Raw genomic sequence first — 226,798 nt, forward strand, 5'->3', positions numbered from 1 at the left:
GGGCGATCAGGCTGAACAGCCAGGAGGGGATGTCGACCCCGGTCGCCTCGACGACCGCGAGCAGCGGGCCGCTGGATTCCTGCAGCTCTTCCGAGGGGAGGGCGATGGAGCTGGCCAGACCGACCAGGACGTACACGGCGCCCGCGGTGAAGAGCGCGCCGAACAGGGCGCGCGGATAGGTGCGCCGGGGGTCCTTCACCTCTTCGATCATGTTCGCGGAGGTCTCGAAACCGACGAACGAGTAGTAGGCGATGACCGCGCCGGAGAGGACCGCGATGGCGACGCTCGTCCCCTCGGGGGCTTCGGCGACGCGCGAGAGGTCGCCGCCTCCGCCGCCGACGAACACCGCCACGACGGCGACGACGATCACCAGGCCACTGAGCTCGATCGCGGTCATCACGAGGTTGGCGCCCATCGACTCGCGGATGCCGCGCGCGTTCAGCAGGCCGACGACGGCGAGGAAGACGATCGCGACGGGGATCGTCGGCAGATCGAAGAAGGTGCTCAGGTAGTCGCCGGAGAACGCGATCGCGAGGCCGGCGGCGCTGGTCACACCGGCGGCGAGCATGCTGAACCCGACGAGGAACGACACGAGCGGGCTGTGGAAGGCACGCTCGGCGAAGACGGCTGCGCCCCCGGCGCGAGGGTACTTCGTGACGAGCTCGGCGTAGGAACCCGCGGTGAGCAGGGCGAGCAGCAGTGCCAGCAGCAGGGGCGCCCAGAGCATCCCGCCGACCTTCTCGGAGAGCACGCCCATCAGCGCGTAGATGCCGGCTCCCAGGACGTCGCCCAGGATGAAGGCGAACAGGAGCGGGCCGGTGATCGCGCGCCGCAGCCGCGTGGGAGTCTCGGCGCGGGGCGCAGTCTCGGTCGTCATCCTTGCACGGTAGGAGCAACCACGGGAGGGCCGCCACGGGGTTGACAGCGCGGCGACGGATCCGCATCGGTCGGTTCGTGTTCAGCGGATTCACAGCTTCACCGCGCGGCATCCGGAGCCGCCGAGATCGTCCCGCTACTGTCGGTGCCGCAAGACGGGTGCGTCGGCCCGGAGATCGCGGGTGGAACGGGCAGCGCTTCCTTTCTCGATTCCCACAGAAAAGGGCATTCTCATGACCGGAACGGTACGTACGGCGCTCGCAGAGGCGATCGCCACCTTCCTCTTCGTCCTCGCGATCATCGCGGCGGTGAACAGCGACAGCCCGCTGACGCCGCTCGCGATCGGCTTCACCCTGATGGTGCTCGTCTATTCGACGGGCCACATCTCGGGGGCCCACCTCAACCCGGCCGTCTCGGTCGGCGTGTTCCTGCGCGGCGGCCTGAGCGTCGTCGACTTCATCGCCTATGTGGTCGCCCAGTTCGTGGGTGGAGCGGTGGCGGCGCTCGTCTCGCTCTCGGTCTGGCCGGTGGGCGAGAAGGCCATGGTCATCGAGGTGGGACCGGCGTTCCTCGTCGAGGCGCTGTTCACGCTCATCCTCGTCTGGGTCGTGCTGAACACGGCCACGTCGAAGGACACCGCGGGCAACTCGTTCTACGGTCTCGCGATCGGTGCGACCGTGTTCGTCGGCGCGGCGACCGTCGGCTCGATCTCGGGCGGCGGCTTCAACCCGGCGGTGGCGCTGGGGCTGTCGGTCAGCGGTCACTTCGCCTGGAGCTCGCTGTGGCTCTACATCGTGGCCCCGGTCGTCGGCGCCGTGATCGCGGCGCTCCTGTTCCGTCTGCTCAACACGGACGACGCCAAGAAGATCGCCGCGGCGGAGTAGCGCCCCTCGACCTGCGCGAGCGCCGCATCCCCTCGGAGGGTGCGGCGCTCTCATCGTCTGTGGGACATTGGGAGCGATGGATCACATGCCGGCGCCTCGTCGCACCCTTCTCGTCGGATTCGGCAAGCTCGGCGCGCGCCTCGCCCCGCGGCTCCTCGCTGCGGGCGGCGAGGTCTTCGCCCTGCGGCGCGGGGACGGCGCGCTGCCCGCCGGTGTCACCGGGGTCCGCGGAGACCTGTCCGCCCCCCTGCCGTCGCCGCTGCCAGAGGTCGATGCCGTGCTCGTCACGCTGCCGCCGGGAGAGGGGCCGACCGCCTACCGCACAGCGTTGACGCATCTCGGGGACGCCCTGCCCCGCGTCCCTGCCCGGACGGTCTTCGTCTCGTCGACCGGGGTGTTCGAGGGGACGACGGCCGAGCGCCCGATCACCGAGCGGGACGAGCCCGTGGCGGAGAGCGGACGCTCTGCGGCGATCCGCGACGGCGAGCGGGCCGCGGCCGACCTGTTCGATGCGGTGGTCGTCCGCCCGGCCGGGATCTACGGTCCCGGTCGCGAGTTCCTGCTGCGGAGGGTGCGCGCCGGGGAGGGCGTCGATCACGCTCGACGCACGAACCGGATCCACGAGTCCGACCTGGTGCGCGCACTCGACCTGATGCTGCGGATGGACGACCCGCCCGCGCTCCTGCACGCCGTCGACCGGAAGCCCGCCCCGCTCGGGGACGTCGTGCGGTTCCTCGCCGCGCAGCTCGGCGTCGATGTGCCGCCGGACAGCGGATCGGGGGTGCCGAGTGGTCTGGTGCACGACGGCTCGCTGCTGCTCTCGCTCCTGGGAACGCTCGAGCATCCGACGTACGAGTCGGGATATGCGGACATGATCGCGTCCTCCCGGATCGCCCCGTAGCCTGGGGCGATGACGACCACTCCTGCACGTACGGCGCTCGAGGTCGTGGACTGGCGACGCCGCGTGTTCGCGCTCTACGACGCTGTCCGCCGTGCCGAGTCGCCGGAGGACGCGCATGAGCTCTGGCGGATCGAGCGCGACGACCTGATGCGTCGCCATCCGGCGACGCCGCTGCTGCCGGAGGACCGCGTGCTGTTCGAGGGGCTGCCCATCGCCTCGTACGATCCGCAGTGGCGCTTCGAGCTGCCGATCCTTCCGGCCGATCCCGGTGGCTTCGAGTTCCCGACCGGGACCGACGGCGTCGTGCCGTTCGAGCGCATCGGGCGGGTGGAGGTCCCGGACGTCGGGTCGCTCGACGTCTGGCGACTGATGTCGTACGGCGGCGGCCTCTTCATCCCCGTGCGGGACGCGCTGGCCGGGCGCCCCGGCGGCACGTACGGCGGTGGCCGCTACCTGATTGACACGATCAAGGGTGCGGACCTCGGGTCCGATCCGGCTCGCGGGACCATCGTGCTCGACTTCAATTTCGCGTACAACCCCTCGTGCGCGTACGACCCGGCGTGGGCGTGTCCGCTCGCGCAGCCGGGCAACGTCCTCCCCGTGGCCGTTCCCGTGGGAGAGGTGTACGACGTATCCTGAGCCGAACCGAGGGAACCGCGCGGCGCATCGAAGGAGAGCGACGAGATGAGACCACTTCGCTATGCGATCAACGTCACCCTCGACGGCTGCTGTCACCACGAAGCCGGCCTCCCGCCGGATGAGGAGTCGATGCGCTTCTGGACGGCCGAGATGGAGCGCTCCGATGCGCTCCTCTACGGTCGGGTGACCTACGAGATGATGGACTCCGCGTGGCGCCGGCCCGCCTCGGGCGTCTGGCCGGACTGGATGGACGAGTGGGAGATCCCGTTCGCCGAGGCCATCGACCGGACCAAGAAGCATGTCGTGTCGAGCACGCTGAAGAGGGTCGATTGGAACGCTGAGCTGGTCGTGGGAGACCTGGCCGCGACCGTCGAGCGGCTGAAGCAGCAACCCGGCGAAGGACTCTCCGTCGGAGGCGTCCGACTCCCGCTGACGCTCGCCGAGCGGGGACTCATCGACGAGTACGTGTTCGTCGTGCACCCGGTCGTCGCGGGCCACGGGCCGCGGCTGCTCGACGGCCTGCCCGAGCGCCTGGAACTCGACCTCGTGGACCGCCATGAGTTCCGCTCGGGAGTATCCGTGCAGCGCTACCGTCCGATCGATGCAGACAAGGAAGAAAGGCGTTCGCATGAGTGACCTCGTCGTCGAGATCCACGTTCCGCTGACTCCCACCGAAGGGCTCGCCGAAGGGGACTACCCCTTCCCCTGGATCGAGACCATCGAGGAGGGCTTCCTCTTCCAGCTGGAGGAGGGCTCCGGGTCGGGGGAGGTGTTCGACGATGGGGAGGAACTCGGCGACGAGTATCTCTTCTTCGTCTGGAACGCCCCCGAGGACGCCCTCATCGAGCTGGCCCGCCAGGTGGCGAATCTGCCAGGGGTGCCGCACGGGGTCTACGCCGTCGTGACCAGCAGCGACGCGGAAGAGATGGGCACGGGGCGGCGCGTCGAACTCGGTTGACCTTGTGGAGGGGCTGACGGGAATCGAACCCGCGCTGTCTGCTTGGGAAGCAGAAGTTCTACCATTGAACTACAGCCCCGAACCCGCTCGAGAGCAGGTGAGGGAAAGCCTACCCGTCGCGGGGGCGATGGCCAAAGCGCATCGCCGGATGCGCCGGGCGCCGATCAGGCGACGGCTTCGTTTTCGTCGGTCTTCGCGGCGGACGCCTCGCGCTGCGTCCCGGCGTAGAGCGTGCCCCACGTCGTCAGCTCGGCGAGCAGGGGAGCGGCACTCGCGCCCAGTTCGCTGAGCCGGTACTCGACCTTGGGCGGAACCTGCCGGTACACGGTGCGGATGATGAGCCCGTCGTCTTCGAGCTCCCGCAGCTGGCGGGTGAGCACCCGGGCGGTGGGGTCCTTCAGGAGTCGTCCGAGCTCGCCGAAGCGCAGCACCCCGTGCTCGCCGAGCAGGGTCAGGATGCTGGGTTTCCAGGCGCCGCCGAGGACGGCGATCGACACCTCGGCGTCGCAGGAGTCGGTCCATTCGTGGATGATCCGCTCGGTCTTCTCGCGCATCGGAGCCTCCTCGGTATCCAAACGGTAAGTACGTGTCAGAAATGACCGTACTTGTCGCTCCTGCCTGTACTTTACAGAATGAGATCGTGACCTCGACCCCCTCTCTTCTCGGACAGCGCTCGACCCTTCGGCTGTGGTTCGCCATGGTCCCCCTTCTGCTCGGAATCCTCGTCGGGGCGCTCGCGATCAGCAGCGTCTCCACCGCCCTCCCGGCGATCCGCGCCGAGCTGCACCTGAGCGACATCGAGGGGCTCTGGCTCGTGGACGTGTACGCGCTGTCGCTCGCCGCGACGCTGATCGTGGCGGCGCGGATCGGGGATGCGTTCGGCCGGAAGACGATCGTGCTGATCGGGCTGGCGGGGTTCGCGGTGCTCAACGTGGTGGGTGGTCTGGCCACGAGCGGTCTGCTGCTGATCGTGGTCCGTGCGCTGCTCGGCGTCGCGGAGGCGTTCGTGGTCGCGGGAGTCGTCGCCACCATCGGAGCGAAGTTCCACGCCAGGGAGCGCGTGCTCGCCTACGGGTTGTGGACCGCGACGTTCGGCACCGGAAGCGCACTCGGGCCCGTGCTCGGCGGCATCCTGGCAGAGGGCCCCGGCTGGCGCTGGCTGCTCCTGGGCAGCGTGCCGCTCGCGGTGCTGGCCGGAGCGCTCGCGATCTGGCTCGTGCCGGATTCGCGCAGCTCCCAGCGGCCGTCCTGGGACGTGCTCAGCATCCTCTCCTCGATCGTGGCGCTCGGCGCCCTCGTCTTCGCGCTGCACGAGATCCTCGCAGCGCCCGCGTCCGCGGCGGTGGCGGCCGTCATCGCCGTGGTGAGTCTGGTGTTCTTCGTGCGCAGGCAACGTCGCCTCCGCGACCCGCTGATCGACATGAGCGTGTTCCGGGTGCCGGGCTTCAGCCCCGCCGTGATCCGGATCATCGTCGCCAGCGGTGCCTCAGCGGCCTCGGTCCTGCTGGTCAGTCTGCACCTGCAGGACACGCGGGGCCAGAGTGCTGCGGAGGCGGGCATCGCACTGCTGCCGCAGGCCGTCGCGATCGCGCTCGGCGGCGTCCTCGCACCCGTCGCGCTCCGGTGGCTCTCGGCGAACCGGCTCACCGTGCTGGTCCTGCTGCTGCAGGCCGCCGGACTCGGATGGCTCGCGCTCGATCCCGCTCTCGTCGCCCTTCCGCTGGTGCTGGTCGGGCTCGGCTTCGGCGTCGGCGGGACCCTCGCCGCGACCGCTCTGTTCGAGGTGACGACGGAGGACCACGCCGGGCAGGTCGGCGCGATCCAGGAGGTGAGCTTCGCGCTCGGCGGCGGACTCGGGATCGCGGTCTTCGGCACGATCGCGGCCGTCCTGGCGACGGGCGGGTTCGTGGCTGCCGTGCTCACCGCGGCCGCAGTGGTGACGGCGGCGGCACTGCTTCCCCTCCTCCGCGGCGGAGCGGTGCGCGCCGAGATCTGAGGCACCGGGGTGACTAGGCTGGTGCCGTGCTTCTCAGCGACCGCGACATCAAGGCAGAACTCGCATCCGGACGCATCGGCCTGGAGCCGCACGAGCGGGAGATGGTCCAGCCGTCGAGCGTCGACGTGCGCCTGGACCGGTACTTCCGCCTGTTCGACAACCACAAGTACCCGTTCATCGACCCGTCGGTCGACCAGCCGGAGCTGACGCGTCTGATCGAGGTCGCCCCCGATGAGCCGTTCATCCTGCATCCGGGAGAGTTCGCCCTCGGCGCCACTTTCGAGCAGGTCACGCTCCCCGACGACATCGCCGCGCGCCTCGAGGGAAAGTCGTCGCTCGGCCGGCTCGGTCTCATCACGCATTCCACGGCCGGCTTCATCGACCCCGGCTTCACCGGTCACGTGACGCTGGAGCTCGCCAACGTCGCCACCCTGCCGATCAAGCTGTGGCCGGGGATGAAGATCGGGCAGCTGTGCTTCTTCCGCCTGACCTCGCCCGCCGAGAACCCGTACGGCTCCGGCCCCTACGGCAACCGGTACCAGGGGCAGCGCGGACCCACGGCCTCCCGGTCGTTCCAGAACTTCCATCGGACGGACGTCGGCGTCACCGACGTCGGAGCAGTCGGAGGCTGACATGAGCGACGACGACGGCAGGATCCCGGACGACGCCGCGGTTCCGGAGGAGCCGGTGATCCCGCCCGCCGACGTCGTCATCCCACCGCCCCCGCCCGAGATCCCGATCCCGGAGGGACTGCTCTCCGAACCTCCGGACGACGCCTCCGCGGACGACGCGCTGATCCCGCCGCCACCCGCAGAGCGGCGCCGTCGATCCGCCGACCGGTCTCGACCGACTCCGGCCATCCTCGACGGAGAGCCCCCTGCTGCCGCCGCCGACGACTGGTCGCAGCCGTCCGTCGCGCCGGAAGTGCCCACGTCGGGCGGCTATCGAGGGCTCACGGTGGCGATCTTCGCGTTCCTGCTCCTGCTCGCGGTCGCCGCGATCGGAGTCATCGTCTTCCTGCTGAACACCTCGGGGCTGCCGTTCCTCTCCAGCGCGGACGGCGCCGAGCAGTTCCGGCTCCTCCTCAGCCCGGCACTCTGACGCCGGGCGGCCGCGTCGCCGTCGAGGTCTCATCGCCCGCGGTCGTCCCGAGTCCGTCGACCGCGTCGAACCCGCCCGTCGCGAGGGCCACGACGGCGTCCAGCGTCGGATCGGCGGACAGGATCCGCGCATGGCCGAGCCCGTCGGTGCGCAGCAGGCGGGACCGCGCGCCGTGGGCCGCATGCAGGAGGAGCGAGCTGTCGTCGGGCATGCGCCGGTCGTCCCGGTCGTGCACCACGAGGAGCCGCGTTCCCTCGGGCAGCGGATGAGCCACGGCGTCGTACCGAGCCGAGACGGTCGTCTCGTCGAGATCGAGTCGACGACGGAAGCGCTCGGCGAGGCGCGCGGCGGTCCGATCGTCGAGGTCGAGGTCCCGCGCGAACTGCGCGAGGAACGCGTCGGGACTCGCCGCCCCCGCGATCGTGACGACCGCGGGAGTCGGAACGCCGGCGCGAGCGATCGTCAACGCGGCCAGGGCGCCGAAGGAGTGCCCGACGATCAGGTCGAACGGCCCGTGCGTCGTGTGCAGCTGCTCGGCGGCGTCGATCCAGTCGCGGATGTCCGTGCGCCGCCCGCGCGAGGATCCGTGCGCCGGCGCGTCGAACGACACCACGCGGAACCGCTCGGCGACGAGTTCGCGCACGAGCGGAGCGAAAGGCGATGTGCGTCCGCGCCACCCGTGCAGGAGCAGGGCTGTGCGCGGGCCGGTGCCCCAGACGTAGGTGGTGATCTCTGCACCGCGCACGCGCAGGCTGCCACGGCGGGCATCCGCATGGGTGGGCGCATCCGGCGTCCGGACCGGCATCCGCGGAGAGGTCGTGAAGAAGAGGCGGTAGGCGAGGTCGCCGGCGAGCGTCGGCGAGACTCGGGCGATCGAGGGGATGCTGCGGGCCAGCAGCAGGGGAGCGGATGGCATGGGACTCCTTCGCCAGAACAATACGAACGATCATACGTATAGTAGGCGAACGATCGTTCGTATACTAGGGGCATGGCCAGCGGAACGGTTCTGGACGGGCGGAGGGCCCGGGGCGACGCCTCGCGTCGCATCGTGCTGCAGAGCGCGACGGATCTCGCCTCGGTGGAGGGACTCGACGGGCTGACGATCGGCCGTCTCGCCGACGCCTCGGGCTCCAGCAAGAGCAGCATCGCGACGCTGTTCCAGAGCAAGGAGGGGCTGCAGCTGGCCACGGTCGCCGCCGCGCGGGAGATCTTCGTGGCCCGGATCGTGGAGCCGGCGCGCGCGCAGCCCCGAGGGGTGCGACGAGTGGCCGCGCTGCTGCACAACGCCCTGAGCTACTCAAAGGATCGGGTCTTCACGGGTGGTTGCTTCTTCGCGGCGACGGCGGCGGACGTCGACTCCAAAGCGGGGCCGGTGCGCGACGCCGTGCGCGAGGCTCTGACCGACTGGTACGGCTACGTCGAGGCCCAGTTGCGGCATGCGGTGGCTGCGGGCGAGATCGATGCGGATGCCGAGGTCCTCGCGTTCGAGCTCATCGCCCTGAACGAGGAGGCCAACTCCCGGTCACTGCTGCTGGCGGACGAGCGTCCCTACGCCGTGGCCGCTGCTGCGATGCGGGAGCGTCTGCGCTCCGCCGGCGCATCCGAGGCGGCGCTCGCTCTCCTCGCGCTCTGACGTCGGTCGCGGAGCGAACGGAGCGAGCCGAAGCCCGTCCCGCTCACTCCGGGGAGTTCAGGCGTCGCGACCGCGGCTGAAGCCGGCGTCGAAGCCACGCTCGAATGCGTGCTGGGCCAACCGCTCGGCGCGGTGGTGCCCGCCGTGGGGCCCGTGTCCCCGGCCGTGCTCGCAGCCGTGCCCGTGACCGAAGCCGCGTCCGTGATCGAAGCCGCGTCCGTGACCGAAGTCGCGTCCGTGTCCGAAGCCGCCCGGGAAGCCGTGGCCGTGCTCGTGTCCGCTTCCGTGTCCGCCGAAACGGTGTCCGCGTCCGCGGGGGAGCGGCGTCTCTTCGTCCCACCCGAAGGCGCGAGCGATCTTCTCGAGCGACGCGAGCGTGGTGGCCATGTCCTCGTCGGAGACGGCGTCGGACACCTTCGCGCGGATGCCGTCGACCAGGGCGCCGAGGCGCTCCTTGGCCGAGCGGCCTTCGTCGGTCAGGGTCCACCCCTCCGCGCCCGCGACGATCCAGCCGCGTTCGATCAGGCGATGCAGCTTGTGCTCGGGAAGGGGGCGGTCGGCGGCCGTCGTGCCGTCGACGATGTTGAGGATGCGCCAGTCGCGGCGGCTGAGGTGCTCGCCCTCGAACGCGGCGGCGAACTCGGCTGCCATGAGCCGATCCGCGGCCTTGAGCCAGTAGCCGAAGGGGCGGGAAGAAGTGTTCTGTGATTCAGGGGTGTTCATGGGAAGTCCTTTTGTTGTCGATGTGCATGTGGATGTCACAGTGCATGTACATGTATGGTGACATGGAGTCGGAGTGCATGTCAAGTCGCATGTAAAATCAGGGCATGACCACCGAACCCGCAGACCCCGCCCAGCCGGATCCCGCCGAAGCCATCGCGCAGGCGCTGTCCCGCCTCCGTGGTCGTCGACCGGGCGACCGTGCTCCCGGACGACGGGGTCCGTCGGAGCGGGGGCATGGCCATGGGGGTCCGCACGGGTGGCACGGCGGCCCGCTCGGCGACGACGCCCACGATCACCTCGAGCATCATCACGGCCACCCCGGCATGCCGCCATGGATGGCCGACCCCTCCGGACGGCTCGGAGGCCCGGCACGCATGCGGATGCTGGAAGCGCTCGCCGCGGCATCCGCCCCTCTGAGCGTCAGCGACCTCGGCGTCGCCATCGGCGTGGACCAGCCGCGCGCCTCCCGCCTCGTGCAGCAGGGGGTGGACCGCGGCTACGTGCGGCGCGAGGCGGATCCCGACGACGCGCGACGCACGCGCATCGCCCTCACCGACGAGGGTCGTCGGCTCGCCCGGGGCGTGCGGGGGGAGCGGCGACAGCTGCTGACCAACGCCCTCTCCTCGTTCACCGACGCGGAGCGCACGGAACTCGCCCGCCTGCTGAACAAGCTCGCCGACAACTGGCAGCGCTGAATCAGGCGGGCGCGAACTCCAGCGACGGCTCGTCGTCCACCGACAGCGACAGCACGACCGTCTCGACGGCCTCGTGCGCCTCGATCCGCTGCTCGACGTCGCGCAGCCGCCGCGCGACGTCGTGCTCCCTGGCGTCCCCGGCCAGGTCGACCTCCGCGACGATGAACAGCCGGTTCGGTCCGACGTACTCGATGTGCAGGTAGGTGACCCGTTCGATCTGGTCCAGCCCGAGCAGGGCCCTGCCCACCCGCGCCCGCAGCTTCGGCGCCGCCGTCGCTCCGACGAGGAAGGCGATGTTGCGGCCGATGAGGATCACGGCGACGACGCCGAGCAGGATGCCGACGAGGATCGAGCCGATCGCATCCCAGGCTGCGACGCCGGTCAGCTGGTGCAGGAGGATGGACCCGCCCGCGAGCGCGAGGCCGATGAGGGCCGCCGAGTCCTCGAAGAAGACGGCCCGCAGCGTGGTGTCGCTCGTGTCGAGCACGAAGTCCCACGTCGAGGTGCCGCCCTGCCGCGCCAGCCGTCGCGACTTCACCATCGCCTGCGTGAAGGACGCTCCCTCCAGCACGAACGCGATGCCGAGAACCACGTACGCCACGACGGGGCTCTCCACGGGCCCCGTGTCCGACAGCTCCTGGATGCCGTGCATGATCGACACGATCGAGCCGGCGGTGAAGATGCCGAACGCCGCGATGAGCGACCACACGAACGCATTGCGTCCGTAGCCGAGCGGATGCCGGGCATCCTTGGTCTTCGCCCCGCGGCGGTCGGCGATCAGCAAGAACACCTCGTTGCCGGCATCCGCCCATGAATGCGCCGCCTCGGCGACCATCGATGCGGATGACGTGATCACGGCCGCGACCGTCTTCGCGATCGCGACGAGGATGTTGGCCAGGAAGGCGAGCAGCACGGTCACCGGGTCAGGCTACTCCCACCCCCACCCCGCCGTCCCCGCCCCGTCCCCGGCCCCGCCTCGTCCGCCCGCACAACTTCGGAGACCTGCCCCTGTCCCGCCCCGTCCATCCGCACAACTTCGGAGATTCGCCGCGACACGCCGCGGATTCGGCCGCCGCGTCGGCGTGTCGCCTTGGATCTCCGAAGTTGTGCAGCAGGAGCAGGGGCGGGGCGGGGCGGGGCGGGGCAGGAGCGGCAGAGCAGGAGCAGCGGCGGGGAGGGGGTCAGCGGGGGGACTTGACGGGGAGGAGGAGCAGGAATCCGAGGATCAGGACCAGGACGATGCCGAGGATGCCGAAGGCGGTCTGCGCGGTCAGCACGATCAGCACCGTCCACGCGCCGGAGGCCATCCAGCTCGCGGCGCGACCGGTCGTGGCGTAGAGGCCGAAGATCTCGCCCTCGCGCCCGGCGGGAGTGACCCGCGCCAGGAACGACCGCGCCGCTGCCTGAGCCGGACCGACGAAGGCGCACAGGATGAGACCGCCGATCCAGAACACCAGCGAGCCGCCATCCCGGAGGAAGAACACGGCGAGGCCGGCGACGATCATCGAGCCGATCGACACGAGGATGATCCGCTTCGGGCCGAGGTAGTCGTCGAGGCGGCCGGCCGCGATCGTCGAGACGCCGGCGATGAGGTTCGCGGCGATCCCGAAGATGATGATGTCCTGCGTGCCGAAGTGGAACACCGCGGTGCCGATGATCGCTCCGAACGCGAACACGCCCCCCAGTCCGTCGCGGAAGACGGCGCTGGCCAGCAGGTACCAGAAGGTGGGACGGGTCTCGGTGTCGCGGTAGAGGCCGATGACGTCCTTCACCAGCAGCGGGTACGACGCGAAGAAGCCCACCTTGCGCTCGGGGCGGCCGAGGGACGGCTCCGGCACGTTCAGGAAGATCGGGATGCTGAAGACGATGGCCCACACCGCGCAGCCGACCGCGATGAGACGGTAGGCGAGCCCGCCGTCGGTGGGCATGCCGAACCAGTCGAACGTGTCGAGCACGACCACGATCACCAGGGCGATGATGCCGCCGAGGTAGCCGAATCCCCAGCCGAGACCCGAGATCCGGCCGACGTTCTTGGGGGTGGCGATGCCGATCAGCATGGCGTTCGAGTTCACGGCCGCGATCTCCTGGAACACCGTGGCGGCGGAGATCAGCGCGACGCCCAACCAGAACAGGCTCGGAGCGGGTTCCACGAACCAGAGGCCGAGCATGCAGAGGATCAGGGCGCCGGTGCCGATCCCGAGCCACAGCTTCTGTCGTCCGGCCGCATCCGCCCGCTGGCCCAGCACGGGAGCGAGCAGCAGGATGCCGAAGGCCGCGATCGTCGACCCCAGCCCCAGGCCGGAGGCGAGGTCGGCCTCCGCGGCGAGCCGCACGGGGTCGCTCTCCGCGAGGGCGGCGACGTCGGCGGGGAGGAAGGATTCGCTCACGAGGTAGAGCGCCGTGAACACGAACGTCAGGATGACGGTGTTGAACGGCTGTGTCGCCCAATCCCACAGGGCCCACGAGTAGACCTGCTTCTTCGGTGCCGGGGTCTCGCCGCGCAGGTCGAGGCCGACGACGGCCACAGCCCCGCTGTTCGCGGTGGCCACGGGCTCGGGCACGGCGCCGTGTCCCTCGGTTTCGCTCATGCTCGAAGTCTGGCGGCGTCGGGTGAACGGCCGGTGACGGCGCGCCGTGCCGTGCGGGTCAGAGCGCGGGGCCCCGGCGGATGCGCACCGGGCCCTTGGCGTCGTCGATCCGGACGGTCTCGCCCTTCTGTGTGACGACGACCTCGCCGCTGTCGGCCAGGCTCGCGGCGACCCGTCGCACGTCGGGCATCCGGGCGCGCCAGGACTCGCCGCCGACGGCGCGGGCGACGTCGCTCGGACAGATCGACGACTCCGACCGCTTGCGGGTGAGCGCGCGGATGGTCGCGGCGATGCGCGCGTCCGCCTCGTCGGCCGAAGACTCCTCCCACCACGGCGCTCCGCGTTCTCCGAGCGCGGTCTTGGCGTCGTGCACCCGTCGCCGGGCGTCGGCGTCCGCGCTCTTCACCGCACGGCGCGCCGACATGAGCTCGTCGACCAGCTCCTGGCGCAGGGTCTCCGGGATGGAGGGATCCGTCGCTCGCCACCGCCGTCCGTCGACGAGGATGTGCCGCCCGTCGGGGGTGCGCGGCGGTCCGTCCGCGGTCGCGCGGGATTCCGGGCTGCTCATGCGGGCGAGTCTGCCCGCCGCGGTCGCGGGCCTCGACCCCCTTGACGCGGTCGCGGGGCCTCCGTACAGGCTCAGGCGTAGATCAGGTCCGCCTCGACGGCTGCCGCCCACCGCGGCACCGCGAGAGAGGCGGGATCGTTCCACTGCCCGGCTGCGATCTGCGCGAACGCGCCGTGCACGCCGAAGAGCTTCTCGAGAGGCGACCAGTCCGACTCCCCTGGCATCGGCACGAGCGAGCGCTCGACGAGCGAATCCGGGTACAGCTCCGCGAGCAGCGAGAGAAGGCGGACGCCGGTGTGCACGGGACGCAAGGCCTCGGCGTCGGTCACATGAAGGATCACGCCCTCGCAGGCCTGACCGGCGTGGTCGCGCACGAGCGGCGTGAACCCGTACGGCGAGGCGGCGAGGCCGGGCAGCTCCAGCGCGTTCACCGCCTGGGCGTAGTCCTCGGCGTCGATGAACGGCGCCCCGATCACGCGGAACGGCACGGCGGTGCTGCGCCCCTCCGACACGTTCACGCCCTCCGCGAGGCAGGTGCCGGGGTAGAGGAGCGTGGTCGCCGCGCTCGGCAGGTTCAGCGACGGCGGCATCCAGGTCAGCTCCTGGCGGCCGATCGCCGTCTGCGTGCGCTCCCAGCCGTCGACGGCGACCACGTCGAGCTCGACGTCGATGCCGCGCGTGCGCACCCAGTGCCTGGCGAGTTCCCCGATGGTGAGACCGTGGCGGATGGGCATGCTCCAGCGCCCGACGAGCGACTGCGCCGCCTCGTCGAGCATCGGTCCCTCGGCCTGGTCGAGCCGTCCGCCCAGCGGGTTGGGGCGGTCGAGCACGACGACGGACACCCCCGCGTCCGCGCAGGCCTCGAGCAGGTGGCTCATCGTCCAGATGTACGTGTAGAAGCGGGCGCCGACGTCGGGAAGGTCGACGAGCACGACATCCAGTCCGGACAGGTCCTCGGGAGCGGGGCGCACGTCGGCGCCGTACAGGCTGCGCACGGGGATGCCGGTGACACGGTCGACGCCGCCGCTGACGAGCTCGCCCTCCCGCGCGCGTCCGTCCAGTCCGTGCTCCGGGCCGAAGAGGAGGTCGAGCGACCAGCCGGCGTCGGCCAGCGAGGCGCGTCCGCGTGTGAGCTGCGAGGTGAGCGCCAGGTCGTTCGTGAGCATCCCGATCCGGCTGCGCCGGAGCTTCGCGGCGAGCGGTTCCGGGAGGTCATGCTGGAGGAGTCGGTCGATTCCGAGTTTCATGGGTTCAGTCGATTCTGTGTGTGGTGACGGCGTCGAGCGTGCGCTGCAGATTGTCGGAGATGGTGTCGTAGTCGGCCTGCGCGATGCGCGTGTAGAGGAAGTCGAGGAGCGCGAGCTGGGCGATCCGGCTGGCCATGGCGCCGGAGCGGAACGTCGACTCCGACACGGCCGTCACGAGCACGAGCTCGCACGCGCGCGCGAGCGGCGATCGCGGGTTGTTGGTGATCGCGATCGTCGTCGCCCCGGCGCTCGCCGCGACCTGCGCGGCCTGCACGATCTCGAGCGTGCGACCGGAGTGCGAGATGGCGATCGCGACGTCCCGGGCGTCCAGCAGCGCCGCCCCGGTGAGGGCGAGGTGATGGTCGGTGCGCGCCTGGGCGACGAGGCCGGCGCGGTGCAGCTTCTGCTCGAGGTCCTGCGCGGCGAGGCCGCTGGAGGCGGCGCCGTAGATGTCGATGCGGCGGGCGCCCCGGAGCTCGGCGACGCAGCGTTCGAGTTCGTCGATGTCGAGCTGTCGGGCGGTGCGCTCGATGGCGGCGGCCTCGGCGAACGCGATCTTGCGGACGGTTGTGGCGGCGTCGTCGTAACGGCTCACATCCCCGGCCGACACCTGGAAACGTTCGCGATCGGAGGCGGTGCGCGTCAGCTCGGTCGCGAGGGCGAGGCGGATGTCGGGGAATCCGGCGAACCCGACGCTGCGGGTGAATCGCGCGACGCTCGCCACCGACACGGAGCAGTCGTCGGCCAGTCGGGTGATGGAGCCCTCCACCACGGCCTGCGGGTCGGCGAGGACGTGCTCGGCGATGCGGCGCTCCGTCGGGGTCAACTCCGAGATGCGCTGGTGGATGGCTGTCACGACACTGTTCGGCACGAGGCCATGATGGCAGGCTTCGGTCACACTTCGGAAGGAATTTTCAGATTTGCTTGCATTTCTGTAAGAGATTGCCCAAAGTGGGCTTGTCGGCATCTCCCCGGACCGTGGCGGTGCTGCACGACACCGACGTCGCCCGACGCGTCTTCAGCACAGAGGCCGCACCGAACGACGACTCTTCCCGCAATCTCGGCAGCCACGACGTGCCCGGTGGCTGTCACCGTCCGAGAGGAACACCATGCGAAACCGCCCCGTCCGCCTCGCGTCCACCGCAGGCCTTCTCGTCGCAGGGCTCGCCGTCGCGGGCTGCGCACCGGCCGCATCCAGCGGTGATGGCGCCGAAGACGTCACCCTCACCGTCTGGTCCTGGCAGGCATCGTCCTCTCCGAAGTGGGAGGCCGTCTTCGACAAGTACGAGGAGTCCCACCCCGGGGTGACCGTCGAGTTCGAGGGCTTCCAGCCCACCGAGTACAACCAGATCCTCGCGACGGGCCTCGAGGGCAGCGACGGACCGGACATCGCGATGCTGCGCGCCTACGGCGGCATCCAGTCCGCGATCCAGTCCGAGCAGATCGTCCCGATCGACGACCTCGTCGACGGCCTCGACCAGTTCGACCCGACGGTGCTGCGCGCGGCCCAGGGCAAGGACGACGGCAAGACCTACGGCGTCCCCTTCGCCTACCAGACCATGCAGATGTTCTACAACAAGACCATGTTCGACGAGATGGGCCTCGAGGAGCCCACGGACTGGGACGAGTTCATCGAGCTGCAGGAGACCCTGCTCGGCGAGGGCGTCACCCCGATGGCACTCGGCGCCCGCGAGGACTGGGTCCTGCCGATGTTCCACGACATCGTGGGATCGGCGAACTACGGCGGATCCGAGTTCGAGGAGAAGGTGCTCGCCGGCGACGTCGACTTCACCGACCCCGCCTACGTCTCCTCGCTGCAGATCGTCAAGGACATGCAGAAGTACCTCGACAAGAACGTGAACGCGATCGCCGTCGCCGACGCCGTGCTGCAGTTCACCTCGGGGCAGGCCGCGCAGTGGCCCGGCGGATCCTTCGACCTGCCGACGTTCCAGAACTCCGCCCCGGACACCGAGTGGGGCGTGTACGAGGTGCCGCCGGCCCCCGGCAGTGCGCTCGACCACGCGGTGACCCCCGGCTACGCCGACGGCAGCTTCGGCATCAACGCCGCGAGCGAGAAGCAGGAGGCCGCGACCGAGCTGCTCAACTGGATGACCACGAAGGAGTTCGGCCAGCTCGTCGCCGACGAGGTAGACCAGTTCTCGGCCCTGCCCGGCGTGGAGTACTCCGACCCGCTGATGCAGGAGATGAACGAGCAGTACACCGCCAACCCGGCACCGTACCTGCTGCTCGTCGACTTCCGCTACGGAGACCCGACCGGCACGGCCGTCCTCGGCCCGGACATCCAGGCGATGTTCCTCGGCGACAAGACCCCCGAGCAGCTCGGCGCCGACCTGCAGTCCGGGATCTCCACCTGGTTCACCCCCGCATCCTGATCCGACCGCGGTGGTGAGCGCCCGACCCGGCGCTCACCACCGCGGAGCGAAGGACTCACACCCATGGCTCTGACCCTCCCCGTCCGGCGGCCGAAGGCCCGCCGCACCCGCACCGGCATCGCGCTCTCCACCCCGACCGCCGCACTCTTCGTCCTGCCGGCGGCGGTGCTCTTCGCCGTCCTGATCCTGTACCCCATGCTCGCCGCGCTCAGCTACTCGTTCTTCGACTGGCAGGGCACGAAGCAGGGCGGCTTCGCCGGCGTCGCGAACTACATCACGCTCCTCACCAAGGAGCCCTACGCCTCCGAGCTGTGGAACGCCTTCGGCCACAACCTGCTGCTGTTCGCCGGCGCCCTGGTGTTCCAGAACTCCCTGGGTCTCGGCATCGCCACCCTGCTGCACCGGCGCAAGCGCACGAAGCGCTTCTTCCAGACGATCTTCGCGCTGCCCTACCTCGTGAGCCCGATGGTGATCGGCTACCTCTGGTCGCTCATGCTGTCGCCGCTGTTCGGACCCGTGAACGCGATCCTCCGCGGGGTCGGCCTGGAGAGCCTGGCCCTTCCCTGGCTCGGCGACCCGCAGCTCGCGATCTGGGTGATCGTGCTGGTCAGCGCCTGGCAGTGGATCGGCTTCCCCATCCTGCTCTACGGTGCGGCCCTCGGCGGCATCCCCGAGGAGATCGAGGAGGCCGCCTCGCTCGACGGCGCGACCGCCGCCAAGCGCTTCCGCTACATCACGCTGCCCATGCTCACCCCGACGATCGGCATCATCACGGTGCTCACCTTCATCGGCAGCATGGAGGCGATGGCGATCCCGTTCGCGCTCGCCGGCTCGAACGGCGCACCCGCCGGTTCCACCGACGTGATGATGCTCCTCTTCTACCGCACCGCCTTCGAGTCCGGGAACCCGAACTCGATCGGCGTCTCCTCCGCGCTCGCGACGGTCCTGTTCCTCTTCATCATGGTGATCTCGGTCGTGATCACCTCCACGATGCGTCGCGCCGAACGAAAGCTGTTCTGATGAGCACCGCCATCGACACCCGTCAGGAGTCCACCACCGAGGCGATCGTCTCCGGGCGGCCGACCGCCCCGCGTCGCCGATCGCGCCGCACATCCGACACGCCCTTCATCGGGCGCCTGCTCGCGAACGTGTTCCTCTGGGGATACGCGCTCATCGCGATCGGTCCGCTGCTGCTCATGGTCAACAACTCGCTGCGCACCCAGCAGCAGATCGCGACGGAGCCGCTCGGTCTCCCCGTGCCGCCGACGTTCACGAGCTTCCAGAACGCCTGGATCACCGCGTCCTTCGACACGTACTTCATCAACTCGATCACGGTCACGGTCGGGTCGGTCATCGTCACGACCGTCGTCTCGGTGCTCGCGGCCTATGCCTTCGCCCGGGCCAGGGCGAAGTTCTTCCGCGGGATCGAGGCCGTCTTCCTCTCGGGCCTCATGCTGCCGGTGCACCTCGCGATCCTGCCGCTGTTCTACCTGCTCGACTCCCTCAAGATGACGAGCAACGTGTTCAGTCTGATCCTCGTGTACGGCGCCCTCGGCATCCCGTTCACGACGTTCGTGCTCACGGTGTTCTTCCGGGCGCTGCCGATCGAGCTCGAGGAGGCGGCGCGCATCGACGGCGCCGGTCCGCTGCGCACGTTCCTGCAGATCCTGCTGCCGCTGGTGCGACCGGCGCTCGCGACCGTGATCGTATTCCGGTTCGTGCCGGTGTGGAACGACTTCTTCTACCCGCTGATCCTGCTCCGCGACCGCGACTCCTACACGCTGCCCGTCGGTCTGACGCGCTTCTTCGGCGAGTACTCGACCGACTGGCCGCAGCTGTTCGCCGGACTCACGATCGCGACGATCCCGCTGGTGGTGCTGTTCCTGCTCGCGACCAAGCAGATCATCAACGGGCTGACCTCCGGCATGAGCAAGTGACGGGACCGTCGCGGTGGTGAACGGGGCGCCCGGTTCGGCCTGGGCCTCGCTGCGGGTCGTGCCCGGAGGGGAGGAGGAGCTGCAGCTGCTCGGAACCCCGGCGCACGACGACCCGTCGCCGCTGACCGCGCGACACCTGTTCGACCTCGCCTCCCTCACCAAGGTCTTCACGGCCGTGGCGGCCCTCCGGCTCGTCGACGACGGGCGCATCGACCTCGACGAACCCGTCGAGGCGGTCCTGCCGGTCGGCACGGGGGAAGCCGCGCACCGCATCACCCTGCGGCACCTCCTCACCCACAGTTCGGGGCTCCCTGCGGAGGGGCGCGAGTGGCGGGAGGGGCTGCGCGGTGCGGAGCTGCGCCGACGGGTTCTGCAGCGTCCGCTCGGATTCGAGCCGGGTGCCGGACACCTCTATTCCGACGTGGGATACATCGCCGCGGGGGAGTACCTGGAGCGCGTCTCGGGTCGACCGCTCGCCGAACTGTGGGCGGAGGTGTCGGGCGCGATCGGCGCGGAGTCCCTGACCGCGGTACCGGAGCCGTCCCTCGCGGTGGCGACCGAGACGCAGCCGCACCGTGGTCCCGTGCGCGGGGCGGTGCACGACGAGCTGGCGCACGCGCTGGACCGTCCCGCCGGGCACGCGGGTCTGTTCGGCTCGGTGCACGACGTGGCCGCCCTCGCGCGGATGGTCCGTGACGGGGGAGACGGCCCGCACGGCCGGGTGCTCTCGGTCGCGTCCGTGCGGGACCTGACGACGGCGGCCGTGCGTGCGGACGACGGATACGGTCAGGCGATCGGGCTGCGGGTGCGTGACGAGTCCTGGATGGGGGACATCGACGCCGTGGGGCACACCGGGTTCACCGGGACCTGCTTCGCCGTGCATCCCGGCTCCGGCGCGTTCGGCGTCCTCCTCCTCAACCGCGTGCATCCCACCCGCGAGCACGCCGACATCGCCGCCGTCCGCCGCGCCTTCCTCTCTCCCCTCGCCCCCTGATCGCCTGACTGCGCGGTGGGTCAGTCCGTGCGGAGGGGGCGGAGGGTGCGGGCGTAGTCCTCCTTGAGGACCGCGAGGTGCAGCCAGGCCTCGATGCGGGTCACGCCCGGGAGCGCCCGCAGCCGCTCGAGGCTCGCGTACAGCGCACCGGCGGAGGGCTCCACCAGCGTCGCGACCGCGTCGAACCGGCCCAGGGTCCGCGCGGCGAAGTCCACGCCCCGGCCGCGGCGCAGCTCCTCGATCACGGCTTCGTCGTCGTCGCCGAGTGTCATCCCCACGCCCATGGACAGCTGCCGGTGCGCGAGACCGCGGGCCTCGACCGCGCTGATCTTGATGACGCCGGCGTCGATGAGCCGCTGCACCCTGGTCGCGACGGCGGAGGGGGAGAGTCGGACCTCTTCGCCGAGCGCGCGGAAGCTCTTGCGGCCGTCGGCCTGCAACTGCTCGATCAGAGCCTCGTCGATCGCGTCCAGTGTCACGCCGCCGTGGTACTCGGAGACGAAGAAGCCCTTGACGACGGTCGAGTAGATGATCGTGCTGATGTCGAGTACTCCGGCGCTTCCGCGGATCCGGGCGAGCAGCTCGTGCAGCTCCGACATCGAGCCGACACGCACCTCCGTGACGATGTCGTGCGCGCCGCCGACCGCCGACACGAGCACGGTCTCGCTCATGTCGCGCAGGTGCTCGGCCACGAGCTCGACGGCCCCGTCGGTGCGGATGGAGACGTGGGCGAGCACGTGCTGACCGAGGAACACCGGATCGACCGCGGCCACCACGCGCACCGTGCGGTCGGCGAGCATGCTCCGCAGGCGGGCGGCGACCGCGGCGCGGGACTGTCCGAGGCGCTGGGAGAGGGAGAGGATGCTGGCGCGCCCGTCCTCCTGCAGCGCTCGGATGAGTTCGGCGTCGAAGTCCATGGTCCCGGCTGCTTTCGTCAGATTCCCGCGTTCGCACGGTCGGCCGTGCATAGCAACAGTGTAGAAGCCTCTGCGACCGCGAGGAAGGCCCGGAATGAGTGATGACTACGACAGAAAACCAGTGAATGACCCTTCTCGCTGGAGTTCTGCGCTTGCCCCGTCTGTCGACTGTCCGTAGCATCCTTCGCTATCCGACATCTTCCGCAAAGGAGCGGGCTCCCATGACCTCTACCCCCACCAGTGCCGTGCACAGCCGCGCACGCCGCGCCGGCTTCGCCGCCTTCGTCGGCACCACCATCGAGTGGTACGACTTCTACGTCTACGCCACCGCTGCCGCCCTCGTCTTCGGCCCGCTGTTCTTCCCGAGCGGCGACCGTCTGGCCGAGACCGCCGCGGCCTTCGCGACGTTCGCCGTCGCCTTCCTCGTCCGTCCCCTCGGCGGCATCGTGTTCGGCCACATCGGCGACAAGCTCGGCCGTCGCGTCTCTCTCGTCATCACGCTGCTGCTGATGGGCGCGGCGACCGTCCTCGTCGGCTGCCTCCCCACGTACGAGAACATCGGCATCTTCGCGCCGATCCTCCTCATCCTGCTCCGTGCCATCCAGGGGCTCGCGGTCGGCGGCGAATGGGGCGGCGCGGTGCTCATGAGCGTCGAGCACGCTCCCGAGAAGTCGAAGACGTTCTACGGCGGCTTCACCCAGCTCGGCAACCCGGCCGGTGCCCTGCTCGCCTCCGGCATCTTCGCGATCATGTCCCGCGGGGGCGAGAACTTCATCATGGACGGCGGATGGCGCATCCCGTTCCTGCTGTCGATCGTGCTGATCGGCGTGGGCCTGTGGGTGCGGTTCCGCGTGGAGGAGTCGCCGGTCTTCGAGGAGAAGATCGAGGGGCGCAAGCAGTCCATGCCGCTGGCCTTCGCCCTCCGCGTCAACTGGAAGCCGATCCTCCTCGGCATCGGCATCCTGCCCATCTCGACCGGCGGCTACTACCTGGCCACCACCTTCGCCACCGCCTATGCGACGGGCGAGCCCATCGCGATCAGCGAGCAGGTCATCCTCGACGCGATGACCCTGGCCTCGTTCGTGGAGTTCGTCGTGACCCTGCCGGTCGCGTGGCTCGGTGACAAGTGGGGCCGGAAGAACGTGATGTACATCGGTCTGATCACCTCGGTGCTGACCTTCGCCCCGTTCCTGCTGCTGATGCCGGGCCGGGTCGAGCCGCTGATCTTCCTGTTCGCCTCGCTGGTGCGCATCGCGATGAGCGCGACCTATGCTCCGATCGCCGCGATCCTCGCGCAGATGTTCCGCCCGCAGGCCCGCTACACGTCGATCGCCCTGTCGTACGGCGTCGGCGCCGCGATCTGGGCCGGGTTCTCGCCCTGGTTCGCGACCCAGCTCATCGCCTGGACCGGCAGCGTCTGGTCGGTCATCGCGATGTTCGTCGGCATGGCCGTCATCGCCGGGATCTGCACGCGTCTCGCGCCGCAGCACTCCGACGAGGCCCCGGTCACCGCGTCGTTCACCGCCCGGACCGACACCACGGCGAACCGTCTCCCCTGACCGGTTCCGCCACCACCCGCACGACCCCGATCGCGAACAGGCTCCCATGAGAAAGCTCACCCCCTTCGACCGCTCGGCCCAGGCCGTCCCCGCGCTGATCACCGCTCGGGCGATCCACACGGCCGACGCCTCCGACACGACCGTCACCGCGATGCTGACCGACCGGGGGCGCATCGTCGCCCTCGGCACGGCGGCGGAGTGCGAGGACGTGGCGGCGCGAGCCGGAGTCACCCCGGAGCGTGTCGATCTGGGCGAGGCGGTCATCGTCCCCGGCTTCGTGGACGCGCACGCGCATCCGCTGATGTTCGGGCAGATGATGACCTGGGTGGACTGCGGGCCCGAGAAGGCGGGGAGCATCCCGGAGATCGTGGCGCTGCTGAAGGCCGCCGCGGCGGATCTCCCCGCCGGGCGCCCGGTGCGCGGCTACGGCTACGAGCAGCGGAACCTCGCCGAGAAGCGGCACCCCACGCGGTTCGAGCTCGACGAGGTCGCCGCCGACCGCGAGGTGTACCTCATGAACGCCTCCGGCCACGGCGGGGTGGTGAACTCGTACACGCTCGAGCTCAACGGCGTGGACCGGGACACCCCGAACCCGGACGGCGGCGAGTTCTTCCGGGACGCCGACGGCGAGCTCACCGGCGAGCTGTCCGACGCGGCGTGCAACATCCTCACCGGCGTGCACGGGGTGAAGATCGGCCACCACGGTCCGAACTTCCACCTCGCGGACGAGCCGGAGGAGCACCTGCGGCAGCTCGACGCGGCGACGCAGCGGTTCCTCGCGGGCGGGGTCACCTCGATCGGCGACTGCCAGGTCACGAGGCGCGAGTTCGACATGTACCTGCGGCTGGCGGAGGCGGGACGGCTGGAACTGCGCGTGTCGATGTACCTGCTGTCGCACCTGCTCGACGAGGCGCTGGAGATGGGGCTGGTCGGCCAGTTCGGCAACGCGCACCTGAGCTTCGCCGGCATCAAGTTCTACGCCGACGGCACCCTCGGCGGCTGGACGGCGTACTTCCCGGACGGCTACGTCGGCGACCCCTGTCGCACCGGCCAGCTCTACCACGAGCCCGTCGACTACGCCGAGCTCATCCGCAAGGCGCACGCCGCCGGACTCCAGACCGCGACCCACGCCCAGTCGCCCACCGCGATCGAGATGGTCGTGTCGGCGATCGAGGCCGCCCTGGCGGAGCGTCCGGATGCGGACGCCCGGCACCGCATCGAGCACTGCGGTCTGCCGACGCCGGCGCAGATCGAGCGGATGGCGGCCGCCGGCATCCGTCCCGTGAACCAGACGCAGCACTACTTCAACTGGGGCGAAGGCGTGGAGGAGGCCATCGGCACGCCCGGTGAGCGCTTCAACCCGCTGGGGGAGTTCGAGCGTGCGGGCGTACCCATCACGATCTCCTCGGACGCCCCGGTCGCCGAGCCGATCCCGCTGGAGGCGATCCAGACCGCGGTCACCCGCGTCACCCGTCGCGGGCACAAGCTGGGCCCGGACGACCTGCGCATCTCCGCGACCGCAGCGCTGCGGGCGCACACGATCGAGGGCGCGGTCTCGATCGGCCGGGAGGACGACCTCGGCTCCCTGGAGCCGGGCAAGTACGCCGACTTCGCGGTGCTCTCCGCGGATCCGCTCGCGGTGCCGGCCGAGGAGATCGCGGCGATCGAGGTCCGTGAGACCTGGGTCGACGGCGTCCGTCGCCACGCGATGTGAGGATGACACGATGAGCACCGAGAGCACCGACACGACCGGGGACGACCGGTACGCCGACACGGCGGGCCGCGCGGTCCTGGAGACCATCCGCGGCTACGGGGTCACCGCGATCTTCGGCATCCCCGGCACGCACAACCTGGAGTTCTACCGGCCCCTCGCCGACCTCGGCATCCGCGCCGTGACGAACCGGCACGAGCAGGGGTCCGGCTACGGGGCAGACGGCTGGGCTCAGCAGACCGGGCTTCCCGGCGTCGTCATCACCACGTCAGGCCCAGGCCTGCAGAACGCCATGAGCGCGATCGGCACCGCGTTCTGCGAGTCGCGACCGCTCATCGTCCTGTCCCCGGGGGTGCCGCTCGGAGCGGAGTTCGCCGACGTCGGCACGCTGCACGAGACCAAGGACGCCGCGGCCATGGTCGGTGCGATCGCGGAGTGGTCGCGACGGGTGTCGACCGCGGCGGAGGCCGTGGAGGCTGTGCACGATGCGTTCCATCTGTTCCGCACCGGCCGTCCGCGTCCCGTGCACATCGAGATCCCGCTCGACGTGCTGGAGGCGTCCGCCGCCGTGCCCGCGGAGGACCGGAGGCCGCGGCCGATGCCCGACCGCGTCTCCGGGGATCCGATCGCGCTCGCCGAGGCCGCCCGGCTGCTGTCCGCCGCCCGCCGCCCGGTGATCGTGGCGGGCGGGGGCGCGGCGGACGCCGCCCACCAGATCGCCGCGGTGGCCGAGCGGCTCGGCGCCCCTGTGCTCACGACCCTGAACGGCAAGGCGGTGCTGGACGAGAGGCACCCGCTGTCGCTCGGCTCGAACCTGCGCCTGGCCGCCGCCCGCGTCGTGGCCGAAGACGCGGATGTGCTCCTCGTCGTGGGCTCGAAGCTGGGCGAGGCGGAGCTCTGGGCGCCGCGGCTCGAGGCGCGCGGTGCCGTGATCCGCATCGACATCTCCCCGGAGCAGCGCGACAAGAACCTCGCGGCGACCGTCGGCCTCACTGGAGACGCGGCCGCGGTGACCGACGCCCTTCTCCCGCTGCTGCCCGACGCCGCCCACCCCGCCCGTGACCTCACGGCCGAGCGGGCCGCGATCGAGGCCGAGTCCCGAGAGACGGCGCCGGACACCGTCGCGCTCGCCGAGGTCATCGCCGCCGCCCTTCCGGCCGAGGCGATCGTCGCGGGCGACTCCTCCCAGATCGTGTACCTGGCGCTCGGCAGCGTGCTGCGGCAGGAGCATCCGCACTCCCTTCTCTACACGCCGACCTACGCCACGCTCGGCTACGGCCTCCCCGCCGCGATCGGTGCGGCGGTCGCGCAGACGGAACGCCCGGTCGTCACCGTGATCGGCGACGGCGCCCTGATGTTCTGCGTGAACGAGCTCGCCACCGCCGTCGAGCAGCGCCTCGACGTCACCGTGGTGTGTGTCGACAACGGCGGATACGCGGAGATCCGGCAGAACGAGCTCGACCGCGGCATGGCGCCCGTCGGCGTCGACCTCGTGCAGCCCGACTGGGCCGCCCTGGCCACGGCCTTCGGGGCGACCGGGCGACGGGTGGCATCGCGCGCCGACATCGCCCCGAGCATTCGCGCGGCCATCGCCGATGGCGGGGTGCAGCTCGTGCACATCCCGCAGCACGCCCTCTGAGACCCACCTCCCGACGAACAGGAACGAGAAATGACCGACAACATCGGCCCCGTCGACGCCTCCGTGAACCCGCGATACTCCGGCATCGCCACCTTCGCCCGCCTGCCCCGCATCGAGGATGTGCCTCGCGCCGACATCGCCGTGGTCGGCATCCCGTTCGACTCCGGCGTGAGCTACCGCCCCGGCACCCGTTTCGGCCCGTCGCACGTGCGGGAGTCGTCACGGCTGCTCCGCCCCTACAACCCCGCGCAGGATGTGTCGCCGTTCCAGCTGGCGCAGGTGGTGGACGCGGGGGACATCCCCGTGAACCCCTTCGACCTCACGGAGGCCGTCACCGAGGTCGAGCGTGCAGCGCTGGCGCTGGGCGAGCGGGTGCAGCGCATCGTCACGATCGGCGGCGACCACACGGTGGCCCTGCCCCTGCTGCGTGCCGTCGCCGCGAAGCACGGTCCCGTCGCGGTCCTGCACTTCGACGCGCATCTCGACACGTGGGACACCTACTTCGGGGCGCCCATCACGCACGGCACCCCCTTCCGGCGCGCGAGCGAGGAGGGGCTGATCGACCTCACGGCGAGCTGCCACGTCGGCACCCGCGGCCCCCTGTACTCCAAGCAGGATCTCGAGGACGACGAGCGCCTCGGCTTCTCCATCGTGTCCAGCGAGTACATCGAGGAACACGGGGTGGAGGCGGCGATCGACCGCATCCTCACCCGCATCGGCGACAAGCCGCTGTACGTCTCGATCGACATCGACGTGCTCGACCCCGCGCACGCGCCCGGCACCGGGACCCCCGAGGCGGGAGGGCTCACGAGCCGCGAGCTGCTGCGCATCCTGCGGGCCCTGCGCGACCGGGACATCGTCGGCGCCGACGTCGTGGAGGTGTCGCCCGCCTACGACCACGCCCAGATGACCGGGATCGCCGCGAGCCATGTCGTCTACGAGCTGGTGACCCTTCTCGCCGCCCGACTCGCCTCCTGACCCCGGGAGTCAGAACAGGGTCCCGAGGAGGTCGGCGAACAGGGCCTCGGGGTCGCAGTCGACCCGGCGGCGGGTGAACCAGTCGCAGATGTTGACGCAGTCCCGATGCAGGAGGTCGAGGCCCTGGGGATTGGCGATCACATCCACGATCTGCGGGAGGTCGATCACCCGCACCCGTCCTTCGTGCACGAGCAGGTTGTATGCGGACAGGTCGCCGTGGGCGAATCCGGCGGCGGCGAAGATTCGCATCAGGTCGACCACCTGCGCGTAGTACTCCTGCAGCTCGGCGCGGTCGCCCCGCACCTGCCCGAGTCGTGGCGCGGCGATGCCGTCCGCATCGCCGAGGAACTCCATCAGCACCTCGGTCCCGTTCACCTGCACGGGGTAGGGGACGGGGGCGCCGAGCTCCCACATCCGGCACAGCGCCTCGAACTCGGCGAACGACCACTGCGCCGCGGCGACCTCGCGGCCGTGCTCCGACTTCCTGGCGAGCGCCCTGGTGTCACGGGTGTTCCGGGTGCTGCGTCCTTCCGTGTACATCGACGACCGGTGGAAGCTGCGGTGCTCGGCGCTGCGGTAGCGCTTGGCGGCGAGGAGGGTCCGCTGTGCGGGGTCGCCGGGCACGGCCCGTTCGAGCAGGAACACGTCCGCTTCCTTGCCGGTCTTGAGGATGCCGCGCTCCGTGTCGAGCGCGCCGGCCGAGGTCACGACCCACGCCGGCCAGGGCTCCGGCCCGCGTTCGGATGGGGTGATCGCGGGCCAGGTCGACCAGCGCTGGTCTTCGCCGGGTTCGACGTCGGCGAAGGAGAGTTCGGTTTCGAGGGATTCGAAGGGAGAGGCGTCGAAGGACGCGGCTTCCGAGGAAGCGAAGAGATCAGACACGATGTGGCTCCGGGAGGGGAGGCCACGGCGATCAGGAGCGGGTGGCCTCGAAGGGGAAGTGGTCGGCGGAGAGCGCGACGAAGACGGTGTTCATGTCGTGGGCTCCTTCCGCTCGGGCTTCCCGGGCGATTCCCGGTGCGTCGTCGAGCCTAGGGGTGCGCGGCAGGGTTGTCCAGAGTTCCTCGCCGCGCCGCTGCTGACGAAGGCGCGCGCGTCTTCGGACGATCGGTCGGGTGCGGCGGACGACCGGTCGGGCGTGGGGTCCGCCGTGGTGGGAGCGTGGAACCATGACGACGACCGCCCCTGTCCCGACGACATCGACCTCCCGCGCCGCGCGCATCCGCTACGGCGGGCTCATCGCCCTGATGATGATGGGCTTCCTGCTGGTCACAGCGGAGTTCCTGCCCAACGGCGTGCTCACCGAGATGGCCGATGGGCTCGGGGTCACCCCGGGGCAGGCGGGTCAGACGGTCACGGTGACCGCGCTGGTCGGTCTCGTCGTCGCCCCCACGGTGGGCCTGATCTTCCCGCGCCTCGACCGCCGGTCGCTGCTGATCTGGATGGCGCTCGCCGCCGCGGTGTCGAACCTGATCGTCGCGATCTCACCGAACCTCATCATCGTCCTGCTGGCGCGGTTCCTGCTGGGGGCGGCGATCAGCGCGTTCTGGGCGATGTCGATCACGGTCGCCGCTCGGCTCGCCGGGCCGGAGCATCTCGGCCGCGGAGTGATGTTCACCTCGGCCGGCGTCTCCCTCGCCACCGTCGCCGGGGTCCCCCTCGGCGTCATGCTCAGCGAGCTGGTCGACTGGCGCATGGTGTTCGCGATCGCGGGCGTGCTCATGGTGGTGCTGGCCGCGGTGCTGCGTGTGGCGCTCCCCTCGGTCCCGGCGGAGCGGGCGTCGAGCCTGCGTCTCCTGGTCGACACCCTCCGCCGTCCCGGTATCGGGCTCGGCATGGTCGGGCATGTGCTCGTGGTGCTCGGGCACTTCCTCGCCTACACCTACGTCCGTCTCGCGCTGGAGCGGATCCCGGATGTCGACGCGTCGACCATCGTCGTGCTGCTGGCGCTGTTCGGGGTCGGCGGCCTGCTCGGCAACATCTCGATCGGGCTGGTGATCGACCGGACGTTCGCGTTCTTCGCCGTGTTCGCTCCCCTGGTGATCGCGGTGTCGGTCCTGTCGATGATCCTGTTCTCGGGGTCGATCATCGGGGTGGGCGTCGTCGTGCTGGTGTGGGGCTTCTTCTTCTCGTCCTGGCTGATCGTGGTGAACACGTGGGTCGGGCACCGGATGCCGGATCGGCTGGAGGCCGGTGGCAGCCTGGTCGTGGTCGGCTTCCAGGGCGCGATCACACTCGCGGCCGGCGTCGGCGGCCTCCTGGTCGACACCCTGAGCGTCGAGCTCGTGTACCTGGTCGGCGCGATCGCCCTCCTCGCCGGAGCCCTGCTCTTCGGAGCCTCGAACCGGGTCAGCTCCCGGGCCGCCTGACCCGGCCCCGCTCCGCGCGCGCACAACTTCGGAGATCCCAGGCGACACGCCGTCGATCCGGCTGCACTCACGGCGTGTCGCGCCTAAGTCTCCGAAGTTGTGCAGGTCTCCGAAGTTGTGCAGGTCTCCGAAGTTGTGCAGGCGGAGGGGCGGGCGGGGTCAGGCGGGGACGGGGATCCGGTGGGCGAGGCGCCAGGAGGACGGAGTCATGCCGGTGCGGCGGCGGAACGCCCGGCTGAAGCCCTCGTCGGAGGCGTAGCCCAGCTCCCGCGAGATGTCGGACACGGATCGTCCGGCGTCCAGCATCCGCTTGGCCGCGTCGATGCGCACCTCGGTGACGTAGTCCGCGGGGGAGCGGCCGACGGCGGTGCGGAAGCGCTCCGCGAAGGTCGACCGTGACATGGCGCCGATCCCCGCGAGGCGTTCGACCGTCCAGTCCCGGCCCGGCTCCTCGCGGATGGCGTCCAGCACGCGGTCGAGGAACGGGTCGTTCGACAGCGACGGCCAACCCGCGGGGGCGCAGCCGTTCGCTGCCCAAGCGCGGATGACCGACAGCAGCACGGTCTGAGCCATCATGCGGCAGATGATGGGATCGCCCTGCCGTACGGGGCAGGAGGCCGGGTCGACCAGCCCCATGTTCTCAGCAAGGGCGGCGGCGGCCGGTTCGAGCGCATCGAACCCGGTCACGGTGAGGAACGGCGGGAGCAGCGCACGCAGGGGTGAGGTCGCATCCGCGAGTTCGAGGTCGACGACCATCAGGCTCGTGTCGCCCTCGGCCTCGAGGGCGAACGGCGACCCACCGAGAGACAGGAGGGCGTCTCCGGCGACGAGGAGGTCGCGACGGATCGGCGAGTCGACCGTGATGCGCTGCGATCCGGGGTCCACGTCGAGTCGGCATCCCTCGCCGAGAGGTGGATGGCCGTGCACGCCGCCGGCTGCCACGTAGACGAGCGTGATCCGGTCGGTCGGGACCGGCAGCAGTGCGCCCTCGTCCAGGGACACGCGCCGGGCGATGCCGATGCGCAGGTCGACGGCGCCGAGCACCTGCGAGAGCGCGTCCGCATCCACTGTCACCATGCCTTCGGCAACGTCGTCCTCCGTCGTGGTATTCCGCGAGGTCGTCCATAGGGTCGCCGGATACGGTGGAGACACCCCCACCCGAGGAGTTCTGTGTTCCGCTCGCCCGACCGTCTGTTCCGAGTCCTCGCGATCGCGGAGGCGATCACCTGGACGATCCTCATCGCCGCGATGATCGCGCGCGCGGTCGGTGCGCCCGGCGTGGTGGTGACGGTCGGCGGTGGCATCCACGGTTTCGTCTTCCTCGCCTATGCCGCCACGGCGATCCTGGTCGCACTGAACCAGCGCTGGCACATCGGGGTCGGGGCGCTCGCGGTGGTCAGCGCGGTGATCCCGTACGCCACCATCCCGACGGAGATCTGGCTGCACCGCACGGGACGACTCGCCGGCGCCTGGCGGCTCGACGCGACCGAAGACCCGCGGGACCGCCGCTGGTACGACCGACTGATGCGATGGTTCCTGCGGCGGCCCTGGGTGCTCGCTCTGCTCCTCGCGGTCGGGATCGTCGCCCTCTACGTCATCCTGCTTCTGATCGGACCTCCCGGCGGGAAGTGACCCCGGTCCCAGCGCTCAGCGACGCCGGCCGTGCTGAGCGCGGTTCGGAGCTCGGAGACACCGGTGAAGTGGTGCGTGCTCATGCCGAGCTCCCGTGCACCGCGCAGCTTGCCCGGAGAGTCGTCGAGAAAGAAGATCTCCTCCGGGGGGAGAGCCAGCGCGGTCGCCACGTGGCGGAACGCCCGGACGTCGGGTTTGGCATGTCCGATGTCCGCCGAGTTGAACACTCGGTCGAAGTGCGTCCCGATGCCGCTGTCGCGGAGCTCCGCGGCGATGGTGTCGGTGCCGTTCGTGAGGATGGCGCACATCGTTCCGCGAGAGCGCAGCTCGTCCACGAGTGCGATCAGCTCGGGGTCGGTGTCGAACGGGGTGCGGCCCCACTCCCGGGCCGCGTCCGCGGACCCGGCGGCCGCCCCGACCCTGGCGATCCACTCCTCGCGCGTGAGGCGCCCCGTGGTCACAGCATCGAGCAGCGGCGGCGCGAAGGCGATGCGGGCGATCGTGCCGGCCGGGAGGCCGTGCCGCGACTCCAGGTCGGGATCGTGGCGGAAGTGACGGATCACCCCGTCGAGGTCGAAGAGCACGGCACGGATCATCTCCTCATCCTGCCTGGCCGATCTGCGCGAACGCTCCGATGGACAACATGTCTCTGTTCTCCCGTCTGCCACAGTGTCAGGGTCAAGTATCGCTTCAAGATGACCTCTCATCGGGGCGGTAGCGTCGAGGCGTGGGCGAAGAGGAGCTGACGGGCGGCAACGCGAGCGGGACCGTCGTGCGGGTCGGCGACTCCGTGCGGAAGCCGTGGTCGGCGTCCACTCCCAGCGTCCAGCACTTCCTGCGCGCACTCCGATCGGCCGGTGTCGACGTGCCAGAGCCGCGCGGACGGGACGAGCAGGGTCGCCAGGTCGTCGAGTTCGTGCCGGGCACCCTGGCGATCGGGGCGGATCCGCTGACTCCGGCCGAACTGGGACGCGTCGGGTCGATGGTCCGTGAGATCCACGATGTGAGCGCTCGCTACGTCCCCCCGATCGATGCCGTGTGGGAGACGGCGATACCCGCCCCGACCGGCGAGATCATCTGTCACAACGATCTCGCGCCCTGGAACCTCATCATCGGCGACCGCTGGGCGTTCATCGACTGGGATGCGGCGGCTCCGAGCACGCGCCTCTGGGACCTCGCCTATGCGGCGCAGGCGTTCGCGCTGTCCGACGATGCCCGGTCTCCCGAGGCTGCGGGGCGGGATCTCGCTGCGCTCGTCGACGGATACGGGGCGGATCGCGCGCTGCGTCGGGCTCTGCCCCGCGCGATGGAGGAGCGGACGGCCGCGATGCTGGCTCTTCTGGAGGACGCCCGGTCGGCGGGGAAGGAGCCGTGGGCATCGATGCACGCGAACGGCCACGGCGAGCACTGGTCGAGGGCGCTGCGCTACGTCCGCGACAACAGTTCCGTGTGGTCGTGCCTGCTCGTCGGCTGATCCTGCGCTATTCCGATATACCGTTTTCTGGCCCTGATCAGGGGATCTCAATGTCGGAGGCCCCTGGTTCACTGAAGGTATGACGGCATTGGCAGACGCGACTCTCGAGCAGGTGGATGCGCTCGCGGCGCTCACCGAGACGCTCGTCGAGGTCGAGCGCACGATCAGCCGTCTGCAGGCTGCTCGCGACGGCATCCTGGCGGTCGGGTCCCGCCTGGCGCTTCAGGTCGCCGAGCAGGCGGAGCATCCCGATCACGGGGAGATGTCCGCGCGTACCGTGGCTGCGGAGTTCGCCGCGGCGCTGCGGATCAGCGACAGGACGGTGCAGCGGCGGATGGCGGACGCGACGTGGCTCGTGGAGCGATTCCCGCTCGTGTGGGAGGCGCAGGGAGAAGGCCGCATCAGCGCCGCCCACGCCCGGGTCGTCTGCGAGGCCGGCGAGCATCTCGACGACGCGGCGAGCCGCGCGGCCTACTCCGCGCAGATGATCGCGTTCGCCGAGACCGAGGCGCCGTCCAGGGTGGCGAGGATGGCCAGGCGGGTGGCGGAGCGCTTCCAGCCGCGGTCGATCGACGAGCGGCACCGCGACGCGCGCAAGAAGCGATCGCTCTGGGTGAAAGACGTCGGAGACGGGATGTCGCAGCTCGGCATGCTCGGCCCTTCGGCGCTCGTCCACGGAGCCTTCGACCGGTTGACGCAGATGGCCAGGAGCATGCAGCAGCACGAGCCGGAGCAGCAGCCTCAGCGGGAGCGGGAGCAGGAGCAGGAGCAGGAGCAGGAGCAGGTGCAGGGCCAGGCTGATCCGCGGACGCTGGCCCAGCTTCGCAACGACCTCGCGTTCGATCTGCTCCTCACCGGTGCGCCACTCGGGCACGATCGTCCCGGCGGGTCCTTGGCGGCGATTCGCGGATCGGTGTCCATCACGGTTCCCGTCACCACGCTGATGGGAGTCGACACGACTCCCGCCGAGCTGAACGGCCGTGTCCCGATCGATCCAGTCACCGCGCGCCGTCTCGCCGGTGCCGCCTCCGGGTGGGACCGGGTCCTCACCCATCCCGTCACGGGCGCGCTCCTCGCCGTCGATCGCTACCGACCGGGACCCGATCTGCGGCGACATCTGCGAGCGCGGGATCAACGCTGCCGATTCCCGACGTGCGGGTACCCGCCCGCGGACTGCGACATCGACCACCATCACGACGCCGCGCTCGGCGGGGCGACCGCCGAGTCGAACCTGGGTCACCTCTGCCGACGTCATCACATGCTCAAGCACCACTCGCCGTGGACCGTCGAGCCCATGGGCGACGGGGTCTACGCGTGGACCAGTCCGAGCGGGAAGACGTACATCGACCGGGCGCCGCGCCAGAACACCGTCACTTTCGCCGAAGAGGACGAAGGCCGCGAAGGCCGCGAAGGGGTCGGGGCAGGGGTGATCACCGCGCCGCCCTTCTGACACCTGCCGCGCGGTTCCCGGCAAAGTTGAGTCAGTTCATATCAAGTTCATTTGACAGGGTTGTGGGCCCGGCGTACACTTGAGCCATCGCGACTCAGGTTTCCCTGATCGCCGCAGATTTCCAGACCACAACAGACTTCCCAACAAAGGAGAGAACACATGGCACGTGCTGTCGGTATCGACCTCGGAACCACCAACTCCGTCGTCAGCGTCCTCGAGGGTGGCGAGCCCAAGGTCATCGCCAACGCCGAGGGCTTCCGCACGACCCCTTCGGTCGTGGCCTTCACCAAGGACGGGGAGGTGCTCGTCGGTGAGACCGCGAAGCGCCAGGCCGTCACCAACGTCGACCGGACGATCGCTTCCGTCAAGCGCCACATGGGCACCGACTGGACCTTCGACGTCGACGGCAAGAAGTGGACGCCGCAGGAGATCTCCGCGCGCATCCTCATGAAGCTCAAGCGCGACGCCGAGGCGTACCTGGGCGACACGGTGACCGACGCGGTCATCACCGTCCCCGCGTACTTCAACGACGCCGAGCGTCAGGCCACCAAGGAGGCCGGTGAGATCGCGGGCCTGAACGTCCTGCGCATCATCAACGAGCCGACCGCCGCCGCTCTGGCGTACGGCCTCGACAAGGGCAAGGAAGACGAGCTCATCCTGGTCTTCGACCTGGGTGGTGGAACGTTCGACGTCTCGCTGCTCGAGGTGGGCAAGGACGACGACTTCTCCACGATCCAGGTGCGCGCCACCGCCGGTGACAACCGTCTCGGTGGAGACGACTGGGACCAGCGCCTGGTCGACTACCTGATCAAGCAGTTCAAGGAGACCACGGGCGTCGACGTCTCGGGTGACAAGATCGCCCTGCAGCGCCTCAAGGAAGCTGCGGAGCAGGCGAAGAAGGAGCTCTCCTCCTCGACCTCGACGAGCATCAACCTGCCGTACCTCTCGCTGACCGACTCCGGCCCCGTGTCGCTGTCCGAGACCATCACCCGCGCGAAGTTCGAGGACCTCACGAAGGACCTGCTCGACCGCACCAAGAAGCCGTTCGAGGACGTCATCCGCGAAGCAGGCATCAAGGTGTCCGAGATCGACCACATCGTGCTCGTCGGTGGATCGACGCGTATGCCCGCGGTCGCCGAGCTCGTCAAGCGCGAGACCGGCAAGGACGCGAACAAGGGCGTCAACCCGGACGAGGTCGTCGCCGTCGGCGCCGCACTGCAGGCCGGTGTCCTGAAGGGCGAGCGCAAGGACGTCCTCCTCATCGACGTCACCCCGCTCAGCCTCGGCATCGAGACCAAGGGCGGCATGATGACCAAGCTCATCGAGCGCAACACGGCCATCCCGACCAAGCGCAGCGAGACCTTCACCACGGCAGACGACAACCAGCCGTCCGTCGCGATCCAGGTCTTCCAGGGTGAGCGCGAGTTCACCCGCGACAACAAGCCGCTCGGCACGTTCGAGCTGACGGGTATCGCTCCGGCTCCCCGTGGCATCCCGCAGATCGAGGTCACCTTCGACATCGACGCCAACGGCATCGTGCACGTGTCCGCCAAGGACAAGGGCACCGGCACCGAGAAGTCGATCGTCATCTCCGGCGGCTCCTCGCTGTCGAAGGAAGACATCGAGCGCATGGTGCGCGAGGCCGAGGAGCACGCGGCCGAGGACAAGGCGCGTCGCGAGGCCGCCGAGGTCCGCAACCAGGCCGAGACGCTCGCGTACTCGATCGACAAGCTCATCACCGAGAACGACGACAAGCTGCCCGAAGACGTGAAGACCGAGGTCAAGGCCGACGTCGACGCGCTCAAGACGGCGCTGGCGGGCGAAGACGACGAGGCCGTGAAGACCGCGTTCGACAAGCTCAACCAGTCGCAGTCCAAGCTCGGCGAGGCGATCTACGCCTCCTCGCAGGCGGACCCTTCGACAGGCTCAGGGACCGGCTTCGACGGCGCTGACGGCGAGGCCCCGACCGGTGACGCCCCCTCCTCCGAGGAGGACGTCATCGACGCCGAGGTCGTCGACGACGAGGACGAGAAGAAGTAACCATGACCGACAAGAACTTCGACGAGAACCAGTTTCCTGAGTCCGCCGAAGGTCGCAGCGAGGGGTCGGATGCTCAGGCATCCGGCCCCGCGCCGCAGAACCCGGACTCCACCGAGGCGAAGGCTGCCGAGGGGGCGGACGAGACTCCTGTCGACGGCGCCCCGGATGACCTGACGGTCGACGACATCCTCGGTGCGACGCAGACCGGCGAGGCCGCGGCGGAGGACGCCGTGCTCGCCGACCTCGAGTCCACTCTGCTGAACGACCTCAAGCGTCTGCAGGCCGAGTACGCCAACTACCGTCGCCGCACCGAAGAGCAGCGCCAGGTCGAGATTGAGCGGGCGAAGGGCGAGGCCGCCAAGGGCCTGGTCCCCGTGCTCGACGACCTCGATCGCGCGGCCCAGCACGGTGATCTGGTGGAAGGTACGCCCTTCGCCGTGATCGCCGAGAAGGTGCGCGCGGTCGTCGAGCGCCTCGGAGTGGTCGCATACGGCGAGAAGGGCGAGGAGTTCGACCCCCAGCGCCATGAGGCCATCTTCCAGCAGCCGACCCCCGGCGCCGAGAAGACCACGATCCTCGAGGTCGTCGAGGTGGGCTACCGCCTCGGTGATGTCGAGCTGCGCCCTGCGAAGGTCGTCGTCGCCGTTCCTGCGGAGTAGGTGATCGATGGCCAGCCAGGATTGGTTCGACAAGGACTTCTACAAGACCCTCGGGGTCTCCAAGGACGTCAGCGATGCGGATCTGAAGAAGACGTATCGCAAGCTCGCGCGGAAGTACCACCCGGACTCCAATCAGGGTGATGCCAAGGCGGAGGCGAAGTTCAAGGAGATCAGCGAGGCCTACTCGGTTCTCTCCGACGCCGAACAGCGCAAGGAGTACGACGAGATCCGCGCGATGGGCTCGGGCGCCCGCTTCACGGCGAGCGGCCAGGGCGCAGGCGGCTTCGAAGACGTCTTCAGCCGTTTCGGTCAGCAGGGCCGAGGGCAGACCGCGGACTTCGAGGACATCTTCGCGATGTTCAATCAGGGGCAGGGTGCCAGCTTCGGCGGCGGTCGCTTCGGACAGCCGAGCGGCGGTTATCGCGGCTTCGGCGGTCCGCAGCGCGGCGCCGACGTGACCGCCCGCACCACGCTGGACTTCGCGACCGCCGTGCAGGGGGAGACGATCTCGCTGCAGGGCGAGGACGGCAAGCCGTTCAAGGTGAAGATCCCTGCGGGTGTGGCGGACGGGCAGAAGATCCGTCTGCGCGGCCGCGGTCGTCCCTCGCCGGACGGCGGGGAGAGCGGTGACATCGTGGTGCAGATCACGGTCCGCCCGCACCCCGTCTTCACGCGCGACGGCCTCAACCTGCGCGTCGTCGTCCCGGTGACGTTCACCGAGGCGACCCTCGGTGCGACGATCGAGGTCCCGACGCTCAGCGGCGACGTGGTCAAGCTCCGGGTCGCCCCTGGCACCCCCTCCGGGCGGGTGCTGCGCGTCAAGGGCCGCGGAGTCAAGACCTCGAAGGGGACCGGAGACCTCCTCGCCGAGCTCCAGGTCGCGGTGCCGACGCACCTCGACGACGCCGCTCGTGCCGCACTGGAGAAGTTCCAGGAACTCGAGCCCAAGGAGAACCCGCGGGCCGAGCTGATGGCGAAGGCGCGCCGATGACGCGCCTCCGCCGGCGTCGAGAGGAAGGAGAGAGGAGCACGTGATGAACGCCGACACTCCGGTGTTCGCGATCGCCGCCGCTGCCGAGCTCTCCGGTCTGCACCCTCAGACCCTCCGGCAGTACGACCGCATCGGTCTGGTCGTGCCCGGCCGGACGCCCGGCGGTTCGCGGCGCTACTCCACGCGCAACATCGAACAGCTGCGCGAGGTCGCCCAGCTCTCCTCGGAGGGGATGAGCCTCCCCGCGATCGCCCGCCTGCTCGACCTCGAAGACGAGAACAGGGCGCTGCGCGACCGCATCGCGGTGCTCGAGAGCGCTCTGCGCGCCGAGCGGGAGAACCGCCCGGGTGTGCGCGTGTTCGCCGCGGGCTCGGCCGGCGTGGTGCCCATGCCGACCGGGCGGCGTCTGCGCCGCTCGACTGACGTCGTGCTCTGGGACCCGCGAGGGAGCGCCTAGCGGCCGAACCACGTCCGGTGTGTATCCTGTCAACTGTTAACAGGAGGTTGCATGACGCAGACCGTGAAGCGCGAATCACTGGGCGAACAGGTCGCGCGGGTTCTGCGGCAGCGCATCGTGCGGGGCGAGCTCGCCCCCGGTGCCCGCATCACCGAAGAAGCCCTCGCCGAAGAGTTCTCCGTCAGTCGCGGACCCGTCCGCGACGCTCTCACCCAGCTCAGCTTCGAGAAGCTCGTCGAAGTGCAGCGTCCGCGCGGCGTCTACATCGTCGGGCTCACCCAGGACGACGTCGACCAGCTGTACAGCCTCCGCGGCGCCCTCGAGCAGCTCGCCCTGTCCCGCGCCATGCGGGTCGACGAGGAGGCGCGCTGGTCAGCGATCACGGCCTCGGTCGAGCGGATGGCAGAGGCCGCTGACGCCGGCGACCACGCCGCCTTCGTCACGGCCGACCTCGAGTTCCACTCGCAGATCTACGCCCTCGCCGACCATCCGCGGCTGGAAGGCGCGTGGAATCAGTACCTCCCCACCTTCACGGCGCTCCTCGAGGTCACGATCAATCACGACGAGGACCTGCACGAATCGTCCGCCGACCACGTCAAGCTGCTCCAGGTGATGCGCACCGGAACGGCGTCCGAGGCGGCAGCAGTGCTGTCCGCGCACCTCGACGGCGCCAGGGAGCGGATGCTGCACGAGGTCGGCGCGCGCTGACCCCGCGGCACCCCGAAACGCGTTCAGGCGAAACACAGGAAACGGTTCTGCGCAAGCCCTGTGCCGAAACGGTTCGCCGGATCTAGCATCCCTCTCAAGGACCGGACCGGCTTCTGAGCCTCCCCCATTCGCGCAGCAGGGCGTCCGGGACCGACACTCCGCGTGTCCGCCGACGGCGGTCACCACGGTCTCTTCGGCGTGCCCCGGCGCGCCCGGATTCAGCAGGAAGGAGGCGGGGATGCCTCTCCGATCACGCACGAGGGACCGCTACAACCGCCGCGAGGCCATCGCGGGCTACCTCTTCATCTCGCCCTGGATCATCGGGTTCCTCGTCTTCACCGCCGGCGCCATGGTCTACAGCCTGTACATCTCGTTCAGCAGCTACAACCTGGCAACCAACAGTGCGCGTCCGGTCGGCATCGACAACTACGCGAACCTCTTCGAGGACCCCCGTGTCGGCGTCTCCCTCGCCAACACCCTGTTCTTCGTGGTCATGGCCGTGCCGTTGGAGATCGTCTTCGCGCTGGTGCTCGCTCTCCTGCTGAACAGGGTCGGCCGCGGAGCCGGGTTCTTCCGCGTGCTCTACTACCTGCCGAAGATGACGCCGGCCGTCGCCACGGCCGCGGTCTTCTTCCTCCTGCTCAACGGCAACTCCGGCGCGGTGAACCAGTTCCTGCGCCTGTTCGGCATCGAGGGTCCGCAGTGGCTGGTGGACCCGGCATGGGTCAAGCCGAGCATCGTCCTGATGACGCTGTGGACAGTGGCCGGCACCATGGTGATCTTCCTCGCCGCGCTCAAGAACGTCCCTGTCGAGCTCTACGAGGTCGCGTCGCTCGACGGGGCGGGGCCGATCCGGAAGTTCTTCTCGATCACCCTGCCGATGATCTCCGGGGCGATGTTCTTCAACGTGATCGTCCTGTCGATCGCGGCGTTCCAGATCTTCGACCAGGCGTATCTGCTGTTCTGGCGAGATCAGAGCAACTCCTCGCCGGAGGCGTCGCTCTTCTACGCGATCTACCTGTTCCAGCAGGCGTTCCGGCAGTTCAACTTCGGGTTCGCGGCCGCGATGGCCTGGCTGCTGTTCGTGATCATCATGCTCATCACCCTGATCCAGGTGAAAGTCGGCAACCGCTTCGTCTACTACGAGGGAGACCGCTGATGTCCCAGACGCTGCGCCAGGTCCCGATCGACGCCGAGCCGGAGGGCGCACCCGGCACCTTCACGACCACGGTCCCGCAGCGCGCACGGTGGCGTCGCCGGCTCGGACAGCCGACCTCGCTGGCGGGGCGCATCGTGCTGAACGTCATCCTCGTGCTGTTCGCGCTGCTCTTCCTGTATCCGTTCGTCTGGCTGGTCGCGGCGAGCCTGAAGCCCCGCGGCGAGGTCTTCGACAACGCCCTCATCCCGAAGACCCTCGTGCCGGAGAACTACGTCGAGGTGTGGAATCAGCTGCCGTTGCTGAGCTGGATGGGCAACAGCATCGCGATCGCGCTGCTCGCGGCGGGAGCCGTGGCGATCTCGAGCTCGATCGTCGCGTTCGGCTTCGCGTACTTCCGCTTCCCCGGGCGGGGTCTGCTTTTCGGACTGGTGCTCGCGACAATGATGCTGCCGGGCGCCGTCACGATGATCCCGATCTACCTGATCTGGAAGGAGACCGGTCTGCTGGGCACGTGGGTGCCGCTGTGGGGGATGAACCTCTTCGGCTCGGCGTTCTACATCTTCCTGCAGCGCCAGTTCTTCCTCGGCCTGCCGCGCGAGCTCTTCGAAGCTGCCCGGCTCGACGGCGCCAGCTCCTGGGGGCTGTTCTGGCGCATCGCGATGCCGCTGTCGATCCCCTCGTTCGTGATCGTGTTCCTGTTCGAGTTCCAGGCCAGCTGGAACAACCTGCAGGCGGCGCTGATCTACCTGAACGCGGGGTCGGTCGATGAATTCACCGCACCGCTGGGAATCGCCTACGCCATGACGAAGTACAGCCCCACGGCCGGTGGGCACGGCGACTACCAGTACGTCATGGTCGCATCGCTGATCGTGACCCTGCCGATGCTGATCCTCTTCGCCTTCGGGCAGCGCTCCTTCATCGAGGGCGTCGCGACGCAGGGGCGCAAGGGATGACACCGAACCACCCATCGAAAGGAGCAGACATGCGCACTCGCATTCTGGGAATCACGGCGGTCGCCGCGGCGACGGTCCTCGTCCTGGCCGGCTGCGGCGGCGGAGGGGGCGGCGACGAGGCCGCCGATGCGGACTTCGCGTCGGAGCCGAGCGGCACGCTCAAGGCGTGGGGATTCGAGAACGCCGACGACGTCGGCACCTCGCGCATGGACTATGCCGCCGCGCAGCTGAAGGACGTCGACGTCGACCTCGACGCGACCGCCTTCGACGCGCAGAAGTTCACCACGCGCATCGCCAGCGGCGACGTGCCCGATGTCGTGCAGATGGATCGCCGTTACGTGACCACCTACGCGGCGCAGGACCTGATCATGCCGCTCGACGAGTGCTTCGCCGCGCAGGACGTGTCGCCACGCGATCACTGGTATCCGTTCGTGGTCGACGACGTCGCCTACGAGGACGCGACGTGGGCGGTGCCGCAGTTCTACCAGCCGCCGGCGATCCTGCTGAACAAGGCCGTGCTGGATGAGGCGGGCGTGACGGCGGAGGAGATCGACACCTCGAAGCCCGATGTGCTGCTCGGCGCCGTGGAGAAGATGTACCAGGAGTCCGGCGGCGTGCCGTCGCGGCTGGGCTTCGACCCCGTCGCGACGGGCCAGGCGGGGCTGTGGATCCTCGGCATGGGCGGGCAGCTCAACGACGACAAGGGCGCGCCGACTCTGGATGATCCGAGCAACGTGGCCGGCATCGAGATGCTCAAGCAGATCACGGATGCGCAGGGCGGATTCGCGGCCGTGAAGAGCTTCACCGACTCGTTCGACTCCTTCGGAGACCAGAACCAGTTCGTGGCGGAGCAGGTCGGAGCACAGGTGAACGCGCAGTGGTATCCGAACGTGCTGGGTCCGTACGCCGACCAGATCCAGCTCGAAGCGGTGCCGTTCCGCAATGCCGACGGAGAGCCGTTCTCCGTGGCCTCCGGCACGGCGTTCGTGATCCCGGTCGGGGCGAAGAACCCGGCCGCGGCGTGCGCCTGGATGGTGGAGCTCACCTCCGACGACGCCTGGATGGCTGCGGGAGAGGCGCGCGCGAAGACGCTCGAGACCGATGGCGGCATCAACACCGGCCTGTTCACGGGGTCGCCCGCGTCGGATCAGGCGATCCGCGAGAAGTTCGTCACGGACAGCGGCAACGCCGGGTTCGACCAGGTCATCTCCACGTACTACGACGTGGTCGACTACGGGCAGTCGTTCGGATCCTCTCCTGCCGGCCAGGAGATCCAGAACGAGCTCAACAACGCGGTCACAGCCGCGCTCCTCGGCGACAAGTCGCCGGAAGAGGCGCTGGCCGATGCACAGGATGCGGCGATGCGGGCGTTCGAGAACGCCACGGCCGGCTAGACCCCGGAGGGGCAGAGTGCTACCAGTGTTGACTGTTAACAGTCAACACTGGTAGCCTCGGTGAGTCGACAACAAGGTCGACCCACGTAGAGGAGCAAAGATGCCCCGCAAGCGCATCACCAGGGCGGCCGCCGCGATCGCCGCCCTCGCCGCCACCGCTCTCATCGTCTCGGCCTGCACCAAGGTCGAAGAGGGCGAAGACGCCGCGTCGGCCTTTCCCGAGAAGGACATCCGGCTGATCATCCAGGCCAACCCCGGCGGAGGATCCGACCTCTCGTCGCGCGCGCTCGCCACGGAGCTGGAGAAGATCCTCGGTGTCAGCGTGATCCCGGAGAACATGCCCGGCGCGGCAGGAGCGCTCGCGATGGAGTACGTCGGCTCGCAGGACCCGGACGGCTACGTCATCGGGTTCGCGCCGGTCGAGATCGCGATGCTGAACACCACGCAGAGCGCGGACGTGCTGCCGGAGGACTTCGATCTGCTCGGCCAGATCATGCTCGCACCCGGTGTCATCACGGTCGGCGCGAACAGCGGCATCGAGACTCTCGACGACCTCGTGACCCAGGCCAAGGCCGGCGCCGCCACGGTCGCCAACTCCGGCGCCGGCTCCATCTGGGAGGCAGCGACGCTGGGCCTCGGGGAGGCGACCGACGCCGAATTCACCCCGGTGCCCTACGACGGCGGCGCCACGGCGGTCGCCGCGGCAGCCTCCGGTGAGACCGTCGCGGCCGTCTCCGGACTCGGCGAGGCGCTCGCGCAGGGCGACGCCGTCCGCATCCTCGCGGTCATGAACGACGAGCGTCACCCCGACGCGGAAGACGTCGAGACCGTCGAGGAGGCCATCGGCGAGGAGGTCGTGTTCGGCGGCTGGGGTGGTATCTACGCACCCGCCGGTCTGCCCGACGACGTGAAGTCCACGCTGGAGGACGCGGTCAAGGAGGCCGTCGAGTCCGACAGCTACCAGAAGTTCCAGGCGGATGCCGGGAACCTGGTCGTCTACCGCGACTCCGCCGAATGGACCGGCTACGTCGAGGACCAGTTCGCGCTGTTCCAGGACCTCCTGGGCTGAGAACTCCGGTGGGGCCGGCCACCCGGCCCCACCGCGCACCTCCGACGAAGGAGCACCATGACCACTCCCGACACCGCCGGCGAGTCGGCTGCCCAGGCCGAGTACCAGGGCGCACGCGCCTCCCGGCCCCTCGAGATCGCGTTCGCCGTCGTGGCCCTCGCGTTCACCGCGGGCTACCTCTTCCTCGCCACGCAGATCCCGCTGCGCCGCGAAGCAGCTCCCGGCCAGATCGACGCCCGCTTCTGGCCGCTCGTGATCGGCGTGACCGGCGTCGTGATCGCGATCGCGCTGCTCGCCGTGGCGATCACGCGTCCCGCGCCCACCCGTGAGGACCTCGAGCGCATCCAGCCCGGTGGCGTCCTCCGCGTGATCGCGACACTCGCGATCGCCGGCGCGTTCATCGCCCTCTGGTCGCTCGGCTCGGTCATCCTGTTCGGCTACCGGATCGAGGTCTTCCCGGTCGCCTGCGCCCTGCTCATGGCAGCGCTCATGCTCCTCTACGGCCACCGCCGCTGGCTCAGCCTCGTCATCTACTCCGTCTCCGTCACGGCGTTCGTCTACGTCGTGTTCGGCATGCTCCTGAGGATCCCCCTGTGAACGCGCTCCTGGAGGGGCTGAACTCGCTCCTCGACATCTCGATCCTGCTGTACATGCTCGTGGGTCTCGTGCTCGGCTTCATGGTCGGCGCCTTCCCCGGCATCACGGCGACCATGGCCGTCGCGCTCGCCGCCGGCTTCACCATGACCCTCGAGCCCGTGCAGGGCCTCGCCGTGCTGCTGACGATCTACGTCGCGGCGAACTTCGGCGACCGGGTGCCGTCCATCCTGATCAACACCCCGGGAACGCCGGCATCCATCGCGACCACCCTGGACGGCTACCCGATGGCCAAGCAGGGCAGGGCTGGTCTCGCGCTCACGATCTCCGCGATCGTCTCGGCGGTCGGAATCCTCGCCTCGCTCGTGCTGTTCTCGGTCGCCGCCGTGCCGATCGCCAGCTTCGCCCGCGACTACTTCAAGTCTCCCGAGCTGTTCGCCCTCGTCGTCTTCGGCATCGCGATCATGATCGGCATCTCGTCCAAGTCGATGCTCAAGGGCATCCTCGCCGGCCTCTTCGGGCTGATGCTCGGCAGCGTCGGAACCTACGCGGCCACCGCCGACCAGCGCTTCACGTTCGGCGTGCTGGAACTCGTCGAGGGCGTGAACTTCATCGCCGTGATCATCGGCCTTTTCGGCATCGCCGAGCTGTTCGACCAGCTGCTCACGCACCGCACGTCGCACGTCCGGCCGATCTCGAGCCTCGGCCGGTGGTGGCCGAACCGCGCGGAGCTGAAGCAGAGCGGGCGCGCGACCGCGGTCGGCGGTGCTGTCGGACTCGGCGTCGGGCTCATCCCCGCAGCCGGCGGTGACATCGCCGGGCTCATCGGCTGGGAGCGGGCGCGCAAAGCCTCCAAGCACCCCGAGATGTTCGGCAAGGGCTCGATCGAGGGCGTCGCCGCCAGTGACACCGCCTCCAGCGCCACGCTCGGTGGCTCGCTCACCACGACGATGGCACTCGGCATCCCCGGCGACTCCGTCATGGCGGTCATGATCGGGTCGATGATCATCTGGGGCATCACGCCCGGTCCGACACTCTTCACCAACCGTCCCGACCTCGTCGTCTCGATCGTCGGCATCATGCTCGTCGCGACGATCCTGTCGCTCGCGCTGAGCCTGGTGCGCATGAAGGGCATGGTGAAGCTGCTCGACGTGCCGCAGCCGTACCTGTGGAGCGGCATCCTGATCTTCTGCATCATCGGCACGTATGCCACGTCCAACAGTCTCTCCACTGTGGTGACGATGCTCGTCTTCGGCGTCATCGGCGTGCTGCTCAAGCGCATGCAGGTTCCGGCCGGTCCCGTGGTGCTCGGTCTGCTGCTCGGGCCGCTCGCCGAGGAGAACCTCGCCCGCACGCTGGCGATCCTCCCGACGCGCCCCTTCTTCGAGGTCGTCAGCCCGATCGCGCTCGTGCTGCTCGCGCTGGCCGTGCTCTCGATCGTGATGCCGGCGATCCGGGCCGCCCGCAAGCCCCGCGGGGAGCGCGCGTCGCTGGAGGACTCGATCCTCCACACCGACAGCATCGTGCAGATCGAGAAGGCGCACGACGAGCTCGCCGCGCAGCCCGATCTGCTCACCTCCACCGTGCGGAACGTCGACGCTCCCACGCGCCGTGAGGCCAAGACCCGCAAGAACCGCACGAGCACGACCTCCGAGGAGACCGAGAAGTGACCCGCTACGACATCCTGACCGCCGTTCCCACCGCGTTCCATCGCGACGGAACCCTCGACCTCGAGGGATCGCGTGCGATCTTCCGGTTCGTGGCCGACTCGGGCAACGAGGGTGCCTTCATCCTCGGCACCACCGGCGAGTTCCCCGCCGTGGACGCCGCGGAATTCGAGGCGCTCGTGCAGGCCGCCCTCGCCGAGCTCGATGACCGGATGCGGGTCATCGTGCACGTGGGCCGTCCGAGCACCTACGAGGCCGTGCGGCTGACACGTGTCGCGCGCGCTCTCGGTGCGACCGAGTTCGCCGCCCTCACCCCGTACTACCTGCCGGCGACGGACGACGAGATCTTCGCCTACTACCGGGCGGTGTCCGAGGCCGTGGAGGACGGCCGCCTCTACGTGTACATCTATCCCGCCCGCAGCGGCAACAGCGTCACGCCCGAGCTGCTGGTCCGTCTGGCCGCACTGCCGAACGTCGTCGGCGCGAAGATCAGCGAACTCTCCCTGGACGACATCGCCGCGTACCGCGCCGCGGTGCCGGAGGACTTCGACCTCTACACCGGCGCCGACCGCGACCTCATCGCCGCCGTCGGCGTGGGTGCGCAGGGTGTCGTCTCCGGGGTGTCGTCCGTCACTCCCAAGCCGTTCCGTGCCCTCGCTGACGCCGGGCGCTCCGGCGATGCCGCCGCCATCAGCGCCGCCCAGGCAGCCGTCGACGACGTGGTCGCCCTCATCGGAGGGGACATGGCCCGCATGAAGGAGGCCTACCGCGTGCTCGACGTGGTCGACACGCACTGCCGGATGGCCATCGCCGAACCGAGCGACGCAGAGCGGGCGGCTGTCGCGCAGGTGGTGACCGCGCACCGCTGACCGCCGTCGCGGAGGTGTTCGAATCCTCACGGCTTCAAGAGTCTTCGGTCTCGAGCGGCTCGACGGAGAACCGGTACGCGGCTCCATCGCGGAACGGCTCGATGATCTCGAAGTTCTCGTACGCGGGCCCGCCCGGGATCGGAGAGGCGCTCGCCCAGTACGCCCAGCGAGCGTTGACCGCGGCCTCGAGTGCGGGGTGCGGGTCATCGACGCGCCAGGTCTGCGAGGCGCGAAGCCCGAGAAAGCGCCAGTGATCCGCGGTGTCGGCGGAGTAGTCGGCCGACCAGGGGTCGTCTTCGTCCCCGGTCGCGCTCACGACCACCGCTGAGCCGTCGCGAGCGAGCTCGGCCAGGGGAAGCGTCCGTGCGCGGTGAATGCAGTACCGGAGAAGTCGGGCCAGAGCTCCCGGGGCATCACGGTGCGGTCGGCGAGGTGCAGCCGACGCAGCCGAGCCCAGTTGCCCATGGTCGCCGTGAGGATCAGGTTCGACAACGCCACGGAACGCGCATTCGCGAAGCCGGCAACCTCCACCTCATGGGGTCGGTCGGCGAAGAAGCGCACTCGGACGCGGACATCGGCGCCATTGTCGAAGCGTTCGACACCGATCCATACGGTGAGGGTCTCCACGCCTCCCGCCGTCTCGATCACACCCCGAGCCACCGTCGATGACGACGCATCTTCCGCAGCCTCGACGTCGTCGGACGACCAGAGCCGCTTGCCCTGCGCACCGGGATCGAGGGTGCTCTGCTCCATCTCCGAGTATCCGCGCTCGTCGACGCCCTGAGGGATCGGTTCGACGGCGATGAAGTTCACCAGCCGCTCGCGGTGATGCTCGAGATAGGGGGTGAAGACGCGAAGAAGTCCGCGGGGTCCGGGAATCGGTGGGATGCCGATCTGCATCCCGGCGTGATGGCCCCAGCGAGGTTCGGAGGCCGGGTCGGTGGACGGCCTGAGCCACCGGACGGCGGAGGAGTGGGACATGACGAGAACCCTAGTGTCTTGAAATCGATTTCGCTAGATTCGGTTCACCAGCGTCGATCGAGGAGGATCATGCCCCGTGTCAGCACCCCATTCCGCCGCACCGCAGTCGCGGTATCCGTCATCCTGGCTCTCGGTCTCGCCGGGTGCGCCGCCGGGGCTGACGGCGTGAGCGTCGACGCGGACCAGGACAAGCCCTTCGTCCTCGACGGGGTGAGCGACCTCACCGAGATAGCCCAATTGACCGGGCCCGGGGCCATGAACGACACCGCAGCGGTCTCGGTCGCCGGCACGGACCTCGGCTCGATGACCAATGTCGGCGACCGGACGTTCTTCTTCTTCGGCGACACCTTCGGCGAGCGCGACCCCGAATCGATCGGGGGTCAGGGCGGGTTCTGGCGATCGAACGTCGCGGCCTGGACGACCGACGACGACCCTTCGGACGGCATCGGGTTCGAAGGGTGGGTGGCAGACGACATCGGCCTCGCTGCCGCGCTCATCGAAGGAGATCATGATGCGAACGGGGCGGGCGGCGAGGTGACGAAGATCCCCACCTACGGTTTCGCGATCGGCGGGACGATCTACGTCGCGTACATGTCCGTGCGGTTCTGGGGCGAGCCTGGTGCCTGGGACGCGAACCGCGCGGCGCTCATCGTCTCGCGGGATGACGGGCGCACGTGGGACCCGGTCGCCGGCGTCGAGTGGCCGGGGGACTCGAACTTCGTGCAGTTCGCGACGGCACGGGTGACCGAGGGCGGCAGGGACTGGATCTACTTCTGGTCCATCCCCTCGGGGCGTTTCGGCGGCGTTCAGCTGATGCGGGTCCCGGCCACCGAAAAGGCGGTGGAGGACCAGGCCGCGTACTCCTACTTCACGGGAGTCGATGGCGAAGAGCCCGAGTGGAGCAGCGACCTGGCCGACGCGGAGACGATCCTGGACGGGACGATCGGCGAACTCTCGGTGATGTGGTCGACGTATCTCGACCGGTGGATCATGACGTACTCCGATGCGGGGAACGCCTACATCCGTGAGGGCATCACGCCGTGGGGGCCGTGGGGAGACCCCATCGAGTTGGTGTCGGGGGCCGAGTACCCCGGGTTGTATTCGCCCTACCTGAACCCGCGCTATGTCGATGAGGACGGGAGGCGGATCTACTTCACCCTGTCGCTGTGGGGTCCGTACAACGTGTTCTGGTTCTCCGCCGAGTTGGAGCGCACCGGCGGATGAGCGCCGATCCGATCCCTTGCGCATGAAATCGATTTCGCCTACTCTGGCTCCACCCGGTCACTGAGGATCCATGGGTGCGGCCGGTGTCCGTCGGCGGCAGCCGAACACACAGCAGCGACTCGATGATGAGTCCGTTCCTGAGGAGGAACCATGAGAATCACCCCACGTACGCGCAGGGCCACGCTCGCCGCTCTCGGCGCGCTCACGGTCGGTGCCATGCTCGCCGCCTGCGGCTCCGGCACGCCGGGCGAATCGGCGGACGGCGGCGGCGGAGAGGATGGCGTCACGACCGTCCAGTTCTGGCATCGCAGCTTCACGCCGGTCGAGAATGAGTGGTACGCCGACATCGTGAAGAAGTTCAACGCGTCGCAGGACGAGATCAAAGTCGTCGACACCGAGGTTCCCGCCGATGCCTGGGACCAGAAGATGAAGGCCGCGCAGGCCGCAGGCAAGGCGCCTGACCTCTACACGAGTTCCGCGAACCTCTACGATCTCGTGAACGCCGGGCAGGTGCACGAGCTCGACTCGATCGTCCCGAAGGAAGCTCTCGACGAGATCCTCGACACAGCCACCTCCATTTCGGCGATCGACGGCACCTATTACGCCTATCCGCTGCTTCTCGAGCCGCAGACCGTGTTGTTCTGGAACACCGACATGCTCGATGCGGCGGGCGTCGACTCCTCGGCCGCACCCGAGACCTGGGACGACCTCCTCGCCGCCTGCGCGAAGATCCAGCCCACCCTCGCCGACGGCCAGTACTGCATCTCCCCGGCGCAGGATGCCGTGACGATGGCCTGGTCGACGGTCGGACAGCAGTACAATTTCGCGGGTCACCTCGCGCTCACCGACGACTGGACGGCCCCCGATATCGACAACGACGGCTATCGGGACCTCATGGCGCAGTACAAGGAGCTGTGGGACAAGGGCTACATGCCCAAGCAGCCGCTCTCCGCATATGTCGGGGGCGAGGACTTCGGCCAGCAGAAGGTCGCCTTCAAGGTGTCCGGCTCGTGGATGATGTCCGAGATCGGCTCCGACTACGCCGACCTGCTCGCCAAGACCGGCGTGGGCGCCTTCCCGAGCTCGTCCGACGCCGACGGCCGCACCGCCACGACGATGGGCAACTTCACGTGGGTCGTCGACGCGAAGAGCAAGGCTCCGGAGGCCGCAGGCAAGTTCCTGTCCTGGGCGATCGCGGGTGACCCTGAGAATCTCGTGCCCTTCTTCGTCGACACGCAGTTCACCAAGGTCCCCGTGCGCCAGGCGGTGCAGGATGCGGTCGCGGAGAGCGAGGAGGCGGCGAACGCGCCGTGGTCGAGCATCATCGTCGACGACATCGCTCCGGACGCCATCCCCGGATCCACCTACCCGTGGGACGTCAACCTCGCCGTCGGCACCGCGATGGAGTCGGTGATGAAGGGATCGGCATCCGCGGATGACGCGATCAAGACCGCGAGCGCTGCGATCCAGACGGTGATCGAGCGCGATGGGCTGCCGGAGAAGGCGCCGAAGAACTGACACCGCTCGCTGTCCGGGGGCCGGCGCTCCCGGTCCCCGGACAGCTACGCATCCGACATCACGACGAGGTGGATATGGCCACTCAGGCTGTTCAAGAACGCCGAGCGATCCGGCAGAGGAAGAACCGCTACCGCTATCGGGACAACAAGACCGCGTACTGGTTCCTGCTGCCGCTGGTGGTGCTGCTGGGGATCTTCGTGATCTGGCCCGCGATCTACGCCGGATTCCTCTCGTTCCAGGATTGGAGCTTCTACAAGGATCCGGAGTTCGTCGGGCTGCGCAACTACCAGAGCGTCCTCAAGGACCCGCTCTTCCTCGCCACGATCGGTCGCGGCTTCCTGTTCGTGCTGATGACCGTCCCAGTGATGCTGGTCCTGGCGTTCCTGTTCGGCAGCCTCGTCGTGAGCGTGTCGCGCCGGGCCGCGAGCTTCCTCAAGGTCAGCATCTACGTGCCGACCATCATCTCCGCCGTGATCGCGTCGATCATCTTCGTGCTGATCTACAACTACTCGGGCGGCCTCCTGAACGCCTTCCTCGGCGTCTTCGGGATCGATCCGATCGCCTGGATCGGCGACCCGAAATGGGCCCTCCTGGCCATCGCGGTCCCCGCCATCTGGCTCGGCATGGGCCTGACCTCCCTGATCATGGTCGCAGCCATGGTCGACATCCCGGCGGAGTACTACGAGGCTGCGGCGATGGAGGGTGCCAACTGGTGGCAGAAGACCGCCTACATCACCATCCCCCAGATGAAGAACGTGGTGCTCTACCTGCTCATCACCGGCTTCGTCGCAGCGATCCAGCAATTCGAGCTGCCCCTGGTGATGACTCAGGGCGGGCCGCTCGATTCGACCACCCTGCCGAACCTCTTCATCTTCAACCACTTCCGCAACGACGTGAACGTCGGATACTCGATCGCTGCGGCCCTGCTGCTGTTCGTGGTGCTGGGAACGATCTCCGCGCTCGTGTTCAAGTTCGTCAACTCCGAGAGGCTGGTGGACTGACATGGCCGTCATGCAGGAGACCACACGCATCGTCCTCGCCGGCAAGGAGCCGCGCTCGACGCGGCGCCCGCGCAGCACCGGCGGATGGCTCATCGTCGCCGGAAAGGTGATTCTGAGCGCGGTGTTCATCATCGCCTCGCTCTTCCCCCTGGCCTGGATGGTGATCGCCGGCTTCAAGTCGAAGACCGAGGTCGTCGAGACGCCGTTCCAGTTCTTCCCCGAGGTGTGGCTCTGGCAGAACTACGCGCAGATCCTCGCCGATCCCACGTTCCTTCAGACCCTGGTGTGGACGTTCTTCGGCGCCGTGCTGTTCACCGTCGGAAGCCTCGCGGTGAACTCCCTCGCCGCCTACGCCTTCGCGAGACTCGACTTCCGCTTCAAGGGGACGATCTGGGCCATCGTGATCACCACGATGTTCATCCCGGGCATGACCATCCTGCTCACCAGCTTCATCGTCGTCACTCGGCTGTCGATGCTCGACACTCTGGCGGTGCTCGTCATCCCGGGGCTCGCGAGCGCGGCCATGGTGTTCTTCATCCGCCAGTTCTACCTCAACATCCCGAAGAGCCTCGAAGAGGCGGCGATGCTCGACGGCTGTGGGCGGTGGGGCATCTTCGTGCGCATCTTCCTGCCGCTGTCCAAACCGCCGTTCGTCGTGATGGGGATCACCGCGTTCCTCGCGTACTGGAATTCGTACGTGTGGCCGATCCTGACGATCACATCGCCGGAGCGGTTCGTGCTGCAGCAGTACCTGGCCACCTTCCGCTCCGAGCGCAGCACCGAGCTGGGGCTGCTGATGGCCGGATCCGTGCTCGCCGCGGCGCCGGTGATCATCCTGTTCCTCATCTTCCAGCGCCAGATCATCGGGAACATCAAAATGGCAGGTCTCAAGTAGCACCACCGAGCGTTATCGAGAGGAGGGGTCGATGGAGACCCAGAACACGCAGGGACCACGGGTCAGCCGCCGAGGCGTGCTGCAGGGCGCGGTGGCGGTGGGAGCGGCGTTCTTCGCCTCGACCGTGATGCCCAGTCCTGCCGCCGCGGCGGGGCTGACCGTCTCGCGGATCAAGGTGCTCGCCGGCACCCAGAGCCCGGTGCAGTACGGCATCGGGGCGACCGACCTCGGCATCCCTGTGCGGACGCCCGACGGTCGGATGCTCTTCATGTTCGGCGATACCTGGGCCGACGGCGTCGGCGGCACGAATTGGCGCTCACCCGTCGCCCTGTACTCCTCGACGACGAATCTCGCCGCCGGCGTCACGTTCAACGGGTGCGCGGGAGCGGGTGGGAACACGCAGGGCACCGCCCCGCAGCTCTGGTACTACCCGCACGACGCCTACTTCACGACGGTCATCCCCTCGGACGTGATCACGATCGGCACGCGGATGTACCTGCACGCCATCGTGAACGGACCGCAGTTCGGCGCCGTGCGCTGGACCGAGCTGTGGAAGTCCGACGACAACGGTGCGACCTGGCAGCACACCGGGCTGCAGTTCCCCGCCGATATGGCCGGCGGGAAGTTCCAGTGCATCACCTGGGGTGAGGGCAACGACGGCTACGTCTACATCTACGGGACAGGCTTCCAGCGCGACAAGGGCATCGTGCTCTACCGGGTGCCGTCGAACAACATGACGACCCTCTCGGCGTATCAGCCGTGGGGTTTCGCGAACGGATCGTGGGGCTGGGGCAAACCTGTGACCGAGGTGCTCTCCGGGCAGTTCGGCGAGATGTGCTTGCGCCCGCTCGGCGGCAGGTGGATCCTCACCTGGTTCAACTCGGGGGCGTATCGGATCGACGCCATGGTCCTGAACACTCCGACCGACAACCTGTACACCGCCACGAAGACAACGCTGCTGCACGGCACCGAGTGGAACACGGAGGACGCTTCGCACGTCGCGCAGCTCTACGGCGGCTACATCATCCCCGGGTCCACCCTGTCGGACCTGCATCTCAGCGTGAGCCAGTGGAACACGGGGAACAATAGCGTCTACCACTCGGAGCAGTTCCGGGTGCAGGGGCTGGTCTGACTCCCGGATCAGCGCATCCAGGAGATGGAAAGCAACCCTTCTTAGCGTGATCTCAGGGAACGACCCTGGTCCGCGCCGAGCGCGCGGGTGTCCTGCCACGAAGGAAGAACTCCTCATGACGAACACCAAAGCCTCCTCTCCCGCCGCTTCGCTGGGACTCCTCGTCCTGCGCGTCGTCATCGGCGCCATCTTCGCCGCACACGGTGCGCAGAAGATCTTCGAGTTCACGATCCCCGGAACCATCGGCAGTTTCGCCGGCATGGGAGTGCCGTTCGCGGAGATCGCGGCTCCCGTGGTCGCCTTCCTCGAACTCGTCGGCGGAATCCTGCTGATCCTCGGCTTCCTCACGCGCCCCGTCGGCATCCTGCTCGCGATCGACATGGCGGTCGCGCTTCTCCTGGTGCATCTGCCGGCCGGGCTGTGGGTGAGCGAGGGCGGTTACGAGTTCGTCGCAGTGCTCGGCGTCTCGGCGCTCGCACTCGCACTCACCGGCGCGGGTCGCTTCTCGATCGACGGCGCGCTGCTGCGCGGGCGAGCGCCCGCATGGATCGCCTGATCCGCAGCGCGACGGCCCGTCGATCTCGGGATCTCAGCCCTGCGGCTCCCGCGGGGGTGTCGCCCCGATGTCGGGAACCGGAGCTGCTCCTAGGTGCACCTCCAGGTCGTCAGCCGTCGGCGTCTTCGGACGCCGCGCGGTCGGCCGGTCGAGGTAGAACAGTGCGGTGGAGGCGATGTCATCGCGGAGCGGAAGGTAACGCCAGCCACTGCGCCAGCCGAGCGCTTGGATGTCGACCCTCGGGATGCCGGTCGCGAAGTGGATCGGGTCGAGGAGATGCCACCGGTACATTCCGAACCGCTGCTGCGAGACGTAGAGTCCGTCGGGTCTGATCACCTGCGGCATCCCGAGATAGGGCGTCGAGAACTGGGTGTACCCCTGACCGGGGATGTCGAAGTTCCAGGCGCCGCCGAAGTAGTCCTCCGTGCCGGTGCCGCAGATCGTCGGGTAGTCGGTGTCGTCGTCGAGATAGAACTTGATCTCGCCCTCGCCCCACCAGCCGTTGGAGTTCACGCCCCAAGCGATGTAGGTGCCGACGTACTGCCCCTGCCCTTCGATGCCCTCCAGGATCACGTGCGGGGTGAGCTCTTCGAGCGGGTTCGACCGCCGCCACTGCGCGTGGAAGTAGGCATCGTTCGAGTGGTCGCCACCGATCTCGTAGGTGATCTGGTAGTACACGCGCACGTCGACGGTCGAGGTGTTCTCGAGGGTCAGACGCGCACCGTCGCGGAACGGCATCGGCCAGTAGGAGTTGAACCCGCCGTGCGGATTGGCGGCGATCGTCTGCGAGTTCACCTGAGCGAACACGCCCCACCCGTTGCAGAAGAAGTCGCCGTACGGCACCTCTACGGCGGGTTCGTCCGACCCGTCCCAGTAGGCGCGCAGCAGGAGAGTGCGCCAGTTGTCGGTGTGCGTCGTGATCCAGATGTGCGTGATCTTGGCGGCGCCCGCGATGTTCGCGAGTTCGAGGGTTTCCCCGGCCTTCACATCGACGCTGGGAGAGATCTTCCAGCCGGGGCCGAGGTCACGAGCGCTCGCGGCGCCCGTTCCCTCGGTCGCCCGGCCGCCGCCCCCAGCGGAACCGTCGAAGTTCTCCGGTGAGATGGATCGGGTCTGGACCGGTCGCAGCGCCGCGAGGGATGCCAGATCAGAGGGTGCAGAAGTCATGGGCGCCAATGTAATCGATTTCAGAACGGAACACCAGAGAACCGATTCCTGCGCGATACTGTTGCTTCACGTCCGGCTCGGCTGGACAGGCAGTGAGGGTGCATGGCAACGATCTACGACGTCGCGGAGCTCGCGGGCGTCTCTCCCGCTACGGTATCGCGCGTGTTCAACGGCACGAGTGTGTCCGAGGAGAAGGTCGCCGCCGTGCGTGAAGCCGCGGCGAAGCTGAACTTCACGCCCAATCGGACCGCTCGAACCCTGCGCCGCCAGAGCTCCGAGGTCATCGCCCTCGTCATCCCGGACATCGAGAATCCGTACTTCACCGAAATGGCCCGCGGCGTCGAGGACGTCGCCTCCGAAGCCGGCTACTCGGTGGTGCTCTGCAATTCTGACGCGCAGCTCGAGAAGGAGGCGACGTATCTCCGCATAGCGATAGCCGAGCACATGTCCGGCATCATCATCGCGACCGCAGACGAGCAGTCCAACCTCGACGGCATCCTCGCTACCGGGCGACCTGTCGTGGCCGTCGATCGCAGCACCACGTACGACATCGACGGCGTCGTGATGGCCAATCGGGCGGCCGGCACGTCGGCGACGCGGGATCTGATCGAGGCGGGCTACCGACGCATCGCCTACATCGGAGGTCCGGAGCACATCGACACCGCGGCAGAGCGTGCCGCCGGCTGGCGTGCAGCGCTGGCATCCGCATACCCCGACCTCGATCTCGACGAACTGGCGCGTTTCGCCACCTTCCGCGTGGACGGAGGCCGCGCCGCCATGGAAGATCTCCTCGCCCTCCCCGACCCGCCGGATGCGGTGGTCGCGGGCAACAACCTCATCGGTGTGGGCGCCATCCAGGTGCTGACCGAGCACGGACTCACCCCTCCCGAGGTCGGTGTCGCCGTCATCGGTTCGCTGCCGTTCACCACTCTGTCGCCGAGTGCCGTCACTGTGGTCCGTCTGCCCGCGCGCCACATGGGCGTGACGGCGGCGCGGATGCTGCTCGAGCGCATCAAGGGCGATCGCCAGCCTGCACGCACCGTTGTGCTCCGCAACGAGGTGCAACCCGCGACTCCGCGAAGCTGAGCGACCTCAGCGAGATCCCCAGAAGCGCGTCGCCAGATTGGCGACCTCCTTGTCGAGGTCTTCGAGGCGGCGATCGATCGTGCCGAGTCGCGCGTCGAGTTTCGCGTCCATGCCCGCCATCTTCGCGTCCATCGCGTCGAACTTCGCCTCGAACTTCGCGTCCATGCTCTCGAACCGCGCGTCCATGCTCTCGAACTTCGCGTCCATGCTCTCGAACTTCGCCTCGAACTTCTCGTGCAGACCCTCGAACCGTGCGGACAGTTCGCCACGGAGAGAGGTGATCATTCGGTCGTTCTGACGGATGAGCAACGTGAGCGAACCCAGCATGAAGGCGGTGAAGACACCGATCAGCGTCCAGATCTGCGGTTCGTTCATCTGCATGACTCCATCCTGCGAGCGAAAGCCCAGATTGTCACGGTATTCCGGTCCCTGAGCGGTGGGGTCCCGCGAGCGGTGGAGACCGAGTATCGGGGGCGAAATGTGGAGGAAGGGTCGGCCTGCTTGCGACGTGAAATCGATTTCGCGTACAGTTGCCACAGGTTTCAGATTCTGTGCTCGGGTTTCAAGGAGGACTCCATGCGCTGCACCCTCGGGGTCGACGTCGGCACATCCAGCACCAAGGGTGTGCTGGTGACGGCCGACGGCACCATCATCGCCACGGCGACCCGAGCGCACGAGGTCAGCCGCCCGCGCACGGGGTGGGTGGAGATGGACGGCGACCTGTGGTGGGACGAGTTCGTGGCCATCGCGGCCGAACTGCTCCACGCCGTACCGGAGGCCGAGGTCGCGGGCGTCGGCGTCAGCGGCATGGGGCCGTGCATCCTCCTCGCCGACGAGGAGGATCGACCGGTGCGCCCGGCCATCCTCTACGGCGTCGATACCCGTTCGACCGCGCAGATCGATCGCCTGACAGCTGAGCTCGGCGCCGACGAGATCACTCGCATCGGCGGCTCGGCCCTCACCTCGCAGGCGGGCGGGCCCAAGATCGTCTGGATCGCCGACGAAGAGCCCGACGTGTCGGCGCGAGCGTTGCGGCTGTTCATGCCGGCTTCCTGGCTCACCAGGAAGCTCACCGGCGCCTACGTCCTCGATCACCAGTCCGCGAGCCAGGTCTCTCCGCTCTACGACATCGAGGGCGGGGTCTGGCACGATCCGTGGTGGCAGCGATATGCGGGCGGCATCGAGCAGCCCCGGTTGCAGTGGGCGGGAGAGGTCGCGGGCGAGGTCACCGCAGCGGCGGCATCGGCCACCGGCATCCCCGCGGGGACGCGCGTCATCACCGGAACGATCGACGCCTGGACCGAGGCAGTGAGTGTCGGGGCCCACGAGATCGGCGATCTGATGCTCATGTACGGGACGACGATGTTCCTCGTCGCGACCGGCGAGACCACGCTGCGGACCCCCTCGATGTGGACCACCGCCGGGGCCTTCGAGGGAACCCGCAACCTCGCCGGCGGGCTTTCGACCTCCGGAGCGCTGACCGGGTGGCTTCGGGGCCTGAGCGGGGCCGATTATCCCGCCTTGCTCGCCGAGGCGGAGGATTCGGGGCCCGGCGCGCGAGGCCTCCTGATGCTCCCGTACCTCGCTGGGGAGCGCACGCCGATCCAGGACCCCGATGCTCGAGGGGTGATCGCGGGTCTCACGCTCCAGCACAACCGCGGCGACCTCTACCGAGCCGCCCTCGAAGCGACGGCCCTGGGAGTGCGGCACAACGTCGACACCATGCGGGCGGCGGGTGCCGACATCCGTCGGATTGTCGCGGTCGGCGGAGGTACACAGGGACAGCTGTGGTTGCAGATCGTCTCCGATGCGACCGGTCTGGTGCAGGAGGTGCCCGAGACGACGATCGGTGCGAGCTACGGCGCGGCCTTCCTCGCAGCGACCGCGACCGCCGCCCCCGATTCGGTTCCGAGCATCACCGACTGGAATCCGATCGCGCACACGATCCGTCCGGACGAGACGCTGGGCCCTCTCTACGACACCCTCTTCGACCGCTATGTCCGCCTGTACGAGGCATCGAAAGAGGTCGTGCACGAACTGGCCGCTGCGCAGCGCGGGGGCTCCGCGTGACCCCCCGTCGGCGAGCGCCTGGCATCCCGCACACCTCCCAGGCCACGGCGTTCCCCTTGGGTGGCATCGGCACCGGCAACGTGTCGATCGGCGCTCGAGGCGAACTGCGCGACTGGGAGTTCGAGAACCTGCCGGACAAGGGGCGCCGCAACCCGCACTCGTTCTTCGCGATCCATGCCGCGCCCGAAGGAGGCACCGCGGTCACGCGGGTGCTCGAGGCACGGCTCACCGGTCGACACGACGCCGACGCCGGCTACGCGTTCGACCAGCTCGCCGGGCTCCCGCGCCTCGACGCCGCGTCACTGCACGGAGAGTACCCCGTCGTCGACGTCGACTTCACGGACCGGGTCCTTCCCGTGGAGGTGTCGCTGCACGCCTTCACGCCGCTGGTACCGCTCGATGCCGACGCCTCAGGCATCCCGGCCGCCGTGCTGCGCTACCGCGTGACCAATCCCGCCTCAGCACCGGTGAGGGTGACGATCGTCGGCAGCGTTTCGCACACCGCGGGCCGGGGGACGCCGGGGCCGGACGCCCCGTGGGGGATGCGCGCGACGCAGACCGTGCGCTGGCGCGACGACGGCGACGTGCGCGGACTCGATTTCGGCATCGATCTGCCCGAGGGTGATCCCGGCTACGGCACACTCAGTCTCACCACGACGGATGCCGAGACCACGGCCAAGCCGCAGTGGGTCACCAGCTACTGGCCCGACGGTGCGCGGCTGTTCTGGAATGACCTCATCGACGATGGACTCCTGTCGGCCGAGGAGCGCCTCACGCTCGAGGACCGCCCGCGCGGGCTGTTCGCGGAACTCGACGCCGATCCGGAAGCAGCACCTCTCAGCGAGGACGAGATGCTCGCCAAGCTGCCGCGATTGCGCACCGGCTCACTCGGCATCGTGCACGCGCTCGCCCCGGGCGAGAGCCGCGATTTCGAGTTCGTGCTGTCCTGGAGCTTTCCGAACCGGCGACGCGGTTGGGCAGGGCACATCGTCCTTGCGGACCCGCACATCGACGAGACCGTGCAGAACCACTACGCGACCCTCTGGGCGGACGCATGGGCCGCGGGCCGCCATCTCCATGCCAATCTCCCGCAGCTCGAAGAGGCGACCGAAGCCTTCGTCAAGGCGCTGTACGGTAGCAGCCTCGATCCTGTGCTGACCGATGCCATCGGAGCCAACATCGCCGCTGCGCGTTCCACCACCGGTTTCGTCCTGGCCTCCCCGCAGTCCGAACTCGGCCGAGGACCGGTGTTCGCCGCCTGGGAGGGGTCCTTCGATCACGCCGGCTCCTGCGAGGGAACCTGCACCCACGTGTGGTCATACGCGCAGACACTCGCCTGGCTGTTCCCCTCACTCGAACGCAGCGCCCGCCGGGTGGAGTATCTGCTCGAGACCGACGAGACGGGGGTGCAGAAGTTCCGCGGCAATCGGGTCTTCGGCGGACCCTCCTGGTTCATGGGGCCCGCTGTCGACGGACAGCTCGGCACACTGCTGCGCCTGCACAGGGAGTGGCGCTTCAGCGGAGACGACGCTTTCCTGCGTGAGCTGTGGCCGGCCGCGTCCCGCACGCTGGACTACGCGATCCGCGAGTGGGATCGCGACGGCGACGGGCTGTTGGACGGCGAGATGCACAACACCTACGACATCGAGTTCCACGGCTCGGAACCGCTTGCCAACGGGGTCTACCTCGCGGCGCTGCGGGCAGGGGCGCGGATGGCTGTGCACCTGGGCGAGCACGAGCGCGGCGAGGCGTGGTCCGCGAGAGCCGATCACGTGGCCGCGGCGATGGATGAGACGCTGTGGAACGGGGAGTACTACCGGCAGGTGATCGACGACCCGGACGCCCATCGATACCAGTACGGCGACGGTGTGCTGTCAGACCAGCTGCTCGGACAGTTCCACGCGTTCGTGAACGGGCTCGGACACATCCTCCCCGCCGATCGCGTCGACTCCGCGCTCGCCGCGATCGTGGCGCACAACCACCGAGACGATCTGTCCGACCACGAGAGCACGCAGCGGGTCTACGCGCTGAACGACGAGGGCGGACTGCTGCTCGCCTCGTGGCCGCGCGGCGGGCGGCCGGCCATCCCGTTCGTGTACTCGGATGAGGTGTGGACCGGCGTCGAGCATCAGGTCGCCGCGTCGCTTCTGTTCGCCGGGCGCGTCGATGACGCCCTTCGCGTCGAGCGCTCGCTGCGCCGCCGTTACGACGGAACCCACCGCAGCCCGTGGAACGAGATCGAGTGCGGCAACCACTACGCGCGGTCGCTGGCCTCCTGGGCGCTGCTGCTCGGCGCCGGCGGCGTGCAGTGGGATGCGCCGAGCGGAGTGCTGTCCTTCGCGCCGGCGACCGATGGTCCCTTCCGCAGCCTGTTCACCACCGGCACGGGGTGGGGGCGCGTCGAGATCGACGAGCGCACCCTGACCATCCACCTCGACGGTGGCGCACTCGACCTCGTCGAACTGCACCTGCGCGGCGAGACCGTCGGCCGCGACATCCGACTCCGAGCGGGCGAGTCGCACCGCTCCCCGCTCACTTCGACCCCAACCCCGGAGGCACCATGAACACGTACACCCTGCCGACCCCGGCATCCCGCCCCACCGCCGCGCCGAAGACGGCGTATCTGATCACGTCCGGCGACCTGCGCGAGTCGGCGAACGTGGCGGGGTGGCCGACCCAGGTCGAGCTGGAGACCGGCGTCAGCGGAGTGCTGAACGCCCTCGGCTGGGAGGTCATCCGTCCCTTCGGCGTCGACCCCGAGACCGGGCACGGCTTCATCTCGAGCCAGCGCATGGGCCTCGAGGTCTTCCGAAACATCCCGGTCGATGCGCCGCTGGTGGTCGCCATCGCGAACTGGCAGTACTCGCACCACGTGCTCGCGGGCCTGCGCACGCACGAGGGGCCGATCCTCACGGTCGCGAACTTCGCGGGCGACTGGCCCGGACTCGTGGGCCTGCTCGGCCTCAACGCCGGTCTGACGAAGATGGACAAGCCGTACGCGACGATCTGGTCGGTCGACTTCACCGACGACTGGTTCCGCGACGGCATCCGCGAGTGGACCGAGACCGGCTCCATCACCCACGACGCCTCGCATGTGCGTCCGCTCCCCGCGCTGCCGGACAGCCCGGAGAAGCGGCTCGGGGAGGCGCTCGCCGCGGAGCTGAAGGCGGAGAAGGCCATCATCGGCGTCTTCGACGAAGGCTGCATGGGCATGTACAACGCCATCTTCGACGACGAGCTCCTGAACCAGACCGGCATCTACAAGGAGCGCCTGTCGCAGTCGGCCCTCTACGCCGAGATGCTGAACGTGACCGAGGAGGAGGCCGACGCCGCGTACGACTGGCTCGTCGAGCGGGGGATGACATTCCGGTACGGGGAGGACGCGGCGACGGAGCTCACCCGCGAGCAGGTGCAGTGGCAGCTGAAGATGTACATCGCCGCGCTCCGCATCGCCGACGACTTCGGCCTCGACGCGGTCGGCATCCAGTACCAGCAGGGGCTGAAGGACCTGGTGCCCGCGTCGGATCTGGCCGAGGGCATCCTCAATTCCACCGAGCGCCCGCCGGTCACCTCGCGCGACGGCTCCCGCGTGCTGCACGAGGGGCGGGCCTTCCCGCACTTCAACGAGGCCGACGAGGGTGTCGCCGTGGACGCGCTGGTCACCGACCGGGTGTGGCGTGCGATGGGCCTCGTGCCCGACAACACGCTGCACGACGTGCGCTGGGGTGAGGACCACGACGGGCAGTTCGTCTGGGTGTACGAGATCTCCGGCTCGGTGCCGGCCTCGCACCTCGGCGGCTGGCAGAACGCGGAGGGCTGGCGGCAGGGTCATGTGTTCTTCCCCGCGGGCGGCGCCACGATCAACGGTGTGTCCAAGCCCGGAGAGGTCGTGCTCTCGCGCGTGTTCATCGCCGAGGGCGTCCTGCAGGCCGATATCTTCCGGGCGTCGGTGGTGGAACTGCCCGCGGAGGAGACGCAGCGCCGCAAGGATGCCACGAACCCGGAATGGCCGATCGCGCACGTGGTGCTGCACGGCATCTCTCGCGATCAGTTCATGGCGCGGCACAAGGCGAACCACGCGCAGCTCGTCTACGCGCCCGACGCCGAGACCGCGGACAAGGCCCTGATCGCGAAGGCCGCGATGTTCGACGGCATGGGGATCAAGGTCAACCTCGTGGGCGACGTCGCGATCTGATCGGTCGCAGAACGTTACTGCGAGCGCCAGAACCGTGTCGCGAGGTTGGTGAGCTCCTTGTCGAGGTCTTCGACCTTCGCCTCGATCCTTCCGAGACGCGCATCCACGCCGTCGATGCGGGCGGAGAGGGTGCCGTCGAGACCATCCATCCGCGCGGACAGGCTGCCGTCGATGCGGTCCATCCGCGCGGACAGGGTGCCGTCGATGAGGTCCATGCGCGCCGACAGGGTGCCGTCGATGCGGTCGACCTCGGTGCGGATGATGCGGCTGAGCTGTGTGGTCATCAAGGTCATGCCGCCGAGCATCACGGCGGCGAACACTCCGATCAGCGTCCATACCTGTGGGTCGTTCAAGCGCATGCCTCCAGTGTGAGTCCGGAAGCCAAGGTTGTCACGGTATTCCGGTGCTGGAGCGGGGTCGGGTCAGGCGGAGGCCGCTGGGTGGGCCGCTGAGTGCGCGGAGGGCGTAGAGGATCGTCGCGAGGTCCACGAGCTCCTGCACCAGCGCACCCACGACAGCGGGGATGACACCGGTCATGGCGACGACCATGAGCCCGACGCTCAGCCCGATGCCGATCCAGATGGCGGCGAGCGCCACCCGTCGCGTGTGCCGTCCGATCGAGACGGCATCGACGACCTTGGCGAGCGAGTCGACGAGGATCACCACGTCGGCGGCGTCGCCGGCCGCCGTCGCGCCCTTCGCGCCCATGGCGATGCCGATGTCGGCCGCAGCCAGGACCGGAGCGTCGTTCACACCGTCGCCCACCATCAGCACCGGCCGCGGCTCCAATTCGGAGGCGAGTCGCACCTTCTCGGGTGGGAGGAGTTCGGCGTGCACCTCGTCGATGCCGAGGTGGTGGCCGACGGATTCCGCCGTCGACTGCACGTCGCCGGTGAGCATGACGATGCGGTCGACCTCGTGCAGGCGCAGCCAGGAGACCACGGCGGCCGCCTCCGGACGGGCGGCGTCGGCGAGCACGAGGACGCCGGCGAAGCGTCCATCCACCGCCACGTAGGCAGCCGCCTCGCCGACGCCGAGTTCGGCGCGCACGGTGTCGGGCGCGAGGGAGGCGACGTACGCCGGCTTGCCCACCACGACCGAGCGCCCTCCGATCGTCGCTGCCACGCCGTTCGTCGCGGTCTCGCTCGCCTCCTCCGCCGCATGGAGCACGAGTCCTCGCGCCTCGGCGGCACGGCGGATGCCGTCGGCCAGGACGTGGGAGGAGTACTGCTCCGCCGATGCGGACAGCTGCAGGATCTCGTCCGCATCGAACCCGGCCGTCGGGCGGACGTCCACGAGCTCCGGACGCCCCTGCGTGAGGGTCCCCGTCTTGTCGAACGCGGCGGATCGCACGCGTGCGATCTGCTCGATCACGGCACCGCTCTTCATGATGACGCCGGACTTCGCGGCACGGGAGAGTCCGCCGAGGAAGGCCACGGGGGCGGCGATCAGCAGCGGGCAGGGCGTCGCGAGCACCAGCACCTCGGCGAAGCGGGTCGCGTCGCCGGAGATCGCCCACGCGGTGCCGGCGAGCACGAGGGAGACGGCGGTGAACGGGATGGCGAACCGGTCGGCGAGCCGCACGATCGGCGCGTGCGAGGACTCGGCGGAGTGGACGAGCGCGACGATCTGCTGATACTGACTGTCGGCGCCCGTCCGCAGTGCCCTGATGCGGATGGCGCGGCTGCCGTTGATCGCGCCCGACAGCACCTCGCCGCCGGCCTCGCGCGTGACCGGCATGCTCTCGCCCGTCAGCGAGGACTCGTCGAACGTCCCGCTCTCGGTCAGGAGGATCCCGTCCACGGGGACGATCTCCGACGGACGGACCAGCAGCACGTCTCCCACGGCCACGTCATCCACCGGGGCGTCGTGCGCCTCGTCCGAATCCACCGCCTCGGGCTGCGTCAGGACGTGGGCGATGCGGGGCGAGCGGTCGAGCAGCGCGGAGAGATCGCGCTTCGCCCTGCGGCCGGCGAAGTCCTCCAGCGCCTCCCCGCCCGACAGCATGAGCACGATGATCAGCGCGGCGATGTACTCCCCGACCGCGAGCGTCGCGACCATCGCCACCACGGCGAGGATGTCGAGGCCGACGTGCCCGCGCAGCACGTCCCGCACCATGCCGATCAGCGTCCAGACGACGACGCCGGCGACGTAGACGGTGGCGATCCACCGGCCGAGGACCTCCTGGTCGGCCGCGTGCAGGGCGCCCACCGCCACGAAGACGATGACCGTGAGCGTGATCACGGGATACCGCCAGAGGAGTCGGAGTGCGCGCATGCGTCCAGCATCGCGGGAATGCGCCGTGTGCGCCAGGTGCGCTCCTCCCTCTCTTCCGACCGCTTCACTTAAGCGATATAGTCGCCGCAGGTCACGACGCCGTGGCCTGTTCTGGACACCGACGCCGAAGGAGACGATCTGTCATGACTCAGCCGAACACCAGGATCCACCGCTTGCGAAGGGCTGCCGCGGTCACAGCCGCGCTGACGCTCGCGGCGGCTGGCGCCCTCACGGGGACCGCTGCCGCCAGTGCCCAGACGGAGGAGGGCGAGCCGAAGCTGGCCGTCTACGTCGAGGTCAACTCGAACGATTTAGCGAACGTCGCGGACTACACGCTTGCGGAGTCCGGCGGACCCGCCGTCGACCTGGCGATGATCTTCGCCGCCAACATCAATTACGACGGGCAGAAGGCGTACCTGCACTTCAACGAGCGCGTGACGCAGACGCTGCAGGACGCGGAGAACCAGATCCGCCCGGTCCAGGCCGGCGGCACCAAGGTCCTGCTGTCCGTGCTCGGCAACCACCAGGGTGCGGGGTTCGCGAACTTCACGTCCTTCGCGCAAGCGGATGCCTTCGCTGCCCAGCTCGCCGACGCGGTGGCGACCTACGGTCTGGATGGCATCGACTTCGACGACGAGTGGACGGAGTACGGCGCGAACGGCACGCCGCAGCCCAACTCCGAGTCCTTCGGATGGCTCGTCACCGCCCTGCGTGATCGTCTCGGCCCGGACAAGATCATCAGCCTGTACGCGATCGGTCCGTCCTACACCACGACCGACTTCAGCCGGTTCGACGTCGCGAGCGCGATCGACTACGCCTGGAACCCCTACTATCCGACCTACGATGCGCCCACCGTGCCCGGCCTCGACGACCGTGCGCGCATCGGCGCAGCGGCGATCGACCTCGCGAACACGAGCGCATCCACGGCGGCCGACTTCGCCCGGCGCACCGTGGCCGACGGCTACGGCGTCTACGTCGCGTACAACCTCACCGCGACTGACCAGTCCGCGTACCTCTCCGGCATCACCCAGGCGCTGAAGGGCGAGGCGACGCAGTACCGGGCGGCTCCGACGAACTGAGTCAGCCCAGGTCGAAGAGCTCCACCTGACGGAGCGTGACCTCGGTCGCCGCCCGCACGCGGACGGCCGAGGTCACGACCCGCGAGTGGAGCGCGAACGGTGTCGTGCGATCGGGCGGCAGCTCCTCCGTGTGCGTCGTCGGAACGGGCAGCCACCGTCCGTCGGCGCCTTCGATCTCCCAGCGCAGAGCGCTCGAGCCGACCGAGCGCACCGCCGTGACCGCGAGGTCGGTGAGTCCGCGGGGCTCCGCGAACCGCCAGCCCACCCACTCGCCTCGTGACACGCGGACCCCGTCGTCCCCGTCCGGGTCGCCGTCGTCGACCAGCCGACCGACGTGGCGCACGGCGGGAGAGGCGATGACGTGGCCGTCTCCGCGTGTGAGGTCGGAGTGCCAGGGCTCCACCGTCCCGGTCGCGCCCCCGGTCTCCAATGCCAGGGCCGGATCCGTCCCGAAGACGAGCTCCAGCACCGCGTCCTTCTTCAGCGCGTCGATCGGGAGGTCGGCGGTGGGCAGCGGTGCGTCGTTCAGTCGCGCCTCCTGCAGGATGTGCGCGTGCGGGGCGCTGCGCCGCGAACGGATCCGCAGCGACGAGCCGTCCCCGCGGTCCACGCAGACGTCGTCGAACAGCGGCGACCCGATCCGCAGCCTCCCCGAGGCCAGTTCCAGAGGATAGAGCCCGAGCGCGGCCCACAGCCACCACGCGCTCATCTCGCCGTTGTCCTCGTCTCCGGGGAACCCCTGGCCGATGTGCGCCCCGGCGAACAGGCGCCCGGCGAGCTCGTGCACGATGCCCGCCGTGCGCCACGGACGATCGCTGAACGCATACATGAACGGGATGTGATGCGCCGGCTGGTTCGAGATCGCGCACATCCCGGAGCGCAGGGCGCGCGCCTCACGCTGCTCGTGGATGACGGTGCCGTACGCGCCGCCGAACCGCTCGTCGGCCGTCTCCGGCTCGGCGAACAGGGCGTCCAGATGGCGTCCGAGACCGTCGGGGCCGCCGTGGAGTTCGGCGAGCCCGACGCCGTCGTGCACCGGGCTGACCGACATCCCCCAGGCGTTGGTCTCCACGTTGTCGCCACCCCACACGCGAGGGTCGAAGGGGCTCTCCCTGCCGCCCGTAGCGTCCCGGCCGCGGAAGAACCCGGACGCGGGGTCGAACAGCTGGCGATACGAGCGGGACCGGTTCGCGAAGTAGCGGGCGAAGGCCCGGTAGCGGGCGGTGGCGGATCCGGAGGCGGGGGCGTCGGCGAGCAGGCGGGCGAAGCGGGCGAGAGCGGCATCGCTCACCGCGTTCTCGAGACTCCAGCTCATGCCCTCCGGCACCTCCGAGGAGATGTATCCCGTGAAGCGGCCGCGGGCGATGCCCTTGCGGCCTCTCCGGGCGTCCGGTCCCGGCTCGCACGCGTTGCGCCAGCCGCTCTCGAAGGCGGCCACCCGGTCGAAGGCGACCCCCCACCGGGCAGCGTCGGCGAAGATCTGGTCGCTCGACGTGCCGACCATGCTGTCGACGTACCCCGGAGCGCTCCACCGGGCCATCCATCCGCCCCGGCAGGACTGTGCGAGCTGCCCGTCGAGCAGCCGCCCCGCGAGGGCGGGATCGAGCAGGGCGAGGGCCGGCCACTCCGTGCGGTAGGTGTCCCAGTAGCCGTTGTTCACCACCAGGTCGCCCTCGGCGACGGGTGCGCTCGTGGCCTGTTCGCCGAAGGGTTCCCGTGGGGCGAAGACGTCGGCGAACCGCCGCATCGGCGCCTCTGCGGTCCCGGCGTTCTCGGCGGCGGTGTTCGGATACAGATGCATGCGATGCAGCGCGGCAGCGATCCGAGAACGGCTCTCCTGGTCGGCGAGCGCTCGGAAGGGGGCGGCTGCGGCCGGGAGCGGAGGGATCGTGATGCGACCGAGCAGACGGCCCCACGCCGCTGCGGCCTCGTCGCGCAGCTGCTCGTACGACATCGAGACGGGCACCTCGAGGTCGAGGCTCCGCCGCGCCTGCTCGACCGACAGGAACGACACGGCGATGCGCACCTCGAGCACACCGCGCCCGGACACGAACCCGGCGACACGGCCCCGACCGTCGTCGTCGAGCATGGCCTGCGCCCGGCGATCGCCGGACACGGACGGCGTCACCCTCCCTGCGAAGTAGCACCGGGGCGCGTTGCCCCACTCCTCCTGCCCCTCCGGGATCCAGCCCTCGACCTCGCCGGATCCGCTGAGGATGAGGCGCCCCTCATCCGTGAGCTGGTCGATCACGAAGCCGACCACCGCCTCCGGGTCGTCGGCGCGCACGCGGAAGGCCGCGGCATGCGAGGTCGCGGTCAGCTCGGCGTGCAGACCCCCGTCGAGGTCGACCGCGTACTCGTGCGGTCGAGCACGCTCCGACCCCGCGCGGATCCAGCGTCGTCGCGCGGTGCGGTTCGACGTCGCTGCCCCGCGGAAGGGCATGAGCTGCAGCACGGAACGGTCTCCGATCCAGGGGCTCGGCTGATGCGAGAACTGCAGCGCCTCCAGACGGCGTCCCTGCGGATCGTCGTGCATGAAGGGGCGGTACGGCCAGCGCGCATCCGCGGCATCCGTGGCCGGGGTGAGGAACGTGAAACCGTGCGGCACCGCCACCGCCGGGATCGTGTTGCCGCGTGAGAAACGGGGTCCGGAGTGGCTGCCGCGTCGGGTGTCCACCCGCTCGACGGGCGGGATGGCCGCGGGCGCGGGGCACTCCTCGACGAGGACCTGCACGTACCCGGTCGCACGGGCGGGGACTCCGGATGCTGCGGCGAGGGATGCGGTGCCGAGCACGAGCTCGACGGCTCCGCGACGGTCGGGGTCCAGCGGTGCGAGCGACACGGTGTCCGCGTTCCACTGCTCGGGGAACGACCACCGGGCGGCGAACTGCGCTTCGGCGTCGATCGGGAAGTCGTAGCGGTCGCGGACGGCGGCGTGATCGCTCAGTCGCGTGCCGTCGGACAGCCGCACGTCGACCGCCACGGCGAGCGCGGCATGCGGGGCGAGCGTCGCTTCGGGTCCGTCGGCGTAGAAGGCCCAGTGCAGCACGGTCTCGCTCGTGAGGGCGATCTCCGTCAACTCCGGGATGTCCACCCGCTGCTCGCCGAGGCCGGGGTCGAACGCGAAGGCGAAGACGGGTCCGGCGAGCACGCCGGCGCGCGGACGGGACGACGGGGGATCCGCTGGTCCGTCCGCCGGGGCGAGGTGCGCGGCGGTCACCCCTTGATCGCCCCCTCCTGCACGCCCTTGAAGAAGAAGCGCTGCGTGAAGGAGAACATGATCACGATCGGCACGAGGGCGATCATCGTGCCGGCGGCGATGAGTCGCGGATCGACGGAGAAGCTGCTGTTGAGGTACGCCATGCCCACGGTCAGCGTGTACTTCGCCGGGTCGGAGAGCACGATCAGCGGCCACAGGTAGTCGTCCCACGCGCCGATGAAGGCGAAGATCGCGACCACCGACACCATGCCTCGGATGTTCGGCCACACGATGTGCCGGATGCGCTGCCACGTCGTCGCGCCGTCCACGGTGGCGGCATCCAGCACGTCCTTGGGGATCATCCGGCACGCCGTCGCGATCAGCAGCACGTTCATCGCGCTGATGGCGCCGGGGAGGAACACGCCCCACAGGGTGTCGGCCAGTCCGAGCGACCGGATGGTGAGGAAGTTGCTCGTGACCGTGACCTCGCCGGGGAACAGCAGGGTCGACAGCAGGATCCCCATCACGATCCACTTGCCGCGGAAGCGCATGCACCCGAGCGCGTAACCGGCGAACGTGGCCAGGACCACGTTGCTGATCACGGTGCCGACCGAGACGAGCAGCGAGTGCCACGCGTAGAGGTACACGGGGACGATGTCGGCGACGCGAGCGTAGTTCTGCAGGGTCGGCTCACGGGGGATGAGCTCGGGCGGGAAGGAGTAGATGTTCTCCTGGGGGCCCTTGAACGACGTCGACAGCTGCCAGATGAACGGGCCGATCACGAGGAACAGGACGAGGACCAGGAGGGCGTAGCGGCCGATCAGTCCGCCGAGGGTCGGCTTGCTGAAATCGCCGGACCCGCGGCGGCGGAAGATCCGTTCGCGCGCGGGCGACGCGGGCCGCTCCTCGGCGGGGCGGGCGTCGTCGTCGGTTCGAGGCGGGGTGATGGTGCTCATGCGGGAGCCTTCGCCTTCTTCTCGCGATTCATGAAGGCGATCGCGGCGAGCGGGATGAGGGTGAGGAGGAACAGCGCCACGCTGATCGCGGACGCGTACCCGATGTTGCCGTTCAGGCCGGAGCCGACCTGGCGGATCAGCATCACGAGCGACATGTCGTAGCCGCCCGGGCCTCCCGTGCTCTTGGACAGCACGTCGAGCTCGGCGAACACGCGCATGGCGGACACGGCGATGAGGACGGAGATGAGGAGCATCGCCCCGCGGACCGAGGGGATCGTGACGGACAGGAAGCGGCGGAAGGAGCCGGCGCCGTCGAGCATGGCCGCCTCGTGCAGCTCCTTGCCCACGTTCCCGAGCGCCGCCAGGTACACGACCATGTAGTAGCCGAGACCCTTCCACACGGTGAGCAGGATCGCGCAGCCCAGCAGCAGCCAGCGGTCGACGAGGAACGCCATCGGCTGGTCGATCAGTCCCAGGAACTCGAGCGTCTGGTTGATGATGCCGCGGCTGTCGAACAGCCAGGTCCAGATGAGGGCGACCACGACGACCGAGGCGATCACGGGGAAGTAGAACGTCGTGCGGAAGAACGAGATGCCCGGCAGCTTCTTCTGCACCAGGAGGGCCAGCAGCAGCGGCAGGATCGTCAGCAGCGGGACGCACACGACGACGTAGATGAGGCAGGTCGTGAGCGCGTTCCAGAACATCTCATCGCCGAACATGCGCTCGTAGTTGGCGCCGCCGACGAATCCGGGCGTGCGCAGCGGACGAGCATCGGTGAAGCTCAGGAAGACCGTGTTGAGGAACGGCCAGAGCGCGAACACCAGCACCCAGACGACGGCGGGGGCGATGAGCACCCACGGGGTGAACCACTTGTGCGATCTCATGGTGGTCCGTCTGCTCCGGATGCCGGTGTTCGCGCTCATGGCTTACTGGTCCACGCGGTTGGCGTTGGCGTACTCGACGATCTTGTCGAGCTGGGTCTTCGCGTCCGCCTCGCCGTTGATGGCGAGCGCGATCTGCTGCGTCATGTAGGTGGCCATGTCGGAGGTCCACTGGAACGGCAGCGCCTTGGCGTCCTTCATCGCGCCGAACACGGTGTCGATCGCGGCCAGCTGCTTCTCGTCGGTGACGGAGGAGGCGATGCTGTCGACGACCTCGTCGCCGCCGGCGGCGGTGCCGGGAGCGGTGCCGACGGCCAGCGAGGAGAACGCGACCTGGTTCTCCTCGTTCGTGACGAACTCGGCGAAGGCCAGCGCCGCTTCCTTGTTGTCCGAATCGGCCGACACGTTCAGGCCCTGCACGTACAGCGGCGCGATGCCGAGACGCGGGGTGGCCACGGTGTTCTCCAACAGGGCGGGCGCGTCCTTCTGGAGGTCGGTCGTGAAGCCGGTGCCGCCGGTCGTGAAGGCGACCTTCTCCTGGATGTACGCCTCGGCGTTCCCGCCGTAGTCGCCGGTGAGGGCTTCCGCCGGCATCGCCCCGGCCGCGTACGCGTCGGCGTACGCCTGGATGATCTCGGCGGCCTCGTCCGTGTTGAAGTCGAACTCGCCCTCGTCGTCGATGACCTCCATGCCGGCGGCCGTGAACGTGTCGAGGGCGGGGATCGAGGAGAGCAGCTGCACCTTGCCGCCCGATTCGGTGGCGACCCTCTTCGCGAGGTCGAGGAGCTCATCGACGGTCGTGGGGAGGGTGTCCTCGGTGACGCCGTAGGGGGCGAGCTGGGCCAGATTCCACCACGAGGCGTCGCTGGAGAGGTACCAGGGGAGCCCGTACGTGCCCTCCACGCCGGGGTACTGGCTATACGAGTCCCAGGCTCCGGCGTTGTAGACCGACTTCAGGTCGGGGTCGGCGGTCTCGATGTCGACCAGCTTGCCCGCGGCGACCAGGGGATAGGCGATGTCCGGCGGGAGGTTCAGCACGTCGGGAAGGGTGTCGGCGTTCGCCTGGCTCAGGATCTTGTCCTGGTAGCCGTCGCCCGGCTGGTCGAGCCACTCGACCGTGACGTCGGGGTGCTCCTTCTCGAACGCGTCGATGAGGTCTTCGAAGTAGGGGGTGAACTTCTCGTTCTTGAGGGACCAGGTCTGGAACTGGATCGATCCGCTCAGCTCGCCGGAGGTGTCGATGGGCCCGGACTCGGCGGTGGATCCGCCGCCCCCTGTGCAACTCGTCAGCGCCAGAACGCCGATGCTGAATGCTGCCAGGGCGACAATGCGTGTGCGAACTTTCATCGTGCTTCTTCCTCGAGGCGGGCGAATCCGCGTGCCGTCCACACCAGGGGACTACAACGCTTTAGCAGATGAAACCATCCGATCCTCTCCCTGTCAAGGTGCGCTCGGCGGTATGAACGCCTCGGCGAGGCAGGGCGGTGTGCGGTTCGTTGCTCAAGCGTTATAGTGGTGCGACATGTCCTCGCCGGAGGCCACCGTCCGAAAGGTCAGAACACATGACGCAGCGCGGCGCTCTCGATGCTCCCCTGAGATTCGGGGCGAACTACACGCCGTCGAAGGACTGGATGCACTCCTGGCTCGACCTCGATCTCGACGACGTGCGCCGCGACTTCGCCGCCCTCGCCGAGCTCGGACTCGACCACGTGCGCGTGTTCCCGCTGTGGACGGTCCTGCAGCCGAACCGCACCCTGATCCGCGCCAAGGCCGTCGACGACGTGCGCGCCGTGGTCGACATCGCGGGAGAGTTCGGGCTGGACGCGAGCATCGACGTGATCCAGGGGCACCTCTCCAGCTTCGACTTCGTGCCGTCGTGGCTGTACACGTGGCACGACAAGAACATGTTCACCGACGACAAGGCACTGCAGGGGCAGGTCGCGCTCGTCGAAGGGCTCGGAAAGGCGCTGCGCGACGCGCCGAACTTCCTGGGCCTGACGCTCGGCAACGAGACGAACCAGTTCTCCGCGCACACCCACCCCTCGCCCTGGCCGGTCACGCAGGACGAGGCCGGAGCGTGGATCTCGACGCTGCTCTCGGCGGCGGAATCCTCGGCTCCGGGACTGCCTCACGTGCACAGCGAATACGACGCCGTCTGGTACATGGACGGGCACGGCTTCACGCCGGCGCATGCGTCACGGCTCGGCGCGATGACCACGATCCACTCCTGGATCTTCAACGGCACGGCCCAGCGCTACGGTGGTCGCTCCGTGGCGTCCGACCGGCATGCCGAGTACCTGATCGAGCTGTCCCGCGCCTTCGCGACCGACCCGGCCCGTGCGGTCTGGCTGCAGGAGGTGGGTGCGCCGTCGAACTGCCTCGATGAGGACGAGATGCCCGGCTTCCTGGAGGCGACGGTGCGCTCGGCCGCGCGCACCGAAAACCTGTGGGGCATCACCTGGTGGTGCTCGCATGACGTGAGCCGCGACCTGGCGGACTTCCCCGAGCTGGAGTACTCCCTCGGACTGATCGGGCAGGACGGTGCGGCCAAGCCCATCGGCCGCCGTCTCGCCGAGCTGATCCCTGAGGTCCGCCACCGCGTCGCGCCGCCCGTGCGCGACACGGCGATCGTCGTGGACGTCGACGAGCGCGACGTGCCGCTGAGTCGCGCCGCCCTGAGCCCCGGTGGTGCCGTCTTCCAGGCCTGGGTGGACGCGTGTGCAGCGGGCGACGATCCCGCCCTGGTGACCTCTCGCGACGCGGGGGATCCCGCCGCGCTCGAGGCGCGCGGCGTCCGCCGTCTCATCCGTCCCGATCTGTCGACGAGCACGGTCGACCCGTACGGCTCCGTCAACACGGTCGTCACTCCCTGACTCGGCTCTCTCCTCCGCCGAGACCCCGGGGTCGCGTCCACGCCCCGGGGTGTCTGCGCTTCTAGCCCGGGGTGTCGGCGGGATGCCGGGGGGTCAGCGGGCGGGGGGCGCGGTGCTCTCGCGCGCCGTGAGCACGGGGGTCGGGCCCTCGACGCTGGGCAGTGTCGTCCCTGCCTCGATCTGGCGCAGCAGGAGCGTGGCCGCCGTCTCGCCCAGTTCGAACGTGTCGCGGGTCATGGCCGTGATCGACGGGTTGATCAGACCGGCGATCACGGAGTCGTCGAACGATGCGAGCGAGACGTCGCGGGGCACGTGCCGGCCCATCTCCTGCGCGACGCGGAGACCGGCGACCGCCATCACGTCGTTGTCGTAGACGATCGCGGTCGGACGCTGTCGCCCCGACAGCAGAGTGCGGGTCACCGCCGATGCGCGTCCGGGCGAGAAGTCGGTCGTGATGATCTCCCCGTGGATGCCGTCGGCGGCCATGCGCTCCAGCACCTCGGCGCGGAGGCGGGTGTGCTCGAGCTCGGCGGGGCCGGCGACGTAGGCGATGCGGGTGTGACCGAGGGCGGCGAGATAAGAGAACAGGGTCTCGGCCACCGCGTCGTCGCCGATCCACACGCTCGGCACGGCGCCGTCCGGGGAGGGCTTCGAGCCGATCATAACGGCGCGTGCGTCCAGGGCGGTGATGCGGTCGCCGCGGGGGTCGTCGTCGCGCGGGTCGATCAGGATGATGCCGTCGACCTGATTGGAGGAGCGCCACTGGCGGTGCACCTCCATCTCCTCGGCGATGTCGCTCACCAGGCGCAGCTGCAGGCTGACCTTGCTCTCCGACAGCCGCGACTCGATGCCGGCGATCAGATCGGTGAAGAACGCCTCGGATCCGAGGGATCGCGCGGGGCGGGCGAGCGCGAAGCCGACCGTGTTGGCGCGGGCGCCGACCAGGGCGCGCGCGGCGGAGCTCGGCTGCCAGCCGTTCTCCTCGACGATCGAGAGGATGCGCTGCCTGGTCTCCTCGCTGACCCCGGGGCGGCCGTTCAGGGCGAAGGAGACGGCGCCGGGGGAGACCCCGGCCATGCGCGCGATATCGGCGATCGTGACGCGCTTCGCCGGACTCATAGTCCCTCACCCTACTTGATCGGTTTAGACTTCGACTAGATCGCTTTAGTAAATCCGATAGCATCGACCGACGCCCCGCACGTCGCGGCGCCGCGAACCAGCACTCATCGCCGAGCCCGGAGAACCATCCCATGCATGACGACACCTCGCTCACCGTCGGCCGCGTCAAGCGGGTCCTCGAGGAGCGCGTCCGCCCCGCGATCCACTCGGCGTCCGTGCCGCTGGATGTCGCCGCCCACCAGCTCCCCGGCGAGCCGATCGCGCCCGCGGACGGACGAGGACTCGACTTCCAGCCCGCCGCCGTCGGCGAGCTGTGGGGCCCGGCCTGGGGCACCACGTGGTTCAAGCTCACCGGTCGGGTGCCCGCGGACTGGGCCGGCCGCCGCGTCGAGGCGCTCATCGACCTCGGCTTCGACGTGAACATGACGGGCTTCCAGTGCGAGGCCCTCGCCTACCGTCCGGACGGCACGCCGATCAAGAGCATCAACCCGCGCAACCAGTGGGTGCCGATCGCCGAGGCCGCCGCGGGTGACGAGCACGTCGAGCTCTACCTGGAGGGCGCGTCCAACCCCGTCCTCCTCGACTACCACCCCTTCCTGCCGACGCAGGAGGGCGACATCCTCACCTCCTCGAAGGAGCCGCTGTACCGGCTGCGGCGGCTCGACCTCGCGGTGTTCGAGCCCGAGGTGTTCGACCTGTCCCTCGACCTCGAGGTGCTGTTCGAGCTGCAGGCGGAGCTCCCCGCGACGTCGCCGCGCCGCATGCGCATCCTGCAGGCGATGGACGACGCGCTCGACGTGCTCGACCTGCAGCACATCGTGGAGACCGCCGGCGACGCGAGGGCTCGGCTCGCGGACGTGCTCGCCGCTCCGGCCGAAGCGAGTGCGCACCGGATCTCGGCCGTCGGCCACGCGCATATCGACTCCGCCTGGCTGTGGCCGGTGCGCGAGACGATCCGCAAGGTCGCCCGCACGACCTCGTCCATGACCACGCTCATCGAGGAGCAGCCCGACTTCCAGTACGGCATGTCCAGCGCGCAGCAGTACGCCTGGATCAAGGAGCACCGCCCCGAGGTGTGGGAGCGGGTCAAGGCCGCCGTCGCCGCGGGGCGCTTCCTGCCCCTGGGCGGCATGTGGGTGGAGTCCGACACCGTGATGCCGACGGGCGAGTCGCTCGTGCGGCAGTTCTCGCACGGGCAGCGGTTCTTCGAGCGCGAGTTCGGCATCCGCTCGAAGGGCGTGTGGCTGCCGGACAGCTTCGGCTACTCGCCGGCCCTTCCGCAGCTGATGCGCCGTGCCGGTTTCGAGTGGTTCTTCACGCAGAAGATCTCGTGGAACCAGCAGAACGTCTTCCCGCACCACTCCTTCCTCTGGGAGGGCATCGACGGCTCGCAGGTGTTCACGCACTTCCCGTCGATGGACACCTACAACTCGCAGCTCAGCGGCATGGAGGTCGCGAAGGCCTCGCGTCAGTTCAAGGAGAACCGTCTCAGCTCGCGGTCGATAGCCCCGGTCGGCTGGGGTGACGGCGGCGGCGGCACGACCCGTGAGATGACCGGCAAGGCCGAGCGTCTGCGCGACCTCGAGGGCAGCGCGCAGGTCGTGTGGGAGCATCCGGACGTCTTCTTCGACGCGGCCAAGGCCGAGCTGCCGAACCCGGCGGTGTGGGTCGGCGAGCTCTACCTCGAGCTGCACCGCGGCACGCTCACGAGCCAGCACGCCACGAAGGCGCTCCACCGCTGGGCCGAGCACGCGCTGGTGGAGGCGGAGCTGTGGACCGCGACCGACGCCGTGCGCACCGGTGCCGCGTACCCGCAGGCCGAGCTCGACCGGCTCTGGCAGGCCGTGCTGCTGCACGAGTTCCACGACATCCTGCCCGGAACATCGATCGCGTGGGTGCACCGCGAGGCCGTCGCCGTGCTGTCCGACGTGCTGTCGGACGCCCGTGACATCGCCGACGCCGCACGTCGGTCACTCGTCGGCGAGGGCGACCGCGAGCTGCGGTTCGAGCCGAGCTCGGCCGGTCGGGGACGAGCGCTCGGGGCGGCGTTCGTCGCCGAGTCCACTGCGACCCCGGTGTCGCTGCAAGAGGAAGACGGCGGCTGGCGCCTGGAGAACGAGCTCGTGTCCGTGCTCGTCTCGGGCGAGGGCCTGATCGTCTCCGCCGTCGACAAGGCGTCCGGCAGGGAGACGGTCGCCGCAGGCAGAGCCGCCAACCTGTTCCAGCTGCACCAGGACTTCCCGAACATGTGGGACGCATGGGACATCGACCGCTACTACCGCAACAGCGTCGATGACCTCACCGCGGTCTCGTCGATCGAGGCGTCGCTCGTGAACGGCGTCGCGCAGATCGTCGTCGTGCGTCCGTTCTCGGAGTCGACGATCACGCAGACGATCCTTCTCGCGCCCGACTCGCGCACCGTGCTGCTGCGCAACGAGGTCGACTGGCATGAGACGGAGAAGCTGCTCAAGCTCGCGTTCCCGCTCGACATCCAGGCCGCGCACACCGAGGCCGAGACGCAGTTCGGCTACCAGGCGCGCGTCACCCACACCAACACCAGCTGGGAGGCAGCGAAGTTCGAGACCTCGATGCACCGTTTCGTGCTGGTGCGCGAGCAGGACTTCGGAGCGGCCCTCGTGAACGACTCGATCTACGGGTACGACACGACGCGCGAGGTCGGCGAGGACGGGGTCACCACGACCGTGCGGCTCTCGCTGCTGCGGGCGCCGCGCTTCCCCGATCCGGACACCGATCACGGGCCCCACGAGATCGAGGTCGGCTTCGTCATCGGCGCCGACGCCGCGATCGCCACGGCGGAGGGCATCCGCATCAACAGCCTGCCCACGGTGATCCGCGGGGCGCGCGAAGTCGAGCCGCTCGTGGAGGTGTCGGGCGAGGGGGTCGTCGTCTCCGCCGTGAAGCTCGCCGACGACGGCTCGGGCGACGTGATCGTGCGCGTGTACGAGGCGCTCGGGCGTCGTGCGGTCGGCGAGCTGTCAGTCGGCTTCGACCACCGCGAGGTGCGCGAGGTGAGTCTGATCGAGGACGACATCGACGACGCGCGCACCGGCGGCGAGCTCCGACTGCGTCCGTTCGAGGTGCGCACCCTCCGCATCGCACGCTGAGGCCCCGCGTGGGATCAGGCGGACGCGTGGGATCAGGCGGAATGCCCGTGAAAGTGCCTGATCCCGCGTGTGTGCCTGATCTCGCGTGTCAGGCGGGCGGCAGGCGCAGCACGTCGGGGGACTCTCCGCCGGTCAGGTCGTCGGCGATGCGGATGCTGCGCGCGAGGTCGTCGAGCGCACCGATGAGGGTGCCGAACCGCTCCTTGTCGCTGCACACGGCCGTCAGCGTGATCAGGTGCGTGCCGGTGTCCCAGGTGTAGGTCGCGAAGGGCGGGGAGGCGGGGGACGGCGGCATCGGCACGAGCAGCTTCTCGCCCACGCCGAGCCGGGTCGGGAACGACTCGGTGTCGTCGTAGTCCATCGGCATCGAGGCGCGCGCGATGCGCACATCCGGCGTCAGCACCTGAGCGGTCGCCATCGCCACGACGAGCTCGGGCTCGGCCTTCCACGTCCACACCAGCACCCGGCCGTCTGCCCGCTTCATCAGCATCGGCGCCGCCTGGCTCATCGCCCACGCTCCGAACTTCGAGCCGGGGCGCTCCGTCGCGCCGACGGCCGCATTGACCTGCCCCAGCAGCATCCGGATCGCGGCCTTGCGGTGCCGGCGGCCCTTCCACCCGAGCGAGTCCGTCACGGGAATCCACAGCTGGGGATCGGCGTCGGCAGTCAGTCGCATGGCTCAACGGTAACGGCTGCTGCTGAGCGATACCCCGGTATGCCTCAGCCGGGCGAGCGAGCCCCTCGGGTAGAGTTGCGTGGGCCCGACCAGGGCTTCTCCTTGGCCGCCACATCGTAAGGCAGCATGTCTGTGACCTCCTCCGACGATCCGATCGATCCGTCGAGCGGCCCCGCCGCCGAATCCGCGCACCGCCCGCTCACGATCCTGATCGGCTGCGACACGTTCGCTCCCGACATCAACGGCGCCGCGCGGTTCGCCGAGCGTCTCGCCGCCGGCCTCGTCCAGCGAGGGCACGACGTGCACGTCGTCGCCCCGAACCAGGCGTACCGTCGCACGACCCCGCGCACCGAGGTGATCGAGGGAGAGCCGATGACGCTGCATCGCCTGCCCTCCGTCCGCTGGCCCCCACACGACTGGCTGCGTTTCGTGTGGCCGTGGCGCTCCAAGCACTACGCCCGCAAGGTCCTCGACCAGGTGCAGCCCGACATCGTGCACATCCAGTCGCACATCGTGATCGGCCGCGGTCTCTCGCGCATCGCGCACGAACGAGGCATCCCGGTGATCGCCACGAATCACGTCATGGCCGAGAACATCCTCGATCACACCACCATGCCGAAGTTCATCGACGACCTCGTGCTGAAGTTCGCCTGGGCGGACGCGAAGCGCACCTTCGATCTCACGCGCGCCATCACCACCCCCACGCGTCGTGCCGCCGACTTCCTCGAGAACACGGTCGAGGTGCAGGGGGTCATCCCGGTCAGCTGCGGTATCGACCGCACGCAGTACACCCCCGTCATGGGGCCGCGCGAGAAGAACCGCATCGTCTTCGTCGGACGCCTGACCGCCGAGAAGCAGGTCGAGGTCATCCTCAAGGCCATGACGAAGCTCGACCCGGCGCTCGAGACCACTTTCGACATCGTCGGCGGCGGCGATCAGCGCAAGCAGCTGGAGCACCTCGCCGAGCAGCTGGGCCTCGGCGATCGCGTCACGTTCCACGGGCGCATCCCCGACGAGGAGCTGCGGGCGCTGCTGTCCCGCGCGAGCCTGTTCGTGATCGCGTCGATCGCGGAACTGCAGTCGATCGCGACCATGGAGGCCATGGCCTCGGCCCTCCCGGTCGTCGCGGCCGACGCCGTCGCCCTTCCGCACCTCGTGCACGACGGCGAGAACGGCTACCTGTTCGAGCCGGGGAACGTCGACGAACTCGCTGCCCGCCTGACCGACGTGCTCACCGCCGAGCCCGCCGAGTACGAGCGGATGCAGCAGGCGTCGCTCGACGGCGTCGTGATCCACGACATCAACCGCACCCTCGACACCTTCGAGGCGCTGTACCGCGACGAGCCGCTGCCCGAGTAGCGAGCGGCCCGACATGCACATCGTCTTCTTCGGCGATCAGCACCTCGACTCCCTCGGGGGCGCGCAGGTGTCGATGCGGCTGCAGCGCGAATTCCTCGAACGCGCGGGGCACACCGTCACGGTCGTCGCGCCGCGGATGCACGTCCGGCGCACCTCCAGCGGGTCATCCGTGGATCTGCCGTCCCTGCCGATCACGGTGGACCGCGAGTACTCGATGAGCTGGCCGGGACGAGCGACGGACCGATTCCTCGATCGCGCGATGACGCGACGCCCGCCGGTCGACCTCGTGCACGTGCAGGCCGACTTCTGGGGCGCGTTCATCGGCCACAGGTATGCCGCACGCCACGGCATCCCCGTCGTGCACACGATGCACAACCGCGTAGACGTCGGCCTCGCCGCCGTCACCCCGCTGCACCGCCCGGCCCTAGCCGTGCTCAACGTCTGGCGCCGTGCCGCGATGGGCGGCACCGGCGACCCGGTGCGGGGGACGGACGGCTGGGCCTTCCTCCGGGGAATCGCCGCAGGGGCGGCCGCCGTGACCGCGCCCTCGACCCATTTCGCGCGCCGTCTCGAGGAGCATGACGTGTTCCCCCGCGTCGACGTGATCTGGAACGGCATCGACGACGACCTGCGCGACGAGATCCTCGCCGCTGCGCCGACCGTGCGCGCGCCGGGACGGCCCCGGTTCGTGTGGCTCGGGCGGATGAGTCCCGAGAAGCGCCTGCTGCCGTTCCTGGAGGCGTTCCTCGCGTCCGGGATCGATGCGGAGCTGGAGATCATCGGCGGCGGCGCCCAGCGTGCCGCGGCCGAGCGGATCGTCCGCGGGCGGGACGGCATCCGCTTCGCCGGTCGTCTGACCTACCCGCAGACCCTGGCCCGCATCGCCGCCGCCGATGCCCTCGTGCAGAGCTCGATCGGCTTCGAGACGCAGGGAATGACCCCGTTCGAGGCGGCGACCCTCGGCACGCCCTCGGTGATCTGCGACCCCGATATCGCCGCGGAGCTCGGCGGCGGGCTCTGGGCCGTCCCCGAGGCGGACCCCTCCGCTGCGCCCCGGGAGCGGGAGGAGCAGCGGACCCGCGCCCTCGCCGAGACCCTCCGACGCGCGGCAGCCGACATCGTCGACGGATCGGCGCCGATGCCTCTGCCGGCGGTCGCGCAGGCGTTCCGTCAGTCGTCGCGCACCGCCGCGATGATCGCGGTGTACGAACGGGTGCTCACCGGTCGCTGAGTGGCTTCACGGCTCAGAGGAAGCGGTAGAGCGAGACGGTGATCCACGTGAAGGCGAGTCCGATCATCCCGGCTCCGGCGACGCCGATCGCGATGCCGGCGAGCAGGTGCGCGGTCGCTCGCCGCGCGGCGATGAAACCGAGCACCAGCGCCAGTCCGTACACGAAGAACGAGGCGACGCCGATGAGGTTGTCGAGCACGATGACGGCGTCGTAGCCGACGCTCGCCGTGTAGAAATACGGCCGGGCGAGCGACGACAAGAGGTTGATCGCGAGTGTGACGATCGCGATGATGAATGCCGCTCGTCCCAGGGGGTTGCCGGTACCCGCCGCTGGGGTGGTGGGGTACGCCTGCTGCGGGTGGCCGGGACCGGGATACGGCGGCGCCGCGGGATGTGCCTGCGGGTGGCCGGGGCCGGGATACGGCGGGGCCGCGGGATACTGCGGTGCTGCGGGGAGATGCGCGGCGGGGGGCTGCACGGGCTCGCTCATGAGGATGAGCGTAGCCGTGTCAGCGGTAGATGTGGCCGGACTCGGCGTGTTGGCCGATGTCGCGGCCGGCGACGCGGCTCCAGTCGGTCGGCGTCCGGCGGTAGCCGTCGCGACGCAGTTCCACGATGCTGGCGATGACACCCCAGGCGGCGAGGGCGATGAGGAGGATGATGAGTATCATGGCAGAAACGCTACGTTCGATGCTGAACCGCCACGAGTGGCAGATCAGACCGCGAGCGTAGGAAATCTGCCATTCGGGAGTGTGCATGAAGACGGTCGCCTGCGTCATCCAGGACGGGTTCGCCCCCTTCGAATTCGGGGTCGCCTGCGAGGCCTTCGGGTTGGATCGCGCCGACGACGGCGTCCCGAACTTCGACTTCCGCATCGTGGCGCCGCGGGCGGGCGTGGTGACGTCGAAGATCGGTTTCTCGATCAACGTGGAGCACGACCTCTCCTACGCCTACGAGGCCGACCTCGTCGTGTTCTGCCCTGTTCCGCGTGAGCGGTGGGCCGACATCGACCCGCTGCTGCTGGACGTCGCCCGGCACGCCGTCGCGCGCGGAGCCTGGGTCATGAGCGTGTGCAGCGGATCGTTCATCCTCGCCGCGGCCGGAGTCCTCGACGGGCGGCGGGCGACCACCCACTGGATGTACGCGCACGTCATGGCCGACATGTACCCCCAGATCGACATCGACCCCGACGTGCTGTTCGTGCAGGACGGCAAGATCATCACGAGTGCCGGCACGGCCGCCGGGATCGACGCCTGCCTGCACCTGCTGCGCCAGGAGGTGGGGGCCGAGCTCACCAATCGGATCGCGCGCCGCATGGTCGTCCCTCCGCAGCGTGACGGGGGGCAGGCGCAGTTCATCGATCGCCCGATCCCGGTCGTGCCCACCGACTCCCTCGCCGCCGTCGCCGACTGGGCGGTCGAGCACCTCCGCGAAGATCTCGGCGTCGATCAGCTGGCCGCGCGGGCGTTGATGTCGCCGCGGACCTTCGCGCGCCGCTTCAAAGCGGAGTACGGGGCTACCCCGGCTGCCTGGCTCGCACGACAGCGCATCATCCACGCACAGCGCCTGCTGGAGCGCACCGATCTCTCCCTCGAGCAGATCGCCGACGAGTGCGGCTTCGGATCGGCAGCCGTGCTGCGGCAGAACTTCGCGAGAGTGCTCGGCCTCACGCCCACGGCCTACCGTGCCCGGTTCTCCTGCGCCGAGGAGCCCGCGGTTCCTGCGGCCTGAGCCGCGGTCGATCAGATCGCGCGGGTGGTGGAGCGTTCGACGAGCGAGCAGGGGAGGAGCACGTGCGCGGCGTCCTGCTCCGGAGCGGCGAGGCGGGCCAGGAGCAGCTCGACAGCGCCGTGCGCCATGTCGAGGATGGGCTGGCGAACGGTCGTGAGGTCGAAAGCCTGCCACGACGACATGGCCACATCGTCGAAGCCGAGCACGGAGACCTGCTCGGGGACGCCGATTCCGAGCGCCCGCGCGGCGTTCAGCGCGCCGAATGCCACGAGGTCGTTGTGGCAGAACAGGGCCGTGGGCGGTTCCGGCAGTTGGAGCAGACGCGTCGCGGCGTCGAACGCGCGCGCGTAGTCGAGATCGGCGACGTCGAGGAGGCTGGGATCGAACGAGACGCCGGCGGCCTCGAGCTCGGCGAGGAAGCCCTCATGGCGATCGCGCACCGACGTCGTCCGGAGAGGTCCGGCGATCACTCCGATGCGCCGATGACCGAGGGAGGTCAGATGGCGCCCCGCGATCCGTCCGCCGTCGACGTTGTCGGGCGAGATCGAATCGTTCGCGGTCACGGCGCCGGGGCCCATGGTGACCGCGGGAACACCGAGGGACACGATGCGTCCCTCGTCATCGGGCGAGAGCAGCGTCGTGGTCAGGATCACGCCGTCCACGTTGGTCTCCCGCAGTGTCCTGGCGAGGTCCTCCGTGGTGTCGGCGCGCCCGCTGAGGATGAGCGCGCGGTACCCGGCGCGGTTGAGGTCATCGCTGATCGTGTGCAGCAGCTCGGCGTAGTAGCTGTTGCGCGGATCGCCGAGCACGACGCCGATCGTCTGGGTGCGGCTGGTCACGAGGCTGCGGGCGCTGAGGTTGGGGCGGTAGTCGAGCTGCTGGATGGCCGCTTCGACCTTGGCTCTGACGTGCTCCGAGACGCCCTGGCGACCGTTGACGATGCGCGACACCGTCGTCTGGGAGACACCGGCCGCACGCGCGACGTCGACGCTGGTCGCACCGCGGGACTTCGACGGCATGGGCCCTCCTCTTCCGTGCCGGGCTTCCCATGCTAGACCGCGAGCTCCCGGTGATGACTACGCAGTCGTCCCGTCGTCCCAGTGGGCGGGGGAGGGGAGGGCGTGGTCGCGCACCTCGAGGGCGTCCGGGGTGATGGCCGCTGTCGCGTACAGCAGCGACTGCGTGGGATAGCCGTGCGGACGGTTGTCGCGGATGATCGCCCGGTCGTCCTCCGGCGGGAGCTCCGCGGACGCGGCCAGCAGCGCGGTCCACGCGGCGGTCCAGTCGGGGCTGTCTGCGGTCGGCCCGAGCGCCCGGAACTCGGGGAGCCAGGCGGCGATGCGCGGCGTGGTGTCGTCGTCGAGGTCGTCGTGGGCGATCATGTGCGTGCCGGGAGCGATCGCGGTCTCTCGCAGGTCGACGCCGTCCCACGACAGCACGCGCGCGCCGTCCGGCCCGACCTCCAGCAGATTGAAGCCGTGCATCGGCAGCGGTGCCACGGGGGAGCGGCCGACCACCGAGTCGAGGGCGAGCGACCCCCGCGACACGGCGCGCGCGTCGGGGAGGTCGCTCACATCCGCGCGATTCAGGAGCACGGCGAGGCGGCGCTCGGCGGGATTCGCGGCGAGCCACGCCCCTCCGGCACGGCGGTCGCGGATCCCGATCGCGCCGGGACGGTCGGGCCACCAGGCGCCCAGGGCGTCCCACTCGCGCAGCGGATCCTCATCGCGGACCGCGAGAAGTCGTGCGGAACCGGCACCTTCGACATCGATCACGACCGTGCACACGGGGGCAAGTCTAGGTCGCGGTCACCGACGTCGGCCCGCAGCGGCGCATGCTGGGGCAGAATCGAGACGTGAACATCGTCGTCGGAGTCACAGGCGGCATCGCCGCGTACAAGACGGTGCACCTCGTGCGCCTGCTCACGAAGGGCGGGCACGACGTGACCGTGGTGCCCACCGAGGATGCGCTGCGGTTCGTCGGGACGCCCACCTGGGAGGCCATCAGCCGCCACCCCGTGACCACGAGCGTGCACGAGGACGTGGCGAAGGTGCGGCATGTCGCTCTCGGTCAGGCCGCGGAGCTGGTGATCGTGGCGCCGGCCACCGCGAACTCGATCGCGAAGATCGCCGCCGGCCTCGCCGACGACCTCCTCGGCACGACCCTGCTCGCCACCGAGGCGCCGGTGCTGATCGCTCCGGCCATGCACGCCGAGATGTGGCGGAACGCGGCGACGCAGGCGAACATCGCCACGCTGCGGGAGCGGGGAGTCCACGTCGTGGGCCCGGCCGATGGAGAGCTCGCCGGCGGGGACAGCGGTCCCGGCCGGATGTCCGAACCGGAGGAGATCCTCGCTGCTGCCCAGGCCCTGCTGGCTCCCGGTGACCTGGCCGGCGTGCGGGTCGTGGTCTCGGCCGGCGGCACACGCGAGCCGATCGACCCGGTGCGCTTCCTCGGCAACCGCTCCAGCGGTCGCCAGGGGGTGGCGCTCGCGGCGGAGGCTGCCGCCCGCGGGGCCGAGGTGACGGTGGTGGCCGCGAACGTCTCGGCGGATGTGCTCGCCGACGTGCGTCATCCCGCGATCCGTGTGCTGGCCGTGGGGGCGGCGGCCGAACTCGCCGAGGTGATGAAGCGCGAGGCCCTCGAGGCCGATGTGGTGGTGATGGCGGCTGCGGTCGCCGACTACCGCCCCGTGCAGGTGTCCGACCGCAAGCTCACCAAGGAGGCGGGCGGGGTGCCGACGATCGAGCTCGTCGAGAACGAGGACATCGTCGCCGCGCTCGCCGCGGCGCGACGCTCCGGGCAGCTGGTCGTCGCCTTCGCGGCGGAGACGCCGGAGGATGAGGCGGAGCTTCTCGCCCGGGCGCGGGGGAAGCAGCAGCGCAAGGGGGTCGACCTGCTCGTCGTGAACGAGGTGGGCTGGGAGCGCGGTTTCGAGCGGGCCGAGAACGCGGTGCGCATCCTCGGTCCCGGCGGTGTCGGCGCGGGCGTCGCGTCCGGCTCGAAGCGGGCGGTCGCTTCCGCGATCTGGGACGCGATCGTGCAGGAGCGCTGACCCCGGGGCCGGGGAAGGGGGCTGGAGGAGAATCCGGGCGAGTGCTAAACTTGAGTCAATACCACTCAACTTTGATCCCGTCTTCCGCTTCGGCTGACGGGAGACGACCAGAAGGAGCATCTCCAAGGAGGAGCGCATGACCACCCCGCAGACCGGCAACCAGAACCAAGAGCAGCAGTCCGCCCTCGAGCAGTTCGGCATCAACCTCACCGACCGCGCCCGGGAGGGCAAGCTCGACCCCGTGATCGGACGCGACAGCGAGATCCGACGCGTGAGCCAGGTGCTCACCCGTCGCACGAAGAACAACCCGGTGCTGATCGGCGAGCCCGGCGTCGGCAAGACCGCCGTCGTCGAGGGACTCGCTCAGCGGATCGTCGCGGGCGACGTCGCCGAGTCCCTCAAGGACAAGGAGCTCGTCACGCTCGACATCTCGGCCCTCGTGGCCGGCGCGATGTACCGCGGACAGTTCGAGGAGCGGCTGAAGCAGGTCCTCAAGGAGATCACCGAGTCCGACGGTCAGGTCATCACGTTCATCGACGAGCTCCATGTGCTCATGGGCGCCGGCGGCGGCGAAGGGTCCGTCGCGGCCTCCAACATGCTGAAGCCGATGCTGGCCCGCGGCGAGCTGCGGCTGATCGGGGCGACCACTCTCAACGAGTACCGCGAGTTCATTGAGAAGGACGCCGCCCTCGAGCGCCGCTTCCAGCAGGTCTACGTGGGTGAGCCGACCGTCGAGGACACGATCGCGATCCTCCGCGGCCTCAAGGGGCGGTACGAGGCGCACCACGGAGTCACGATCTCCGACAGCGCGCTGGTCGCGGCCGCCGCGCTGTCCAACCGCTACCTGCCCGCGCGTCAGCTCCCCGACAAGGCGATCGACCTGATCGACGAGTCGATGTCGCGGCTCAAGATGGAGATCGACTCCTCGCCCGTCGAGATCGACCAGCTCAAGCGCCAGGTCGACCGGATGAAGCTCGAGGAGCTCGCTCTCAAGCGCGAGAAGGATGCGGCCTCGAAGGAGCGCCTGGGCACCCTCCGCGAACACCTCGTCGAGATGGAGCGGGAGCTCGCAGAGCTCGAAGCCCGCTGGGCGCGTGAGCGTCAGGGCCTCAACCGGGTCGGCGAGCTGAAGAAGCAGCTCGACGACGCGATCACCCAGCGCGACCTCGCCATGCGCAACGCCGACTACACCAAGGCGTCCAAGCTCGAGTACGAGACCATCAAACGTCTGGAGCGCGACATCGCCGAGGCTGAGCGCGCCGAGGCCGCCACGCCCGCCGAACCGCGCATGGTCAACGAGCAGGTCACGGAGGAGGACATCGCCGCCGTGATCGCCGCGTGGACGGGCATCCCCGTCGGGCGGCTGCTGCAGGGTGAGAGCGAGAAGCTGCTGCACCTGGAGAACGAGCTCGGCAAGCGTCTGATCGGGCAGAAGGATGCCGTGAAGGCGGTGTCCGATGCGGTTCGCCGCTCGCGTGCGGGCATCAGCGATCCCGGTCGGCCGACCGGCTCGTTCCTCTTCCTCGGTCCGACCGGCGTCGGCAAGACCGAGCTGGCCAAGGCGCTGGCGGAGTTCCTCTTCGACGATGAGCACGCCATGGTGCGCATCGACATGTCGGAGTACGGCGAGAAGCACTCCGTGTCGCGACTCGTCGGCGCCCCTCCCGGATACATCGGCTACGAGCAGGGCGGTCAGCTGACCGAGGCCGTGCGGCGTCGTCCGTACAGCGTGGTCCTGCTCGACGAGGTCGAGAAGGCGCACCCCGAGGTGTTCGACGTGCTGCTGCAGGTGCTCGACGACGGGCGCCTGACGGACGGCCAGGGGCGCACGGTCGACTTCTCGAACGTGATCCTCATCCTCACGTCGAACCTGGGTTCGCCGATCCTCATCGACCCTGTCCTCTCGCCCGAGCAGAAGCGCGAGCAGGTGATGGCGTTGGTGCGGCAGGCGTTCCGTCCGGAGTTCCTGAACCGTCTCGACGACATCGTGATGTTCTCGGCTCTGAGCGAAGACGACCTGGCGCAGATCGTGGAGCTCTCCGTCGACCAGCTGCACGACAGGCTGCGTGACCGTCGCCTGACGCTCGCGGTCACCCCCGACGCGCGGGCCTGGCTCGCCGAACGGGGTTACGACCCCCTGTTCGGTGCCCGACCGCTGCGCCGCCTCATCCAGAGCGAGGTGCAGAACAAGCTCGCGACCGCCCTGCTGTCGGGCAACGTGAAGGACGGCGACACGGTTCGTGTGGACGTGGCCGCCGACGGATCGGGCCTCGTGCTCACCGCGACGACCCCCGACCCCGAGCCGTCGTCCGCTGACGAGGACGACGTGATCGAGGCCGAGCTCCTCGACGACTGATCGGCATCGGCGCACAGCGAAAAGGCCCGGTATGCGTGACGCATACCGGGCCTTTCGTGTGTCGGGGTCAGGCGCTGAGGATGACCGTCTCCGCGATCGGGCGGCGCACCCGCGGGGCGACCTCGCGCTGCTGCAGGACCTCGGGCAGGGCCTCGATGTCGCCGAACTCGCCGACGGCGAAGACCGTGACGGGGACGAAGCGCGGTTCGAGGTCGGCGAACTCGCGGACGACCTCCGGGTCGAAGCCGCTCATCTGGTGCACGAGCAGCCCGTCGTGGTGGGCCTGAACGGAGAAGTGCGCGACCGCCTGGCCGAGGTCGTAGAGGGCGTGAGTGAGCGGGGTGCCGTCGGCCGTCTCGGTCTCGGCGATCGCGACGACGAGGACGGCGGCGTTTCCGGCCCAGGCCTGGTTGAAGCCCATCAGCGCGTCGACGACCTGCGCGTGCAGCGCGGTGCCGCGACGGGCGACGATGAAGCGCCAGGGCTGGGTGTTGTTGGCGGACGGGCTCCAGCGGGCGGCCTCGAGCGCGGTGGCGAGCTTGGCCTCGTCGATCGTGTTCTGCGCGTCGAAGGCGCGGGGGCTCCAGCGGCCGGCGAGGACGTCGAGGACGGGGTGCTCGGTCGGTGCGGTGCGGTCGATGACGGGAGTGCTCACGGAAGTGCCTTTCAGACGGGATGGATCGGACTCCGTCGTCCGGGTACATCCCGAGGAAACAGATGCATGTGCATGCATATTCCCGATGCTCCTGCTGGATGCCGGCGTTCCGCGTCGGCTCAGACCGGGAGGTTCCGGGTGGCGGCGTCCGCGAGGGCACTGCGCACCGCGCGGATCGACGGCGCCGCGGCTGACACCCGTCGCGCGGAGGAGAAGATCTCGCGCCGAGGCTCGTGCGGGAGGGGCGACAGGTCCACGGTCGGGGTGTCGCCGGCCCACACCAGCTCGGGCAGCAGGCCCACGGCCAGTCCCGCGTGGATCAGTCGCACGTGCGCCGTGAGGTCCGCGATCTCGAACCGCACATCGGGCTCGAACCCCGCGGTGCGGCACAGCTGCTCGGCCCAGGCGCGGGAGGCCGTGCCCGCCGGTTCGAGGACCCAGGGCTCCCCGCGGGTGGACCACAGCGCGGCGACGGCGTCGACGTGCGACGCGGATCCCGGGTGTCGGGCGAGGGCGATCGCGTCGTGGGCGAGCACGACCCGGTCGAGATCCGCGTGGATGGGGCGCGTGTGTCCGGGGTACTGCTCCGCGAGGATGAGGTCGAAGTCGCGACTGGACACCCCGACCAGCCCCGACTCGGGGTCGCGCTCGGTGACCTCGACGCGCAGGGCGGGGTGCCGCTCGCCCAGGGCGGCGAGCGCTCGGGGGAGCAGTGAGTGCGCCGTCGACTGGAACACCGCGACGCGTACGGTTCCGGTGACCTCGGTGAGCGACTCGGCGACGGCGACCTCGGCGTGCTCGAGCTGGTCGAGGATGCCGATCGCCTCGGCCACGAGCACGGTGCCCTGAGGCGTGAGCTGCACGCCACGGCCCACGCGGCGCAGCAGCGGCACCCCGACGTCGCGCTCCAGGGCGCTCAGCTGCTGCGACACCGAGGCCTTGCTGTAGGAGAGCGCGTCGGCCACGGCGGAGAGGGTGCCGCGGCGTGAGAGCTCCACGAGCATCCGCAGTCGGTTGACGTCCAGCACGCCCGCTCCAGTCGTTCAGCGTGACTGAACAGAATTCACGCAAATCGGTTGATAGACGGAGCCTACCGAGCGGCTGGACAATGATCCAGCCGCACACGACACCCGGGTGTGCGACGCCGAGGAAGGTACCCGCCCCATGTCTGTCGTCGATGACACCACTCCCCGCACCGAAGAGGTCGCCGCGCTCGTGCAGCGGTGGCTCGCCGAGAGCGAGACCCACCCGGTCGAGCCGGCCGCCCAGCGGCTGTCCGAGGTGCTGAAGGACCCGAACGGACTCGCGTTCACGGTCGGCTTCGTCGACGGCGTCATGCGCCCGGAGGACCTGCGGGTCGCCGGTCGCAAGCTCGCCGAGCTGAGCGACATCACCCCGTCGCTGCTCCCCGGCTACCTGCGCGCCGCGATCAAGACGGGTGGCTTCTGGGCGCCGAAGCTCCCCGGCGTCGTCGTGCCGATCTCCCGCCGCGTGCTGCGCGCCATGGTCGGGCACCTCGTGCTCGACGCCACGCCGTCCAAGCTCGGACCCGCCATCGCGAAGCTGCGCAAGAGCGGCAACCGCCTCAACCTCAACCTGCTCGGCGAGGCCGTGCTCGGCGAGCGCGAAGCCGGACACCGTCTGCAGGGCACCCGCGACTTCCTCGCCCGCGACGACGTCGACTACGTCTCGATCAAGGTCTCCAGCGTCGTGAGCCAGCTGTCGATGTGGTCGTTCGACGAGGCCGTGGCAGACGTCGTGGAGAAGCTCACCCCGCTCTACGAGCTCGCCGCGCGTGCCGAGGCCAAGGGCCCTTCGACAGGCTCAGGGACCCAGAAGTTCATCAACCTCGACATGGAGGAGTACCGCGACCTCGACCTCACGATCGCGGCCTTCACGAGCATCCTCGACCAGCCGGGGCTGGAGAACCTCGAGGCCGGCATCGTGCTGCAGGCCTACCTGCCGGACGCTCTCGGCGCGATGCAGCACCTGCAGGAGTGGGCGGCCGCCCGCCGCGCCAAGGGTGGGGCGCCGATCAAAGTGCGCGTCGTCAAGGGCGCGAACCTCGCGATGGAGGAGGTCGACGCCGCGATCCACGGCTGGCCGCTCGCGACCTACGGCACCAAGCAGGACTCCGACACCAACTACAAGCGCGTGCTCGACTGGGCCATGACGCCGGAGCGCCTGGACGCCGTGCGCATCGGCATCGCCGGCCACAACCTGTTCGACATCGCCTACACCTGGCTGCTCGCGAAGTCCCGTGGCGTCACCGAGGCTGTCGAGTACGAGATGCTGCTCGGGATGGCGACAGGGCAGGCTGAGGCGGTCCGCAAGGACGTCGGCCGCCTGCTGCTCTACACGCCGGTGGTGAACCCGGCCGAGTTCGACGTCGCGATCGCGTACCTGGTCCGCCGGCTCGAAGAGAACGCCAGCCCGGAGAACTTCATGTCGGCGGTGTTCGAGCTGGCCTCGAACCCGACGCTGCTCACCCGGGAGCGGGAGCGCTTCGAGCGTTCGCTGGCCGCCCTCGCGACCGACGAGCCGCAGTACGTCCCGGCCGCCCACCGGGTGCAGGACCGGACCGCGGAGGCTCTCCCCGATGCGACCACCGGCTTCGCGAATCAGGCCGACACCGATCCGGCCATCGCGGCGAACCGCGCCTGGGGTCGCGCGATCCTCAGCCGTTCGGTGGGGTCGACGCTGGGCCTCGACAGCATCGCGCTGGCCAAGGTGGAGACCGCCGACGAACTCGACGGGATCTTCGCGGCGGCGACGGCGGCCGCGGAGAAGTGGGCGGCCCTGCCCGCCGCCGAGCGCGCGGCCGTGTTGCACCGCGCCGGGGACGAGCTGGCCGCCCGACGCGGTGAGCTCATCGAGATCATGGCGCACGAGGCGGGCAAGACCATCGCCGAGGCCGACCCCGAGATCAGCGAGGCCATCGACTTCGCGCACTACTACGCCGAGCGGGCGAAGGACCTCGAGACCGTCTCCGGTGCCGAGTTCGTGCCGTCGAAGGTGACCGTGGTCACGCCGCCGTGGAACTTCCCGGTCGCCATCCCCGCGGGCGGTGTGCTCGCCGGGCTCGCGTCCGGATCGGCCGTCATCATCAAGCCCGCCAAGCTCACCCAGCGCTGCGGTGCGGTGATGATCGAGGCGCTGTGGGCCGCCGGCGTGCCGCGCGACCTGCTCGCGCTGGTCGACCTCGCCTCGCGCGACCTGGGGACGCGGCTGGTCGCGAACCCGTCGGTCGACCGGGTGATCCTGACGGGCGCGTACGAGACCGCGCAGCTCTTCCGCTCGTTCCGACCCGACCTGCCGCTGCTCGCGGAGACCAGCGGCAAGAACGCGATCATCGTGACCCCGTCGGCCGACCTCGACCTGGCGGCGGCGGATGTCGCCCGCAGCGCCTTCGGCCACGCGGGGCAGAAGTGCTCGGCCGCGTCGCTCGCGATCCTCGTCGGCTCCGTCGCCGACTCGAAGCGGTTCGAGCGTCAGCTGGTCGATGCCGTGACCTCGATGCGCGTCGGCCTGCCCGATGACCCTGCCACGCAGATGGGTCCGATCATCGAGCCCGCGAACGGCAAGCTGCTCACCGCGCTGACGAAGCTCGAGAAGGGCGAGCGCTGGCTGGTCGAGCCCCGCAAGCTCGACGACGAAGGCAAGCAGTGGACGCCCGGTGTCAAGACCGGCGTGCGCGAGGGGTCGTACTTCCACCTCACGGAGTTCTTCGGCCCGGTGCTCGGCATCATGCACGCCAAGGACCTGGATGAGGCTCTGCGCCTGCAGAACGCGGTCGACTACGGCCTCACCGCCGGAATCCACTCGCTCGACTCCGAGGAGGTCGCCACCTGGCTCGACCGCGTCGAGGCGGGCAACCTGTACGTGAACCGCGGCATCACCGGCGCGATCGTGCAGCGTCAGCCGTTCGGTGGATGGAAGCGCTCGGCCGTCGGCGCCGGGGCCAAGGCCGGTGGCCCGAACTACCTCTTCGGTCTCGGCGAGTGGACGCGCGCCGAGCTGCCGGTCGCGGCTCCGGGGGCGGCTGTCGTCCCCGCCGTTCGGGCACTGCTGGAGGCGGCGTCCTCCGAGGTCGAGGCGGCCGAGGCGGAGTGGCTGCAGCGTGCTGCCGCATCCGACGAGCGTGCCTGGATCGACGAGTTCGGCGCCGTGAGCGACAAGTCCGGACTCGGTGTGGAGCGCAACCTGTTCCGCTACCGTCCGGTCACCGTCGACGTGCGGATCGCGGAGGACGCGCCCCTGGCGGACGGCATCCGCGTGCTGGCGGCCGCCCTGCGCAGCGGCAGTCCGTTCACGGTGTCGGCCCCGGCCCTGCCCTCGCGCGTCGAGAAGGCGCTGCGGGCTCAGGGCATCGCGGTCGCCCACGAGTCGGATGCCGCGTGGGCCAAGCGCTATGCCAAGGCCGCGAACTCGTGGCAGCGCGTCCGTCTGGTCGGTGGGGACGCGTCCGCCCTGCACGAGGCACTCGGGGGCAGCCCTGACGTCGCGGTGTGGTCGCACGCCGTGACCGGGGCCGGCCGCGTCGAGATGCTGCCGTTCCTGCACGAGCAGGCCGTGTCGATCACGAACCACCGCTTCGGCAATCCCACCACTCTGGCCGACGGCGTGATCTGACCCGTTGGCCCTTCCGCCGAGACCCCGGGTTCGCGCCGAGACCCCCTGTTTCCCACGCGGGAAGCAGGGGGTCTCGGCGCGAAGGCGGGGTCTCGCGGTGGGAAAGAGCGTCAGCCGCGCAGGGCCTCCGACAGCTTGACGCGGGAGCCCATGCGCAGGAGCGAGTTCTCGTAGATCTTCGCGCCGATGACGATCGCGGCCACGCAGCTCGCGAGCAGGATCACCAGGCTCAGCAGCGGCTCCCACCACTGCGCCTCGCCTACGAACAGGCGCATCGGCATGCCGACCGGGGCCGAGAACGGCACGTACGACATGATCGTCAGCACCAGCGGGTTGTCGTTGAAGATGATGACCAGGATGTACGGCGCCATGATCAGCATCGTGATCGGCGTGGTCGTGGAGCCGATGTCCTCCTGGCGCGACACCATCGATGCCGCGGCCGCGAACATCGCCGCGAGCAGGATGAAGCCGAACAGGAAGAACACCGCGAACCAGATGATCGGCGCGCCGAGGGTTGTGAGCACCTCGCGCTGACCCGTGACGATCAGACCGATCGTCGCCACCGCAGCGAGCGCGAGGATCTGCCCCATCGCGAGGACCGTGTTGCCGATCACCTTGCCCGCGAGGAGGGTGCGTGCCGGGATCGCCGACAGCAGCACCTCGACGACCCGCGTCTGCTTCTCCTCCACGATGCTCTGGGCGATCGTGCCGCCGAACGTCGCCGCAGCCATCATGAACACCAGACCGAAGGCGATCGCGATGAAGTACCGCAGGAGCGGGTTGGTGGTCGCGGGATCCAGGATGACGACCTCGGGTGAGATCGACAGGGCCGCGACCAGGGAGCTCGGGGCATCCTGCTTCGCGATGACCGTGTAGCCGGAGGGTCCGTCGCCGTCGAGGACAGCGGCGTCCACCTCACCGTCGCGCACAAGCTTCTCGGCCGCGGCCCGGTCGGGCACCTCGGTGACCTCGACGTCCGGGATGGCGGAGACGGCGGAGGCGGTCTCCGCGGTCGCGGCGATCGGCATCGCCTCGGTGTTCTTGCTGGCGAACCCGCCGAACAGGATGCCGGCGAGGGCAAGGACCAGCAGGATGCCGGTGGAGATCAGGAAGGCCTTGCTGCGCAGCTTCGAACCGATCTCGCGCTCGGCGACGAGCCAGATGCCGTTCCTGCTGACCTGGGTCCCCGGCCTCTGGATCCCCGGCCTCTGGGTCCCTGAGCCTGTCGAAGGGGTCGAAGGGGTCGAAGGGGTCGAGGTGCTCACTGGATGACCTCCTTGAAGATCTGGGCGAGGGACGGATGCTTGGGGGCGAAGCTGGCGACGTCGCCGCGCTGGACGGCGGACTGCAGCACGCGCTGGGCGGTCTCCGGCCCGTCGGCGTCGAAGAGCGCGTATCCGCCCTCGAAGTCGATGACGGTCACGCCGGGTTCCGTGCGCAGCCACCCCGCGTCGCCCGCGGACACCAGCTCGTAGCGGTCGCGGGCGTGCTCGGCACGCAGTGCGTCGCGGGAGCCGGCCGCGCGGATCGTGCCGCCGGCGAGGATCACCAGGTCGTCGCACAGCCGCTCGACCACGTCGAGCTGGTGGGAGGAGAACAGGATCGACGCGCCTTTGGCCGCGCTGGACTGCAGGACTCCGGCGACCACGTCCACCGCGAGGGGGTCCAGGCCGGAGAACGGCTCGTCGAGGATGAGCACCTCGGGGTCGTGCACGAGCGACGCCGCGATCTGCGCGCGCTGCTGGTTGCCGAGCGAGAGCGACTCGATCGTGTCGTTCAGCCGCTCGCCCAGGCCGAGTTCGGTCAGCAGCGCGGTGGCGCGGTCCGTGGCGTCCGCCTTGCCGAAGCCGTGCAGGCGCGCGAGGTACACGATCTGCTCGAGCACCTTCATCTTCGGGTAGAGGCCCCGCTCTTCGGGCATGTAGCCGAAGCGGCGGCGGTCGGCGGCCGTCAGCGGTGCGCCGTCCAGGTCGACCCGTCCGGCGTCCGAGGACAGCAGTCCGAGCACGATGCGCATGGTGGTGGTCTTGCCGGCGCCGTTGCCGCCGACGAATCCCGTGAGCCGCCCGGGGGCGACCGTGAAGGACACGTCGTCGAGCACGCGCCGAGAGCCGTAGCTCTTGGTGATGCCGGAGAGTTCGAGCATTCCTGTCATGCCCCTCACGCTACGGACCCCCGCCCTCCGCAACATCCCCCGCACGGCGGACCCCCTCCCTCCTCCCCCCCTCCTCCCCCCAACCGGCGCCGAGTGCACGGGTTGTCGCCGAGCGCACGGGATGCTCGCGCGCGGAAGCCGTGCACTCGACGCGAAGCCGTGCACTCGGCGGAATGGGGAGGAGGGGGGGGAGGGGGTCAGCGGGAGGTGTGGAGGACGGTGCGGACGAGGAGGCCGGCGACCAGAGCCCAGAAGGCGGCGCTGACGCCCAGCACGGAGATGCCGGATGCTGCGACCAGAAACGTCACCACCGCGGGGAGGCGCTCGCCGGGGTCGTCGATGGCCTGCTGCACGGACGAGCCGAACGCGGCGAAGAGGGCGAGACCGGCCACGGCAGGGATCACGGCGACGGGTGCGAGCACCACCAGGGCGGCGAACGCGGCGGAGAAGCCTCCGAGCACGAGGTAGGTGACACCGGTCGAGACCCCTGCGACCCAGCGACGCTTGGGGTCGGGGTCCGCGTCGGGGGAGGCCGCGAGCGCCGCACTGATCGCCGCGAGGTTGATGGCGTGCCCGCCGGCGGTCGCGCCGAGGGCGGTGCCCACCCCGGTCACCAGCATGGCCGGTCGCCAGGGCACTTCGTAGCCGAAGCTGCGCATGATCGCGATGCCCGGCACGTTCTGCGAGGCCATCGTCACGATGAACAGCGGAAGGGCGAGCCCCACGAGCGCGCCGACCGTGAACACCGGCGCCGTCAGCTCGAGGCGCGGAACCAGCAGCCCGGGATCGAACGGCGCGCGCTCCTGCGCGAGGGAGACGGCGACGACGGCCGCCGCCGCCACGAAGGCGAGCGGCACGGCCCAACGCGGGGCCAGGCGTGCGCACACCAGCCAGGTGAGCACGACGGGGATCACGCCCCAGGGATTCGCGACGATGCCGGTGATGGGCGCGAGGCAGAGCGGCAGCAGCACGCCGGCGAGCATCGCCTGGGCGATCGACGGGGGGATGCGCGCGATCAGAGCGCCCAGCGCCGGCCACAGCGCGGTGAGCAGGATCAGCGCGGCTGTCACGAGGAAGGCGCCGACCGCCGCCGACCACCCGCCCTCGACGGTGCCGGTCGCGACGAGCAGGGCCGCGCCGGGCGTCGACCACGCCACGGTGATCGGCATGCGATACCGCCACGCGAGCACGACGCAGGCGAGTCCCATCGTGAGGGTCGCCGCGAGCAGGCCGCTGGCCGCCTGCGCCGCATCCGCACCCACCGCGTCGAGTCCGGTGAGCACCACCGCGAACGAGCTCGTGAACCCGACCAGAGCGGTCACCACGCCCGCCAGGATCGGACGGGAGAGCGGAGCGGCAGCGGGCATGGCTCCGAGGTTATCGCGGAGGTCGGCCGGGATTCTCGGCGAGACCCAAGCGGTGGGCGAGGACGACCGCCTGCACGCGGTCGCGCGCGCCCAGCTTCTGCAGGATCCGCGACACGTGCGTCTTGACGGTCGCCTCGCCGATGAACAGCGCTCGCGCGATCTCAGCGTTGCTGCGGGCATCGGCGAGCAGCGCCAGCACGTCCGCCTCCCGGTCGGTGAGGGGTTCGATGAGTGCGCTCTCGCCCCGTTCCCGGGCGCGCGATGCGTGAGGAACGTCAGGGGAGGGGGCGGGGTTCGCGAACCGGGCGAGCACGCGGCGGGTCACCTCGGGGGCGAGCATCCCGTCGCCCGCGGCCAGGGCGCGGACGGCGGCGATCAGGTCCTCCGCTCCGGCGTTCTTGAGCAGGAAACCGCTGGCTCCGGCGTCGAGCGCCTGGAACAGGTAGTCGTCGCGGTCGAAGGTGGTGACGATCGCAATGGCCGACCGCACGGCGGGATCCGCGACGAGGCGTCTGGTCGCCTCGATGCCGTCCATGTCCGGCATCTGGACGTCCATGGTGATGACGTCGGGGCGGAGGGCGGACGCCTTCGTCAGGGCCTCTGCTCCCGTCGAGGCCTCGCCGACCACCGCGATGTCGGGCTGCGTCTCGAGGATCGTGCGGAAACCGGCGCGCAGCAGCGCATGGTCGTCGACGAGCAGCACGCGGATGCGGGCGCTCACCGAGCCACGCCCGATCCGACCGGCAGCGGCACCCTCGCGCGCACGCGCAGGCCGCCGAGCGGACGCGGCGTGACCTCGAGCGTCCCCCCGGAGGCCGCGGCGCGCTCCCGCATCCCCAGCTGGCCCAGGCCAGGACGCAGCTGCGCGATGCCGCGACCCGTGTTCACGACCTCGACCTCGACGCCGTCGGAGTCGTAGCGCACCCGGACGTCGGCGGTGGCTCCGGAGCCGGCGTGACGGCGCGCGTTCGTGAGCGACTCCTGAGCGATGCGATAGAGGTTCACGGACACGAGGGACGGCACCTCCACGGCCTCGCCGATCACCGTGTACGCGGTCGGAAGGCCGGCCTCGGTCGATGCGTCGGCGAGCGCGGCGATGTCGTCGAGCGTGACGGTGGAAGCCGTGTCCGTCGTCTCGCCGCCGGGCGTCCGCAAAGTCTCCAGCAGCTGTCGCAGCTCCTGGATCGCGTCGCGCGCGGAGTTCTCGATGCCCGTGAGGATCTGCGCTGTCCGGGCGGGATCCTGCTCCAGGACCAGCCGAGCGGCGCCGGCCTGCACGCCCATCACCGACACGTGGTGGGCGACCACGTCGTGCAGCTCGCGCGCGATGCGCACCCGGTCCAGCGCCACCGCCTGCGCGGCGGTCACCTCGCGTTCGCGTTCCAATTCGGCCGTGCGCAGCTCGAGCACCGACCGCTGCTCCGCCGCCGCCCAGGAGCGCTCGCCGAAGTAGTACGCGCCGCCGAAGTAGAGGGCGTTCAGCAGGATCTGGATCAGCATGAAGGCGACGTAAGGCGACATGGCGCCCGCGACGACGTCGGCCTTGTCGGCCTCGCTGATCGCATCGCGGTACATCGTGATGATCAGCCACACGAACATGCCGATGATGATCGCGACCCGCACGATCAGGGCGCGGCGCCGGTCGTTCATCCAGGCGCCGACGGTGTACAGGGCGATGAACATGGCGATGTTGCCGACGTAGATCTCCGGCACGCGGATCGTCACGGCTGTGAAGTATGCGAGCGAGACGACGACCGCGACGGTGCCGGGCCAGCGGCGACGGAAGGCGAGGGGCCCGGCGACCACGACCGCGTAGACGAGTGCGGTCCACAGCTCGGCCTGCTCGTCGCCGTAGATCTGCGCGATCGACGAGAGCGCCGCGCTGAGGACGGCCCCGACGAACAGCACGAGCGCGAGGAGCAGGTCGCCGCGGCGGTCGCGCTCCGTCGGCGTGCGGGTGAACGGGGCGGACATCCCTCCACCGTACGGCGGGGTCCGAGCCGCGCGCATCCCCCGAGGGGCGGATGCGGGAGCGCCCGGATGCCGACGATCTGTCAGGATCAGATGTGACCTCCTCGCCGCGCCCGCGCCTGGCTCCCCTGTACCTCGCCGGATTCACGACCGCCTTCGGAGCACACGGCATCGCCGCGGCGCTCGGCGCCGAGACCGAGGACATCGGGTGGACGCTGCTCGCCTTCGGCTTCACCCTCGCGCTGTACGACCTCGCCGAGGTGCTGCTGAAGCCGCTGTTCGGCGCGCTCAGCGACCGGGTCGGGGTGCGCCCGGTGATCGTGGGCGGGCTGCTCGCCTTCGCGGCGTTCTCGATCGTCGGAGCCCTCTCCCCCGGAATGCTGGGGCTGGTCATCGCACGGTTCGGACAGGGCGCAGCCGCCTCGGCCTTCTCTCCCGCCTCCTCGGCGGCGGTGGCGCGGCTGACCGACGACTCCACGCGCGGCCGCTACTTCGGCCGCTACGGCTCCTGGAAGAGCCTCGGTTACGCCCTCGGTCCGCTCCTCGGAGCCGTGCTCGTGGTGTGGGGAGGCATCCCCGCGCTGTTCTGGGCGCTGGCTGTGCTCGGTCTCGGCGCCGCGGCCTGGGTGGCGTTCGCGGTTCCGGCCGTGCCCGTGCTGCCGCGCAAGCGCGTGACCCTGGTCGACCTGGCTCGCGAGCTGCTCGCCCCGGGGTTCCTGGTGCCCACGCTCGTGCTCGCGGCGACGACGGGCGCGCTCGCCGTGGCGGTCGGCTTCCTTCCCCTGATCGGCAGACAGGAAGGACTCGGGACCGTCGGCAGCATGGCGATCGTCACCGTCCTGGCCGTGGTGTCGAGCGTGGTGCAGCCGCTCATGGGTGCCTGGCACGATCGCGGGCGCGTCTCGGTGCGGCTCGGCTCCGTCGGCGGTCTGCTCCTGATCACGGTGGGCGTCGCGCTCGCGGCAATGTGGACGACGCCGCTCGCCCTTATCGCGACCGCCGTCCTCGTCGGGGCCGGGGTGGGCGCGGCGACGCCGGTCGCCTTCTCGCACCTCGCCGCATCGACACCGCCGGAGCGGATGGGGCGCACGATGGGCAGCGCCGAACTCGGTCGAGAGCTGGGAGACGCGGGCGGTCCTCTCGTCGCCGGAGCCGTGGCCACGGCCACCGTCCCGGGCGTCGGCCTCGGCGTCGTCGCGGCGCTCACCGCCGGTGCCGGCGCGCTGGCCCTTTTCGGGCTGCGCTCGAGGTCGGGCCGGGAAGTCTGACTTCGCGTACTTGCTATTGACAAGCCTGCTTGTTTTTTGCAAGCTTACTTCGACGGGCTCAGCAACCGTGCTTCGACAGACAATGACCCGTCACCACATCGACAGAGGAGTCATCGTGACCAAGGTCTTCGTCAACCTGCCCACCAGCGATCTCGAGCGAGCCAAGGCGTTCTACACGGCGCTCGGCTGTGAGATCAGCCCCCAGTTCACCGACGAGAACGCCGCGTGCATCGTCTGGTCGCAGGACATCTACTTCATGGTGCTCAAGCGCGAGTTCTTCGCGACGTTCACCGACAAGCCGATCGCCGACCCGCACGAGGTCGCGCAGGTCTCGGTCGCCTTCAGCCGAGACTCCCGCGAGGAGGTCGACGCGATCCTGGAGAAGGGTCTCGCCGCCGGAGGAGCGGAGCCCAAGCCGGCGCAGGACTACGGTTTCATGTACTCGCGCGACCTCGACGACCCCGACGGCAACTCGCTGGGCTTCCTCTACATGACGCCCGAAGCGGTCGAGAACGGTCCGGACCACGTGGCGGACCGCGCGGCTTCGGCCTGACATGGCGGCGCGCAGCTACGGCCAGTACTGCGGCGTGACGACGGCCGTCGAGCTGATCGGGGAGCGGTGGGCGCTGCTCATCGTCCGCGATCTGCTCGTCGGGCCCCGTCGCTACACCGACCTCAAGCAGGGGCTGCCGCGCATCCCGACCAACATCCTGTCCACGCGCCTGAAGGAGCTGCAGGAGGGCGGCGTCGTCCGACGGGTTCCGCTGTCGAACTGCGGCCTCGTGTACGAGCTCACCCCGTACGGCCGGTCGTTCGAGCCCATCATGCTGGCGCTCGGACGCTGGGGCTTTCAGGCGATGGGGGATCCGGAGGAGGGCGACGTCGTCACGCCCGACTCCCTCACCATGGCGCTGCGCACGGCGTTCCAACCGGATGCGGCCGAGGACGCCGAGTACGAGCTGCACGTGGGTGACGTCGCGCTGCGCGCCTCCGTGCGCGACGGCGTGCTGTCGGTCGCGCAGCTCGCACCGCCGGCGCCGCCCGTCGGCGGGCGCCTTCCCGACGGCGAGCCCGATGCCGTGATCGTCGCGGGTCCCGGCATCCGACGGCTGATCGGCGGCGAGATCACTCCCGCCGAGGCGGTGGCGCAGGATGTCGTCGCCGTCGTCCGCGGCGAGGCATCCTGGCTCGATGCCTTCGCGGCGACCTTCCACATCGCGCGGATGCACGCGGAACTGCACGTCTGATCTTCATGACCACCATGCAAAGGAGCAGGACATGAACACGAACCCCGCACAGGACACGGCACAGGGTCGTATCTTGATCGACCTCTTCCTGAGCCTCGACGGCGTCGCCCAGGGGCCGGGTGGCACCGACGAAGACACCTCCGGCGGCTTCCGCTTCAGCGGGTGGCAGGCCGGCTACCCCTCGCCCGGCACCGGGCCGCAGGTCGAAGCCGGGATGCACGGACTCGACGCGCTGCTGCTCGGCCGCCGCACGTACGACATCTTCGCCTCGTACTGGCCGCTTCACACCGAGGGGGAGTCCGGCGACATCGGAAACCTGTTCAATCGGGTGCCGAAATACGTGGCGACCCGCGACGCCGACATCGCGCTCGACTGGGCGGGCAGCACGCGGGTCGGCGGCAACCTTGCGGCGGAGATCGCCGAACTGCGGGCCACGCACCGTGAGGTGCACGTGATCGGCAGCCTCGATCTCGTGCACACGCTCCTCGCTGAGGGGCTGTTCGACGAGCTGAACCTCTGGGTGTACCCGCTGCTGCTCGGCGCGGGGAAGAAGGTGTTCGACGACGGCGCGCTGCCCGCCGTGCTGCGGCTGCTCGAGCCCGCCGTCACGGACGACGCGGGCGTCACCTTCCTCCGCTACGGCCGGACGGAACGGGTGCCGGAGGTCGGTACGTTCGGGTGATCACATCAATCCCTGCGCGGTTCTCGGGCGCCGACTGCTCTGAGCTTCGCGAGCCGTTCTGTGATCAGACCTACGTCGACTTCAGCCCATCGATGCGATGACTCGACTGTCTGTCGATCAGTGTGATCGCCTACGTGCGGACGTACAGTGGTGCGGAGAGCCGGCCGATCACGGAGTACCTATGTGTGCTGAGCGAGGGGAGGCCCCGGTGACCACGAGTTCTGGCGTTCCTTACCGTGTGAGATGGGGTGTCTGTGCCGTTGCTATCGGATTTTCGAACGCGATCATCGGGGCGGTCTTGGGATTGATGTACGGGCTGCAGTCCTTCGGGTTCGACTGGGTCTCGATCCGCGCCGGCGGAAATGGCGGACAGGTGTGGAACTCGGTCATGGTGTGTGCCGTTTTCGGCTTCGTCTTCCCCACGGCTCTGAGTCTCCTGCTGATGATTCCGCGATCCGGACGTTCGCGGCGGTGGCCGGTGTCGGTCGCTGCCGGTCCGATAGTGACCTCGGTGCTCAGTTTCCTCTTCGTCTGGTCTTTTCCTCTCGTGCTCGCCTTCGTCGGTGTCGCAGCGATCGGCGGCAGTCTGATGAGCATCGGGGCGGTTCGACTCGTCAGCGGGGTGCGCCCCGAGCGAGTGACGGACCTCGGTCTCGGGCGCCTTGACCGCGTGTCCTCGTAGCGGTCAGGAGGAGTGGAGGCGATGCGCGTGCAGGCAGCAACCGACGGACGGCGTCGCTCAGCGGTCACGGTTCTCGTGTTGCTCGTCGCGGCTTTCGTGACGGCCTCGACCGTGGCGCTGCTGCGGTACGCCTGGATCGACGGTTGGTCTGGCTCCGCTATCGACGGGAACGATCACTGGGCGTCCCTGCTCGGCACGACGGGGACGTTCTTCATCGGTGGCCTGCTTGCCGTGCTGATCTGCTGGTTCCTCGAACGCCCTCCGGACGCGGACCGCGCTTCCCGGAAGGGCAGAAGCGTCCGGAACGCGCTCATCGCGAACGCGGTGTGCGCCGTGGCGGGGGCGTACCCGCTCCATCTCCTGACGTGGAACTGGGCGCATGCACTGCTGCTCCTGTTGGCGCTGTGCGGAGCGGGCAGCGTGACATTCGTCCTCGCGCTTCGTCTGCGAGACCTGGCACTCGGGCCCGCGTGACGATCGGGTCCTTCGAGCGAAGACGGCTCAGCCGAGCAGCCGCTCGATCACCTGGGCCACGCCGTCCTCATCGTTGGTGCCGCCGACCTCGTCGGCCGCGTCCGCGACCTCGGGGCCGGCGTGTCCCATCGCGACGCCATGCCCCGCCCAGCGCAGCATCTCGACGTCGTTGAGCGCATCGCCGAAGGCGACGACGTCTGTGCGGTCGATCCCGAGGTGCGCACACAGTCGCGCCAGGCCGGTCGCCTTGGTGACGCCCTCGGCCATGACCTCGACGAACGGGGCTCCGGAGAGAGTCGCCTCGAAGCCGGTGAGCCCGAGCGAGCGCAGCGTGTCGAACAGGGCGACGGGCGCGAGGTCGGGATGCCGGATCACGAGCTTCAGGCTGGGCGCGGCGAGCACCTGCTCCAGGGGCACTCCGCCCATCGTCGCGGGGTCGCGCTTGTGGTCGGACAGGGCGGCGATCGCGGCGTACCCCTCCTGGGCGACGAAGCTCTCCCCGCCCTCCCGCACACTCGCGAACAGCAGGCCGGGAATGCTCGCGCCGAGCGCCTCGGCCAGCGCGCGGATCGTGTCGGACGGGAGTTCCTCGGCGAACAGCATCCGCCCGTCATCGAGGTGCACCGCATAGGCGCCGTTGCTGCACAGCGCCCAGCCGTCGAATCCCGCATCCGCCGCGAGCGTGCGCAGTCCGATGGGCTGGCGGGCCGTGACCGGGACGACGTGGATGCCGCGTTCCCGCGCAGCGTCGAGCGCGGCGCGGGTGCGGGGCGTGACCGCGGACGACGAGTCGAGCAGCGTGCCGTCGAGGTCGGTCGCGATCAGCCGCATGGGATGGCCCCTGAGCCTGTCATGGAATGGGTCCCTGAGCCTGCCATGGAATGGGTCCCTGAGCCTGTCATGGAATGGGTCCCTGAGCCTGTCGAAGGGTCAGGAGAAGATCATCGGGAGATCGTCGTCGACCTCGGCGCCGCCGAAGTCCAGGTCGACCACCACGGGCACGTGGTCGCTGGGCTGCTCGCCCTTGCGCTCGTTCCGGTGGATCGACGCTCCGGTGACCGCGTCGGCCAGCGTCTTCGACCCGAGGATGAAGTCGATGCGGATGCCCTCGTTGCGCGGGAACTTCAGGCGCTGGTAGTCCCAGTACGTGAAGCCCTCGGGCAGGAGCGGGCGCACGACATCGGTGAGACCCGCGTCCTGGAACGCGAAGAACGCGTCGCGCTCGGGAGGGGAGACGTGCGTCGAACGTCCGACCACGATGTCGGGGTCGCCGTTGTCATGGTCGAACGGGATGATGTTGAAGTCGCCGACCAGAGCGAGCGGGAGCTCGGGGTTCGCCGACAGCTCGGCAGCGGTCGACTTCTTCAGCTGCTCCAGCCAGTGCAGCTTGTACAGGTAGTGCGGGTCGTCGAGCGAGCGGCCGTTCGGCACGTACAGGCTCCACACCCGGACGCCGTCGACCATGACCCCCAGCGCCCTCGCCTCGAGCGGAGCATCCGGCCCCTCGTGACCCTTCGCGAAGCCCGGCATTCCGTCGAACGCGGTCCGCACGTCGGTGATGGGCAGGCGGCTCGCGATCGCGACACCGTTCCACTGGTTCAGGCCGTGCACCTCGACGTGGTACCCGGCCTCCTCGAACGGCGCATACGGGAACTGCTCCGGCTTGCACTTGATCTCCTGCATCGCCAACACGTCGATGTCTTCACGGACGGCGAACTCGACGGTGCGGGTGACGCGGGTGCGGATGGAGTTGACGTTCCAGGTGGCCAAGCGCATGCGTCCAGCCTAGGGCTTGCCTCCTACACTGGATGCCGTGACCGCACTCGACGCAGACCGCCAGACCCTTCTCGACCTCATCAAGGATGAGGCGGTGTTCCACGGTGACTTCACCCTCTCCAGCGGCAAGAAGGCGACGTACTACGTCGACATGCGCAAGCTCACGCTGGACCACCGCGCAGCACCCGCGATCGGCCGCATCATGCTCGACCTGATCGGCGACCTCGACGTGGTCGCTGTGGGGGGCCTGACGCTCGGCGCCGACCCGATCGCGAACTCGGTCCTGCACGCCTCGGTCGGCACCGACCGTCCGCTCGACGCGTTCGTCGTGCGCAAGGAGCCCAAGGACCACGGTCGCGGCCGCCAGATCGAGGGCGCGGACGTCAAGGGCAAGCGCGTCGTCGTCCTGGAAGACACGTCCACCACCGGGCAGTCCGCGCTCAAGGCTGTCGAGGCGCTCCGCAAGGAGGGCGCCGAGGTCGTCGCGGTCGCGGTGATCGTCGACCGCAAGACCGGAGCCCAGGCGGCCATCGAGGCCGAGGGTCTGGAGTGGCGCGCGGCGTTCGACCTCGACGATCTCGGACTCGACCCCCAGTGACCCGTTACGCGCTGGCCGTCGACGTCGGCGGCACGAAGATGGAGGCCGCGCTCGTCTCCGAGGACGGTGCGCTCGTCGACGGCAGTCGGAGCCGTCAGGCGACCGGCCGCGAAGCCACGCCCGCCTCGCTGAACGCCGCGGTCGTCGCGATCGTCGAGCACGCCCTCGCGGCACTGCCCGCCGATGCCGAGCTCGTCGGTGCCGGCATCGGCAGCGCGGGTCCGGTCGACCGCACACGCGGCGAGATCATGCCCGTGAACATGCCGCTCGCCCGAGGATTCGGCCTGGTCGAGGCGGTCGCGACGGCCGCAGCCGTCGTCCTGGGGCGCGAGATCCCGACGACGCTCGGCCATGACGGGGGTGCTCTCGCGCTCGCCGAATCGTGGCTCGGCGCCACGCAGGAGGCCGGGGCGTCGTTGTCGATCGTCGTCTCCACCGGTGTCGGCGGAGGCTTCGTGGTCGGCGGCGCCTACGTGCCCGGTGCCACCGGGAACGCCGGCCACCTCGGTCAGGTGCGCCGCGAGGGTGGGCTCACCCTCGAGGAGATCGCTTCGGGCCCGGCGAGTGCCGCGTGGGCGCGGGAACAGGGCTGGAGCGGGGCGACCGGCGAAGACCTCGCCCGGGATGCCGCGGCCGGTGTCGCGGTCGCCCGCGCCGCGATCGAGCGTTCGGCAAGGGCAGTCGGCGAAGCCTTGGCGGATGCCGCGACCCTCGTCGACCTGGATGTCGTGGCTATCGGCGGCGGCTTCTCTCGTGTCTCCTCCGACTACATCGACCTCGTGCAGCAGGCGCTCACCGCGAGTGCGGCGCACGACTACTCCCGTCGGACCCGCGTGGTGCGCTCGGGACTCGGCGACGAGGGCCCGCTCATCGGCGCCGCCGCTCTCGTCCTGCGGTAGATCTGTCAGCGGATCGCGCTCATCGGCGCGAGGTGAGCAGGTGCCGGGGTGGTCCTTCGAGTCGCGCGACGGCGATCTTGAGGTCGGTGACGTCGGTCGCGATGGCGTCGATGCGGGTGCTCAGCTTGTCGTCGACGGCGTCGATGCGGGTGCTCAGCTTGTCGTCGACGGCGTCGATCCGGGTGCTCAGCTTCTCGTCGACGGCGTCGATGCGGTCGTCGATGCGGCGGACCATCCAGGCGCCGGCGGCGAAGAGGCTGGTGGTGAGCGTGAGGACGACGCCGATTGCGCTCAAGATGATGGTGAGGGTCTCCGGGCTCACGGGTTCACCCTCTCCCGGTGGTGAGCAGGTGCCGGGGTGGTCCTTCGAGTCGCGCGACGGCGATCTTGAGGTCGGTGACGTCGGTCGCGACCGCGTCTATGCGGGTGCTCAGCTTGTCGTCGACGGCGTCGATCCGGTCGTCGATGCGGCGGACCATCCAGGCGCCGGCGGCGAAGAGGCTCGTGCCGAGGGTGAGCACGATGCCGATCGCGCTGACGACGATCGCGAGAACCTCCGTGGACACGTTTGCTCTCCTCTGCAGATGGGTGTGACGATGACGTTACGCCGCCCTCGCTGGGGTGCGCGGCGGTATTCCAGCATCTGTGAACAGGTCGCCAGGATCGCGAGGCGTGGAGGAGACAAACGGCGGAGTATTTTTACATCCGAAGGGCCACTCCTGTACTTTTAGTACAACGTACGGAGGAGAACTGATGCGCGTCCTGGGACTGATCTCCGGCACCTCGCACGACGGGATCGACGCCGCCGTCGTCGACTTCACGACGAACGGGGGCTTCACCGCGCACGGCGTCGACCTCCGTGGCGCGGTGCTCGCATCCACGAGCGTGCCCTACAGCCCGGAGCTGCGGGCGCGCCTCATCGCGGCGCTGCCACCGGCGCAGACCACGCTCGCCGAGGTCGCCGAGCTCGACACGCTCATCGGGCAGGCGTTCGCCGAGGTCGCGGCCGACATCGCCGTGGAGGTCGGCGGCGTCGACGCGGTGTGCTCGCACGGGCAGACGGTCTACCACTGGGTCGATGGCGCGCACGCGCTCGGCACGCTCCAGATCGGTCAGCCGGCCTGGATCGCGGAGAGGGTCGGCGCACCGGTGGTGTCCGACATCCGCATCCGCGACATCACCGCGGGTGGCCACGGTGCCCCGCTCGTGTCGTTCCTCGACGAGCTGCTGCTCCGTGGACGAGCCGGCGTCTCCGCAGCCCTCAACCTCGGCGGCATCTCCAATATGACGGTGGTGCGCGAGGGCGAACTCGTCGCCTACGACATCGGCCCCGCGAACGCCCTGGTCGACGCGGTCATCGTCGAACACGACCTCAACCCGCTCGGCTACGACGACGACGCCGCGATCGCCCGCACGGGACAGATCGACGATCCGCTTCTCGACGCGATGCTCGCCGACCCGTACTACGCGCTGACCCCGCCGAAGAGCACCGGCAAGGAGCACTTCCATCTCGCCTACGTGCACGAGCACCTCGCAGCACAGGGACGCGAGATCGCGGTCGCCGATGTCGTGCGCACGCTCACCGAGCTCACGGTCCGCACCGTCGCGCGCGACGTCGCGGCCGCGGGCATCGGGTTCCTCGCGGTCTCCGGCGGCGGCTGCCGGAACCCGCTGATCCTCGATGGCCTTCGTGCCGCGCTGCCGGAGACCGAGGTCGTGCTGGCCGACGAACTCGGCGCCGCGGCCGACAGCAAGGAGGCCATCCTCCTCGCGCTCATCGGCTGGTCGACCATGCACGGCGTTGCCGCCATCGTCCCCGGCGGCACGGGCGCCCGCGAGCCCCGCATCCTGGGCACGATCACCCCGGGGGCCGGTCCGCTGCAGATGCCGGAGCCGGTCGCGGCCATCGACTCCCTCACGCTCGCGGAGGCGTCGGCCTCCTGACCGCGGCCTGTCGCGCGCGCCGCCCCGCCTTTCGCCCCGCACGGATGTCGGGCGGATGGACGGATGCCGGGCGGAAACAGCCGGATCCGTCCGACATCCGTGAACCGGTCCGACATCCGTACCGATGGACGGGGCGATGAACGGACGGATGGACGGGTGCCGGGCGGAAGCGGCCGGATCCGTCCGACATCCGTGAACCGGTCCGACATCCGTACCGACGGACGGACTCAGCGGGAGCGGTCGTCCTCGTCCCAGGGGCCTTCCCACCAGCCCGCGCGGCCGTCGCCGTCCTCGCCGCGGCTGCGGCGGGAGCGCACGAACTGCACGACGAACACCACGAGCGTCGTCAGCAGGATCACGAACGCGACGAGGAAGATGAGGTCGCTCTGGTTCACGGTCGCTTCCCTTCCGCGGCATCCGCCACGATCTTCGCGATGCGGGCGGTCCGGGTCTCCGGCCGCTTCGCCATCGCGATGTGCGTGAGACCGAACTTCTTCACCGAGGCCGGGAAGGCGTCCCAACCCTCACGGGCCGCGGGGACGGCATCGAGCGCGGCGGTGAGCTCCTCGGGCTCGACCCCCGCCTCCGGGCCGTCGAGCAGGGTCCAAGATCCGTTCGCCTTCGCCGTCTCCAGCGCGCGGATGCCGGCAGGGGCGAGCAGCCCCTCCGCCTCGAGCTCGGCGATGCGCGCCTTGTTGGTCGCCGCCCATCCGCTGCCGGGCCGCCGCGGCGAGAACCACTGCCCGTTGGCACGCTGCGGCGTCCCCTCGCCGAACACCCGGACCGGACCGTCGATCCACCCGAAGCACAGCGCCTGTCGCACCGCGTCCTCGTAGCCGACGCCCGTGCTGCTCCCGCGGACGCTCAGCAGCCACACGCCGTTCCCGCGTTCGTGGTTCTCCTCGAGCCAGGCGCGCCAGGCCGCGGCATCCGCTGCCGTGACCTGCTCGCCGTCGTCGAGGGCGCCCACGTCAGTCCTCGTCGATCGTGGCGATCGTTCCGGTGACCATCGGCAGCAGATCGGCCACGGAGTCGACGATCTCGTCCGGGCGGAACGGGTACTTCTCGATCTCCGCCTGATCGCTGATGCCCGTGAGGACCAGCACCGTGTGCAGGCCCGCTTCGATGCCGGCGACGATGTCGGTGTCCATGCGGTCGCCGATCATCCCGGTCTTCTTCGAGTGGGCGCCGATCTTGTTCAGCGCCGAGCGGAACATCATCGGGTTCGGCTTGCCCACCACATAGGGCTCCTTGCCGGTCGCCTTCGTGATGAGCGCGGCGATGGCCCCGGTGGCGGGGAGCACGCCGTCGGCGCTCGGTCCCGTCGCGTCCGGGTTGGTCACGATGAAGCGGGCGCCGTTGATGATGTGCCTGATCGCCTTCGTGATCGCCTCGAACGAGTAGTTGCGCGTCTCTCCGACGACCACGAAGTCGGGGTCGGTCTCGGTCATGATGAACCCCGCCTCGTGCAGCGCGGTGAGGATGCCGGCCTCGCCGATCACGAAGGCCGAACCGCCGGGAAGCTGCTGCGCGAGGAAGTCGGCGGTCGCGAGCGCTGAGGTCCAGATGCGGTCCTCCGGCACGACCAGACCGCTGGTGCGGAGCCGGGCGGAGAGGTCGCGGGCGGTGAAGATCGAGTTGTTGGTGAGCACGAGGTAGGGGATGCCGTCGCGCTCCCAGCCCGCGAGCATCTCAGACGCCCCGGGGATGGCGGTGTTCTCATGCACGAGAACGCCGTCCATGTCGGTCAGCCAGCATTCGATGTCGTCGCGGTGTCCCATGGGGACAGCCTAGAGGGCCGGTGTTTCCCGCACGTGAATGCGGGCTGGAGCTAGGCGCTGAGCCACACCACGCTGTCGGCGCCGTCGGGGAGCGGGCGAGCGGTGCCCTCGAGCTCGACGCCCGAGTCCGTGACCGCGACGGTCGACCCCACCGTGAGTCCCAGCGCCTCGAGCGCACGCAGGAGCTCGGGGTCCCGGTCGTCGACGCGGAGCACGTGGCCGGTGTGTCCGGCGGGGGCGTCGGCGAGCAGGACGAACGGCTCGCGCTCGATGCGACCGTCGGCATCCGGGATCGCGTCGCCGTGGGGGTCGAAGCGCGGGCGGCCCAGGCGTGCGTCGATGCCCTCGAGGAGACGGTCGCTGATGGTGTGCTCGAGCACCTCGGCCTCGTCGTGCACCTCGTCCCAGCCGTAGCCGAACTCCTGCACCAGCCAGGTCTCGATCAGCCGGTGCCGGCGGACCATGGCCAGAGCGCGCACGGTGCCGGCCTCGGTCAGCCGCACGGCACCGTAGGGCACGTGCGAGACGAGACCGGCGGCGGCGAGCTTCTTCACCATCTCCGTGACGGACGACGGGGCGATGCCGAGCTTCGCGGCCAGGACCGACGGCGTGATCGGAGCGTCCTGCCACTCGGTGTGCGCGTAGACGGTCTTCAGATAGTCGTCAGCTGCCGGGGATGCCACCGGACCAGCCTACGTGGTACCGCCGGGCGCCCCACGAACCGGGTCGGTCCGCGGCGCCGTCAGTTCGCGACCGCGACGAGGATGCCGAACGCCGCCTGTCCGGCGAAGAACACCACGAGGAAACCGAGGAGGGCGGCCGCGAGCGAGAGCCGGCCGTCGAACCCGTCCACCTCGGCCATCCCGATCTTGCGCGCGCGGAACGCGAGCACGAGCGTGACGATGCCGAGCGCGAGCTGCACCCACGGGGCGCCGAGGCCGATGACCTTCGGGAAGGCGATCAGCACCCCGCCGATGACCCCGGTCGCGAAACCGATCCACGTGAGGATGCGGACGGTGCGGCGGGCGTTCTCGGCGGACATGCCTCGAGCCTATCCGCGGTCAGGCTCCGGTCAGCACCAGCCAGAGCAGCGCTCCGTTCAGGGCGATCAGCAGCACGGATGCGAGGATGCCGGCTGCGGTGGTCCATCGCCGATTCGCCCAGACCCCGAGCGTCCGCCGCTGCGCCGTGAGCGCCACCAGCGGGATCAGCGCGAACGGGATGCCGAAGGACAGCACGACCTGGCTCAGCACGAGGGCGAGCGTCGGATCGACACCTGCGCCGAGGATGACGAGCGCCGGGATGAGGGTCACGAGTCGTCGCGCGAGCAGCGGGATGCGCACGTGCAGGAGTCCGTGCATGATCTCCGCGCCGGCGTACGCACCCACCGAGGTCGACGCCAGGCCGGAGGCGAGGAGTCCGACGGCGAAGAAGGTGGCGACGACGGGGCCGAGCCCTGCGGCCAGGGCGGCGTGCGCCCCCTCCAGGGAATCGGTGCCGTCGACACCGGCGAGGTTGGCGGCGGCCAGCAGCAGGATCCCGAGGTTGACGGATCCGGCGATCACCATCGCGATCGAGACATCCCAGCGGGTCGCGGTGAGCAGACGGCGGATGCGCGACGCCTCGGTGCGCACGGCCTCATCGCCCGTGTGGGCGGTGGTGGCGCCGAAACGGTCGCGGGCGAGAGACGAGTGGGCGTAGATCGCGTGGGGCATGATGGTCGCCCCGAGGATCGACGCGGCGAGGAGGACCGAGCCGGTCCCCTCGAAGCGCGGGACGAGACCGCCGAGCACGCCGGCGGGGTCGGGCGGCGCCACGAAAAGCCCTGCGAGGAAGCCGATCGTGATGATCATCATGAGCGCGATGATCACGAACTCGAACGGCCGCGCACCACGGCGGCTCTGCACAGCGAGCAGGATCATCGATACCGCGCCCGTGATCAGGCCGCCCAGCAGCAGCGGCACATCGAACAGCAGGCTCAGCGCCACCGCGCCGCCGATCACCTCGGCGAGATCGGTGGCCATCGCGACCAGCTCGGCCTGCAGCCAATAGGCCCGCCGTGCCCACGGCCGGCGCAGGCGCGCACCCAGCACTTCGGGCAGGCTCTGCCCGGTGACGACGCCGAGCTTGGCGGAGAGGTACTGGATCAGCCAGGCCATGACGTTGCCGGCGACGACGATCCACACCAGCAGATAGCCGTACTGGGCCCCCGCGGTCATGTTGCTGGCCACGTTGCCGGGGTCGAGGTAGGCGACGCCGGCGACGAGTGCGGGTCCGAGCAGCCAGAGGCTGCGCGGGGGCGCGGCGGCGGTCGGCGTCATGGCGGCGTCGAGATTTTTAGGCACACCGAAACCGTAGCGTATTTTTCGGCGTACCTAAATATCTTGCGTCGCGCCGCGGAGATAGCCTGGCCTGATGGATGCCGCTGCTCTGACGAACCCGACGCCGGAGGGACCCGGCGGCTCCGCCGCGCAACCCGGATACGGCGTCGGACCCTGGCCCGGCGGTTCGGACGCGTGGCCGGTGGGGGAGCAGTACGACCCGGAACTGCTCGCCGAAGGCGACACGAGGAACGTGATCGATCGCTACCGCTACTGGCGGATGGAGGCGATCGTGGCCGACCTCGACACGCACCGGCACCCGTTCCACGTGGCGATCGAGAACTGGCAGCACGACATGAACATCGGCTCCATCGTGCGCAGCGCGAACGCGTTCCTCGCGGACACCGTGCACATCATCGGCCGACGCCGATGGAACAAGCGCGGGGCCATGGTCACCGACCGGTACCAGCACGTCGTGCACCATGAGGACGTCGCGGCCTTCACCGCCTGGGCGACCGCCGAGGGGATCCCGATCATCGCGGTCGACAACGTCGAAGGGGCCGTTCCCGTGGATCGAGCCGAACTCCCGCGCTCCTGTGTGCTGCTGTTCGGACAGGAGGGGCCGGGGCTGTCCGCAGAGGCGCTCGCTGCGGCATCCGCTCACATCGAGATCACCCAGTACGGCTCGACCCGGTCGATCAACGCCAGCGCAGCCGCCGCGGTGATCATGTACGAGTGGTGCCGCCGCTACGCGTCCTGAACGCGGCGGCGCACTCAGCCGCGGTCGATGCCGAAGATGTGACGATAGATCGCACTGACGTCACGATCGAGGTGGTCGATGCGGTCGTGGATGGCGCGGATCTCGGTGCGCACGTTCGCGAACTCGCTTCCCGACTCGGCACGCACGCTCGCGAACTCGTTCCGGAATTCCGTGCGCACGCTCGCGAACTCGTTCCGGAACTCGGTGCGCACGCTGTCGAACTCGGTGCGGAACTCGGTGCGCACGCTGTCGAACCCGTTCTGCATCGTCCGCAGGAACATCGTCGACATGAGTGTCATCGTGCCGAACATCGCAGCGGCGAAGACGCCGATCAGCGTCCAGACCTGTGGTTCCGTCATCCCCAGCATCCCTTCAGTGTCCCTCGATCATGGGCGAGGGGCCAGGGTTCCGGGACGTAGTATTCCGCCGGATCCAGCGGTTGGGGAGAAGTCCTCAGCTCGGCGGACTGTGCAGACGCGGGGCGGGCATCAGCCTGCGGCGGCGAGCCATCGCCCGGAGCGCACCCGCCAGCCGAGGGTGCCCAGACGGGCGAGCAGGTACACGCCGAAGAACGCGACCGCGAGCCAGACGAGCCCGGCCACGCCGTCGACGCCGACCGCGGCGATGATCCACAGCGCGGGAAGGAACGGCACGAGGTTCAGGCCGCCGGCGATCGCCAGGTACCGGGCGTCGTTCGCCCCCATGAGCACGCCGTCCAGCACGAACACGACCCCCGCGACGGGCTGCGCGACCGCGAGGACGAGCAGGGCGGGCTGCACGAGCGCCGCGACGCGCGGGTCGCCCGTGAAGACGATCCCGAGCACGCCGGACAGCGCCGCGATCAGACCGCCGACCACCACGCCGAACCACGCGCCCCACGCCACCGTGCGCGCCAGCACGCGATGCACCTGCGTCTCGTCGCCGGCGCCGAGCTCTTTGCCGATCAGGGCCTGCGCCGCGATCGCCAGGGCGTCCAGCGCGAATGCGGCCGCGGAGAAGATGGTGAACACGATCTGCCACCCGGCCAGCTCGTCGGTGCCGATCCCGGTCGCGACGCCGACCGTCGCGAGCAGCGCGACGCGCAGACTCACGGTGCGCAGGAACAGCCAGCCGCCGGACGCGGCGGTGCTGCGCAGTCCATCGCGTCGCGCCCGCAGCGAGGCGCTGTGTCTCGTGGCCAGACGGCGGATGACCAGCACGTAGGCGGCCACCATGCCCCACTGCGCCGTCACGGTGCCGGCGGCCGACCCCGCGATCCCCCAGCCGAGACCGTAGATGAAGAGCCAGTTCAGCAGCGCGTTGGCGCCGAAGCCCAGGCCGGCGATCCACAGCGGCGTCATGGTGTCCTGCATGCCGCGCAACAGACCGGTCGCGGCGAACACGATGAGCATCGCCGGCAGCCCCCACATCGAGATGACGAGGTAGTCGTCGGCCTGTGCTGCCACGGCGTCGCTCGCGCCGAACAGCGAGACGAGCCACGGCGAGGAGACCGCGCCGACCACCGCGAGCACGGCTCCGAGGCCCAGCGCGAGCCACATCCCGTTGATCCCGACCGACACAGCCTCGCCGGGCTGCCCCGCCCCGAAACGCCTGGCCACCGCGGGCGTGGTGGAGTAGGCCAGGAACACCATGAGCCCGACGATCGTCTGCAGCACGGCCCCGGCGATGCCGAGTCCGGCGAGCGGCGTCGTGCCCAGGTGGCCGACCAGTGCGGCATCCACGATCAGGAAGGCGGGTTCGGCGATCAGTGCGCCCAGCGCGGGGACCGCCAGACGCAGGATCTCTCTGTTGAGGGAGGCGCGCGCGGTCATCCTCCGAGCCTATGACCTCAGCACCGCCGCCCTCCCCGCCGATGCCACGGTCGTAGGGTGGAACCACACCGGATGCTGCGGAGGTGCATCATGACGGATCCCCGGGAGGCGGCCGCGCGGTATCGCGCGCGACAGCGTCAGGCCCAGAGCGCGGACCGCGGCGAGGACGGCGGAACACCGCCGGGGATCGCTGCGGCGGTGGATCGCGCCGCCTTCATCGAGACCGCGATCCAGGTCGCGATCCGCCGCGGGGAGTTCGACGACCTGCCCGGCGCGGGCAAGCCGCTCGAAGGCCTGGGCACCCACCACGATCCGGACTGGTGGATCCGCCGCAAGATCGAGACCGAGAACCTCACCGGCCTCGGCCCTCCCGCCATCCTGCTGCGCACCGAGGACCGCGAGCTGGACGATCAGCTCGACCTGCTCGGCCGCGAATCCGACGTGCGGGACGTCGTCGAGGACTTCAACCGCCGGGTGCGGGAAGCGCGGCGACAACTGCAGGGCGGGCCACCCGTCGTCACCTCTCCTCGAGACGTGGATGCCGAGGTGGCCGCGTGGGCCGAACGTCGGGCCGCCCGCACCGCAGCAGCCCCTGCTGAGGAGCCGCGACGCCGGCGCTTCGGTCGTCGCCGCCGCACCTGACCCGAAGCCTCGTCAGCTGCCCGCCATCGACACGAAGGGGGAGGGGCGTCATAGGCTGGGGCGCATGACTGATGTGCTTCCCGCGGGCCTCGCCCTTGATGAGTTCAGCTCCGACATCCGCCCGCAGGACGACCTCTACCGGCACGTGAACGGTGCCTGGCTCGCCCGCACCGAGATCCCGGGTGACAAGGCGCGCTGGGGTTCATTCCACCTGCTGGCCGAGCAGGCCGAGAAGGACGTCCGCGCGATCATCGAGGAGTCGCAGGACGCAGAGGAGGGCACGCTCGCCCGCAAGATCGGCGACCTGTTCGCCAGCTTCATGGACACCGAGCGCATCGACGCCGCCGGCGTCGCGCCGCTGGCCGAGACGCTCGCCGAGATCGACGCGATCGACGGCATCCCCGCCCTTCTGCGCACCGTCGGTGCCTATGATCGCGACGGCCGCGCCGCCGTGATCGGGCTCTACGTCGACGGCGACCCGGGCAACCCTGAGCGCTACCTGCCGGTGCTCGTGCAGGCGGGCCTCTCCCTGCCGGACGAGAGCTACTTCCGACTCGACACGTTCACCGACACGCGCGCCGCCTACCGCGCCCACCTGGAGCGCCTGCTCGACCTTGCGGGCGTGCCGGACGCGGCGGCGGACGCGGAGCGCTCGATCGCGCTCGAGACGGAACTGGCCGGTCACCACTGGGACAACGTACGCAGCCGCGACGCTGTTGCGACGTACAACCTCAAGACGTGGGACGAGCTGCAGGAACTCGCCGGCGTCGACCTGACGCCGTGGCGCGATGCCGTCACCCCGTCCAACCCCCGCGCTTTCGACGAGGTCGTCGTGTCGCAGCCCAGCTTCTTCGAGGGACTCGGCTCGCTGCTCACCCCGGAGCGCCTGGACGACTGGAAGGCCTGGTTGCGGGCCAAGGTCGTGCACGCGGCCGCCCCGTACCTGACGGACGATCTCGTGCTGGAGAACTTCTCCTTCTACGGCACCGAGCTCACCGGCGTCCCGACGATCCGGGAGCGCTGGAAGCGCGGCGTCTCGCTCACCGAGGGTGCGCTCGGCGAGGCCATCGGCAAGGTCTACGTCGAGCGCCACTACCCGCCGACGGCAAAAGCCGCGATGGATGAGCTGGTCGCGAACCTCATCGAGGCGTACCGGCAGAGCATCACCGACCTCGAGTGGATGACGGCCGAGACCCGCGAGCGCGCGCTGGCCAAACTCGACTCCTTCACGCCGAAGATCGGCCACCCCGCGGTGTGGCGCGACTACTCGAGCCTCGAGATCGACCGGGAGGACCTGTTCGGGAACGTCCGCCGCGCCGCGATCTTCGAGCACGACCGCAACGTCGACAAGGTCGGCAAGCCGATCGATCGCGACGAGTGGCACATGCCCCCGCAGATGGTCAACGCGTACTACAACCCCTCGATGAACGAGATCGTCTTCCCCGCCGCGATCCTGCAGTATCCGTTCTTCGACGCCGGGCGCGACGCCGCCGCGAACTACGGCGGGATCGGCGCGGTGATCGGCCACGAGATCGGACACGGCTTCGACGACCAGGGCAGCCGGTACGACGGCGACGGTCGGCTCGAGGACTGGTGGACCGACGCCGACCGTGCGGCGTTCGAAGAGCGGACCAAGGCGCTCATCGCTCAGTACGACGCCCTCGTGCCGGAGGGCCTCGACGCCGAGCACCACGTGAACGGCGCCCTGACGATCGGCGAGAACATCGGCGACCTCGGCGGACTCGGCATCGCGCTCAAGGCCTACGAGCTGTCGCTGCGCTCCGACTCCGCGGTCCCTGAGCCTGCCGAAGGGCCGGTCATCGACGGGTACACCGGTGTGCAGCGCCTTCTGCTGTCCTGGGCGCAGGTGTGGCAGCAGAAGAGCCGCGACGCCGAGACGCTGCGGCTGCTGACGATCGACCCGCACTCGCCGAACGAGTTCCGCTGCAACCAGATCGTGCGCAACATCGACGCCTTCTATGAGGCCTTCGGTGTCGCCGAGGAGGACGCGCTCTGGCTCCCCGAGTCCGAGCGGGTGACCATCTGGTGACCAATCACCGCCGTCTGTGAAGCGCGCCCCGGCGGTGGGGTTACGATAGCCCTGCCGTCGGGAGCGCTCCCGCCGGTATCCCGCACATCCCTCCCTCCTAAGGATCACGCGTGGGCGCTCTCGAGCCTGGTGAAGGGTTCCGCAACTCCTCGGCACCCGACTCTCTCGGCGATGCCCACGGCGCGTCCGAACACGGCCGTCGCTCGCAGCGCACCAGTCGCCGTGTCCCCCGTCGTGCCGCGGCCGGTCGTCGATCCTTCACCTCCACGCTGCGCGCGCTGGAGGGCCTGGTGGACTCGGGAGCGCAGGTCTCCGTGCACGTCGTCGACCTCGACAGCCACGTGCACGTGCTCGCCGGCGACGACCACGTCACGATGCCCGTCGGCGGTCTCGGCGTCGTCCCGCTGCTGATCGAGGTGGCGGCCGGTTTCGAGGACGGCACGCTCGATCCGTTCGAGATCGTCGACCGCACGAGTGTCGAGGCGGTGGAGAGCTCGGGACTGTGGCGGCACCTGCACGCACCCGCACTGCCGCTGGAAGACCTGGCGGTGCTGGCCGCGACCGCGGGGGATCCGATCGCCGTCAACGCGCTGCTGCAGAGGGTCGGACACGACAGGGTGCGCGAGCGCATCGAGTCGCTCGGGCTGCGGCGCACGGCCCTGCTCGACCGGTTCCGCGACCGCCGCGGACCCGATGACGCTCCGCAGGTCGCCGTGGGGTCGGCGCGGGAGTTCGCCGGACTCTTCTCCGCCCTGGTCAACTCGCAGGCCGTCGACGCCGCCGTCAGCGCACAGGTGTCGGAGTGGCTGAGCCTGAACCAGGATCTGAGCCTGGTCGCGGCATCCACGGGGTTGGATCCGTTCGCCCATGATCACGATGCGCACGGCCTGCTGTTCGTCAACAAGACCGGCCGCGATCGGGGTGTCCGGGCCGAAGCCGGTGTACTCGCGGGCCCGCGTGCCGGCGTGGCGTACGCGCTCATCGTCTGCTTCGACGACCTCTCGATCACGCACCGCCTGCGTGCACACGATGCCTTCCGGGTGCTCGGCGTCGAGCTCATGGAGTACACCCACTGACGCGCGCTCGCGCGAGATCAGGCGTTCACGCCGCATCAGGCGAGTTGCTGCGCGATCTGCCTGTTCTCGCCTATCCGCCTGATCTCGCTAGCATCGGGGGATGCCCCACGCCGACTGGACTCCGCACCGCCGCGACGACGGCGAGCTGCTCGGCTGGATCCATCCGGAGGGCGGCAGCTGGGTCGCCGTCGATGTGCTCGGACGCCGGGTGTCCGCCCCGGGCGAGTGGCTGGACGCCGAGTCCGCGCTGGAGGAGCACGGCATCGCCTGGCTCGCCGATCCGTGGATGCTCGAGGGGGAGGCTGACCGTCCGCTGCGCGTGCGTATCCTGGAGGTGACGCCGGATGAGGAGGGCACCCCGGGACGCATCGTCGCGAAGGTGGACGACTTCGGCGACATGAGCCGCCCCGCGACCGCGCGGTTCACTCTGTCGTGGCCGATCCCCGACCGGCTGCGGCCGCCGCGCGCCGACGACCCGGACCCGCGGACGATCTCCCGCTGAGCCTGCCGCGCGTCGCAGATCCGCCGGATGTCGCACGCCTTCGCGGGATCCGTGCGACCTCGACGCGAATCCGCGACCGGGCGGCGGGTCAGTTCGGGCGGCGGGTCAGTTCGGGAGGGAGGGATGCTGCTCGGCGCTGCGCTGCTTCGGGATGAAGAGCGACAGCACCACGGCGACGATGCCGGCCGCGATCGCGAGCCAGAAGCACACCTCGAACGCGGTGCGGGTGGGCACGGCGACGCCGTCGACGTCGATGCTCATCGCCGCGAGCACCCCGCCCATGACCGCGGAGGCCGTCGAGGTGCCGACCGAGCGGAAGAGGGCGTTCAGTCCGTTGGATGCGCCGGTCTCGTTCGCGGGCACCGACCGCATGATGATCATCGGCATGGCGGCGAACGTGAACCCGATGCCGACGCCGATGAAGATGTTCGCGACGAAGATGTGCCACACCTCCGAGGACCACAGCAGCACGAACACGTAGGCGAGCACGATCGCACCCGCCCCGACCGTGAACAGCGGCCGCGGACCCACCGTGCGCTCGAGCCAGCCCGACAGCGGCGAGATGACCATCATCACCAGTCCCGCCGGCATGATCACGAGCGACGCCGCCACCATGTCGAGGCCGAATCCGGCTCCGCCGACGGGCATCTCCAGCAGCTGTGGGAACGTCACGTTCGAGGCGAACAGCGCGAAGCCCATCCCGATCGCGGCGATGTTCGTGAAGAGCACGGCCGGGCGAGCGGCGACGCGCAGGTCGAGCAGCGGGTCCTGGGTGCGCAGCTGGTACCAGCCCCACACCAGCAGCACGGCGAGGCCCCCGATGATGCAGACGAGCGTGATCGGCGAGGTCCATCCCCACTCGGCGCCGCGCGAGACGAAGAGCAGGATGCCGGTGAGGCCGATCGCGAGCCCGATGGCCCCCAGCACGTCGAGGCGTCCGGGGGAGCGGAGCACGTCCTCGGGGATGACGACGAGCACGAGCACGAGTCCGATGACGCCGAGCGCGGCTGCGAGCCAGAACAGCATGTGCCAGTCGGCGTTCTCGGCGAGAAGTGCGGCCACCGGCATCCCGACCGCGCCGCCGACGCCCATGGTCGCGCTCATCAGGGCCACCGCGGTGCCGAGCCGCTCCGGGGAGAGCACGTCGCGCATGATCGCGATGCCGAGCGGGACGACGCCGGTCACGGCGCCCTGCAGCGCGCGGCCGATGATGACGCCGATGATCGAGCCCGAGACGGCGGCGATCACGGATCCGACGATGAGGATCGCGAGCAGCACGATCACGACCCGGCGCTTGCCGTACATGTCACCCAGCCGGCCCGAGATCGGCGTCGCCACGGCGGCCACGAGCAAGGTGATGGTGACTACCCAGGTGGTGTCCTCGCGGGAGGAGTTCAGCAGCTGGGGAAGCTCGGCCTGCAGCGGCACCACGAGCGTGAACATGAACGACGAGCACAGGCCGGCGAACGCCAGCACCGCGATGATCGCCCACCGCGGCGGGGTACGGGAGAGGCGTTTCCTGGCTCTGTAGTCGTTCGCACCCACCGGCTCAGGCTATCGACGTTCCCGACCTCCCGGGGCCGATGTGGTTGCATGGCCGGATGACCGACGACACCGCGCCCGCGCAGCACCCCGCCGACTCCGCGTACCACCGCAGGCTCCCGATCGGCGAGGTTCTCGATGCCTCCGCGGTCGCGGAGGGGCTGCCGTGGGCGTTCGAGAGCATCACGATGCGACCGCTCGAGCCGATGCTGATCCCCGAGAAGCCGCGTGCGGGCGAGCTGGATCCGGACGAGTGCGGACACTGCGGCCCGAGCGTGCACACGATCTGGCACGACGACCTCTGGCAGGTGCGAGCGGGCTGGGACGTCGGCGGGCTGCCGTTCATCGGCGGGGTCGCACCGCGCGATCACTGGCTGCTGGAGAACGCTCCGGCGGCGGTGCTGGCGGGTCTGGGGCCTCTGATGCAGCGCGTGTCGCAGGCCGTCAAGAGCATCCCGGGCGTCGCTCGCTGTCACTTCGGCCGCTGGAACGACGGTTCCGCGCACATGCACCTGTGGGCGCTGGCCCGCCCGGAGGGGATGATGCAGGGCCGCGGCGCAGTGCTGGCGTTCTGGGACGAGATCCTGCCGCCGCTGCCGCCGGCGATGGCGGAGGACCACCTCCGCATCGTCGCGGAGGCCCTCGCCGCGGGCGGGGGCGAGGCGTTCCCGCACCGCTGACCCGGAGTCGGTTTCCCCGAACGCGCCGAGGAGGGGCAGACTGGGACCGTGCGAACCATCCGCGATCTCGACACCGTTGAACTCATCCTCGACGCGCAGGGCCTGCTCGACTCCATCCGGGGTCCGCAGCGCGTGGTGGATGCCGGAACCCTGCGCGCCCTGCAGCAGTCGGGTAACTACGTCGTCGGCTTCTTCGACGGCGAGGGCGACGAGGAGCGCATGGTCGGCGCCTCCATCGCGTTCTTCGGCGAGCCGGCCCGACGTGCGATGCACTCGCACATCACCGCACTGCTGCCGGAGTACCGCGGGCGCGGCTGGGGCCGCGAGCTCAAGGAGCACCAGCGTCAGTGGGCGTTCTCGCGCGACGTCGGCCGCATCACCTGGGTGTTCGATCCGCTGGTGGCGCGCAACGCGCACTTCTTCTTCACGGTGCTGGGCGCCCGCGCCACCGGGTACTCGGTGAACCGCTACGGCATCTTCGGCGGCGGTGACGCGGGCGACGAGAGCGACCGGCTCGATGTCGAGTGGGCGCTCGCCGACATCGCCAAGCCGCCGGCGGACGACGCGGTGGTGGAGACCCTGGAGATCCCGGCCGACATCGAGGCGCTGCGCGTGTCCGACCCGGCGGCCGCGCACGAGTGGCGCCTGCGCCTGCGTGCACAGATGGAGGGTCTGCTCGGCAGCGGCCTGCACATCGCGGGCTACGACAACGAACGCGGTTACCTCTTCACCGCTTGAGCTCCCGCCGACTCAGCGCACCCCGCGCATGAGCTTCAGCACGGGCTTCACGCTCAGCAGCAGTCCGATGCCGACGACGATCGCGATGCCGCCGAGGATCGAGAAGAAGGGCACTTCGTCGTCCGGGTCGTAGAACTGCACGAGCCAGCCGGAGATCGCCGTGCCCAGGGCGATCGACAGGAAGAACAGCGCGACCATCTGGGTGCGGAACACGGTCGGTGCGAGCTTGGTGGCCGCCGACAGGCCGACCGGGGAGATGAGCAGCTCCGCCACGGTGAACACGAAGAGGATCCCGACGATCGCGAGCAGCGGCGTGGAGTTCTCCCCTCCGCCGGCGAACGGCAGGAACAGCAGGAACGCGGATCCCATGATGATCGCCGCGAGCGCGAACTTCACCGGGGTCGAGGGCTGACGCGTGCCGAGTCGGGTCCAGATCGCCGCGAAGACGCCGGACAGGATGATGATGAACACCGGGTTGATCGACTGCACCCAGGACACCGGCATCTCCCAGCCGAACAGGTTCCGGTCCAGGCGCTGGTCGGAGTAGATCGTGAGCACGGTGAACTGCTGCTGGTACAGCGACCAGAACGCGACGCTGGTGATGAAGAGCGGCAGGAAGCCCCACACCCGTGATCGCTCGGTGGCGTCGATGCGACGGCTGCCGAGGATCACCGAGAAGTAGGCGATCGTGGCCACGACCGTGACGCCGATCACCAGGGTGGCCAGGTTGTCGGCGCGGATCACTCCGGTCAGCACCAGGACGGCGATGAGCACCACCGCGGCGCCGGCCAGGAGTCCGACGAGGCGGTAGCGGGAGGTGGGGAGTGGATTCGGAACCTCCCGCGTCGTGGCGGGCAGGGCCTTGCGGCCGAACGAGTACTGGATGAGTCCCAGTGTCATCCCGAGCGCTGCGAGACCGAAGCCCCAGTGGAATCCGAGCGTGGACTGCAGGAGTCCGGTCAGGAGCGGGCCGAGGAAGGCGCCCAGGTTGATGCCGAGGTAGAAGAGCGAGAACCCCGCATCTCGGCGCGGGTCGTCGGCGCTGTAGAGACTGCCGACGACCGATGTCGCGTTCGCCTTCAGCCCACCGGATCCGAGGGCCACGAGCACGAGGCCGACTCCGACCCCGACAGCGCCGGGGATCAGGGCGAGGGCGAGGTGCCCGGCCACGATCACCATCGCGCTCACGAACAGCACGCGCTCCGCGCCGAACAGGCGGTCCGCGATCCAGGCGCCGAGGATCGTCGACAGGTATACCGATCCCCCGTAGGCGCCGAGGATGCCACCCGCGACCGCCTTGGGGATGCCGAGTCCGCCCTCGGTCACCGAGAAGTAGAGGTAGATGAGCAGGATGCCCTGCATGCCGTAGAAGCTGAACCGCTCCCACATCTCCACTCCGAAGATGTGCACCAGCGACCAGGGCTGCCCGAAGAACCGGGTGTCGTCGTCGCGGTTCGGCCGTGTGCGCGCGGGAGTGGTCATGCCAGGACGGTACTCCGCGACCGGCCCCGGGGCCAGGGCACCGCGCGAGACCACCGATAGAATGAGATGCCCGTGTTCACGGGATTCCTCCCGCATCCGACCATTGGAGCCACCATGGCCGAACAGTCCCGCCTCGACAAGGTCATCGCCCTCGCCCGCCACCGCGGGTTCGTGTTCCAAGCGGGTGAGATCTACGGCGGTTCTCGATCGGCCTGGGACTACGGGCCCCTCGGCACGGAGCTCAAGGAGAACATCCGTCGGCAGTGGTGGCAGACGTTCGTGCGCGGTCGCGGCGACATGGTCGGCCTCGACTCCAGCATCATCCTTCCCAAGCGCGTGTGGGAGGCCTCCGGCCACGTCGCGACCTTCACCGACCCGCTGGTCGAGTGCCTGCAGTGTCACAAGCGCTTCCGTGCGGACAACCTCATCGAGGACTTCGAGGCGCGCAAGGGACGCAAGGCCGAGAACGGCCTCGCCGACATCCCCTGCCCGAACTGCGGCACCAAGGGGCAGTACACCGAGCCGAAGGCCTTCTCCGGTCTGGTGAAGACGTACCTCGGCGTCGTGGACGACGAGTCGGGCCTGTACTACCTGCGCCCCGAGACGGCGCAGGGCATCTTCGTGAACTTCTCGAACGTGCTCACCGCCAGCCGCAAGAAGCCGCCGTTCGGCATCGGTCAAGTCGGCAAGGCTTTCCGCAACGAGATCACCCCCGGCAACTTCATCTTCCGCACCCGCGAGTTCGAGCAGATGGAGATCGAGTACTTCACACCGCCGGCTGAGGCCCAGGAGTGGTTCGAGCACTGGGTCGAGGCCTGCTGGAACTGGTTCATCGATCTGGGTATCGACCCGGAGAATATGCGTCAGTTCGACGTGCCGGAAGACGACCGTGCGCACTACTCGGCCGGCACGATCGACGTCGAGTACAAGTTCGGCTTCGCGGGCAAGGAGTGGGGCGAGCTCATGGGTGTCGCCAATCGCACCGACTACGACCTCTCCAGCCACAGCGAGGCGTCGGGTCAGAGCCTCACATTCTTCGACCAGGCGACGGGCGAGCGCTACACCCCGTACGTGATCGAGCCGTCGTTCGGCCTCACCCGCGCGATGATGGCCTTCCTCGTGGACGCGTATGTCGAGGAGCAGGTGCCCAACGCCAAGGGCGGCACCGACACCCGCACGGTGCTCAAGCTCGACCCGCGCCTCGCTCCGGTCAAGGCCGCGGTGCTGCCGCTGTCGCGCAACGAGAAGCTGTCGCCGCTGGCCCGCGAGGTGGCCGACACGCTCCGCAGCTCGTGGGCCGTCGACTTCGACGACGCCGGTGCGATCGGCCGTCGCTACCGCCGCCAGGACGAGATCGGCACCCCGTTCTGCGTCACGGTCGACTTCGACTCGCTCGACGACCGCGCCGTCACCGTGCGCGACCGCGACACCATGGCGCAGGAGCGCGTCTCGATCGACGAGCTGCACGCCTACCTTGCGGAGCGCCTCCGCGGCGCGTGACGTGACGGCACCGGGGGGAGCCGGCGCACGGGGGGAGTCGTCGCCCGTGCGTCCGGTCGCGGCCATCGTGCTCGGCGCGCTCGCCGTGTCGTGGATGATCCTCACGGTGCTCGACCTGCGGGAGAACGACGGCGCGGGGCCCATCATCGCGATGTTCGGCATCCCGGCGCTCGCCGCCGCGGTCATCATCCAGATCGTGATGATGCGGCTGGGGGAGCGCAAGCGCGTGCCGAAGGCCGTGCTCTGGTGGGTGCTCGCGGTGCTGCCGCTCGGGACCCTGGCGGGCTTCGTCGTCGCGATCCTCCGCGACCCGGACTACTTCATCGCGGACGAAGGCCCCTGGATGCTGATCTGGGTGCCGATCTTCATCGTCGTAGGGCTGCTGCTCGGCGCCCTCGTCTGGTTCTTCTTCGTGTTCCCACTCGTGTCGCTCGTGACGGTGATCCGCATGATCGCGCGCGGGGAGGCCAAGCCCGGCGCCCTCATCATGCCGATCGTGCTGCTGAGCCTCGGGGTGCTGAGCATCGTGGGCGGACTCTCGATCGACACGGACAGCAGCGGCCGCGCGTCGTGGGGATCGATCATCGCCGCGTTCCTCGGTCTCCCCGGGAACTACGAGGTGATCTGGGAGCCCGGCATGTGGATCGTCCGCGGCATCGTCCTCGCGATCATCCTCCTCTTCGCCGTCCCCGCCGCCCACTCCCGCCTCCGCCCTTCTTCTTGACGCTGAGACCCCGGGTTTCCGTCGAGACCCCGGGGTGCGTGCGCGGGTACGCCGGGGTCTCGCCAGGAAAGCGGGGTCTGGCGGGCGTTGAGTGACCCTGCTATGGTCACTCCTCGTGGGTACTCTGATTCGCTAGATCGGGACGCCGCGTCGAGAGCTCTTCTCCGCGGTGGGTCCTGAGCGACCCGTACCCGGCTCCGGGTGCGGTCGAGGTTCCTGTCGACACCCGTCCCCGCGGTGCGTGTGCGCCGCCGGAGAGGACCCCTCATGTTCCCTGTACTCTCGACCCCTTCTGCCACCCCGGCCCGCGCTCATCGCGAGTGCGCGCTGCAGGCCGCCTCCGTCCGGTTCGCCGACCATCTCGTCCTGGACCGCATCGACCTCGTCGTCGGCCCCGCCGACCGCCTCGCCGTCATCGGTGACAACGGCGCCGGCAAGTCGACTCTGCTCGACGTGCTCGCGGGCACTCTCCTGCCGACGGCCGGGGAGGTGCGGCTCGACCTCCCCGGCGGCGTCGCGCATGCGCGGCAGAACCCGGTGTTCGCGGATGGAGCGACGGTGGCCGACGCCATCGACGAGCTCCTCGGCGACCTCCGCGCGCTGGAGCGCGACCTCGGCCGTGCATACGACCTCCTCGCCGCCGCGGGCTCCGCCGACCGCGAGCCGCAGATGGCCGCCGTGGCCCTGTTGCAGGACCGTTTCGAGTCCCGCGGCGGGTACGACGTCGACCGTCGCATCGACACCGCCCTCGAACAGCTCGGGGTGGGCGGGGTGGACCGCGCACGACCGGTGGCCGCGCTGTCGGGAGGGGAGCGGGCGCGGCTCGCCCTCGCGGTCGCCCTCTCCTCCGGAGCTGAACTGCTTCTCCTCGACGAGCCCACGAACGACCTCGACGACCGGGCGCTGACCTGGCTCGAGGATCGTCTCGCGGCGCACCGGGGAGCGCTGGTGGTCGTGACCCACGACCGCGACTTCCTGGACCGTTTCGCGACGGCTGTGGTGCAGGTGGAGGAGGGACGGATCCGGCGCTACGGCGACGGCTACCCCGGGTTCCTGCGAGCGCACGAGGCCGAGAGACGTGCGGCGGCCGCGCGCCATGAAGACTGGAAGGCCGAGGTCGCCCGCACAGAGTCTCTGCTCGCGGCCAACGCGTTCCGGCTGCAGGCGATCCCGCGGAAGCTCGAGCTCGACGGATTCGGTCATGGCGCGTTCCGAGCACGGAGCCGTGACCACGGTGCCGTCGGGCGCATCCGCATGGCGAAGGAGAGGCTGGCGCGGCTCCGGGACAACCCGTGCCCGCCGCCGCCCGAGCCGCTGCAGTTCGTGGTCGCGGCCGAGGATCGGGCACCGCTCGACGAGCCGGACGAGCCGCTCCTGACCCTCGATGCCGTGTCCTTCCGCGAGCCGGGACGGCGGCTCGACGTGTCGCACTGGACGATCGAGTCCGGTTCGCGGTGGCTCGTGACCGGGCCGAACGGGGCCGGGAAGACGACACTCCTCCGCCTCCTCGTCGGCGAGCTCCTCCCCGCGTCCGGGACGTTTGTACGCAGGGACGGGCTGCGGATCGCGTTCCTCCGGCAGGAGGTCGACACGCGCCTGCGGGGTACGGCCGTCGAGGTCTTCGCGGTTCGGACCGGGACGCCGCCGGTCGATGCGCGGGATGCTCTCCTGGCTCACGGCCTCTTCCGGGGGCCGGAGGTCGACCGCGACGTGCAGGGGCTGTCCGTGGGTCAGCGCCGGCGGCTTGATCTCGCGGTGGCTCTGGCGTCGCGGTTCGATCTGCTGCTGCTTGACGAGCCGACGAACCATCTCGATCCCGAGCTCGTGGAGCAGCTCGAGGGCGCCCTCGTCGACCATCCCGCTGCCGTCGTCACGGTGACACACGACCGGCGGTGGCGTCGCCACGCCGCGGACGCACGGTGCGTGCGGGTCGACGAGGGGGTGGCCACGACCTGAGACCCCGCCTATCCGCCGAGACCCCGGGTTCCGGGCGTCCGCACCCCGGGGTCTCGGCAGGAACCCGGGGTCTCGGCGACAGGAAGGAAGGGAGGAGGAAGGTGGGGTTACGACGTGACTGTCAGGTGCATGCGCGCGTCGCCGCCGGACTCGACCCAGGCGAGCGAGCGCTCCAGGATGCCGCGCAGCACGTCGAGGTCGACCTGGTCGAGGTCCTTGAGGTAGAGGCAGCCCACGCCCGTCGTGTGCGGGCCGAGGGCGTCGAGACCGTCCGCGTGGGCGTCCACGCCGTCGAGGAGGTAGATCGTGGTGGCGGCCTTGCGCGGGGCGAAGCTCAGGACGCCGCAGTCTCCCTCCGTCCCGGTGGGGTAGCGGTAGTGGCAGGAGCCGAACCCGATGATCGAGCCCCAGGTCTGCGGCTCGCGTCCGGTGAGGTCCTGCATCAGGGCGGTCAGCGTCTCGGCGTCACGGCGACGCACCGCTGGCGAAGAGCGGGCGATGAGTCCCGCGACGTCATCCCCGGTCGGCCGCACTACTTGGCCGCCTTCGCCGCCGCCTTCATGGCCTTCTTGTGCTCGCGCACCTTCGCGAGCGACTCGGGCGAGACGATGTCCGCGACGCTGCGGTATGAACCGTCCTCGCCGTAGGGAGCGGAGGCCTCCCGCCAGCCCTCGCCGGTGAAGCCGTACTGCTTGCCGAGGAGCGCGAGGAAGATCTTCGCCTTCTGCTCTCCGAATCCCGGCAGGGCCTTGAGCCGCTTCAGCACCTCGGCGCCGCTCGGCTGGGTCCCTGAGCCTGTCGAAGGGCCTGAGCCTGTCGAAGGACGCGTCCACAACGCGGCGGCATCCCCGTCCCAGTCGTCCACGATCGCCTGGCACAGCGTCTGCACGCGCGTCGCCATGGAGCCGGGGAACCGATGCACCGCGGGCGTCTGCCGGAACGCCTCCAGGAACTCCTCGGGGGCCATGCCCGCGATCGCGGCGGCATCCGTCGCGCCGGTGCGCTGCTCGATCTTGAGCGGACCGGTGAACGCGGTCTCCATCGGGATCTGCTGGTCCAGAAGCATGCCGACGAGCAGCGCCAGCGGGTTCTCGGTCAGCAGGGCGTCGGCGGCGGTGTCTCCGGTGATGTGAAGGGCCATGCCTCCAGTCTCCCACTCACCGGGTCAGGCTGTGGCGGCGTCCTCGACGCTGTCCGCGGCGGGCGCGATCCCATACAGGGTCGCGAGCGCCGCGGCGAACTCGTCCGCGCGGCCGGCGGCGGCGAGCTCGTGTGCTCGGACGGTCGGCGTGTGCAGCAGCACCCCGGAGAGGTGGCGCAGCGCCTGCTCGACCTTGCCGTCCTCGTCGCCGCGAGAGCGCGCGCGGGCGATCTCGCGCTCGAGCAGTTCGAAGATGTGCGAGCGGAACGCCACCACCGAGGGGGTCACGCTCTGCCGGGCGCCGACGACGTGGAAGGTCTCGGCGGCCTCGCGCACGACGCTGCGGGCAGCATCCGTCGCCTGCAGTTCTTCGAGCGGAGCGTGCAGGCGGATGGTCTCCAGGTCGAGCAGGGCCACGCCCTCGAGGGAGGCGACGGCCGGATCGACGTTGCGGGGCATGCCCAGGTCCACCACGAGCTGGCTCGCGCGCGTGGGCACGCCGACAGGGCAGCCGGCGGCGGCGGCGAGGCCGACCGGGTGCTGCAGGTGCTCCGGGCCGAGCACGGGCTCGGTCGCCGTGGTGCAGGTGATCAGCAGGCTGGAGTGCGCCGCGGTGCGCGCATACTCCTCGGCGGGAACAGGGCGGATGTCGTGCTTGGCCGCGAAGATCTCCGCGCGACCGGACGGGGAGTAGACGGAGATGTCGACCGCGCCGCGCTCGCGCAGAGTCGCGAGGGTGACGGCGGCGTAGGCGCCGGTGCCCACCAGGAGGACGCGCTCGGCGGACCAGTCGGCGATGCGGCTGTCGGCGAGCTCCAGGGCGAGGCGCACGAGGGAGCGGCCGGCGCGTCCGAGGGCCGTGACGTTCTTGACCTTGCGCTGCGCCTGGCTGGCGCGCTGGAACAGGCGCTCGAGCTCGGGGGAGGTCGTGCCGTCCTTGCGGGCGGACTTCAACGCGCGGCGCACCTGGCCGGCGATCTCCCCCTCACCGGAGACGACGGACTCCAGCCCGGAGGCGACAGAGAAGAGGTGCTCGGCGACGCGGCGCCCCGAATGCACGGCGTAGGCGCCGTCGAGGTCGGCGGCGGGAATGCCGGTCGCGGACTCGACCGCCTCGATCACGGCTTCGACGCCGATGGCGCCGGCCGCGGTCACGGGCTCATCCATTTCCACGTACGCCTCGAAGCGGTTGCACGTCGCGAGGACCACGGCACCCTGCACGCACGGCGCCATGCCCACGATGGTGGGAGCGACGTCGTCGGGGGTGCGGCTCAGGCGTTCGAGCAGTTCGAAGGAGGCGGTCTTGTGACTCGCCGTCACACACAGCAGCACACATCGATTGTACCGCCCTTCGAAGCACCGGCTCCGCGGGCGCTCGGCCGCTCCACAAACGGCGGATGGGAGGATGGACGCATGGCCCTCTCCGACGCCCCTCTCCTGCGCGCCCTCGCCGGCGACCGTCCCGCGCACGCCCCCGTGTGGTTCATGCGCCAGGCCGGAAGGTCGCTGCCCGAATACCGGGAGCTCCGCGTCGGGACGCGCATGCTCGACGCGTGCCTGACCCCCGACCTCGCGGCGGAGATCACGCTGCAGCCCGTGCGCCGCCACGGCGTCGACGCCGCCGTGTTCTTCAGCGACATCGTGATCCCGCTGCGCCTCGCCGGTGTCGAGGTGGAGATCGAACCGGGACGCGGTCCCGTGTTCGCGAACCCGGTGCGCACCGCCTCCGACGTGGACCGGATCACCGCGATCGACCCGGCGGACCTGGACGGCACCGCGATCGCGGAAGCCGTGCGGATCGTCACGACCGAACTCGGCGACACCCCGCTGATCGGGTTCGCGGGCGCCCCGTTCACGCTCGCCGCCTACCTCGTCGAGGGCGGCCCCTCCAAGGAGCACCTGCGCGCGCGAGGCATGATGCGCTCCGACCCGGAGTCCTGGAACCGACTCGCGGGCTGGCTCGCGAAGGTTTCGCGCCGGTTCCTCGAGACGCAGCGCGATGCCGGCGCCTCCGTGGTCCAGCTGTTCGACAGCTGGGCCGGATCGCTGAGCACCGCGGACTACCGCGCTTTCGTCGCTCCGCACTCCCGGACGGCGCTCGAGGGCATCGGCCTGCCCACCATCCACTTCGGTGTCGGGACGGGGCCGTTCCTGGCGGACATGCGCCTGGACGGTGCGGCGGACGGTGTCGGCGTCGACTGGCGCCAGCCCCTCGACGAGGCGGCGGCGATCCTGGGGCCCGACGTCACGGTGCAGGGGAACATCGACCCCGCGCTGCTGTCCGCACCGTGGCCGGTGCTGGAGGCGCACGTGCGGGACGTGCTCGAGCGCGGTCGCGCGGCGCGGGCGCACATCCTGAACCTGGGTCACGGCGTCCCGCCCGAGACGGATCCCGACCAGCTCACGAGGATCGTCGAGCTCGCCCACGCGGTCTGAGCCGCGCCCGCCGAGGTCCGATCCCCCCCGATGCGACAATGGGGAGCATGACCTCAGAGCCCGCGTCCGCCGAACCCGCCGACCTGGCTGCCCGCGCGGCTGAGAAGCACGTCGTCGTGGTCGGCGGCGGCATCGGAGGCCTGATCGCGGCACGCGAATGCGCGAAGGTCGGCATGCGCGTCACGGTCCTGGAGGCGGCGGACGAACTCGGCGGGGCGATCCGCCGGGTGGAGCTGGACGGCGTCGTCATCGATGCGGGTGCGGAGAGCTATGCGACCAGAGGCGGCGTCGTGCGCGCCCTGGTCGACGAGCTCGGCCTGACCGACCGCGTGGTCGCACCGCGCCCCGGAGGGGCATGGGTCGCCGGCGTCCCCGGCGTCGGCGCAGCTCCCCTCCCGGTCGGCGGCATCCTCGGAATCCCGGCGAACCCCTTCCAGGAGGACGTGCGCCGCATCCTCGGCTGGTCGGGCGTCTGGCGCGCCTATCTCGACCGCGTCCGGCCGCCCCTGACGATCGGCCACCAGCTCAGTCTCGGACGCCTCGTCGCATCGCGGATGGGAGACAAGGTCCGCGACCGGCTGGTCGCTCCGGTGACCACCGGCGTCTACTCGGCCTCGCCCGACGATGTCGACACCGACGTGGCCGCACCGGGCCTCAATGCCGCTCTCACGCGCGTCGGCTCGCTCTCCGGCGCGGTCCAGGCACTGCGGCAGGACGCCGCGTCCCGCACGGCCGGTCCCGCGGGCGCGGCGAAAGCGCCGGGCGCTGCCGTCGAGGGACTCGCTGGCGGGATGATCGGACTCGTCGACGCGCTCGCGGCGGATGTGCGCGGCCTCGGGGTCGAGGTCCGCACAGGGGCGCGGGTGCGGACGGTGCGCCGTGCGGACGACACCTGGACGGTGGATGTCGAGCTCCCCGTGCCGGACACCGCGGCGGGACCGGCGGATCCCTCCGCCCACTCCGCCGACGCCGTGGACGCCGTGGACGAGCTCGAGGAGCTCGTCGCGGATGCGGTCGTCGTCGCGACCTCGGAGTCCGTGGCGCGCGCACTGCTGGCGGGTGTCGTCCCCGCGCTGGTCTCGGCGGACGCGGTGGTTTCCCCGGAGATCGAGATCGTCACCCTGCTGCTGGATGCGCCGGAGCTGGACGCCGCCCCGCGCGGCACGGGCGTCCTGACCGTGCCGGGCAGTCACACGGCGAAGGCGCTCACGCACTCCACCGCGAAATGGGCGTGGGTGCGGGAGGCCGCAGGGGCGCGGCACATCGTGCGGGTCTCTTTCGGGTCGCAGGGCGAGCCGGCCGCCACGGCCGACCTCGACGACGATGCCGCGACGGACCTCGCTCGGTCCGAGGCGGCGACGATGCTCGGCGTGCCGCTGCGACCGGAGTCGGTCGTCGCCTCGCATCGGGGTCGCTTCGTGCAGTCCCAGCCCGCCTCGATCATCGGCTCGGGCGAGCGCCGTGCGGCGGCTCGTGCGGCGGTGCAGGCGGTCCCGGGTCTCGCAGCGGTCGGAGCCTGGCTCGCCGGGACGGGACTCGCGCAGGTCGTCCCGGATGCCCGGGAGGAAGCCGACCGCCTCCGCCGCGCTCTGCTGTGGGAGTGAACGATCGCCCCGTGTCAACCCTCTGACGCATAGATGCCGAAATCGGCATACGGCGTTACGCTGGACACCTGGCCGCGGCGCCCCTGGTGCCTGCGACCGGCGTCCGCACCGGACGGACCAAAGCCGGAACAACGTGAGGAGACCCCATGAAGGGGAAGATCGGACTCGTCGTAGGACTCGGCGTCGGATACGTCCTCGGCACCCGTGCCGGGCACGAGCGCTATGAGCAGATCAAGACGCAGTGGCTGAAGGTGTGGCACCTCGACCCGGTGCAGGAGCAGGTCGAGAAGGTCAAGGATTTCGTCGGCGACAAGGCTGCAGCGGTGCCCGGCGCCGTGTGGACCGGCGCGGTGAAGGTCGTCAAGTCCGTCACGGGCAGCGGCACTCCCGGCCAGAAGCTCGATGCCGTGATCGCCACGGGCAAGGAGGCCGCCGAAGAGGTGGCCGATGCGGCCGAGGACGCGATCGAGGAGGCCAAGGACTCTGCACAGGGCTCCTCCTCGTCGACCGCCGCGAAGAAGCCCGCCGCGAAGAAGTCCACGCCCACGAAGTCCGGCGAGTGACATGACTCGCGGGTACCGTGATCGGGCCGACGACAGTCTGCTGACCCTGCTCGGCGACCTCCCGGAACTGGTCACGAATCTGGTCAAGGCCGAGATCGACGCCGCGAAGGCCTGGATCTCGCGCACGTCGAAGGACGCCGGCATCGGCTCGGTGTGGTTCCTCGTCGCGCTGTTCTTCCTGTTCTGGGCGGTGCCGGTGATCCTGGTCTTCGCGATCGCCGGGCTTTCGTCGTGGTGGCCGGTGTGGCTCTCGGCGATCGCGGTGTTCGGCATCCTGATCGTCGCCGTGCTGCTGTTCGCGCTGCTCGGCATCCTCAAGTTCCGCAAGGTCCTCAAGCGTCAGAACCCGGCGCAGGCCGTCGCCGAGGACATCCGAATCGTGAAGGAGGCCGGCGATGACGAATTCTGAGGCGCTGCCGCGCACCGCCGTTCCCGCAGGGATCATCGACCCCGTCACCTCGGCGCGCGCGGAGCTCAAGGCCGCTCTCGCCGCGATCGAGATCAAGGGCAACATCCCGCGCCGGGTCGAGAAGGCGTCCACGCGCGCCGTGGCGAAGGCCCGGGTCTACGCCGACCGCAATCCCGTCGGCGCGATCGCCGCGACGGTGGGCATCGCGGCGGCCGTCGGCGGCGTGGTCTGGGCCATCGCGAGGGCGATCGCGCGCTGATCCTTCGGCATCCCGGTATCCCGCTGACAGCGGCGGTCGCGGGATTAGCAGGTCCTGCGCAAACGAGGCAGACTGGGGGTCATGATGTCCGAAGAGCGCGCTGAGAACCCGTCCGGCTTCACCCTCTGGGCCGTCTGGCGACGAAACCCCGACGTCCCCGTCACCGAGACCGACTCGACCGAGCTCGAGACGATCGTCTCCTACGTCGAGGACTCCGGCGTGACCGTCCGCGGCTTCTACGATGTCTCCGGGCTCAAGGCCGACGCCGACCTCATGGTCTGGCTGCACGGCGACACGGCGGAAGAGCTCCAGAAGGCGCTGCGTCGTCTGCGCCGCACCGAGTTGCTGCGCTCGCTCCTGCCGGTCTGGAACGTCATGGGGGTGCATCGCGACGCCGAGTTCAACCGCGCCCACGTGCCCGGCTTCCTCCGCGGCGTCGGCCCGAAGGACTGGCTCTGCCTGTACCCGTTCGTGCGCACGCCGGAGTGGTATCTCGCTCCCGAGGACGAGCGCCGCAAGATGCTGGCCGATCACGGGCGCAAGGGCGCCGCGTTCACGGGTGTCCTCGCCAACACGGTCGCCTCGTTCGCGCTCGGCGACTACGAGTGGCTGCTGCCGATGGAGGCCGACGAGCTCACCGACCTCGTCGACATGATGCGCGACCTGCGCTACACCGACGCCCGCCTGTACGTGAAGGAGGAGGTGCCCTTCTACACCGGGCGCAGACTCCGGTTCGACGAGATCGCGGACGTGCTCCAGTAGACGACATGAGCACTCCCATCCGTCTGGGCACCCGCCGCAGCGCGCTCGCGCAGGCGCAGTCCGGTCATGTCGCCACCGCTCTCGAGGCCGTGACCGGCCGCCGCGTCGAGCTCGTCCCGATCACCAGCGAAGGTGACACCAACCGCGCATCGCTCTCCGAGATCGGCGGTCTGGGTATCTTCGCCACCCGCCTGCGTGAGGCTCTCCTCGCGGGAGAATGCGACTTCCTGGTGCACTCCCTCAAAGACCTGCCGACCGCCGTGCCGGAGTCGCTCGTGATCGCCGCGACGCCGCGACGCGAGGACGCCCGTGACGTGGTGCTCACCCGCACCGGCGTCCCGCTGCACGAGCTGCGGTCCGGCAGCTCCGTCGGAACCGGTTCCCCGCGGCGGATCGCGCAGGTTCGCCGGAGGGCTCCCCACGCGGAGGTCGTCGACATCCGCGGCAACGTCGATTCCCGCCTCGCGCGCGTGCTCTCGGGAGAGCTCGATGCCGTGATCCTCGCCGCCGCCGGGCTCTCGCGGCTCGGCACCGACTCGCCGCTGCGCCGTGAGGAGCTCGGGCTGGCGGAGTGGCCGACCGCTCCGGGGCAGGGATCCCTCGCGATCGAGACCCGCGCCGACGCTCCCGAGGACCTGCGAGCGGCACTCGCTCAGCTCGATCATGAGGACACCCGGCTCGCGATCACGGTCGAGCGGGCCATCCTGGAGGGACTGGACGCGGGTTGTCAAGCCCCCATGGCCGCTCACGCCGAGGTCCAGGGCGCCGCGATCCGCGTCAGGACGGTCGTCTACGCCCCTGACGGCAGTCGCCGGATCGGGCTCGACGTCACGGAAGCCCTGAACGGGGAGTATATTCGTCGGAACGGCAGTGGCAATGGTGCGGATGCTGCCGATGGTGCAGACCCGATGCACGCAGCGCGCGAGCTCGGGCTCGCTGTTGCCCGTCGGCTGCTCGATCAAGGGGCGGCCGACCTCGTCCCTCGAGAGCAATCCTCATGACCACTTCCGAAATCAAGCAGGACCGACCGCTGGACGGCTGGCGCATTCTCGTGCCCCGTGGCGGGCCGTGGGGCGACAGCGTCGCCGCGCGTCTGCGTGCGCTCGGCGCGGTGCCCGTGGTCGCTCCGCTGATCAACTTCGCCCCGACGACGGATCAGGCGACACTCGACGTCGCCCTCGCCCAGCTGGCCGCCGGCGAGTTCGACTGGCTGACGGTCACCAGTGCGACGACGGTCGACGTGCTGTTCGCGCACCGGGCCGTCGTGCCGCGGTCGACGAAGATCGCCGCCGTGGGCGAGACCACGGCGGCCGCCCTGCAGGCCGTCGGCTACGAGGTCACCCTCGTCCCCGAGCAGGACAACTCCGCCGAGGGCATGGCGCAGCAGCTCATCGCCCTCGAGAAGGAGCCGCGCCGCATCCTCGCGCTGCGCAGTGAGATCGCGAAGCCGGTGCTCAGCAGGCTGCTCTCGGAGGCGGGTCACGACGTCCACGGTGTCGTCGCCTACCGCACGGTCGGCGTCCCGGTCACCGAGCGCATCCGGCGCGACGTGGAGAACGGTCGCATCAACGCCATCCTGATCACGAGCGGCTCGGTCGCCGAACAGGTGCGCGAGCAGTTCCCCGAGATCCCGGACGAGACGCTGCTCGCGGCGATCGGACCCCGCACCGCGAACGACGCCCAGCGGGCCGGGCTGCCCGTGTCGGTGGTCGCGGACCGCCAGACGATCGACGCGCTGATCGACGCCGTATCGCACTTCACGCTTCCCCACGCGGCAGACGAGTTCGCACCGTGAGCTTCCCCGAGACCCGCCTGAGGCGGCTGCGCCAGTCCCGAGCCGTTCGAGATCTCGTCCGCGAGACGTCGCTCGAGCCGCGGCAGCTCGTGCTGCCCCTGTTCGTCCGCGAGGGGCTGTCGGAGCCCGTCGCCATCGGGTCGATGCCCGGCGTCGCGCAGCACTCGATCGACTCGCTGCGGAAGGCCGCCGTCGAGGCGGCGGAGCAGGGCGTCGGCGGCGTGATGCTGTTCGGCGTGCCGGCGGTGCGGGACGCCCGGGGTTCCGGCGCCGATGACCCGGCCGGCATCCTCAACGTCGCGACCGAGGCGCTCGCGGCCGAGGTGGGCGACGCCCTCGTAGTGCAGACCGACCTCTGCCTGGACGAGTTCACCGACCACGGTCACTGCGGCGTGCTCGCTGCCGACGGATCGGTCGACAACGACGCCACCCTCGAACGCTACGCCTCGATGGCTCTCGCGCAGGCCCGCGCCGGGTCGCAGCTGCTCGGACTGTCCGGCATGATGGACGGCCAGGTGGCGCACATCCGCGCCGCGCTGGACGCCGAGGGGTTCACCGACACGATCCTCCTCGCCTACGCCGCCAAGTACGCGAGCGCCTTCTACGGGCCCTTCCGCGAAGCCGTCGACTCGCAGCTGACGGGCGACCGCCGCACGTATCAGCTCGACCCGGGCAACCGGCGCGAGGGCGTGCGCGAAGCTGTCGTCGATGAGGCGGAGGGTGCCGACATCGTCATGGTGAAGCCGGCGATGGCGTTCCTCGACGTGCTCCGCGAGGTGCGCGACACCGTGAGCGTCCCGGTGTGGGCGTACCAGGTCTCCGGCGAGTACGCGATGATCGAGGCGGCGAGCGCGAACGGCTGGATCGACCGGCGAGGCGCCGTGCTCGAATCGCTGCTGTCCATCCGGCGGGCAGGTGCCGACGCGGTGCTGACCTACTGGGCCACCGAGGCCGCGCGCTGGCTCCGCGGCTGAGTCCCGGCCGCCGAACGGCTCTCGGGTCCCGCAACGGCGGTTAGCCTGGAAGGGATGCCGGGACGGCTCCGTGCATCGCTGAGGAGCATTCATGACCGACCGCAATGACGACCTGTTCTCCGCTGCACGCGCGGTGATCCCCGGAGGGGTCAACTCCCCGGTGCGCGCCTACGGGTCGGTCGGCGGGACGCCCCGGTTCCTCGCTTCCGCGAAGGGAGCGACCGTCAGGGATGCCGCGGGGCGCGAATACGTCGACCTCGTCGCGTCGTGGGGTCCTGCACTGCTCGGACACGCGCACCCGGAGATCGTCGCGGCCGTGCAGGAAGCGGCGTCGCGCGGTCTGTCCTTCGGGGCGCCGACCGAGGGAGAGGTCGAGCTGGCGGCGCTGATCGCCGACCGCGTCCGCTTCGGCGAGACCCGGCCGATCGAGCGAGTGCGCCTGGTCTCCACCGGCACCGAGGCGACCATGACGGCGATCCGCCTCGCGCGCGGTGCCACCGGCCGCGATCTGCTCGTGAAGTTCGCCGGGCACTACCACGGGCACTCCGACGGACTGCTCGCCGAGGCGGGCTCGGGTGTCGCGACCCTGGCGCTCCCCGGTTCGGCCGGCGTTCCCGCCCCGATCGCCGCTCAGACGCTCGTGATCGGCTACAACGATCCGGAAGCGCTCGCTGCGGTGTTCGCCGAGCACGGCCAGCGCATCGCGGCGGTGATCGTGGAGGCGTCAGCGGCGAACATGGGCGTCGTCGCCCCGCTGCCCGGGTTCAACCGCCTGATCGCCGAGACCGCGCACGCCCACGGGGCCCTGATGATCCTCGACGAGGTGCTCACGGGCTTCCGCGTGCACCCGGCCGGCTTCTGGGGTCTGCAGGCGGCGGCGGGGGAGGACTACCTGCCCGACATCTTCACGTTCGGCAAGGTCGTCGGCGGCGGCATGCCCCTGGCGGCGCTGGGCGGCCGCGCCGAGGTCATGGACCTGCTGGCGCCGCTCGGCCCTGTCTACCAGGCGGGCACGCTGTCCGGGAACCCGCTGTCGGTGGCGGCCGGACTGGCGACGCTGCGCCTGGCCACGCCGGAGGTGTACACCACGGTGGATGCGGCATCCGCCCGTCTGTCGTCCGCGCTCGATTCCGCGCTGTCGACGGCGGGCGTGACGCACGCCGTCGCCTCGGCGGGGAATCTGTTCAACGCGTCGTTCCGTGCGTCGGCGCCGAGGAACTACGCGGAGGCGCAGGCTCAGGACTCCTTCCGCTACGCCCCGTTCTTCCATTCCATGCGCGAGCAGGGCGTCGCGCTGCCGCCGAGCGTGTTCGAGGCCTGGTTCCTCACGGCCGCGCACGGGGAGGACGAGCTGCGGCGGATCGAGGATGCGCTCCCGGCTGCCGCGCGCGCGGCCGCCGACGCCCGCGCCTGAAGCACCTGCATGCCCACGGTCGCGCGCGGGGTCAGGCGATCGTGCGGAATCAGGCAGTTTGTGCGACAAAGTGCCTGATCCGGGCTGACTGCCTGACCACGCGCGCATGGATCGTTGTGTTCCTGTGAGCAACTTCCAGACAACTGGCAGCACGGCGCTGGCAGACTGGTGGACATGGTGACGTTGCTGCTGGACCAGACGCAACTGGAGGTCGTGCTCTCGCCGATCGAGCGTGCCGCCACCTTCCACCGCGACAACCTCCGGATCGTGCGCGACACCATCACCAAGGTCCAGCTGACCGACGACGCCTGGACCTGGCTCCGCGGCGTCCCGAACCCGGGCACCCACATCCCCGGAGTCCTCGCGGCGGGAAGCTGGAAGGCCGCAGGCAGCCTCGACTTCGTGCTGATCCGCCGGCGGCGTCCGAGCGTCGTGATCGACCTCGAAGGCGACGAGCAGTACCGTCGACTGATCCTCACCACGCGGCACGGGCTCGCACTCACGCAGGCGCTGCGACTGGACGTGTCCGACGAGCCCGCGAACGTCGAGGAGATCGTGGCCACCGCGCCGACCCCCGTCTCGAAGGGCAGCCGCCGACCGGTCATCCGACCGCGACCGGCCTGAGCCCGGACGCGGAACGCCCTCCGTGACCCGTGGGTCCGGAGGGCGTTCGCGTCAGTGGCGGGGTTCAGCCGTGGTGGTGGTCGCCGTGGTGGTAGCCACCGTCGTGGTGGTCGCCGTTGTCGTGGTGCTCACCCTCGTGGTTGTCACCCTCGTCGTGGTGCTCGCCCTCTGGGGCATGCTCGGAAGCCGCTTCGGACTCGCCTGCCGGGGCGGACTCGTCGTCGCCGGCCAGCGGGACGGTGTCGATGACGCCCGTCGCGGCGACGCTCCAGTGCGCGCCTTCGGCGGCGTCCTCGGAGGACAGCGGGTAATCCCTGGGCTCATCCTCGTAGTACGCCCGTGCGGCGGCGGCCAGCATGGAGCTGACGGCGGCGGACCGGGGATCCTCTTCGGGCTGGTCTGCGGAAACGTCGGGGGTCTCGGCGGAGGAGGCATCGAGGTCGGCGAAGATCTCGACGCCGGCGTGGTCGCCGTCCTCCGATGCGACCTCCTCCGTCGTCTCCGTGGACGCTTCATCGTCGGTAGCGGCAGGAAGCGATGCGGCGGCCTCCGGCTCGCCGACCGCGGGGTCGACGGCGGCGACGGGAGCCGCCGCGCCGAACAGGATCTCGTCGAACGAGCGCGTCTCCTCAGCGGGTGCGTCGGCGGCGGGTGTTTCGTCGGCCGGCGCTTCGTCGGCGGGTGCGTCGGCGGCGGGTGATTCCTCCGCAAGCGCTTCGTCGACGGGTGCTTCGTCGGCAGGTGCGCCTTCGGTGGCGGGTGCCTCCTCGGCCGATGCTTCGTCGGCGGCGGGTGTTTCGTCAGCCTGCGCGTCTTCAGCATGCGCTTCGTCGGAGGGCGCATCTTCGACAGCCGCCTCGTCGACAGCCGCCTCGTCGACAGCCGCCTCGTCGGCGGGTGCGTCTTCGGTCGAGGCGGCCTCGGCGGGAGCGGCGGTGGCCTCGGCGGCCCAGGCTGCGGCGGCGGAGACGGGGATCGCGACGAGGGAGCCTTCGGCAGATCGCTCGGCCTCGACCGGGGTGCTCTGCGCAGCGGCGAGCGGGGCGGGCGCGGTCTCCGCCGGACGTGCGAGCCGGCCGCCGCGCATCAGGTCGATGAAGACGTCCTCGAGCGTGGGGCCGCGCTGGACGAGGGTGCTCAGGGCGATGCCGGCGTCTGCGGCGACGGCTCCGACCGTCCCGGCGTCTCCGCCGCGGACCGTCAGCCCCGAACGCAGCACCTCGATGTCGAAGCCCGCCGCGGCCAGGGCCACGGTGAGCGCCTCGCGGTCGGCGGCGTCCACGATGACGGACCCGCCGTTCGGATCGGCGAGCGTCTCGATGCCGCTGGCCAGGAGCAGCTGCCCCTTCGACAGGACGAGCACGTTGTCGGCGACCTGCTCGACCTCGCTCAGCACGTGCGACGACACGAGCACGGTGCGTCCCTCATCGGCGAGGCGGCGCATCAGGAGGCGCATCCATCGGATGCCCTCGGGGTCGAGTCCGTTGGCCGGCTCGTCGAAGACGAGAGCACCCGGGTCGCCGAGGAGCGCGTGGGCGACGCTCAGCCGCTGGCGCATCCCGAGCGAGAAGCCGCCGATGCGGGAGTCGCCCTCGCCCTCGAGCCCGACCAGGGAGAGGACTTCACCGACGCGCGCGAGCGGGATGCCGTTCGCCTTCGCGGCGATGGTCAACTGGCGCTCGGCCGTCCGGCGCGGGCGGTAGACGGTCTCCTCGAGCACCGAGCCGATCGTGCGCAGCGGCTGACGCAGCTCCGCATAGGCGGTTCCGCCGATCGTGGCCGTGCCGGAGGAGGCGCGGACCTGACCGAGCAGGATGCGCAGCGTCGTGGTCTTGCCGGCTCCGTTCGGACCCAGGAAGGCCGTCACGGCTCCGGGCTCGACGCGGGCGGAGAAGTCCGAGACGGCGGTCACCTCATTGAAGCGCTTCGTCACGTGCGTGAACTCGAGCACCTGTCCTTCAGGCATCCGTGACCTCTCGTCTCGTCGAACAGTTCCTCCCTATCCTGCCGGAAAAGCCTGTCGGATCCCGCATTTCGCGCGGAAAGACCGCGGTCGGAGAAGGGGTAGCCTGGCACGCGTGACCGATTCTCAGACGGCTTCCCGCGTCCTCGTCCGCACCGAAGGAGCTCTCGGAAGGCTCACTCTCGATCGGCCCGAGGCGATCAACGCCCTCGACATCGGGATGATCGAGATCCTGACGGAGACGCTGAACCGGTGGCGCGACGACACCGATGTGCAGATCGTGCTGATCGACGGCGCCGGAGAGCGCGGACTGTGCGCCGGTGGGGATGTGCGGGCGCTGCACGCGCAGATCGTCGCCGGGCAGGCGGAGCGGACGGCGGAGTTCTTCCGCGCCGAGTACGCGCTCAACGCGATGATCGCCGAGTATCCGAAGCCGGTGGTGGCCTTCGCCGACGGCATCACGATGGGCGGAGGGATCGGCCTCGCCGGACACGCGGCCATCCGCATCGTCACGGAGCGCTCGAAGCTGGCGATGCCGGAGACGCGGATCGGCTTCACGCCCGACGTCGGCGGCACCTGGCTGCTCGGCCGGGCCCCTGGGCGCTTCGGCGAGTACTTCGGCCTCACGGGATCGACGATGAACGGCGCCGATGCCGTGTACCTCGGATTCGCGGACCACTTCGTCCCGTCCGAGCGTCTCGATGCGCTGCGCGAGGCGCTGGCCTTCCGGGCCGATCCCACCGGTCCCAGCGAGATCGTGCTGCTGTTCGACGAGACGCCGGATCCGACCGAGCTGCCCGCATCCCGGGAGTGGATCGACGACGCCTTCTCGGCGGACACGGTGAGCGGGATCGTCGAGCGTCTGCACGCGCACGGGACGACCGAGTCGGCGGCCACCGCTGAACTTCTGGAGGGACTCGCGCCGACCGGGCTCACGGTCACGCTCGACGCCGTCCGCGAGGCGAGGGCTCTTCCTGGACTCCGCGCCGCGCTCGAGGGCGAATACCGGCGGGTGCTGTGGTTCGTGAACGAGCACCCCGACCTGGTCGAGGGCATCAGGGCGCAGCTGGTCGACAAGGACCGGAACCCGAGATGGGACCCGCCCACATTGGCCGAGCTCGCCCCCGACGCCGGCGCGCCCGCGCGCGACTACGTGCCTCGGCAGCCGCTGTTCTGAGGGGTGCGCGCCCGACGGGCGCGTTGTTCGCCGCGGTGCAGAAACCGCGGGTCGCGCACGGATCGGTTCGCTGTGAGCGAAGGTCCTCCCGAAGGGGGATACGAATGTCCTCACTTCGTGGCACTCTGTCTTGTGGCCGATCGTCGGTCGGCATCCGTCTGCCGGGAGATCCGCCGCTTCCTCCTTTCTAGAAAGTCCGCCTGTGCTGGGAAAAATCCTCCTCCGTTATCTCTCCCGATACCGATGGCTGCTGCTCGCCGTGCTGGTCTTCCAGCTCGCCAGCGTGGCGGCGACCCTGTACCTCCCGCGCCTGAACGCCGACATCATCGACAAGGGCGTCGCCCGCGGTGACACCGGCTACATCTGGAGCACGGGCCTGTTCATGCTCGCGGTGTCGCTCGGGCAGATCATCGCCTCGATCACCGCCACCTACTTCGCCGCGCGCGCGGCGATGGGCGCCGGCCGCGACATCCGCGCCGACGTCTTCGGCAAGGTCAGCGGATTCTCCGAGCGCGAGGTGTCGCAGTTCGGCGCCGGTTCCCTCATCACCCGCAACACGAACGACGTGCAGCAGGTGCAGATGCTCGCGATGATGGGCGCCACGATGCTCGTCACCGCGCCGCTGCTCGCGATCGGCGGCATCATCTTCGCGGTGCAGACGAACGTCGGCCTGAGCTGGCTCATCGCGGTCTCGGTGCCGGCGCTGCTCATCCTCGCCGCCCTCGTGATCGGGCGCATGGTGCCGCTGTTCCGCAGCTACCAGGGCAAGCTCGACAACGTCAACCGCATCATGCGCGAGCAGCTCACCGGTGTCCGCGTCGTGCGCGCCTTCGTGCGCGAGCGCATCGAGGAGGAGCGCTTCCGCGGCGCCAACACCGACATCATGGTCGTCGGCCGCAAGGTCGGCTCGCTGTTCGTGCTCCTGTTCCCGCTGTTCATGCTGATCCTCAACGTCACCGTCGTCTCGGTCATCTGGTTCGGCGGCATCGAGGTCAACAACGGCACGGTCCAGGTGGGCACGCTGTTCGCGTTCATGCAGTACATCGGCCAGATCATGGGCGGCGTCATCATGGCGAGCTTCATGGCGATGATGATCCCGCGCGCCGCGGTCTCGGCCGAGCGCATCGGCGAGGTGCTCGAATCCGAGTCCACGCTCATCCGCCCGGAGAACGGCGTGACCGAGTTCCCGGTGCCGGGGGCGGTGGCGCTCGACGACGTCGAGTTCACCTATCCCGGTGCCGACTCCCCGGTGCTCAGCGGCATCAGCTTCGCCGCGCAGCCGGGTGAGACGGTCGCGATCGTCGGCTCCACGGGATCGGGCAAGACCACGCTCGTGTCGCTCATCCCGCGTCTGTTCGACGTCTCGGGCGGTTCCGTCCACGTCGGCGGCACCGACGTGCGCGAGGCCGATGTCGAAGCGCTGTGGGACAGCATCGGGCTCGTGCCGCAGCGTCCGTTCCTCTTCACCGGCACCGTCGCGTCGAACCTCCGCTACGGCCGCGAGGAAGCGACCGACGAAGAGCTCTGGCACGCCCTCGAGATCGCGCAGGGGCGCGACTTCGTCGAGGAGATGCCGGACGGGCTGGACTCGCGCATCGCCCAGGGCGGCACGAACGTCTCCGGCGGGCAGCGCCAGCGTCTCGCGATCGCCCGTGCGATCGTGCACCGGCCGCAGATCCTCGTCTTCGACGACTCGTTCTCGGCGCTCGACCTCACCACCGACGCCCGGCTGCGCCAGGCGCTGTGGCGGGAGCTGCCCCACGTGACGAAGATCGTGGTCGCGCAGCGCATCTCGACCATCACGGACGCCGATCGCATCGTCGTCCTCGACGGAGGAACCATGGTCGGCGTCGGCACGCACGAGGAGTTGCTCGAGACGAGCGACACCTACCGAGAGATCGTCGAGTCGCAGTTGGGGGTGGACGCATGAGCGAGCAGAGCCCTTCGACAAGCTCAGGGACCCCTTCGACGAGCTCAGGGACCCAGCGACGTCGCGGCCGCGGCAAGGCGACGGCCGCCGTCGCCGAGGTCGAGCTGAGCGCCGAGGAGCAGTACGAGGCCGAGCTCGCGGAGCAGGCGCGTCAGCACTCCGGCGACTGGGACAGCGTCGCGCCGGGCAAGGCCGACAACTTCGGTCCGAGCTTCGCGCGCATGATCGGGCTGCTGAAGCCCTCGGCGATCTGGTTCGTCTTCGTGTCGATCCTCGGCGCGATCGGCGTCGTGCTGACGGTCGCCGCCCCGAAGGTCCTCGCCGAGGCCACCAACCTCGTCTACAAGGGGTTCATCTCCATCCAGCTCGGGCAGCAGAACGGCGACTTCCCCGGCTTCCCCGCCGGCACGCCGCAGGACGTCGTGGTCGACGCGCTGCGCAGCTCGGGGCAGACCGATTTCGCGAACCAGGTCGGAGCGCTGGGCGACTTCACCGTCGGCCAGGGCGTCGACTTCGATGCCCTGCGTCTGGTCATCGCCGCCGTCCTCGGGATCTACGTGGCCGCGGCCTTCCTCACCTGGATCCAGGGCTACGTGATCAACGTCATCATGGTGCGCACCATGTGGCGGTTGCGCGAATCCGTCGAGGCGAAGATCAACCGCCTGCCGCTGTCGTACTTCGACAAGGTGCAGCGCGGTGAGCTGATCTCCCGCGTCACGAACGACATCGACAACATCACCCAGACGATGCAGCAGTCGCTCTCCGGTGCACTCACCTCGGTGCTCACCGTGATCGGTGTGCTCGTGATGATGTTCTCGATCTCGTGGCAGCTCGCCCTCGTCGCGCTCATCACGCTGCCGCTCATGGGCGTGATCTTCGGCATCATCGGACCGCGTTCGCAGAAGGCCTTCGGCACCCAGTGGCGCAAGGTGGGCCGACTCAACGCCCGCGTCGAGGAGGCGTTCTCCGGTCACGCGCTGGTGAAGGTCTTCGGACGCGAGAAGGATGCGCTGGACAAGTTCCAGGTCGAGAACGAGGAGCTGTTCCAGGCGAGCTTCAAGGCGCAGTTCCTGTCCGGCATCATCATGCCGGCCATGATGTTCGTCGGAAATCTCAGCTACGTGGGCATCGCGGTGCTCGGCGGCCTGATGGTCGCGAACGGTCAGCTCCGTCTCGGCGATGTCCAGGCGTTCATCCAGTACTCGCAGCAGTTCACGCAGCCGCTGTCGGAGCTGGGTGGCATGGCCGCCGTCGTGCAGTCCGGCACGGCTTCGGCCGAGCGGGTCTTCGAGCTGCTCGACGCCGACGAGCAGGAGGCGGACGACGCCGATGCGCCCGAACTGGTGGAGGGCAAGGGCGTCATCGAGTTCGAGAACGTCGCGTTCTCGTACACCCCCGATCGTCCGCTCATCCGGGATCTCTCGTTCCGGGTGGAGCCGGGCCAGACCGTCGCGATCGTCGGTCCGACCGGTGCCGGCAAGACGACCCTGGTGAACCTGATCATGCGCTTCTACGAGCTCAGCGGCGGGCGGATCATGCTCGACGGACAGGACATCGCCGAGGTCACGCGCGACGAGCTCCGCTCGCGCACCGGCATGGTGCTGCAGGACCCGTGGCTGTTCGCCGGCAGCATCCGCGAGAACATCCGGTACGGCCGCTCGACGGCCACGGATGAGGAGGTCATCGCCGCCGCCAAGGCGACCTACGTCGACCGCTTCGTGCACGCCCTCCCTGAGGGATACGACACGGTGCTCGACGAGGATGCCGCGAACGTGTCGGCGGGTGAGCGCCAGCTCATCACCATCGCGCGGGCCTTCGTCGCGCAGCCGTCGATCCTCATCCTCGATGAGGCCACGTCGGCGGTCGACACCCGCACCGAGCTGCTGCTCCAGCACGCGATGGCGGCGCTCCGCGAGGGACGCACGTCGTTCGTGATCGCGCACCGCCTGTCGACCATCCGCGACGCCGACCTCATCCTCGTGATGGAGCACGGCGACATCGTCGAGAAGGGCACGCACGACGAGCTCATCGCGGCGCAGGGCGCCTACTGGCGTCTGTACCAGTCGCAGTTCGAGCAGGCCGCGACCGACATCGACGCCGAGGATGCGCTCACCGGCTCCACGCCCGTCGTGATGACGGGCGACGTCGACGAGACGGCGGAAGCCGAGACGCAGGCGGCCGCGGTGGCCGGAGCGTCGGTCGGAGCGCAGGTCCCCGCCGCTGAGACGGCGGCGGCGCAGGGACTGCTCGAAGACGAGGGCGACGCGCCGCGCCGCTGACCGCCAGCACGAACGACGACGCCCCACCCCGCTTCCGCCGGGTGGGGCGTCGTGCTGTTCCTGCGGGTCAGTCCGTGATCCCGAGCAGCTCCAGCGGGTGGGTGAGACGCCACCAGGGGCTCGGGCCATCGAGGTCGTCCGCGAGCACGACCGGTGTCGTCGCGCTGTCGATCGGACCGACCGCGGTGAGCGCACCCACGGCGTCGCCCTGCTCGCGCTCCTCCCCGAGGTCCACGGCGGTCGTGGAGGTCGCCGGCGCACCGTTCCAGAGCACGACCGACGCATCCGCCGACGTGATCAGATCCACCTCCGCGCCCCACGGCGTGGTCACCTCGCCGACGACGGTGCCCTTCGTCACGACCGGAGCCTGAGACCGGAGCGCGGCCTCGGTCTCGGCGAACAGGGACCGGGTGGCGGCGAGTCGCTGCTCGTCGTCCGCCTGGTTCAGGGCGGTCGCGAACAGGTGCACGGTCGTCTCCCCGATCGTGACGTCCTTCGAGGCGAGCAGGTTCCAGCCGACCAGGGTGCCGGTCTTGATGCCGGTGACCCCGGGGTCGGTGAGCATGCCGTTCGTGTTCACGACGGTCCCCGCGCCGGGGAGGTCCACCGAGACGGTTCCCACGATCTCCGCGAACACGGGGTTCCGCATCGCGAGCTCGCCCAGAGCGATCAGCGCGTCGGGGGTGGCGACGTTGCGTTCGTCGAAGCCCGACGGCGTCACCACCGTGATCCCGGTGAGCCCGCGATCGCGCAGCCAGGTCTCGGCCGCTTGGGCGAACTGGAAGTCGGAACCCCAGATCTCGGCCGCCAAGCGGTCGATGTAGTTGTTCGCCGAGCCCAGGAGCGTGCCCTGCAGCAGCTGGTACTCGGTCAGGACGCCGCCCACCGGCACGTCCAGCGCGGACTGGTCGCTGCGGCGGTAGTCCCAGTACTCGATGCTGTCGCCGTAGTCGAACGAGAACTCGGGGCCCTGCTCACCGGGCGCGAGGGGCATCCGGTCGAGCACCATCAGGCTGCTGACGACCTTGGTGATGCTGGCGATCGGGACGGCGTCGGCGAGGGATGCCGCGGTGCTGAGCCCGGCGATCCCGACGGCGCCTGCACCCTCGGTCGGCCACGTGAGCGCAGCCGCCGGGGCGGCGACCGGCTCGACGGCGACGGTCTGCACCGTCGGCGGCACCTCGTGCAGCGGCCAGAGCAGTGTCGTGCCGGTGTAGGCGGCGACGAGGCCGACGAGAGTGAAGAGCGGCACCAGGACCCCGGGTCCGGCCACGGCGGGACGCGTCCGCGCGTCACGCAGCAGTCCGCCCGCCGGCTCATCCGTCATCGGATCGTCCAGCGAGGCGATCGGAGAATCCGCGGCGACGGCGGCAGGGTCGACCCACGTCAGAGCGGTCGCGGGGGTCTTCTCATCCGCCCACTGCGCCTCTGCCTGGTCTGCGGGCGCGTCCTGCTCGTCGGGGGCGTCCTCGTCCACCCGCTGCCGCTTCGGCACGTACGGCGGCTTGGTGAGGGGCGGCGCGGGCGCATCCGCGGCGGGGGGATGTGAAGCGGTCACCCGTTCACGGTACCCAATCCCGGGCGCGTTCCGCCGCGCGATGCGGGGAGACGCGCCGGTGGCGAGGCGCGGTAGGATCGTCAGCACAACCACGGGAGTCCGGCGAGCCGGGCTGAGAGGGAGCGAATCGCGCTTCGACCGTCGAACCTGATCTGGGTCATGCCAGCGCAGGGAGGAGTTCAGATGAGTACGTCCACGCACCGCTCGACCACGCAGGCATCCGCCGCCGCGAACGGGCTTCACCGCACACCGGTCTGGCGCTGGCGCGTCGTCGACATCGTCGTCGCCGCCGTCCTCGGTGTCGCGATCGGCCTCGTGTTCTGGGGCTGGAACACCATCGGCTACGCCTGGTTCGGCGCGGCCGATGCCCTGACGCCGGGGCTCGGCGGGATCGCCGTCGGCATCTGGCTGCTCGGCGGCGTCGTCGGCGGTCTCGTGATCCGCAAGCCCGGTGCGGCGCTGGTCGTCGAGCTCGTCGCCGCGATCGTGTCGATGCTGATCGGCAACGTGTGGGGCGTCTCGACCGTGCTGTCCGGCCTCGTGCAGGGCCTGGGCGCCGAGATCATCTTCGCTCTGTTCTTCTACCGTCGCTTCGGGATCGCGGTCGCCGCGCTCGCCGGGGTCGGCGCCGCTTTCGCCGCCTGGGTGTTCGAGCTGTTCTACGGCAGCTCGCCCAACATCCTGAAGTCGGTCGAGTTCAACACCATCTACCTGGTCAGCGTCGTCGTCTCGGGAGCCATCCTGGCGGGCGTCGTCGGCTGGCTGCTGGTGCGCGCCCTCGCCGTCACCGGTGCACTCAACCGCTTCGCCGTGGGGCGAGAGCACGTGCGCGAGGTCTGAGCGTGACCTTCGCCGCCCCGGCCCGCGTGCAGGCTGCGGGCTGGGGCTGGCGGTACGCCGGCCGGAAGCGCCCGGCGGTCGCCGACGTCTCGTTCACGATCGAACCGGGCGAGCGGGTGCTGCTGCTCGGAGCGTCGGGAGCGGGCAAGTCGACCCTGCTCGCGGGCCTCGCCGGCGTGCTGGGCGACGACGACGAGGGTGAGCGGAAGGGCACGCTCCGGATCGACGGTGCGGCTCCGGAGTCGCGCCACGGTCAGGTGGGACTGGTGCTGCAGGACCCGGATGCCGGGATCGTGCTGTCGAAGGTGGGCGATGACGTGGCCTTCGGCTGCGAGAACCTCGGGGTGCCCGCAACCGAGATCCCCGGCCGTGTCGCCGAAGCGCTCGACGCCGTCGGCCTCGATGTTCCGCTGCAGCGCCCGACGAAGGCTCTCTCCGGCGGGCAGAAGCAGCGCCTCGTGCTGGCCGGCGTGCTCGCGATGCGACCGGGATTGCTGCTGCTCGACGAGCCCACCGCGAACCTCGACCCGGACGGTGTGCGCGAGGTGCGGGCGAGTGTCGAACGCGCGGTGGTCTCGACCGGCGCGACCCTGATCGTCGTCGAGCACCGCACGCCCGTCTGGGCCGACTTGATGACGCGCGTGATCGTGCTCGCGGCGGACGGCGGCCTGCTCGCCGACGGTCCGCCCGACCGGGTCTTCGCCGCGCACGCCGACGCGCTGGCCGCGGCCGGGGTGTGGGTGCCCGATCGCGGCATCGATCTTCCGGTGCTCGAGCCGGTCGCCGCCCTCGACGCGCTCACCGCATCCGGACTCTCGATCGCGAGGGAGGCGGACGTCGTGGTGCAGGCGGGGCTCGACCTGCGCGTGCCGCGGGCGAACGCGACCGTCATCACGGGGCCCAACGGGGCGGGCAAGTCGACGCTCGCGCTCACCCTCGCCGGGCTGATCCCGGAGCACGCGGGCGAGGTGCGATCGGCCCCCGAACTCGCCGGCCGCAAGGGCACGCGTCCCATCCGCTGGACCTCGCGGGAACTGCTCACCCGCATCGGCATGGTGTTCCAGGAGCCCGAGCACCAGTTCCTCACCCAGACCCTCCGCGACGAACTGGCCGTCGGCCCCCGCGCCCTCGGCTGGGACAGGGCGAAGACGGATGCCGTCGTCGACGAGCTGCTGGAACGGCTCGGATTGTCGCCGCTCGCGCTCGCCAACCCCTTCACGCTCTCCGGTGGGCAGAAGCGGCGGCTGTCGGTCGCGACCGTCCTGGCCGGGGCACCCGAGGTGATCGTGCTCGATGAACCGACGTTCGGGCAGGATCGTCGCGGCTGGATCTCGCTCGTCGCCCTGCTGCAGGAGGAGATCGCGCGGGGGCGGTCGATCATCGCCGTCACACACGACGACGCCGTGATCCGGCACCTGGGCGGCCACCGCATCACGCTGGGGGCGGCCTCGTGACCGCCACCGAGACCGCGCGGCCGGTGTGGCTGGACGGGGTGAACCCGGTCACGAAGCTCGTGCTGGCGGTGCTGCTGTCCGTGCCGCTGTTCGCCTCCATCGACGTCACCAGCGCGCTGGCCGCGATCGTGCTGCAGCTGCTGTGCCTGCCCTTGACGGGGCTGCGCCTGGCCACGGTGCTGCGTCGGCTCCTGCCGATCGCGATCTTCGCGCCGATCGCTGGCATCAGCATGCTGCTGTACGCGGAACCGGCGGGGCGGGTCTACTGGAGCTTCGGCTTCGCGACGATCAGCGAGGACTCCATCGCCCTGGCCATCGCCGTGAGCCTGCGCGTGATCGCGTTGGGGCTGCCGACCATCCTGCTGTTCGGCGGCACCGACCCCACGGAACTCGCCGATGCGCTCTCCCAGGTGGCGCGGCTGCCCTCTCGTTTCGTGCTGGGCATCCTCGCCGGCACCAGGATGCTCGGGCTGTTCCTCGACGACTGGCGCACCATGAGCCTGGCTCGTCGAGCCCGCGGCGTCGGCGACCGCGGGGTGCTGCGGCGGTTCTTTTCGATGGCGTTCGTGCTGCTGGTCTTCGCGGTGCGGCGGGGCTCGAAGCTCGCGCTCGCCATGGAGGCGCGCGGCTTCGGCTCCGGCATCCCGCACACCTGGTCACGACCATCGCGGCTGCATCCACGCGACGCGGTGGCGCTGTTCGGAGGCGTCCTGATCATGGTTCTCGCGCTGACCGCCGCGGTGCTCGTCGGCACCTTCCGTTTCGTCTGGAGCTGATCTCGGGCCGAGTGGCCCTGTTGCGAGTCCCGGGCGAGGGCTACCTTGGGCCGGAGAAGCCAGGCCGACCCTCAGAAAGGTTCCGAGCATGAGCACTCCCTCTTCCGACTATCAGCCGCTGTTCACGAGGCCGGGGGAGGCGACGGTCGCCCCGCGGCACCTCATCCCGGAGCAGGAATCGCTGCCGGCGACGGCGAAGCAGATCGTCGAGGACGAGACCATCCTCGACGGCAACGCGCGTCTGAACCTCGCGACGTTCGTCAGCACCTGGATGGACGACGAAGCCAAACAGGTCTACGAATCATCGTTCGACAAGAACATGATCGACAAGGACGAGTATCCGCAGACGGCGGCGATCGAGGACAACTGCTGGCACATGCTCGCCAACCTGTGGAACGCTCCCGACGCCTCGCGCAGCATCGGCACCTCGACCATCGGCTCCTCCGAGGCCTGCATGCTCGGCGGGCTGGCGTTCAAGCGCCGGTGGCAGCTCGCCCGCCGCGCCGCCGGCAAGGACACCTCTTCTCCGAACCTCGTGATGAGCTCGGCGGTGCAGGTGTGCTGGGAGAAATTCTGCAACTACTTCGACGTCGAACCGCGCTACGTGCCCATCAGCGAGGAGCACAAGACGCTCGACGGCCACGACCTCGACAGATACGTCGACGAGAACACGATCGGCGTGGTCGCGATCATGGGTGTCACCTACACCGGGATGTACGAGCCGGTGGCGGAGATCGCCGCAGCCCTGGACGCGATCCAGCAGCGCACCGGACTCGACATCCCGATCCACGTCGACGGCGCCTCCGGGGCCATGATCGCGCCCTTCCTGCAGCCCGACCTGCAGTGGGACTTCCGGCTCGAGCGGGTGCACTCGATCAACACCTCCGGGCACAAGTACGGCCTGGTGTACCCGGGTCTCGGCTGGGTCGTGTGGCGCGACGCGCAGTGGCTCCCCGAGGAGCTGGTGTTCAAGGTGAGCTACCTCGGCGGTGAGATGCCGACGTTCGCGCTCAACTTCTCGCGCCCCGGTGCCCAGGTGCTGCTGCAGTACTACCTCTTCCTGCGCCTCGGCGTCGAGGGGTACCGCGCCGTGCAGCAGGCGTCGCAGGACGTCGCGAAGTTCCTCGCGGCGGGGATCGCGAAGCTCGAGGCATTCGAGCTGTGGAACGACGGCAGCGACATCCCGGTCTTCGCCTGGCGCCTGAAGGACGGCCATACCGAGAACTGGAACCTCTACCACCTGCAGGATCGGCTGCGGATGCGCGGCTGGCTCGTCCCGGCGTATCCGATGCCCGCCGACCTGGAGCAGATCACGGTGCAGCGCATCGTCGTGCGCAACGGCCTGAGCATGGACCTCGCCGCAGAGCTGCTGGACGCGATCGCCGCCGAGGTCGAGCACCTCGACGCGCTCACCGCGCCGATGCCCGCGGATCACCCCGACTCGGCGTTCCACCACTAGGAGGCGTGATGTCCGACGCCACGCCCGCATCCCGGCCCGCTCCCGCCGCTGCCGGGACGACGAACCCACCCCCGAAGCAGATCTCTCGTCCCGCGGTCGCGGTGCTCGGGGTGGGCCAGCTCGCGCTGCTCACCCTCGTCGTCGTGGCCAGTCTGCGCTCCCTGCCGGCGATGGCGACCTACGGTCTCGGCAGCGTCATGCTCTACCTGATCCCGGCGATCGTGTTCCTGGTCCCGACCGCGCTGGTCGCAGCCGAACTCGCCACGGGATGGAAAGGCGGCGTGTACGTGTGGGTGCGCGAAGCGCTCGGCAATCGCTGGGGCTTCACCGCGGTGTGGCTGCAGTGGATCCAGAACGTCGTCTGGTTCCCCACGCAGCTGGCCTTCATCGCCGGTGCGCTCGCGTTCGTCTTCGTCGACCCGTCCCTGTCGAGCTCCGGGTTCTTCACCGCCGTCGTCATCATCGTCTTCTACTGGGGCGCGACGCTGGTCACGCTGCGCGGCGGCAACCTCTTCGCCAAGCTCGGGTCGTGGGGCGGCATCCTCGGCACGCTGCTGCCCGCGGTGCTGCTCATCGTCTTCGGGGCGATCTGGGTGTTCAGCGGGGAGAGGAGTCAGGTCTCGCTCGCACCGTCCGCGCTGATCCCGCCGTTCACCGGACTCGCCTCGATCGTGCTGATCGTGTCGAACGTGCTCGCTTATGCCGGCATGGAGGTCAACGCCGTGCATGTGAATCAGATGAAGGACCCGGGGAAGGGGTACCCGCGGTCGGTGTTCCTCGCGGCCGTCCTCATCCTGCTGGTGTTCGTCCTGCCGACGCTGGCGATCTCGGTCGCGGTCCCGTCGAAGGAACTGGGGCTGACCAACGGCATCATGCTCGCGTTCGGGGTGTACTTCGACCACTGGGGTGTCGGCTGGGCCACCGCTGTGGTCTCTGCCCTCATCGCGGCGGGAGCCCTCGCGTCGGTGATCACCTGGGTGGCCGGTCCGTCGAAGGGCGTGCTCGCCGCGGCGGAGACGGGTCTGCTCCCTCCGGCGCTGCAGAAGCGCAACAAGGCCGGCATCCAGTCCGGGATCCTCATGCTGCAGGGCACGATCGTGACGGTGCTCGCGGCGATCTTCATCATCGTGCCGAACGTGAGCGCGGCCTTCGTCGCCCTCATCGACATGGCGGCGGCGCTCTACCTCATCATGTACATGCTGATGTTCGCGTCGGCGATCGTGCTGCGCCGCAAGGAGCCGAACGTGCACCGCGCCTACCGCGTCACGGCGCTGCCGTTCGTGGCGGGGGTGGGCTTCGTCGCGTGCCTCGCCGCCTTCCTGCTCGCGTTCATCCCGCCCGACGGGTTCACCGCGTTCCCGCCTGCCCTGTATCCGTGGATCGTCGGTGTCGTGATCGTCGTGCTCGGTGCTCCGCCGCTGCTGTTCTATGCGCTGCGACGACCGGGATGGGACCGCCGCCCCGCGGACGGCAGCCTGCTCAGCGACGCGCATCCCGAGGCCTGAGCGCCGACCGGGCGGGTCAGGATTCGTTCCAGAGCCGGCGGTAGTACTCGAGTCGCTCGCGGTCGGGCTCGACGCCGTACGCCTCGATGAGCGTGTCCTCCCAGCCGGGGCCGTAGTTCCACAGCGTGCTCATCGAGGCGACGGCGATGTCGGCCCAGCGGTCGGCCACGCCGAGGGCCGCGAGGTCGACGAAGCCCGCCGGCTCGCCGTCGTCGTCGAGCAGGGTGTTCGGCAGGCACGCGTCACCGTGGCAGACCACGAGGCTGTCGATCGGAGGCTCCGCATGCAGCTCGACCGGGACCAGGGTGCCGCGTTCCGCCGCATTCGCGATGCGCTCCGCCGTGCTCCATCCCCACGGGCACTCCGCGACCGGCAGGGCGTCGTGCAGCGCCCGGAGTCCCCGCCCTACCGCGCGCACCGCGACCTCGGGTTTCGCCGCCCAGCGCGGATCGACGGCGCTGGAGGCGGGCAGCGCGGCCGTCACGAGCCACTCGTGCTCGGCATCCTGCCCCTGTTCGAGTACGTCAGGGACCGGCAGCCACCGCCGCGCCCAGCGCATGCGCTCGGCTTCGTCGCGCATGTTCGCCTCGGCGTCGTGCGGACCCCACTTGATGTAGCGCCCGTCGTCGGTGCGGAAGGTGAGGCCGCCGAGGCTGTTGCGCCAGACCGGCGTGAGGGCGGCGCCGCGGGCCAGCGCGCGCACGCGGGACGGCACTTCGATGGACGACGCGGGGATGCTCACACCTCCCATCCTGCCCGTCATCCGTCTCGGGGGTGTCGTAGGCTCGCTTGCGATGCTGCTGCCGGCGCTCGGCCGACACGCGGAGCGCGACCGACCTCGGGCCGGGCGCGGGGTCGTGTTGAAACCAGGAACCACGTAGTCTGATACTGCGTTCCATCACGGCATGTCGCACGACGACGTTCGAAGGAGAACATCAGATGCAGATCAGCGGACAGGGTGCACTCATCACAGGAGGCGCCTCGGGCCTCGGACTCGCCACCGCCCGGCGGCTCAGCGCCGCAGGTGCGCACGTGACCATCATCGATCTGGCGTCGTCGAAGGGCGCCGAGATCGCCGACGAGCTGGGCGGACTCTTCGTCGCGGCCGACGTCACGAGCGCCGACGACGTGCGCGACGCGGTCGCCGCCGCCCAGGCAGCCGCCCCGCTGCGCGTGGTCGTGAACTGCGCAGGGATCGCGCCGCCGGCCAAGGTGCTCGATCGCGACGGCAACCCCGCCGTGCTCGCCGACTTCGAGCGCATCGTGCGGATCAACCTCGTCGGCACGTTCAACGTGATCTCGCAGGCGGCGGCCCTGATCGCCAAGAACGACCTCCTGGAGGAGGAACGCGGCGTCATCGTCAACACCGCGAGCGTCGCGGCGTTCGACGGCCAGATCGGCCAGCCGGCGTACTCCGCGTCCAAGGGCGGAGTGCACGCCATGACGCTGCCCGTGGCGCGCGAGCTCGCCCGCCACGGCATCCGCGTCTGCACGATCGCCCCCGGGATCATGGAGACCCCGATGCTGATGGGCCTCCCGCAGGCCGCGCAGGATTCGCTGGGTCAGCAGGTCCCGTTCCCTTCCCGCCTCGGCCGCCCCGACGAGTACGCCGCCCTCGTGGAGCACATCGTCGAGAACGGCTACCTCAACGGCGAGACCATCCGCCTCGATGGCGCGATCCGCATGGCCCCGAAGTAACCCGACCCACCGCCCCAGCTGCTCCCGTCGCACTATGAAGGAGAACCCATGACCCTGGCCGGAAAGACCATCCTGATGTCGGGCGGAAGCCGCGGGATCGGACTCGCCATCGCGCTGCGAGCGGCCGCGGACGGGGCGAACATCGCCATGCTCGCGAAGACAGACACCCCACACCCGAAGCTCGAGGGCACGATCCACACCGCGGCGGAGCAGATCCGCGCGGCCGGCGGTCAGGCCCTGCCGATCGTCGGAGACGTCCGCGTCGACGACGACATCACGGAAGCCGTCATGAAGACCCAGGGCGAGTTCGGCGGGATCGACATCGTCATCAACAACGCCAGCGTCATCGATCTCTCGCGCTCGCTCGACCTCTCCGCCAAGAAGTACGACCTCATGCAGGACGTCAACGTGCGCGGGACCTTCATGCTGTCGCGGACGGCCGTTCCCATCCTGAAGGACGCCGAGAACCCGCACATCCTGTCCCTCTCGCCGCCCCTCAACCCGACCCCGAAGTGGCTCGGTGCGCACACCGGCTACACCCTCGCGAAGTTCGGGATGACGATGGCGACCCTCGGCCTCGCAGCGGAGTTCGCCCGTGACGGGATCGCCGCCAACACGCTGTGGCCGCGCACCACGATCGCGACCGCCGCCGTGCAGAACCTCCTCGGCGGCGACAAGGTCATGGCGGCCAGCCGCACGCCCGACATCTACGCGGATGCCGCTTACGCGGTGCTGTGCAAGCCCGCGGCGTTCTACACGGGCCAGACGCTGATCGTCGAGGACGTGCTCGAGGCGGACGGCGTGACGGACTTCTCCCGGTACGCGGCCATCCCCGGCACCCCCGACAGCGCCCTGTTCCCGGACATCTTCCTCGACTGACGCTTCGACAGGCTCAGCGACCCAGGCGGGGTCAGCTCCGCAACCCATGACTGGGTCCCTGCGCTTGTCGAGGGGTGGGTCCCTGAGCTTGTCGAAGGGCGACCCACGGGTGGGGGTCAGAGCAGGAGGTAGACGGCGCCGGCGACCGTGAGGGCGATCACGATCCGGTCGAACACGCGCTGGTTCAGCCGTCTCGCCAGTCGCAGGCCGGCGAGCGCGCCGATCACCACGAGCGGGGCGAGGATGGCGTCGGTCAGCAGCACCGGCCCCGTGAACAGGCCGATCCCGGCGAGGAACGGCACCTTGATCACGTTGATGATCGCGAAGAACCACGCCGACGTGCCGAGGAACACCTGCACCGGCGTGCGGGTGGCCAGGAAGTACATCGACATCACCGGGCCGCCGGCGTTCGCGACCATGGTCGTGAATCCGCCGAGCGTTCCATAGGCGCCCGCCAGCACGAGGCCGCCGGATGCGGGAGCGACCGCATCCGTCCGCGAAGCCCGTCGCCGCCGCCATAGTGTCACGCCGATCATCAGCAGCAGGATCACGCCGATCGCACGGCGGACCACCCCGTCACCCGCGAACGCGAGGAAGGCGAAGCCCACGAGGAGCCCCGCGACGACGGCCGGCGCGAGACGCAGCAGCGTCGGCCAGTGCGCGTGTCGGCGATAGGCGATCAGGGCGAACACGTCGCCCACCATGAGCAGCAGCAGCATCGCAGCCGTGGAGGTGCGAGCGGGCAGCACCGCGGCGAACAGCGCGATCGCGAGGATGCTGCCGCCGGGAAGCGCGGTCTTCGACACCCCGATCGTCAGGGCGGCACCCCCGAGCGCCGCCCATCCCCAGGGGTCGAGGTCGATCACCGGCGAAGCTCGGCGACGATCGCGTCGTACCCGCGTGCGGCGGCGAGGTCGACCGGCAGCACGCCGTCACCGTCCCGGATCCCCGCATCCGCCCCGCCGTCGAGCAACGTGCGCACGACTTCGACGTACGTCGCAGACCCGTCGCCGAGCACGATCGCCTCGTGCAGGGCCGTCCAGTTCAGGTTGTTGACGTGGTTCGGGTCCACGCCGGCGCCGAGGAGGATGCGGATGGTCGACAGCAGTCCGCGCTCGGCGGCCGGGATGAGCGCCGTCCCGCCGAAGCGGTTCGTGCTGGTGAGGTCTGCGCCGTGCTCGAGAGTCAGCCGCAGGATCTCGTCGTGCCCGCGGGCTCCGGCGTACAGGTAGGCCGAGTCCTGCATGTCGTCCTTGGCGTTCACATCCGCGCCGGCCTCGATGAGCACCCGCGCCGCGGCCGTGTGGTTCGCCTTGGTCGCGGCGACAAGGGGTGTCATCCCGCCGGATCCGCGCGCCTCGATGTCGGCGCCCGTCTCGATCGCCGAGCGGACGGTGGTCTCGTCTCCGGCCGCAGCCGCGGCGAGCAGAGCGCGAGTGGCGTCGGTCATGGTGGCCTCCTGAGTCGGCGGGTGCGGATCCGTCGCTGACGGATCCGGTGTCGCTGTGCAGCCCGTCGCTGTCAGCAGCGTGATCAGGACGCTCCCGATGGTCAGCATCCGTCGCACACCCATGCGTCCGGTATACCAAACGCGGCGGTATCGAGAGGGGTCAGCCGCGGGCAGCAGCGAGCGCGGCGGTGAATCGTCCGGCGCGCTGCTCGATGTCGGCCCAGTCGGACGCCGCGATCGAGGCGCTGTTGGCGAGGTCTCCGCCCGCGCCGACCGCGACCGCGCCCGCGGCGAACCAGGCGGCGAGGTTGTCGGGGCTGACCCCGCCGGTGGGCATGAGCGGTGCGTCGGGGAACGGTCCGCGCAGGGCCCCGAGGTACGAGGGTCCACCGAGCGAGGCGGGGAAGATCTTCACGACGTCGACGCCGAGTTCGAGGGCGCCCATGACCTCGGTGGGAGTCATCGCGCCGGTCATCACCACACGGCCCGTGTCGAGCATGCTGCGGGTGAGGTGGGGGAGCGTGCCGGGGCTGACGAGGAACTCCGCTCCGGCATCCGCCGCGAGCTCTGCCTGAGCGGCGGTGGTCACGGTACCGGCACCGATGTATGCGGCATCCCCGTGTCGGGCGATGAGCTCCCGGATCACCGACGGCGCGTCGGGAGTGGAGAAGGTCACCTCGATGCCGGTGACGCCGCCGCGGATGATGGCCTCCGAGGCCTCGAGCGCCAGCTCGGGGGACGGGGCGCGGAGGACGGCGAGGATGCCGGTGGTGCGGGCGCGGTCGAGACGGTCGGACATGGGGCTCCTTGATCGAGGGACTTCCCTCATTCTCGCGGACGCCAACCTGTAACGACAACCGAGGGGCATCGGGCTACCGACGCCTGCCAGGGCCTTCCCACCCGAGCCCCGGTACCCTGGAGGGATGACCGAGAACCCCCGCACGCGCGAGACGCGCCCCGCGACAGCGCCCGCGTCGTCCCGCTCGGGGGCGATCCGCCAGACCCGCACGCCGCAGGTGCGCCCTGCGACGGAGGGCTGGACGCAGCAGAAGGATGCCGAAGGGCGCCCGCTGCTGCAGTTCGCGAGCCCCAAGCGCGGGAAGCCGCCCGTGCACCTCGCCGACCTCACGCCCGCCGAACGCACCGAGAAGGTGAAGGAGCTCGGGCTGCCCGGCTTCCGTGCGAAGCAGCTCGCGACCCACTACTTCCGGCACTACACGTCCGACCCCGAGCAGATGACCGACCTCCCGGCCGACACCAGGGAGCAGCTCGTCGCCGGGATGCTGCCTCCGCTGCTCACCGAGGTACGGCGCCTCGAGACCGACCGCGGTGACACGATCAAGTTCCTGTGGCGTCTGCACGATGGCGCCCTGGTCGAGTCGGTGCTCATGCGCTACCCGGGTCGCATCACGCTGTGCGTGTCGAGCCAGGCCGGCTGCGGCATGAACTGCCCGTTCTGCGCGACCGGGCAGGCGGGACTGACCCGCAACATGTCGACCGCCGAGATCATCGAGCAGATCGTGCGCGCCAACCGGCTGATCGCCGAGGGCGGGCTCGGCGGCAAGAAGTCCGACGACCACAGCATGGAACGCGTCTCGAACATCGTCTTCATGGGGATGGGCGAGCCGCTCGCGAACTACAAGCGCGTGATGGACGCCGTGCGCATCATGGTGGCGCCGCAGCCCGACGGCCTCGGCATGAGCGCTCGCGGCATCACGGTCTCGACGGTCGGCCTCGTGCCGGCGATCAAGAAGCTCGCCGACGAGAACATCCCCGTCACGTTCGCCCTCTCGCTGCACGCGCCCGACGACCACCTGCGCGACGAGCTCATCCCGGTGAACTCGCGGTGGAAGGTCGATGAGGCCCTCGACGCCGCGTACGACTACTACGCCAAGACCGGCCGTCGCGTGTCGATCGAGTACGCGCTGATCAAGGACATGAACGACCACGCCTGGCGTGCCGACCTGCTGGCGGACAAGCTCAACCAGCGCGGACGCGGCTGGGTGCACGTGAACCCGATCCCGCTGAACCCGACACCCGGCTCGATCTGGACGGCATCCGAGAAGGATGTCACGAACGAGTTCGTGCGCCGGCTCAACGACGCCGGCATCCCGACGACCCTCCGCGACACCCGTGGCAAGGAGATCGACGGGGCGTGCGGTCAGCTCGTCGCCACGACCGAGGACGAGGCCGCCTCCGCCGCGATGGCCTGAGGTGTGCGGTCGCGGCGTCCGTCCGCGGCGCCGAGGCGTTCGGCGCGGTCCAGCCACCGGGTGATGGTCGCCTCGTCGGCGCCCTTGACCCCGAGCATGCGGTGCGTGCGCACCGAGCGGATGCCGCAGAAGCGCATCGTGCCGCGGGCGACGTGGGTCTGGGCGGGGAGCCCGGTGAACGGCACGAGGTACCAGGGCGTGTCCGCCAGCACGAGCAGTCTGCCGTGGCGAGCGCGGAGCAGTCCCTGCGGGAGGCCGAGGTCGGAGTATCGGTACTCCTGCTGCGGCAGCAGGGCGCGGTCGAAGAAGCCCTTGAGCAGGGCAGGCACCGAGCCCCACCACAGGGGCGTCGCGATGACGATGGTGTCCGCCTCCTGGAGTGCGCGCTTCGCCTCGACGAGGTCGGGTTCGAGCGTCATGCGCTGCCGGTAGCCGAACCTCAGGTTCGGGTCGAACGTGAGCTCGCGCAGGGCCAGCACGCGGGCGTCGCCGTGACCGTCGGCATACCGGCGCGCGACCGCGGCGGTGAGGGAGAGAGCGTCGGGGTGGCCGTCGATCACGAGAGCGGTCATGTCGGGTTCCTATCTGGACAGTGTCAAGCCGGTGGACACTGTCAAGATAGGAGAGGATGTTGCTCATGTCAAGTTCGAAGGACGGCTACCACCACGGCGACCTGGCCCGTGCCCTGGAAGACGCCGCGATGCAGCTGCTGGAGCGGATGCCCGCGGCGGAGATCAGCCTGCGCGAAGTCGCTCGGGCCGCGAACGTCAGCCACAACGCCCCGTACCACCACTTCTCCGACCGGCTCGGGCTGCTCAAGGCCATCGCCGAACGCAGCATGGCGGATCTCCTCACGCAGGTCCGGGCCGCGGCGGAGGCGGCATCGACCCCCCGAGCCGCTCTCACGGACGGCGGCTCGGCGTACATCCGCTTCGCCGTGGAGCACCCGCACGCGTTCGACGCCGTCTACGACCCGACCGTATGCATCCCCGGTTCTCCGACACCCACCATGGCCCCCCTCATCGACGGCCTCGAAGCAGTCCTCGCCGCCGCGGCCGCCGCGGTCGGGCTCGATCGCCCCACCGATGTGGTCGCGCTGTGGGGCCTGATCCACGGACTCGGGACGCTCGCCGCCGCCGGTCACTTCTCCCTCGACGACGCGCTCTCCGCCTACGCTGCGGCCCTCGACCGGTTGCTCTGACCCCGTTCCCGTCGCGATATTCCATCCAAAACCGCCCCGAATCGCTGGAATATCGCGACCGGAGGGGGGAAACAAAGGACTCTTCCACGCGATGCACAGGCGAAGTTTCGTAGATTGTCGGAATGCCCTATTCCGCCCACCGACCGGGTCGCTTCGACTCGCAGGGTCGGATCATCGTCGAGAGCGACCCGAACGCCACGACCGATGACCTCGACTTCCTGCGCGAGTTCGAGCCCACCGGCGCCGATGACACCCGTGAGGTCCCTGTCTCCGCGCCGACTGAGCCGACCCCCGACGCCACGGCAGAGCCCGCGCCGGTGAAGCCTCCCCGTCAGCCGCGCATGAAGAAGCCCAAGGCGCCCCGGAAGCCGCGCACCCCCGGCTCGCGCGCCCGCACCCTCGCCATCCTCGGCGGGGCGGAGGGCGAGATCCTCGACCGGGTACCCGGCGAGACGCCCCGCTTCGTGCAGATGTTCTTCGTCCTCGCCGGCACCGCGCTGGTCTCGGCCATCTCCATGCTGTTCGCGCTCACCACCGGCGTGCAGGCCGCGATCTGGCTGGCCGCGCCCCTGGCGCTCGTGTGGGCGCTCATCATCTTCAACCTCGACCGCTTCCTCACGTCGACCATGACGTCGACCAAGAACGTCTGGCGGCTCATCGGCCTCGCCATCCCGCGAGTCATCATGGCGGCGATCATCGGATTCGTCGTCGCCGAGCCGCTCGTGCTGCAGATCTTCCACAACGACATCGCGCGCGAAGTCGCCTCGACCAACATCACGCAGTCGCAGTCCGACCAGGAGGCGCTCGAGAACGGGCCCGAGAAGATCGCGCTGGATGCGGCGACCGCACGCGTCGCCGAGCTCGAGAACCAGGCCGCCACGGGCATCGTCGCCGGCACCGAGTCGGCATCGGCGACCGAGGCCGCCGCCCAGGCAACGGTCGACGACCTCACGGCGAAGATGACCGCACAGCAGGGCGTCATCGACCAGGCCCGCGTGCTCTACCAGTGCGAGCTGACCGGAGAGGGCGCCGGCACCGTTCCCGGCTGCACCGGTGTCAACGGCGAGGGCGCGAGTTCGGATGCGGCGAAGGCACAGCTCGCCGAAGCGCAGCAGACCTACGACGCGCTCGCCGCGCAGCTGCGGACCGCCAACGAGGAGCTCGCCGCCGCAGGGACCGCCGCGAAGGAGAACACCTCGACCTCCGAGGCCACCAACCGCGAGCAGGCGCAGTCGCAGCTTCCCGCCGCACGCGACACCTACGACCAGGCCCTCGCCGCCTACAACGCCCGGGCCGATGCGGTGGCGCAGGGCAACGCGGGAGCGGTCGGTCTCCTCAGTCAGATCAGCGGATTGAACCGGCTCAGCGAGAAGGAGCCGACGATCCTGTGGGCGCACATCCTGATCGCCGCACTGTTCTTCATGATCGAGCTGCTCCCCGTGCTGGTGAAGGTGCTGACGAGCTACGGGGAACCGAGCCTGTACGAGAAGGCCGCCGCGATCCGCAAGCAGGTGGCGCTCGACCGGGTGACGGCCGAGGGCTTCCGCGACCGCGCCGACATCGTCACGACTCCGCCCTCTCCTCCCTCTTCCGCGGCGGCGACCTGAGCGCGGTCGTCGTCGGGAGCGGGGTGGGCTGCGAGCATCACGACGCATCCGGCCCCGTGGTCGGGAGCAGCCACTAGCGTTGATCCATGGTCAACTATCGCTATCTCGGCAACAGTGGTCTCAAGGTCTCGGAGATCACGTACGGCAACTGGGTCACGCACGCCTCGCAGGTCGAGGACGACGCCGCGGTCAAGACGGTGCACGCCGCCCTGGACGCCGGCATCACCACCTTCGACACCGCGGACACCTACGCGAACACGGCGGCCGAGGTCGTGCTCGGCAAGGCCCTGGAGGGTCAGCGTCGCGAGAGCCTCGAGATCTTCACGAAGGTGTACTTCCCGACCGGTCCCAAGGGTCCGAACGACACCGGCCTGAGCCGCAAGCACATCTTCGAGTCGATCAACGGCTCGCTGCAGCGTCTCGGCACCGACTACGTCGACCTGTACCAGGCGCATCGCTTCGACTACGAGACCCCGCTGGAGGAGACGTTCCAGGCCTTCGCCGACGTCGTCCGTCAGGGCAAGGCGCTCTACATCGGCGTCTCGGAGTGGACCGCGGAGCAGCTGCGTGAAGGGCACGCGCTGGCGAAGCAGCTCGGCATCCAGCTCATCTCGAACCAGCCGCAGTACTCCATGCTGTGGCGGGTCATCGAGGGCAAGGTCGTCCCGGCGTCTGAGGAGCTGGGGATCTCGCAGATCGTGTGGTCGCCGATGGCGCAGGGTGTGCTCAGCGGCAAGTACCTGCCGGGTCAGCCGGTGCCGGAGGGCTCGCGGGCGACCGACCCGCACAGCGGCTCCGACTTCATCAAGAGCTTCCTTAAGGACGACATCCTCACCGCGGTGCAGCGCCTCAAGCCGATCGCCGAGCAGGCGGGGCTGTCGATGCCGCAGCTCGCGATCGCGTGGGTGCTGCAGAACCCGAACGTCGCAGCGGCGCTCGTCGGCGCCTCCCGCCCGGAGCAGCTCGCCGACACGGTCAAGGCCTCCGGCGTGAAGCTCGACGCCGACACGATGACCGCGATCGACGAGGCTCTCGGCGACACGGTCAACCGCGACGCCGAGCACACCTACTCGGTCTCGCCGAAGTCCCGGCTCGTCTGACGCGATTCCCGTCGCGAAAAAGCATCCATCTACCCGGTAGATGGATGCTTTTTCGCGACCGGAGCCGGGTTACTCCTTGACTGCGCCGGCGGTGAGGCCCTGGACGATCCAGCGGCTGGCGAGGGCGAACATGACCATCGTCGGGAGGATCGTCAGCACGGCCGCGGCGCTCATGGAGCCCCAGTCGATGTTGAACGTGGAGATGAAGCCGTTCAGCGCCGATGGCACTGTGCGGTTCGCGTCGGTGTTCATCAGCACGACCGACAGGAACAGCTCGTTCCAACAGTTCACGAAGTTGAAGATGAACGCCGCGATGATGCCAGGCGTCATGACCGGCACGAGCACCCGGAACAGGGCGCCCAGGCGCGAGCAGCCGTCGATCATCGCCGCCTCCTCCAGCGCATCGGGGACGTTCTCGAAGAAGCCCCGCAGCATCACCGTGGAGAACGGGATGCAGATCGCGATGTAGACGAGGATGAGGCCCGGCTTGGTGTCGACCAGGCCGAGGTCGGTCATCATCGAGTACAGCGGTCCCAGGGCGATGAACGCCGGGATCATCTGCGTCAACAGGAACGCGATGAGCACCGCCCCCTTGCCGCGGAACTCGAACCGGGCCAGCACGTAGGCGCTGAGCAGCGCGATGAGCGTCGCCACCGCGCCGGCCGACACCGCCACGATGGCCGAATTCGCCAAGAACGTCCCGAACGAGCTCTTCTCGAACAGGCTCGTGAAGTTGTCCAGCGAGGGCTCGCTCGGCCAGTACTCGATCGGGAAGCGGTTGATCGTGCCAGGCGACTTGAACGCGGTGAGGGTGATCCAGTACAGCGGGAACAGCGTGATGAGCAGCCACAGCCCCAGCCCGACGACACGCACCACACCCCCCACCGTGACGCGGGGCTTGGGACGCGGGGCGGACTTCGGGTCGGGCACCGTGATGCGACGGGTCTCCGTGACCGAGGAGCCGGTCCGGACGGATGAGGTGATGGTCATCGCTGCACCCTTCGCATCGCCATCAGGTAGAACGCGCAGAACACCATGAGGAAGGCCACGACGATGAGCCCGATGGCGCTCGCGATGCCGTAGTTGCCCTGCTGCGTGTAGTTGATCATCCACGTCGTGATGATGTGGGTCTGGTTGGCCGGGCCGCCGTTCGTCATCGCGTAGATGATGTCGGGGAAGTTGAAGATCCAGATCACGCGCAGCAGGATCGTCAGCAGCAGCGTCATCGAGATGTACGGGATGATGATCGAGAACAGCTGCCGCACCTTGCCGGCGCCGTCCAGGCTCGCCGCTTCCAGCATCTCGTCCGGCACCGACTGGAGAGCCGCGAGGATCATGATCGCGAAGAAGGTCACACCGTACCAGATGTTCGCGACGATCACGGCGAACATCGCGAGCTTCGGGTCGGCCAGCCACGGCAGCGGTGCGTCGATCAGACCCGCCTTCATTAGCAGGTCGTTGACGACGCCGAACTCGGCGTTGAACATCCAGCGGAACAGCATGCCGATGAGGAAGCCGGACACCGCCCACGGGAAGAACACCAGCGCCTGGTAGAGCCCGCGGAAGCGGAATCGCTTGCGCAGGGCGAGAGCGATGAGGAAGCCGATCACGAGCTGCGGCACGAGCGAGCCGACCACCCAGAGCACGGAGTTCCACGCCACGGTCGGGAAGGCGGGATCCCGGAAGACGGCGAGGAAGTTGTCGAAGCCGACGAACGGCGTCGACGTGAGGTCCCACAGGTTCCAGTCGTGGAACGCCATGCGGGCGCCCTGCAGCATCGGCCAGTACGTGAACCAGCAGACGAAGACGATCGCCGGCGCGAGGAACGCCAGCAGCGTGAGCGCAGTGCGACCCCGGAAGGGGCGACGACGCGATGCCGGGGAGGCCCCGCCGACTGCGTGATCAGACGCGGTGCCGACGGAGCCCCCTTCACGGATGGTGCGGGCCACGGATCAACCCTTCTCCGCGGCGTACTTCTCGGTCCAGAACGCATCCCAGGAGGCGAGGAGGTCCTTCGTGGACATGTTGCCGAGCAGCACGTTCTGCACGTCCTGGTCGGACTTCTGGATCCACTCGGTCCACCAGCTGACCCCGCGCGGCTGGCGCACGTTCACGTAGGTCTCCGGGTCCTCGGTCATGGTGACGTAGCTGGTCCACGGGCCCGAAGAGTAGAAGTCGTCGTCCGCGGCGGCCGCGATGATCGGGACGAGGCTGTTCGCCTGCGCGAACTCGGTGGCGGGCTCGGCCGACGACAGGAACTCGACGAGCTTGACCGCTGCCTCCTTGTGCTCGCTGTTCTCCGCGACGCCCCAGCCGGCGACGGCGAGGGGCTGTGCGGCCTTGCCGGACGGCCCGACGAGCAGCGGGGCGGTGTCCCACTGGTCCTCCGTCAGGGACGAGTCCTGCACCGTCGCGATGACCTCCGGGTCCTGCAGAAGGAAGGCCGTGGTGCCGTTGGTGAAACCGGCGACCATCTCGGGGTAGCCCCACGAGACGGCGGACGGCGGCGAGGCCTCCTTGAAGAGGTCGAAGTAGTCGTCGACGGCCTCCTGGGCTTCGGGAGCGGCGAAGATCGTCGAGCCGTCCTCCATGAGGAACGCGTCTTCCGTGTCGAGGCCATCGATCGTGTAGGCCTCGATCGCCGCGACGACGTTGCTGTTCGCGTTCTGACCGCCGCGGAACGCATAGCCGTAGATGTTGTTCGACGGGTCCTGGATCGCTGACGCCTGTTCCAGCAGGTCCTTCCAGCTGTGCGGCGGACCGTCGAAGCCGGCCTCCTTCACGAGGTCGGTGCGGTAGAACAACGACAGCCCGTAGAAGCCGTAGGGGACGAAGTAGCTCTTCCCGTCCTCCGCGACCGAGGCGGACTGCGCGTTATCGGTCAGCGCGTCCCAGCCGTCCCACTTCTTCAGGTCGGGGCCGAGGTCGTACAGCCAGCCGTTGTTCGCGAACGGCCCGACGGTGATGTCGCGCACCTCGAGCACGTCGACACCCTTGCCGGACTGCAGCATCTGCTGGATCTTCTGGTCGGCCTGCTCGGTGGGCGGGGAGACGAGGGTGACGGTGATCTTCGGGTTGGCCTTCTCGAAGTCGTCGAGGAGCCCGCGCAGCAGCTCGGTGCGGGCGGGGTTGGTCAGGCTCTCGACCATCTGCAGCTGGACGGAGCCGTCGTCGGAGGGACCGGAGCCTGCGGAGCAGCCGGTGAGTGCGAGGACGGCGACGGTGCCGACTCCCGCCGCTGTCGTCAAGATCTTGTTCTTCACGATGTGCCTCTCGGGTTGGGGGTGTGGATCGGGTGGATGGACGGGGTCAGGGAAGGATGAGGGAGTCCGCGCGGGGGATGCCGGCGCGGCTCAGGATCTGGGGGACGCAGCGTTCCACGAATGCCTCGAAGTCGGAGGCCTCCGTGTAGAGGTGCGCCGAGAGGCGGAAGTAGCCGACGCCGCGGAAGCTCGTGAACGCGGTCTCGACTCCCACCTCGTCGAGCAGATCCATGCGCAGGGCATCGGCCTCCTCGCGGGTCGCGCCGAGTCCGAGGGGGAGACGCACGAGTCGCATCGACGGCACGGGCGAGGGGAGCGGGGTGAGCGGGTCCTCGTCGCCGTACGGACGCAGGGCCTCGGCGATGAGCTCGGCGCCGGCATCCGCGATCTCCGCCATGGCCGTGCGCGCGGCCGCCCAGCCGAATTCGCTCTCGATGAAGTCGATCGCGGTCGGGGTGGCCAGGTAGGTCGTGGCGTCGATCGTGCCCTGGGTGTCGAAGCGCTCCGGGTACGGCTCCCGCGCGGCCCACGAGTCGATCAGCGGCCAGAGCTCGTCCCGGTCGGGAGCCGTGGTCACGAGGAGGGCGGAGCCGCGCGGTGCGCAGGGCCACTTGTGCAGGTTGCCGAACCACCAGTCGCCGCCGGCCACCGCCGCCGCATCCGGGATGAGGCCGGGGGCGTGGGCTCCGTCGACGAGGGTGCGCACGCCGTGTTCGGAGGCGAGGTCGGCGATGCGGCGGGTGGGAAGCAGTCGCGCCGTCGGCGAGGTGATCTGGTCGACGACGATGAGGCGCGTGCGCGGCGTGAGCGCATCGGCGAAGAGCTGCACGACCTCGTCGTCGGAGGCGAGCAGGGGCAGGGCGACGGTGCGGACGGTTGCGCCGAAGCGGCGCGCGAGGCGTTCGGCGCCCATCGTGATGGCGCCGTAGCCCTGATCCGTCACGAGGATCTCGTCGCCGCCGTCGAGGTGCAGCGCGTTGTAGACCACGGTCGCCGCAGCGGATGCGTTCGGGACGAAGACGCTGTCCTCGGCCAGGGCGCCCACGAACGGAGCGGTGCGCTCCCTGGCTTGCTGCACGCGCTCGGCGATGCGGGGGAACCACTCGACGGGGCTCAGGTCGGCGCGACGTCGCAGCGTGTCCTGGTGTGCGACGACGACCGACGGCACGGCTCCGAACGACCCGTGGTTGAGGTGGATGATGTCGGGGTCGAGGGGCCAGGCATCGCGCGCTCGCAGGCCGGAGTGCAGCGTGAGCGGTGCGGGGAACAGCGGTGCGGACATCGGACCTCATCGATGAGTCGGGCGAGTTGTTGCACAACTTTGCCACACGCCCCCGGTTTTTGCCACGAATCTGGAAAGATGAAACATAGTCGTCATACGAGTTTGCCGTGGCGATCGGTTCCGACAGACTGCACGAGGGGTGGGGGAGTGTCAGAGAGGATGACGATGAGCGCACTCGACACGGCGCTGCACGGCTTGCGGGCCCTGATCGCCGACGGTGCGCTGCGCCCCGGAGATCGCCTGCCCAGCGAAGGGGAGCTGTGCGAGCGGCTGGGCGTCTCGCGCGGATCGCTGCGCGAAGCCATCCGCACGCTCGCCGCGCTCGGCGTGCTGGAGACGCGGCACGGCTCGGGAAGCTACGTGAGCGAACTGCGGGCCGCCGATCTGATCGGCAGCCTGTCGCTCACGGTCGGGCTGCTCCCGATGGCCGGCGTGCTGGAGCTGACCGAGCTCCGGCGGGTGCTCGAACCCCACGCCGCCGCGCTCGCCGCAGCCCGCATCGACGAGGGCACCGTCGAGACGCTCGACCGGGTGCTCGACGAGATCGAGGGCACCACCGATTTCGAGGCGCAGTCGCGCCTGGACCATGAGTTCCACATGGCCATCTCCGAGGTGGCGGGCAACGAGGCTCTGACGAGCCTGATCGACGTGTTGCGCTCCCGCTCCCGTGCGTACCGGATCTCCGACCCGGAGGATGCCGCCGAGCTCAAGATCCACTCGGACGCCGGGCACCGTGCGATCCTCCGAGGCCTCGCCGCGGCGGACCCCGTCGCCGCTTCGGCCGCGGCCTCGGCGCACGTCGCGTACACGGAGTACTGGGTGCGGAAGTACTCAGGTCTCGAGGACTGACGCGATCCAGAGCCGCCGTTCAGCCGAGCGTGATGTCCACCTGGATCTCGGCCGCGATCCGCTCGAGGTCGGCGCGCAGGGCGTCGAGGTCGACATCCGCCGGAACCTTCGCGGTGACCGACGCCTCGAACAGGCGGCCGCCGGCCATCGCCGCGTCGCGCGTCTCGGTCGCGAGCTCCTCGATGCTGAGCGCGTGCGCGTTCAGCACGCCCGAGACCTCGCGCACGATGCCGGGGCGGTCGTTCCCGAGCACCTGGATCTCCAGCAGCCGATCGTCGTCGGCGGCGGCTTCCGGGGCGCCCGTGAGCACCGAGAGCGTGAGCAGCCCCTGCCCCTGGAGCGCTCGCAGCGCGGTCTCGAGTTCTCCGGCCCGCTCCGTCGGCACCGACACCTCGATGACGCCCGCGAACGTGCCGGCGAGCTCGGCCAGGGAGCTGTTCTCCCAGTTTCCGCCGTGTGCGTCCACGACATCGGCGACGGCGGCCACGAGGCCGGGACGGTCTGCACCCGCGACGGTGAGGATGAGTGTGGTCATGCGGCCAGCGTAGCCCGATCCTCCGGCGGTCACTCCTCGGGGCACTGGGTGTGCGTTCTGCGGGTCGGGCCCTTCGACAAGCTCAGGGACCCAGGTCCTGGGGCCCTTCGACGAGCTCAGGGACCCAGGTCCTGGGGCCCTTCGACAAGCTCAGGGACCCAGGGCGGCGTCAGTCGGTCCAGACGCCGGAGTCGAGGAAGCGTTCCAGCCGGGCACGGTGTGGGGCGAGGTCCCAGCCCTGCGCCGCGACCCACTCGTCGGAGTAGTAGGTGTTGGCGTAGCGGACGCCGCTGTCGCAGATCAGGGTCACGACGCTGCCGGTCTCGCCCGCGGCCCGCATCCGCGCGATGAGCTGGAACGCGCCGTAGAGGTTCGTGCCGGTGGAACCGCCCGCCCAGTGCAGGGTGCGCTCGCGCAGCAGCCGGATCGCGGCGATGGAGCCCGCGTCCGGCACCTGGATCATCTCGTCGATCACGGTGGGCACGAACGAGGGCTCGACCCGAGGGCGGCCGATGCCCTCGATGCGGCTCGGGCGTCCAACCGGCGGGTCCACCGTGCCGGCCCAGCCGTCGTAGAAGGCCGAGCCCTCCGGGTCGACGACCGCGACCTTCGTGTCGTGCCGTCGGTACTTCACGTAGCGGCCGAACGTGGCGCTGGTGCCTCCGGTGCCCGCACCGGTGACGATCCAGGTGGGGATCGGATGCCGTTCCTGGGCGAGCTGGCTGAAAACGCTCTCGGCGATGTTGTTGTTGCCGCGCCAGTCGGTCGCGCGCTCCGCGAACGTGAACTGGTCGAGGTAGTGGCCGGTGCAGTCCGACGCGAGACGCTGGGCCTCGGACGACATGTCCTCCGGGCGGTCGACGAAGTGGCAAATGCCGCCGTAGAACTCGATGAGGTCGATCTTCTCCTGCACGGTCGACCGCGGGACGACGGTGATGAACTTCAGGCCGAGCATCCGGGCGAAGTACGCCTCGGAGACGGCGGTCGACCCGCTCGACGACTCCACCAGCGTGGTGTCCTGCCGGATGCGTCCGTTCACGAGTCCGTAGAGGAGCAGGGAGCGGGCGAGGCGGTGCTTGAGCGAACCGGTCGGGTGCACCGACTCGTCCTTGAGGTACAGGTCGATGCCCCACTCGGGCGGCAGCGGGAACAGGTGCAGGTGCGTGTCGGCGCTGCGGTTGGCGTCGGCCTCCAGCAGGGCGATCGCGGTGCTGGTCCAGTCGCTCATGCCCTCGAGCGTACCGGGCCGGCCTCAGCCGACGGTGCCGGCGGGAGAGGCGCCTCCCGCGCCGTCCACGTGCAGGAGCGAGGCCTGCGACTGTTCCTGCTGCAGCTGGAACTCGAAGCGCGAACGGTCACCCCGGTGATACGCGATGAAGTACTCGATCGGCGTCCCGTCGGCGCTGCGGCTGATGCTGCGCAGGCGCAGCAGGGCCGAACCGGCGCTGACTCCCAGGTGCTGCGCCTGTTCGTGCGTGGCGACCGTCGCCTCCGCTGAACGGACGCCGTGCGTCGCGACGATGTCATGGTCGGCGAGCAGACGGTAGAGCGACCCCTCGGTCAGGTCGGCGCCGAGCGTGACGGCACCCACCGCCTCCGGCATCCACGTGGTCGAAAGCGACCAGGGCTCGCCGTCCACATGCCGGAGCCGCTCCAGCGCGATCACGGGCGAGCCGACGGGCACCTCCAGCGCCAGGGCGATCTCCTCGTCCGCGAAGGTCTGCTCGTGCCGGAGAACGTCGCTGTGCACGTGGCCGCCGCGCCGCTCCACATCGTCGTAGAGCCCGACGAGGGTGTGGACCAGGCTCTCGCTCGTGCGCGGGCGGGAGACGAAGGTGCCCTTGCCCTTCACACGCTCGACGAGCCCCTCGTGCTCGAGCTGGGCGAGTGCCTGCCGCACGACTGTGCGGGAGATGCCGTAGCGCTCGCAGAGCCGGTGCTCGCCGGGGAGTGGATCGCCCGGCTGCAGGCCGTCGCGGGCGATGCCGTCGATGATGAGCTGCCGGAGCTGGTCGTACATGGGGGCCGCGCTGTGGCGGTCGATCGCGTCCTCGACGGTCGTCATCAGTACGCCACCCCCGCGTGCAGGATCACGTTCGCGTACGGGGTGAACTCCCCGGAGCGCACGAAGGCGCGCGCGGCGTGCGTGCGCTGCTTGAACTCCCGGTGCGGGACGAGCTCGATCTCGAACCCCATCCCGGCGAAGCGCTCCCGCAGGGCGTCGAGCACCGCCGGGCTCTTCTCGGCGACCTCGGCGGACACGGTCGCGCCCTCCACGACCAGCTCGGCGAGCACGGTGTCGAGCACGTCGAGGAAGGCGGGGGCGCCCGGCCGATAGGCGAGGTCGATGCGCTCGGACCCCGGCGGGATGGGGAGGCCTGCATCGGTGACGACGATCAGGTCGGTGTGGCCGGTCTCGCTGATCACCCGGGACAGTGCCGGGTTGATCGTGGTGGGCGTCTTGCGCATCGGTGCTCCTGTTCTCGCCGGGTCAGCTGGCCGCTGCGGTCATCGCGGCACGCTCGTGCAGGAAGGCCTCGACCTCGGCGCGATGCGGGAGACTCGGCGACGCCCCCTGCTTCGTGACGGCCAGGGCGCCCGCTGCCGTGGCCAGCCGCACGGCATCCGACAGGCTGCTGCCGTTCGCCAGCGCCGCACCGAGGTAGCCGGCGTAGGCGTCGCCCGCCGCGGTGGTGTCGACGGCCTCGACGGGGAAGGGCGGGATGATCGTGGCGCCGTCGGCGGTGACGACGCAGGAGCCCTGTCCGGCGAGCGTGATGACGGCGGCGCCGACGCCCTGATCGAGGAACCAGCGTCCTGCACGCTCCGCCGAGAGGGCATCGGTCACCTCGATGCCGCTGATCAACGACGCCTCGGTCTCGTTGGGGGTGACGATGTCGATGCTCCGCCAGAGCGCGGCGTCGAGCTCCGCCGCCGGGGCGGGGTCGAGGATCACGGTCATGCCGTGCTCGCGTGCTTGCGCGGTGATGTGCGCGGTGAGGGCGGACGGGGTCTCCAGCTGCGTGAGCAGCACCGATGTCGTCGGAGCGAGGGCGGCGAGAGCCTCGTCGATCTGCTCGGCGCTCAACGCGGCATTCGCGAGCGGCACCATCACGATGTCGTTCTGCGCGGACGCATCGACGCGGATGTGCGCGATGCCGGTGGGCCCGGGGACCGTGCGCAGATGCGCGAGATCGACGCCGGCCTCGGTCAGGCCGTCCACCACGAGGTCGTGGAACAGGTCATCGCCCACGCAGCCGACGAAGCTGGTGCGTGCGCCGGAGCGCCCGGCGGCGACCGCCTGGTTCGCGCCCTTGCCGCCGAGCATCAGGGTGAACTCGTCGCCCAGGATGGTCTCGCCGCGGGCGGGGAGTCTTCCCGAGAAGGTGGTCACGTCGGCGGTCACGCTGCCGACGATCACGACACCGGAGCGGTCGGCGGGGTGTGCGGGGGTCATCTCGCTCCTGATCTTCCTCGACAGCATGCGGGTCGGCGGCTTTGACAATGCGCGGCTGCTGTCATTACATTAGCCGCATCCGCACCTGTAACGACAGGTTGCCTGCGAGGAGACCCCGATGACCGCGATCGCGCCCCGCCTCTATGTCGACAGCGCCGACGTCGACCGCGTCTCCCGACTCCTGACCGCCGGCGTCGTGCACGGCGTCACCACCAATCCGACCATTCTGGAACGCGGTGGTCGCTCCGCCTCCGAGATCCCCGACCTGTACGCGCGGTGGGTCTCGGAAGGCGCACGCGAAGTGTTCTTCCAGACCTGGGGCGGTGACACCGCGTCCTTCCTCCGCAACGCCGAGGGCATCCGCGCGCTCGGGGATCGCGTCGCCGTGAAGGTGCCGGCGACGGCTGCGGGGTTCGCTGCGGCCTCCGCCCTCGTGCGCGACGGGGCGACCGTGCTCGTCACCGCGGTGTACTCGGTCGCGCAGGCACTCGCATGCGCCTCGATCGGCGCCCCGTACATCGCCCCGTACCTCGGGCGGATGCGGGACGCAGGCCTGGACGGCGACGCGGTGATCGCCCGCATGCAGGAGGTGTGCGCGGGCAGCGGCTCGAACGTGCTCGCCGCCTCGCTGCGGTCGGCGGACGACATCACGGGTCTGCGGCTCGCCGGAGTCCCGTACTTCACCGCGGCTCCCGACGTGATCGAGCAGGCGCTGTTCCACGAGGTCAGCGACAGCTCCGCAGCGGAGTTCGACGCGGCGATGGTGCGGCTGGGCGCCTAGCCCTCAGGCGGTCGCCGCCTGGCGGAGCCACCGCTCCACGCCGGCGATGTGCGCCGTGGCGAGCGATGTCGCCAGAGCCGAGTCGCGCTGCGCGATGGCATCAGCGATCGCGCGATGCTCCGACAGGGTGCGATCGACCGCACCGCCCTCGGTGAGACCCCGCCACACGCGCGCCCGCACCGTCTGGCTGCTCAGGTGCTCGATCAGGCTCGCGAGGTAGGCGTTCCCCGCCATCGCGACGATCTCCCGGTGGAAGCGGATGTCGTGCTCCACGAGCTCCTCGATGCTCACCGAGGCGTCGATCCCGCTCACCTCGTCCTGCAGCGCCGTGATCTCCTCGTCGCTGCCCAGCGTCGCGGCCAGCCCGGTCGCCTGGGACTCGAGCATGCGGCGCACGGCGAAGATCTCGAGCATGGAGTCGTCGTCGTGCATGTCGACCACGAACGAGATCGCCTCGAGCAGAAGATGCGGTTCGAGGCTCGTGACATAGGTGCCGTCACCGCGACGCACGTCGAGGACCCGGATGACCTCCAGCGCCTTGACGGCCTCGCGCATGGAGTTGCGGGACAGCCCGAGCCGCTCCGACAGCTCCTTCTCCGGAGGGAGGCGGTCGCCGGGCGCGAGCTCGCCCGACACGATCATCGCCTTGATCTTCTCGATCGCCTCGTCAGTCACAGCCATGGCGCTCATCCTAGCCAGTGATCGGATGTCTGCGGCAGGATGGAGGCCATGCGCGTTCTCGACTCTCACCTGCACGTCTGGGACCCGGAGCTCCTGACCTACACATGGTTGGACGGGCCGTACGACCGCCGCTTCGCCGAGGCGGAGCTCGAACGCGACCCGCTGGTCGCCGAGCGCGTCGAGTGCGTGTTCGTGCAGGCCGAGACGATCTCGGACGACTTCCTGGGGGAGGTGCGCTGGGTCGAGTCCCTGGCCGAGCGACGGGGTGTGGTGGGCATCGTCGCGGGTGCGCAGCTGCACCGCGGCATCGACACCGCCACGCACCTGGAGGAGCTCGGCACGCATCCGCTCGTCGTCGGGGTCCGGCACAACCTGCAGGGGGACCAGGACGGCTTGGCGATGTCGAGCGCCTTCGTGACCGGCGCCCGCGAGGTCGCGACGCGCGGATGGAGCTTCGACGTGTGCGTGCGGGCGGACCAGCTTCCCGACATCGCGCGTCTCGCCGGGGCGATCCCGGAACTGCGCATGGTGCTCGATCACCTCGGCAAGCCGGAGGTCGGCACGGCGGACGCCCCGCTCGCCCCGACCGTGGAGTGGGTGCGCGACATCGAGGAGCTCGCGAAGCACCCGGAGGTCTTCTGCAAGCTGTCCGGCCTGCCGGCGGAAGCGGGCGGCCGGTGGAGCCGGGAGCAGCTCACCCCGTTCCTGGATGCGGTTGCGGACGCCTTCGGCGTCGAGCGTCTGCTGTGGGGGAGCGACTGGCCTGTGTCTGCGATCGGGCCGGCCGAGGACGACGACCCGCACGCGCCGGACGACGGGTCCGCGACGTACCAGGCCACGGCGCGGCAGCGGTGGCTGGACGCGGTCGTCGCCTGGGCGGACGAGCGGGGCCACGACGTCGACGCTCTCCTGTGGGGCAACGCCCGCCGCGCCTACCGGCTCGACGACCAGCGACCCGCGGACACGGTTCGTCGCGGCTTCCTCGGGCGGCTGTTCGGGAAGTGAGTTCGCCCTTCGACAGGCTCAGGGACCCAGGGGCTCGGTATGGGTCGCTGAGCCTGTCGAAGCGTCAGGGGCCCAGGGGGTGGGTCGCTGGGCCTGTCGAAGCGTCAGGGGCCCAGCGGGTGGGTCGCTGAGCCTGTCGAAGCGTCAGGGACCCAGGGGGTGGGTCGCTGGGCCTGTCGAAGCGTCAGGGGCCCAGAGACCGGGTATGGGTCGCTGAGCCTGTCGAAGCGGCGGTCACTCGGGGCGGAGGCGCAGCTGCGCCATGCCCCCGTCGACCTCGATGAAGGTGCCCGTGGTCGAACCCGCGGACGGACTGACCAGGTAGGCCACGGCTGCAGCGACCTCGTCCGGGCTCACGAGGCGTCCGTGCGGCTGGCGGGCCTCGAGCGCGGCGCGTTCGGCGGCGGGGTCGGCGGCCGAGTCGAGCAGTCGTCCGACCCAGGGCGTGTCGGCGGTGCCGGGGTTGACCGCGTTCACGCGGATGCCCTCGCGCAGGTGATCGGCCGCCATCGCGCGGGTGAGCGCGGCCACGGCGCCCTTCGACGCGGAGTACAGCGCCCGCTGCGGCAGTCCGGTCGTCGAGGCGATGGATGCCGTGTTGCACACCGCCGCGGAGGGCGACTTCCGCAGCCACGGCAGCGCCGCCGAGGTCACGCGCGCGATGCCCGTGACGTTGATCGAGAGGACCCGCGCCCACTCGTCGTCGTCGTTCGCGGCGATGTCGCCCTGTGCCCCGATGCCGGCGTTGTTGACGACGATGTCGATGCGGCCGAAGCGCTCGGCCACGGCGGCGACGGCGGCGTCCACGCTCGCGCGGTCGGAGACGTCGGCCGTGAACGCGGCGAAGCGCTCGTCGGCGTTGCTCGTGTCGCGGTCGAGCACGGCCACGGTCACGCCGTCGTCGTGCAGGCGGTGCGCGATCGCCGCACCGATGCCGGAGGCGCCGCCGGTGACGATGGCCACGAGGCCGTCCGTGTCCGATCCCTGAGCCTGTCGAAGGGTCACTTGTCTGCCTTCCATGCGGTGAACTCCTGGCGCTGGCGGCCGAGGCCGTCGATCTCGATCTCGACCACGTCGCCCGCGGCCAGGTAGGGGTACTTGCCGGACAGGGCCACGCCCTGCGGGGTGCCGGTGAGGATCAGGTCTCCGGGCTCGAGGGTCACGTACTGCGACAGGTGGTGCACGATGTGCTCGACCGTGAAGATCATGTCGCTCGTGTTCGAGTCCTGCCGCGGCTCGCCGTTCACGAAGCTGCGCAGGCCGAGCGCCTGGTGGTCCACCTCGTCCGGGGTGACGAGCCAGGGGCCGGTGGGGTTGAACCCGAAGGCGATCTTGCCCTTGGACCACTGCCCGCCGGACACGGCCATCTGGAAGTCGCGCTCGGAGACGTCGTTCGCCGCGACGAACCCGGCCACGTGCGCCATCGACTCCTCCGGGGAGTCCAGGTAGGCCGCGCGCTTGCCGATCACGACGCCCAGCTCGACCTCCCAGTCCGTCTTCTCGCTGCCGCGCGGGATCGTCACGGTGTCGTCCGGGCCGACGACCGTGTTCGGCGTCTTGAGGAACAGGATCGGGATGGTGGGCGGTTCGGAACCGGATTCGGCCGCGTGGGCGGCGTAGTTCATGCCGATGCAGATCACCGCGCTCGGGCGGGCGATGGGGGCGCCGACGCGCATCGTCGCCGCGTCCGGCAGCTCGGGGAGCTCCCCGGCGTCGCGGGCGGCAGCGACCTGGGCGACGAAGTCGCTCTCCAGGAATTCGCCGTTCACATCGGATGTCACCGGGCGGAGGTCGAGGTAGCGGTCACCCTCCACGAGGACGGGGATCTCCGCCCCGGGGGTGCCGAGCCGCGCGAACTTCATGTTTCTCCTGATCGGTCGGGCGGCCGCGACGCCGCGGCCGGTCTCGTTGACAGTATAGACATCGGATGTTTACACTCCAAGAGATCCGCACGGAGGAGATCACCCGTGCATGGAGAGGAACCCGTGAGCCGTATCGTCGCCCTCGACACCACCGACATCCGCTTCCCCACGTCCCTGAGCCTGGACGGGTCGGATGCGATGAACCCCGACCCCGACTACTCCGCGGCGTACGTCATCGTGCGCACGGACGCCCCCGACGACATCGAGGGGCATGCGTTCGTGTTCACGATCGGCCGCGGCAACGACGTGCAGGTCGCCGCGATCGACGCGCTCGCCGGGCATCTGGTCGGACGCGAGATCGAGCCGCTGCTCGACGACATGGGCGGCACCTTCCGCGACATCATCAGCGACTCGCAGCTGCGGTGGCTGGGGCCCGAGAAGGGCGTGATGCACATGGCCATCGGCGCCGTCATCAACGCGCTGTGGGACATCAAGGCCAAGCGCGCGGGCCTGCCGCTGTGGCAGCTGCTCGCCCGGATGACGCCGGAGGAGCTCGTCGACCTCGTCGACTTCCGCTACCTCACCAACGCCCTCACCCGCGAGGAGGCGCTGGAGATCCTGCGCGCGGCGGAGCCCGGTCGGGCGGAGCGGGAGCAGCAGCTCCTCGCCACCGGCTACCCGGGCTACACGACCAGCCCCGGCTGGCTCGGCTACTCCGACGAGAAGCTCGAACGGCTCGCCCGCGAGGCCATGGCCGACGGCTTCACGCAGATCAAGCTCAAGGTGGGCGCCGACCTGGAGGACGACATCCGCCGGTTCCGGAAGGCGCGTGAGGTGTGCGGCCCCGACTTCCCGATCGCGATCGACGCCAACCAGCGCTGGGAGGTGTCGGAGGCGATCGAGTGGGTGAACGCTCTCGCCGAATTCCACCCCGCCTGGATCGAAGAGCCCACCAGCCCCGACGACGTGCTCGGCCACGCCGAGATCGCCCGCGGCATCGCGCCCATCCGTGTCGCGACCGGCGAGCACGCCCAGAACCGGGTGATCTTCAAGCAGCTGCTGCAGGCGGAGGCCATCTCCGTGATGCAGATCGATGCCGTGCGCGTCGCCGGCGTCAACGAGAACATCGCCAACCTGCTGCTGGCCGCCAAGTTCGATGTGCCGGTGTGCCCGCACGCGGGCGGCGTCGGCCTGTGCGAGGCCGTGCAGCACCTGTCGATGTTCGACTTCGTCGCCGTCACCGGCACGCGCGAGGGCCGGATGATCGAGTTCGTCGACCACCTGCACGAGCACTTCGTCGTGCCGACCGACATCCGAGGAGGCTCCTACATGGCGCCGACTGCCCCCGGCGCCGGCATGGAGATGAAGGCCGAGAGCATCGCGGAGTACACCTGGACGGGTGCGCATGTCACCGTCTGATCGTCTGCCGGTCCCCACGCTCGGCTACGGCGCCGCGAACGTCGGCAACCTCTTCCGCGAACTGACCGACGACGACGCCTGGGCCGTCCTGGAGGCGGCTTGGGAGAGCGGAATCCGCTTCTACGACACGGCTCCGCACTACGGCCTCGGGCTCTCCGAGCGCCGACTCGGAGCCTTCCTGCAGACCAAGCCGCGCGACGAGTACGTGCTCTCGACCAAGGTCGGCCGCCTGCTGCGCTCGAACCCCGATCATGACGGCGGCCTCGACACCGCGAACGACTTCCACGTGCCGGACGACCTCAGGCGCGTCTGGGACTTCTCGGCGGACGGCATCCGCACGAGCCTGGAGGAGTCGCGCGAGCGGCTGGGCATCGAGCGCATCGACCTGCTCTATCTGCACGACCCGGAGCGGCACGACCTCGACCTCGCGCTCGCCGAAGCCCTTCCCGCGCTTGAGCAGCTGCGCGCGGACGGCGCGGTGACCGCGATCGGCATCGGCTCGATGGTGTCGGAAGCCCTGGCGGCGTCCGTTCGCTCGGCGGACCTCGACCTGATCATGGTGGCCGGTCGCTACACGCTGCTGGAGCAGCCGGCCGCGGTCGACGTGCTCCCCGCCTGCCGCGAGACCGGGACCGGGGTCGTCGCGGCGTCCGTGTTCAACTCCGGCCTGCTGGCCTCGAGCGAACCCCGCCGCGACGGCCGCTACGAGTACGGGCAGCTGCCCGACGAGCTGTGGGATCGGCTCGTGCGCATCGCCGCGGTGTGCGCCGATCACGACGTGCCCCTGCCGGCCGCCGCGATCCGGTTCCCGCTGCAGTCCGAGGTCGTACGCTCGGTGGTCGTCGGGGGCAGCCGTCCGGCGCAGCTCCGGCAGAACGCCGAGTACGCTGCCTTGGAGATCCCCTCGGCGCTGTGGGAGAACCTCGCCGCCGAAGGCCTGATCCCCGCGTCCTGACCCGCGTCCCCGACCGAGAGGAGCCCCCCGTGCTCGAAGGAATCCACCCGCTGCTGACCGGGGAGCTGCTGCTGCATCTCGACCGGATGGGCCACTCCGACGCCGTCGTGGTCGCCGATGCGCATTTCCCCGCGTGGGGACTGGGCGCACGGGTGGTCGACCTCCCCGGAACCACGACGCCGGAGGTCGTGGCCGCGATCCGCACGGTGCTCCCGCTCGACGACGCCCCCGGCATCGATCTGATGACCTCCGCCGACGGCGAGGTGCTCGACGTGCAGCACGAGCTCATGGCCGCGGCGGGCACGGAGCTGGACACGACCCGCTTCGTCGACCGCTTCGCGTACTACGAGGTCGCGAAGGAGGCGTATCTCATGGTGCGCACGGGAGAGACCCGCAAGTACGGCAACGCGCTGCTCCGGAAGGGCGTCGTCGGCCACCCCTCGGCCTGACCCGGGGGTTCAGCGCCCGACGGTCGACTCCCGCACGATGAGCTCGGCGGGGAACGGCGTGGGTGCCGGAGGCGCGGCGGTCGGATCGGCGAGGAGCTGCAGCAGCGCGGCCCCGGCGGCGCGACCGATCTCGTAGCCGGGCTGCCGGACGCTCGTCAGCGGCACCACGCCCTGGTGTGCGGCAGCCACGTCGTCGAAGCCGACGAGGGCGATCTCCTCCGGCACCCGGATGCCGTGGCGGAGCAGCTGTGTCAGCACACCGAGGGCCACACCGTCGTTCGCGGCGAAGACCGCGTCCGGGCGCTCCTCCGCCGGAAGCTCCGCCAGGTGCGCCCCGGCACGGAGGCCGTCTTCCGTCGTCAGATGCTCGACGTCGAGGACGGAGACGCGGGCGGCGGTCCCCGCCACGGCGTCCTGCAGGCCCGCCAGCCGGTCGTTCGACTGGCTCACCGCCGGGGCTCCGAGGAACAGGATGCGGCGACGGCCGAGGGAGACCAGGTGCTCGCCGGCGAGCCGTCCGCCGCCGCGGTCGTCGAAGGTGACCGCGGCGACCGAGGGCGAATCACGGATGGGGCCGACGACCACCGCGCGGATCCCGCGGGTCGCGAGTTGTTCCAGCCGGGGCACGACGTCTCCATGCGGGTAGATCACGATGCCCTGCACCCGGTGGGCCTCGAACATGTCGATGTTCTGCTCTTCGCGAGCGGCATCGCGGGCGCTGTCGCTGAAGAAGAGCGACCAGCCGCCCTCACGGGCCACGTCGTCGACGCCACGGGACAGGTCGTTGAAGTAGGGCAGCCAGGCATCGAGGAGGATGAGGGCGAGGGCCTTGCTCGATCCCGCGCGGAGCTGGCGGGCCGACTCGTTCGGCACGAAGCCGAGCTCGGCGATCGCCGCCCGCACCCGCTCGCGGCTGGCGGCGCCGAGGACGTGCGGGTGGTTGAGGTAGTTCGACACGGTCGATGCCGAGACCCCCGCGAGAGCCGCGACATCCTTCACGCTCGCGGACATGGGCCTCCTTCGGCGATGGGACCGCAGGCGCGCGGCCGGATGAGGCCCAGGCTAGCGGAGGAGTTGTAACGTGCCAAGAAAGTTCTTGACACCCCGGCGGATGGCGACGTAGCGTGACTCGCACACCGGGCTTGTAACGTGCCAAGTCCGCGCGGCGACGGTGCCGGACACCCGCCGGAGGAGCGCTCATGAACATCGGCTGCCACGGACTCGTCTGGACCGGGAGCTTCGACGCCGACGGCATCCGGCTCGCGGTGGAGAAGACGAAGCAGGCGGGATTCGACCTCATCGAGTTCCCGCTGATGGACCCGTTCTCCTTCGATGTCGCCGCCGCGAAGATTGCTCTCGCCGAGCACGACCTCGCGGTCAGCGCGTCGCTCGGTCTGTCCGAGTCCACCGACATCACGAGCGGCGATCCGGAGACCGTCGCCGCGGGCGAGGCGCTCCTGCTCCGCGCGGTGGACGTGCTCGCCGAACTCGGCGGCACGCACTTCTGCGGCGTGATCTACAGCGCCATGAAGAAGTACATGCAGCCGGCGACCGCGGAGGGACTCGCGTCCAGCCGCCGGACGATCGCCCGGGTGGCCGACCATGCCGCCGAACGCGGGGTCTCCGTCTCGCTCGAGGTCGTCAACCGCTACGAGACCAATGTGCTGAACACGGCGCGCCAGGCGCTCGCGTACCTCGCCGAGGTCGATCGGCCGAACCTCGGCATCCACCTCGACACGTACCACATGAACATCGAGGAGTCGGATATGTTCGCGCCCGTGCTCGACGCCGCTCCAGCGCTGCGTTACGTGCACATCGGGGAGAGCCACCGCGGGTACCTCGGCACCGGAACCGTCGACTTCGACACGTTCTTCAAGGCCCTCGGTCGCATCGGCTACGACGGCCCCATCGTGTTCGAGTCGTTCTCCTCGGCGGTGGTCGCCCCCGACCTCAGCCGCATGCTCGGCATCTGGCGGAACCTCTGGTCGGACAACGACGAACTCGGGGCGCACGCCAACGCCTACATCAGGGACAAGCTCGTCGCGGTCGATTCCATCCGGCTGCATTGAGCCGATCGGGCGGTTGAGATCAAGATGTTATTACAGGTCTTCCGTCGCCGCCCATCCTTAGATACATTTAGATACAACTTGCACTGACCCGGGTGCAGGTCGCAGAATTGATCCGATGTTTACGGCGGGACGATCCGCCGGATTCGCGACAGAACCTTCAAGGAAGCAGGTGAGCGCATGAGTGGACCCATCCTGAGGGTCGAGGGGATCAGCAAGGGTTTCCCCGGCGTCCAGGCGCTGAAGGACGTGCACCTCGAGGTGCGCGCCGGCGAGGTGCTCGTGCTCGTGGGTGAGAACGGTGCCGGCAAGTCAACCCTGATGAAGATCCTCTCCGGGATCTACACCAAGGACGAGGGCACCATCACGTTCGAGGGCCGGGAGGTCGAGCTCACCAGCCCGTTGCAGGCGCAGGAGCTCGGCATCACGATCATCCATCAGGAGCTCAACCTGATGCCCGATCTGACCGTGGCGCAGAACATCTACGTGGGGCGCGAGCCGACGACGGGCCCGTTCCTGTCGGAGCGGAAGCTCAACCGCCAGACGGCCGAGCTGCTGCAGCGCCTCGACATCCACCTCGACCCGCGACAGCGCGTCGGCGAGCTGACCGTGGCCGAGCAGCAGATGGTCGAGATCGCCAAGGCCCTGTCCTTCAACGCCAAGGTGCTCATCATGGACGAGCCCACCTCGGCCCTCACCGACACCGAGGTCGAGACCCTGTTCGTGCTCATCGAGCAGCTCAAGGCGCGGGGCACCGGCATCGTCTACATCTCGCACCGCATGGACGAGTTGCGTCGCCTCGCCGACCGGGTGACCGTGCTCCGCGACGGCACATACATCGGATCACTCGACAGGTCCGAGATCACCATCCCGACGATCATCGAGATGATGGTCGGGCGTGCGATCGACGAGGCCACCCGCCCCGAAGCCCGCGAGCACCTCAACGATCCGATCGTGCTCGACGTGCAGGGGCTGTCCACGAAGACCCTGCTCAAGGATGTGTCCTTCCAGCTGCACAGGGGAGAGATCCTCGGCTTCGCCGGTCTCATGGGGGCGGGGCGCACCGAGACCGCCCGTGCCGTGATCGGCGCCGACCACCGCGACGGCGGAACCATCACGATCGCCGGCCGCGCGGCCCGGATCGCCCAGCCCGCGGACGCGGTCAAGCACGGCGTCGGCTACCTGTCCGAGGACCGCAAACTGCTCGGCCTGATGCTCGAGCAGGACGTCACGTTCAACACCGTGCTCGCCTCGCTCGGCTCCTATGCCAACGCGATCGGCTGGATGGGCGACAGCAAGGCCAAGAACCGCACCAAGGAGTACGTGCAGCAGCTGCGGGTGAAGACGCCCTCGGTCAACCAGGTCGTCAAGCTCCTCTCCGGAGGGAACCAGCAGAAGGTCGTCATCGCCCGCTGGCTGATGCGCGACTGCGACATCCTCATCTTCGACGAGCCGACCCGCGGCATCGACGTCGGTGCGAAGGAAGAGATCTACCGCCTCATGCAGCAGCTCGCCGACGCGGGCAAGTCCATCATCGTCATCTCGTCGGAGCTCCCCGAGATCCTCCGTGTCGCGAACCGCATCGCCGTGTTCGCGAACGGGCGCATCACCGGGACGCTCCGCAACGAGGAAGCCAGCCAGGAGAAGATCATGCAACTCGCAGCCCACGGGGAGGAAGACTGATGAGCACCCCACAGCAGTCCGGATCGTCGACGACGACGATCATCCAGACGGCCGTCAATGAGGACACCGACAAGCGCGACGTCGCCGGGTTCCTCAAGCGCCAGTTCCAGCAGTCGCTCGCGTTCGGCACCCTGATCGTGCTGGTGATCTTCTTCTCGATCGCCAGCCCCAACTTCTTCACCTTCAGCAACATCGCCACGGTGCTGCTGTCGACCGCGGTCATCGGCATCCTCGCCCTCGGCACGACGTTCGTCATCATCACCGGCGGCATCGACCTGTCGATCGGCACCGGCATGGCGCTCTGCGCCGTGATGACCGGCGTGATCGTCACGAACCTCGGACTGCCCGTCTGGATGGGCGTGATCGGCGGCATCGCGACCGGCGTGCTCATGGGGCTGGTCAACGGCGTCAACATCACCTTCCTGCGGCTGCCCCCGTTCATCGCGACGCTGGCGATGATGATGATCGCCGGCGGTCTCGCTCTCGTGATCTCGAACGTGGCGCCCATCTACTTCTCGACGTCGGCTCCCGACTTCAAGAAGATCGCCCTCGGTGTGATCATCCCCGGCATCCCGAACGCCGTGCTCATCACCGCGGCGCTCGCGATCGTGGCCTGGCTCGTGCTGTCGAAGACCCTGCTGGGCCGGTACACCTTCGCGATCGGATCGAACGAGGAGGCCACGCGCCTCTCCGGCGTCAACACCCGGCGCTGGACGATCCTGATCTACATGTTCGCCGGAGCCTTCACCGGCATCGCGGGCATCGTGATCGCCGCCCGCCTCGACTCCGCCCAGCCGCAGATCGGCACCGGGTACGAGCTGCAGGCCATCGCGGCCGTGATCATCGGCGGCACCTCGCTGCTCGGCGGACGCGGCTCGATCCTCGGCACCGTGATCGGCGCGCTCATCATGAGCGTGCTCGTCAACGGTCTGCGGATCATGTCGATCCAGCCCGAGTGGCAGAACATCGTCGTCGGCGTCGTCGTGCTGCTGGCGGTCTTCCTCGACTCGCTGCGCAACCGGCAGCGCACCTGAGACGCGGGCGGCGGCGAAACCCGTGCCGACCGCCGCCCCACCCGGACCCGTCCGGAAACAGCGGAGCGATCCGCAAGGCACCAGGAATGTCCACCCCGCCGGTCCTGGCCGGCACCCACACAGAGAACAATGGAGTTTCCATGAAATTCGGCAAGAAGACCGCATTCGCGGCACTCATGGCCGCATCCGCGCTGGTGTTCGCCGGCTGTGCCGGCGGCGGTGACGTGATCGAAGAAGGATCCGGCGGAGACGGCGGCAGCGGCGACGGCGAGATGTACATCGCCCTCGTCTCGAAGGGCTTCCAGCACCAGTTCTGGCAGGCCGTCAAGAAGGGCGCCGAGGAGAAGGCCGACGAGCTCGGCGTCCGAATCACCTTCGAGGGTCCGGCCGCCGAGACCGAGATCGCGCAGCAGCTGGAGATGCTGACCGCCGCGATCGACAAGAACCCGGATGCCATCGCCTACGCCGCCCTCGACCCCGAGGCGTGCGTCGCCCCGCTCGAGCAGGCGAAGTCGAAGGACATCCCCGTCGTGTACTTCGACGCCCCGTGCAACGGCGATGTCGGGCTCAGCCTCGCCGCGACCGACAGCAAGGTCGCCGGCGCGCTCGCGGCCGAGCACATGGCCGACCTGATCGGCGGCGAGGGCGAGGTCGCGATCGTCGGACACTCGCAGATCAACTCGACCGGTGTCGAGCGTCGCGACGGCTTCGTGGAGAAGATCGAGGCGGACTACCCCGACATCAAGATCGTCGACATCCAGTACGGTGACGGCGACCACCTGAAGTCGGCGGACATCGCGAAGACGATCATCGCGGCCCACCCCGACCTCAAGGGCATCTACGGCACGAACGAGGGCTCGGCCATCGGCGTCGTGAACGCCGTGAACGAGCTCGGTCTCGAGAAGGGCAAGATCACCATCGTCGGCTTCGACTCCGGTGCAGCCCAGATCAACGCCATCAAGGACGGCACGATGGCCGGCGCCATCACGCAGGACCCGATCGGCATCGGCGCCCAGGTCGTGCAGGCGGCCTACGACGCGGCCAACGGCGACGAGGTCGACGAGTTCTACGACACCGGTTCCTACTGGTACGACAAGAACAACCTCGAGGACGACAAGATCGCCGCAGTCCTCTACGAGTGACACCCCGCCGAAGCCCCTCACCTCCCGGTGGGGGGCTTCGTCGTGCGTCCCGCGTCGCGCGCGTTCGCCGAACGTACGGGAACTCGCCGAGTGCACGGGATCCTCGCGCGGGGAAGCCGTGCACTCGACGCGAGGCCGTGCACTCGGCGCTGGGGGACGGGGTTAGCGGTCCTGCTCGTCGGTGTGGCGGCGGGGCTTCGTGTACCAGTTCCGTGTGACGAAGGTGACGATTGCGACTGCGATGGCACCTCCGACGTTCCACCACGTGATCGGGTTGCCGGACAGCAGCGGCACCAGCAGGATGAAGAGCGCGATCAGCAGGTTGATGATCAGTCGGCCAAGAAACGAATTCATCCGGATCACCTACCGTGTGCAATTCACGATGGTGACGCTGTCAGCGGCGGGGCGAGCGTATTTGGTACACGCATGGTGAATCTCCTCGTAACGACCCGCCAAGGCCACCCTAAACCGCCCGAACAGGTCTGTCTATCGGGCGTACGGGGGGTCACCGTCGCCGGCCAGCCATCGGTCCGTGTTCAGGCGGAGAGCGTCAGCAGCTGCGCGGGGGTGGTCACGAGCATGCGGTGCACGGCCTCTTCGCCCACGGCCTCACGGAGGCGGGGGAGGTAGCGCTCCCCGAGGTAGGCGAGTCCCGGCATGCCGCCGTAGGCGATGTACCGCGTGCGTCGGGCGACATCGCCGCCGAGCAGGATCCGGTCGCCGGCGCCGCGCTCGACCACCGCGACCGTCAGAGCGAGCAGCTCGGCGTCGGACCGGGTGCGCGGGCGGGCGAAGCCGTCGTAGCCGAGGTGGGCGCCGCGCTCGGCGAGCGAGACGTGCAGGCCAGGGTCGGGATCGCGGTCGGCGTGGGCCAGCACGACACGCTCGGCCGGCACACCCTCGGCGCCCAGGAGGTCGAGCACCTCGTGGGCGGCGGTGCCGAACTCCAGATGCACCATGACGGGCGCCCCGGTCTCGCGGTGAGCCTGGGCCACAGCGATCAGGGTCGTGCGCTCGAATGGGCTGATGCGCCAGTAATCGGCCCCGCCCTTCAGCATCCCGGCGCGGACGGGCTGCCCGTCGGGGCCTGCCGCGACCGGCACATCGGGCGTCTCGAACACTGCGGCGTCGTCCGCCGGCATCCCGCGCGTGAGGTCGGAGACGAACAGGGCGGCGAGGCGGTCGGCACCCCACACCTGCATCGGGTGGTCGGGGCCGTAGTGGGCCTCACGGTGACGGCCGGTGGTCGCGACGACGTGCAGCCCGGTCGCGGCGCTGATGCGGGCGACCGCGGCCGGATCGCGGGCCAGGCCGAACGGCGTGGCATCGACCATGGTCTCGAAGCCGCTCGCCCGCAGCAGCCCGGCCTCCTCGCCGGACGCGGCCTCGTCGTCGAGCTCATCCCCGACCAGCAGCGGCGACACCTGGAAGAGGTGCTCGTGGTAGTCCACGCGCCCGAGCTGCGACGGGTCGATGTCGCCGAGGACGGTCCGCACGACGGGCATCAGCGCACCGACTCCGCGGCCTCCGCCAGGCGCTCGACGGTCGCGGGCGTGAGGTCGAGGTCGAACACGTCCGCCACGACCTGCGACCAGCCGTGGATGAAGTAGCGCCAGCCGTCGACCACCTGCAGCCCGCGGCCGTCCTGCTGCGCCTCGGCCTGGTGCAGGAACTCCAGCGAACCGCGGTAGTTGAACTCCCACACATAGGCGCCCTCGGGGAAGACGACGGCGTCGGTCAGGGGCGATCCGGGGCGGTCCTTGCCGAGCCCGGTGGCGTTCGCGATGACCGAGCCCGCGGGGGCGGCGGTGACCAGGGCGTCGGCCTCCTCCGGCGTCTCGGTGACGACGTAGCGGAGCAGCCCCTCGGGAGTGCCGTGCTGGCGGTGCACCTCGCGCAGGTGGTCGAGCTTGTCCTGCGTGCGCGCCGTGACGGTGATGAGGGTCGGGGCGTCGTCCCGCTCGGCGAGGGCCCAGCTCAGGGCGGTGCCGGAACCACCGGCCCCGAGGACGACGACCTCGGCGCCGGTGCGCGCGAAGTGGTCGGCGGGCAGGAACTCGCGCAGCGCCAGGTCGACCGTGATCGGGTCCTTCGCGCGACCGGACAGGGTGGACCCGCGCTTGGCGATGCTGGAGATCTCGGCGCACGACACGGCGAACGGGTCGAGCTCGTCGAACAGGTCGGCGGCCGCCGCGTACACGTTCATCTTGTGCGTGGTGACGAGTGCCCCGCGGTGGTGGGGATCGTCGCGGATCTGCTCGACCATCGCGCGGTACTGCGCGGGGTCGGCGTCCATCGGCAGGTCGTGGCCGACGAGGGTCCGGGTGGGGAGGCCGAGGATGTCGGCCCACAGCGGGAAGACCTTCATGATCGACGAAGAGGCGGTCGTGACCCCGACGAAGCCCATGTAGTCGGCGGTGGCGGAGGCAGAAGGCGCGGGGGACGTCGCGGCGGTGGTCATCGGGTCTCCTCGGGAGCGGACGCGGGGGCGGGGACGGGGTGAGAGGGCGCGGCGCCGCGGAGGACGGCCAGCACGTCGCCGAGCGACAGCGAACCCATGTTGTCGACGGCCTGGGTGGTCTGGGCACCGAGGTGCGGGGTGACGATCACCCGATCGGCGAGGTCCGGGTCGAGCAGGGGGCTGTCGTGCGCGGCCGTGTCGCCGTCGAGGGTGTCGGCCGCGTACCCGGCGAGCGTGCCGTCGCGCAGCGCGTCGGCCACGGCCTGCTCGTCCACGAGGTCGCCGCGCGCGGTGTTGACGAGCACCGTGCCCGGTCGCATCCCGGCGAGGCGGTCGGCGTCGACGAGGCGCTGTCCGCCGGGGGCGTGCAGCGTGATGACGTCGGCGGTGTGGAACAGGTCGTCGAGGGCGACGGGTTCCGCGCCGCGGTCGTGCACGAGCTCGGCGGGCAGGAACGGGTCGGAGGCGAGCAGCCGCGGACCGAATCCACCGAGCCGCCGCGCGACGCCCTGGCCGATCCGCCCGAAGCCGACGATGCCGACGGTCGCGGCGCCGAGCTCCCGCCCGCGGCGGACGCTCCAGTCGCCGTGCCGCACCCGGCGGTCGCCGTCCGGGATGGTGCGCAGGGCGGCGAGCATGAGCCCGACCGCGTGGTCGGCGACCGCGTCGGCGTTCGCTCCGGGGGTGTTCGTCACCGGGATGCCGCGCTCGCGCGCCGCCTCCAGGTCCACCGCCTCGGTGCCGACCCCGTAGCGGGCCACCACCTTGAGCTTCGCGCCGGCCGCCAGGTGCGCATCGGTCACCGGGCCGGTGCCGGCGATCCACGCGTCCGCACCGTGCAGCAGCACGCGCAGCTCGTCGAGGTCGTGGTGGGCGGGGCCCCGGAGGATGCGATGACCCGCCTGCGCCGCACGCTCGACCAGGTCGAGATCGCCGTCCGAGAAGGAACGGCTCGTGACGAGGATGACGCCCATCAGCGTGGCCTTCCGGCGAACCACGGCGCGAGGGCCGTGTACGCGTCGGTGAAGCGCGCGTGGCGTTCGGCGTAGACCGCGTGGCGGGCGGGATCGGGCGTGAACTCGGCCGTGACCTCGCTGAGCGCCCGGGCGGCGGAGAAGTCGGTGAGGCCGAGGCCGACGGCGCCGGTGACCGCGGCACCGAGGCTGTTCGCCTCCTCCACGATCGTGCGACGACGGACCGGTACGCCCCAGACGTCGGCGAGGACGGCGAGGTAGACGTCGCTCTGCGCCCCGCCGCCGACCGCGTCGATGCGGTCGATCGTCGCCCCGGCCTCGCGGAACGCCTGGATGCACGTGAGGAGGTTGAACGCCGTCCCCTCCAGCACGGCGCGCACGAGGTGCTGCCGTCCGTGGTGACGGGCGAGGCCGACGAACGCGCCGCGGGCGTCGGGGTCCCACAGCGGGGCGCGCTCGCCGAGCAGGTAGGGGAGGAAGTAGAGGTCGTCGGTGTCGACGTCGCTCGCGGCCTCGGCGACGAGGCGTCCGGTCTCCGGGTGCGCGGGGTCGGGCGAGAGGGCTTCGGCGATCCACTGCACCGACGCGCCGCCGGCCTGCATGGTCGCGGTCGGCACGAACGAGGCCGGGACGACGTTGTCGAACGTGAAGGTCCGCATCGCGGGGTCGTGCAGCGGAGCGTCCGCCGCGAAGGAGATCCACGAGGAGGTGCCGAGGCACACGTAGGCGCCGTCCTCCGGGGCCACGACGCCGGAGCCGACGGCGGCGAGCGGTCCGTCGCCGCCGCCCATCACGACCTGCACGCCGGTGTGGAGCCCGAGCGCCTCGGCCGCGGCGGGCGTGAGGGGGCCCGCGATCTGCGTCGACTCGAGGATCTCGGGGAACAGGGCGGGGGCGAGCCGCGCGGCGGCGAGGATCTCCGGCGACCAGGTGCCGGCGACCTGGTCGTACGCGTTGGTGCCGGAGGCGTCCGAGCGATCCGTGGCGAGCCGCCCGGTCAGCCGCAGCACGATGAAGTCCTTGGCGACGCACACCCGGCGCACCCGGGCCCACACGTCGGGCTCGTTATCCCGCACCCACATGACCTTCTCGATCGAGTAGGTGGGGTTCAGGCGGTGGCCGAGGATGCCGTACGCGCGCTCGGCGCCGACCGCCGTCTCGAGCTCGCGCTGCTGGGCGCCCGCCCGGGTGTCGGCCCAGATGATCGCGGGTCGTGCGGGCTCGCCGTCGCCGTCGAGCAGCACGGCGCCCATCATCTGCCCGCTCACGACCAGCCCGGCGACGTCGGCCGGGACGGTGGCGGTGCGTGCGAGGAGGTCGCGGGTCGCTGCCACGACCGCGTGCCACCAGTCGGCCGGGTCCTGCTCGGCGATGCCGCCGGCCGCGAAGTGGGCGGGGTAGGGAACGGTGACCGCGGCGATCAGGCGGCCGTCATCGTGGTGCAGGGACGCCTTGTTCCCGGTCGTGCCGAGATCGTGGGCGATGATCATGGCCGGAGCCTATTCCGCGTAGGGGCGCAGGTCGACGCCGGACTCCGCGCGGAACGCCCGCGAGCCCATGCCGCGCTCCAGCACCCAGCCGTAGTCGTGGCCTGCACCTCCCGGGTACACGGCGAGGAAGGAGTACGGCTCGTCGCCGGTGTTCACGGAGCGGTGCGCCCAGCCCGGAGGGATGTAGCCGATGGTGCCGGGGAGCATGTCGAGCCACTCGGTGCGCTCGCCGTCGAACATGAGCAGTCCGCCGCGACCGTGCAGTGCGAGGTAGATCTCGCCCTGGTGGTCGGGGTGCTGGTGGCCCTTGGTCATCCAGAGCTCGCCGGCCGTGTCGCCGGGCATGATCGTGGTGATCGACTGCGGCAGCTCGCGTTCGACCTCGGGGACGGGGGAGCTGACGACCGTGTAGACGATCGGGTCGTCGCCCGAGGCCGCGGCGGACCAGGCGTCGTGGTCGCGGAACAGGCCCTCGAGGTCGGACATCCGCCGGGTCAGCGTGGGGCCTTCGGGGGAGAGCGTGAGCTTCTCGGCGTCGAAGGCGATCGCCATCGGGGAGATCGGCGGGGTCTGGTACTCGGGCATCCATGCTCCTCGAAACGGGTGCTGCGTCGTCGCAACCTGTAATGACAGGTTTACTGTACCTGTTATGACAGGTGGCGTCCAGTGCTCGCCTGCGCGGAGGGCGGCGCGCGCCCGTCGGCGGTCAGACCGTGAGCACGCGTTCCAGGTGCGCCCGTCCGCCGCTGATCGCCTCCGCCGTCACGTCCTCCCAACCGGGATACTCCGCATGGCCCGCGGGAAGCACGGCCAACTCGAGCTCGTGGGCTCCCGCCGCGACCGCGAACTGCCCCTGAGGCGGCACGTACTGGTCCCACAGGGCGGCCTCCACCCGGACCGGTACCGCGGCGAAGCCCATGCTCGTGGAGGAGTCGAACCAGCGCAGCACCTCGCGGGCCTCCGGGTGCTGCTGCACATGACGGCGAACAGTCTCCCCGCTCCCGAGACACGGCACGGCCAGACGCTCGTCGTACTGGCCGAAGCTCGGCACGATGAGGGTGGCCCCGACGAACCGGTCATCCCACGGCAGGGCGAGGGCGCCGATGCCGCCGCCGAAGCTCTCTCCGACGTAGTAGAGGGGAAGGGAGCCTACGAGCGCGACCAGGGCATCGGCGGCGAGCCACAGATCGCGGGCGCACAGCCCGAGCACGTAGTGGTCGGGGTCGTCGATGCCGGCCAGCACATGCTCCGGTGTGGGTTCGGGTGCGCCGACTCCGGCGTTCAGCACGCCGAGCCCTCGCGCCACCGGGTAGATCGCCGCGACGTCGTCCGGCACTCGGGCCAGGTCGACGGCATCGCGGCCGCCGTAGCCGTGCCCGTGCACGACGCCTGCGCGGGGCGTGCCGTGGAGGGGCTCGACGACCCACGCCCGCAGCCGCACGCCGTCGACGCCGGAGTGCTCGATCACGGACACCCGACGGCCCTGGTCCTCCGAGGTGGAGAGGACGACGGGGCCGGCGTCCACCGTGGCGGCCTCCCGCCGCCAGCGTCGCCAGCGGTCGGCGAACCCGGGCGGTGCGGGCACCGGGCGGACGGCGCGGAGGTCGGCCTCGGTGCGGCCGTAGCTGCCGTCGAAAGCGGCATCGGGGAACCAGGTGGCGTAGGGCTCGGGGAAGGTCATGCGGGGTGAGGGATCCTGTTCCGGGAGAAGGGCGGACGGGTGCGGGTCGACCGCGGCGGGCCGAGGGCGTGCGTGGCAGACTGGAGGCTCCATCGGAAGGAGACCGCGTGCTGGTCACGGAGCGACGCGAGCGCATCCTCGCCCTGACCCGCGATCGCGGCACGGCCTCCATCGTCGAGCTCGCGGCGACGCTGCAGGTGAGCGAGATGACGGTGCGGCGCGATATCGACCAGCTCGCCGAGGAAGGCGCCGTCGAGCGCATCCGCGGCGGCGTGCGGGCGCGAGGGCACCAGCGCCTGGCAGTGGCTCCCGCGGCCTCGGCCGAACGACGGGCGATCGTCGCGGCGGCCGCGTCGATCGTCGAGCCGGGCATGGCCGTCGGCATCTCCGGCGGACCCACGGCGCTCGCGCTGGCCCGTGAGCTCGTGCGCGTGCCCGAGCTCACCGTCGTCACCAATGCCCTGCCGGTCTCCGACCTGTTCTCGCCGCCCGACCGCGCCGACGCTCCGTACACGCAGACGGTGGTGCTCACGGGTGGAGTCCGCACTCCGTCCCAGGCGCTCGTCGGACCGGTCGCGGTCCGGGCGCTCGAGCACCTGCACTGCGATCTCGTGTTCCTCGACGCCCACGGTCTCGACGAGCAGGCCGGCATCACGACCATGAACCTGCTGGAGGCCGAGACGAACCGGGCGCTCATGGCGGCGGGGCGGGAGGTCGTCGTCCTCGCGGAGCACAGCCGCTGGGGCGTGGTCGGACTCACCACCGTCGCCGACCTGAGCGACATCGACCGGCTCATCACCGACGATGGGCTCGACGAGGCGGCGCGGGAGCAGCTCGCCGCGCATGTCGGCACCCTGCACGTCGCGTCGCGGGACGGCGGCGATGAGCGTGCGCTCGCGACGGCCCTCGCGGACTGAGTCCGCGAGGGTCATCGCGCCGTGCTCGCCCGCGGGATGAGGCGGGCGCCGACCGTCACGTGCCGCACGGGGAGATCGGCTCCCGGAGGGGCCGCGATCTGCCGCTCCAGTTCCGTGAACGCGGCGTCGACGAGCCGCTCGTGGTCGGGGGCGATCGTGCTGAGCGCCGGGACGGCGAAGCGCGCGGCGCGGATGTCGTCGATGCCGACGACGGCGACGTCGCGCGGCACGTTGCGTCCTTGGGCCTGCAGGGCGGCGAGCGCGCCGAGGGCCACCGAGTCGTTCGAGCAGACGATGCCGTCGAGGTCGGCGACCGCGGCGGCCATCGCCCCCGCGACGCGAGCGCCCTCCTCGGCCGTGAACGCGTCGACCTGGGCGGTGAGGGCGGGGTCGGCGGGGATGCCGGCGGCGTCCAGCGCCTCCCGGTAGCCGGTGTGCCGACGGTCGGCGGCGTCGGAGGGACGCGCGTCGCGGCGGCCGACGAAGCCGATGCGGCGGCAGCCCACGGCGATCAGATGCTCGGTGGCGGTGTAGGCGGCGGCGCGGTTGTCGATCGTGACGTGGGTGAACGGGCTCACCTGGATGTGCTCGCCGAGCAGCACGAGGGGCCCGGGGGAGGTGCGGCGCGTGAGGTCGGCGACCGTGAGCGATCGCGGGATGTGGATCAGCCCGTCGATGGCCGGCAGACCGACGCCGTTCGCGACGTCGACCTCGCGGCCGTGGTCGCCCTCGGTCTGCACGATGAGCACGGCCAGCCCGCGTTCGTCGGCACCGCGGACGATGCGCGAGCCGAGCTCGGCGAAGTACGGCTCCTCGAGGTGCGGCACGGCGAGCGCGATGAGCCCGGTGCGGGTGGCGCGCGCGGCGGGGAGCACGCGGCCGCCGGGCGAGGTGGTCACCTGCGGCCTCCTGGAGGGACGACGGTCTCCGCCGGGTCGGCGGATGCCCTTCACGTTAGCGCCCTCCGTCACGATTGCACTCGGAACGCGATCACGCGCGCCTCCGCGACGCCGTTCGTCCGCTCCACCACGAGGCGCGCGGCCGTGAAGGCGCCGAGATCCGCCGGCAGCGGGTGCACGCGCAGCCGATGGCGGTTGTCCCGCTCCTCCACCACGGTGCGCCAGTCCGCGGAGCCCGCCTGCTGCACCTCGACGCGGTAGTCGCGCACGAGCTGGGGCAGCACCTCGTCGGGGCTGCGGTGGTGGTGCAGGGTGTTGAGCTCGAGGTCGACGTCGTCGTCGAACACCAGACGGATCTCGGAGGCCGTCACCGGCTGCTCCCAGTCCAGGCGCAGCCACTGCGGGCCCTCGGCCTCCGGGGCGGACGCCCACAGGTGCGGTCCGCCGAAGGGACGGTTGTAGCCGGAGGTCGCCCGCTCCGGAGCCAGCGCGTCCGACGCGGGGCTCGTGCGGAAGTGCGGGACCCGTCCCCGCAGCGGCTTGGTGGGCCACTGCACGAGCAGTCCGTCGCGGTCGACCTGCACGTTGCGGTCGTCGTTGTCGACGCGGTGCACGAGCGTGAGGACGCCGGGGGGCAGCGCCGCGGCGAGCTGCACCTGCACCTGCGGGTTCGCGCGGAGCACCACGATCGCGTTCTGCGGCTCCTCCGGGGCGAACGGCGTCTCCGCCTGCACCCAGGACGGGCCCCCGGCGGGGACGTCGATCACCGTGCGGTGTTCGAGCACCGCGGGCACGACGTTCTGCGGTCGGCCCGTGGACCAGACCTCCACCGTGACCTGCGTGTCGACCTCGGCGCTGAGCAGAAGCTCGGTGGTGTCGAGGCGCGGGTGCACGGGCACGACGATGCCCAGGTCCTCGACGAGCGCGTGCGGGGTCGCATCGGCCTCGGTGCTCGCCGGGGTGCCGATCGTGCGCAGCGTGCTCGAAGCGGTGGCGGTGGCAGAGCGGGCGTGATCGGAGTCATCCTCGTTCGCGACGCCGACGAGGGAAGCGTCGGCGCGCAGCAGCGTCTGCCGCAACTCGGCGCGGTGGTGCCGGTACAGCTCGCGCGGAGTGGCGTCGTGCTCGTAGCAGAGAGCGGCGGCGGTGCCGGCGGCCTCGCCCATCGCGGCGCAGGTCGCCATCACCCTGGCGGCGCCGAACGCGATGTGCGTGGCCGAGATGTCGCGGCCCGCCATCAGCAGGTTGTCGACGTTGACGGAGTACAGCGAGCGGAACGGGATCTCGAAGATGCCGTCCGAGAAGCGCTGCACGGCTCCCGCGCCCGTCGCGTACATGCCCTCGGCCGGGTGCAGGTCGATGGACCAGCCGCCGAACGCGACGCCGTCGTCGAAGGACGTCTGCTCCAGGATGTCCTGCTGCCGCAGCGTGTAATCGCCGATGAAGCGGCGGTACTCGCGCTTGCCCGGGATGTTGCCGATCCACTCCAGCGTGAGGTTGTCGGCGTCGAACTCGCCGGAGTTCTTGATGTGGTCCCAGATGCCGAGGATCACCGACCGCAGCTCGTCGCGGATGGCCTCGTTGTCGTCGACGATGTCGAGCGTGCCGCCCCACTCGATCCACCAGTAGTGCGCGCCGCTGTCACCGCTGCGGATGATGCGCGAGGAGGGGATCGGTGTGGTGGAGATGTCCTTCGCGCTCTCCGGTGCGACGTACTTCACCGGGTGGCCGAGATCCTTCGTGTAGAAGAGGAGCGTCGAGCCGAGGAACTCCCGCACCGGCTCCTCCGGCGCCCACTCCTCCCCGAACTCGGCGTGGCTCTCCTTGCCCAGACGGTGCCTGGCACCGACGAGCCGGCCGACCAGACCATCGCCCGTGCAGTCGAGGAACAGCGGACCGCGGAAGACGGTGCGGATCTCGGATCCCATGGTCCAGCCCGTGACCGACCGGACCCGACGGGCGTCATCGGGTCCGGTGGCCTCGGCTTCCAGCACCTCCGTGTTCAGGAACAGCGTGAGGTTGGGCTCGCGGCGCACGATGTCGAGCACCACGTCGTCCCAGTACACCGGGTTCCCCTCGGGGTTGCGGAACTGGTTCTCCCGGTACATCTCGCCGATGATCCCGGTCTCCCGCGCCCACCGCTGGTTGCCGTGCGCGGTCGCCCCGCACACCCAGACCCTCACCTCCGAGGAGGAGTTGCCGCCGAGCACCGGCCTGTTGTTGATCAGCACGGTACGTCGGCCGAGGCGGGCGGCCGCGACGGCGGCGCTCACTCCGGCGAGGCCGCCGCCGACGACGATGATGTCGGCTTCGACGGTCTGGGTGCGCATGGGGGTCCTTTCGGGAGGGGTGATGATGCCGCTCAGTGCGCGGCGATCGCTTCGATCTCGTAGACGCGGGCGACGTCGGTGGCGGAGTCGGACGGGTCGGTGATCACCAGGCGCACGGCGTCGGCCGTCCGGTCCTGGGCGTCGATCACGACGGTCGTCTGCGTGTTGTCGACGATGCTGCCGACCGTGACCCAGCCGGTCGCTGTGCGGAGCTGGACGGTGAAGTCGCGCAGCACGGATGTCTGGGGCGGACCGACGGTGTAGCCGCTGCGGACCCGCACGACGTCGAGCGGCGCAGCCTGGTCCCATTCGACCGTGATGGTCGGCTGGGTGTCGGAGGCCGCCGAGATCCAGCGGCTCGCATCCGTGCAGCCGTCGTCGACCGCCTTCTCCGGGCCGGTGTCGGCGCGGAGCTGGGACGAGGCGGTCGCGGTGCCGCCGAGGGCCAGGTTCACGCCGCCGGCGTCGCCGCGGAGCGAGGAGACGATGGCGGAGAGGGTCGTCCCGCCGGGTTGTCCGTCCCGGGGGATCTCGGCATGGCGCAGCGTGCCGCCGTTGGGAACAGCGGGGGCGCTGAGGTAAACGACGTCGGTGCCGTCGGCGCGGGTCGCCGCGCGGAGCCGCTGCTGGCCCACGACGGGTTCGCCCACGGTGTCGGCGGTCCATCCGGACGCTCCGGCGGTCAGCACCGCGGTCTGGCTGCGGGTGATGCCGCAGTCCTGCACCGACACCACGGCGTAGACGCGGGTCTCACCGCCCGCGGTCGTGGTGTCGAGGGCGGCGATCGTCTGCACGCCGCTGCCGAGCGCGTCCGTGTCGACGAGGGTCTCGCTCGTCCAGGCGGTGCCGTTCCAGGTGGCCCACTGCACGTCGAAGGCGTTCTCAGTCTCGTCGGCATACCGGTACGTCACGCCGACGAGCTCGCCGTCGGCGATCGCCATCTTCGCGGTCTGCACCGCCGGCACGGCGTCGCCGATGGTCTCGCCGGGCTCGTAGCCGCGCCACACCACGGCGCCCGGGGTGTCCGGGCGGATCGGGGTCGGCAGCGCCTGGCCCGCGACGTCACGGAAAGCGCCGGTGGCCGGGTCGTACACCGCGTAGGAGCCGAGATGGCGATACGGATCGGCGGGCCAGGGGCCCCACTCCCACAGCACGTGGACCCGGCCGCTCGCGTCGACCTCGAGGTCGTCGGGATAGAAGGAGTGGTTCACGGCGGCGGCGATCGTCGTCTCGCGGCTCCACGTGCCCGTGGTCGGGTCGTAGTGGTAGAGGACGCCGTCCCTGCGGGCCTGCGGATCGGCGCCGACGCGCACCATGAGCCAGACGTCGCCGTCCGCGCCCTGGGCCGTCACCGGATACGAGATCGCGGCACCGGCGTCGGGCATCTCGGCGCTCACGTCCACGAGAGACGTCACGTCGTACGGCGTCGTGGAGCGGAAGTACTTCCACGGCTCGTGGTGCATGGACACGAACGCGTGGATGTAGCCGTCGCCGTCGATCGCGATCGACGGCTGGTTGTGGCCGTTGTCGTCCAGGTACTCGGCGCACGCCCCGGTCGTGAGGCGCAGGCACCCGGAGGTCCAGGTGCCGTCGGCGGCGCGGACCGCCAGGTTCACCTGGTGCTTCGCGGCCTGTGATCCCGGCACGTTGTAGGCGAAGTACGTCTTGTCGCCGTCGACCGTGAGCGGGTTCCACCAGCCGGACTGGTTGGAGGTGTCGACCGTCGCGGGGACGGTCTCGACGTCGGCGGTGGCCGCGCCGGCCGAGGCGGGAACGGCGAGGGTGAGCGCGATGAGGGCGGCGGCAGCGGCGGCGCCGGCCTTCCAGCGGAGGGTCATGACGATGCTCCTCAGCCCAGCAGCTTCTGCGCTTCGTCGCCGGCCTGAGCCATCGCGTCCTTCGCGTTCTGCTGACCGACGAGCACGGCCTGCACGCGGTCGGCGATGACCGTCTCGATCTGCGCGTACTGGGGGTACTGCCAGAACGGGTTCGTGGTCGCCGTCGCGGTGATCTTCTCCGCGAAGCGGGAGCCGAACGGGTCGGAAGACACCTCCTTCGACGCCTGCGCCTCCTCGGTCACCGGCGGCAGGCCGCGCAGCTCGTAGTCGCCGAGCACCGCCTTCAGGTCGCTCGTGGCCCACTGGCCGAAGTCCGCCGCCGTACGCGTGCTGTCTCCGGAGCCGCCGCCGACGATGGCGATCGCCCCGCCCCAGACCAGCGCGCGAGGGGTGTCGCCCTTCTTCAGCACCGGCCGCGACTCGGGCATGAGCTTCGAGGCGAGGTCGGGGTCGGGGGAGTCCTTCGTGACGGAGGCGCGGCCGACCGGGGCATCGTCGTAGATGGCCGCTCGCCCCTGGGCGAAGAGGGACCGGGCGTCGAAGCGGTCGACGTCGGCGGCGATCAGTCCCTGGTCGTACAGCGACTTGTACCAGGTCACCGCCTCGATGCTCGCGTCGTCGCCGATCGTGACCTTCCCGTCCTTGACGAGGTCGCTGCCGAACGTCTGCATCCAGATCAGCACGTCCTTGAGCTGCGCGGCCTTGGTCGAAGCGGCGTAGGGGATCAGGCCCCCGCCGAGGCCCTTGAGCTTCTTCAGCGCCGCCTCGAAGTCGTCGACGGTGGTGGGGAACGTGGAGATGCCCGCCTTGTTCAGGAGCTCGGAGTTCGTGATCAGACCGATCGCGCCGATGGTCCACGGGAAGGCGTACTGCTTGCCGTCGAGCTGAGTGGCCTCGAGGCTCGACGCGGTGTAGCCGCGGCCCTTCGTGAGCGCCGAGACGTCCTCCAGCTTGCCGAGCGCGGCCAGCGAGGCGAGCCACGCGACGTCGACGTGCGCGGCGCCGGTGAACTGCCCGCCGCGCACCTGCAGCATGAGCTGCTTGAAGTACTCGTTGTAGGGGAAGGAGACCTCGGTGATGCCGACCTCGTTGGTCTTCTTGTAGCCGTCGAGCAGGGCGCGCGTCGCCGGGGCGGCCGCTTCCTCCGTGAGCGACCAGCTCGAGAACGAGAAGTCGGTCGCGGTGAACTTCCCGGCGCCGAGGCCGGAACCGGGGGAGGAGGACGGGCTGCCGCTGCCTCCGCCGCTCGGCATGCAGCCGGCGAGCAGGAGGCCGGCGGCGCCGAGCCCGGCGAACTGGAGCAGCTGGCGACGGGAGACGGTGGTGTTCTCGGACATGAGGGTGCTCTCTCTTCTTCGAGGGACTGCGGATGAGGGGGTGGTGCGGGTCAGCCCTTGACCGCGCCGGCGGTGAGACCGCCGACGAGGAAGCGCTGCAGGGCGATGAACGCGATGGCCACGGGGAGCGAGACCACCAGCGAAGCCGCCATGAGCTCCGGCCAGGCGGTGGACGCCTCGCCGATGAACGTGTTGACGAGTCCGGGTGGCAGGGTCTGCTTGTCCGGCCCGGCGAGGGTGAGGGCGAAGATGAAGTCGTTCCAGCCGCGGACGAACGCGAACAGACCCGCGGCGATCAGGCCGGGGGCGGCCAGCGGCAGCACGATCGAGTGGATGATGCGCATGCGGGAGGCGCCGTCGACACGGGCGGCTTCGATGAGCTCGTCCGGGATCGTGTCGAAGAAGCCCTTCAGCATCCACACGCACAGCGGCAGCGTGAACGTGGTGAACGACAGCACGAGCGCGGCGTAGGTGTTCAGCAGGCCGTACGCGGAGAAGACCGCGTAGAGCGTGATGAGCAGCAGCGCCTGCGGGAACATCTGCGAGGCCAGCACGAAGTACATCAGGCTGCGACGTCCGCGGTAGCGGAACTTCGAGAACGCGTAGCCCATGTAGGCCGAGACCAGCACGGACAGGATCGCGGTGATGACGGACACGACGATGCTGTTGCGGAGGTAGCCGAACAGGGCCGGGTTGTTCGCAAGCGCGGCGTACGCCTCGAACGTGATCTCGGTGGGGAACAGCTTCGGCGGGTAGCTGAACACCTCGGTGCGCGGGGTGAGCGAGGTCACCAGCAGCCAGTACACGGGCAGGAGCGCGAACCCGCCGAACACGACGACGGCGATCCAGGCGCTCACGGTCGTGGCGCGACGATCCGAGCGGTGACGCCGACGACGCGGCGCGGGGGGCGGGGCGGTGACGGCGGTCACCGTCTCCTCGGTCAGCACGGCGGTCATCGCTTCTCTCCCTTTTCGGACAGGCGGACGTAGACGACGACGAGCGCCATCAGCAGGACCATCCAGAGCAGGCCGAGCGCGCCGGCATGACCGAGGTCGAAGCCGTCGAACGCCGTCTCGTACACCGCGGTGGCGAAGGTCTGGGTGGATCCGGCGGGGCCGCCGCCGGTGAGGACGTAGATGATGTCGAAGTGCTGGAAGTTCCAGATGAACTCCAGGAGGATCACCAGGCCGATGATCCCGCTCATCTGCGGGACGGTGATGGAGAAGAACCGGCGGACGGTGCCGGCACCGTCGATCTCGGCGGCCTCGTGCAGTTCGACGGGGACGGTCTGCAGGCCGGCGAGGAGCATGACCATCATCCAGGGGAACGACTGCCACGTCTTCGCGACGATCACGGCGATCATCGCGGTGGTCGGGTTCGCGAGCCACGCCTGCGGGGAGTCGATCAGGCCGATGGACTCCAGCGCCGCGTTCAGCACGCCGTAGTTGGCGTTGAAGATCCACATCCAGAGGAATGACACGACCACGCCGGGGATCAGCCACGGGATGAGCATGAGGCCGCGGAGCACCTTGGCGCCGCGGATGCGGGAGTTGAGCGCCAGCGCGAGGCCGAAGCCGATCACGAAGGGAGCGATCGTGGTGCCCAGTGTGAAGACGAGGGTCTGACCGAGCAGCGGGAAGAAGTCGCCGGTGAGGACGTCGACGATGTTCTGGAAGCCGACGAATTCACGCCCTGGTTCGACGAGGCTCTGCTTGAAGAACGCGGTGATGAGCGCGGTGATCAGCGGGTACACGACGACGGCGGCGAGCAGCGCGAGGCCGGGAGCCGTGAGGAGGAGGGCGAACATCCCGTCCGAGAGGCGACGGGGCCGACGACCTGTTCCTATCTGTGAGGAAATGGTCTGTTCTGTCATCTAGGTCATCCTTGGCCTGGGGTGATGTGTCCGCACTCTCACGGTGCGGTCTCGGGAGTTCTCAGTATTTCCGGCGGATTACGGTCGCGTCAACTGGAGAGACCAATAGTGAGAAATTGATGGAAACTGACAGGTTTGTTCAATTTCGTCACACCAGGAACCCTCTCGAGTGCGATGGCGCATCCCGACCTCCGTCATCGCGGCTCGACACAGCTGAGAGAGCTTCGAGTCAGCGCCGTGAGGCGATCGAAGAAAAATCGATGCTTGCTAGTCGATTATCGATTAGGTAAGTTCTGAGCAACCGCCGGTGCGGTGCCGTGCGAGCTCTTCGCGCGGGAATCGAGAGTTCGGAGACGCAATGAAGCGTGTGCTGGCAAGCCTGGCCCTGGCGGCGGTGTTCGGATCCGCCCTCGCCGCGACCGCCCCGTCGGCGGCTGCGGCCGCGGATGACGACGCCCTCTACCTCGCCCCCGGGGGTGATGACACGGCCTCCGGCACGATCGACGATCCCCTCGCGACGCTGGAAGGCGCGCGCGACCGGATCCGTGCGCTGAAGGCCGACTCCGCTCTGCCGTCCGAGGGCCTCACGGTCTACCTCCGCGAGGGCGAATACCCGCGCAGCTCCTCGTTCGAGATCGGTGCGCAGGACTCGGGAACCGCCGACGCCCCGATCACCTACCGCTCCTACCCGGGCGAGACGGCCACGCTCACCGGAGGCCGAGAACTGCCCCGGGACCAGTTCGCTCCGGTGGACGACGCCACCGTGACCGACCGGATCATCGACACCGCCGCCCGCGATCGCGTCGTCGGCATCGACCTCGCCGACCTCGGCATCACCGACTACGGCCAGCTCAGCCGCCATGGCTACTGGAAGGCCAACGACGTCAGCACGACGCCGCCGATGGAGCTGTTCATCGACGGACAGGGGATGACCCTCGCGCGCTGGCCCAACGCCGACGCGGCCACCCCCACCGTGCAGATGGGCGACATCATCGACGCCGGTCCCGACCGCAACGACGCCGACCTGCAGGACCGCGGCGGCACGTTCAGCTACGGCTACGACCGCCCGAAGCACTGGACCCAGGCCGAGGACGTGTGGCTGGACGGCATCTTCGGGTACAGCTGGGAGTGGTCGTACAACAAGATCGAGAGCATCGACACCGACGCGAAGACGATCACCCTCCGCTACGGCGAGATGTCCGGGATCATGAAGAGCTGGTTCCCCGACTTCCACTTCGCGCAGAACCTCCTGGAGGAGCTCGACGCCCCCGGCGAGTACTACATCGACCGCGCCGCCGGGAAGCTGTACCTCATCCCCAACGCCGCCTTCACCTCCGGTCGCGGCGACGTGACGGTCACGACGCTCGACGAGCCGATGCTGCGCGCCGACGGGGCCTCGTACGTGAACTTCGACGACCTCGTGATGGAGTACGGCCGGGCCACCGCCGCCGTGATCCTCGGGGGTTCGCACGTGACGATCTCGCACAGCGACATCCGCAACTTCACCGACGGCGGCGTGCTCATCAACTCGCCCGGTCGCTACACGTACGACGGCATCCCGGTGAACCGCGGCGGCCGCGACCACGCCGTGACCGACAGCCGGCTCACGCACGTCGGCGGCGTCGGCGTGGTGCTCCAGGGCGGCGACAAGACGACGCTCGAGCCCGGCCGCAACCGCGTCGAGAACTCCGAGATCGCCGACTTCGCCTACTACCACAAGGCCTACAACCCGGGAGTGATGTTCGACGGCGTCGGCAACATCGCCAGGGACAACGAGATCCACGACGCCCCGCACCCCGGGATCATCGTGCACGGCAACGACCACCTGTTCGAACGCAACGAGGTGTACGACGTCTGCAAGCAGTTCCACGACCTCGGGGCGATCTATATGAACTCCGGCAAGACCCCGCAGCAGCGCGGGCACGTGTTCCGGGAGAACTACTTCCACGACATCGGCGTCGGCATGGCGGGCGTCGAGGGCATCTACGCCGACAACTTCACGTGGGATCTCACGATCGAGAAGAACGTGTTCGTGAACATGGGCAACGGCGCGATCAAGAGCGGCTCGGCCGACTACATCGAGGCGCGCAACAACGTCTTCGTCGACGCGTACGCCCCGTACGACAACTACGAGCAGTGGATGGGCAACCAGGAGGGCAACGTCGTCGACCGCGACTACATGCCCGCGTGGGAGCAGGTGTTCGCCGACAACAACGACTTCGTCGGCACGCCGTATCTGACGAAGTACCCCGAACTCGCGCACTTCTTCGAGGACGACCACTACTTCCCGAACCACAGCACGTTCGCCGAGAACGTCGTGTGGAACCCGAACCGGGCGCGGATGGCCGGCGTCAACGAGCACGGCGCCAAGGACGGCAAGAACCTCCTGAACTACGAGGACAACTGGGTGGCCGACGCCGACCCCGGCTTCGTTGACGCCGCCAACGGCGACTACACGTTGAAGGCCGATGCGGCCGTGTTCGACCAGATCCCCGGCTTCGAGGCCATCGCGTTCAGCGAGATCGGCGTCGACGGTGAGATCGGGCAGACGCAGCAGCCGCAGACCGTGCCGCTCGAGGACATCGCGTTCGACACGGACACCCTCACGATCGACGCGGGCGACGAGGTGCGCGTGCGTGCCGTGCCGCTGCCGTGGAACGCCGACGACGCCGCGGTGACCTATGCCTCGGCCGACGCCGCCGTCGCCACCGTGAACGACAAGGGCGTGGTGCTGGGCATGGGCCCCGGCACCACCACCGTCACGGCCACCGCGAAGGCCGACGCCACCAAAACCGCCACCATCGAGGTGATCGTCGAGGAGGGCGACGGGGTGCTGCACTACACCGACTTCGAGTCGGGGGCGAACGGCTGGCCGACCGACCCGAACCGCAGCATCCAGGTGGATGCGTCGGGCGACAAGGTCTACCGGATCGTCAAGGGGGCGAACAGCCTCCTGCCGCGGGACTTCACGGAGTTCGTGCTCGACTTCGACGTCTCGGCGCCGGCGACGACCCCCGCCAACGCGGGACTCATCGTCTACGACCGCAACGGCAAGGGCGGCGGCTACATCCGCTTCCGTCAGGCCGCGGCCGGTCCGACCTGGACGATCTTCGACGACGCCTGGAAGGTCGTCGCCGAGAAGGTCGTGCCGACGGCGCAGGGCCTGACCCCCGGGGAGACGTCGCACGTCCGCATCGCGGTGCAGGACGGGCAGATCCGGATCTCCGTGAACGGGGCGATCGCGCTGGAAGGCGCCGACCCCGGCCCCGGCAAGGCCGGTCGGGTCGGGTTCTACGTGGAGAACTACGCCTCGCTCGACTTCGACGACATCGGGTTCTCGCTCTCCGGTGTTCCGGTCACGGGCGTGAGCCTGGATGCCGACGCCGTGGGACTGACCGTGGGGGAGCGGCGGTCCGTCGCGGCCACGGTCGCCCCGGAGGACGCCAGCGACGCCCGGGTCACCTGGACGACCGATGCGCCGGAGGTCGCCACGGTCTCCGGCGGCCGGATCGCGGGGGTCACGGCCGGAACCGCGACGATCACCGCGACCTCGGTCGCCGACCCGAGCCTCAGCGACACGGTCACCGTGACCGTGGACGACGCCGAGTACCCGACCACCCGCCTCGACGGACAGCTGAAGGACGGCGCGAACTGGAGTCAGTCCGACCACATCGCCGTGGACGACACCGGCGTCGTGATCAGCGGGGAAGGCGTGCACGGCTACGAGGCAGAGCGCTTCGGAGACACGCTGCTGCAGTTCGACGCGGAGTTCGGCGCCTTCGACGGCGGCTGGTACGGCTTCCAGGCGCGCTCCGACCAGACCGGCCTCCCCGCCTGGCAGAACTCCAATACCGGGTACCTCGCGGTGATCAAGGAGGACGTGATCGAGTTCCAGAGCTGGACCCCGGGCCAGACCATGCTCGACAGCATCCCCAACACCGTCATCGAACCGAACTCCACGCACCGGATCGAGTTCGGCGCGGTGGCGGAGGACGGCGGCACCCGCATCGTGCTCCGCGTCGATGACGCGACCGTGTGGAACATGGTCGACGCGCGGCAGAACCTGCGCATCGGCGCGGACGGTTTCTTCAACGTCTACCACTACGGCAAGACGAACACCTTCGCCGTGCGGCCGACGCCTCCGCCCGCGACCGTCACCGGCATCTGCTGGGCGCCCGAGGCCGACCCCAAGACCCGCTACGTGCGCGGCGAGGAACTCGACGTGACCGGCATGCTGCTCGGGGTGGACTGGAGTGACGGCTCCCGCACCACGCAGCAGGTCACTGCTGACATGGTCAGCGGCTTCGACAGCAGCAAGGTGCGCCCGCACCACACGCTCACCGTGACGTACGCTGGCGCGAGCGTCGAGCTCCCGATCTCGGTGCGACCCAAGCTCAAGAACGGCGAACAGGATGTGCCACGATGCGGGTGACCTTCATCGGAGACTCGATCACCGACGCCGGACGCGATCGCTCCGACCCGGAGTCCTTCGGTGACGGCTATGTCTCGCTCCTGGCGCCGGAGCTGATCGCGGCGGGAGCCACGGTCCGCAACCTCGGCATCGCCGGCGACCGCGCCCGCGACCTCGCCGCCCGGTGGGACGCGGAGCTGATGCCGACCGCCCCGGAGCTGCTGACCGTGTACGTCGGCGTGAACGACATGTGGCGGCGCTTCGACAGCGACGACCCCACGACGGAGGCGGATTTCGCCGCGACGCTCGGCGGCCTCCTGGATCGGGTCGAAGCGCAGCACCGGCCGCGGCTGATCCTCATGGAGCCGTTCTTCCTCCCCGTGACGGAGGAGCAGCAGGCGTGGGTCGACGACCTCGACGGGAAGCGGGCGGCGGTGCGGGCGCTCGCCGCCGCGCACGGGGCGGCGTTCGTGCCTCTGCACGAGGTGTTCACGACGGCTGCGGAGAAGCATCCGGTGGCCGAGCTGGCACCCGATGGCGTGCACCCCACCCCGCGCGGATCCGCCCTGATCGCGGATGCCTGGCGCGCCGCAGCGTCCATTAGCGATAGTCGATAATGGACGTAGACTGATGGTCATGACGGATGCTCTGGGCACAGCCGGACTGCAGCGTGGACTGCTGTCCGATCAGATCTACGCCTTGATCAAGGCGATGATCAAGGACTCCACGCTCGCACCCGGGGAGCAGCTCGTGGAGTCCCAACTCGCCCGGCAGATGCAGGTGAGCCAGGCGCCCGTCCGCGACGCCCTCAAACGGCTCGCGCACGAGGGCCTGGTGTCGCACGTGCGGCACCAGGGCAACTTCGTCGCGAGCTACTCCGCCGAGGAGGCGGCGCAGGCCAAGGTCGCCCGCGTCGAGCTGGAGGGACTGGCCGGCCGGCTCGCCTGCGGCGCGCTCGACACCGCCCGCCGCGAAGAGCTCGCCGGACTCATCGCGCAGATGCACGAGGCGGCCGAGGCCGAGGATCTCGCCCGGTTCCGCGAGCTCGACTTCACGTTCCACCGGGCCGTGATCGAGGCCAGCGGCAACGCGTACCTTCCCCGCATGTGGGACCTCCTCGAGCCGAGCCTGCGTGTCATGCACGTGCTCGGCGATCCCACGTTCACGGGCGACTGGCATGAGGTCGCCGACTGGCACAAGGGCCTGCTCGACACGCTGGATGCCGGTGATGAGGAGGCCGCGTCCTCCCTGTTCCGCGCCCACGCCGCCGGTACCCTCCTCGACTGACCCCCGCGCGCGTTTCGCACCGGGGTCGCAGTTTCGCACCGGGTCGCGGTTTCGCACCGGGGTCGCATCCATCCCGGGAATCCCTGCGACGTGGTGCGGATCTGCGACGGGACGCGGCAGCGCTTCCGGGATGGGGTGTTCCGGCGCGGGGTCGCAGTTTCGCACCGGGGTCGCATCCATCCCGGGAATCCCTGCGACGGGGTGCGGATCTGCGACGGGGGCTACGCGGTGAAGGGGTAGAGCCGGTCGGCAGTGCCGGACCAGAATGCTCGAGCCTCGGAAGGGGACAGGGCAGGAAGAGCCCGCCGGGTCGCGGCGAGCACCTCCGCGTAGGTCGTGGTCCGGGTGGACATCGGCCAGTCGCTGCCGTACATCAGTCGATCCGCGCCGAAGAGGGCGAATGCGGAGCGCAGCAGTTCCCGCGACTCGTCCGCCCCGCGAGCCGCAAGGTCGAGCCCGGACACCTTCGCCGACACCCCCGGAGCCGACGCGGCCTCGGCGAGGGCGGAGAGCCATGCGGCATCGGCCGTCCGGGCGCCGAGGCCGAGGTGGCAGAGGACGATCGCGGTGTCGGGGCGTCGTCGGGAGAGGGCGGCAGCGGCGGGAAGCTGCTCCGGGCGGATCAGCAGCTCGAGGGTGCGGGCGGTCGCTCCCAGGTGCTCCGCGAGGGCGTCGAGGCCGTCCACGTCGGAGAGATCCGCGGCGAACTGCGGCACCGCGGCGCGCACTCCCACGACGGCGGGGGAGAACGCGACCGCCGTGGCCCCGGCCGCACGCCCGGGCTCGGGTGAGTACTGCAGCACCACCCGCCGCAGGTACGGGTCCCGTGCTGCCGTCGCGGTCAGCCATTCTGCCTCGGCCACCGAGTCCGCGGCCTGCACGGCGATGGCGGAGGAGACGCCGGCCTGGCCCAGCTCCCGCCCGAGGTCTGCGGCCGCGGCGTGGCGGGGAAGGCCGAGGTCGTCGCGGAACCAGGGGATCGGCACGGCATCCGCATCCCAGACGTGCACGTGGGCGTCGACGATCCGCACGTCAGATCCTGCGCCGCGCGGTCACGCGGCCTCCGCGTCGAGGGCGTCCCACAGCGCGGCGGGCAGCTCGGCATCGAGGCCGTCCACGAACGCGTCCACCTCCGCGGGCGTCCGAGCCCCGACGACCACGGCGTCCGCGCCGTGCCGCAGCGGGAACTGCACCGCGGCGTCCGCGAGCCGCACGCCGTACGTCGCGCACACGGCCTGCAACCGCAGCGCCCGCTCCCGGAGCTCCGGGGGTGCGGGCTTGTATTCGAAGAACGGCGAGCCGACCGGGTCGACGAGGATGCCGGAGTTGAACACCGCGGCCGCGAGCACCCCGATGCCGCGGGCCGCCGCGGTCGGCAGCAGCCGGTCCAGGGAGGTGCGGTCGAGCAGAGTGAGTCGTCCGGCCTCCATCACCACGTCGAGCGGCGCCTCGGCGACGTAGCGCTCCAGGGGGTCGAGGCGGCCGAGGCCCACACTGATCGCGCGCACCACTCCTTCGTCGCGCAGCTCGACGAGGGCGGGGAGTGCCGCCGCGAACGCTGCCTCCACATCCAGGGGGTCGTGCAGATGGAGCACGTCCACGCGGTCGACGCCCAACCGGGCGAGGCTGCCGTCGAGGCTTCTCCGCACGCCGTCCCTGCTGAGATCGACGACGGAGTCGTGCCCGCTCGCGGCTCCCGAGACCGGCCGGCCGTCCGCATCGACGAGCACGCGGCCGACCTTCGTCGCGATCACGTAGTCGTCGCGCGGGACGCCGCGGAGGGCGAGGCCGAGCTTCCGCTCGCTCTCGCCCGACCCGTACAGGGGTGCGGTGTCGAAGAACCGGACGTCCCGCGCGAGCGCCGCGTGCACCGTGGCCACCGCGTCGGCGTCCGCCACGGGCGCGAAGAGGTTGCCGATCGGGGCGCACCCCAGCCCGGCGTCATCGCGCGCGCTGACGCCGGGGTTCAGCGGACGAAGCTCTGCACGGAACGCCATGCCTCGTACTCCTCGCGGCTGTCGGGGGTCAGCGGGTAGTAATCGCTCAGCCGTGCGCCCTCATCGAGGCGCTGGCGGCTGAACACCTCCCACTCCTCATGATCGCGCGCGTCGTCCACGACCTGCGGCGCCATGGCCTGCGGCACCACGACAGGACCGTCGTCGTCGGCGACCACGAGGTCGCCCGGCATGCACAGGGCACCGCCCACCGCGACGGGCACGTCGTAGGCCCACGGCACCAGCTCCGACTGCGAGGCGTAGTGCGGGGTCGTGCCCGTCGACCACACCGGGATGCCGAGCTCGCGGATGCGTCCGGCGTCGCGGATGCGGCCGTCCACGACGATCCCCGCCCCGCCCTTGCGTGCGAAGTAGCGCGCCAGGATGTCGCCGATGCACCCGGAGAAGCGGCTGCCGTAGGCCTGGATCACCAGCACATCACCGGGCTGCACGGCCTCGAGCACGTGCCACAGGGCGGTGTGCCGCTCGGCGTACTCCTGACCGTCCCCGGAGGCCATGTCCTCGCGCTGCGGCATGAACTGCAGGGTCAGCGCCGAGCCGACCACGCGCTGACCGAGGCTCAGCGGCTCCGGCCCGTCGATGTAGCTACGGCGGATCCCGAGCCCGTGCAGCTTGGCGCACGCGGTGGCGGAGGAGATCGCGTCGAAGGAGTCGACCACCTCACGCGAGGGCCGCTGGTAGGCCGCACCCCGCACGGGCAGGGCGAAGTCGGGTCGGATCAGATCGGCGCTCATGCGTCTCCTTCAGGGAACAGGTGGCGCGGCGAGCCGGTCGCACGCGCGATGGTCAGGTCGAGGTCGGCGGTGTGCGCCGGGGGCAGGGTCACCACGAGGTCGTCGTCCACGTCGAACGTCGTGGTGACGGTCGGGGCGTCCGGGGCCGTGTAGGTGCCCGAGGCGCCCGGCCAGAAGCCGGGCTCTTCGCCGACGGCCGTGACACCGACGATCCGGTCGAGGCCGAAGCGTCCGCCGCGCAGCCGTACGGTGCGGGTGTGCACGGCGGAGGTGTTCACGAGCTGCACGCCGATGCCGTGGTCGTCGAGGCGGTGCACGAGCGCGGCGACGTTCTCCGGGAGCCCGGGTCGCGCGCGGTCCACATCCTCGTAGCGCAGAGCCGTGAAACCGAGTCCGCCGTTGTAGAGCACCTGTGGAGCCCCGCCGACGAGCTGGGTCAGCACCTCGGTCACCACGGGGTTCACGCGCTGCCAGAAGTGCAGGTGCGCGGCGTCCGGGTCGCGGTCGTCGGCGAGCATCATGGCCGCGCGGCGTGCCACCTGGCCGAGCGCCATCTCCAGTGCCCGCACCGGGTAGTCCGGAAGGTCGCCGGAGAGGTACGCGAACCAGCCGGCCTCGTGACCCGCCTCCTCCTTGTCGCGGAACGGCGCGACGAGGTCGGTCGAGGCGGGGAGTCCGGCGATCGCGGTCTCCAGCCGCTTCCGGTCGGATTCCCGTCGCGACCACCACCAGAGCCACAGCGGGAGGTCGAGCTGCAGCGGACCGTAGTCGAACCAGCCGTCCGCGCCGTGACGGTAGGGGACGAGCAGAGCGGGCTCGGTGGCGGCGGCGCCGAGCCGGGCCATCCACCCGCCGCGCAGGCTGTAGGTCGACTCCGCGACGCTGCCCGTGCGCGCCTCGGCCAGGACCGTGTCGAGCATCGTGCGCACGAGGTCGAGGGCGGCGTCGTCGCCCGTGACGAGGGCGTGGTTGAGCGCGCCGATCAGGGCGCTCATGCCGACCGAGTGCAGCCCGTGCGGCCAGGCCCAGCCGTAGTGGCCGCCCCACCAGCGACCGTCGTGGAGGGAGCCGACCGTGCCGTCGGGGCCGACGTTGTCGGGGAGCAGCCCGCCGTCCGCCCGCGCGCGCCAGCCGTCGACGTACCGGCGGATCCACGCGGCCGCCTCCTCATCACCGTCGTAGAGCCAGCGGTTCGCGGCGAGGGAGGTCGCGGCGAGGTTCACGGCGATGTCGCCGGCAGCCCGGCGCTGCATCTCCTCCGCCATCCGCTGCGCGTGCGCGGGATCGGCGAGGTCGTCCCACGATGCGATGCCGTCCAGGCCGTGCAGCGGCAGCCCGTAGGGACGCATCTCGTCCCGGTCGGCGGTGTACGGCACGATCTTCTCGTCGAGCCCCTCGCGGGCGCCGAGGGCTCCGTTGTGCGGCGAGCGGATCATGTTGCGCTCGGCGTCGTAGTTGCCCTTCGCGGGGTCGGTGAAGAGGGCCGCGAACCGGGCGGCGCGCGCGGCGAACGCGGTGTCGGCCGGGTCGGCGGCGCAGATGCCGGCGAGGAACAGCAGCGACTCGCCCTGGTGGAACCAGTCGTAGCCGTTGTCGTACTCGTCGGCGAGCATGCCCGCCTCCTCGAGCTGAACGGTCACGCCCTCCCAGTGCCGCTTGGCGTCGGCGAGCACCTCGTCGGAGCCGCCGAGCAGGTAGAACGCGGGCCAGTTGAAGAAGGGCTCGTACAGGTCGTCCACACCGTCGCGGTCGATGAACTCGGCGACGCCGCGGAGGCGGCCGTCCGGCAGCGTGTACCGGTCGCCGAAGAGGCGGCGGGCCTCCTCGACCTCGGCGAAGAGCCGGCGCTGCAGCACGGCCCAGGCCGGGATCGTGCGCAGCGGACGGGTGAGCGGAGTCTCCGGCACGGTCATCCCTTCGTCGCTCCGGCGACCAGGCCGCCGATGATGTGGCGCTGCATCACGATGAAGAACACCATCGCGGGCAGCACGGCCAGCAGCAGGGTCGGGAACACCTGCGTGTAGTCGGTCGAGAACTGTCCGACCGCCGCATACACGCCGGTGGTGACCGTGTAGATCCCGGAGCTCGGCCCGAGGATGATCTGCGGACTCACGAAGTCGTTCCACACCCCGATCGAGTTGAGCACCACGACCGTCGCGACCACGGGCTTCATGATCGGGAAGATGCACGCCCAGAAGGCGCGGATGGGCCCGGCGCCGTCCAGGGACGCCGCCTCGTCGATGTCGCGCGGCACGCTGCGGAGGTAGGCGGTGAACAGGAAGATCGTCACCGGCAGGGTCGCCGCGGTCTCGAAGAGGATGAACCCGGGGATCGTGTTGATGAGCCCGAGCACCCGCAGCACGAAGACGACGGGGATCAGCGTGACCTGGCCGGGGATGAAGAGCCCGGAGACGAAGAGCAGCAGGAGTCCCAGGTGCCACTTCGACCGCCCGCGCGCGATCACGTAGGCGACGGGTGCGGCGAGGGCGATGCAGCACAGGTTCACCAGCACGACGAACAGCAGCGTGATGCCGTATGCGGCGATCACGTTGAACTTGCTGCTCGTGATCGCGGCCCACAGGTAGTCGAACGTGAACATCTGCGGGGTGATCAGCAGCGGGTTCTCGATGATGTCGGCCTGCGGTTTGAAGGCGTTGATCAGCATCGTGTACATCGGGATCAGCATCGTGATCGCGACGACGCCGAGGACGATCCACCGGATCGTGCTGACGGCGAGGGCCGGGCGGTTGCGTGTCTGCTTCATCAGTCGGTCGCCTTCTGCTCGGCGCGGCGTCGCACCAGCGTGACGGCGAGGCCGACGACCGCGGTGACGATGAGGAGGATCATGGACTGCGCGGCGCCGAAGCCGAGGGCCGAGTTCGCGAAGGAGTCCTTGAGGATCTGGTAGACGATGGTCTGCGTCGAGCCGGCCGGTCCGCCGTCGGTGAGCGACAGCACCACGTCGTACGCCTTGAGGAGCCCGACGAGGGTGAGCACGAGGTTCACGGTGAAGACGGGGGCGATCAGCGGAAGCGTGATGGAGCGGAACTGCTGCCACCGCGAGGCGCCGTCCACCGTCGCCGCCTCGTAGTACTCCGCCGGGACCGACTTGATGCCGGCGAGGAACAGGATCATGTTGAAGCCGAAGTGCGACCACACGATCGTGAAGATCACGCTCGCCTTGGCGAAGGTCGGGTCGGTGAGGAACGGCATCGCCGGGAGGCCGAGCGTGCTGAGCAGGCCGTTGACGGCGCCCGTGGGGGAGAGCATCGCCGACCACAGGAAGCCGATGATGAGGGCGCTGATCACGTACGGGTAGAAGAAGATCGTGCGCAGGATCGTGTTCGAGCGGCCGGGCCCGGAGATGAGGGCGGCGATCGCGAGGCCGATCGCATTGCAGAGGATCGTGCCCACCACGGCGATGATCCCCGTGAAGATCGCGGCCTGCGTCGAGCGCGGGCTGCGGAACGCCTTGACGTAATTGTCCCAGCCGATGAAGTTGAAGTTGAGGCTGTACCCGTTCCAGTCGGTGAAGCTGAGCACCGCCGCCAGGATCATCGGGATCACGAACATCGCCAGGAACACGGCGACGGCCGGGCCTCCCATGAGGATGCCGGGGATCCGGTTCCGCCACTGCTGCAGCGCGGTGCGGCGGCGCGGGGCGGGGGTCGAGCTCATCGGCGTGGATGGTCCTGTCGGGGCGGTGGCCGCGGCCGGGGGCGGCGCGGTCGTGGTGGGCGGAGTCATGGCGGCACTCTCGTTCTCGGTGGCGCGTTCGGGGGGAGGCGCTGGAGCAGCGCCGGGAAGGTGCCCGGGACGAGGTGTCGCGTCCCGGGCACCTGGTGGGTCAACCCGCGTTCGCGGCGAACCAGTCGTCCATGGCCTGGAGCACCTGGTCGGCCGAGGCGCCGCCGATCAGGGCCTGGGTCTGGGTGTTGATCTCGCCCGCGTAGCCGTCGGGCAGCGTGCGCTCGCCGTAGCCGCCGCCGGTGGGCGTGTAGGCCTCGGCGGGGGTGTCGGCGACGATCTGCAGCAGCTCCTCGCCGAGCGGCGTCATGTCGTACTCGTAGCCGTCGCGGAAGTTGCCGTCGACCGCGAGCTGGTCGCTCACCGCGGTCTGATCGGTGGTGAGGAACTCGATGAGCTTCGCCGCGGCATCCTGGTTCTTGCTCGCCTTGAGGATCGAGTATGGGCTGGCGATGTTCGCGCCCATCGCGGGCTGCTCGTCGGCGCTTTCGGCCGGAGCCCGGAACACGCCGATGTCGGCGGACTCCGCGGCCTTCGCCTGGGTGCCGGCGAACCAGCTGCCCATCGAGTACACGGCCGTCTTGCCGGAGAGGAAGGCCTGCTCCGCGTCCGGGTACTTGATGCCCAGGGCATCGGTGGGGATGTAGCCCTCGGACACCCAGTCGGCGTACGTCTCGACCGCGTCGCCGTAGGTCTCGCTGAAGGTGACGTCGCCCGCCGACATGTCCTGGAACCACTCCGGGTCCTCCGCGACGATCGTCGGCAGGCCCAGCGCCTGCAGCGTGTGGCTGCTCATCCAGTCGCCGCCGGTCTGGATCGGGGTCCACCCGGCGTCCTTGAGCTTGCCGAGCGCCTCGGTGAGCTCATCCACCGTGGTGGGCAGCTCGGTGATCCCGGCTTCCTCGAAGGCGGTCTTGTTGTAGAAGAACAGGCTCTGCAGCTGCACGCCGATACCGGCCATGTAGTTCTTGCCGTCGATCGAGTACTGGTCGGCGAGCGGGCCCGACGATGCCCACTCGTAGTCGGAGAGGTCGACGAGCTCGGGGGCGAGCTTGGTCGTCGGGGCGATGGACTGCACGACGTCGGGCGCGTCGCCGGCCGCGAGCAGACGCGGGACGGCGGCCTCGACCCCCTCGGCGCCGGGGTTCTGGATGACGACGTCGATGTTCGGGTTCGCCTCCTCGAACGGGGCGACGAGGTCGTTCCAGAACTCCTCGGTCAGGTTCGGGGTGACGTTCACGAGCATGCGCACGGAGACGTCGCCGCCGGCGTCTCCGCCGCCGTCCGCTGCCGTGGTCGAGCAGCCGGCGAGGGCGAGGGCGGAGACCGCCGCGATGCCGGCAAGGGGAAGAACTCGGGCCTTGATCATCGTTGATCCTTTCCTGATGCATGAGGGAGGGCCGCTCGCGACACTACACTAATCGATAATCGTTTGTGAAGTGCAGACAGCATCAGGCATCGCCGAGAATCGGGTGTCGTTCTTCGGCGAAGGAGCGCGGCGAGGGGTCAGCCGGCGGCGCGGCGGGCGCGGTACGCGGCGACGGCGTTGCGATTGGCGCAGCTCGTGGAGCAGTAGCGCTTGGAGCGGTTGCGGGACAGGTCGAGCGCGATCGACCGGCAGGTCTCGTCCGCGCAGACGGTGAGGCGGGAGCCCTCGTCCGTGCGGATCACGTCGATCAGCGCCATCGCCGTCTCCACGAGCACGCGCTCGGCGAGCGGTCGCTCGTCGGCCAGGCCGTGCAGGTGCCAGTCCACCTCGTCGTGTCGGACGAGCCGCGGGGTCAGATGCACCTCGGCGAGGGCGGCGTTGACGTGCGCGGCCATCTCGTCGCGCGGAGCGAGCAGCATGGCGCGGAGCCGCGGGCGCAGGGAGCGGAGGTCGTCGAGCTCCACCGCGTTCCGATCGACCCGTCCCGTGTAGGGGAAGACCTCGAGGAAGCGCTTCTCGTCCTCGACGTCGACGAGGGTGTCGGGGTCTTCCGCCGAATTCGCGAGCCAGACCGCCGCTCGGAGCGCATCCTCGGTGTCATCGGTGAAGACCATGTTGACAGCTTACTCCGGCGGCGCGTAGCGTCATTCCCCATGAGCACTGTGGCTGATGACATCGCCCGCACGCGGGCGAGTGTGCGCCTCGGCCTCCCGCTCGCGATCGCCGCCGCTTTCGCGTTCGGTTCCTCCGGGGCCTGGGCGCGCGGACTCATCGACGCGGGGTGGACGCCGGGTGCCGCCGTCACGGTGCGGGTGTGGGTCGCCGCGCTCGTGCTGCTCATCCCCACGCTCCTCGCCCTGCGGGGGCGGTGGCGGTCCCTCCGGCGCAACGCCGGGATGATCGCCGCGTACGGCCTCCTCGCCGTCGCGGCCACCCAGCTCTGCTACTTCCAGGCCGTCGCGGTGATGGACGTCGGGATCGCGCTGCTCATCGAGTACACCGCCCCGGTCGCGGTGCTCCTCTGGCTCTGGCTGCGGCGGGGCGAGCGTCCCACGCGGCGCAGCATCCTCGGTGCGGGCATCGCCTTCGTCGGACTCGTCCTCATGCTCGACATCGTCACCGGGGTGCAGGTGAACGTGGTCGGCGTCCTCTGGGCGCTCGGGGCGATGCTGGGCGCCGCGGGATACTTCGTGCTGTCCGCCCGGGCCGACACCGGGATCCCGCCGATCGCGCTCGCGGGGAGCGGGTTGCTGCTCGGCGCCGTCGGGCTGAGCCTGGCGGGTTTGGTCGGCGTGCTGCCCTTCGCCTGGACGACCGCCGACGTGGACTACCGCTTCGGCGCCGTGCCGTGGTTCGTGCCCGTCCTCGCGATCGGCGTGATCGCCACGGCCCTCGCGTATGTGCTCGGCATCGTCTCGACGAGGCTGCTCGGCCCGCGGTTGGCCTCGTTCGTCGCGCTCGCCGAGGTCGCGGCCGCCCTGCTCTTCGGCTGGCTCCTGCTCGATCAGCTCCCCGGTCCGCTGCAGGCGCTGGGCGGCGTGCTCGTGCTCGCCGGCGTGGTCGTGGTCAAGCTCGGCGAACCCCGTTCCCGTCGCGATATTCCATCCACATCCGGCTGAATGGCTGGAATATCGCGACCGGAGCGGGGTGTGCGGTTGTATACCCCAGGTGCAGAGAGGTTGGGATGAAGGCGGGAGAGGGGCGTTTATGTATACAATGAGTGCATGGCCTTGGCTTTCGAACGCACGTCCGCGGGGGATCGCGCCTATGCTTCGCTGCTCGAGGAGATCCAGTCGGGGGAGCTGCCGGCGGGATCCGTCCTGGGTGAGGTGGAGCAGGCCGCACGCCTCGGCGTGAGCCGGACCCCGCTGCGGGAGGCCCTTCGCCGCCTCGCCGCTGATGGGCTGGTCGTGCAGCAGTCGCCGCGCGTGACCGTCGTCGCCGACCTCGACGCCGACGACATCCGCTCGCTGTTCGAGATCCGTCGCGCGCTGGAGGAGACCTCCGCCCGACTCGCTGCTGTTCGGGGAGACGCCGCCCTCTTCGCCGCGCTCGCCGACGACTTCGCCCAGGTGGATCTCGCCAGGGTGGAGGGGCGCGATGCCTACTACGCCCTCATCGCCCGCTTCGACGGCGCCCTGGATGCCGCGGTCGACAACGACTACATCGCCTCGGCTCTGCGCACTGTCCGGACCCACCTCGTGAGGGTGCGCCGGATGGCCAAGGACAAGCCCGCCCGACTCGCCGCCTCGGCGGCCGAGCACCGCACGATCGCCCAGGCCCTCGCCGCGCGCGACGGCGATCTCGCCGCCCACGCCACGCACGTGCACCTGCACAACGCGCTCACCGGCATCCTCGACTCCCTCCCCGACACCGAAGGACTCTCATGACCGTCACCCACCACGTCCGTGTGCACCGCAGCGACGAGAACCTCGCCCGGGAAGACCAGCTCGCCTGGAAGATCGCCGAGGTCGCCGCCGACCAGGTCGAGGTCGAGCAGCCCGTCGTCGACATGATCATCAACCGCATCATCGACAACGCGTCGGTGGCCGCCGCTTCCCTCACCCGCGCGCCGATCAACGCGGCTCGTGCGCAGGCGTTCAGCCACCCCGTCTCGACCGGCGGCGTCGGCGCGAACCTCTTCGGCGCCGAGCTCGACCACCGCACCAGCCCCGAGTGGGCGGCCTGGGCGAACGGCGTGGCCGTGCGTGAGCTCGACTACCACGACACCTTCCTCGCCGCCGAGTACTCGCACCCCGGCGACAACATCCCGCCGATCCTCGCGGTCGCGCAGCACACCGGCAAGGACGGCCGCGCGCTCGTGCGCGGCATCGCCACCGGCTACGAGATCCAGATGGACCTGGTGCGCGCGATCTGCCTGCACAAGCACAAGATCGACCACGTCGCGCACCTCGGCCCGTCCGCCGCCGCCGGCATCGGCACGCTCCTCGGTCTCGACGTCGAGACGATCTACCAGGCGGTCGGTCAGGCGCTGCACACCACGACCGCCACCCGCCAGAGCCGCAAGGGCGAGATCTCCACCTGGAAGGCGCACGCCCCCGCCTTCGCCGGGAAGATGGCCGTCGAGGCGGTCGATCGGGCGATGCGCGGTCAGACCAGCCCCGCGCCGATCTACGAAGGCGAAGACGGCGTGATCGCGTGGATGCTCGACGGCAAGGACGCCTCGTACGACGTGCCGCTGCCCGCCGGCGGCGAGCCCAAGCGCGCGATCCTGGACTCGTACACGAAGGAGCACTCCGCCGAGTACCAGGCCCAGGCGCTGATCGACCTCGCCCGCAAGCTCGGCCTGCAGAACCCCGCGCTGCGCGACCCCGCGAACATCGAGTCCATCGTCATCCACACCAGCCACCACACGCACAACGTGATCGGCTCGGGCGCGAACGACCCGCAGAAGTACGATCCCACCGCGTCGCGCGAGACCCTCGACCACTCGGTGCCGTACATCTTCGCTGTCGCCCTGCAGGACGGCGGCTGGCACCACGTCGACTCCTACGCCCCCGAGCGTGCCGGTCGCGCCGACACGGTCGCGCTGTGGCACAAGATCACCACGGCCGAGGATGCCGAGTGGACGCGCCGCTACCACTCGGAGGACCCGGCCGAGAAGGCGTTCGGCGGTCGCGTCGAGATCCGCCTCACAGACGGGTCGACCGTGGTCGACGAGATCGCCGTGGCCGATGCGCACCCCCTCGGAGCGCGTCCGTTCGCCCGCGAGAACTACATCGCGAAGTTCCGCCTGCTGGCAGAACCCGTGCTCGAGCCCGCCGAGATCGAGCGGTTCCTCGCCCTCGTGCAGCGCCTGCCCGAGCTGACCGCGGCCGAGGTCGGCGAGCTGTCGATCGTCGCGAAGCCCGGCCTGCTCGACGCCGCCCCCGCCCCGAGGGGTCTGTTCTGATGCCCTACCCGCGCACAACTTCGGAGATTCTGGGCGACACGCCGGGCGGGGCATCCATCCGTCGGCGTGTCGCGTCGGATCTCCGAAGTCGTGCACGGACCGACCTACGCGGAAGGAACCTCTGATGCTGTACTCCACCACGACGCCCGCCGAGAAGCGGCGCCTGTTCCGAGAACGTCTGGCCTCCGGGGAGCTGCTGCGGTTCCCCGGCGCGTTCAACCCGCTCAGCGCTCGCCTGATCGAGCAGAAGGGCTTCGATGGCGTCTACATCTCCGGCGCCGTGCTCTCCGCCGATCTGGGCCTGCCCGACATCGGACTGACCACGCTGACCGAGGTCGCCGGCCGCGCCAAGCAGATCGCCCGCATGACCGACCTCCCCGCGATCGTCGACGCCGACACCGGCTTCGGTGAGCCGATGAACGTCGCCCGCACGATCCAGGAGCTCGAAGACGCGGGTCTCGCCGGCACCCACATCGAGGACCAGATCAACCCGAAGCGCTGCGGTCACCTCGACGGCAAGGCCGTGGTCGACGAGAACACCGCGATCAAGCGCATCCGTGCCGCCGCCGACGCCCGCCGCGACCCGAACTTCCTGATCATGGCGCGCACCGACATCCGGGCGATCGAGGGACTGGACGCGGCGATCGACCGCGCGAAAGCGCTGGTGGATGCCGGAGCCGACGCGATCTTCCCCGAGGCGATGCGCACGCTGGCCGAGTTCGAGGCGATGGCCGAGGCGCTCGACGTGCCGATCCTGGCGAACATGACCGAGTTCGGCAAGAGCGAGCTGTTCTCCACCGATCAGCTTCGTGACGCCGGAGCGAACCTGGTCATCTGGCCGGTGTCGCTGCTGCGCATCTCGATGGGGGCCGCGGGCCGCGCACTGGATACGCTGAACGACGAGGGGCACCTGACTTCGAAGCTCGGCGAGATGCAGCACCGCGCCGATCTCTACGACCTGATCGACTACGAGTCGTACAACCACTTCGACTCGGGCGTCTTCAACTTCACACTCGACAACACCGGTCGCTGAGCGCAGCGAAGCGGACACACGACGCGGTTGCTGAGCGCGGAGCGCAGCGACGGGTCGAAGTACACGAAGGAGTGACCATGACCGAGCCGGACATCAAGAAGGGCCTCGCGGGCGTCGTCGTCGACACGACCGCGATCTCGAAGGTCAACCCCGAGACGAACAGCCTGCTGTACCGCGGCTACCCCGTGCAGGAGCTCGCCGACACGCAGCCGTTCGAGGCGGTCGCGTATCTGCTGTGGCACGGCGAGCTGCCCACGCCGGAGGAGCTGGCGGCATTCCGGCTGGAGGAGCGGAAGCACCGCGCGCTGGCCGACAACGTGAAGGCGGCGATCGACCTGGTGCCGCTGGATGCGCATCCGATGGACGAGGTGCGCACCGCGGTGAGCCTGATCGGAGCGTCCGACCCCGGTGCCGGAGGCTCGGTGCTCGACGCGGGCGGCAGCCCGGAGCAGAACCTCGAGCGCAGCATCCGCCTGTTCGCCGCCCTCCCGGCGATCGTCGCCTACGGGCAGCGTCGCCGGCGCGGCCAGGAGCTCATCGCCCCGCGCGACGACCTCGACTACTCCGCGAACTTCCTCTGGATGACCTTCGGCGAGGAGGCGGACGATGTCGTGGTGGACGCCTTCAACCGCTCGATGATCCTGTACGCCGAGCACTCCTTCAACGCGTCCACGTTCACCGCGCGCGTGATCACCTCGACCCTCAGCGACATCTACTCGGCCGTGGTCGGCGCGATCGGCGCGCTCAAGGGCCCGCTGCACGGCGGCGCGAACGAGGCCGTGCTGCACATCTTCGACGAGATCGGTTCGGCGGACGCAGTGGAGGCGTGGCTCGACAAGGCACTCGCCGAGAAGCGCAAGATCATGGGCTTCGGGCACCGCGTCTACAAGAAGGGCGACTCGCGCGTGCCGACCATGAAGGCCGCGCTCGACACCCTCGTGGAGCACTACGACCGCCCCGAGGTCGCCGACCTCTACAACACGCTGGAGTCGGAGTTCGTGGCCCGCAAGGGCATCTACCCCAACCTCGACTACCCGTCCGGTCCCGCGTACAACCTGATCGGCTTCGACACCCTCACCTTCACGCCGCTGTTCGTGGCGGCACGCGTGACCGGGTGGACGGCGCACGTGATCGAGCAGGCCGGATCGAACGCGCTGATCCGTCCGCTGTCCTTCTACGACGGCCCGGACGAGCGGCACGTCGAGAGCTGACACCCGCCCGTGAGAGGAGGCCTTCGTCCCACCGGACGGGGGCCTTCTCTCATGCCCGGGGTGCACCTGTAGCGTGCGCGCGGGCTCGGGGTCAAGCGGATGCGGCGATTCCCGCGGCGGAGTAGAACCGGATGCGGGATGAACGCATCCCGCGAGAAGGAGGGTTCCATGTCCGCATCCGACGTCACCGTCAAGGAGGTCCGGTCGCTCGTCCCCGCGCGCATGGACCGGCTGCCGTGGTCGCGGTTCCACTGGCTGATCGTGGTGGGGCTCGGCTTCTCCTGGATCCTCGACGGCCTCGAGGTGCAGATCGTCGCCGCGAACGGGTACGCCGCGACGCTCGGGATGGGGCCGGCCGAGGTCGGCCTCGCCGGCACGTGCTATCTGCTCGGCCAGGTCTTCGGAGCGCTCTTCTTCGGTCGTCTCACCGATCGGCTCGGACGCAAGAAGCTCTTCCTCGTCTCGCTCGCGGTGTACCTCGTCGGATCCGCGGTCGCCGGACTCGCGTTCGCGCCGTGGTTCTTCTACATCTGGCGGTTCGTCGCCGGCGCCGGCATCGGCGGCGAGTACGCGGCCATCAACTCGGCGATCGACGAGATCATCCCGGCGCGGTACCGCGGCCGCGTCGACATCGCCATCAACGGCACCTACTGGGGCGGTGCGGCACTCGGTGCCGTCGCCAACGTGTTCTTCCTCAACACCGACATCCTCCCCGAGGACATCGGCTGGCGGCTCAGCTTCTTCCTCGGTCCGATCCTCGGTCTGCTGCTGATCTACATGCGCCGGCACATCCCGGAGAGCCCGCGCTGGCAGATGACCCACGGGCGCGAAGAGGCCGCCGAGCGCAACGTCGACGAGATCGAGGAGCGCATCCGCAAGGAGGGCAAGACGATCCCGCCCGTCGATGAGAGCAAGGCGATCACGGTCAAGGAGTACGGCCGCGTGCCGTTCCTCGTCATCGCGAAGGTGCTGTTCAAGAAGTACCCGCGGCGCACGCTGGTGGGCATCACGATGATGGTGACGCAGTCGTTCCTCTACAACGCGATCTTCTTCACGTACGCGCTGGTGCTGGAGAACTTCTACGACACCCCGCCCGCCTCGGCGTCGCAGTACTTCATCGTGTTCGCCGTCGGCAACCTCGCCGGGGCGCTCATCCTCGGGCACTTCTTCGACACCTGGGGGCGGCGCCGGATGCTGTTCGGCACGTACGTGCTCGCCGGGGGCATCCTCCTGGTCAGCGCGTTCCTGTTCAACGCGGGTGTGCTGAACGCGGCGACGCACACGGCGTTCTGGTGCGCGTCGTTCTTCTTCGCCTCCGCCGGCGCTTCGGCGGCGTACCTGACGGTCAGCGAGATCTTCCCGCTGGAGCTGCGCAGTCAGGTCATCTCGTACATCTTCTCGATCGGGCAGCTCGTCGGCGCCATCGCCCCGGTGCTCTACGGCGCCCTGATCGGCCAGAGCGCCGAGAGCGGCGACCGCGGACCGCTGTTCTGGGGCTATGTGCTCGGCGCGGCGATCATGATGTTCGGCGGCATCGTCTGCGGTGTGTTCGGCGTGAGCGCCGCCGGGAAGTCGCTGGAGGACATCGCCGACCCGCTCTCGCTCGTCGAGCCTGCCGAGAAGGGTGTCACACCCGACGGCAGACCCGCGTCCTGATCCCGACCGCATCCGGTTCCCGGGCGAGCGATGAGACGCCCGCTCGGGAACAGGGAAGGCGACGGCTCAGGCCAGGGCGGCGAGGAGCGCGGCGGCGGCGGACGCGGACGACTGCGGGTTCTGCCCGGTGATGAGCAGGCCGTCGACGACCGTGTGATCGCTCCACGGGGCCGCGATGTCGACCTCGGCGCCCCGGGCGCGCAGCTCGCTCTCCAGCAGGAACGGGGCGCGGTCGGCGAGGCCGCCCAGGCGCTCCTCCTCGTCGGTGAACCCCGTGAGGCGGCGTCCGGCGATGAGGGGCTCCCCTGTCGCGGTGCGGGCGGGAAGAAGCGCTGCGAGTCCGTGGCAGACGGCCGCGAGCGGTCGGCCTCCCGCGATCGTGGCCGCGATCAGCGCAGCGGAGTCCTCATCGACGGCGAGATCCTGCATCGGGCCGTGGCCGCCGGGGTAGTAGACCGCGTCGTACGCCGCGGCGTCCACGTCCGCCAGCACGAGCGGGGCGTCGAGCCCGTCGACCGCGGCGATCGCGGCGGCGTCGCCGTCCCCGAGGCTGCCGGCGTCGGGGACCGGCGTCACGCCGCCAGGGGTCGCGAAGCTCACGGTGTGTCCGGCGTCGCGGAGAGCGCGGTAGGGCACGAGCAGCTCCTCCGCCCAGTAGCCGGTCGGGTGCGCGGTGCCGTCGGTGAGGGTCCAGGTGCGGGCGCCGGTGACGACGAAGAGAACAGAGGACATGCGTGCTCCAGAAGGTCGGACGGCAGAGGCCGTGCGGATGCGATACCGGGGACAACGACGCCTCATCGCATCCGATTCCGATAGATTTCCGATATGAGCGATCGGAATAGCGATGGCCTGCGCGATCTGGCGCTGTGGCGCACGTTCCTCGCCGCGCACCGTTCCGGGTCCGTGTCGGCGGCCGCTCGCCTGCTCGGCATCGCGCAGTCCTCGGTGACGACACAGCTGCAGGCGCTGGAGCGGAGCGAGGGAGAGCCGCTGTTCATCCGGCATGCCCGCGGGATCCGGCCCACTCCCCGGGCCGACGACCTGGCCGCCCGCGTGTCCGGTCCGCTCGATGCGCTGGCGCTGGCCGTCGGTACGCCGTCCACCGTCGAAGCCGCACCCGTGCGTCTAGGCGGAGCGGCCGAGTTCCTCGAGCGCGTGGCCGTGCCTGCCCTGGCGCCGATGCTCGCGGCCGGCCGGCGGATCGCGGTCACGGCCGGCGTCGCGGACGACCTGCTGGAGCAGCTCCGCAGCGGAAGCCTCGATCTCGTGATCTCGGCCGTCCGCCCGAGAGGTCGCGCTCTGCCGACGGCGGCCCTCGTCGACGAGGAGTTCGCGCTCGTCGCCGCCCCCTCGCTCGGGGTCGTCCCGTCGCCGGACCTGAGCCCGGGGATGATCGAGGAGCACCCGCTGCTCGCCTACGCGCACGACGTGCCGATCCTGCGCCGCTACTGGCGGCACGTGTTCGGCCTCCGCCTGGAACGCGAGCCCGCACTCACCGCGCCGGACCTCCGGGCGCTCGCCGCCGCGGCCGTCGCAGGAGCGGGGATCACCGTGCTGCCGACCTACCTGATCGCCGACGAACTGGCCGACGGCCGGTTGAGCGTGCTGCGTCCGACCGATGATCCGCCGATCAACACCCTCTCCCTGGTGCGGCGCCCTGGCCCGCTCACCGCCGCCATCGCGGAGATCGACCGCGCCCTCCGGGACGCCGTCGACGGGATCGGAACCCGAGGAGGGGCGGCCGTCAGCGGGTGAGCCAGGTCCGCAGCGAGCGTGTCACGAACGGCAGTACCCAGTACGCCATGATCGGCGTGAGGACGAGTGTCGTGACCAGCACCCGCAGCCAGATCGGCAGCTCGTTCCATCCCGGCACCGGGCTCATCGCATAGGTGAAGGCGAGGTTGACGGGGAAGAAGCCCAGCCAGATCGAGGTCGCCTGCTTCCACCGTG

Annotated in this window: 214 protein-coding genes, 1 tRNA gene and 1 riboswitch (2 of these 216 running past the window's edge); of the genes, 118 read left to right on the forward strand and 97 right to left on the reverse strand. The window is 69.9% G+C overall.

What is annotated here, in order from left to right; genetic code table 11:
• Positions 1-877, reverse strand: the 5' portion of a protein-coding gene (locus tag F6A08_RS02165; protein WP_151458471.1) for an APC family permease. It extends 509 nt beyond the left edge of the window; 877 of the gene's 1,386 nt are visible here — the first part of the coding sequence; its start codon is at positions 875-877; its stop codon lies off the left edge, out of view.
• Between the two features lie 232 nt (positions 878-1,109).
• Between F6A08_RS02165 and F6A08_RS02170 the strand changes: the two genes are divergently transcribed.
• From F6A08_RS02170 to F6A08_RS02190, 5 genes are all read left to right on the forward strand, one after another.
• Positions 1,110-1,760: an MIP/aquaporin family protein gene (locus tag F6A08_RS02170; RefSeq protein WP_017203544.1), complete on the forward strand. Its 651-nt coding sequence runs from the start codon at positions 1,110-1,112 to the stop codon at positions 1,758-1,760.
• Between the two features lie 76 nt (positions 1,761-1,836).
• Positions 1,837-2,661, forward strand: a complete 825-nt coding sequence (locus tag F6A08_RS02175) for a Rossmann-fold NAD(P)-binding domain-containing protein (protein WP_225855701.1) — start codon at positions 1,837-1,839, stop codon at positions 2,659-2,661.
• 9 nt (positions 2,662-2,670) lie between these two features.
• Positions 2,671-3,300: a DUF1684 domain-containing protein gene (locus F6A08_RS02180; RefSeq protein ID WP_151458472.1), complete on the forward strand. Its 630-nt coding sequence runs from the start codon at positions 2,671-2,673 to the stop codon at positions 3,298-3,300.
• Between the two features lie 45 nt (positions 3,301-3,345).
• Positions 3,346-3,936: a dihydrofolate reductase family protein gene (locus F6A08_RS02185; RefSeq protein ID WP_151458473.1), complete on the forward strand. Its 591-nt coding sequence runs from the start codon at positions 3,346-3,348 to the stop codon at positions 3,934-3,936.
• Complete coding sequence (locus F6A08_RS02190) at positions 3,929-4,258, forward strand: hypothetical protein (protein ID WP_151458474.1); 330 nt, start codon at positions 3,929-3,931, stop codon at positions 4,256-4,258. The genes F6A08_RS02185 and F6A08_RS02190 overlap by 8 nt, the downstream gene beginning before the upstream one ends.
• Before the next feature lie 5 nt (positions 4,259-4,263).
• Here the strand turns inward: F6A08_RS02190 and F6A08_RS02195 are convergent.
• Together F6A08_RS02195 and F6A08_RS02200 are read right to left on the reverse strand one after the other, a co-directional pair.
• Positions 4,264-4,337, reverse strand: a tRNA-Gly gene (locus F6A08_RS02195).
• Positions 4,338-4,422: 85 nt separating this feature from the next.
• On the reverse strand, positions 4,423-4,812 hold the full coding sequence (locus tag F6A08_RS02200) for a winged helix-turn-helix transcriptional regulator (RefSeq protein WP_151458475.1): 390 nt from the start codon (positions 4,810-4,812) through the stop codon (positions 4,423-4,425).
• A gap of 86 nt (positions 4,813-4,898) precedes the next feature.
• Here F6A08_RS02200 and F6A08_RS02205 point away from each other — a divergent pair, with 86 nt between their 5' ends.
• From F6A08_RS02205 to F6A08_RS02215, 3 genes are read left to right on the forward strand one after another with little or no spacing between them, the layout of a single operon-like run.
• Complete coding sequence (locus F6A08_RS02205; RefSeq protein ID WP_192576666.1) at positions 4,899-6,254, forward strand: MFS transporter; 1,356 nt, start codon at positions 4,899-4,901, stop codon at positions 6,252-6,254.
• A gap of 26 nt (positions 6,255-6,280) precedes the next feature.
• Positions 6,281-6,886 carry a dCTP deaminase gene (dcd, locus tag F6A08_RS02210; protein ID WP_017203537.1) on the forward strand — a complete coding sequence of 202 codons (606 nt, stop codon included), beginning with the start codon at positions 6,281-6,283 and terminating at the stop codon, positions 6,884-6,886.
• Between the two features lies 1 nt (position 6,887).
• Entirely contained in the window at positions 6,888-7,355 is a 468-nt protein-coding gene (locus F6A08_RS02215) for a hypothetical protein (RefSeq protein WP_124896640.1), read from the forward strand.
• Here the strand turns inward: F6A08_RS02215 and F6A08_RS02220 are convergent.
• Positions 7,339-8,271: an alpha/beta fold hydrolase gene (locus tag F6A08_RS02220; protein ID WP_151458477.1), complete on the reverse strand. Its 933-nt coding sequence runs from the start codon at positions 8,269-8,271 to the stop codon at positions 7,339-7,341. The genes F6A08_RS02215 and F6A08_RS02220 overlap by 17 nt on opposite strands.
• A gap of 72 nt (positions 8,272-8,343) precedes the next feature.
• Here F6A08_RS02220 and F6A08_RS02225 point away from each other — a divergent pair, with 72 nt between their 5' ends.
• Positions 8,344-8,988, forward strand: coding sequence for a TetR/AcrR family transcriptional regulator (locus F6A08_RS02225; RefSeq protein WP_151458478.1), 645 nt, complete (start codon positions 8,344-8,346; stop codon positions 8,986-8,988).
• A gap of 57 nt (positions 8,989-9,045) precedes the next feature.
• Here F6A08_RS02225 and F6A08_RS02230 read toward each other — a convergent pair whose 3' ends face one another.
• Complete coding sequence (locus F6A08_RS02230) at positions 9,046-9,711, reverse strand: hypothetical protein (RefSeq protein ID WP_151458479.1); 666 nt, start codon at positions 9,709-9,711, stop codon at positions 9,046-9,048.
• 104 nt (positions 9,712-9,815) lie between these two features.
• Between F6A08_RS02230 and F6A08_RS17745 the strand changes: the two genes are divergently transcribed.
• Complete coding sequence (locus F6A08_RS17745) at positions 9,816-10,406, forward strand: MarR family winged helix-turn-helix transcriptional regulator (RefSeq protein ID WP_225855702.1); 591 nt, start codon at positions 9,816-9,818, stop codon at positions 10,404-10,406.
• A gap of 1 nt (position 10,407) precedes the next feature.
• On the opposite strand, the gene F6A08_RS02240 is transcribed toward F6A08_RS17745, so the two are convergent.
• The 5 genes from F6A08_RS02240 to F6A08_RS02260 form a co-directional block, all read right to left on the reverse strand.
• On the reverse strand, positions 10,408-11,325 hold the full coding sequence (locus tag F6A08_RS02240) for a cation diffusion facilitator family transporter (RefSeq protein ID WP_124896636.1): 918 nt from the start codon (positions 11,323-11,325) through the stop codon (positions 10,408-10,410).
• A gap of 262 nt (positions 11,326-11,587) precedes the next feature.
• Entirely contained in the window at positions 11,588-12,994 is a 1,407-nt protein-coding gene (locus tag F6A08_RS02245; protein ID WP_124896635.1) for an MFS transporter, read from the reverse strand.
• A 58-nt stretch (positions 12,995-13,052) separates the two neighbouring features.
• Positions 13,053-13,562 (reverse strand): DUF3253 domain-containing protein, encoded by a 510-nt coding sequence (locus tag F6A08_RS02250; RefSeq protein ID WP_151458480.1) that lies wholly within the window; start codon positions 13,560-13,562, stop codon positions 13,053-13,055.
• A 71-nt stretch (positions 13,563-13,633) separates the two neighbouring features.
• Positions 13,634-14,809, reverse strand: a complete 1,176-nt coding sequence (locus F6A08_RS02255; RefSeq protein ID WP_151458481.1) for an exo-beta-N-acetylmuramidase NamZ family protein — start codon at positions 14,807-14,809, stop codon at positions 13,634-13,636.
• Positions 14,810-14,813: 4 nt separating this feature from the next.
• A complete protein-coding gene (locus tag F6A08_RS02260) occupies positions 14,814-15,680 on the reverse strand; it encodes a MurR/RpiR family transcriptional regulator (protein ID WP_017203527.1) in 867 nt (288 codons plus the stop codon).
• Between the two features lie 238 nt (positions 15,681-15,918).
• On the opposite strand from F6A08_RS02260, the gene F6A08_RS02265 reads away from it, so the two are divergent.
• From F6A08_RS02265 to F6A08_RS02280, 4 genes are all read left to right on the forward strand, one after another.
• Positions 15,919-17,202: an ABC transporter substrate-binding protein gene (locus F6A08_RS02265; protein WP_151458482.1), complete on the forward strand. Its 1,284-nt coding sequence runs from the start codon at positions 15,919-15,921 to the stop codon at positions 17,200-17,202.
• 63 nt (positions 17,203-17,265) lie between these two features.
• The gene (locus F6A08_RS02270; protein ID WP_017203525.1) at positions 17,266-18,222 is read left to right on the forward strand and encodes a carbohydrate ABC transporter permease; all 957 of its coding nucleotides are present in this window, start codon (positions 17,266-17,268) and stop codon (positions 18,220-18,222) included.
• The gene (locus tag F6A08_RS02275; protein ID WP_151458483.1) at positions 18,222-19,139 is read left to right on the forward strand and encodes a carbohydrate ABC transporter permease; all 918 of its coding nucleotides are present in this window, start codon (positions 18,222-18,224) and stop codon (positions 19,137-19,139) included. Before F6A08_RS02270 ends, F6A08_RS02275 begins: the two co-directional genes overlap by 1 nt.
• 16 nt (positions 19,140-19,155) lie before the next feature.
• Positions 19,156-20,133, forward strand: a complete 978-nt coding sequence (locus F6A08_RS02280; protein WP_225855703.1) for a serine hydrolase domain-containing protein — start codon at positions 19,156-19,158, stop codon at positions 20,131-20,133.
• Positions 20,134-20,153: 20 nt separating this feature from the next.
• Here the strand turns inward: F6A08_RS02280 and F6A08_RS02285 are convergent, their stop codons facing one another.
• Positions 20,154-21,101: an Lrp/AsnC family transcriptional regulator gene (locus F6A08_RS02285; protein WP_225855704.1), complete on the reverse strand. Its 948-nt coding sequence runs from the start codon at positions 21,099-21,101 to the stop codon at positions 20,154-20,156.
• 170 nt (positions 21,102-21,271) lie between these two features.
• On the opposite strand from F6A08_RS02285, the gene F6A08_RS02290 reads away from it, so the two are divergent.
• From F6A08_RS02290 to speB, 4 genes are read left to right on the forward strand one after another with little or no spacing between them, the layout of a single operon-like run.
• Positions 21,272-22,609 (forward strand): MFS transporter, encoded by a 1,338-nt coding sequence (locus F6A08_RS02290; RefSeq protein ID WP_026049892.1) that lies wholly within the window; start codon positions 21,272-21,274, stop codon positions 22,607-22,609.
• A gap of 46 nt (positions 22,610-22,655) precedes the next feature.
• Positions 22,656-24,323 carry an amidohydrolase gene (locus F6A08_RS02295; RefSeq protein WP_151458485.1) on the forward strand — a complete coding sequence of 556 codons (1,668 nt, stop codon included), beginning with the start codon at positions 22,656-22,658 and terminating at the stop codon, positions 24,321-24,323.
• A gap of 10 nt (positions 24,324-24,333) precedes the next feature.
• Complete coding sequence (locus F6A08_RS02300) at positions 24,334-25,959, forward strand: thiamine pyrophosphate-binding protein (RefSeq protein ID WP_151458486.1); 1,626 nt, start codon at positions 24,334-24,336, stop codon at positions 25,957-25,959.
• Between the two features lie 30 nt (positions 25,960-25,989).
• Positions 25,990-26,937 carry an agmatinase gene (gene speB / locus F6A08_RS02305; RefSeq protein ID WP_151458487.1) on the forward strand — a complete coding sequence of 316 codons (948 nt, stop codon included), beginning with the start codon at positions 25,990-25,992 and terminating at the stop codon, positions 26,935-26,937.
• Between the two features lie 9 nt (positions 26,938-26,946).
• Here speB and F6A08_RS02310 read toward each other — a convergent pair whose 3' ends face one another.
• Positions 26,947-27,819: a serine protein kinase RIO gene (locus F6A08_RS02310; RefSeq protein WP_151458488.1), complete on the reverse strand. Its 873-nt coding sequence runs from the start codon at positions 27,817-27,819 to the stop codon at positions 26,947-26,949.
• A 287-nt stretch (positions 27,820-28,106) separates the two neighbouring features.
• On the opposite strand from F6A08_RS02310, the gene F6A08_RS02315 reads away from it, so the two are divergent.
• The gene (locus F6A08_RS02315) at positions 28,107-29,306 is read left to right on the forward strand and encodes an MFS transporter (protein ID WP_151458489.1); all 1,200 of its coding nucleotides are present in this window, start codon (positions 28,107-28,109) and stop codon (positions 29,304-29,306) included.
• A gap of 159 nt (positions 29,307-29,465) precedes the next feature.
• Here F6A08_RS02315 and F6A08_RS02320 read toward each other — a convergent pair whose 3' ends face one another.
• Entirely contained in the window at positions 29,466-30,383 is a 918-nt protein-coding gene (locus F6A08_RS02320) for a helix-turn-helix domain-containing protein (RefSeq protein WP_151458490.1), read from the reverse strand.
• A 93-nt stretch (positions 30,384-30,476) separates the two neighbouring features.
• Between F6A08_RS02320 and F6A08_RS02325 the strand changes: the two genes are divergently transcribed.
• Positions 30,477-30,938 (forward strand): DUF3817 domain-containing protein, encoded by a 462-nt coding sequence (locus tag F6A08_RS02325; protein WP_124896621.1) that lies wholly within the window; start codon positions 30,477-30,479, stop codon positions 30,936-30,938.
• Here the strand turns inward: F6A08_RS02325 and F6A08_RS02330 are convergent.
• Positions 30,896-31,534 (reverse strand): HAD family hydrolase, encoded by a 639-nt coding sequence (locus F6A08_RS02330; RefSeq protein WP_151458491.1) that lies wholly within the window; start codon positions 31,532-31,534, stop codon positions 30,896-30,898. The genes F6A08_RS02325 and F6A08_RS02330 overlap by 43 nt on opposite strands.
• A 131-nt stretch (positions 31,535-31,665) precedes the next feature.
• Here F6A08_RS02330 and F6A08_RS02335 point away from each other — a divergent pair, with 131 nt between their 5' ends.
• From F6A08_RS02335 to F6A08_RS02400, 14 genes are all read left to right on the forward strand, one after another.
• Positions 31,666-32,412 (forward strand): phosphotransferase, encoded by a 747-nt coding sequence (locus F6A08_RS02335; RefSeq protein WP_151458492.1) that lies wholly within the window; start codon positions 31,666-31,668, stop codon positions 32,410-32,412.
• A 79-nt stretch (positions 32,413-32,491) separates the two neighbouring features.
• Positions 32,492-33,862: an HNH endonuclease signature motif containing protein gene (locus F6A08_RS02340; RefSeq protein WP_151458493.1), complete on the forward strand. Its 1,371-nt coding sequence runs from the start codon at positions 32,492-32,494 to the stop codon at positions 33,860-33,862.
• Positions 33,863-34,021: 159 nt separating this feature from the next.
• Positions 34,022-35,902, forward strand: coding sequence for a molecular chaperone DnaK (gene dnaK, locus F6A08_RS02345; protein ID WP_151458494.1), 1,881 nt, complete (start codon positions 34,022-34,024; stop codon positions 35,900-35,902).
• A 2-nt stretch (positions 35,903-35,904) separates the two neighbouring features.
• Complete coding sequence (locus tag F6A08_RS02350; RefSeq protein WP_017203507.1) at positions 35,905-36,561, forward strand: nucleotide exchange factor GrpE; 657 nt, start codon at positions 35,905-35,907, stop codon at positions 36,559-36,561.
• Between the two features lie 7 nt (positions 36,562-36,568).
• The gene (locus tag F6A08_RS02355; RefSeq protein WP_017203506.1) at positions 36,569-37,552 is read left to right on the forward strand and encodes a DnaJ C-terminal domain-containing protein; all 984 of its coding nucleotides are present in this window, start codon (positions 36,569-36,571) and stop codon (positions 37,550-37,552) included.
• Positions 37,553-37,595: 43 nt separating this feature from the next.
• Positions 37,596-38,009, forward strand: a complete 414-nt coding sequence (locus F6A08_RS02360; protein ID WP_017203505.1) for a heat shock protein transcriptional repressor HspR — start codon at positions 37,596-37,598, stop codon at positions 38,007-38,009.
• A 51-nt stretch (positions 38,010-38,060) separates the two neighbouring features.
• Complete coding sequence (locus F6A08_RS02365) at positions 38,061-38,717, forward strand: GntR family transcriptional regulator (RefSeq protein WP_017203504.1); 657 nt, start codon at positions 38,061-38,063, stop codon at positions 38,715-38,717.
• Positions 38,718-38,955: 238 nt separating this feature from the next.
• Positions 38,956-39,876 (forward strand): carbohydrate ABC transporter permease, encoded by a 921-nt coding sequence (locus tag F6A08_RS02370; RefSeq protein ID WP_124896615.1) that lies wholly within the window; start codon positions 38,956-38,958, stop codon positions 39,874-39,876.
• On the forward strand, positions 39,876-40,829 hold the full coding sequence (locus F6A08_RS02375) for a carbohydrate ABC transporter permease (RefSeq protein ID WP_151458495.1): 954 nt from the start codon (positions 39,876-39,878) through the stop codon (positions 40,827-40,829). Before F6A08_RS02370 ends, F6A08_RS02375 begins: the two co-directional genes overlap by 1 nt.
• A 29-nt stretch (positions 40,830-40,858) precedes the next feature.
• Positions 40,859-42,223 (forward strand): type 2 periplasmic-binding domain-containing protein, encoded by a 1,365-nt coding sequence (locus F6A08_RS02380; protein ID WP_151458496.1) that lies wholly within the window; start codon positions 40,859-40,861, stop codon positions 42,221-42,223.
• A 100-nt stretch (positions 42,224-42,323) separates the two neighbouring features.
• Positions 42,324-43,292, forward strand: a complete 969-nt coding sequence (locus F6A08_RS02385; RefSeq protein WP_017203500.1) for a tripartite tricarboxylate transporter substrate binding protein — start codon at positions 42,324-42,326, stop codon at positions 43,290-43,292.
• Positions 43,293-43,349: 57 nt separating this feature from the next.
• A complete protein-coding gene (locus F6A08_RS02390) occupies positions 43,350-43,889 on the forward strand; it encodes a tripartite tricarboxylate transporter TctB family protein (RefSeq protein ID WP_151458497.1) in 540 nt (179 codons plus the stop codon).
• Positions 43,886-45,556, forward strand: coding sequence for a tripartite tricarboxylate transporter permease (locus F6A08_RS02395; protein WP_151458498.1), 1,671 nt, complete (start codon positions 43,886-43,888; stop codon positions 45,554-45,556). The genes F6A08_RS02390 and F6A08_RS02395 overlap by 4 nt, the downstream gene beginning before the upstream one ends.
• The gene (locus F6A08_RS02400; protein WP_124896609.1) at positions 45,553-46,422 is read left to right on the forward strand and encodes a dihydrodipicolinate synthase family protein; all 870 of its coding nucleotides are present in this window, start codon (positions 45,553-45,555) and stop codon (positions 46,420-46,422) included. Before F6A08_RS02395 ends, F6A08_RS02400 begins: the two co-directional genes overlap by 4 nt.
• Before the next feature lie 34 nt (positions 46,423-46,456).
• On the opposite strand, the gene F6A08_RS17750 is transcribed toward F6A08_RS02400, so the two are convergent.
• Positions 46,457-46,738, reverse strand: a complete 282-nt coding sequence (locus F6A08_RS17750; protein WP_225855705.1) for a hypothetical protein — start codon at positions 46,736-46,738, stop codon at positions 46,457-46,459.
• On the reverse strand, positions 46,735-47,403 hold the full coding sequence (locus tag F6A08_RS17755; RefSeq protein ID WP_225855706.1) for a hypothetical protein: 669 nt from the start codon (positions 47,401-47,403) through the stop codon (positions 46,735-46,737). The genes F6A08_RS17750 and F6A08_RS17755 overlap by 4 nt, the downstream gene beginning before the upstream one ends.
• A 69-nt stretch (positions 47,404-47,472) precedes the next feature.
• On the opposite strand from F6A08_RS17755, the gene F6A08_RS02410 reads away from it, so the two are divergent.
• From F6A08_RS02410 to F6A08_RS02435, 6 genes are all read left to right on the forward strand, one after another.
• Positions 47,473-48,627, forward strand: coding sequence for a DUF4185 domain-containing protein (locus F6A08_RS02410; RefSeq protein ID WP_151458499.1), 1,155 nt, complete (start codon positions 47,473-47,475; stop codon positions 48,625-48,627).
• 150 nt (positions 48,628-48,777) lie between these two features.
• Positions 48,778-50,145, forward strand: coding sequence for an ABC transporter substrate-binding protein (locus tag F6A08_RS02415; RefSeq protein WP_017203493.1), 1,368 nt, complete (start codon positions 48,778-48,780; stop codon positions 50,143-50,145).
• Between the two features lie 74 nt (positions 50,146-50,219).
• A complete protein-coding gene (locus F6A08_RS02420; protein WP_017203492.1) occupies positions 50,220-51,146 on the forward strand; it encodes a carbohydrate ABC transporter permease in 927 nt (308 codons plus the stop codon).
• 1 nt (position 51,147) lies between these two features.
• Positions 51,148-52,041, forward strand: a complete 894-nt coding sequence (locus tag F6A08_RS02425) for a carbohydrate ABC transporter permease (protein ID WP_151458500.1) — start codon at positions 51,148-51,150, stop codon at positions 52,039-52,041.
• Positions 52,042-52,072: 31 nt separating this feature from the next.
• On the forward strand, positions 52,073-53,173 hold the full coding sequence (locus tag F6A08_RS02430) for a DUF4185 domain-containing protein (protein WP_124896606.1): 1,101 nt from the start codon (positions 52,073-52,075) through the stop codon (positions 53,171-53,173).
• Positions 53,174-53,288: 115 nt separating this feature from the next.
• Complete coding sequence (locus tag F6A08_RS02435; protein WP_017203489.1) at positions 53,289-53,729, forward strand: DoxX family protein; 441 nt, start codon at positions 53,289-53,291, stop codon at positions 53,727-53,729.
• Positions 53,730-53,762: 33 nt separating this feature from the next.
• Here F6A08_RS02435 and F6A08_RS02440 read toward each other — a convergent pair whose 3' ends face one another.
• The gene (locus F6A08_RS02440) at positions 53,763-54,896 is read right to left on the reverse strand and encodes a glycoside hydrolase family 172 protein (RefSeq protein WP_151458501.1); all 1,134 of its coding nucleotides are present in this window, start codon (positions 54,894-54,896) and stop codon (positions 53,763-53,765) included.
• A gap of 102 nt (positions 54,897-54,998) precedes the next feature.
• Here F6A08_RS02440 and F6A08_RS02445 point away from each other — a divergent pair, with 102 nt between their 5' ends.
• Positions 54,999-55,982 carry a LacI family DNA-binding transcriptional regulator gene (locus F6A08_RS02445; protein ID WP_124896604.1) on the forward strand — a complete coding sequence of 328 codons (984 nt, stop codon included), beginning with the start codon at positions 54,999-55,001 and terminating at the stop codon, positions 55,980-55,982.
• Between the two features lie 6 nt (positions 55,983-55,988).
• On the opposite strand, the gene F6A08_RS02450 is transcribed toward F6A08_RS02445, so the two are convergent.
• Complete coding sequence (locus F6A08_RS02450) at positions 55,989-56,363, reverse strand: hypothetical protein (protein ID WP_151458502.1); 375 nt, start codon at positions 56,361-56,363, stop codon at positions 55,989-55,991.
• Between the two features lie 195 nt (positions 56,364-56,558).
• Between F6A08_RS02450 and F6A08_RS02455 the strand changes: the two genes are divergently transcribed.
• From F6A08_RS02455 to F6A08_RS02465, 3 genes are read left to right on the forward strand one after another with little or no spacing between them, the layout of a single operon-like run.
• Entirely contained in the window at positions 56,559-58,052 is a 1,494-nt protein-coding gene (locus tag F6A08_RS02455) for an FGGY-family carbohydrate kinase (RefSeq protein WP_151458503.1), read from the forward strand.
• Entirely contained in the window at positions 58,049-60,616 is a 2,568-nt protein-coding gene (locus F6A08_RS02460) for a GH116 family glycosyl hydrolase (RefSeq protein ID WP_151458504.1), read from the forward strand. Before F6A08_RS02455 ends, F6A08_RS02460 begins: the two co-directional genes overlap by 4 nt.
• Positions 60,613-62,247, forward strand: a complete 1,635-nt coding sequence (locus tag F6A08_RS02465; RefSeq protein WP_151458505.1) for a fucose isomerase — start codon at positions 60,613-60,615, stop codon at positions 62,245-62,247. The genes F6A08_RS02460 and F6A08_RS02465 overlap by 4 nt, the downstream gene beginning before the upstream one ends.
• Positions 62,248-62,261: 14 nt before the next feature.
• Here F6A08_RS02465 and F6A08_RS02470 read toward each other — a convergent pair whose 3' ends face one another.
• Positions 62,262-62,606, reverse strand: a complete 345-nt coding sequence (locus F6A08_RS02470; RefSeq protein ID WP_017203482.1) for a hypothetical protein — start codon at positions 62,604-62,606, stop codon at positions 62,262-62,264.
• 31 nt (positions 62,607-62,637) lie between these two features.
• Entirely contained in the window at positions 62,638-64,524 is a 1,887-nt protein-coding gene (locus tag F6A08_RS02475; RefSeq protein WP_151458506.1) for a heavy metal translocating P-type ATPase, read from the reverse strand.
• A gap of 143 nt (positions 64,525-64,667) precedes the next feature.
• Here F6A08_RS02475 and F6A08_RS02480 point away from each other — a divergent pair, with 143 nt between their 5' ends.
• Positions 64,668-65,603 carry an endo-beta-N-acetylglucosaminidase H gene (locus tag F6A08_RS02480; RefSeq protein WP_225855707.1) on the forward strand — a complete coding sequence of 312 codons (936 nt, stop codon included), beginning with the start codon at positions 64,668-64,670 and terminating at the stop codon, positions 65,601-65,603.
• Between the two features lies 1 nt (position 65,604).
• Here F6A08_RS02480 and F6A08_RS02485 read toward each other — a convergent pair whose 3' ends face one another.
• Genes F6A08_RS02485 through F6A08_RS02500 form a run of 4 tightly spaced genes read right to left on the reverse strand, consistent with a single transcriptional unit; the run spans position 65,605 to position 71,986 of the window.
• Positions 65,605-68,823 carry a GH92 family glycosyl hydrolase gene (locus F6A08_RS02485; protein WP_151458507.1) on the reverse strand — a complete coding sequence of 1,073 codons (3,219 nt, stop codon included), beginning with the start codon at positions 68,821-68,823 and terminating at the stop codon, positions 65,605-65,607.
• Positions 68,820-69,758, reverse strand: a complete 939-nt coding sequence (locus F6A08_RS02490; protein WP_017203478.1) for a carbohydrate ABC transporter permease — start codon at positions 69,756-69,758, stop codon at positions 68,820-68,822. The genes F6A08_RS02485 and F6A08_RS02490 overlap by 4 nt, the downstream gene beginning before the upstream one ends.
• The gene (locus F6A08_RS02495; protein ID WP_017203477.1) at positions 69,755-70,681 is read right to left on the reverse strand and encodes a carbohydrate ABC transporter permease; all 927 of its coding nucleotides are present in this window, start codon (positions 70,679-70,681) and stop codon (positions 69,755-69,757) included. Before F6A08_RS02495 ends, F6A08_RS02490 begins: the two co-directional genes overlap by 4 nt.
• Positions 70,682-70,684: 3 nt before the next feature.
• Complete coding sequence (locus F6A08_RS02500; protein WP_017203476.1) at positions 70,685-71,986, reverse strand: ABC transporter substrate-binding protein; 1,302 nt, start codon at positions 71,984-71,986, stop codon at positions 70,685-70,687.
• Between the two features lie 215 nt (positions 71,987-72,201).
• Here F6A08_RS02500 and F6A08_RS02505 point away from each other — a divergent pair, with 215 nt between their 5' ends.
• A complete protein-coding gene (locus tag F6A08_RS02505; protein WP_151458508.1) occupies positions 72,202-73,512 on the forward strand; it encodes a glycoside hydrolase 5 family protein in 1,311 nt (436 codons plus the stop codon).
• 93 nt (positions 73,513-73,605) lie between these two features.
• Here F6A08_RS02505 and F6A08_RS02510 read toward each other — a convergent pair whose 3' ends face one another.
• Complete coding sequence (locus tag F6A08_RS02510; RefSeq protein WP_151458509.1) at positions 73,606-74,631, reverse strand: LacI family DNA-binding transcriptional regulator; 1,026 nt, start codon at positions 74,629-74,631, stop codon at positions 73,606-73,608.
• A 131-nt stretch (positions 74,632-74,762) separates the two neighbouring features.
• Between F6A08_RS02510 and F6A08_RS02515 the strand changes: the two genes are divergently transcribed.
• Positions 74,763-77,756 carry an alpha-mannosidase gene (locus F6A08_RS02515; protein WP_151458510.1) on the forward strand — a complete coding sequence of 998 codons (2,994 nt, stop codon included), beginning with the start codon at positions 74,763-74,765 and terminating at the stop codon, positions 77,754-77,756.
• 88 nt (positions 77,757-77,844) lie between these two features.
• Here F6A08_RS02515 and F6A08_RS02520 read toward each other — a convergent pair whose 3' ends face one another.
• Complete coding sequence (locus F6A08_RS02520) at positions 77,845-78,432, reverse strand: hypothetical protein (protein WP_017203472.1); 588 nt, start codon at positions 78,430-78,432, stop codon at positions 77,845-77,847.
• Between the two features lie 126 nt (positions 78,433-78,558).
• Here F6A08_RS02520 and F6A08_RS02525 point away from each other — a divergent pair, with 126 nt between their 5' ends.
• Complete coding sequence (locus tag F6A08_RS02525) at positions 78,559-79,791, forward strand: glycosyltransferase (RefSeq protein WP_151458511.1); 1,233 nt, start codon at positions 78,559-78,561, stop codon at positions 79,789-79,791.
• Positions 79,792-79,804: 13 nt separating this feature from the next.
• A complete protein-coding gene (locus tag F6A08_RS02530; protein ID WP_151458512.1) occupies positions 79,805-81,022 on the forward strand; it encodes a glycosyltransferase in 1,218 nt (405 codons plus the stop codon).
• 13 nt (positions 81,023-81,035) lie between these two features.
• Here F6A08_RS02530 and F6A08_RS02535 read toward each other — a convergent pair whose 3' ends face one another.
• Both F6A08_RS02535 and F6A08_RS17600 read right to left on the reverse strand, forming a co-directional pair.
• Positions 81,036-81,512: a hypothetical protein gene (locus F6A08_RS02535; protein WP_151458513.1), complete on the reverse strand. Its 477-nt coding sequence runs from the start codon at positions 81,510-81,512 to the stop codon at positions 81,036-81,038.
• Positions 81,513-81,531: 19 nt separating this feature from the next.
• Entirely contained in the window at positions 81,532-81,693 is a 162-nt protein-coding gene (locus tag F6A08_RS17600) for a hypothetical protein (protein WP_017203467.1), read from the reverse strand.
• 85 nt (positions 81,694-81,778) lie between these two features.
• Between F6A08_RS17600 and F6A08_RS02540 the strand changes: the two genes are divergently transcribed.
• Positions 81,779-82,753: a GlxA family transcriptional regulator gene (locus tag F6A08_RS02540; RefSeq protein WP_017203466.1), complete on the forward strand. Its 975-nt coding sequence runs from the start codon at positions 81,779-81,781 to the stop codon at positions 82,751-82,753.
• An 11-nt stretch (positions 82,754-82,764) separates the two neighbouring features.
• Here the strand turns inward: F6A08_RS02540 and F6A08_RS02545 are convergent, their stop codons facing one another.
• Both F6A08_RS02545 and F6A08_RS02550 read right to left on the reverse strand, forming a co-directional pair.
• Positions 82,765-83,772 carry a LacI family DNA-binding transcriptional regulator gene (locus tag F6A08_RS02545; protein WP_151458514.1) on the reverse strand — a complete coding sequence of 336 codons (1,008 nt, stop codon included), beginning with the start codon at positions 83,770-83,772 and terminating at the stop codon, positions 82,765-82,767.
• A gap of 57 nt (positions 83,773-83,829) precedes the next feature.
• Positions 83,830-84,540, reverse strand: a complete 711-nt coding sequence (locus F6A08_RS02550) for an NRDE family protein (RefSeq protein ID WP_151458515.1) — start codon at positions 84,538-84,540, stop codon at positions 83,830-83,832.
• Positions 84,541-84,608: 68 nt separating this feature from the next.
• Between F6A08_RS02550 and coaBC the strand changes: the two genes are divergently transcribed.
• Entirely contained in the window at positions 84,609-85,808 is a 1,200-nt protein-coding gene (gene coaBC, locus F6A08_RS02555) for a bifunctional phosphopantothenoylcysteine decarboxylase/phosphopantothenate--cysteine ligase CoaBC (protein ID WP_151458516.1), read from the forward strand.
• A 136-nt stretch (positions 85,809-85,944) separates the two neighbouring features.
• Positions 85,945-88,164, forward strand: coding sequence for an ATP-dependent Clp protease ATP-binding subunit (locus F6A08_RS02560; protein WP_017203463.1), 2,220 nt, complete (start codon positions 85,945-85,947; stop codon positions 88,162-88,164).
• A gap of 67 nt (positions 88,165-88,231) precedes the next feature.
• Here the strand turns inward: F6A08_RS02560 and F6A08_RS02565 are convergent, their stop codons facing one another.
• Both F6A08_RS02565 and F6A08_RS02570 read right to left on the reverse strand, forming a co-directional pair.
• Positions 88,232-88,819 (reverse strand): nitroreductase family protein, encoded by a 588-nt coding sequence (locus F6A08_RS02565; RefSeq protein ID WP_124896587.1) that lies wholly within the window; start codon positions 88,817-88,819, stop codon positions 88,232-88,234.
• 119 nt (positions 88,820-88,938) lie between these two features.
• Positions 88,939-89,847: a LysR substrate-binding domain-containing protein gene (locus F6A08_RS02570; RefSeq protein ID WP_017203461.1), complete on the reverse strand. Its 909-nt coding sequence runs from the start codon at positions 89,845-89,847 to the stop codon at positions 88,939-88,941.
• Between the two features lie 136 nt (positions 89,848-89,983).
• Between F6A08_RS02570 and F6A08_RS02575 the strand changes: the two genes are divergently transcribed.
• Positions 89,984-93,451 (forward strand): proline dehydrogenase family protein, encoded by a 3,468-nt coding sequence (locus F6A08_RS02575; protein WP_151458517.1) that lies wholly within the window; start codon positions 89,984-89,986, stop codon positions 93,449-93,451.
• Positions 93,452-93,561: 110 nt separating this feature from the next.
• On the opposite strand, the gene F6A08_RS02580 is transcribed toward F6A08_RS02575, so the two are convergent.
• From F6A08_RS02580 to F6A08_RS02600, 5 genes are all read right to left on the reverse strand, one after another.
• Positions 93,562-94,650: an ABC transporter permease gene (locus F6A08_RS02580; protein ID WP_151459083.1), complete on the reverse strand. Its 1,089-nt coding sequence runs from the start codon at positions 94,648-94,650 to the stop codon at positions 93,562-93,564.
• A 62-nt stretch (positions 94,651-94,712) separates the two neighbouring features.
• Positions 94,713-95,597, reverse strand: a complete 885-nt coding sequence (locus F6A08_RS02585) for an ABC transporter ATP-binding protein (protein ID WP_017203458.1) — start codon at positions 95,595-95,597, stop codon at positions 94,713-94,715.
• Between the two features lie 206 nt (positions 95,598-95,803).
• Positions 95,804-96,973, reverse strand: a complete 1,170-nt coding sequence (locus tag F6A08_RS02590; RefSeq protein WP_151458518.1) for a benzoate/H(+) symporter BenE family transporter — start codon at positions 96,971-96,973, stop codon at positions 95,804-95,806.
• A 10-nt stretch (positions 96,974-96,983) separates the two neighbouring features.
• Positions 96,984-97,694 carry a response regulator gene (locus F6A08_RS02595; protein ID WP_151458519.1) on the reverse strand — a complete coding sequence of 237 codons (711 nt, stop codon included), beginning with the start codon at positions 97,692-97,694 and terminating at the stop codon, positions 96,984-96,986.
• Entirely contained in the window at positions 97,691-98,947 is a 1,257-nt protein-coding gene (locus F6A08_RS02600) for a sensor histidine kinase (RefSeq protein WP_151458520.1), read from the reverse strand. The genes F6A08_RS02595 and F6A08_RS02600 overlap by 4 nt, the downstream gene beginning before the upstream one ends.
• A 92-nt stretch (positions 98,948-99,039) precedes the next feature.
• Between F6A08_RS02600 and F6A08_RS02605 the strand changes: the two genes are divergently transcribed.
• From F6A08_RS02605 to F6A08_RS02630, 6 genes are all read left to right on the forward strand, one after another.
• Positions 99,040-100,212: an MFS transporter gene (locus tag F6A08_RS02605; protein ID WP_225855708.1), complete on the forward strand. Its 1,173-nt coding sequence runs from the start codon at positions 99,040-99,042 to the stop codon at positions 100,210-100,212.
• 82 nt (positions 100,213-100,294) lie between these two features.
• On the forward strand, positions 100,295-100,765 hold the full coding sequence (locus F6A08_RS02610) for a VOC family protein (protein ID WP_017203454.1): 471 nt from the start codon (positions 100,295-100,297) through the stop codon (positions 100,763-100,765).
• 1 nt (position 100,766) lies between these two features.
• Positions 100,767-101,459, forward strand: coding sequence for a winged helix-turn-helix transcriptional regulator (locus F6A08_RS02615; RefSeq protein WP_151458522.1), 693 nt, complete (start codon positions 100,767-100,769; stop codon positions 101,457-101,459).
• Between the two features lie 31 nt (positions 101,460-101,490).
• On the forward strand, positions 101,491-102,141 hold the full coding sequence (locus F6A08_RS02620) for a dihydrofolate reductase family protein (protein ID WP_151458523.1): 651 nt from the start codon (positions 101,491-101,493) through the stop codon (positions 102,139-102,141).
• Positions 102,142-102,448: 307 nt separating this feature from the next.
• Complete coding sequence (locus tag F6A08_RS02625) at positions 102,449-102,823, forward strand: hypothetical protein (protein ID WP_017203450.1); 375 nt, start codon at positions 102,449-102,451, stop codon at positions 102,821-102,823.
• 27 nt (positions 102,824-102,850) lie between these two features.
• Positions 102,851-103,297, forward strand: a complete 447-nt coding sequence (locus F6A08_RS02630) for a hypothetical protein (RefSeq protein WP_151458524.1) — start codon at positions 102,851-102,853, stop codon at positions 103,295-103,297.
• Positions 103,298-103,324: 27 nt separating this feature from the next.
• Here the strand turns inward: F6A08_RS02630 and F6A08_RS02635 are convergent, their stop codons facing one another.
• Entirely contained in the window at positions 103,325-104,128 is an 804-nt protein-coding gene (locus F6A08_RS02635) for a Cof-type HAD-IIB family hydrolase (RefSeq protein WP_151458525.1), read from the reverse strand.
• Between the two features lie 99 nt (positions 104,129-104,227).
• Positions 104,228-105,073 (reverse strand): exodeoxyribonuclease III, encoded by an 846-nt coding sequence (locus F6A08_RS02640; RefSeq protein ID WP_151458526.1) that lies wholly within the window; start codon positions 105,071-105,073, stop codon positions 104,228-104,230.
• Positions 105,074-105,110: 37 nt separating this feature from the next.
• On the opposite strand from F6A08_RS02640, the gene pyrE reads away from it, so the two are divergent.
• Together pyrE and F6A08_RS02650 are read left to right on the forward strand one after the other, a co-directional pair.
• On the forward strand, positions 105,111-105,671 hold the full coding sequence (gene pyrE / locus F6A08_RS02645; protein ID WP_017203446.1) for an orotate phosphoribosyltransferase: 561 nt from the start codon (positions 105,111-105,113) through the stop codon (positions 105,669-105,671).
• Positions 105,668-106,570 carry an ROK family protein gene (locus tag F6A08_RS02650; protein WP_151458527.1) on the forward strand — a complete coding sequence of 301 codons (903 nt, stop codon included), beginning with the start codon at positions 105,668-105,670 and terminating at the stop codon, positions 106,568-106,570. Before pyrE ends, F6A08_RS02650 begins: the two co-directional genes overlap by 4 nt.
• Positions 106,571-106,589: 19 nt before the next feature.
• On the opposite strand, the gene F6A08_RS02655 is transcribed toward F6A08_RS02650, so the two are convergent.
• Complete coding sequence (locus F6A08_RS02655; protein ID WP_151458528.1) at positions 106,590-106,892, reverse strand: hypothetical protein; 303 nt, start codon at positions 106,890-106,892, stop codon at positions 106,590-106,592.
• A gap of 4 nt (positions 106,893-106,896) precedes the next feature.
• Positions 106,897-107,136, reverse strand: a complete 240-nt coding sequence (locus tag F6A08_RS02660; protein ID WP_151458529.1) for a hypothetical protein — start codon at positions 107,134-107,136, stop codon at positions 106,897-106,899.
• Between the two features lie 187 nt (positions 107,137-107,323).
• Between F6A08_RS02660 and F6A08_RS02665 the strand changes: the two genes are divergently transcribed.
• Positions 107,324-108,514: an anhydro-N-acetylmuramic acid kinase gene (locus tag F6A08_RS02665; RefSeq protein WP_151458530.1), complete on the forward strand. Its 1,191-nt coding sequence runs from the start codon at positions 107,324-107,326 to the stop codon at positions 108,512-108,514.
• Positions 108,515-108,741: 227 nt separating this feature from the next.
• Here the strand turns inward: F6A08_RS02665 and F6A08_RS17605 are convergent, their stop codons facing one another.
• The 6 genes from F6A08_RS17605 to F6A08_RS02690 are packed head-to-tail and all read right to left on the reverse strand — an operon-like array spanning position 108,742 to position 112,616.
• Positions 108,742-108,909, reverse strand: coding sequence for a hypothetical protein (locus F6A08_RS17605; RefSeq protein WP_017203441.1), 168 nt, complete (start codon positions 108,907-108,909; stop codon positions 108,742-108,744).
• A complete protein-coding gene (locus F6A08_RS02670; protein ID WP_151458531.1) occupies positions 108,906-109,484 on the reverse strand; it encodes a YdeI/OmpD-associated family protein in 579 nt (192 codons plus the stop codon). The genes F6A08_RS17605 and F6A08_RS02670 overlap by 4 nt, the downstream gene beginning before the upstream one ends.
• 1 nt (position 109,485) lies before the next feature.
• The gene (locus tag F6A08_RS02675; RefSeq protein ID WP_017203439.1) at positions 109,486-110,295 is read right to left on the reverse strand and encodes an HAD-IIA family hydrolase; all 810 of its coding nucleotides are present in this window, start codon (positions 110,293-110,295) and stop codon (positions 109,486-109,488) included.
• A 50-nt stretch (positions 110,296-110,345) separates the two neighbouring features.
• On the reverse strand, positions 110,346-110,978 hold the full coding sequence (locus tag F6A08_RS02680) for a metal-dependent transcriptional regulator (protein ID WP_151458532.1): 633 nt from the start codon (positions 110,976-110,978) through the stop codon (positions 110,346-110,348).
• A 59-nt stretch (positions 110,979-111,037) separates the two neighbouring features.
• Positions 111,038-111,337, reverse strand: coding sequence for a hypothetical protein (locus F6A08_RS02685; RefSeq protein ID WP_017203437.1), 300 nt, complete (start codon positions 111,335-111,337; stop codon positions 111,038-111,040).
• Between the two features lie 19 nt (positions 111,338-111,356).
• Positions 111,357-112,616, reverse strand: coding sequence for an Nramp family divalent metal transporter (locus F6A08_RS02690; RefSeq protein ID WP_151459084.1), 1,260 nt, complete (start codon positions 112,614-112,616; stop codon positions 111,357-111,359).
• A gap of 94 nt (positions 112,617-112,710) precedes the next feature.
• On the opposite strand from F6A08_RS02690, the gene F6A08_RS02695 reads away from it, so the two are divergent.
• Positions 112,711-113,376: a TrmH family RNA methyltransferase gene (locus F6A08_RS02695; RefSeq protein ID WP_225855709.1), complete on the forward strand. Its 666-nt coding sequence runs from the start codon at positions 112,711-112,713 to the stop codon at positions 113,374-113,376.
• Positions 113,377-113,390: 14 nt separating this feature from the next.
• On the opposite strand, the gene F6A08_RS02700 is transcribed toward F6A08_RS02695, so the two are convergent.
• Entirely contained in the window at positions 113,391-113,735 is a 345-nt protein-coding gene (locus tag F6A08_RS02700) for a hypothetical protein (protein WP_151458533.1), read from the reverse strand.
• A gap of 129 nt (positions 113,736-113,864) precedes the next feature.
• Entirely contained in the window at positions 113,865-115,187 is a 1,323-nt protein-coding gene (locus tag F6A08_RS02705) for an MATE family efflux transporter (protein WP_151458534.1), read from the reverse strand.
• Between the two features lie 90 nt (positions 115,188-115,277).
• Between F6A08_RS02705 and F6A08_RS02710 the strand changes: the two genes are divergently transcribed.
• From F6A08_RS02710 to F6A08_RS02725, 4 genes are all read left to right on the forward strand, one after another.
• Positions 115,278-115,829, forward strand: coding sequence for a DnaJ family domain-containing protein (locus F6A08_RS02710; RefSeq protein ID WP_225855710.1), 552 nt, complete (start codon positions 115,278-115,280; stop codon positions 115,827-115,829).
• 64 nt (positions 115,830-115,893) lie between these two features.
• Positions 115,894-117,879 carry a M13 family metallopeptidase gene (locus F6A08_RS02715; RefSeq protein WP_151458535.1) on the forward strand — a complete coding sequence of 662 codons (1,986 nt, stop codon included), beginning with the start codon at positions 115,894-115,896 and terminating at the stop codon, positions 117,877-117,879.
• A gap of 110 nt (positions 117,880-117,989) precedes the next feature.
• Positions 117,990-118,955 carry a serine hydrolase gene (locus F6A08_RS02720; RefSeq protein WP_017203430.1) on the forward strand — a complete coding sequence of 322 codons (966 nt, stop codon included), beginning with the start codon at positions 117,990-117,992 and terminating at the stop codon, positions 118,953-118,955.
• A 100-nt stretch (positions 118,956-119,055) separates the two neighbouring features.
• Positions 119,056-119,457 (forward strand): hypothetical protein, encoded by a 402-nt coding sequence (locus F6A08_RS02725; protein WP_151458536.1) that lies wholly within the window; start codon positions 119,056-119,058, stop codon positions 119,455-119,457.
• A 105-nt stretch (positions 119,458-119,562) separates the two neighbouring features.
• On the opposite strand, the gene F6A08_RS02730 is transcribed toward F6A08_RS02725, so the two are convergent.
• A complete protein-coding gene (locus tag F6A08_RS02730) occupies positions 119,563-121,002 on the reverse strand; it encodes an MFS transporter (RefSeq protein ID WP_151458537.1) in 1,440 nt (479 codons plus the stop codon).
• Positions 121,003-121,058: 56 nt separating this feature from the next.
• Here F6A08_RS02730 and F6A08_RS02735 point away from each other — a divergent pair, with 56 nt between their 5' ends.
• Positions 121,059-121,679: a hypothetical protein gene (locus F6A08_RS02735; protein WP_151458538.1), complete on the forward strand. Its 621-nt coding sequence runs from the start codon at positions 121,059-121,061 to the stop codon at positions 121,677-121,679.
• A 48-nt stretch (positions 121,680-121,727) separates the two neighbouring features.
• Positions 121,728-122,417, forward strand: a complete 690-nt coding sequence (locus F6A08_RS02740) for a GNAT family N-acetyltransferase (protein WP_017203426.1) — start codon at positions 121,728-121,730, stop codon at positions 122,415-122,417.
• Positions 122,418-122,429: 12 nt separating this feature from the next.
• Here the strand turns inward: F6A08_RS02740 and F6A08_RS02745 are convergent, their stop codons facing one another.
• Complete coding sequence (locus F6A08_RS02745; RefSeq protein WP_151458539.1) at positions 122,430-123,899, reverse strand: peptide MFS transporter; 1,470 nt, start codon at positions 123,897-123,899, stop codon at positions 122,430-122,432.
• A 114-nt stretch (positions 123,900-124,013) separates the two neighbouring features.
• On the opposite strand from F6A08_RS02745, the gene F6A08_RS02750 reads away from it, so the two are divergent.
• The 3 genes from F6A08_RS02750 to F6A08_RS02760 all read left to right on the forward strand — a co-directional run bounded on the left by F6A08_RS02750 (position 124,014) and on the right by F6A08_RS02760 (position 128,079).
• Complete coding sequence (locus tag F6A08_RS02750) at positions 124,014-125,399, forward strand: glycine--tRNA ligase (RefSeq protein ID WP_017203424.1); 1,386 nt, start codon at positions 124,014-124,016, stop codon at positions 125,397-125,399.
• 1 nt (position 125,400) lies between these two features.
• Positions 125,401-126,123 (forward strand): V-type ATP synthase subunit I domain-containing protein, encoded by a 723-nt coding sequence (locus F6A08_RS02755; protein ID WP_151458540.1) that lies wholly within the window; start codon positions 125,401-125,403, stop codon positions 126,121-126,123.
• A 267-nt stretch (positions 126,124-126,390) separates the two neighbouring features.
• The gene (locus F6A08_RS02760) at positions 126,391-128,079 is read left to right on the forward strand and encodes an ABC-F family ATP-binding cassette domain-containing protein (RefSeq protein ID WP_151458541.1); all 1,689 of its coding nucleotides are present in this window, start codon (positions 126,391-126,393) and stop codon (positions 128,077-128,079) included.
• Between the two features lie 107 nt (positions 128,080-128,186).
• On the opposite strand, the gene F6A08_RS02765 is transcribed toward F6A08_RS02760, so the two are convergent.
• Genes F6A08_RS02765 through F6A08_RS02775 form a run of 3 tightly spaced genes read right to left on the reverse strand, consistent with a single transcriptional unit; the run spans position 128,187 to position 130,552 of the window.
• Positions 128,187-128,612 carry a DUF1801 domain-containing protein gene (locus tag F6A08_RS02765; RefSeq protein WP_151458542.1) on the reverse strand — a complete coding sequence of 142 codons (426 nt, stop codon included), beginning with the start codon at positions 128,610-128,612 and terminating at the stop codon, positions 128,187-128,189.
• Complete coding sequence (locus tag F6A08_RS02770; RefSeq protein WP_151458543.1) at positions 128,612-129,220, reverse strand: HhH-GPD-type base excision DNA repair protein; 609 nt, start codon at positions 129,218-129,220, stop codon at positions 128,612-128,614. The genes F6A08_RS02765 and F6A08_RS02770 overlap by 1 nt, the downstream gene beginning before the upstream one ends.
• A 24-nt stretch (positions 129,221-129,244) precedes the next feature.
• Positions 129,245-130,552 (reverse strand): glutamyl-tRNA reductase, encoded by a 1,308-nt coding sequence (locus tag F6A08_RS02775; protein WP_225855711.1) that lies wholly within the window; start codon positions 130,550-130,552, stop codon positions 129,245-129,247.
• Between the two features lie 81 nt (positions 130,553-130,633).
• Here F6A08_RS02775 and hemE point away from each other — a divergent pair, with 81 nt between their 5' ends.
• The 11 genes from hemE to F6A08_RS02830 all read left to right on the forward strand — a co-directional run bounded on the left by hemE (position 130,634) and on the right by F6A08_RS02830 (position 140,060).
• Complete coding sequence (gene hemE / locus F6A08_RS02780) at positions 130,634-131,656, forward strand: uroporphyrinogen decarboxylase (RefSeq protein WP_151458544.1); 1,023 nt, start codon at positions 130,634-130,636, stop codon at positions 131,654-131,656.
• 47 nt (positions 131,657-131,703) lie between these two features.
• Positions 131,704-133,260 (forward strand): protoporphyrinogen/coproporphyrinogen oxidase, encoded by a 1,557-nt coding sequence (locus F6A08_RS02785; protein ID WP_151458545.1) that lies wholly within the window; start codon positions 131,704-131,706, stop codon positions 133,258-133,260.
• 146 nt (positions 133,261-133,406) lie between these two features.
• Positions 133,407-133,823: a hypothetical protein gene (locus F6A08_RS02790; RefSeq protein WP_151458546.1), complete on the forward strand. Its 417-nt coding sequence runs from the start codon at positions 133,407-133,409 to the stop codon at positions 133,821-133,823.
• Position 133,824: 1 nt separating this feature from the next.
• A complete protein-coding gene (locus F6A08_RS02795) occupies positions 133,825-134,232 on the forward strand; it encodes a phage holin family protein (RefSeq protein WP_017203412.1) in 408 nt (135 codons plus the stop codon).
• Positions 134,219-134,491 carry a hypothetical protein gene (locus F6A08_RS02800; protein ID WP_124896555.1) on the forward strand — a complete coding sequence of 91 codons (273 nt, stop codon included), beginning with the start codon at positions 134,219-134,221 and terminating at the stop codon, positions 134,489-134,491. Before F6A08_RS02795 ends, F6A08_RS02800 begins: the two co-directional genes overlap by 14 nt.
• 81 nt (positions 134,492-134,572) lie before the next feature.
• Positions 134,573-135,253, forward strand: coding sequence for a hydrogen peroxide-dependent heme synthase (hemQ, locus tag F6A08_RS02805; protein WP_017203410.1), 681 nt, complete (start codon positions 134,573-134,575; stop codon positions 135,251-135,253).
• Between the two features lie 5 nt (positions 135,254-135,258).
• Positions 135,259-136,254: a hydroxymethylbilane synthase gene (gene hemC / locus F6A08_RS02810; protein WP_017203409.1), complete on the forward strand. Its 996-nt coding sequence runs from the start codon at positions 135,259-135,261 to the stop codon at positions 136,252-136,254.
• Positions 136,251-137,048 (forward strand): uroporphyrinogen-III synthase, encoded by a 798-nt coding sequence (locus F6A08_RS02815; RefSeq protein WP_151458547.1) that lies wholly within the window; start codon positions 136,251-136,253, stop codon positions 137,046-137,048. Before hemC ends, F6A08_RS02815 begins: the two co-directional genes overlap by 4 nt.
• Positions 137,045-138,022, forward strand: a complete 978-nt coding sequence (gene hemB, locus F6A08_RS02820; protein WP_151458548.1) for a porphobilinogen synthase — start codon at positions 137,045-137,047, stop codon at positions 138,020-138,022. Before F6A08_RS02815 ends, hemB begins: the two co-directional genes overlap by 4 nt.
• Positions 138,023-138,113: 91 nt before the next feature.
• A complete protein-coding gene (gene hemL / locus F6A08_RS02825) occupies positions 138,114-139,436 on the forward strand; it encodes a glutamate-1-semialdehyde 2,1-aminomutase (RefSeq protein WP_151458549.1) in 1,323 nt (440 codons plus the stop codon).
• Positions 139,437-139,610: 174 nt separating this feature from the next.
• Positions 139,611-140,060 (forward strand): hypothetical protein, encoded by a 450-nt coding sequence (locus tag F6A08_RS02830; protein ID WP_017203405.1) that lies wholly within the window; start codon positions 139,611-139,613, stop codon positions 140,058-140,060.
• Between the two features lie 64 nt (positions 140,061-140,124).
• Here the strand turns inward: F6A08_RS02830 and F6A08_RS17610 are convergent, their stop codons facing one another.
• Positions 140,125-142,026: an ATP-binding cassette domain-containing protein gene (locus tag F6A08_RS17610; RefSeq protein WP_192576668.1), complete on the reverse strand. Its 1,902-nt coding sequence runs from the start codon at positions 142,024-142,026 to the stop codon at positions 140,125-140,127.
• Positions 142,027-142,138: 112 nt separating this feature from the next.
• On the opposite strand from F6A08_RS17610, the gene F6A08_RS02840 reads away from it, so the two are divergent.
• From F6A08_RS02840 to F6A08_RS02850, 3 genes are all read left to right on the forward strand, one after another.
• Positions 142,139-143,200 (forward strand): enoyl-CoA hydratase/isomerase family protein, encoded by a 1,062-nt coding sequence (locus tag F6A08_RS02840; RefSeq protein WP_017203402.1) that lies wholly within the window; start codon positions 142,139-142,141, stop codon positions 143,198-143,200.
• Between the two features lie 202 nt (positions 143,201-143,402).
• A complete protein-coding gene (locus F6A08_RS02845; protein ID WP_017203401.1) occupies positions 143,403-145,130 on the forward strand; it encodes an ABC transporter ATP-binding protein in 1,728 nt (575 codons plus the stop codon).
• Positions 145,127-147,409 (forward strand): ABC transporter ATP-binding protein, encoded by a 2,283-nt coding sequence (locus F6A08_RS02850; RefSeq protein ID WP_151458550.1) that lies wholly within the window; start codon positions 145,127-145,129, stop codon positions 147,407-147,409. Before F6A08_RS02845 ends, F6A08_RS02850 begins: the two co-directional genes overlap by 4 nt.
• A gap of 67 nt (positions 147,410-147,476) precedes the next feature.
• Here the strand turns inward: F6A08_RS02850 and F6A08_RS02855 are convergent, their stop codons facing one another.
• Entirely contained in the window at positions 147,477-148,967 is a 1,491-nt protein-coding gene (locus F6A08_RS02855; RefSeq protein WP_151458551.1) for a D-alanyl-D-alanine carboxypeptidase family protein, read from the reverse strand.
• Between the two features lie 81 nt (positions 148,968-149,048).
• Positions 149,049-149,160, forward strand: a riboswitch (TPP riboswitch).
• Between F6A08_RS02855 and F6A08_RS02860 the strand changes: the two genes are divergently transcribed.
• The 5 genes from F6A08_RS02860 (at position 149,151) to gadC (ending at position 155,001) form a co-directional block, all read left to right on the forward strand.
• Complete coding sequence (locus F6A08_RS02860; RefSeq protein ID WP_151458552.1) at positions 149,151-149,807, forward strand: ECF transporter S component; 657 nt, start codon at positions 149,151-149,153, stop codon at positions 149,805-149,807. Its footprint overlaps the riboswitch before it by 10 nt.
• Positions 149,804-151,261 (forward strand): ABC transporter ATP-binding protein, encoded by a 1,458-nt coding sequence (locus tag F6A08_RS02865; RefSeq protein ID WP_192576713.1) that lies wholly within the window; start codon positions 149,804-149,806, stop codon positions 151,259-151,261. Before F6A08_RS02860 ends, F6A08_RS02865 begins: the two co-directional genes overlap by 4 nt.
• Complete coding sequence (locus F6A08_RS02870; RefSeq protein ID WP_151458554.1) at positions 151,258-152,037, forward strand: energy-coupling factor transporter transmembrane component T family protein; 780 nt, start codon at positions 151,258-151,260, stop codon at positions 152,035-152,037. The genes F6A08_RS02865 and F6A08_RS02870 overlap by 4 nt, the downstream gene beginning before the upstream one ends.
• 88 nt (positions 152,038-152,125) lie before the next feature.
• Positions 152,126-153,496 (forward strand): glutamate decarboxylase, encoded by a 1,371-nt coding sequence (gad, locus tag F6A08_RS02875; protein WP_017203394.1) that lies wholly within the window; start codon positions 152,126-152,128, stop codon positions 153,494-153,496.
• Between the two features lie 8 nt (positions 153,497-153,504).
• On the forward strand, positions 153,505-155,001 hold the full coding sequence (gadC, locus tag F6A08_RS02880; RefSeq protein WP_017203393.1) for a glutamate/gamma-aminobutyrate antiporter GadC: 1,497 nt from the start codon (positions 153,505-153,507) through the stop codon (positions 154,999-155,001).
• A 16-nt stretch (positions 155,002-155,017) separates the two neighbouring features.
• Here gadC and F6A08_RS02885 read toward each other — a convergent pair whose 3' ends face one another.
• Positions 155,018-155,743, reverse strand: coding sequence for an aminoglycoside 3'-phosphotransferase (locus F6A08_RS02885; protein WP_192576669.1), 726 nt, complete (start codon positions 155,741-155,743; stop codon positions 155,018-155,020).
• Positions 155,744-155,940: 197 nt separating this feature from the next.
• On the opposite strand from F6A08_RS02885, the gene F6A08_RS02890 reads away from it, so the two are divergent.
• Both F6A08_RS02890 and F6A08_RS02895 read left to right on the forward strand, forming a co-directional pair.
• Positions 155,941-156,699, forward strand: a complete 759-nt coding sequence (locus F6A08_RS02890; protein ID WP_151458556.1) for an SDR family NAD(P)-dependent oxidoreductase — start codon at positions 155,941-155,943, stop codon at positions 156,697-156,699.
• 48 nt (positions 156,700-156,747) lie between these two features.
• Positions 156,748-157,578: an SDR family oxidoreductase gene (locus F6A08_RS02895; protein WP_151458557.1), complete on the forward strand. Its 831-nt coding sequence runs from the start codon at positions 156,748-156,750 to the stop codon at positions 157,576-157,578.
• A 116-nt stretch (positions 157,579-157,694) separates the two neighbouring features.
• Here the strand turns inward: F6A08_RS02895 and F6A08_RS02900 are convergent, their stop codons facing one another.
• From F6A08_RS02900 to F6A08_RS02910, 3 genes are all read right to left on the reverse strand, one after another.
• Positions 157,695-158,444 (reverse strand): sulfite exporter TauE/SafE family protein, encoded by a 750-nt coding sequence (locus F6A08_RS02900; protein ID WP_151458558.1) that lies wholly within the window; start codon positions 158,442-158,444, stop codon positions 157,695-157,697.
• Positions 158,441-159,028: an ankyrin repeat domain-containing protein gene (locus tag F6A08_RS02905; RefSeq protein ID WP_338100833.1), complete on the reverse strand. Its 588-nt coding sequence runs from the start codon at positions 159,026-159,028 to the stop codon at positions 158,441-158,443. The genes F6A08_RS02900 and F6A08_RS02905 overlap by 4 nt, the downstream gene beginning before the upstream one ends.
• Positions 159,029-159,188: 160 nt before the next feature.
• On the reverse strand, positions 159,189-159,827 hold the full coding sequence (locus F6A08_RS02910) for a bifunctional 4-hydroxy-2-oxoglutarate aldolase/2-dehydro-3-deoxy-phosphogluconate aldolase (protein ID WP_151458560.1): 639 nt from the start codon (positions 159,825-159,827) through the stop codon (positions 159,189-159,191).
• A gap of 124 nt (positions 159,828-159,951) precedes the next feature.
• Between F6A08_RS02910 and rlmN the strand changes: the two genes are divergently transcribed.
• Entirely contained in the window at positions 159,952-161,241 is a 1,290-nt protein-coding gene (gene rlmN, locus F6A08_RS02915) for a dual-specificity RNA methyltransferase RlmN (protein WP_192576670.1), read from the forward strand.
• Here the strand turns inward: rlmN and F6A08_RS02920 are convergent.
• Positions 161,190-161,813 (reverse strand): NAD(P)H-dependent oxidoreductase, encoded by a 624-nt coding sequence (locus F6A08_RS02920; RefSeq protein ID WP_151458561.1) that lies wholly within the window; start codon positions 161,811-161,813, stop codon positions 161,190-161,192. The genes rlmN and F6A08_RS02920 overlap by 52 nt on opposite strands.
• 65 nt (positions 161,814-161,878) lie before the next feature.
• Between F6A08_RS02920 and F6A08_RS02925 the strand changes: the two genes are divergently transcribed.
• From F6A08_RS02925 to F6A08_RS02935, 3 genes are all read left to right on the forward strand, one after another.
• Complete coding sequence (locus tag F6A08_RS02925) at positions 161,879-162,442, forward strand: TetR/AcrR family transcriptional regulator (protein WP_017203384.1); 564 nt, start codon at positions 161,879-161,881, stop codon at positions 162,440-162,442.
• Positions 162,443-162,564: 122 nt separating this feature from the next.
• Positions 162,565-164,049 (forward strand): DUF4407 domain-containing protein, encoded by a 1,485-nt coding sequence (locus F6A08_RS02930; RefSeq protein ID WP_151458562.1) that lies wholly within the window; start codon positions 162,565-162,567, stop codon positions 164,047-164,049.
• Between the two features lie 86 nt (positions 164,050-164,135).
• Positions 164,136-165,149, forward strand: a complete 1,014-nt coding sequence (locus F6A08_RS02935) for an aldo/keto reductase family protein (RefSeq protein WP_151458563.1) — start codon at positions 164,136-164,138, stop codon at positions 165,147-165,149.
• A gap of 69 nt (positions 165,150-165,218) precedes the next feature.
• Here F6A08_RS02935 and F6A08_RS02940 read toward each other — a convergent pair whose 3' ends face one another.
• Genes F6A08_RS02940 through F6A08_RS02955 form a run of 4 tightly spaced genes read right to left on the reverse strand, consistent with a single transcriptional unit; the run spans position 165,219 to position 169,694 of the window.
• On the reverse strand, positions 165,219-166,139 hold the full coding sequence (locus F6A08_RS02940; RefSeq protein WP_225855712.1) for a carbohydrate ABC transporter permease: 921 nt from the start codon (positions 166,137-166,139) through the stop codon (positions 165,219-165,221).
• On the reverse strand, positions 166,136-167,098 hold the full coding sequence (locus F6A08_RS02945) for a carbohydrate ABC transporter permease (RefSeq protein WP_151458564.1): 963 nt from the start codon (positions 167,096-167,098) through the stop codon (positions 166,136-166,138). Before F6A08_RS02945 ends, F6A08_RS02940 begins: the two co-directional genes overlap by 4 nt.
• Before the next feature lie 3 nt (positions 167,099-167,101).
• Entirely contained in the window at positions 167,102-168,412 is a 1,311-nt protein-coding gene (locus tag F6A08_RS02950; protein ID WP_151458565.1) for an ABC transporter substrate-binding protein, read from the reverse strand.
• A 46-nt stretch (positions 168,413-168,458) separates the two neighbouring features.
• The gene (locus tag F6A08_RS02955; RefSeq protein WP_151458566.1) at positions 168,459-169,694 is read right to left on the reverse strand and encodes an aminotransferase class V-fold PLP-dependent enzyme; all 1,236 of its coding nucleotides are present in this window, start codon (positions 169,692-169,694) and stop codon (positions 168,459-168,461) included.
• A gap of 165 nt (positions 169,695-169,859) precedes the next feature.
• Here F6A08_RS02955 and F6A08_RS02960 point away from each other — a divergent pair, with 165 nt between their 5' ends.
• Positions 169,860-170,543, forward strand: a complete 684-nt coding sequence (locus tag F6A08_RS02960) for a FadR/GntR family transcriptional regulator (RefSeq protein ID WP_151458567.1) — start codon at positions 169,860-169,862, stop codon at positions 170,541-170,543.
• Between the two features lie 19 nt (positions 170,544-170,562).
• Here the strand turns inward: F6A08_RS02960 and F6A08_RS02965 are convergent, their stop codons facing one another.
• The 5 genes from F6A08_RS02965 to F6A08_RS02985 form a co-directional block, all read right to left on the reverse strand.
• Positions 170,563-171,078, reverse strand: a complete 516-nt coding sequence (locus tag F6A08_RS02965; protein ID WP_017203376.1) for a glycine cleavage system transcriptional repressor — start codon at positions 171,076-171,078, stop codon at positions 170,563-170,565.
• A gap of 169 nt (positions 171,079-171,247) precedes the next feature.
• A complete protein-coding gene (locus F6A08_RS02970; RefSeq protein ID WP_151458568.1) occupies positions 171,248-172,306 on the reverse strand; it encodes a PLP-dependent cysteine synthase family protein in 1,059 nt (352 codons plus the stop codon).
• Between the two features lie 24 nt (positions 172,307-172,330).
• Positions 172,331-173,143 carry a GntR family transcriptional regulator gene (locus tag F6A08_RS02975; protein ID WP_151458569.1) on the reverse strand — a complete coding sequence of 271 codons (813 nt, stop codon included), beginning with the start codon at positions 173,141-173,143 and terminating at the stop codon, positions 172,331-172,333.
• Positions 173,143-173,547: a D-ribose pyranase gene (gene rbsD / locus F6A08_RS02980; RefSeq protein ID WP_151458570.1), complete on the reverse strand. Its 405-nt coding sequence runs from the start codon at positions 173,545-173,547 to the stop codon at positions 173,143-173,145. The genes F6A08_RS02975 and rbsD overlap by 1 nt, the downstream gene beginning before the upstream one ends.
• Positions 173,548-173,569: 22 nt before the next feature.
• Positions 173,570-174,535 carry a ribokinase gene (locus F6A08_RS02985; RefSeq protein WP_151458571.1) on the reverse strand — a complete coding sequence of 322 codons (966 nt, stop codon included), beginning with the start codon at positions 174,533-174,535 and terminating at the stop codon, positions 173,570-173,572.
• Between the two features lie 118 nt (positions 174,536-174,653).
• On the opposite strand from F6A08_RS02985, the gene F6A08_RS02990 reads away from it, so the two are divergent.
• Positions 174,654-175,316, forward strand: a complete 663-nt coding sequence (locus F6A08_RS02990) for a transaldolase family protein (RefSeq protein ID WP_151458572.1) — start codon at positions 174,654-174,656, stop codon at positions 175,314-175,316.
• Positions 175,317-175,319: 3 nt separating this feature from the next.
• Here F6A08_RS02990 and F6A08_RS02995 read toward each other — a convergent pair whose 3' ends face one another.
• Positions 175,320-175,997, reverse strand: a complete 678-nt coding sequence (locus F6A08_RS02995; protein WP_151458573.1) for a FadR/GntR family transcriptional regulator — start codon at positions 175,995-175,997, stop codon at positions 175,320-175,322.
• A 48-nt stretch (positions 175,998-176,045) separates the two neighbouring features.
• Here F6A08_RS02995 and F6A08_RS03000 point away from each other — a divergent pair, with 48 nt between their 5' ends.
• Positions 176,046-177,002, forward strand: coding sequence for an amidohydrolase family protein (locus tag F6A08_RS03000; protein WP_151458574.1), 957 nt, complete (start codon positions 176,046-176,048; stop codon positions 177,000-177,002).
• A 234-nt stretch (positions 177,003-177,236) separates the two neighbouring features.
• On the opposite strand, the gene F6A08_RS03005 is transcribed toward F6A08_RS03000, so the two are convergent.
• Both F6A08_RS03005 and F6A08_RS03010 read right to left on the reverse strand, forming a co-directional pair.
• Positions 177,237-178,007: an SDR family NAD(P)-dependent oxidoreductase gene (locus tag F6A08_RS03005; RefSeq protein ID WP_017203368.1), complete on the reverse strand. Its 771-nt coding sequence runs from the start codon at positions 178,005-178,007 to the stop codon at positions 177,237-177,239.
• Positions 178,004-178,864 (reverse strand): fumarylacetoacetate hydrolase family protein, encoded by an 861-nt coding sequence (locus F6A08_RS03010; protein ID WP_151458575.1) that lies wholly within the window; start codon positions 178,862-178,864, stop codon positions 178,004-178,006. The genes F6A08_RS03005 and F6A08_RS03010 overlap by 4 nt, the downstream gene beginning before the upstream one ends.
• Positions 178,865-178,987: 123 nt before the next feature.
• On the opposite strand from F6A08_RS03010, the gene F6A08_RS03015 reads away from it, so the two are divergent.
• From F6A08_RS03015 to F6A08_RS03025, 3 genes are read left to right on the forward strand one after another with little or no spacing between them, the layout of a single operon-like run.
• Positions 178,988-180,283 carry an L-fuconate dehydratase gene (locus tag F6A08_RS03015; protein ID WP_151458576.1) on the forward strand — a complete coding sequence of 432 codons (1,296 nt, stop codon included), beginning with the start codon at positions 178,988-178,990 and terminating at the stop codon, positions 180,281-180,283.
• Positions 180,270-181,238, forward strand: a complete 969-nt coding sequence (locus tag F6A08_RS03020; protein ID WP_151458577.1) for an aldo/keto reductase — start codon at positions 180,270-180,272, stop codon at positions 181,236-181,238. The genes F6A08_RS03015 and F6A08_RS03020 overlap by 14 nt, the downstream gene beginning before the upstream one ends.
• Before the next feature lie 29 nt (positions 181,239-181,267).
• On the forward strand, positions 181,268-181,687 hold the full coding sequence (locus tag F6A08_RS03025) for an RbsD/FucU family protein (protein ID WP_151458578.1): 420 nt from the start codon (positions 181,268-181,270) through the stop codon (positions 181,685-181,687).
• A 9-nt stretch (positions 181,688-181,696) separates the two neighbouring features.
• Here F6A08_RS03025 and F6A08_RS03030 read toward each other — a convergent pair whose 3' ends face one another.
• Positions 181,697-182,698, reverse strand: a complete 1,002-nt coding sequence (locus F6A08_RS03030) for a LacI family DNA-binding transcriptional regulator (RefSeq protein ID WP_151458579.1) — start codon at positions 182,696-182,698, stop codon at positions 181,697-181,699.
• A 188-nt stretch (positions 182,699-182,886) separates the two neighbouring features.
• On the opposite strand from F6A08_RS03030, the gene F6A08_RS03035 reads away from it, so the two are divergent.
• The 4 genes from F6A08_RS03035 (at position 182,887) to F6A08_RS03050 (ending at position 187,612) form a co-directional block, all read left to right on the forward strand.
• Positions 182,887-183,756, forward strand: a complete 870-nt coding sequence (locus F6A08_RS03035; protein ID WP_151458580.1) for a sugar phosphate isomerase/epimerase family protein — start codon at positions 182,887-182,889, stop codon at positions 183,754-183,756.
• A gap of 177 nt (positions 183,757-183,933) precedes the next feature.
• The gene (locus tag F6A08_RS03040; protein ID WP_017203361.1) at positions 183,934-185,436 is read left to right on the forward strand and encodes a sugar ABC transporter ATP-binding protein; all 1,503 of its coding nucleotides are present in this window, start codon (positions 183,934-183,936) and stop codon (positions 185,434-185,436) included.
• On the forward strand, positions 185,436-186,470 hold the full coding sequence (locus tag F6A08_RS03045) for an ABC transporter permease (protein ID WP_017203360.1): 1,035 nt from the start codon (positions 185,436-185,438) through the stop codon (positions 186,468-186,470). The genes F6A08_RS03040 and F6A08_RS03045 overlap by 1 nt, the downstream gene beginning before the upstream one ends.
• A gap of 140 nt (positions 186,471-186,610) precedes the next feature.
• Complete coding sequence (locus F6A08_RS03050) at positions 186,611-187,612, forward strand: ABC transporter substrate-binding protein (protein WP_151458581.1); 1,002 nt, start codon at positions 186,611-186,613, stop codon at positions 187,610-187,612.
• Between the two features lie 162 nt (positions 187,613-187,774).
• Here the strand turns inward: F6A08_RS03050 and F6A08_RS03055 are convergent, their stop codons facing one another.
• The 7 genes from F6A08_RS03055 to F6A08_RS03085 all read right to left on the reverse strand — a co-directional run bounded on the left by F6A08_RS03055 (position 187,775) and on the right by F6A08_RS03085 (position 194,218).
• Positions 187,775-187,966: a hypothetical protein gene (locus F6A08_RS03055; protein ID WP_225855713.1), complete on the reverse strand. Its 192-nt coding sequence runs from the start codon at positions 187,964-187,966 to the stop codon at positions 187,775-187,777.
• Positions 187,967-188,148: 182 nt separating this feature from the next.
• The gene (locus tag F6A08_RS03060) at positions 188,149-189,117 is read right to left on the reverse strand and encodes a phosphotriesterase family protein (RefSeq protein ID WP_151458582.1); all 969 of its coding nucleotides are present in this window, start codon (positions 189,115-189,117) and stop codon (positions 188,149-188,151) included.
• The gene (locus F6A08_RS03065; RefSeq protein ID WP_151458583.1) at positions 189,117-190,073 is read right to left on the reverse strand and encodes a shikimate dehydrogenase family protein; all 957 of its coding nucleotides are present in this window, start codon (positions 190,071-190,073) and stop codon (positions 189,117-189,119) included. Before F6A08_RS03065 ends, F6A08_RS03060 begins: the two co-directional genes overlap by 1 nt.
• A complete protein-coding gene (locus F6A08_RS03070) occupies positions 190,070-191,047 on the reverse strand; it encodes a phosphoglycerate dehydrogenase (protein ID WP_225855714.1) in 978 nt (325 codons plus the stop codon). Before F6A08_RS03070 ends, F6A08_RS03065 begins: the two co-directional genes overlap by 4 nt.
• On the reverse strand, positions 191,047-192,537 hold the full coding sequence (gene xylB / locus F6A08_RS03075; RefSeq protein ID WP_151458585.1) for a xylulokinase: 1,491 nt from the start codon (positions 192,535-192,537) through the stop codon (positions 191,047-191,049). The genes F6A08_RS03070 and xylB overlap by 1 nt, the downstream gene beginning before the upstream one ends.
• 9 nt (positions 192,538-192,546) lie before the next feature.
• On the reverse strand, positions 192,547-193,122 hold the full coding sequence (locus tag F6A08_RS03080) for a glucose-6-phosphate isomerase family protein (RefSeq protein ID WP_151458586.1): 576 nt from the start codon (positions 193,120-193,122) through the stop codon (positions 192,547-192,549).
• Between the two features lie 121 nt (positions 193,123-193,243).
• Entirely contained in the window at positions 193,244-194,218 is a 975-nt protein-coding gene (locus F6A08_RS03085) for an acetylxylan esterase (protein WP_151458587.1), read from the reverse strand.
• Between the two features lie 107 nt (positions 194,219-194,325).
• Between F6A08_RS03085 and F6A08_RS03090 the strand changes: the two genes are divergently transcribed.
• Positions 194,326-195,135 carry a DeoR/GlpR family DNA-binding transcription regulator gene (locus F6A08_RS03090; RefSeq protein ID WP_151458588.1) on the forward strand — a complete coding sequence of 270 codons (810 nt, stop codon included), beginning with the start codon at positions 194,326-194,328 and terminating at the stop codon, positions 195,133-195,135.
• 11 nt (positions 195,136-195,146) lie between these two features.
• Here F6A08_RS03090 and F6A08_RS03095 read toward each other — a convergent pair whose 3' ends face one another.
• From F6A08_RS03095 to F6A08_RS03120, 6 genes are all read right to left on the reverse strand, one after another.
• Entirely contained in the window at positions 195,147-196,034 is an 888-nt protein-coding gene (locus F6A08_RS03095; protein WP_124896514.1) for a LacI family DNA-binding transcriptional regulator, read from the reverse strand.
• A 68-nt stretch (positions 196,035-196,102) separates the two neighbouring features.
• Positions 196,103-198,364: an FAD-dependent oxidoreductase gene (locus F6A08_RS03100; protein WP_151458589.1), complete on the reverse strand. Its 2,262-nt coding sequence runs from the start codon at positions 198,362-198,364 to the stop codon at positions 196,103-196,105.
• Between the two features lie 32 nt (positions 198,365-198,396).
• Entirely contained in the window at positions 198,397-200,202 is a 1,806-nt protein-coding gene (locus F6A08_RS03105; RefSeq protein WP_151458590.1) for a BNR-4 repeat-containing protein, read from the reverse strand.
• 11 nt (positions 200,203-200,213) lie between these two features.
• Entirely contained in the window at positions 200,214-201,539 is a 1,326-nt protein-coding gene (locus F6A08_RS03110) for an extracellular solute-binding protein (RefSeq protein WP_124896511.1), read from the reverse strand.
• Between the two features lie 50 nt (positions 201,540-201,589).
• Positions 201,590-202,495 (reverse strand): carbohydrate ABC transporter permease, encoded by a 906-nt coding sequence (locus F6A08_RS03115; protein ID WP_124896510.1) that lies wholly within the window; start codon positions 202,493-202,495, stop codon positions 201,590-201,592.
• Positions 202,492-203,346, reverse strand: a complete 855-nt coding sequence (locus tag F6A08_RS03120) for a carbohydrate ABC transporter permease (RefSeq protein ID WP_017204130.1) — start codon at positions 203,344-203,346, stop codon at positions 202,492-202,494. Before F6A08_RS03120 ends, F6A08_RS03115 begins: the two co-directional genes overlap by 4 nt.
• A 424-nt stretch (positions 203,347-203,770) precedes the next feature.
• On the opposite strand from F6A08_RS03120, the gene F6A08_RS03125 reads away from it, so the two are divergent.
• The 3 genes from F6A08_RS03125 to F6A08_RS03135 are packed head-to-tail and all read left to right on the forward strand — an operon-like array spanning position 203,771 to position 209,110.
• Positions 203,771-207,844, forward strand: coding sequence for an Ig-like domain-containing protein (locus F6A08_RS03125; RefSeq protein WP_151458591.1), 4,074 nt, complete (start codon positions 203,771-203,773; stop codon positions 207,842-207,844).
• Complete coding sequence (locus F6A08_RS03130; protein ID WP_151458592.1) at positions 207,835-208,440, forward strand: GDSL-type esterase/lipase family protein; 606 nt, start codon at positions 207,835-207,837, stop codon at positions 208,438-208,440. Before F6A08_RS03125 ends, F6A08_RS03130 begins: the two co-directional genes overlap by 10 nt.
• A gap of 19 nt (positions 208,441-208,459) precedes the next feature.
• Positions 208,460-209,110, forward strand: coding sequence for a GntR family transcriptional regulator (locus F6A08_RS03135; protein WP_124896508.1), 651 nt, complete (start codon positions 208,460-208,462; stop codon positions 209,108-209,110).
• Positions 209,111-209,331: 221 nt separating this feature from the next.
• Here the strand turns inward: F6A08_RS03135 and F6A08_RS03140 are convergent, their stop codons facing one another.
• The 8 genes from F6A08_RS03140 to F6A08_RS03175 all read right to left on the reverse strand — a co-directional run bounded on the left by F6A08_RS03140 (position 209,332) and on the right by F6A08_RS03175 (position 217,649).
• Positions 209,332-210,141: an amidohydrolase family protein gene (locus F6A08_RS03140; protein WP_151458593.1), complete on the reverse strand. Its 810-nt coding sequence runs from the start codon at positions 210,139-210,141 to the stop codon at positions 209,332-209,334.
• Between the two features lie 21 nt (positions 210,142-210,162).
• Positions 210,163-211,107, reverse strand: a complete 945-nt coding sequence (locus tag F6A08_RS03145; protein ID WP_151458594.1) for an aldo/keto reductase — start codon at positions 211,105-211,107, stop codon at positions 210,163-210,165.
• Positions 211,077-211,859: an RraA family protein gene (locus tag F6A08_RS03150; protein WP_017204135.1), complete on the reverse strand. Its 783-nt coding sequence runs from the start codon at positions 211,857-211,859 to the stop codon at positions 211,077-211,079. Before F6A08_RS03150 ends, F6A08_RS03145 begins: the two co-directional genes overlap by 31 nt.
• Complete coding sequence (locus F6A08_RS03155; protein ID WP_151458595.1) at positions 211,856-213,772, reverse strand: DUF8034 domain-containing protein; 1,917 nt, start codon at positions 213,770-213,772, stop codon at positions 211,856-211,858. The genes F6A08_RS03150 and F6A08_RS03155 overlap by 4 nt, the downstream gene beginning before the upstream one ends.
• Positions 213,769-214,623 carry a carbohydrate ABC transporter permease gene (locus tag F6A08_RS03160; RefSeq protein WP_017204137.1) on the reverse strand — a complete coding sequence of 285 codons (855 nt, stop codon included), beginning with the start codon at positions 214,621-214,623 and terminating at the stop codon, positions 213,769-213,771. Before F6A08_RS03160 ends, F6A08_RS03155 begins: the two co-directional genes overlap by 4 nt.
• Positions 214,623-215,606, reverse strand: a complete 984-nt coding sequence (locus tag F6A08_RS03165; RefSeq protein WP_225855715.1) for a carbohydrate ABC transporter permease — start codon at positions 215,604-215,606, stop codon at positions 214,623-214,625. Before F6A08_RS03165 ends, F6A08_RS03160 begins: the two co-directional genes overlap by 1 nt.
• 100 nt (positions 215,607-215,706) lie before the next feature.
• Positions 215,707-216,975, reverse strand: coding sequence for an ABC transporter substrate-binding protein (locus tag F6A08_RS03170; RefSeq protein WP_124896503.1), 1,269 nt, complete (start codon positions 216,973-216,975; stop codon positions 215,707-215,709).
• Positions 216,976-217,112: 137 nt separating this feature from the next.
• Entirely contained in the window at positions 217,113-217,649 is a 537-nt protein-coding gene (locus F6A08_RS03175; RefSeq protein WP_017204140.1) for a CGNR zinc finger domain-containing protein, read from the reverse strand.
• Between the two features lie 39 nt (positions 217,650-217,688).
• On the opposite strand from F6A08_RS03175, the gene F6A08_RS03180 reads away from it, so the two are divergent.
• The 6 genes from F6A08_RS03180 to F6A08_RS03205 all read left to right on the forward strand — a co-directional run bounded on the left by F6A08_RS03180 (position 217,689) and on the right by F6A08_RS03205 (position 224,848).
• Positions 217,689-218,654, forward strand: coding sequence for an EamA family transporter (locus F6A08_RS03180; protein WP_192576671.1), 966 nt, complete (start codon positions 217,689-217,691; stop codon positions 218,652-218,654).
• 105 nt (positions 218,655-218,759) lie between these two features.
• Positions 218,760-219,425, forward strand: a complete 666-nt coding sequence (locus tag F6A08_RS03185) for a GntR family transcriptional regulator (protein WP_017204142.1) — start codon at positions 218,760-218,762, stop codon at positions 219,423-219,425.
• Positions 219,422-220,948, forward strand: a complete 1,527-nt coding sequence (locus F6A08_RS03190; protein WP_151458596.1) for an MmgE/PrpD family protein — start codon at positions 219,422-219,424, stop codon at positions 220,946-220,948. The genes F6A08_RS03185 and F6A08_RS03190 overlap by 4 nt, the downstream gene beginning before the upstream one ends.
• Positions 220,949-221,072: 124 nt before the next feature.
• Complete coding sequence (prpB, locus tag F6A08_RS03195; protein WP_124896500.1) at positions 221,073-221,981, forward strand: methylisocitrate lyase; 909 nt, start codon at positions 221,073-221,075, stop codon at positions 221,979-221,981.
• Positions 221,982-222,058: 77 nt separating this feature from the next.
• Positions 222,059-223,192: a bifunctional 2-methylcitrate synthase/citrate synthase gene (locus F6A08_RS03200; protein WP_017204145.1), complete on the forward strand. Its 1,134-nt coding sequence runs from the start codon at positions 222,059-222,061 to the stop codon at positions 223,190-223,192.
• 168 nt (positions 223,193-223,360) lie between these two features.
• Positions 223,361-224,848, forward strand: coding sequence for an MFS transporter (locus tag F6A08_RS03205; RefSeq protein WP_040568820.1), 1,488 nt, complete (start codon positions 223,361-223,363; stop codon positions 224,846-224,848).
• Between the two features lie 66 nt (positions 224,849-224,914).
• Here F6A08_RS03205 and F6A08_RS03210 read toward each other — a convergent pair whose 3' ends face one another.
• Positions 224,915-225,580: a type 1 glutamine amidotransferase domain-containing protein gene (locus F6A08_RS03210; protein WP_151458597.1), complete on the reverse strand. Its 666-nt coding sequence runs from the start codon at positions 225,578-225,580 to the stop codon at positions 224,915-224,917.
• Between the two features lie 93 nt (positions 225,581-225,673).
• Here F6A08_RS03210 and F6A08_RS03215 point away from each other — a divergent pair, with 93 nt between their 5' ends.
• Positions 225,674-226,603, forward strand: a complete 930-nt coding sequence (locus tag F6A08_RS03215; RefSeq protein ID WP_151458598.1) for a LysR family transcriptional regulator — start codon at positions 225,674-225,676, stop codon at positions 226,601-226,603.
• Here F6A08_RS03215 and F6A08_RS03220 read toward each other — a convergent pair.
• Positions 226,593-226,798: the 3' end of an antibiotic biosynthesis monooxygenase gene (locus F6A08_RS03220; protein ID WP_124896496.1), read on the reverse strand. Its footprint extends 379 nt past the window's final position; 206 of the gene's 585 nt are visible here — the last part of the coding sequence; its start codon lies off the right edge, out of view; the stop codon is at positions 226,593-226,595. The genes F6A08_RS03215 and F6A08_RS03220 overlap by 11 nt on opposite strands.

Source organism: Microbacterium algeriense, from assembly GCF_008868005.1.
Lineage (GTDB): Bacteria > Actinomycetota > Actinomycetes > Actinomycetales > Microbacteriaceae > Microbacterium > Microbacterium algeriense.

Coding starts and splice junctions, on each gene's coding strand:
- F6A08_RS03070 (WP_225855714.1), bottom strand. CDS start 191,047: ATGGGCGTCATCCTCGTCACGAGCCGTTCCTTCTCGGACGGCGATCTC.
- F6A08_RS02830 (WP_017203405.1), top strand. CDS start 139,611: ATGGTGACGTTGCTGCTGGACCAGACGCAACTGGAGGTCGTGCTCTCG.
- F6A08_RS02665 (WP_151458530.1), top strand. CDS start 107,324: ATGCGCGTCCTGGGACTGATCTCCGGCACCTCGCACGACGGGATCGAC.
- F6A08_RS02515 (WP_151458510.1), top strand. CDS start 74,763: ATGCATGACGACACCTCGCTCACCGTCGGCCGCGTCAAGCGGGTCCTC.
- F6A08_RS02930 (WP_151458562.1), top strand. CDS start 162,565: ATGCCCTATTCCGCCCACCGACCGGGTCGCTTCGACTCGCAGGGTCGG.
- F6A08_RS02215 (WP_124896640.1), top strand. CDS start 6,888: ATGAGCGACGACGACGGCAGGATCCCGGACGACGCCGCGGTTCCGGAG.
- F6A08_RS02540 (WP_017203466.1), top strand. CDS start 81,779: ATGAAGACGGTCGCCTGCGTCATCCAGGACGGGTTCGCCCCCTTCGAA.
- F6A08_RS03215 (WP_151458598.1), top strand. CDS start 225,674: ATGAGCGATCGGAATAGCGATGGCCTGCGCGATCTGGCGCTGTGGCGC.
- F6A08_RS02590 (WP_151458518.1), bottom strand. CDS start 96,973: ATGCCCGCTGCCGCTCCGCTCTCCCGTCCGATCCTGGCGGGCGTGGTG.
- F6A08_RS02220 (WP_151458477.1), bottom strand. CDS start 8,271: ATGCCATCCGCTCCCCTGCTGCTGGCCCGCAGCATCCCCTCGATCGCC.
- F6A08_RS02725 (WP_151458536.1), top strand. CDS start 119,056: ATGCCCCACGCCGACTGGACTCCGCACCGCCGCGACGACGGCGAGCTG.
- F6A08_RS02170 (WP_017203544.1), top strand. CDS start 1,110: ATGACCGGAACGGTACGTACGGCGCTCGCAGAGGCGATCGCCACCTTC.
- F6A08_RS02175 (WP_225855701.1), top strand. CDS start 1,837: ATGGATCACATGCCGGCGCCTCGTCGCACCCTTCTCGTCGGATTCGGC.
- F6A08_RS03115 (WP_124896510.1), bottom strand. CDS start 202,495: ATGACCGCCGTGCTGACCGAGGAGACGGTGACCGCCGTCACCGCCCCG.
- F6A08_RS03055 (WP_225855713.1), bottom strand. CDS start 187,966: ATGAATTCGTTTCTTGGCCGACTGATCATCAACCTGCTGATCGCGCTC.
- F6A08_RS02610 (WP_017203454.1), top strand. CDS start 100,295: ATGACCCGTCACCACATCGACAGAGGAGTCATCGTGACCAAGGTCTTC.
- speB (WP_151458487.1), top strand. CDS start 25,990: ATGACCGACAACATCGGCCCCGTCGACGCCTCCGTGAACCCGCGATAC.
- F6A08_RS02975 (WP_151458569.1), bottom strand. CDS start 173,143: ATGACGACCGTCGAGGACGCGATCGACCGCCACAGCGCGGCCCCCATG.
- rlmN (WP_192576670.1), top strand. CDS start 159,952: ATGACCGAGAACCCCCGCACGCGCGAGACGCGCCCCGCGACAGCGCCC.
- F6A08_RS02185 (WP_151458473.1), top strand. CDS start 3,346: ATGAGACCACTTCGCTATGCGATCAACGTCACCCTCGACGGCTGCTGT.
- F6A08_RS02860 (WP_151458552.1), top strand. CDS start 149,151: ATGAGTACGTCCACGCACCGCTCGACCACGCAGGCATCCGCCGCCGCG.
- prpB (WP_124896500.1), top strand. CDS start 221,073: ATGCTGTACTCCACCACGACGCCCGCCGAGAAGCGGCGCCTGTTCCGA.
- F6A08_RS02635 (WP_151458525.1), bottom strand. CDS start 104,128: ATGCGGCTGATCGCGACCGACCTCGACGGCACGCTGCTCGACTCGTCG.
- F6A08_RS02600 (WP_151458520.1), bottom strand. CDS start 98,947: ATGTCCGCCCCGTTCACCCGCACGCCGACGGAGCGCGACCGCCGCGGC.
- F6A08_RS02960 (WP_151458567.1), top strand. CDS start 169,860: ATGAGCGCACTCGACACGGCGCTGCACGGCTTGCGGGCCCTGATCGCC.
- F6A08_RS02800 (WP_124896555.1), top strand. CDS start 134,219: ATGACGAATTCTGAGGCGCTGCCGCGCACCGCCGTTCCCGCAGGGATC.
- F6A08_RS02385 (WP_017203500.1), top strand. CDS start 42,324: ATGCCCCGCAAGCGCATCACCAGGGCGGCCGCCGCGATCGCCGCCCTC.
- F6A08_RS03170 (WP_124896503.1), bottom strand. CDS start 216,975: ATGATCAAGGCCCGAGTTCTTCCCCTTGCCGGCATCGCGGCGGTCTCC.
- F6A08_RS02615 (WP_151458522.1), top strand. CDS start 100,767: ATGGCGGCGCGCAGCTACGGCCAGTACTGCGGCGTGACGACGGCCGTC.
- F6A08_RS17745 (WP_225855702.1), top strand. CDS start 9,816: ATGACCACCGAACCCGCAGACCCCGCCCAGCCGGATCCCGCCGAAGCC.
- F6A08_RS02200 (WP_151458475.1), bottom strand. CDS start 4,812: ATGCGCGAGAAGACCGAGCGGATCATCCACGAATGGACCGACTCCTGC.
- F6A08_RS02770 (WP_151458543.1), bottom strand. CDS start 129,220: ATGGCCCTTCACATCACCGGAGACACCGCCGCCGACGCCCTGCTGACC.
- F6A08_RS02785 (WP_151458545.1), top strand. CDS start 131,704: ATGACCTCAGAGCCCGCGTCCGCCGAACCCGCCGACCTGGCTGCCCGC.
- F6A08_RS02490 (WP_017203478.1), bottom strand. CDS start 69,758: ATGAGCACCATCACCCCGCCTCGAACCGACGACGACGCCCGCCCCGCC.
- F6A08_RS03150 (WP_017204135.1), bottom strand. CDS start 211,859: ATGAGCGCCGATCTGATCCGACCCGACTTCGCCCTGCCCGTGCGGGGT.
- F6A08_RS17610 (WP_192576668.1), bottom strand. CDS start 142,026: ATGCCTGAAGGACAGGTGCTCGAGTTCACGCACGTGACGAAGCGCTTC.
- F6A08_RS02990 (WP_151458572.1), top strand. CDS start 174,654: ATGACCGCGATCGCGCCCCGCCTCTATGTCGACAGCGCCGACGTCGAC.
- xylB (WP_151458585.1), bottom strand. CDS start 192,537: ATGATCATCGCCCACGATCTCGGCACGACCGGGAACAAGGCGTCCCTG.
- F6A08_RS02300 (WP_151458486.1), top strand. CDS start 24,334: ATGAGCACCGAGAGCACCGACACGACCGGGGACGACCGGTACGCCGAC.
- F6A08_RS02255 (WP_151458481.1), bottom strand. CDS start 14,809: ATGAAACTCGGAATCGACCGACTCCTCCAGCATGACCTCCCGGAACCG.
- F6A08_RS03050 (WP_151458581.1), top strand. CDS start 186,611: ATGAAATTCGGCAAGAAGACCGCATTCGCGGCACTCATGGCCGCATCC.
- F6A08_RS02895 (WP_151458557.1), top strand. CDS start 156,748: ATGACCCTGGCCGGAAAGACCATCCTGATGTCGGGCGGAAGCCGCGGG.
- F6A08_RS03040 (WP_017203361.1), top strand. CDS start 183,934: ATGAGTGGACCCATCCTGAGGGTCGAGGGGATCAGCAAGGGTTTCCCC.
- F6A08_RS02520 (WP_017203472.1), bottom strand. CDS start 78,432: ATGCGACTGACTGCCGACGCCGATCCCCAGCTGTGGATTCCCGTGACG.
- F6A08_RS02535 (WP_151458513.1), bottom strand. CDS start 81,512: ATGAGCGAGCCCGTGCAGCCCCCCGCCGCGCATCTCCCCGCAGCACCG.
- F6A08_RS02425 (WP_151458500.1), top strand. CDS start 51,148: ATGGCCGTCATGCAGGAGACCACACGCATCGTCCTCGCCGGCAAGGAG.
- F6A08_RS02640 (WP_151458526.1), bottom strand. CDS start 105,073: ATGCGCTTGGCCACCTGGAACGTCAACTCCATCCGCACCCGCGTCACC.
- F6A08_RS02320 (WP_151458490.1), bottom strand. CDS start 30,383: ATGGTGACAGTGGATGCGGACGCGCTCTCGCAGGTGCTCGGCGCCGTC.
- F6A08_RS03000 (WP_151458574.1), top strand. CDS start 176,046: ATGCGCGTTCTCGACTCTCACCTGCACGTCTGGGACCCGGAGCTCCTG.
- F6A08_RS03205 (WP_040568820.1), top strand. CDS start 223,361: ATGTCCGCATCCGACGTCACCGTCAAGGAGGTCCGGTCGCTCGTCCCC.
- F6A08_RS02480 (WP_225855707.1), top strand. CDS start 64,668: ATGACTCAGCCGAACACCAGGATCCACCGCTTGCGAAGGGCTGCCGCG.
- F6A08_RS03135 (WP_124896508.1), top strand. CDS start 208,460: ATGACGGATGCTCTGGGCACAGCCGGACTGCAGCGTGGACTGCTGTCC.
- F6A08_RS03180 (WP_192576671.1), top strand. CDS start 217,689: ATGAGCACTGTGGCTGATGACATCGCCCGCACGCGGGCGAGTGTGCGC.
- gad (WP_017203394.1), top strand. CDS start 152,126: ATGAGCACTCCCTCTTCCGACTATCAGCCGCTGTTCACGAGGCCGGGG.
- F6A08_RS03175 (WP_017204140.1), bottom strand. CDS start 217,649: ATGGTCTTCACCGATGACACCGAGGATGCGCTCCGAGCGGCGGTCTGG.
- F6A08_RS03030 (WP_151458579.1), bottom strand. CDS start 182,698: ATGTCCGCGAGCGTGAAGGATGTCGCGGCTCTCGCGGGGGTCTCGGCA.
- F6A08_RS03190 (WP_151458596.1), top strand. CDS start 219,422: ATGACCGTCACCCACCACGTCCGTGTGCACCGCAGCGACGAGAACCTC.
- F6A08_RS02525 (WP_151458511.1), top strand. CDS start 78,559: ATGTCTGTGACCTCCTCCGACGATCCGATCGATCCGTCGAGCGGCCCC.
- F6A08_RS02510 (WP_151458509.1), bottom strand. CDS start 74,631: ATGAGTCCGGCGAAGCGCGTCACGATCGCCGATATCGCGCGCATGGCC.
- F6A08_RS02965 (WP_017203376.1), bottom strand. CDS start 171,078: ATGACCACACTCATCCTCACCGTCGCGGGTGCAGACCGTCCCGGCCTC.
- F6A08_RS02715 (WP_151458535.1), top strand. CDS start 115,894: ATGACTGATGTGCTTCCCGCGGGCCTCGCCCTTGATGAGTTCAGCTCC.
- F6A08_RS02265 (WP_151458482.1), top strand. CDS start 15,919: ATGCGAAACCGCCCCGTCCGCCTCGCGTCCACCGCAGGCCTTCTCGTC.
- F6A08_RS02430 (WP_124896606.1), top strand. CDS start 52,073: ATGGAGACCCAGAACACGCAGGGACCACGGGTCAGCCGCCGAGGCGTG.
- F6A08_RS02985 (WP_151458571.1), bottom strand. CDS start 174,535: ATGACCCCCGCACACCCCGCCGACCGCTCCGGTGTCGTGATCGTCGGC.
- F6A08_RS03100 (WP_151458589.1), bottom strand. CDS start 198,364: ATGCGCACCCAGACCGTCGAAGCCGACATCATCGTCGTCGGCGGCGGC.
- F6A08_RS02790 (WP_151458546.1), top strand. CDS start 133,407: ATGAAGGGGAAGATCGGACTCGTCGTAGGACTCGGCGTCGGATACGTC.
- F6A08_RS02695 (WP_225855709.1), top strand. CDS start 112,711: ATGGATGCCGCTGCTCTGACGAACCCGACGCCGGAGGGACCCGGCGGC.
- F6A08_RS02225 (WP_151458478.1), top strand. CDS start 8,344: ATGGCCAGCGGAACGGTTCTGGACGGGCGGAGGGCCCGGGGCGACGCC.
- F6A08_RS02250 (WP_151458480.1), bottom strand. CDS start 13,562: ATGAGCAGCCCGGAATCCCGCGCGACCGCGGACGGACCGCCGCGCACC.
- F6A08_RS03200 (WP_017204145.1), top strand. CDS start 222,059: ATGACCGAGCCGGACATCAAGAAGGGCCTCGCGGGCGTCGTCGTCGAC.
- F6A08_RS02380 (WP_151458496.1), top strand. CDS start 40,859: ATGCGCACTCGCATTCTGGGAATCACGGCGGTCGCCGCGGCGACGGTC.
- gadC (WP_017203393.1), top strand. CDS start 153,505: ATGTCCGACGCCACGCCCGCATCCCGGCCCGCTCCCGCCGCTGCCGGG.
- hemC (WP_017203409.1), top strand. CDS start 135,259: ATGAGCACTCCCATCCGTCTGGGCACCCGCCGCAGCGCGCTCGCGCAG.
- F6A08_RS02340 (WP_151458493.1), top strand. CDS start 32,492: ATGACGGCATTGGCAGACGCGACTCTCGAGCAGGTGGATGCGCTCGCG.
- F6A08_RS02285 (WP_225855704.1), bottom strand. CDS start 21,101: ATGCACGGCCGACCGTGCGAACGCGGGAATCTGACGAAAGCAGCCGGG.
- F6A08_RS02690 (WP_151459084.1), bottom strand. CDS start 112,616: ATGACGCCGACCGCCGCCGCGCCCCCGCGCAGCCTCTGGCTGCTCGGA.
- F6A08_RS03035 (WP_151458580.1), top strand. CDS start 182,887: ATGAACATCGGCTGCCACGGACTCGTCTGGACCGGGAGCTTCGACGCC.
- F6A08_RS02350 (WP_017203507.1), top strand. CDS start 35,905: ATGACCGACAAGAACTTCGACGAGAACCAGTTTCCTGAGTCCGCCGAA.
- dnaK (WP_151458494.1), top strand. CDS start 34,022: ATGGCACGTGCTGTCGGTATCGACCTCGGAACCACCAACTCCGTCGTC.
- F6A08_RS02365 (WP_017203504.1), top strand. CDS start 38,061: ATGACGCAGACCGTGAAGCGCGAATCACTGGGCGAACAGGTCGCGCGG.
- F6A08_RS02750 (WP_017203424.1), top strand. CDS start 124,014: ATGGCCGAACAGTCCCGCCTCGACAAGGTCATCGCCCTCGCCCGCCAC.
- F6A08_RS02560 (WP_017203463.1), top strand. CDS start 85,945: ATGACCACCCCGCAGACCGGCAACCAGAACCAAGAGCAGCAGTCCGCC.
- F6A08_RS03155 (WP_151458595.1), bottom strand. CDS start 213,772: ATGACCGTGCCGGAGACTCCGCTCACCCGTCCGCTGCGCACGATCCCG.
- F6A08_RS02685 (WP_017203437.1), bottom strand. CDS start 111,337: ATGTCCGCCGAGAACGCCCGCCGCACCGTCCGCATCCTCACGTGGATC.
- F6A08_RS03210 (WP_151458597.1), bottom strand. CDS start 225,580: ATGTCCTCTGTTCTCTTCGTCGTCACCGGCGCCCGCACCTGGACCCTC.
- F6A08_RS02355 (WP_017203506.1), top strand. CDS start 36,569: ATGGCCAGCCAGGATTGGTTCGACAAGGACTTCTACAAGACCCTCGGG.
- F6A08_RS02420 (WP_017203492.1), top strand. CDS start 50,220: ATGGCCACTCAGGCTGTTCAAGAACGCCGAGCGATCCGGCAGAGGAAG.
- F6A08_RS03125 (WP_151458591.1), top strand. CDS start 203,771: ATGAAGCGTGTGCTGGCAAGCCTGGCCCTGGCGGCGGTGTTCGGATCC.
- F6A08_RS02815 (WP_151458547.1), top strand. CDS start 136,251: ATGACCACTTCCGAAATCAAGCAGGACCGACCGCTGGACGGCTGGCGC.
- hemL (WP_151458549.1), top strand. CDS start 138,114: ATGACCGACCGCAATGACGACCTGTTCTCCGCTGCACGCGCGGTGATC.
- F6A08_RS02795 (WP_017203412.1), top strand. CDS start 133,825: ATGACTCGCGGGTACCGTGATCGGGCCGACGACAGTCTGCTGACCCTG.
- F6A08_RS02230 (WP_151458479.1), bottom strand. CDS start 9,711: ATGAACACCCCTGAATCACAGAACACTTCTTCCCGCCCCTTCGGCTAC.
- F6A08_RS02850 (WP_151458550.1), top strand. CDS start 145,127: ATGAGCGAGCAGAGCCCTTCGACAAGCTCAGGGACCCCTTCGACGAGC.
- F6A08_RS02760 (WP_151458541.1), top strand. CDS start 126,391: ATGTTCCCTGTACTCTCGACCCCTTCTGCCACCCCGGCCCGCGCTCAT.
- F6A08_RS17755 (WP_225855706.1), bottom strand. CDS start 47,403: ATGTCCCACTCCTCCGCCGTCCGGTGGCTCAGGCCGTCCACCGACCCG.
- F6A08_RS02180 (WP_151458472.1), top strand. CDS start 2,671: ATGACGACCACTCCTGCACGTACGGCGCTCGAGGTCGTGGACTGGCGA.
- F6A08_RS03065 (WP_151458583.1), bottom strand. CDS start 190,073: ATGACCACCGCCGCGACGTCCCCCGCGCCTTCTGCCTCCGCCACCGCC.
- F6A08_RS02505 (WP_151458508.1), top strand. CDS start 72,202: ATGACGCAGCGCGGCGCTCTCGATGCTCCCCTGAGATTCGGGGCGAAC.
- F6A08_RS02410 (WP_151458499.1), top strand. CDS start 47,473: ATGCCCCGTGTCAGCACCCCATTCCGCCGCACCGCAGTCGCGGTATCC.
- F6A08_RS02290 (WP_026049892.1), top strand. CDS start 21,272: ATGACCTCTACCCCCACCAGTGCCGTGCACAGCCGCGCACGCCGCGCC.
- F6A08_RS02675 (WP_017203439.1), bottom strand. CDS start 110,295: ATGGGACACCGCGACGACATCGAATGCTGGCTGACCGACATGGACGGC.
- F6A08_RS17600 (WP_017203467.1), bottom strand. CDS start 81,693: ATGATACTCATCATCCTCCTCATCGCCCTCGCCGCCTGGGGTGTCATC.
- F6A08_RS02360 (WP_017203505.1), top strand. CDS start 37,596: ATGAACGCCGACACTCCGGTGTTCGCGATCGCCGCCGCTGCCGAGCTC.
- F6A08_RS02925 (WP_017203384.1), top strand. CDS start 161,879: ATGTCAAGTTCGAAGGACGGCTACCACCACGGCGACCTGGCCCGTGCC.
- F6A08_RS02995 (WP_151458573.1), bottom strand. CDS start 175,997: ATGGCTGTGACTGACGAGGCGATCGAGAAGATCAAGGCGATGATCGTG.
- F6A08_RS02905 (WP_338100833.1), bottom strand. CDS start 159,028: ATGACCGACGCCACTCGCGCTCTGCTCGCCGCGGCTGCGGCCGGAGAC.
- F6A08_RS03105 (WP_151458590.1), bottom strand. CDS start 200,202: ATGACCCTCCGCTGGAAGGCCGGCGCCGCCGCTGCCGCCGCCCTCATC.
- F6A08_RS02700 (WP_151458533.1), bottom strand. CDS start 113,735: ATGACGGAACCACAGGTCTGGACGCTGATCGGCGTCTTCGCCGCTGCG.
- F6A08_RS03060 (WP_151458582.1), bottom strand. CDS start 189,117: ATGCCCGTCGTGCGGACCGTCCTCGGCGACATCGACCCGTCGCAGCTC.
- F6A08_RS02440 (WP_151458501.1), bottom strand. CDS start 54,896: ATGACTTCTGCACCCTCTGATCTGGCATCCCTCGCGGCGCTGCGACCG.
- F6A08_RS02465 (WP_151458505.1), top strand. CDS start 60,613: ATGAACACGTACACCCTGCCGACCCCGGCATCCCGCCCCACCGCCGCG.
- F6A08_RS02495 (WP_017203477.1), bottom strand. CDS start 70,681: ATGAGCGCGAACACCGGCATCCGGAGCAGACGGACCACCATGAGATCG.
- F6A08_RS02710 (WP_225855710.1), top strand. CDS start 115,278: ATGACGGATCCCCGGGAGGCGGCCGCGCGGTATCGCGCGCGACAGCGT.
- F6A08_RS02530 (WP_151458512.1), top strand. CDS start 79,805: ATGCACATCGTCTTCTTCGGCGATCAGCACCTCGACTCCCTCGGGGGC.
- F6A08_RS02455 (WP_151458503.1), top strand. CDS start 56,559: ATGCGCTGCACCCTCGGGGTCGACGTCGGCACATCCAGCACCAAGGGT.
- F6A08_RS03145 (WP_151458594.1), bottom strand. CDS start 211,107: ATGGCGTTCCGTGCAGAGCTTCGTCCGCTGAACCCCGGCGTCAGCGCG.
- F6A08_RS02470 (WP_017203482.1), bottom strand. CDS start 62,606: ATGCGCTTGAACGACCCACAGGTATGGACGCTGATCGGAGTGTTCGCC.
- F6A08_RS02935 (WP_151458563.1), top strand. CDS start 164,136: ATGGTCAACTATCGCTATCTCGGCAACAGTGGTCTCAAGGTCTCGGAG.
- F6A08_RS03080 (WP_151458586.1), bottom strand. CDS start 193,122: ATGCCCGAGTACCAGACCCCGCCGATCTCCCCGATGGCGATCGCCTTC.
- F6A08_RS03085 (WP_151458587.1), bottom strand. CDS start 194,218: ATGACCTTCCCCGAGCCCTACGCCACCTGGTTCCCCGATGCCGCTTTC.
- F6A08_RS02270 (WP_017203525.1), top strand. CDS start 17,266: ATGGCTCTGACCCTCCCCGTCCGGCGGCCGAAGGCCCGCCGCACCCGC.
- F6A08_RS03045 (WP_017203360.1), top strand. CDS start 185,436: ATGAGCACCCCACAGCAGTCCGGATCGTCGACGACGACGATCATCCAG.
- F6A08_RS02920 (WP_151458561.1), bottom strand. CDS start 161,813: ATGACCGCTCTCGTGATCGACGGCCACCCCGACGCTCTCTCCCTCACC.
- F6A08_RS02245 (WP_124896635.1), bottom strand. CDS start 12,994: ATGAGCGAAACCGAGGGACACGGCGCCGTGCCCGAGCCCGTGGCCACC.
- F6A08_RS02955 (WP_151458566.1), bottom strand. CDS start 169,694: ATGTCCGCACCGCTGTTCCCCGCACCGCTCACGCTGCACTCCGGCCTG.
- F6A08_RS03110 (WP_124896511.1), bottom strand. CDS start 201,539: ATGTCCGAGAACACCACCGTCTCCCGTCGCCAGCTGCTCCAGTTCGCC.
- F6A08_RS02890 (WP_151458556.1), top strand. CDS start 155,941: ATGCAGATCAGCGGACAGGGTGCACTCATCACAGGAGGCGCCTCGGGC.
- F6A08_RS02500 (WP_017203476.1), bottom strand. CDS start 71,986: ATGAAAGTTCGCACACGCATTGTCGCCCTGGCAGCATTCAGCATCGGC.
- F6A08_RS02190 (WP_151458474.1), top strand. CDS start 3,929: ATGAGTGACCTCGTCGTCGAGATCCACGTTCCGCTGACTCCCACCGAA.
- hemE (WP_151458544.1), top strand. CDS start 130,634: ATGGCCCTCTCCGACGCCCCTCTCCTGCGCGCCCTCGCCGGCGACCGT.
- F6A08_RS03130 (WP_151458592.1), top strand. CDS start 207,835: ATGCGGGTGACCTTCATCGGAGACTCGATCACCGACGCCGGACGCGAT.
- F6A08_RS02330 (WP_151458491.1), bottom strand. CDS start 31,534: ATGATCCGTGCCGTGCTCTTCGACCTCGACGGGGTGATCCGTCACTTC.
- F6A08_RS02620 (WP_151458523.1), top strand. CDS start 101,491: ATGAACACGAACCCCGCACAGGACACGGCACAGGGTCGTATCTTGATC.
- F6A08_RS02625 (WP_017203450.1), top strand. CDS start 102,449: ATGTACGGGCTGCAGTCCTTCGGGTTCGACTGGGTCTCGATCCGCGCC.
- F6A08_RS02705 (WP_151458534.1), bottom strand. CDS start 115,187: ATGACCGCGCGCGCCTCCCTCAACAGAGAGATCCTGCGTCTGGCGGTC.
- F6A08_RS02585 (WP_017203458.1), bottom strand. CDS start 95,597: ATGCTCGAACTCTCCGGCATCACCAAGAGCTACGGCTCTCGGCGCGTG.
- F6A08_RS02735 (WP_151458538.1), top strand. CDS start 121,059: ATGACCGACGACACCGCGCCCGCGCAGCACCCCGCCGACTCCGCGTAC.
- F6A08_RS02295 (WP_151458485.1), top strand. CDS start 22,656: ATGAGAAAGCTCACCCCCTTCGACCGCTCGGCCCAGGCCGTCCCCGCG.
- hemQ (WP_017203410.1), top strand. CDS start 134,573: ATGATGTCCGAAGAGCGCGCTGAGAACCCGTCCGGCTTCACCCTCTGG.
- F6A08_RS02910 (WP_151458560.1), bottom strand. CDS start 159,827: ATGTCCGACCGTCTCGACCGCGCCCGCACCACCGGCATCCTCGCCGTC.
- F6A08_RS02545 (WP_151458514.1), bottom strand. CDS start 83,772: ATGCCGTCGAAGTCCCGCGGTGCGACCAGCGTCGACGTCGCGCGTGCG.
- F6A08_RS03160 (WP_017204137.1), bottom strand. CDS start 214,623: ATGAAGCAGACACGCAACCGCCCGGCCCTCGCCGTCAGCACGATCCGG.
- F6A08_RS02475 (WP_151458506.1), bottom strand. CDS start 64,524: ATGCGCGCACTCCGACTCCTCTGGCGGTATCCCGTGATCACGCTCACG.
- F6A08_RS02435 (WP_017203489.1), top strand. CDS start 53,289: ATGACGAACACCAAAGCCTCCTCTCCCGCCGCTTCGCTGGGACTCCTC.
- F6A08_RS02275 (WP_151458483.1), top strand. CDS start 18,222: ATGAGCACCGCCATCGACACCCGTCAGGAGTCCACCACCGAGGCGATC.
- F6A08_RS03165 (WP_225855715.1), bottom strand. CDS start 215,606: ATGACTCCGCCCACCACGACCGCGCCGCCCCCGGCCGCGGCCACCGCC.
- F6A08_RS03010 (WP_151458575.1), bottom strand. CDS start 178,864: ATGAAGTTCGCGCGGCTCGGCACCCCCGGGGCGGAGATCCCCGTCCTC.
- rbsD (WP_151458570.1), bottom strand. CDS start 173,547: ATGCGCAAGACGCCCACCACGATCAACCCGGCACTGTCCCGGGTGATC.
- F6A08_RS02415 (WP_017203493.1), top strand. CDS start 48,778: ATGAGAATCACCCCACGTACGCGCAGGGCCACGCTCGCCGCTCTCGGC.
- F6A08_RS02940 (WP_225855712.1), bottom strand. CDS start 166,139: ATGACCATCACCTCATCCGTCCGGACCGGCTCCTCGGTCACGGAGACC.
- F6A08_RS02315 (WP_151458489.1), top strand. CDS start 28,107: ATGACGACGACCGCCCCTGTCCCGACGACATCGACCTCCCGCGCCGCG.
- F6A08_RS03120 (WP_017204130.1), bottom strand. CDS start 203,346: ATGTTCGCCCTCCTCCTCACGGCTCCCGGCCTCGCGCTGCTCGCCGCC.
- F6A08_RS02370 (WP_124896615.1), top strand. CDS start 38,956: ATGCCTCTCCGATCACGCACGAGGGACCGCTACAACCGCCGCGAGGCC.
- F6A08_RS03020 (WP_151458577.1), top strand. CDS start 180,270: ATGTCACCGTCTGATCGTCTGCCGGTCCCCACGCTCGGCTACGGCGCC.
- F6A08_RS02970 (WP_151458568.1), bottom strand. CDS start 172,306: ATGAGCGACTGGACCAGCACCGCGATCGCCCTGCTGGAGGCCGACGCC.
- F6A08_RS03185 (WP_017204142.1), top strand. CDS start 218,760: ATGGCCTTGGCTTTCGAACGCACGTCCGCGGGGGATCGCGCCTATGCT.
- F6A08_RS02450 (WP_151458502.1), bottom strand. CDS start 56,363: ATGCAGATGAACGAACCGCAGATCTGGACGCTGATCGGTGTCTTCACC.
- F6A08_RS02445 (WP_124896604.1), top strand. CDS start 54,999: ATGGCAACGATCTACGACGTCGCGGAGCTCGCGGGCGTCTCTCCCGCT.
- F6A08_RS02745 (WP_151458539.1), bottom strand. CDS start 123,899: ATGACCACTCCCGCGCGCACACGGCCGAACCGCGACGACGACACCCGG.
- F6A08_RS02575 (WP_151458517.1), top strand. CDS start 89,984: ATGTCTGTCGTCGATGACACCACTCCCCGCACCGAAGAGGTCGCCGCG.
- F6A08_RS02375 (WP_151458495.1), top strand. CDS start 39,876: ATGTCCCAGACGCTGCGCCAGGTCCCGATCGACGCCGAGCCGGAGGGC.
- F6A08_RS02390 (WP_151458497.1), top strand. CDS start 43,350: ATGACCACTCCCGACACCGCCGGCGAGTCGGCTGCCCAGGCCGAGTAC.